The sequence below is a fragment of the Nguyenibacter vanlangensis genome (genome assembly GCF_038719015.1).
GTDB lineage: Bacteria > Pseudomonadota > Alphaproteobacteria > Acetobacterales > Acetobacteraceae > Gluconacetobacter > Gluconacetobacter vanlangensis.
Map to the genome: position 1 here is coordinate 2,740,001 of NZ_CP152276.1, position 227,038 is coordinate 2,967,038.

At 65.7% G+C, this 227,038-nt stretch carries 208 protein-coding genes, 2 tRNA genes, 6 pseudogenes and 1 riboswitch (2 of these 217 cut by a window edge); of the genes and pseudogenes, 100 read left to right on the forward strand and 116 right to left on the reverse strand.

From position 1 onward, the window contains the following. The 3 genes from clpB to AAC691_RS12755 form a co-directional block, all read right to left on the reverse strand. On the reverse strand, positions 1-2,122 hold the 5' portion of the coding sequence (gene clpB, locus AAC691_RS12745; protein ID WP_323989572.1) for an ATP-dependent chaperone ClpB. Its footprint begins 482 nt before the window's first position; the window shows 2,122 of its 2,604 coding nt (coding positions 1-2,122); it begins with the start codon at positions 2,120-2,122; its stop codon lies beyond the left edge, outside the window. 184 nt (positions 2,123-2,306) lie between these two features. Next, positions 2,307-2,810, reverse strand: coding sequence for a heme-binding protein (locus AAC691_RS12750; RefSeq protein WP_342630213.1), 504 nt, complete (start codon positions 2,808-2,810; stop codon positions 2,307-2,309). A gap of 32 nt (positions 2,811-2,842) precedes the next feature. After that, positions 2,843-3,901, reverse strand: a complete 1,059-nt coding sequence (locus tag AAC691_RS12755; protein ID WP_342627165.1) for an aldo/keto reductase — start codon at positions 3,899-3,901, stop codon at positions 2,843-2,845. Positions 3,902-4,020: 119 nt separating this feature from the next. Between AAC691_RS12755 and AAC691_RS12760 the strand changes: the two genes are divergently transcribed. Then, positions 4,021-4,926 (forward strand): LysR family transcriptional regulator, encoded by a 906-nt coding sequence (locus tag AAC691_RS12760; RefSeq protein ID WP_342627166.1) that lies wholly within the window; start codon positions 4,021-4,023, stop codon positions 4,924-4,926. A gap of 182 nt (positions 4,927-5,108) precedes the next feature. Here AAC691_RS12760 and ilvC read toward each other — a convergent pair whose 3' ends face one another. The 4 genes from ilvC to miaA form a co-directional block, all read right to left on the reverse strand. Beyond that, positions 5,109-6,128: a ketol-acid reductoisomerase gene (gene ilvC / locus AAC691_RS12765; RefSeq protein WP_176638732.1), complete on the reverse strand. Its 1,020-nt coding sequence runs from the start codon at positions 6,126-6,128 to the stop codon at positions 5,109-5,111. Between the two features lie 45 nt (positions 6,129-6,173). Next, positions 6,174-6,689 carry an acetolactate synthase small subunit gene (ilvN, locus tag AAC691_RS12770; RefSeq protein ID WP_176638733.1) on the reverse strand — a complete coding sequence of 172 codons (516 nt, stop codon included), beginning with the start codon at positions 6,687-6,689 and terminating at the stop codon, positions 6,174-6,176. Positions 6,690-6,802: 113 nt separating this feature from the next. Next, on the reverse strand, positions 6,803-8,629 hold the full coding sequence (ilvB, locus tag AAC691_RS12775; RefSeq protein ID WP_342627167.1) for a biosynthetic-type acetolactate synthase large subunit: 1,827 nt from the start codon (positions 8,627-8,629) through the stop codon (positions 6,803-6,805). 70 nt (positions 8,630-8,699) lie between these two features. After that, positions 8,700-9,698 (reverse strand): tRNA (adenosine(37)-N6)-dimethylallyltransferase MiaA, encoded by a 999-nt coding sequence (gene miaA / locus AAC691_RS12780; protein ID WP_342627168.1) that lies wholly within the window; start codon positions 9,696-9,698, stop codon positions 8,700-8,702. 30 nt (positions 9,699-9,728) lie between these two features. On the opposite strand from miaA, the gene serB reads away from it, so the two are divergent. The 3 genes from serB (at position 9,729) to AAC691_RS12795 (ending at position 12,453) form a co-directional block, all read left to right on the forward strand. Continuing rightward, the gene (gene serB, locus AAC691_RS12785; RefSeq protein ID WP_176638736.1) at positions 9,729-10,625 is read left to right on the forward strand and encodes a phosphoserine phosphatase SerB; all 897 of its coding nucleotides are present in this window, start codon (positions 9,729-9,731) and stop codon (positions 10,623-10,625) included. A 134-nt stretch (positions 10,626-10,759) separates the two neighbouring features. After that, positions 10,760-11,602, forward strand: a complete 843-nt coding sequence (locus AAC691_RS12790) for a carbon-nitrogen hydrolase family protein (RefSeq protein ID WP_176638737.1) — start codon at positions 10,760-10,762, stop codon at positions 11,600-11,602. Positions 11,603-11,649: 47 nt separating this feature from the next. Beyond that, the gene (locus AAC691_RS12795) at positions 11,650-12,453 is read left to right on the forward strand and encodes an NAD kinase (RefSeq protein ID WP_176638738.1); all 804 of its coding nucleotides are present in this window, start codon (positions 11,650-11,652) and stop codon (positions 12,451-12,453) included. Between the two features lie 151 nt (positions 12,454-12,604). On the opposite strand, the gene AAC691_RS12800 is transcribed toward AAC691_RS12795, so the two are convergent. From AAC691_RS12800 to AAC691_RS12815, 4 genes are all read right to left on the reverse strand, one after another. Further along, positions 12,605-12,841, reverse strand: a complete 237-nt coding sequence (locus AAC691_RS12800) for a hypothetical protein (protein ID WP_342627169.1) — start codon at positions 12,839-12,841, stop codon at positions 12,605-12,607. Between the two features lie 224 nt (positions 12,842-13,065). Then, entirely contained in the window at positions 13,066-14,853 is a 1,788-nt protein-coding gene (locus AAC691_RS12805) for a hypothetical protein (protein ID WP_342627170.1), read from the reverse strand. Then, positions 14,850-15,218, reverse strand: a complete 369-nt coding sequence (gene mobC, locus AAC691_RS12810; protein ID WP_342627171.1) for a plasmid mobilization relaxosome protein MobC — start codon at positions 15,216-15,218, stop codon at positions 14,850-14,852. Before mobC ends, AAC691_RS12805 begins: the two co-directional genes overlap by 4 nt. A gap of 169 nt (positions 15,219-15,387) precedes the next feature. Then, a complete protein-coding gene (locus AAC691_RS12815; protein WP_342627172.1) occupies positions 15,388-16,026 on the reverse strand; it encodes a hypothetical protein in 639 nt (212 codons plus the stop codon). A 100-nt stretch (positions 16,027-16,126) separates the two neighbouring features. Here AAC691_RS12815 and AAC691_RS12820 point away from each other — a divergent pair, with 100 nt between their 5' ends. From AAC691_RS12820 to AAC691_RS12835, 4 genes are all read left to right on the forward strand, one after another. Next, entirely contained in the window at positions 16,127-16,924 is a 798-nt protein-coding gene (locus tag AAC691_RS12820) for a hypothetical protein (protein WP_342627173.1), read from the forward strand. A gap of 157 nt (positions 16,925-17,081) precedes the next feature. Further along, entirely contained in the window at positions 17,082-17,588 is a 507-nt protein-coding gene (locus tag AAC691_RS12825; RefSeq protein ID WP_342627174.1) for a hypothetical protein, read from the forward strand. After that, positions 17,578-18,057, forward strand: a complete 480-nt coding sequence (locus tag AAC691_RS12830; protein ID WP_342627175.1) for a hypothetical protein — start codon at positions 17,578-17,580, stop codon at positions 18,055-18,057. Before AAC691_RS12825 ends, AAC691_RS12830 begins: the two co-directional genes overlap by 11 nt. Positions 18,058-18,105: 48 nt before the next feature. Next, a complete protein-coding gene (locus tag AAC691_RS12835; RefSeq protein ID WP_342627176.1) occupies positions 18,106-18,408 on the forward strand; it encodes a hypothetical protein in 303 nt (100 codons plus the stop codon). 191 nt (positions 18,409-18,599) lie between these two features. Here the strand turns inward: AAC691_RS12835 and AAC691_RS12840 are convergent, their stop codons facing one another. The 10 genes and pseudogenes from AAC691_RS12840 to AAC691_RS12880 all read right to left on the reverse strand — a co-directional run bounded on the left by AAC691_RS12840 (position 18,600) and on the right by AAC691_RS12880 (position 27,267). Further along, positions 18,600-19,226, reverse strand: coding sequence for a recombinase family protein (locus tag AAC691_RS12840; protein ID WP_342627177.1), 627 nt, complete (start codon positions 19,224-19,226; stop codon positions 18,600-18,602). A gap of 239 nt (positions 19,227-19,465) precedes the next feature. Further along, positions 19,466-21,400: a hypothetical protein gene (locus AAC691_RS12845; protein ID WP_342627178.1), complete on the reverse strand. Its 1,935-nt coding sequence runs from the start codon at positions 21,398-21,400 to the stop codon at positions 19,466-19,468. Positions 21,401-21,630: 230 nt separating this feature from the next. Further along, positions 21,631-23,028, reverse strand: a complete 1,398-nt coding sequence (locus AAC691_RS12850; protein WP_342627179.1) for a tyrosine-type recombinase/integrase — start codon at positions 23,026-23,028, stop codon at positions 21,631-21,633. A gap of 21 nt (positions 23,029-23,049) precedes the next feature. After that, positions 23,050-23,205, reverse strand: a pseudogene (locus AAC691_RS22345) (DUF6538 domain-containing protein); the annotation flags it as partial. A gap of 104 nt (positions 23,206-23,309) precedes the next feature. Continuing rightward, positions 23,310-23,395, reverse strand: a tRNA-Leu gene (locus tag AAC691_RS12855). Positions 23,396-23,467: 72 nt separating this feature from the next. Beyond that, on the reverse strand, positions 23,468-24,187 hold the full coding sequence (locus tag AAC691_RS12860; protein WP_176638739.1) for a SprT family zinc-dependent metalloprotease: 720 nt from the start codon (positions 24,185-24,187) through the stop codon (positions 23,468-23,470). Continuing rightward, positions 24,187-24,669, reverse strand: coding sequence for a YcgN family cysteine cluster protein (locus tag AAC691_RS12865; RefSeq protein ID WP_176638740.1), 483 nt, complete (start codon positions 24,667-24,669; stop codon positions 24,187-24,189). The genes AAC691_RS12860 and AAC691_RS12865 overlap by 1 nt, the downstream gene beginning before the upstream one ends. Beyond that, positions 24,593-25,129 (reverse strand): hypothetical protein, encoded by a 537-nt coding sequence (locus AAC691_RS12870; RefSeq protein ID WP_342627180.1) that lies wholly within the window; start codon positions 25,127-25,129, stop codon positions 24,593-24,595. Before AAC691_RS12870 ends, AAC691_RS12865 begins: the two co-directional genes overlap by 77 nt. Before the next feature lie 20 nt (positions 25,130-25,149). Continuing rightward, on the reverse strand, positions 25,150-26,100 hold the full coding sequence (locus AAC691_RS12875; protein WP_342627181.1) for an extracellular solute-binding protein: 951 nt from the start codon (positions 26,098-26,100) through the stop codon (positions 25,150-25,152). 93 nt (positions 26,101-26,193) lie between these two features. Continuing rightward, positions 26,194-27,267, reverse strand: a complete 1,074-nt coding sequence (locus tag AAC691_RS12880; RefSeq protein ID WP_342627182.1) for an ABC transporter ATP-binding protein — start codon at positions 27,265-27,267, stop codon at positions 26,194-26,196. 130 nt (positions 27,268-27,397) lie between these two features. Here AAC691_RS12880 and AAC691_RS12885 point away from each other — a divergent pair, with 130 nt between their 5' ends. The 6 genes from AAC691_RS12885 to AAC691_RS12910 all read left to right on the forward strand — a co-directional run bounded on the left by AAC691_RS12885 (position 27,398) and on the right by AAC691_RS12910 (position 32,761). Beyond that, the gene (locus tag AAC691_RS12885) at positions 27,398-27,676 is read left to right on the forward strand and encodes a hypothetical protein (RefSeq protein WP_176638744.1); all 279 of its coding nucleotides are present in this window, start codon (positions 27,398-27,400) and stop codon (positions 27,674-27,676) included. A 37-nt stretch (positions 27,677-27,713) separates the two neighbouring features. Further along, positions 27,714-28,148: a hypothetical protein gene (locus AAC691_RS12890; protein WP_323989562.1), complete on the forward strand. Its 435-nt coding sequence runs from the start codon at positions 27,714-27,716 to the stop codon at positions 28,146-28,148. Between the two features lie 375 nt (positions 28,149-28,523). Then, positions 28,524-28,718 (forward strand): DUF1656 domain-containing protein, encoded by a 195-nt coding sequence (locus AAC691_RS12895; RefSeq protein ID WP_176638746.1) that lies wholly within the window; start codon positions 28,524-28,526, stop codon positions 28,716-28,718. A gap of 32 nt (positions 28,719-28,750) precedes the next feature. After that, entirely contained in the window at positions 28,751-29,662 is a 912-nt protein-coding gene (locus AAC691_RS12900; RefSeq protein ID WP_176638747.1) for an HlyD family secretion protein, read from the forward strand. A 13-nt stretch (positions 29,663-29,675) separates the two neighbouring features. Then, entirely contained in the window at positions 29,676-31,196 is a 1,521-nt protein-coding gene (locus AAC691_RS12905) for an efflux transporter outer membrane subunit (protein WP_342627183.1), read from the forward strand. Between the two features lie 335 nt (positions 31,197-31,531). Further along, positions 31,532-32,761 carry a phage integrase central domain-containing protein gene (locus AAC691_RS12910; RefSeq protein ID WP_342627184.1) on the forward strand — a complete coding sequence of 410 codons (1,230 nt, stop codon included), beginning with the start codon at positions 31,532-31,534 and terminating at the stop codon, positions 32,759-32,761. Positions 32,762-32,946: 185 nt separating this feature from the next. On the opposite strand, the gene AAC691_RS12915 is transcribed toward AAC691_RS12910, so the two are convergent. The 5 genes from AAC691_RS12915 to AAC691_RS12935 form a co-directional block, all read right to left on the reverse strand. Next, entirely contained in the window at positions 32,947-33,375 is a 429-nt protein-coding gene (locus tag AAC691_RS12915) for a hypothetical protein (protein ID WP_342627185.1), read from the reverse strand. A 127-nt stretch (positions 33,376-33,502) separates the two neighbouring features. Beyond that, the gene (locus AAC691_RS12920) at positions 33,503-33,982 is read right to left on the reverse strand and encodes a hypothetical protein (RefSeq protein ID WP_342627186.1); all 480 of its coding nucleotides are present in this window, start codon (positions 33,980-33,982) and stop codon (positions 33,503-33,505) included. An 860-nt stretch (positions 33,983-34,842) separates the two neighbouring features. Continuing rightward, positions 34,843-35,166: a hypothetical protein gene (locus AAC691_RS12925; protein ID WP_342627187.1), complete on the reverse strand. Its 324-nt coding sequence runs from the start codon at positions 35,164-35,166 to the stop codon at positions 34,843-34,845. A 348-nt stretch (positions 35,167-35,514) separates the two neighbouring features. Then, the gene (locus AAC691_RS12930) at positions 35,515-36,015 is read right to left on the reverse strand and encodes a hypothetical protein (protein ID WP_342627188.1); all 501 of its coding nucleotides are present in this window, start codon (positions 36,013-36,015) and stop codon (positions 35,515-35,517) included. 9 nt (positions 36,016-36,024) lie between these two features. Then, positions 36,025-36,261 carry a helix-turn-helix transcriptional regulator gene (locus tag AAC691_RS12935; protein ID WP_342627189.1) on the reverse strand — a complete coding sequence of 79 codons (237 nt, stop codon included), beginning with the start codon at positions 36,259-36,261 and terminating at the stop codon, positions 36,025-36,027. Positions 36,262-36,395: 134 nt separating this feature from the next. Between AAC691_RS12935 and AAC691_RS12940 the strand changes: the two genes are divergently transcribed. The 12 genes from AAC691_RS12940 to AAC691_RS12995 all read left to right on the forward strand — a co-directional run bounded on the left by AAC691_RS12940 (position 36,396) and on the right by AAC691_RS12995 (position 43,776). Continuing rightward, complete coding sequence (locus tag AAC691_RS12940; RefSeq protein WP_342627190.1) at positions 36,396-36,602, forward strand: hypothetical protein; 207 nt, start codon at positions 36,396-36,398, stop codon at positions 36,600-36,602. Then, complete coding sequence (locus tag AAC691_RS12945; RefSeq protein WP_342627191.1) at positions 36,599-36,823, forward strand: hypothetical protein; 225 nt, start codon at positions 36,599-36,601, stop codon at positions 36,821-36,823. Before AAC691_RS12940 ends, AAC691_RS12945 begins: the two co-directional genes overlap by 4 nt. After that, a complete protein-coding gene (locus tag AAC691_RS12950) occupies positions 36,820-37,068 on the forward strand; it encodes a hypothetical protein (protein WP_342627192.1) in 249 nt (82 codons plus the stop codon). Before AAC691_RS12945 ends, AAC691_RS12950 begins: the two co-directional genes overlap by 4 nt. After that, complete coding sequence (locus AAC691_RS12955) at positions 37,065-37,193, forward strand: hypothetical protein (RefSeq protein WP_342627193.1); 129 nt, start codon at positions 37,065-37,067, stop codon at positions 37,191-37,193. The genes AAC691_RS12950 and AAC691_RS12955 overlap by 4 nt, the downstream gene beginning before the upstream one ends. Then, a complete protein-coding gene (locus AAC691_RS12960) occupies positions 37,190-37,453 on the forward strand; it encodes a hypothetical protein (RefSeq protein WP_342627194.1) in 264 nt (87 codons plus the stop codon). Before AAC691_RS12955 ends, AAC691_RS12960 begins: the two co-directional genes overlap by 4 nt. 618 nt (positions 37,454-38,071) lie before the next feature. Then, positions 38,072-38,311 (forward strand): helix-turn-helix domain-containing protein, encoded by a 240-nt coding sequence (locus tag AAC691_RS12965; protein WP_342627195.1) that lies wholly within the window; start codon positions 38,072-38,074, stop codon positions 38,309-38,311. A gap of 139 nt (positions 38,312-38,450) precedes the next feature. After that, positions 38,451-39,221: a hypothetical protein gene (locus tag AAC691_RS12970; protein WP_342627196.1), complete on the forward strand. Its 771-nt coding sequence runs from the start codon at positions 38,451-38,453 to the stop codon at positions 39,219-39,221. After that, positions 39,218-39,652: a hypothetical protein gene (locus AAC691_RS12975; protein ID WP_342627197.1), complete on the forward strand. Its 435-nt coding sequence runs from the start codon at positions 39,218-39,220 to the stop codon at positions 39,650-39,652. The genes AAC691_RS12970 and AAC691_RS12975 overlap by 4 nt, the downstream gene beginning before the upstream one ends. Continuing rightward, positions 39,649-39,963 (forward strand): hypothetical protein, encoded by a 315-nt coding sequence (locus tag AAC691_RS12980; protein ID WP_342627198.1) that lies wholly within the window; start codon positions 39,649-39,651, stop codon positions 39,961-39,963. Before AAC691_RS12975 ends, AAC691_RS12980 begins: the two co-directional genes overlap by 4 nt. Then, a complete protein-coding gene (locus AAC691_RS12985) occupies positions 39,960-42,488 on the forward strand; it encodes a DUF927 domain-containing protein (RefSeq protein ID WP_342627199.1) in 2,529 nt (842 codons plus the stop codon). Before AAC691_RS12980 ends, AAC691_RS12985 begins: the two co-directional genes overlap by 4 nt. A gap of 306 nt (positions 42,489-42,794) precedes the next feature. Beyond that, a complete protein-coding gene (locus tag AAC691_RS12990) occupies positions 42,795-43,427 on the forward strand; it encodes a hypothetical protein (RefSeq protein ID WP_342627200.1) in 633 nt (210 codons plus the stop codon). Positions 43,428-43,539: 112 nt separating this feature from the next. After that, complete coding sequence (locus AAC691_RS12995; protein WP_342627201.1) at positions 43,540-43,776, forward strand: hypothetical protein; 237 nt, start codon at positions 43,540-43,542, stop codon at positions 43,774-43,776. Between the two features lie 36 nt (positions 43,777-43,812). On the opposite strand, the gene AAC691_RS13000 is transcribed toward AAC691_RS12995, so the two are convergent. Further along, on the reverse strand, positions 43,813-44,121 hold the full coding sequence (locus AAC691_RS13000; RefSeq protein ID WP_342627202.1) for a hypothetical protein: 309 nt from the start codon (positions 44,119-44,121) through the stop codon (positions 43,813-43,815). Between the two features lie 215 nt (positions 44,122-44,336). On the opposite strand from AAC691_RS13000, the gene AAC691_RS13005 reads away from it, so the two are divergent. After that, a complete protein-coding gene (locus tag AAC691_RS13005; protein WP_342627203.1) occupies positions 44,337-44,522 on the forward strand; it encodes a hypothetical protein in 186 nt (61 codons plus the stop codon). Then, positions 44,519-45,547 carry a hypothetical protein gene (locus AAC691_RS13010; RefSeq protein ID WP_342627204.1) on the forward strand — a complete coding sequence of 343 codons (1,029 nt, stop codon included), beginning with the start codon at positions 44,519-44,521 and terminating at the stop codon, positions 45,545-45,547. The genes AAC691_RS13005 and AAC691_RS13010 overlap by 4 nt, the downstream gene beginning before the upstream one ends. 16 nt (positions 45,548-45,563) lie before the next feature. Here AAC691_RS13010 and AAC691_RS13015 read toward each other — a convergent pair whose 3' ends face one another. Further along, a complete protein-coding gene (locus tag AAC691_RS13015) occupies positions 45,564-45,896 on the reverse strand; it encodes a HigA family addiction module antitoxin (RefSeq protein WP_342627205.1) in 333 nt (110 codons plus the stop codon). A gap of 145 nt (positions 45,897-46,041) precedes the next feature. Between AAC691_RS13015 and AAC691_RS13020 the strand changes: the two genes are divergently transcribed. Beyond that, complete coding sequence (locus AAC691_RS13020; RefSeq protein WP_342627206.1) at positions 46,042-46,296, forward strand: hypothetical protein; 255 nt, start codon at positions 46,042-46,044, stop codon at positions 46,294-46,296. Positions 46,297-46,334: 38 nt separating this feature from the next. Here the strand turns inward: AAC691_RS13020 and AAC691_RS13025 are convergent, their stop codons facing one another. After that, entirely contained in the window at positions 46,335-46,670 is a 336-nt protein-coding gene (locus AAC691_RS13025) for a helix-turn-helix domain-containing protein (RefSeq protein ID WP_342627207.1), read from the reverse strand. Next, positions 46,658-46,918: a BrnT family toxin gene (locus AAC691_RS13030; RefSeq protein ID WP_342630214.1), complete on the reverse strand. Its 261-nt coding sequence runs from the start codon at positions 46,916-46,918 to the stop codon at positions 46,658-46,660. Before AAC691_RS13030 ends, AAC691_RS13025 begins: the two co-directional genes overlap by 13 nt. Positions 46,919-47,149: 231 nt before the next feature. Here AAC691_RS13030 and AAC691_RS13035 point away from each other — a divergent pair, with 231 nt between their 5' ends. After that, positions 47,150-47,716 (forward strand): recombinase family protein, encoded by a 567-nt coding sequence (locus tag AAC691_RS13035; RefSeq protein ID WP_342627208.1) that lies wholly within the window; start codon positions 47,150-47,152, stop codon positions 47,714-47,716. A 125-nt stretch (positions 47,717-47,841) separates the two neighbouring features. On the opposite strand, the gene AAC691_RS13040 is transcribed toward AAC691_RS13035, so the two are convergent. From AAC691_RS13040 to AAC691_RS13050, 3 genes are all read right to left on the reverse strand, one after another. After that, positions 47,842-47,918: transfer RNA gene (locus AAC691_RS13040), tRNA-Arg, on the reverse strand. 186 nt (positions 47,919-48,104) lie between these two features. After that, complete coding sequence (locus AAC691_RS13045) at positions 48,105-48,575, reverse strand: PaaI family thioesterase (protein ID WP_323989561.1); 471 nt, start codon at positions 48,573-48,575, stop codon at positions 48,105-48,107. A gap of 229 nt (positions 48,576-48,804) precedes the next feature. Then, on the reverse strand, positions 48,805-50,271 hold the full coding sequence (locus tag AAC691_RS13050; RefSeq protein WP_342627209.1) for a sodium:solute symporter: 1,467 nt from the start codon (positions 50,269-50,271) through the stop codon (positions 48,805-48,807). Between the two features lie 95 nt (positions 50,272-50,366). Here AAC691_RS13050 and AAC691_RS13055 point away from each other — a divergent pair, with 95 nt between their 5' ends. From AAC691_RS13055 to AAC691_RS13080, 6 genes are all read left to right on the forward strand, one after another. After that, the gene (locus AAC691_RS13055) at positions 50,367-50,573 is read left to right on the forward strand and encodes an entericidin A/B family lipoprotein (RefSeq protein ID WP_176638751.1); all 207 of its coding nucleotides are present in this window, start codon (positions 50,367-50,369) and stop codon (positions 50,571-50,573) included. Between the two features lie 103 nt (positions 50,574-50,676). Continuing rightward, positions 50,677-50,845: riboswitch (FMN riboswitch) on the forward strand. 112 nt (positions 50,846-50,957) lie between these two features. Further along, positions 50,958-52,049: a bifunctional diaminohydroxyphosphoribosylaminopyrimidine deaminase/5-amino-6-(5-phosphoribosylamino)uracil reductase RibD gene (gene ribD / locus AAC691_RS13060; protein ID WP_342627210.1), complete on the forward strand. Its 1,092-nt coding sequence runs from the start codon at positions 50,958-50,960 to the stop codon at positions 52,047-52,049. Continuing rightward, positions 52,031-52,651 (forward strand): riboflavin synthase, encoded by a 621-nt coding sequence (locus tag AAC691_RS13065; RefSeq protein WP_342627211.1) that lies wholly within the window; start codon positions 52,031-52,033, stop codon positions 52,649-52,651. Before ribD ends, AAC691_RS13065 begins: the two co-directional genes overlap by 19 nt. Then, complete coding sequence (gene ribB / locus AAC691_RS13070) at positions 52,648-53,895, forward strand: 3,4-dihydroxy-2-butanone-4-phosphate synthase (protein ID WP_323993457.1); 1,248 nt, start codon at positions 52,648-52,650, stop codon at positions 53,893-53,895. Before AAC691_RS13065 ends, ribB begins: the two co-directional genes overlap by 4 nt. Before the next feature lie 88 nt (positions 53,896-53,983). Then, positions 53,984-54,466, forward strand: coding sequence for a 6,7-dimethyl-8-ribityllumazine synthase (gene ribH, locus AAC691_RS13075; protein ID WP_176641283.1), 483 nt, complete (start codon positions 53,984-53,986; stop codon positions 54,464-54,466). 252 nt (positions 54,467-54,718) lie between these two features. Further along, entirely contained in the window at positions 54,719-57,313 is a 2,595-nt protein-coding gene (locus AAC691_RS13080; RefSeq protein WP_342627212.1) for an MMPL family transporter, read from the forward strand. A gap of 74 nt (positions 57,314-57,387) precedes the next feature. Here AAC691_RS13080 and AAC691_RS13085 read toward each other — a convergent pair whose 3' ends face one another. Beyond that, positions 57,388-58,470 (reverse strand): hypothetical protein, encoded by a 1,083-nt coding sequence (locus AAC691_RS13085; protein ID WP_342627213.1) that lies wholly within the window; start codon positions 58,468-58,470, stop codon positions 57,388-57,390. Positions 58,471-58,603: 133 nt separating this feature from the next. Next, positions 58,604-58,762: a hypothetical protein gene (locus AAC691_RS13090; RefSeq protein WP_342627214.1), complete on the reverse strand. Its 159-nt coding sequence runs from the start codon at positions 58,760-58,762 to the stop codon at positions 58,604-58,606. A 477-nt stretch (positions 58,763-59,239) separates the two neighbouring features. Between AAC691_RS13090 and AAC691_RS13095 the strand changes: the two genes are divergently transcribed. Together AAC691_RS13095 and AAC691_RS13100 are read left to right on the forward strand one after the other, a co-directional pair. Beyond that, positions 59,240-59,503 carry an addiction module antitoxin gene (locus AAC691_RS13095; RefSeq protein ID WP_176639482.1) on the forward strand — a complete coding sequence of 88 codons (264 nt, stop codon included), beginning with the start codon at positions 59,240-59,242 and terminating at the stop codon, positions 59,501-59,503. After that, positions 59,500-59,814 (forward strand): type II toxin-antitoxin system RelE/ParE family toxin, encoded by a 315-nt coding sequence (locus AAC691_RS13100; protein WP_342627215.1) that lies wholly within the window; start codon positions 59,500-59,502, stop codon positions 59,812-59,814. Before AAC691_RS13095 ends, AAC691_RS13100 begins: the two co-directional genes overlap by 4 nt. 641 nt (positions 59,815-60,455) lie before the next feature. On the opposite strand, the gene AAC691_RS13105 is transcribed toward AAC691_RS13100, so the two are convergent. The 4 genes from AAC691_RS13105 to AAC691_RS13120 all read right to left on the reverse strand — a co-directional run bounded on the left by AAC691_RS13105 (position 60,456) and on the right by AAC691_RS13120 (position 63,754). Then, positions 60,456-60,851, reverse strand: a complete 396-nt coding sequence (locus tag AAC691_RS13105; protein WP_218064247.1) for a type II toxin-antitoxin system VapC family toxin — start codon at positions 60,849-60,851, stop codon at positions 60,456-60,458. Positions 60,852-60,862: 11 nt separating this feature from the next. Next, positions 60,863-61,132, reverse strand: coding sequence for an antitoxin (locus tag AAC691_RS13110; protein WP_176639486.1), 270 nt, complete (start codon positions 61,130-61,132; stop codon positions 60,863-60,865). A gap of 179 nt (positions 61,133-61,311) precedes the next feature. Beyond that, entirely contained in the window at positions 61,312-61,611 is a 300-nt protein-coding gene (locus tag AAC691_RS13115) for a hypothetical protein (protein ID WP_342627216.1), read from the reverse strand. 19 nt (positions 61,612-61,630) lie between these two features. Beyond that, positions 61,631-63,754 carry a copper-translocating P-type ATPase gene (locus AAC691_RS13120; protein WP_342627217.1) on the reverse strand — a complete coding sequence of 708 codons (2,124 nt, stop codon included), beginning with the start codon at positions 63,752-63,754 and terminating at the stop codon, positions 61,631-61,633. Between the two features lie 669 nt (positions 63,755-64,423). On the opposite strand from AAC691_RS13120, the gene AAC691_RS13125 reads away from it, so the two are divergent. Next, a complete protein-coding gene (locus AAC691_RS13125) occupies positions 64,424-67,078 on the forward strand; it encodes a cation-transporting P-type ATPase (RefSeq protein WP_342630215.1) in 2,655 nt (884 codons plus the stop codon). Between the two features lie 102 nt (positions 67,079-67,180). Here the strand turns inward: AAC691_RS13125 and AAC691_RS22350 are convergent. Next, positions 67,181-67,414: pseudogene (locus AAC691_RS22350) on the reverse strand (ElyC/SanA/YdcF family protein); the annotation flags it as partial. Between the two features lie 325 nt (positions 67,415-67,739). On the opposite strand from AAC691_RS22350, the gene AAC691_RS13130 reads away from it, so the two are divergent. Then, positions 67,740-68,156: a transposase gene (locus AAC691_RS13130; RefSeq protein ID WP_342627218.1), complete on the forward strand. Its 417-nt coding sequence runs from the start codon at positions 67,740-67,742 to the stop codon at positions 68,154-68,156. A gap of 27 nt (positions 68,157-68,183) precedes the next feature. Here the strand turns inward: AAC691_RS13130 and AAC691_RS13135 are convergent, their stop codons facing one another. After that, positions 68,184-69,119 (reverse strand): AraC family transcriptional regulator, encoded by a 936-nt coding sequence (locus tag AAC691_RS13135; protein WP_342627219.1) that lies wholly within the window; start codon positions 69,117-69,119, stop codon positions 68,184-68,186. 112 nt (positions 69,120-69,231) lie between these two features. On the opposite strand from AAC691_RS13135, the gene AAC691_RS13140 reads away from it, so the two are divergent. Together AAC691_RS13140 and AAC691_RS13145 are read left to right on the forward strand one after the other, a co-directional pair. Then, complete coding sequence (locus AAC691_RS13140) at positions 69,232-70,206, forward strand: SDR family oxidoreductase (RefSeq protein WP_342627220.1); 975 nt, start codon at positions 69,232-69,234, stop codon at positions 70,204-70,206. A gap of 24 nt (positions 70,207-70,230) precedes the next feature. Beyond that, complete coding sequence (locus AAC691_RS13145) at positions 70,231-70,785, forward strand: NAD(P)H-binding protein (RefSeq protein WP_342627221.1); 555 nt, start codon at positions 70,231-70,233, stop codon at positions 70,783-70,785. On the opposite strand, the pseudogene AAC691_RS13150 reads toward AAC691_RS13145, so the two are convergent. From AAC691_RS13150 to AAC691_RS13160, 3 genes and pseudogenes are all read right to left on the reverse strand, one after another. Continuing rightward, positions 70,704-71,162 (reverse strand): annotated as a pseudogene (locus AAC691_RS13150) (amidohydrolase family protein); the annotation flags it as partial. The gene AAC691_RS13145 and the pseudogene AAC691_RS13150 sit on opposite strands and share 82 nt — an antisense overlap. Continuing rightward, a pseudogene (locus AAC691_RS13155) lies at positions 71,150-71,233 on the reverse strand (urease subunit gamma); the annotation flags it as partial. The pseudogenes AAC691_RS13150 and AAC691_RS13155, both read right to left, overlap by 13 nt. 52 nt (positions 71,234-71,285) lie before the next feature. Beyond that, positions 71,286-72,107: an urease accessory protein UreD gene (locus tag AAC691_RS13160; RefSeq protein ID WP_342627222.1), complete on the reverse strand. Its 822-nt coding sequence runs from the start codon at positions 72,105-72,107 to the stop codon at positions 71,286-71,288. A gap of 209 nt (positions 72,108-72,316) precedes the next feature. On the opposite strand from AAC691_RS13160, the gene AAC691_RS13165 reads away from it, so the two are divergent. After that, on the forward strand, positions 72,317-73,459 hold the full coding sequence (locus tag AAC691_RS13165) for an ROK family transcriptional regulator (protein WP_342627223.1): 1,143 nt from the start codon (positions 72,317-72,319) through the stop codon (positions 73,457-73,459). Between the two features lie 67 nt (positions 73,460-73,526). On the opposite strand, the gene AAC691_RS13170 is transcribed toward AAC691_RS13165, so the two are convergent. Beyond that, on the reverse strand, positions 73,527-75,905 hold the full coding sequence (locus AAC691_RS13170) for a family 20 glycosylhydrolase (protein WP_342627224.1): 2,379 nt from the start codon (positions 75,903-75,905) through the stop codon (positions 73,527-73,529). A 259-nt stretch (positions 75,906-76,164) separates the two neighbouring features. On the opposite strand from AAC691_RS13170, the gene AAC691_RS13175 reads away from it, so the two are divergent. The 7 genes from AAC691_RS13175 to AAC691_RS13205 all read left to right on the forward strand — a co-directional run bounded on the left by AAC691_RS13175 (position 76,165) and on the right by AAC691_RS13205 (position 84,544). After that, the gene (locus AAC691_RS13175) at positions 76,165-76,314 is read left to right on the forward strand and encodes a hypothetical protein (RefSeq protein WP_342627225.1); all 150 of its coding nucleotides are present in this window, start codon (positions 76,165-76,167) and stop codon (positions 76,312-76,314) included. 144 nt (positions 76,315-76,458) lie between these two features. Further along, entirely contained in the window at positions 76,459-78,930 is a 2,472-nt protein-coding gene (locus AAC691_RS13180) for a TonB-dependent receptor (protein ID WP_342627226.1), read from the forward strand. Between the two features lie 89 nt (positions 78,931-79,019). Beyond that, complete coding sequence (locus tag AAC691_RS13185; protein ID WP_176640302.1) at positions 79,020-80,168, forward strand: DUF5009 domain-containing protein; 1,149 nt, start codon at positions 79,020-79,022, stop codon at positions 80,166-80,168. Between the two features lie 25 nt (positions 80,169-80,193). Next, complete coding sequence (locus AAC691_RS13190) at positions 80,194-81,147, forward strand: ROK family protein (protein ID WP_342627227.1); 954 nt, start codon at positions 80,194-80,196, stop codon at positions 81,145-81,147. Further along, complete coding sequence (locus AAC691_RS13195; RefSeq protein ID WP_342627228.1) at positions 81,144-82,349, forward strand: hypothetical protein; 1,206 nt, start codon at positions 81,144-81,146, stop codon at positions 82,347-82,349. Before AAC691_RS13190 ends, AAC691_RS13195 begins: the two co-directional genes overlap by 4 nt. A 157-nt stretch (positions 82,350-82,506) precedes the next feature. Next, positions 82,507-83,538 carry a retropepsin-like aspartic protease gene (locus AAC691_RS13200; RefSeq protein WP_342627229.1) on the forward strand — a complete coding sequence of 344 codons (1,032 nt, stop codon included), beginning with the start codon at positions 82,507-82,509 and terminating at the stop codon, positions 83,536-83,538. Next, positions 83,489-84,544, forward strand: a complete 1,056-nt coding sequence (locus tag AAC691_RS13205; protein ID WP_342627230.1) for a hypothetical protein — start codon at positions 83,489-83,491, stop codon at positions 84,542-84,544. The genes AAC691_RS13200 and AAC691_RS13205 overlap by 50 nt, the downstream gene beginning before the upstream one ends. Before the next feature lie 149 nt (positions 84,545-84,693). Here AAC691_RS13205 and AAC691_RS13210 read toward each other — a convergent pair whose 3' ends face one another. The 6 genes and pseudogenes from AAC691_RS13210 to hutI form a co-directional block, all read right to left on the reverse strand. Then, entirely contained in the window at positions 84,694-85,461 is a 768-nt protein-coding gene (locus AAC691_RS13210; RefSeq protein ID WP_342627231.1) for an SDR family oxidoreductase, read from the reverse strand. Positions 85,462-85,742: 281 nt separating this feature from the next. Next, positions 85,743-86,000 (reverse strand): annotated as a pseudogene (locus AAC691_RS22355) (alpha-hydroxy-acid oxidizing protein); the annotation flags it as partial. A gap of 6 nt (positions 86,001-86,006) precedes the next feature. Then, the gene (gene hutH / locus AAC691_RS13220) at positions 86,007-87,554 is read right to left on the reverse strand and encodes a histidine ammonia-lyase (protein ID WP_342627233.1); all 1,548 of its coding nucleotides are present in this window, start codon (positions 87,552-87,554) and stop codon (positions 86,007-86,009) included. A gap of 22 nt (positions 87,555-87,576) precedes the next feature. Then, entirely contained in the window at positions 87,577-89,277 is a 1,701-nt protein-coding gene (gene hutU, locus AAC691_RS13225) for a urocanate hydratase (RefSeq protein ID WP_342627234.1), read from the reverse strand. Between the two features lie 127 nt (positions 89,278-89,404). Beyond that, on the reverse strand, positions 89,405-90,130 hold the full coding sequence (gene hutC, locus AAC691_RS13230; protein WP_176641521.1) for a histidine utilization repressor: 726 nt from the start codon (positions 90,128-90,130) through the stop codon (positions 89,405-89,407). A 31-nt stretch (positions 90,131-90,161) separates the two neighbouring features. Continuing rightward, on the reverse strand, positions 90,162-91,427 hold the full coding sequence (hutI, locus tag AAC691_RS13235) for an imidazolonepropionase (RefSeq protein ID WP_342627235.1): 1,266 nt from the start codon (positions 91,425-91,427) through the stop codon (positions 90,162-90,164). A gap of 124 nt (positions 91,428-91,551) precedes the next feature. Here hutI and AAC691_RS13240 point away from each other — a divergent pair, with 124 nt between their 5' ends. Continuing rightward, the gene (locus tag AAC691_RS13240; protein WP_342627236.1) at positions 91,552-92,931 is read left to right on the forward strand and encodes a formimidoylglutamate deiminase; all 1,380 of its coding nucleotides are present in this window, start codon (positions 91,552-91,554) and stop codon (positions 92,929-92,931) included. A gap of 33 nt (positions 92,932-92,964) precedes the next feature. Then, positions 92,965-93,765 (forward strand): N-formylglutamate deformylase, encoded by an 801-nt coding sequence (gene hutG, locus AAC691_RS13245; RefSeq protein ID WP_342627237.1) that lies wholly within the window; start codon positions 92,965-92,967, stop codon positions 93,763-93,765. Positions 93,766-93,787: 22 nt separating this feature from the next. On the opposite strand, the gene AAC691_RS13250 is transcribed toward hutG, so the two are convergent. Then, the gene (locus AAC691_RS13250) at positions 93,788-95,179 is read right to left on the reverse strand and encodes a cytosine permease (protein WP_176640652.1); all 1,392 of its coding nucleotides are present in this window, start codon (positions 95,177-95,179) and stop codon (positions 93,788-93,790) included. Positions 95,180-95,528: 349 nt separating this feature from the next. Here AAC691_RS13250 and AAC691_RS13255 point away from each other — a divergent pair, with 349 nt between their 5' ends. Further along, positions 95,529-95,942, forward strand: coding sequence for a RidA family protein (locus AAC691_RS13255; protein WP_176640653.1), 414 nt, complete (start codon positions 95,529-95,531; stop codon positions 95,940-95,942). A 63-nt stretch (positions 95,943-96,005) separates the two neighbouring features. Here the strand turns inward: AAC691_RS13255 and AAC691_RS13260 are convergent, their stop codons facing one another. From AAC691_RS13260 to AAC691_RS13270, 3 genes are read right to left on the reverse strand one after another with little or no spacing between them, the layout of a single operon-like run. After that, entirely contained in the window at positions 96,006-96,683 is a 678-nt protein-coding gene (locus AAC691_RS13260; RefSeq protein WP_342627238.1) for a DUF1028 domain-containing protein, read from the reverse strand. Positions 96,684-96,732: 49 nt separating this feature from the next. Then, positions 96,733-97,890 carry an acetylornithine deacetylase gene (gene argE / locus AAC691_RS13265; RefSeq protein WP_342627239.1) on the reverse strand — a complete coding sequence of 386 codons (1,158 nt, stop codon included), beginning with the start codon at positions 97,888-97,890 and terminating at the stop codon, positions 96,733-96,735. Further along, positions 97,887-99,113, reverse strand: a complete 1,227-nt coding sequence (locus AAC691_RS13270; protein ID WP_342627240.1) for an NAD(P)/FAD-dependent oxidoreductase — start codon at positions 99,111-99,113, stop codon at positions 97,887-97,889. The genes argE and AAC691_RS13270 overlap by 4 nt, the downstream gene beginning before the upstream one ends. 254 nt (positions 99,114-99,367) lie before the next feature. Here AAC691_RS13270 and AAC691_RS13275 point away from each other — a divergent pair, with 254 nt between their 5' ends. After that, positions 99,368-100,099 (forward strand): class II aldolase/adducin family protein, encoded by a 732-nt coding sequence (locus AAC691_RS13275; protein WP_342627241.1) that lies wholly within the window; start codon positions 99,368-99,370, stop codon positions 100,097-100,099. A 44-nt stretch (positions 100,100-100,143) separates the two neighbouring features. After that, positions 100,144-101,079, forward strand: a complete 936-nt coding sequence (locus tag AAC691_RS13280; protein ID WP_342627242.1) for a LysR family transcriptional regulator — start codon at positions 100,144-100,146, stop codon at positions 101,077-101,079. 10 nt (positions 101,080-101,089) lie between these two features. Here the strand turns inward: AAC691_RS13280 and AAC691_RS13285 are convergent, their stop codons facing one another. Together AAC691_RS13285 and AAC691_RS13290 are read right to left on the reverse strand one after the other, a co-directional pair. After that, positions 101,090-102,385, reverse strand: a complete 1,296-nt coding sequence (locus tag AAC691_RS13285) for an MFS transporter (protein WP_342627243.1) — start codon at positions 102,383-102,385, stop codon at positions 101,090-101,092. A gap of 2 nt (positions 102,386-102,387) precedes the next feature. Continuing rightward, a complete protein-coding gene (locus AAC691_RS13290; RefSeq protein ID WP_342627244.1) occupies positions 102,388-104,853 on the reverse strand; it encodes a TonB-dependent receptor plug domain-containing protein in 2,466 nt (821 codons plus the stop codon). Between the two features lie 373 nt (positions 104,854-105,226). On the opposite strand from AAC691_RS13290, the gene AAC691_RS13295 reads away from it, so the two are divergent. Both AAC691_RS13295 and AAC691_RS13300 read left to right on the forward strand, forming a co-directional pair. Next, entirely contained in the window at positions 105,227-106,507 is a 1,281-nt protein-coding gene (locus AAC691_RS13295; protein ID WP_342627245.1) for an FAD-binding oxidoreductase, read from the forward strand. Positions 106,508-106,574: 67 nt separating this feature from the next. Beyond that, the gene (locus tag AAC691_RS13300; protein ID WP_342627246.1) at positions 106,575-107,300 is read left to right on the forward strand and encodes a GntR family transcriptional regulator; all 726 of its coding nucleotides are present in this window, start codon (positions 106,575-106,577) and stop codon (positions 107,298-107,300) included. Between the two features lie 46 nt (positions 107,301-107,346). Here AAC691_RS13300 and AAC691_RS13305 read toward each other — a convergent pair whose 3' ends face one another. Beyond that, on the reverse strand, positions 107,347-108,303 hold the full coding sequence (locus tag AAC691_RS13305; protein WP_323989491.1) for a helix-turn-helix domain-containing protein: 957 nt from the start codon (positions 108,301-108,303) through the stop codon (positions 107,347-107,349). A gap of 131 nt (positions 108,304-108,434) precedes the next feature. Between AAC691_RS13305 and AAC691_RS13310 the strand changes: the two genes are divergently transcribed. Genes AAC691_RS13310 through AAC691_RS13320 form a run of 3 tightly spaced genes read left to right on the forward strand, consistent with a single transcriptional unit; the run spans position 108,435 to position 111,788 of the window. Next, positions 108,435-109,328 carry a 3-keto-5-aminohexanoate cleavage protein gene (locus tag AAC691_RS13310; protein ID WP_342627247.1) on the forward strand — a complete coding sequence of 298 codons (894 nt, stop codon included), beginning with the start codon at positions 108,435-108,437 and terminating at the stop codon, positions 109,326-109,328. 4 nt (positions 109,329-109,332) lie between these two features. Then, the gene (locus AAC691_RS13315) at positions 109,333-110,844 is read left to right on the forward strand and encodes a carnitine 3-dehydrogenase (protein ID WP_342627248.1); all 1,512 of its coding nucleotides are present in this window, start codon (positions 109,333-109,335) and stop codon (positions 110,842-110,844) included. After that, positions 110,841-111,788, forward strand: a complete 948-nt coding sequence (locus AAC691_RS13320) for an alpha/beta hydrolase (RefSeq protein ID WP_342627249.1) — start codon at positions 110,841-110,843, stop codon at positions 111,786-111,788. The genes AAC691_RS13315 and AAC691_RS13320 overlap by 4 nt, the downstream gene beginning before the upstream one ends. Before the next feature lie 14 nt (positions 111,789-111,802). On the opposite strand, the gene AAC691_RS13325 is transcribed toward AAC691_RS13320, so the two are convergent. The 3 genes from AAC691_RS13325 to AAC691_RS13335 form a co-directional block, all read right to left on the reverse strand. Continuing rightward, entirely contained in the window at positions 111,803-112,795 is a 993-nt protein-coding gene (locus AAC691_RS13325; RefSeq protein ID WP_342627250.1) for a glycine betaine ABC transporter substrate-binding protein, read from the reverse strand. Beyond that, positions 112,795-114,321, reverse strand: a complete 1,527-nt coding sequence (gene betC, locus AAC691_RS13330; protein WP_342627251.1) for a choline-sulfatase — start codon at positions 114,319-114,321, stop codon at positions 112,795-112,797. The genes AAC691_RS13325 and betC overlap by 1 nt, the downstream gene beginning before the upstream one ends. A 94-nt stretch (positions 114,322-114,415) precedes the next feature. After that, the gene (locus AAC691_RS13335; RefSeq protein WP_342627252.1) at positions 114,416-116,794 is read right to left on the reverse strand and encodes a TonB-dependent receptor domain-containing protein; all 2,379 of its coding nucleotides are present in this window, start codon (positions 116,792-116,794) and stop codon (positions 114,416-114,418) included. A gap of 36 nt (positions 116,795-116,830) precedes the next feature. On the opposite strand from AAC691_RS13335, the gene AAC691_RS13340 reads away from it, so the two are divergent. Then, entirely contained in the window at positions 116,831-116,986 is a 156-nt protein-coding gene (locus AAC691_RS13340) for a hypothetical protein (protein ID WP_342627253.1), read from the forward strand. A gap of 200 nt (positions 116,987-117,186) precedes the next feature. On the opposite strand, the gene AAC691_RS13345 is transcribed toward AAC691_RS13340, so the two are convergent. Then, entirely contained in the window at positions 117,187-119,505 is a 2,319-nt protein-coding gene (locus AAC691_RS13345; protein ID WP_342627254.1) for a TonB-dependent receptor domain-containing protein, read from the reverse strand. 115 nt (positions 119,506-119,620) lie between these two features. Between AAC691_RS13345 and AAC691_RS13350 the strand changes: the two genes are divergently transcribed. Genes AAC691_RS13350 through betA form a run of 3 tightly spaced genes read left to right on the forward strand, consistent with a single transcriptional unit; the run spans position 119,621 to position 123,590 of the window. Then, positions 119,621-119,788, forward strand: coding sequence for a hypothetical protein (locus tag AAC691_RS13350; RefSeq protein WP_342627255.1), 168 nt, complete (start codon positions 119,621-119,623; stop codon positions 119,786-119,788). Positions 119,789-119,832: 44 nt separating this feature from the next. Beyond that, on the forward strand, positions 119,833-121,923 hold the full coding sequence (gene betB / locus AAC691_RS13355; protein ID WP_342627256.1) for a betaine-aldehyde dehydrogenase: 2,091 nt from the start codon (positions 119,833-119,835) through the stop codon (positions 121,921-121,923). Further along, entirely contained in the window at positions 121,923-123,590 is a 1,668-nt protein-coding gene (gene betA, locus AAC691_RS13360; RefSeq protein WP_408905997.1) for a choline dehydrogenase, read from the forward strand. The genes betB and betA overlap by 1 nt, the downstream gene beginning before the upstream one ends. A 44-nt stretch (positions 123,591-123,634) precedes the next feature. On the opposite strand, the gene AAC691_RS13365 is transcribed toward betA, so the two are convergent. Both AAC691_RS13365 and glyA read right to left on the reverse strand, forming a co-directional pair. Beyond that, complete coding sequence (locus AAC691_RS13365; protein ID WP_342627257.1) at positions 123,635-125,005, reverse strand: L-serine ammonia-lyase; 1,371 nt, start codon at positions 125,003-125,005, stop codon at positions 123,635-123,637. Positions 125,006-125,026: 21 nt separating this feature from the next. Beyond that, complete coding sequence (gene glyA, locus AAC691_RS13370; RefSeq protein WP_342630217.1) at positions 125,027-126,334, reverse strand: serine hydroxymethyltransferase; 1,308 nt, start codon at positions 126,332-126,334, stop codon at positions 125,027-125,029. A 398-nt stretch (positions 126,335-126,732) separates the two neighbouring features. On the opposite strand from glyA, the gene AAC691_RS13375 reads away from it, so the two are divergent. After that, complete coding sequence (locus AAC691_RS13375; RefSeq protein WP_342627258.1) at positions 126,733-129,159, forward strand: TonB-dependent receptor; 2,427 nt, start codon at positions 126,733-126,735, stop codon at positions 129,157-129,159. A 154-nt stretch (positions 129,160-129,313) separates the two neighbouring features. On the opposite strand, the gene AAC691_RS13380 is transcribed toward AAC691_RS13375, so the two are convergent. The 5 genes from AAC691_RS13380 to AAC691_RS13400 all read right to left on the reverse strand — a co-directional run bounded on the left by AAC691_RS13380 (position 129,314) and on the right by AAC691_RS13400 (position 133,370). Further along, positions 129,314-130,495: a glycine betaine/L-proline ABC transporter ATP-binding protein gene (locus AAC691_RS13380; RefSeq protein WP_176639290.1), complete on the reverse strand. Its 1,182-nt coding sequence runs from the start codon at positions 130,493-130,495 to the stop codon at positions 129,314-129,316. Next, on the reverse strand, positions 130,492-131,358 hold the full coding sequence (choW, locus tag AAC691_RS13385; RefSeq protein ID WP_246285405.1) for a choline ABC transporter permease subunit: 867 nt from the start codon (positions 131,356-131,358) through the stop codon (positions 130,492-130,494). Before choW ends, AAC691_RS13380 begins: the two co-directional genes overlap by 4 nt. 66 nt (positions 131,359-131,424) lie before the next feature. Beyond that, positions 131,425-131,838, reverse strand: coding sequence for a ketosteroid isomerase-related protein (locus AAC691_RS13390; protein ID WP_176639289.1), 414 nt, complete (start codon positions 131,836-131,838; stop codon positions 131,425-131,427). A gap of 21 nt (positions 131,839-131,859) precedes the next feature. After that, positions 131,860-132,735 carry a carbon-nitrogen hydrolase family protein gene (locus AAC691_RS13395; protein WP_342627259.1) on the reverse strand — a complete coding sequence of 292 codons (876 nt, stop codon included), beginning with the start codon at positions 132,733-132,735 and terminating at the stop codon, positions 131,860-131,862. Continuing rightward, a complete protein-coding gene (locus AAC691_RS13400) occupies positions 132,732-133,370 on the reverse strand; it encodes a GNAT family N-acetyltransferase (protein WP_342627260.1) in 639 nt (212 codons plus the stop codon). The genes AAC691_RS13395 and AAC691_RS13400 overlap by 4 nt, the downstream gene beginning before the upstream one ends. A 300-nt stretch (positions 133,371-133,670) precedes the next feature. Between AAC691_RS13400 and AAC691_RS13405 the strand changes: the two genes are divergently transcribed. The 3 genes from AAC691_RS13405 (at position 133,671) to purU (ending at position 136,708) form a co-directional block, all read left to right on the forward strand. Further along, entirely contained in the window at positions 133,671-134,657 is a 987-nt protein-coding gene (locus AAC691_RS13405; RefSeq protein ID WP_342627261.1) for a glycine betaine ABC transporter substrate-binding protein, read from the forward strand. A 108-nt stretch (positions 134,658-134,765) separates the two neighbouring features. Beyond that, on the forward strand, positions 134,766-135,842 hold the full coding sequence (locus tag AAC691_RS13410; protein WP_323989471.1) for a GlxA family transcriptional regulator: 1,077 nt from the start codon (positions 134,766-134,768) through the stop codon (positions 135,840-135,842). Between the two features lie 14 nt (positions 135,843-135,856). After that, positions 135,857-136,708: a formyltetrahydrofolate deformylase gene (gene purU, locus AAC691_RS13415; RefSeq protein ID WP_342627262.1), complete on the forward strand. Its 852-nt coding sequence runs from the start codon at positions 135,857-135,859 to the stop codon at positions 136,706-136,708. A 191-nt stretch (positions 136,709-136,899) separates the two neighbouring features. Here purU and AAC691_RS13420 read toward each other — a convergent pair whose 3' ends face one another. The 11 genes from AAC691_RS13420 to AAC691_RS13470 all read right to left on the reverse strand — a co-directional run bounded on the left by AAC691_RS13420 (position 136,900) and on the right by AAC691_RS13470 (position 151,311). Next, on the reverse strand, positions 136,900-137,670 hold the full coding sequence (locus AAC691_RS13420) for an electron transfer flavoprotein subunit beta (protein ID WP_342627263.1): 771 nt from the start codon (positions 137,668-137,670) through the stop codon (positions 136,900-136,902). After that, complete coding sequence (locus tag AAC691_RS13425) at positions 137,667-138,761, reverse strand: electron transfer flavoprotein subunit alpha/FixB family protein (protein ID WP_342627264.1); 1,095 nt, start codon at positions 138,759-138,761, stop codon at positions 137,667-137,669. The genes AAC691_RS13420 and AAC691_RS13425 overlap by 4 nt, the downstream gene beginning before the upstream one ends. Continuing rightward, positions 138,758-140,671, reverse strand: coding sequence for a DUF3483 domain-containing protein (locus AAC691_RS13430; protein WP_342627265.1), 1,914 nt, complete (start codon positions 140,669-140,671; stop codon positions 138,758-138,760). Before AAC691_RS13430 ends, AAC691_RS13425 begins: the two co-directional genes overlap by 4 nt. A 4-nt stretch (positions 140,672-140,675) precedes the next feature. Beyond that, positions 140,676-142,724 carry an NADH:flavin oxidoreductase gene (locus AAC691_RS13435; protein ID WP_342627266.1) on the reverse strand — a complete coding sequence of 683 codons (2,049 nt, stop codon included), beginning with the start codon at positions 142,722-142,724 and terminating at the stop codon, positions 140,676-140,678. 16 nt (positions 142,725-142,740) lie between these two features. After that, a complete protein-coding gene (locus tag AAC691_RS13440; RefSeq protein WP_342627267.1) occupies positions 142,741-143,706 on the reverse strand; it encodes a GlxA family transcriptional regulator in 966 nt (321 codons plus the stop codon). A 3-nt stretch (positions 143,707-143,709) separates the two neighbouring features. Next, entirely contained in the window at positions 143,710-144,792 is a 1,083-nt protein-coding gene (locus AAC691_RS13445; protein ID WP_342627268.1) for a hybrid-cluster NAD(P)-dependent oxidoreductase, read from the reverse strand. A gap of 22 nt (positions 144,793-144,814) precedes the next feature. Next, complete coding sequence (locus AAC691_RS13450) at positions 144,815-146,071, reverse strand: SRPBCC family protein (protein WP_176640190.1); 1,257 nt, start codon at positions 146,069-146,071, stop codon at positions 144,815-144,817. A 134-nt stretch (positions 146,072-146,205) separates the two neighbouring features. Beyond that, a complete protein-coding gene (locus AAC691_RS13455) occupies positions 146,206-146,748 on the reverse strand; it encodes a sarcosine oxidase subunit gamma family protein (protein WP_342627269.1) in 543 nt (180 codons plus the stop codon). Beyond that, entirely contained in the window at positions 146,741-149,749 is a 3,009-nt protein-coding gene (locus tag AAC691_RS13460; protein WP_342627270.1) for a sarcosine oxidase subunit alpha family protein, read from the reverse strand. Before AAC691_RS13460 ends, AAC691_RS13455 begins: the two co-directional genes overlap by 8 nt. Further along, positions 149,746-150,033: a sarcosine oxidase subunit delta gene (locus tag AAC691_RS13465; RefSeq protein ID WP_342627271.1), complete on the reverse strand. Its 288-nt coding sequence runs from the start codon at positions 150,031-150,033 to the stop codon at positions 149,746-149,748. Before AAC691_RS13465 ends, AAC691_RS13460 begins: the two co-directional genes overlap by 4 nt. Positions 150,034-150,057: 24 nt before the next feature. After that, on the reverse strand, positions 150,058-151,311 hold the full coding sequence (locus AAC691_RS13470) for a sarcosine oxidase subunit beta family protein (RefSeq protein ID WP_342627272.1): 1,254 nt from the start codon (positions 151,309-151,311) through the stop codon (positions 150,058-150,060). A gap of 220 nt (positions 151,312-151,531) precedes the next feature. On the opposite strand from AAC691_RS13470, the gene frmR reads away from it, so the two are divergent. Genes frmR through fghA form a run of 3 tightly spaced genes read left to right on the forward strand, consistent with a single transcriptional unit; the run spans position 151,532 to position 153,872 of the window. Further along, complete coding sequence (frmR, locus tag AAC691_RS13475) at positions 151,532-151,804, forward strand: formaldehyde-responsive transcriptional repressor FrmR (RefSeq protein ID WP_342627273.1); 273 nt, start codon at positions 151,532-151,534, stop codon at positions 151,802-151,804. A 59-nt stretch (positions 151,805-151,863) separates the two neighbouring features. Next, entirely contained in the window at positions 151,864-152,973 is a 1,110-nt protein-coding gene (locus tag AAC691_RS13480) for an S-(hydroxymethyl)glutathione dehydrogenase/class III alcohol dehydrogenase (RefSeq protein ID WP_342627274.1), read from the forward strand. Between the two features lie 53 nt (positions 152,974-153,026). After that, a complete protein-coding gene (fghA, locus tag AAC691_RS13485) occupies positions 153,027-153,872 on the forward strand; it encodes an S-formylglutathione hydrolase (protein ID WP_342627275.1) in 846 nt (281 codons plus the stop codon). A gap of 40 nt (positions 153,873-153,912) precedes the next feature. Here fghA and AAC691_RS13490 read toward each other — a convergent pair whose 3' ends face one another. From AAC691_RS13490 to AAC691_RS13515, 6 genes are all read right to left on the reverse strand, one after another. Beyond that, complete coding sequence (locus AAC691_RS13490) at positions 153,913-155,466, reverse strand: hydantoinase/oxoprolinase family protein (RefSeq protein ID WP_342627276.1); 1,554 nt, start codon at positions 155,464-155,466, stop codon at positions 153,913-153,915. Continuing rightward, positions 155,463-156,563: a DUF917 domain-containing protein gene (locus tag AAC691_RS13495; protein WP_342627277.1), complete on the reverse strand. Its 1,101-nt coding sequence runs from the start codon at positions 156,561-156,563 to the stop codon at positions 155,463-155,465. Before AAC691_RS13495 ends, AAC691_RS13490 begins: the two co-directional genes overlap by 4 nt. A gap of 67 nt (positions 156,564-156,630) precedes the next feature. After that, positions 156,631-159,036: a TonB-dependent receptor domain-containing protein gene (locus AAC691_RS13500; RefSeq protein ID WP_342627278.1), complete on the reverse strand. Its 2,406-nt coding sequence runs from the start codon at positions 159,034-159,036 to the stop codon at positions 156,631-156,633. 69 nt (positions 159,037-159,105) lie between these two features. Further along, on the reverse strand, positions 159,106-159,786 hold the full coding sequence (locus AAC691_RS13505) for an AroM family protein (protein WP_342627279.1): 681 nt from the start codon (positions 159,784-159,786) through the stop codon (positions 159,106-159,108). Between the two features lie 108 nt (positions 159,787-159,894). Beyond that, positions 159,895-161,577 carry an OPT family oligopeptide transporter gene (locus AAC691_RS13510; protein WP_342627280.1) on the reverse strand — a complete coding sequence of 561 codons (1,683 nt, stop codon included), beginning with the start codon at positions 161,575-161,577 and terminating at the stop codon, positions 159,895-159,897. A gap of 306 nt (positions 161,578-161,883) precedes the next feature. Next, entirely contained in the window at positions 161,884-162,522 is a 639-nt protein-coding gene (locus AAC691_RS13515) for a LysE family transporter (protein WP_176641134.1), read from the reverse strand. A 308-nt stretch (positions 162,523-162,830) separates the two neighbouring features. On the opposite strand from AAC691_RS13515, the gene AAC691_RS13520 reads away from it, so the two are divergent. Together AAC691_RS13520 and AAC691_RS13525 are read left to right on the forward strand one after the other, a co-directional pair. Beyond that, positions 162,831-163,460, forward strand: coding sequence for a PadR family transcriptional regulator (locus tag AAC691_RS13520; protein ID WP_342627281.1), 630 nt, complete (start codon positions 162,831-162,833; stop codon positions 163,458-163,460). Between the two features lie 34 nt (positions 163,461-163,494). Further along, positions 163,495-164,298, forward strand: a complete 804-nt coding sequence (locus tag AAC691_RS13525; protein ID WP_342627282.1) for a siderophore-interacting protein — start codon at positions 163,495-163,497, stop codon at positions 164,296-164,298. A gap of 216 nt (positions 164,299-164,514) precedes the next feature. Here AAC691_RS13525 and AAC691_RS13530 read toward each other — a convergent pair whose 3' ends face one another. Beyond that, the gene (locus AAC691_RS13530; RefSeq protein ID WP_323989442.1) at positions 164,515-164,796 is read right to left on the reverse strand and encodes a DUF202 domain-containing protein; all 282 of its coding nucleotides are present in this window, start codon (positions 164,794-164,796) and stop codon (positions 164,515-164,517) included. Next, positions 164,793-166,133 carry an FAD-dependent oxidoreductase gene (locus AAC691_RS13535; RefSeq protein WP_342627283.1) on the reverse strand — a complete coding sequence of 447 codons (1,341 nt, stop codon included), beginning with the start codon at positions 166,131-166,133 and terminating at the stop codon, positions 164,793-164,795. The genes AAC691_RS13530 and AAC691_RS13535 overlap by 4 nt, the downstream gene beginning before the upstream one ends. 564 nt (positions 166,134-166,697) lie before the next feature. On the opposite strand from AAC691_RS13535, the gene AAC691_RS13540 reads away from it, so the two are divergent. After that, positions 166,698-169,211 (forward strand): TonB-dependent receptor domain-containing protein, encoded by a 2,514-nt coding sequence (locus AAC691_RS13540; RefSeq protein ID WP_408905998.1) that lies wholly within the window; start codon positions 166,698-166,700, stop codon positions 169,209-169,211. A gap of 35 nt (positions 169,212-169,246) precedes the next feature. Here the strand turns inward: AAC691_RS13540 and AAC691_RS13545 are convergent, their stop codons facing one another. The 10 genes from AAC691_RS13545 to AAC691_RS13590 form a co-directional block, all read right to left on the reverse strand. Next, a complete protein-coding gene (locus AAC691_RS13545) occupies positions 169,247-170,716 on the reverse strand; it encodes a M81 family metallopeptidase (protein WP_342627285.1) in 1,470 nt (489 codons plus the stop codon). Further along, entirely contained in the window at positions 170,713-172,125 is a 1,413-nt protein-coding gene (locus AAC691_RS13550) for an MFS transporter (RefSeq protein ID WP_342627286.1), read from the reverse strand. Before AAC691_RS13550 ends, AAC691_RS13545 begins: the two co-directional genes overlap by 4 nt. An 88-nt stretch (positions 172,126-172,213) precedes the next feature. Further along, a complete protein-coding gene (locus AAC691_RS13555; protein WP_342627287.1) occupies positions 172,214-173,197 on the reverse strand; it encodes a dipeptide epimerase in 984 nt (327 codons plus the stop codon). Then, positions 173,194-174,246 carry a DUF1611 domain-containing protein gene (locus AAC691_RS13560; protein WP_176639972.1) on the reverse strand — a complete coding sequence of 351 codons (1,053 nt, stop codon included), beginning with the start codon at positions 174,244-174,246 and terminating at the stop codon, positions 173,194-173,196. The genes AAC691_RS13555 and AAC691_RS13560 overlap by 4 nt, the downstream gene beginning before the upstream one ends. 83 nt (positions 174,247-174,329) lie before the next feature. Further along, positions 174,330-175,445: a helix-turn-helix domain-containing protein gene (locus AAC691_RS13565; protein ID WP_342627288.1), complete on the reverse strand. Its 1,116-nt coding sequence runs from the start codon at positions 175,443-175,445 to the stop codon at positions 174,330-174,332. A gap of 233 nt (positions 175,446-175,678) precedes the next feature. Beyond that, complete coding sequence (locus AAC691_RS13570) at positions 175,679-176,047, reverse strand: hypothetical protein (protein WP_342627289.1); 369 nt, start codon at positions 176,045-176,047, stop codon at positions 175,679-175,681. Positions 176,048-176,230: 183 nt separating this feature from the next. After that, the gene (locus tag AAC691_RS13575; RefSeq protein ID WP_176639974.1) at positions 176,231-176,596 is read right to left on the reverse strand and encodes a hypothetical protein; all 366 of its coding nucleotides are present in this window, start codon (positions 176,594-176,596) and stop codon (positions 176,231-176,233) included. Beyond that, the gene (locus tag AAC691_RS13580; protein ID WP_342627290.1) at positions 176,593-177,690 is read right to left on the reverse strand and encodes a LacI family DNA-binding transcriptional regulator; all 1,098 of its coding nucleotides are present in this window, start codon (positions 177,688-177,690) and stop codon (positions 176,593-176,595) included. The genes AAC691_RS13575 and AAC691_RS13580 overlap by 4 nt, the downstream gene beginning before the upstream one ends. 211 nt (positions 177,691-177,901) lie before the next feature. Next, positions 177,902-179,161 carry an FAD/NAD(P)-binding oxidoreductase gene (locus tag AAC691_RS13585; protein ID WP_342627291.1) on the reverse strand — a complete coding sequence of 420 codons (1,260 nt, stop codon included), beginning with the start codon at positions 179,159-179,161 and terminating at the stop codon, positions 177,902-177,904. A 124-nt stretch (positions 179,162-179,285) separates the two neighbouring features. Beyond that, a complete protein-coding gene (locus tag AAC691_RS13590; protein WP_176641714.1) occupies positions 179,286-179,537 on the reverse strand; it encodes a DUF3297 family protein in 252 nt (83 codons plus the stop codon). 335 nt (positions 179,538-179,872) lie between these two features. Between AAC691_RS13590 and AAC691_RS13595 the strand changes: the two genes are divergently transcribed. Beyond that, positions 179,873-181,069, forward strand: coding sequence for a multidrug effflux MFS transporter (locus tag AAC691_RS13595; RefSeq protein WP_323993438.1), 1,197 nt, complete (start codon positions 179,873-179,875; stop codon positions 181,067-181,069). 100 nt (positions 181,070-181,169) lie between these two features. Next, on the forward strand, positions 181,170-181,478 hold the full coding sequence (locus AAC691_RS13600) for a DUF1801 domain-containing protein (protein ID WP_342627292.1): 309 nt from the start codon (positions 181,170-181,172) through the stop codon (positions 181,476-181,478). A 177-nt stretch (positions 181,479-181,655) separates the two neighbouring features. Here the strand turns inward: AAC691_RS13600 and AAC691_RS13605 are convergent, their stop codons facing one another. Together AAC691_RS13605 and AAC691_RS13610 are read right to left on the reverse strand one after the other, a co-directional pair. Beyond that, a complete protein-coding gene (locus AAC691_RS13605) occupies positions 181,656-183,386 on the reverse strand; it encodes a glycoside hydrolase family 32 protein (RefSeq protein WP_342627293.1) in 1,731 nt (576 codons plus the stop codon). 244 nt (positions 183,387-183,630) lie between these two features. Further along, entirely contained in the window at positions 183,631-184,983 is a 1,353-nt protein-coding gene (locus AAC691_RS13610) for an SGNH/GDSL hydrolase family protein (RefSeq protein WP_342627294.1), read from the reverse strand. A gap of 193 nt (positions 184,984-185,176) precedes the next feature. On the opposite strand from AAC691_RS13610, the gene AAC691_RS13615 reads away from it, so the two are divergent. The 4 genes from AAC691_RS13615 (at position 185,177) to AAC691_RS13630 (ending at position 187,756) form a co-directional block, all read left to right on the forward strand. After that, on the forward strand, positions 185,177-185,542 hold the full coding sequence (locus AAC691_RS13615) for a hypothetical protein (protein ID WP_342627295.1): 366 nt from the start codon (positions 185,177-185,179) through the stop codon (positions 185,540-185,542). 50 nt (positions 185,543-185,592) lie between these two features. Next, on the forward strand, positions 185,593-186,474 hold the full coding sequence (locus AAC691_RS13620; protein ID WP_342627296.1) for a hypothetical protein: 882 nt from the start codon (positions 185,593-185,595) through the stop codon (positions 186,472-186,474). Between the two features lie 96 nt (positions 186,475-186,570). Then, complete coding sequence (locus AAC691_RS13625; RefSeq protein WP_342627297.1) at positions 186,571-187,311, forward strand: 3-keto-5-aminohexanoate cleavage protein; 741 nt, start codon at positions 186,571-186,573, stop codon at positions 187,309-187,311. After that, a complete protein-coding gene (locus AAC691_RS13630; protein ID WP_342627298.1) occupies positions 187,304-187,756 on the forward strand; it encodes a GNAT family N-acetyltransferase in 453 nt (150 codons plus the stop codon). Before AAC691_RS13625 ends, AAC691_RS13630 begins: the two co-directional genes overlap by 8 nt. Positions 187,757-187,853: 97 nt before the next feature. Here the strand turns inward: AAC691_RS13630 and AAC691_RS13635 are convergent. The 3 genes and pseudogenes from AAC691_RS13635 to AAC691_RS13645 all read right to left on the reverse strand — a co-directional run bounded on the left by AAC691_RS13635 (position 187,854) and on the right by AAC691_RS13645 (position 190,024). Then, positions 187,854-188,803 (reverse strand): annotated as a pseudogene (locus tag AAC691_RS13635) (IS1595 family transposase). Between the two features lie 149 nt (positions 188,804-188,952). Then, on the reverse strand, positions 188,953-189,408 hold the full coding sequence (locus AAC691_RS13640) for an ester cyclase (protein WP_342627299.1): 456 nt from the start codon (positions 189,406-189,408) through the stop codon (positions 188,953-188,955). After that, positions 189,401-190,024 carry a DUF2239 family protein gene (locus AAC691_RS13645; RefSeq protein WP_342627300.1) on the reverse strand — a complete coding sequence of 208 codons (624 nt, stop codon included), beginning with the start codon at positions 190,022-190,024 and terminating at the stop codon, positions 189,401-189,403. Before AAC691_RS13645 ends, AAC691_RS13640 begins: the two co-directional genes overlap by 8 nt. A gap of 525 nt (positions 190,025-190,549) precedes the next feature. Here AAC691_RS13645 and AAC691_RS13650 point away from each other — a divergent pair. Then, positions 190,550-190,981, forward strand: a complete 432-nt coding sequence (locus tag AAC691_RS13650; RefSeq protein WP_342627301.1) for a DUF29 domain-containing protein — start codon at positions 190,550-190,552, stop codon at positions 190,979-190,981. Between the two features lie 209 nt (positions 190,982-191,190). On the opposite strand, the gene AAC691_RS13655 is transcribed toward AAC691_RS13650, so the two are convergent. After that, positions 191,191-191,838 (reverse strand): glutathione S-transferase, encoded by a 648-nt coding sequence (locus AAC691_RS13655; protein WP_342630218.1) that lies wholly within the window; start codon positions 191,836-191,838, stop codon positions 191,191-191,193. A gap of 175 nt (positions 191,839-192,013) precedes the next feature. On the opposite strand from AAC691_RS13655, the gene AAC691_RS13660 reads away from it, so the two are divergent. Beyond that, entirely contained in the window at positions 192,014-192,607 is a 594-nt protein-coding gene (locus AAC691_RS13660; protein WP_342627302.1) for a TetR/AcrR family transcriptional regulator, read from the forward strand. On the opposite strand, the gene AAC691_RS13665 is transcribed toward AAC691_RS13660, so the two are convergent. After that, positions 192,561-193,487: a LysR family transcriptional regulator gene (locus tag AAC691_RS13665; RefSeq protein WP_342627303.1), complete on the reverse strand. Its 927-nt coding sequence runs from the start codon at positions 193,485-193,487 to the stop codon at positions 192,561-192,563. The two genes, AAC691_RS13660 and AAC691_RS13665, sit on opposite strands and share 47 nt — an antisense overlap. Positions 193,488-193,583: 96 nt before the next feature. Here AAC691_RS13665 and AAC691_RS13670 point away from each other — a divergent pair, with 96 nt between their 5' ends. Continuing rightward, the gene (locus tag AAC691_RS13670) at positions 193,584-194,468 is read left to right on the forward strand and encodes an aldo/keto reductase family oxidoreductase (RefSeq protein ID WP_342627304.1); all 885 of its coding nucleotides are present in this window, start codon (positions 193,584-193,586) and stop codon (positions 194,466-194,468) included. Between the two features lie 117 nt (positions 194,469-194,585). After that, positions 194,586-194,840, forward strand: coding sequence for a hypothetical protein (locus AAC691_RS13675; protein ID WP_342627305.1), 255 nt, complete (start codon positions 194,586-194,588; stop codon positions 194,838-194,840). 205 nt (positions 194,841-195,045) lie between these two features. On the opposite strand, the gene AAC691_RS13680 is transcribed toward AAC691_RS13675, so the two are convergent. Beyond that, positions 195,046-196,374 (reverse strand): UDP-glucose/GDP-mannose dehydrogenase family protein, encoded by a 1,329-nt coding sequence (locus tag AAC691_RS13680; RefSeq protein ID WP_342627306.1) that lies wholly within the window; start codon positions 196,372-196,374, stop codon positions 195,046-195,048. A 216-nt stretch (positions 196,375-196,590) separates the two neighbouring features. On the opposite strand from AAC691_RS13680, the gene AAC691_RS13685 reads away from it, so the two are divergent. Genes AAC691_RS13685 through AAC691_RS13705 form a run of 5 tightly spaced genes read left to right on the forward strand, consistent with a single transcriptional unit; the run spans position 196,591 to position 200,439 of the window. Continuing rightward, positions 196,591-196,803: a hypothetical protein gene (locus AAC691_RS13685; RefSeq protein ID WP_342627307.1), complete on the forward strand. Its 213-nt coding sequence runs from the start codon at positions 196,591-196,593 to the stop codon at positions 196,801-196,803. Beyond that, positions 196,800-197,585: an ABC transporter permease gene (locus tag AAC691_RS13690; protein ID WP_176640980.1), complete on the forward strand. Its 786-nt coding sequence runs from the start codon at positions 196,800-196,802 to the stop codon at positions 197,583-197,585. Before AAC691_RS13685 ends, AAC691_RS13690 begins: the two co-directional genes overlap by 4 nt. Next, positions 197,582-198,373, forward strand: a complete 792-nt coding sequence (locus AAC691_RS13695) for an ATP-binding cassette domain-containing protein (RefSeq protein ID WP_342627308.1) — start codon at positions 197,582-197,584, stop codon at positions 198,371-198,373. Before AAC691_RS13690 ends, AAC691_RS13695 begins: the two co-directional genes overlap by 4 nt. Further along, positions 198,373-199,782 carry a DNA repair protein RadA gene (gene radA / locus AAC691_RS13700; RefSeq protein ID WP_342627309.1) on the forward strand — a complete coding sequence of 470 codons (1,410 nt, stop codon included), beginning with the start codon at positions 198,373-198,375 and terminating at the stop codon, positions 199,780-199,782. The genes AAC691_RS13695 and radA overlap by 1 nt, the downstream gene beginning before the upstream one ends. 24 nt (positions 199,783-199,806) lie before the next feature. Beyond that, positions 199,807-200,439, forward strand: coding sequence for a YigZ family protein (locus AAC691_RS13705; RefSeq protein ID WP_342627310.1), 633 nt, complete (start codon positions 199,807-199,809; stop codon positions 200,437-200,439). 208 nt (positions 200,440-200,647) lie between these two features. On the opposite strand, the gene AAC691_RS13710 is transcribed toward AAC691_RS13705, so the two are convergent. Beyond that, positions 200,648-201,154: a lipocalin-like domain-containing protein gene (locus AAC691_RS13710; protein WP_342627311.1), complete on the reverse strand. Its 507-nt coding sequence runs from the start codon at positions 201,152-201,154 to the stop codon at positions 200,648-200,650. A 22-nt stretch (positions 201,155-201,176) separates the two neighbouring features. Then, entirely contained in the window at positions 201,177-202,136 is a 960-nt protein-coding gene (locus AAC691_RS13715) for a quinone oxidoreductase (protein WP_342627312.1), read from the reverse strand. Positions 202,137-202,231: 95 nt separating this feature from the next. Here AAC691_RS13715 and AAC691_RS13720 point away from each other — a divergent pair, with 95 nt between their 5' ends. Beyond that, the gene (locus tag AAC691_RS13720; protein ID WP_342627313.1) at positions 202,232-203,119 is read left to right on the forward strand and encodes a LysR substrate-binding domain-containing protein; all 888 of its coding nucleotides are present in this window, start codon (positions 202,232-202,234) and stop codon (positions 203,117-203,119) included. A gap of 427 nt (positions 203,120-203,546) precedes the next feature. After that, positions 203,547-203,846, forward strand: coding sequence for a hypothetical protein (locus tag AAC691_RS13725; RefSeq protein WP_342627314.1), 300 nt, complete (start codon positions 203,547-203,549; stop codon positions 203,844-203,846). Positions 203,847-204,398: 552 nt separating this feature from the next. Here AAC691_RS13725 and AAC691_RS13730 read toward each other — a convergent pair. Genes AAC691_RS13730 through gmk form a run of 4 tightly spaced genes read right to left on the reverse strand, consistent with a single transcriptional unit; the run spans position 204,399 to position 209,306 of the window. After that, positions 204,399-205,934 carry a replicative DNA helicase gene (locus tag AAC691_RS13730; RefSeq protein WP_374729313.1) on the reverse strand — a complete coding sequence of 512 codons (1,536 nt, stop codon included), beginning with the start codon at positions 205,932-205,934 and terminating at the stop codon, positions 204,399-204,401. Continuing rightward, entirely contained in the window at positions 205,931-207,154 is a 1,224-nt protein-coding gene (locus AAC691_RS13735; protein ID WP_342627315.1) for an AGE family epimerase/isomerase, read from the reverse strand. The genes AAC691_RS13730 and AAC691_RS13735 overlap by 4 nt, the downstream gene beginning before the upstream one ends. Next, a complete protein-coding gene (gene rfaE1, locus AAC691_RS13740) occupies positions 207,151-208,641 on the reverse strand; it encodes a D-glycero-beta-D-manno-heptose-7-phosphate kinase (protein ID WP_342627316.1) in 1,491 nt (496 codons plus the stop codon). The genes AAC691_RS13735 and rfaE1 overlap by 4 nt, the downstream gene beginning before the upstream one ends. Positions 208,642-208,643: 2 nt before the next feature. Continuing rightward, positions 208,644-209,306, reverse strand: a complete 663-nt coding sequence (gene gmk, locus AAC691_RS13745; protein WP_342627317.1) for a guanylate kinase — start codon at positions 209,304-209,306, stop codon at positions 208,644-208,646. A 298-nt stretch (positions 209,307-209,604) separates the two neighbouring features. Between gmk and AAC691_RS13750 the strand changes: the two genes are divergently transcribed. From AAC691_RS13750 to AAC691_RS13770, 5 genes are all read left to right on the forward strand, one after another. Then, positions 209,605-210,957 (forward strand): cytosine permease, encoded by a 1,353-nt coding sequence (locus AAC691_RS13750; protein WP_342630219.1) that lies wholly within the window; start codon positions 209,605-209,607, stop codon positions 210,955-210,957. Beyond that, positions 210,954-214,283, forward strand: a complete 3,330-nt coding sequence (locus AAC691_RS13755) for an efflux RND transporter permease subunit (RefSeq protein WP_342627318.1) — start codon at positions 210,954-210,956, stop codon at positions 214,281-214,283. Before AAC691_RS13750 ends, AAC691_RS13755 begins: the two co-directional genes overlap by 4 nt. A gap of 109 nt (positions 214,284-214,392) precedes the next feature. Next, positions 214,393-216,531, forward strand: a complete 2,139-nt coding sequence (locus tag AAC691_RS13760; RefSeq protein WP_342627319.1) for a hypothetical protein — start codon at positions 214,393-214,395, stop codon at positions 216,529-216,531. 14 nt (positions 216,532-216,545) lie between these two features. Continuing rightward, on the forward strand, positions 216,546-217,211 hold the full coding sequence (locus AAC691_RS13765) for a histidine phosphatase family protein (protein WP_323989406.1): 666 nt from the start codon (positions 216,546-216,548) through the stop codon (positions 217,209-217,211). A 94-nt stretch (positions 217,212-217,305) separates the two neighbouring features. Further along, entirely contained in the window at positions 217,306-218,952 is a 1,647-nt protein-coding gene (locus tag AAC691_RS13770; RefSeq protein WP_342627320.1) for an NAD-dependent malic enzyme, read from the forward strand. 86 nt (positions 218,953-219,038) lie between these two features. On the opposite strand, the gene AAC691_RS13775 is transcribed toward AAC691_RS13770, so the two are convergent. The 4 genes from AAC691_RS13775 to AAC691_RS13790 all read right to left on the reverse strand — a co-directional run bounded on the left by AAC691_RS13775 (position 219,039) and on the right by AAC691_RS13790 (position 222,924). Beyond that, complete coding sequence (locus AAC691_RS13775; protein ID WP_342627321.1) at positions 219,039-219,494, reverse strand: PIN domain-containing protein; 456 nt, start codon at positions 219,492-219,494, stop codon at positions 219,039-219,041. Next, positions 219,491-219,778, reverse strand: a complete 288-nt coding sequence (locus AAC691_RS13780; RefSeq protein WP_342627322.1) for a type II toxin-antitoxin system Phd/YefM family antitoxin — start codon at positions 219,776-219,778, stop codon at positions 219,491-219,493. Before AAC691_RS13780 ends, AAC691_RS13775 begins: the two co-directional genes overlap by 4 nt. A 237-nt stretch (positions 219,779-220,015) precedes the next feature. Next, positions 220,016-221,644 (reverse strand): ABC-F family ATP-binding cassette domain-containing protein, encoded by a 1,629-nt coding sequence (locus AAC691_RS13785; protein WP_342627323.1) that lies wholly within the window; start codon positions 221,642-221,644, stop codon positions 220,016-220,018. A gap of 347 nt (positions 221,645-221,991) precedes the next feature. Beyond that, on the reverse strand, positions 221,992-222,924 hold the full coding sequence (locus AAC691_RS13790; RefSeq protein ID WP_342627324.1) for a 2-hydroxyacid dehydrogenase: 933 nt from the start codon (positions 222,922-222,924) through the stop codon (positions 221,992-221,994). A gap of 364 nt (positions 222,925-223,288) precedes the next feature. Between AAC691_RS13790 and AAC691_RS13795 the strand changes: the two genes are divergently transcribed. The 4 genes in view from AAC691_RS13795 to AAC691_RS13810 are tightly spaced (at most 35 nt apart) and all read left to right on the forward strand, a layout consistent with a single transcriptional unit that may run on beyond the window. After that, on the forward strand, positions 223,289-225,433 hold the full coding sequence (locus tag AAC691_RS13795; RefSeq protein WP_342627325.1) for a TonB-dependent receptor domain-containing protein: 2,145 nt from the start codon (positions 223,289-223,291) through the stop codon (positions 225,431-225,433). Between the two features lie 34 nt (positions 225,434-225,467). Beyond that, positions 225,468-225,935 (forward strand): MOSC domain-containing protein, encoded by a 468-nt coding sequence (locus tag AAC691_RS13800; RefSeq protein WP_342627326.1) that lies wholly within the window; start codon positions 225,468-225,470, stop codon positions 225,933-225,935. A gap of 1 nt (position 225,936) precedes the next feature. Continuing rightward, positions 225,937-226,875, forward strand: coding sequence for a PDR/VanB family oxidoreductase (locus tag AAC691_RS13805; protein ID WP_342627327.1), 939 nt, complete (start codon positions 225,937-225,939; stop codon positions 226,873-226,875). A 35-nt stretch (positions 226,876-226,910) separates the two neighbouring features. Beyond that, positions 226,911-227,038: the 5' end (the start) of a RidA family protein gene (locus AAC691_RS13810; protein ID WP_342627328.1), read on the forward strand. The gene runs 268 nt beyond the window's last position; 128 of the gene's 396 nt are visible here — the first part of the coding sequence; its start codon is at positions 226,911-226,913; the stop codon falls past the right edge of the window.

Here is a 227,038-nt window from a genome sequence, read left to right on the forward strand (position 1 = left end):
CCTGCCCGTCAGTCAGTCGTCCGTCATCGAGCACCTGCAGCAGCACGTTGAAGATGTCCTCGTGCGCCTTTTCGACCTCATCGAACAGGATGACCTGGTAGGGACGCCGCCGCACCGCTTCGGTCAGCACGCCACCTTCTTCGTACCCGACATAGCCCGGCGGGGCGCCGATCAGGCGGGATACGGCGTGTTTTTCCATGAACTCGCTCATATCCACGCGCAACAGCGCCTTTTCATCGTCGAACAGGAACCGGGCCAGAGCCTTGCACAGTTCGGTCTTGCCCACGCCCGTCGGACCAAGGAAGAGGAACGAGCCGATCGGACGATTGGGATCCTGCAGGCCGGCGCGGGCACGGCGGACGGCATGCGCCACGGCCTTCAGCGCCGGTTCCTGGCCGACGACACTGCGGCGCAGCTCGTCCTCCATCCGCAGCAGCTTGGCACGCTCGCCTTCGAGCATGCGATCGACCGGCACGCCGGTCCAGCGCGAGACGACGGACGCGACACCCTGTTCGGTCACGGCTTCACTCACCAGGCCCGCGCCCCTGGCCGCCGCCTCATTTTCTTCCTGCACACGGGCGATCTGCTCCTGGAGGCCGGGGATGACGCCGTACATCAACTCCGACGCCCGAGCCAGATCGCCCCGGCGCTGCGCGACCTCGACGTCCGAGCGGGCTTGGTCAAGCTGCTCTTTCATCTTCTGCACCGCGTTGACCCGGTCCTTTTCCGCATGCCAGGCCGCGGTCATGGCATTGGATTTTTCTTCCAGTTCGGCCAGTTCGGCTTCCAGCTTGACCAGGCGTTCACGGCTGGCCGGATCTTCCTCCTTGCGGATCGCCTCGCGTTCGATTTTCAACTGGATCAGCCGGCGATCGAGTTCGTCCAGCTCCTCGGGCTTGCTGTCGATCTGCATGCGCAGGCGGCTGGCCGCCTCGTCCACCAGATCGATCGCCTTGTCCGGCAGGAACCGGTCGGTGATGTAGCGGTTCGACAGCGTCGCCGCCGCCACCAGGGCATTGTCGCTGATCCGTACGCCGTGATGGAGTTCGTATTTTTCCTTGATGCCGCGCAGGATCGAAATCGTGTCGGCAACCGAGGGCTCGCCGACATAGACGGGCTGGAAGCGCCGGGCGAGCGCCGCGTCCTTCTCGATATATTTGCGGTACTCGTCCAGCGTGGTGGCACCGATGCAATGCAGGGTGCCCCGCGCCAGTTCCGGCTTGATCAGGTTGGAGGCGTCCATCGCCCCATCCGACCGACCAGCCCCGACCAGGGTATGCATTTCATCGATGAAGAGGATGACCTGTCCCTCGGCGCTTTCGATTTCCTTCAGCACCGCCTTCAGACGCTCTTCGAACTCGCCGCGGAATTTCGCGCCGGCAACCAGCGCGCCGAGGTCGAGCGACAAAAGCTTCTTGTTCTTCAGCGCCTCGGGTACGTCGCCGTTCACGATACGCAGGGCCAGACCTTCGACGATGGCAGTCTTGCCAACGCCGGGTTCGCCGATCAGCACCGGATTGTTCTTGCTGCGCCGGGCCAGAACCTGGATCGCGCGACGGATTTCCTCGTCCCGGCCGATGACCGGATCGAGTTTGCCCTGCTGGGCGATTTCCGTAACGTCGCGCGCATATTTCTTGAGCGCGTCGAAGCTGGCCTCGGCGTTACCGCTCGTGACCGTGCGCCCCTTGCGGATGGCGGCGACAGCCTTTTCCAGCGCCTGCGCACTCGCGCCGCCGTCACGCAACGCGCGACCGGCCGGCGTTTCCGACGCCGCGATGGCGACCAGCAGGCGATCCTGCGCCACATATTCGTCGCCGGCATGCTGCGCCATGCTCTGCGCCTTATCCAGCACCCGGACGAAATCGGGTGTGGCCTGCGGCTGACCGGCGCCGCCTCCCTGAACACGGGGCAGCTTCGCCAGGGCGGCCGCGATTTCGGCCTGGATGGCCGGTACCTGGCCGCCGGCGGCACGGATCAGCGAGGCCGCCGCGCCCTCGGGATCGTCCAGGAGCGCCTTGAGCAGATGTTCCGGCGTCAATTGCTGATGATAGTCCCGCACCGCGATCGTCTGGGCGGCCTGAAGGAAGCCGCGCGACCGTTCGGTGAACTTCTCGATATCCATGATCCCATGTCCCTTTCACTGAGGCGACCTGAAGGCCGGGCGCCGCGCCCCTGCATGAGGCGACGCGACACCCGGAACAGCACCGACATGGGAACAATGATGCGCTATGACAAGGGTCTGGCAGGTAGAGCGCAAGGCATGACGTCCCTCGAACGGTCCAAGGGCAGGCCGATGAACGGGCAGGTCAATGAAACAGGGGGGAGACTTCCTTTAGCGCGGCGACGGCGCATTGCTCGTCGAGATCGCCGCCCGGGGCGCCGGATACGCCCAATCCCCCCAGGACCGAACGGTCGGCCCGGCGGATCAGCGCGCCGCCCGGCACGAACAGCACCTGCGGGATCGTGTTCAGCGCGCCGTTGGCCGGACCGGTAACCTTGGCCGCGATCAGGGCACTGGTCGTATCCTTGTCGAAGGTCATGCCATAGGCATAGGCGGTATAGGCCTTGCGATAGGACACGGACAGCGATTGCAAGGGCACAGTATCGCCCTTGATGATGACCTGTTCATGACCCGAAGGGTCGACCACCGCGGCGGTCACCGACCAACCATGGGCGGCGCAGATGCGCACCGCCGCCGCTGCCAGTTTTTCAGCCAGCTCCCAGGACAATTTCTGGGTCGTGACGATGCCGGCCCCCTCTGCCCGGGTCGGGGCCGGAGCGGCGGTGCAGGCAAACCCCACCAGACACATGGACAGCCGAACGCAGCACAGGCGCACGGTGGTCAATCCTTTCTGATCGACGGGCCGAGGAGCAGCAAGTCGGCAGGCGACAGCCGGTCCGCCGCCGTGCTGGCCTGGTGCCAGTACGGATAAAGCAGCGGCGGAGCGCTCACACGGTCCAGCCGTGCCATGTCCTCGGACGACAGAGCAAGCTCGGCGGCCGCGAGGTTGTCGGCCAGTTGCGCCTCAGTACGCGCGCCGATCACAAGCGACGTCACGGCCGGACGCTGCGCCACCCAGGCCAAGGCGACCTGAGCGGCGGAAACGCCGCGCTCCTGGCCGATCGCCACCAGCTCTTCGACGACGTCGTAGAGCTTCTCGACGTCGTAGACCGGCGGTTCGTTCCATTGGGCCAACTGGCGGGTGCCTTGGGCTTCGGCTTGGCCGCGCCGATGCTTGCCGGAAAGCAGGCCGCCCGCCATCGGGCTCCAGACCTGAACGCCGAGCCCCTGATCCACGGCGAGGGGCAGCAATTCATATTCGACTTCGCGTGCCTGGAGCGAATAATAGATCTGCTGCGCCACCGGAGCGATCAGTCGGTTGCGTTCCGCCGTGCCGAGCGCCTTCATGATATGCCAGGCGGAGAAATTGGACACGCCGGCATAGCGGATCTTGCCCGCGCGGGTCAGGGTATCCAGCGCTTCGAGCGTTTCGTCGAGCGGGGTCTGGCCGTCCCATTCATGCAGGTAGTAGAGGTCGATATGGTCGCGGCCCAGACGGCGCAGGCTGGCCTCGGCCGCCGCTACGATATGATAGCGCGACAGGCCGGCATCGTTGGCCCCCGACCCCATGTGGAAGCGGGCCTTGGTGCCGACGAGAATTTCGCCCGAGCGGCCCTTCAGCGCCTGGCCCAGGATCTCCTCGGAGAGGCCGGTGGAGTAGATGTCGGCCGTGTCGAACATGTTGACGCCGGCCGCGATGCACATGTCGATCTGACGCATGGCGCCCGCGAGGTCGGTATTGCCGGTCTTGGCGAAGGCGCCCTTGCCGCCGAACGTCATGGTTCCGAGGGTGAAGGCGGATACGCGCAGGCCGGAGCGGCCGAGCTGACGATACTGCATGAACGATCTCCCAGTCCTTGATGGGCTGTCTTGATATGCCTCGGGGACTATGGGCGCCGGCTCCGGGGAATGATAACCGTCAAATTCGGAAAGCTTCTTCCGGGAAAGGCGAACGAAAAATGCGCGATACCGACGAGATGCGGATTTTCGTCGAGATCGTCCGGCAAGGTGGCCTGTCGGCGGCGGCGCGTCATCTGGGGCTGGCGATTTCGGTCGTCAGTGATCGGCTGTCGCGCCTGGAGCGCCGGCTGGGCACGCGATTGCTGGTGCGGACCACGCGCCGGCAGACATTGACCGAGGCCGGGCGCATCTATCTGGATGAATCCACCGCAATCCTGTCCGCGACCGAGGGCATGGAGGCCCGGGTGCGCGAAACGGTGAACGCGCCCGGCGGCTTGTTGCGCGTGACCGCCCCCCTGCCCTTCGGACGGATCAAGCTGGCGCCCTTCGTGGCTGGATTTATCCGCCGGCATCCGGACATTCGCGTGCATCTGACGCTGGAAGACCGGATGACCGACATCGTGGGCGAGGGTTATGACATCGCCATTCGCGGAGCGCCGGTCGTGGATACCATGCTGGCAGGCCGGCGGCTGATGGAAAGCCGACGCGTGCTGGTGGCCAGCCCCGCCTATATCGCCCGGCACGGGCAACCCGAGATACCGGGCGACCTGGCCCGGCATGCCTGTCTGGTGGCGAATACGAGCGGCCAATGCCGCGGCACGTGGCGGTTCGGCCGCGGAGAGAATACGCGCATCTACCGTGTGGACGGCCATCTGGCATCCAGCCATTCGGAACTGCCGGTTCACTGGGCACTGGATGGGATGGGGTTGACGCAGAAATCGCTCTGGGAAGTCGAAGACCATCTGCGGGATGGGCGGCTGGTGACGGTGATGGAGGCCTGGGAGCCGGATCCGGTGACCTTCTATGCCATCCACACCATCAGTACCGCGCATTCACACAAGATCGCCTTGTTCATCGGCGAACTGGTGCAGCCGGGGCTGGGAATCGCCGATTATGCCCCGTAGGTGACGGAGGGCCCCAGATCGCACGATCAGACCTACGGGCCCACTGCGCTCCGGCCCGGAAAGGCCGCGTTCAGCATGTGTTTTCGAGCACCAAAAGCGCGGCGACCTTATTGACCGGTCGCCGCGGAGCGCAGGAAATGCGCGTCAGATTATCGCCAGCATGCGCATTTCCGGGCGGACCCTTAGTTGCGGGTCTTGTCGACCAGCTTGTTCTTGCCGATCCACGGCATCATGGCACGCAGCTTTTCGCCGACCTGTTCGATCTGGTGTGCATTGTTACGCGCACGGATCGCCTTGAAGCCGACATTGCCCGACTGGTTTTCCAGGATGAAGTTGCGCACGAACGTGCCGTCCTGGATATCCGTCAGGACGCGCTTCATCTCGGCCTTGGTTTCCGGCGTCACGATGCGTGGGCCCGTGACATACTCGCCATATTCCGCGGTATTCGAGATCGAATAGTTCATGTTCGCGATGCCGCCTTCATAGATCAGGTCGACGATCAGCTTGGTTTCGTGCAGGCACTCGAAATAGGCCATTTCAGGGGCATAGCCGGCCTCGACCAGCGTTTCGAAACCCGCGCGGATCAGCTCGACCAGCCCGCCGCACAGCACGGCCTGTTCGCCGAACAGGTCGGTTTCGACCTCTTCCTTGAAGGTGGTCTCGATGATGCCGGCGCGGCCGCCGCCATTGGCCGACGCATAAGACAGCGCGATTTCGAGCGCGTTGCCTGATGCGTTCTGCGCCACGGCGACCAGCGAGGGCACCCCGCCACCGCGCTGATATTCGGAGCGCACGGTGTGGCCCGGGCCCTTGGGCGCGATCAGGAACACGTCCAGGTCGGGACGAGCCTCGATGATGCGGAAATGGATCGACAGGCCGTGGGCGAACGCCAGCGCGGCCCCCGGCTTCAGGTTCGCTTCCAGATGTTCTTTGTACAGCGCGCCCTGGCCCTCATCCGGGGTCAGGACCATGACCACGTCGGCCCACGCCGCGGCGGCGGACGGGTCCATCACCTTGAAGCCCGCAGCCTCGGCCTTGGCCACGGCGGTGGAGCCGGGGCGCAGGCCGATCACCATCTCGGTGACGCCGCTGTCCTTCAGGTTGTTGGCATGGGCGTGGCCCTGGCTGCCATAGCCGATGATCGCGACCTTCTTGGACTTGATCAGGTTCACGTCGGCGTCGCGATCGTAATACACGCGCATGGAAAACACTCCTGTTGAAACGGTGGAAAAAAGGGACCTGCGGGATCAGATCGTCCGGGGACCCCGGATGATCGCGGCGACGCCGGTACGGGACACCTCGGCCAGGCCCAGCGGACGCATCAGGTCGATAAAGGAATCGAGCTTGTCGGTCGCGCCGGTCAGTTCGAAGATAAAGGATGTAGCCGTCGTATCGACGGCACGGGCGCGAAAGGCCTCGGCGATGCGCAGCGCCTCGGTCCGGGCCTCGCCGGACGAGACGACTTTCACCAGCGCCATTTCACGGGCCACGTGCGGGCCCAGTGCGGTCAGGTCGGCTACCCGATAGACCGGCACCAGGCGACCCACCTGCGCCTTGATCTGCTCGATCACCTGCGGCGTGCCGGAGGTGACGATATTGATGCGCGACTGGTGACGCGATTCCTCGACCGGAGCGACGGTCAGGCTTTCGATATTGTAGCCGCGGCCGGAAAACAGGCCGATCACGCGGGCCAGTACGCCGCTTTCGTTTTCGACCAGAATGGAAATGACCGCGGAGATCGTCGTCTCCTCCTGCGTGGTCATGATGGCTCTTCCTGAAATGGCGACCGGCGCGGGGCATGCGTGACCTCCGTGTCGGCAGGGATGGGGACGAGGCGGTCGGGCACGCCCGGCCGATGCGATAGCGGACGCGCCGATCAGACCAGCATGCGGCCCTCGGCACTGACCTTGACCTCGTCATCCTGTTCCGGGCCGAGCAGCATCTGGTTGTGGGCGGCGCCGGACGGAATCATCGGATAGCAGTTCTCGTCCTGCGCCACGCAGATATCGGCCACCACCGCGCCCGGTTCGGCCAGCATGGCGCGGATGACGTCATCCAGTTCACCGACGCAGGACGCACGCAGGCCGCGGGCATGGAAGCTTTCGGCCAGACGGACAAAATCCGGCAGGGCCGCGCTGTAGCTTTCGGAATAGCGCGAACCATGCAGCAATTCCTGCCACTGGCGCACCATGCCCATATATTGGTTGTTCAGGATGAACAGCTTCACCGGCAGGCGGTACTGGGCGATCGTGCCCAGTTCCTGGATGTTCATCAGGGTCGACGCCTCGCCCGCGATGTCGATGACCAGGGCGTCGGGATGGGCGATCTGCGCGCCCACCGCCGCCGGCAGGCCATAGCCCATCGTCCCCAGGCCGCCCGAGGTCAGCCAGCGGTTCGGCTTGTCGAATTGGAAATGCTGGGCCGCCCACATCTGGTGCTGGCCGACTTCGGTCGAGACATAGGTGTCGCGCCGGGTTTCCATCGCCAGTTCGTAGAGGCGGCGAACGGCATATTGCGGCCGGATGATCGCCGACGGCGCCATGTCCTGTTCGAAATGCAGGCTGCGGATGCCTCGCCATGCATCGATCTGCTGCCACCATTGGGACAGGGCGGCCGCATCGGGCGTTTCGGTCTGCCGTTCCCATTCCTCGATCATCATATCGATGATACGGCCTGCATCGCCCAGGACCGGCACGTCGACCTGCACGATCTTGTTGATCTGCGACGGATCGATATCGGCGTGGATCTTGAACGAATCCGGCGAGAACGCATCCAGCCGCCCGGTGACGCGATCATCGAAGCGCGCACCCAGTGCGATCAGCACATCGCAGCCATGGGTGGCCAGATTGGCTTCGTACGTGCCGTGCATGCCCAGCATGCCCAGGAACTGGCGGTCGGTCGTCGGATAGGCGCCCAGCCCCATCAGCGTGGAGGTGCAGGGAAAGCCTGTCATCCGCACCAGGCGACGCAGCGACTCGCTGGCGCGGGGGCCGGCATTGATAATGCCCCCGCCCGTGTAGAAAAGCGGCCGCCTGGCCTGCTTCATGGCCGCGACGGCACGCGCCACGGCATCGCGGTCCGGCTCGGTGCGCGGGCGATAGGACGGGTGCGGCGCGCGCGACGCAGGCTGATACGGCGCCGGCCCCACCGTCACGTTCTTCGGCAGGTCGACCACCACGGGGCCAGGGCGGCCGCTGCGGGCGATATGAAAGGCTTCGTGCACCACCCGGGACAGGTCGGCGGCACGCCTGACCAGATAATTATGCTTGGTCGCCGGGCGCGTGATGCCGGTCGTGTCGGCTTCCTGGAACGCATCGGTGCCGATCAGCGGCACGCCGACCTGTCCCGTGAAGCACACCACCGGGATGGAATCCATCAGCGCATCCACCAGGCCGGTGACGGCATTGGTCGCGCCCGGGCCGCTGGTGACCAGCACCACACCGACCTTGCCGGTCGAGCGGGCATAGGCTTCGGCAGCGTGCACGGCTGCCTGCTCGTGCCGGACCAGCACGTGACGGATCGCGTTCTGCTTGAACAGCGCGTCATAAATCGGCAGAACGGCGCCGCCCGGATAGCCGAAGACGACCTCGACCCCCTGATCGACGAGAACGCGAAGCAGAACCTCGGCCCCGGAGAGGACGACGTCCCCAGCCTGGGTGCGCGTGTTCAACTTCAGGTCGTTCAGGTTCGGTGTCGCGTTCATGTTCCTTGCTCCTCCACCCGAGCTGTTCATGGGCACCTGATGGTGGCCATTCGGGCGGAATGTCGGGGGTTTAGGGAAACTGAGGCCCCGCGTCAATCCGTCTTAGAATAAAAGAAATGGGATCGACATCATTTCTTTCCATTTGTTGAGCATCCCCCGTCATGCGTGCCGCGACGACCAGGCTGTCTGCGTCCGCCGCCAGGCGATGGTGGGCGAACCAGGTCGCTTGCCGCCGTGTGTAGCGCCCCGTTGCCAGCACGGCGTGATGCGCGGCTTCCTCCAGGGTGTGCTCTCCGTGCAGCCAGGCCGTCAGTTCCGGCACGCCATGCGCGCGCATGGCCGGCAGGCTGGGCGGGAGGGAGTGTGCCAGCAACGCCCGGACCTCGTCCACCGCGCCGGTCCGAAGCATGACGGCGAAGCGCGCGGCAATTGCGGCGCGCAGGATATCACGCGGCGGATCCAACCGGACGGCGATCATCCGGCATGCCAGCGGCGGCAGGGTTGCGGCGCGGCGCCAATGGATCATGCCACGGCCGGTCCCGGAGAGAACCTCCCACGCCCGGGCGAGACGCTGACTGTCGGAAGGGCGCAGGGTGGCAGCGGTTTCAGGATCGTATTTCGCGAGCCGCGCATGCAGGGCGGCGGGCCCCTCGGCTTCGACAAGGGCGCGGGCCTCGGCACGGGCGGCGGGTCCGGGGTCCGGGATATCGGTCAGTCCGTCGGTCAGGGCGCGCAGATACATGCCGGTGCCCCCGCACAGGATCGGCATGCGGCCTGCGCTCCACGCCGCCCGGATTTCAGCCAGGGCCTGCGTACGCCACCAGGCGACGCTGCCCGGCTGCGCGGCCGGCAGGATCCCGTAGAGACGGTGCGGCAATTCGGCCTCGTCCTGCGGACTGGGACGCGCGGTGACGATGCGCAGTTCGCGATAGACCTGCATCGAGTCCGCGTTGATGACGACGCCGTTCGTCGCACGGGCCACCGCCATGGCCAGCGCCGACTTGCCCGAGCAGGTCGGCCCGGCGATCACGAGGACCGGCCGACCGCGTGAATCCGCCGCTTGCGTCACGGCGCCATCCCTGTCACACGCATCGGCATCATGTCGCTGTCCCATATCCTTACACTCGTCGCCAATCGCGCAGCCACGACCCTGACCGATGCCCATATCGGCGCGGCGCGCGACATGGTGAAGGGCGGCACCCCCACCATCCTGTCGCCCGGCGAGGCCGCCGAGATCCCCTGTCCGCCCCCCGGCGACGGAATGCCGACGCTGGAGACGATCCGCGCGGTCTTCGGCCCGCGCCATGTCGACACCCTTCTGACGCGTTCGCGCGGACGGCGCAAAGGGCTTCTGGTCGCGGACATGGACAGCACCATCGTGGCCAACGAGACATTGGACGATCTGGCCGCCCATGCCGGCATCGGCGAGCGTATCGCCGAGATCACCCGCCGCTCGATGAATGGCGAGATCGATTTCGCGGCTGCCCTGCGCGAACGGGTCGGGCTGCTGGCCGGACTGCCGGACTCGCTGCTGGAAGCCGCCTGGAAGGATGTGCGGCTGAATGAAGGCGCGCGCGAGCTGGTGGCGACGATGCGTGCGCACAACGCCCGCACCGCGCTGGTATCGGGTGGCTTCACCTTCTTTACCGGACGGGTCGCGTCGCTGTGCGGATTCAGCGAGCATCATGCCAACGTGCTGGAAAGCCGGGAGGGTATGCTGACCGGCACCGTCGCCGAGCCGATCCTTGGACCCGACGCCAAGCGCGCGCACCTGCGACGGCTGGCCGAAGCCGGACGGTTGAAGCCGGCCGCCACCATGGCGGTAGGAGACGGCGCGAACGATCTGAACATGCTGCGCGACGCCGGGCTGGGCATCGCCTTTCACGGCAAGCCGATCGTACGCGCCGCCGTGGCCAATCGCGTGGATCATACGACGCTGCGCACCCTGCTGTTCGTCCAGGGGTATCCTGCCGCCTCCTTCGTCGGCGCGGCCTGAACGCCGCCCGAATATCCGTGCGGCAGTTGCGGGGCATCGGGCACGCATCTTATAAGCGAAGGCATAACCCCCGCAGTCCATGACCCTGTGAACGGGCCGATGGATCAGCCTTCTACGATCGGACGGAGCTTCCGGTGCGCACCACTGTCATCCAGATGGCCCCCGGCGCGTCCTTGCCGGATAATATCGCCGAGGCACGGCGCCTGATTGCCGCTGCGGTTTCCGCCGACCGGCCGGACCTGGTGGTACTACCGGAAATATGGAGTTGTCTCGGCGGGACCGCCGAGGTGAAATTCGCCAGTGCCGAGGAATTGCCTCCGCCAGGCGCACCGGAAGGCGGCGTCGGCCCGCTTTATCGCTTCCTGAGCGAAACCGCGCATGCCCATGGCATTACCCTGCATGGCGGCTCGATCGGACAACGTTGCGGGGACCGGCTGCTGAACACCAGCCTGATCTTCGGCCCCGATGGGGTGGAGCGCGCGCGCTACAGCAAGATTCACCTCTTCGACATCACCACTCCCGGGGGCGAGGGCTATCGTGAAAGCGATACCTATGCGCCGGGCCGGAATGTCGTGACGGTACCGGTCGGACCGTTCATGGCCGGCCTGGCCATCTGCTACGATATCCGGTTCGCCGAACTGTTCCTGTCCTTGAGGCGGCAAGGCGCGAACCTGATCATCCTGCCTGCCGCCTTTACCGCCGAAACGGGCGAGGCGCACTGGCAGACCTTGCTGCGCGCGCGGGCGATCGAGACCCAGTGCTGGGTCGTGGCATGCGGCACTACCGGCACGCATGCCGACGCCAATGGAAATGCACGGAAGACTTACGGCCATTCGATGATCATCGATCCATGGGGTACAGTCGTAGCCCAGGCCTCGAACGGCATCGGCTGGGTGACCGCGCGGCTGGACCTGGACATGGTCGAACGTGTCCGTGCCGGAATTCCGGTGATGGACCATCGCCGCCTGACATCCTGAATGCTGGGCCGCCTGATCCTGGACCCGGTCATTTTGCGGGGCGCGCCATGAACGAGATCCATCCCCCCGTCTGGCCGTCGGGGCAGCCGCCACGGCGGCTCGCCTTCATCGCGGCGCCGAATCCTGGTGCCCACCGAACACTGGAAAGCCTGACTGCCCGCTACGGCCAGCATACGCCGCAGGAGGCCGATGCCGTCATCTGCCTGGGCGGGGATGGGTTCATGCTGGAAATCCTGCATATGATGCTGGGCCAGACGACCCCGGTCTACGGAATCAATTGCGGATCGGTCGGGTTCCTGATGAATCCGGCGATTCCTGATGATCTGCCCATGCACCTGACGCAGACACAGGCGGCGACTCTGCACCCTTTGCGCATGACCGCGCAGAAATCGTCGGGCGAGATCATCGAAGCGCTGGCGCTGAACGACGTGTTTCTGTTCCGCGAAACCCGTCAGGCAGCCAAGATCCAGATCGAGGTCGATGACCGGGTGCGGATGCCCGAACTCATCTGCGATGGCGTGCTGGTTTCAACGCCGGCGGGATCGACGGCCTATAACCTGTCGGCGCACGGGCCGATCGTACCGCTGTCGGCCAATCTGCTGCCCTTGACGCCGATCAGCGCCTTTCGCCCCCGACGCTGGCGCGGTGCACTGCTGCCATCGGCGGCACGGGTACGGCTGACGATCCTGGAACCCGAGAAGCGCCCTGTCGCCGCTGTGGCTGATTTTACCGAAGTGCGGGACGTCGTGTCGGTCGAAATTGCCGAAGACCGGGCGATCCAGACCACCCTGTTGTTCGATCCCGGCCAGAGCCTGTCCGAACGGATCCTGGCGGAACAATTCACCGTCTGACGGCGGATCGGACACGAAAGATGGTGCGAGCTGCGGGACTCGAACCGGGCCCGTGCATCACACACAACTCAATTAACTCAAACACTTGCGGGCCGATAAAACGCCGTCGTGGGCAATATACCGAGGTTATCGTGGGCAACAAGTGGGCAAGCTAGATACGTTCCAGACCGACCCCGATGGCCAACACGTCGTCAAGGCGGTGGACTGTGATGTCACGCCGGGACAGGCCCAGCACGCGCGCCATACGCTTGATTATTTGCGCATCGCCCATGCGGCGGCATCGCTCCAACGCATCAACGACTGGTCCGTAGTAAACATCTATTACACCATCAATCCCGGCCCCAGGCTTCGCGACCCAAAGCACAAACTCTCTGTATTCAACCTGCATCGCTAGTTCCTCCTTGGTTGCGACACGAAAAACGTAGTGCGAACGCCTCCAGTCCGTCAAACACATCTTCCAAAGATGATTGTTAATTGCAGGGAATATCCAATTTGTATTTATGAAGAACGCCATGACGATTCATGAGAACTTTCATAAATTCATGAAGACTGTCATGAGAATGTGATGGATGCGCCCATAAACTTGCGCATCCATCACGTTATCGTGAGCGGTCAGATTTCCAGACCCCTCAAGATGTCCGTCTCCGGCGCGAAGTCCGGCAGGTCCACTTCGACAGCCCCCAGGGCCGCCGCCATCCTGGCTTCCTCGGCCTTGGCCCGGCGCTCCTGTTCCTGGCGCTCGGCCTCCTGGCGCGCCTCGATTTCCGAGAGTTTGAGCCTGGCCGGGGCAGTCTTGTCGGCCCATGCGTCATGCTCTGCCTGCCGAACGGCGGCGACCTCGGCGGCCTTGGCCCGGATGACGTCGGGTGTTGCCATCCCGGCGAGTTTTTCGCGGATTTCCTCGGCGTCCCTATGGGCGGCTTCGTGGTCTCGGGGGTTGCCCGGATTCTGGCCGACGATGCGCGGAGCCCCGAATGATGGCTGCCAAGTGATTGGCAGGCCGAGAGGGCGCAAGACCAAGTTCAACATGCCAATAGCCAGCTTTGCGGCGGCATCGGCAAGTTTGCCGGACAGCTTGCCATCCTTAACGATGTCGCTCGGTGCGGTCCGTTCGATAGTCGCCTCTGCCCGCTCAAGGGCGCGCTCGGCCCTTGCCCTGGCTCCGTTTACCTTCTGTTGATAGGCAGCGGCGATGGCCTGGGGGTCACGATTCCGCTCCGACCAGCGGGGTTCCCCAATGATGCGGCGCAGGGCAGCGGGGTCGTCCGGGAGGGGAAGGGATTTCGGTGCCGACGGGGCGGCTTGGGGCCTGGGGGCGGCCTCGGGCTCGGCCTGGGCGGCTGGGGCCTTGGGGGTGCGCTCGTGGAACGGCTTGCGGGCTTCTTCCTTCTGGCACCATGCGACATAATCAGCGATGCCGTATGGATATTCATGCCCCCGGGCGCGCTCGTAGATTTCGCGGAACTTGTCGAAGCCCTGCTCGGCCTTGCTTCTGTCCTGGGGGCCGAGCGCGTCGTATCCGCCGGTCGCCCGCGCCCACGCCGGGGCCTTTCGCACTGCTGCCTTTGCCATCTCTGCTTCTACCTCCCCAGTTTTCACTTTCAGGAGCCGGTGGAGTGCGGTGACTTCGATTCCATCGGCCACAGCGACCCACGTGCCTGGACGGCGGCCGGGCACAAGGTCGATTCCGGCATGATGCAGTGTGTCAATGAAAGGAAGGCAGTTTTCTGCATCTCTGGCTGCCCACGCCGCCGTGATGGCTGCCTTGATGGCCGGGGTCTTGATGCCGCTGCGTTTCAGGATTTGATGCGTGTCGGCGCTGTATGATTCCCGTGGCGCTGGCCGGGCCGCTGGGCCGAACGATTTCATGGCCGCCCCGACCCTGACCGCCGCCGCCTCATCCTCAAGGCCGCGCTGCTCAAGGGCCGCCGCCGCCCAAGTGTTGTGCCGCCCCTGCGTGAGGGCGTGGCCGAGCCGGACTTCGGCCAGCCTAGCGATGACTTCATTCCTCTTAAACATGAATCGCGAGTCCAGGACGTTGCCATCCTGGCGGATTTCTGGGATGGCGGCGTGCCAGTGGACTTCATATCCGCCTCCGTCATGGCGCGGCTTGCGATGCTCTATCAGAGTGCAATCCTCGACTTCATAGCCGAACTCCTGACCGTGAAGTCGGAGGATTTCCGTTGCTTGGGCGCGTGAGGTGGCATCTTCTGGACTGATAACAAGATGGCGGATTCCATACGTCCGGCCAGCCGCCTGGGCGTCCTGCATCATGGCGACCAGGGCGGACTTGCTGCCCTGGACGGTGGTGATTTCATCGTTCCCTTTGCCGTGCCAGAGATGGCGGATGAGGGCGTGCGGGCCGGATGCGGTCTTGATGCGGCTGGTCTTCAAAATCATCCGGCAGACCTCCGGCGACCTCCACCTTTCCTGCGGGGTGCGCGGGCATCGTTCAGGAAATCGGACACGTTAAGAAGCGCCGCCTCGACCTGTCCCAATGCCGCCTCGGGGTCAGCATGGCCGCCAGCGTTCATGTGGTGGGCAATCTGGTTGACGTTGTTGCCGATAGCGGCGATTTCACGACGGAGACGAATGAGTTCACCGACCAGTGCGCCAGGAGGCTGGCCGGTCGTGCTGGCTTCCGCTGCCAGGGACCGGAGCCATGCGGTCTTGTTGCTGCCTGCCGCCGCCGCCGCCCGCTCCCAGGCGGATAAGTCGGCTCGGCTGGCGCGGATGCGGAAAGAGTGTGTGCGGTCGGTCTGCATGTCGTCGCTCCTGATGACGTCATGATGCCGTGATGGTCGGCCATCATGAGGGGGTTCCACAGGGGGCTTCGCCCCCTTGGCCTGCTTGTTGTTTTGGACCTTAGGGCCACAAACAACACGGCTGGCTATGTCGAAGACATTATTATGAGGACATGCAAGCGACGGTGATTCAGTGCGTCACAAGATACGGTAGAATGATGAACATCAGCGCCACGAATGTGCCCATCCCGACAACGGGGGCGGCTCTATCTATAATGCGGCCCCACATCTTCTGATGGCGGCGGGTCACGATGGCGCGGTGCTCCGTGCCCTCGTACAGACGCTCAAAGATATGTTGTGCCGTCCCTCGCTTTGCGGGCCGGAACTGAAGCCCCGACGCCCTGGCGCTGGCGTAATGCTGGAATGCCCTTGCGGCACGCTCAACATCGCTGTCTAGATATGCGGATTCCCAGGTATCGCCTCGGCTGCGACATTCTGCATAAACGATTTCACAGTCAGCATCAGACAGCAGGCAGTTCTCTGCATAGTGCCACAATTCGTGGAATAACGTCGATTGTGCGTGCCTGCCGAATTTCTCGCAAAAAACAGTCACTTGACTGCTATTGCGCAGAAACACACCACCCGCGTCACCCCTGGGCGGGGCCATGACCGCGATGGCTTCCGGGGCGATGCGTCGATGATGGCTTACAAGATTCTCTTCTTTGTCCGCCGGTGACACACCATGACTATTCGTGTCTTCGGGGTCGTAGCCAAACTCGACGATTTCACTACTACCCAACCGCCTGCCTGTAATCTTCTCCACCGCCATGTGCCGCCTCCCTCTATTGTGGCCCTCACAATAATGATTCGCTGGCTTGCAAGTGACGGTGAGAAAATGTGGGGAAACCTGCATTTTGGGGAGTTTTCCTATGATGAGAGAACCGACGCCTGGCCAACATGTGGCCGGGATTATCGAACACATGCTTCCTTTTGCAGCGGTCGGAGTGGAACTGTGGAGGCTGTTGATTGAGAAGTTCATCGCGAGCATGGCCGAGATGCGGGCGGCTGACCTGGAAACCATGGCGGCCCGGCCGGAGAGATTGAACACAAGACCCGACCGCGATGCTCTGTATGAACGGGTGCGCGACCGAACGGCGACCTTGATTGAAGACCTGCGGCGTGCGGAAGATATGCCGCGCGGGTGGTTCTCATTTACTCCGACAGCAAAAAGGCGGCTGTCGGCCATCGACAAGGCGCAGGCGGCTGAGCGGGAGTGGTCGGAGAAGGGTGCGGTGCGATTCTTGCAAAGTGAGGCCGCGAAACTGGACCGGGCAGTCAGGCGGCAGGATAAGAAGATTCGGGATTTCGATAGTCGGCCGGAAGTCCAGGGAGCGGCGAGGCGACTGGACGATTATCCTGGCGCGGTCCGCATGGCCGAAGGTCTCCGTGAACTGAAGCCGGATGAGGAACTTTTCAAATCCTTGTCCCCGGCTATCGGCCAAGATGGCGGCATCGTGCGGGTAAACGCGCGGGCTGGGCTGGAACTGTTGAGGCGCAGGGTCGCGATTGCCGCCGCGACCAGGGGGGCGGCGGCTGGGAAGGGCGGCAGCTTGAAGGAGAAGGTGGAAATCGTGCCGGAACTCGAGGTCGCGCCGGAACCGGAACAGGATGACCGACCAGACATGCCGGACGACGATTCGCTGATGCCGACCGGACTGCTGATGTGAACCGCCTGGTGCCGGGCGAGGCGGAGCCGACCCCGACACCCCCTGCGAGCCTGAGCCGTCCCATCGGGCGGCGGCGATGTGGCGAGCATCTTTTGGCGGGCTTTCATGCATATAGTGATGCGATGATTCCAGTGCCCGAAAGAAAGAAGGAGGGCACATGAACACAGTACAATATGAACTTTCCGATACCGAACTCGACGCACTTGCAGCCCGCCAGGGCAAGTCAGGCATTGAGACACGGGAGGAAAACATCAACGGCAAGCCCACGCCATTTTTGCGAAAAAGTAATGGCAGGTGGATTAACGGCTTTGACTGGGTTCAATTCGCGCGACTACCAAGAGTGAGAGAAGACGAACATAACGGCACACGGTTCGTCATCGGCACGGGCATTTATTATTGCCCGGATGCCGACGGCAACATTGTGGATAGACCGAACCACGCACTACGTTTCGTGCATGACGGTATCGACGGGAGTGCAGAAATCAAAAAAGCCCTGTCGGGAGAAGTCACATCTGAAGATATCGAAAGCTGCCTTGACCGAATTCAAAAACTCTCTCGCGATGGAAGGCACTGCGAAGTTTCATTCGAATTGCTCAACATCATATTCTATGTCGCCGCCCGCGACACGCTCGCGCGCCTGAAGGAAATCGCAAATGCTAGATGAACTTTCCGCCGGTCCCGCACCCCTGATGTTCCCCGCCCCCGATGGGCTGGCGGAACGGGTGCAGATGGCGGCGGCACATGCCATGCACACTGTCCGGTTCGGGCCTGATGATGTGGTTCGACTGCGCAGAGAAGGGCGGAAGAAAGCCAATCTCCTGCTGCCCGACGATGACGCCGACAGCACCTACATAGAAATGTGGTGTGACCATCAAGGACAGGCTCGCACTGTCGGGGCGCTGTATTCAGCCGGGGTGGTGCTGGTTGCTGTAGGTGATGGCTGGCCCGGAGTGGGGCCGAAGGTGTTGCCGGGTGTGCTGCGGGTCGATGCGGGCGGCGTAGTGAAGATTGAGTGCGCGCAGGAAGTTCGGGCGGCAGTGTTCCACCAAGTGGCGGGATTTTCGGGGGACGTGCTGCGGGCGCTGGATGCCGTGGCGCGGGGGAGGACTGACTTGCATCAAGTGATGCCATGATTGCCGCGTGGCCCTCCGCCGGAGTGAGGGCATCAAGGGAGCGCAACCATGTCACAAAGTGTCGGCACAATCGCAGCGGGGTGGTCCGAGCAAACTCAAGCGGTCGGCAGGTTTCTTGTCGAGGCGGCGTTTATGGGCGGCATCGGGCTTACGGGCTTCGGGCTGTGGACGTTGTATCAAGCATCCAAGCCGCAAACACAACATACCTACAAAAGCGCCTTCACTCAGTTGGGCGTCGGCGGCGGGCTATGCTGCCTTCCGAGCATTACCGGCGTGTCTATCGGTGGAATCTTCGATGGCGGTTCGGGTGACGGTGCGCCGACGATTCAGCAGCCGACGTTTTCGGGGTGATTAGTCAGCCTTCTGGCTGACTTCTGCTCGCATCCGGATGGATGCGTTGTCCACGGCAAAAAGCGGTAGGTTGTCCACGATTTCCAGGTCGGCAGACCCGGAGCGAAGCGGAGCATCATTTCCCCGGGGCGGAAGCGCATCATGCAGCGCAGGGGAGCCCGGGGAAATGATGTGGTAATCGTGGACAAGCGTCAGGCGGATTCTCGATAGCTCTTCTTGAAGAACGACTCATCGTTCGCGATTACGCGGGCGATAGTGTCTTTTGACACGCCATAGTCCTTAGCCAGAGTCCGGAAGGTCTCGCCTTCCTCGTGCCTGCGCCGGACAGATTCCCTTTGGTGCTTTGATAGCTTGTGCTTCGGGCCACCGATACGGTAGCCCTGGTTCTGTCGGACGGCGCGGCCTTCAATCATATTCCTCCTGATTCCAGAATGGTCTAGCTCCGCGAATACGGCCATCATCTGAAGCATAGCCCGACCAACCGGCGTTGCTGTGTCGAGTCCGAGGTCACCGACCTTTAGCTTAATGCCGCGCTCTTCAAGCATCTCATGAAATGACCAGATTACGGCCGCCTTCCTGCCAATGCGGTTGGTGTAAGCAACCGCGATGGTGTCGCCTGGCTGCGCCTTCTCGATTAATTTCCGCAAGACCGGGCGCTTTTGCCACGCGACAGTGCCCGTCATCTTCTCTTCAATGATATGGTCCGGCCCAAGGCGACGGAGATTCGCCATCTGCGCGTCCGTCTCCTGGTCCCTGGTTGACACCCGCGCATACCCCCATGTGATTGGCGCTCTTTCTTCTATTTCGATGGTCTTCATGGCCATTTTCCCCGAGTCGGTTATGAGACAGAGTTATGAGACAGAAAACCCTAGGAATAGTGCGGGTCCGAAGGCTGTCCGATAACTTGGAAGATATGATACAGACTAGGGGATGCTACGGAGAAGGATTCCGAACATTTTGAGCGATGACCTTCTTTACTGACTCGCACCGCCATCATGGCGGGCTCGAAGGGGCACCGGGTGTCGGCTCCGCCTCGCCCCTGCGCCATGGTGGGTCGTCAGGCGGCTTCGCGGTAGATTTCGTCGAGGACTTCTTCGGTGAAATATGGGGCGCGACGGGGGCGGGCAGGCAGGGGGATGACCGTGGCCAGGACGGATTCCACGTGGGCGGTCGGCGGCACGGACGGGCGAAGATGGCGCGGAATGAGGGCGGACGCTGGCAATACGGCGACCTGATTCGTCGGGCCTGGGACGTATAGATTATGCTGAATGCCGCCGACTGCCGGAATGAGCCAGACGTCCGGTAGTCCGGCGGCTTCTTCGGCAGGAATCTCGACAATCTCACCTGTTTCGCGGTCAACCCTGCACCAGAACGACGATTCAGGTTCCGCTTGATGGTCATCGGCAGAGTTTAGGTCTTCACCTGTCTGTTTGTCGTCCTGCTGCTCACTGACAGTTAGGCCAGAATAGTGGACAATAGTGGCCTTCGCCCCATCCGGAATTACAGTTAGATGCCCTGGAACACGCGGCCCCTGCAACTCGTCCGCCTCGTCGTCCAGCGCCGCCGCCATCTCGGCCCGCGCCTCGACATCATCGATTACAGTTAGCACCCCTGATGCGCGCGCAGCGAACTCCAAAGCAAGCCACGGTTCCGGCGCACCGGCCTGATTCCAAAGGCGGGTTGCACTCTGGTGCCCTGGCCCCAGTTCCTCTAACAGCCGGTCATAGCTCTCAATGTCGGCGGGGTCATATCGGCGGACCAGGGCAACCGGCTCGCGCCAGGGCGTCGCCATGGCAATCGGAGCGGTCCAGCCGAGAAGATGGTTGCTCGTCGCGGGTGCCCGGCCGCCGTCCTGCCGCTTGAGCGGGCGGGCGGGCTGATGGTCTTCGGCTACAATCCGGCGTTCCTCCGCCGCCTCGCGCGCCTCTTCATCTGCATCTACGTCAACATGGCCGTGCGACAGGGACGTTGACTTCCCGACGAGAGCAAACTCACGGCCATCAACCACGGCCTTACGATTCGACAAGCGGACGCCTTTGCGGAATCCACGGAAGTCATTGAAAGAACTGAAGAATTTTGCCATTCTGCACTCATCGTATAGCCAGCGCACTTCATCTGCGTGGGCAGTATAGAGGTCGGCAGGCTTGCACACATATCGGATAATCCGTGCGACATCCTTGATTTCACCGCAATCGGAGAGGTGCGCGCCCATGAAGTCCTTGGCAAATTCAACAAATGCAGCCCATTCTTCTGGGGCGAAATTGTCTACCGTGACGACAACATTCGAGTGAACATGATACGAATGGTGCGCGTCGCCTTCACGCTGCTTGCGCGTATACTCAATACTTGAACATTGAAGCCTGATGTTGCCATCGGTCACGACCCTGGCGTGTGCTGCAAGCTGTGAGATGCGACGCACAAAGGCGCGGAATCGTTCGGCAAGGCCGCCGGGGGCGAAGGCAGGCACAGGGAGGCCGGAGGTCAGGACCATGTATCTCGTCTGCCCGGCCGGATGGCTGGCGCGCCGAGATTGTATGAATGCCCCGAGCTGATTCAGCCTTGGCCGCGCCTTTTCTACGGCGACCGCCGGGATAAACTGGTCGTCCCGAAAAATGGATGTCGTTAAAATCCCGACCTGCCGGGTCACGCCCGAGATGGTCGTCACCTGCGCATCGCGTCGGGCATACAAATCGAGCGGCCTGCGGGCGGTGCGCAGCTTGTCGCACAGGTCCTGAGATTGCCGATACAGTTCTTGCTGTCTTATGCGCCCGGCGACCCACGGGCCGGTTTTTGCGCGCTTGCCCGTTTTGCGTGCGGTCCAATCGTCGTGCGAATATCGGGAGACTGCATCTTCTGGCGGAAGTGCGGCGTGATGGTAGGTGCCTGCGGCGGCACGGACGGGCGGCATGTGAGCGGCCAATGGGCGCGCGTAATCAGCCGCGTCCCGGTCGGCTTCCTCAATCCAGTCCAGTCCTGCCGCCACAGTCGGCATAAAAAACTCCCCATCGCATGGAGATGGAGAGTTGAAACTGGCCACAACGACCAGCTATATTCCCTTCACCCCCAATACCCCAGGTTCTTCCGATAGCCCTTGCAGGGGCGATGACCGGAAAGACCTGGGGTAAATTCTTTGAATGGTGACGAAGGGGAGTCCTGGATTTCAAGGTTCGCGATGCGTTCTCTTTGTGACAAATTGTAACAACTGGGTCAGCGCCGGGCATCTCATTCCATCAGGCGGCAGATATCAAAGAAGGTCGGATAACGGATGGTCTCGACGGCTTTCCCGAGATTCCGGACGCCAATTCTCTTTGTGTAATTGATTTCCCCGATGCTCTTCTTCCTACCGTCCGCCGCCCCCTCGTGACCGAGAAGTGCGTCAATCCAAAGCGGCCGGATGGTCACTTCCTGATTTTGAAGCTGGGTCGAGACGGTATGCCTGAATGAATGAAACCTCGTATTCGGCGGGATACCGGCCCTTTTCTTGAACTTCGAAAACTCCCGGCTGAACACATACCCCCGCGAACTCCTGGGGCCTTCCGGGCTCAAATCTCCGAAGATGTAATCATGACCTCCACGCTCTACGTTCCTAATGCGCTCCATCAGGCCAAACTCTTGTCGGCGCAAGACCGAATGGACCGGAACAAGCCTGGACCCCGCTTCGCTCTTAGGCGACCAGGGCTCGGGGTCCGTGTGCTCTCGGACATGGAAACACTTAACGCCCTCAAATTCCACGACGTCCTGAGGGCGAAGGCGGCATATTTCCTCAAGCCGCATCCCCGAATATGCTGCGATTCCAACAAGGTGAGCGAAGGTCGCCTTGTATATGTCCCGATATGTCCATCTCGCCTCGACAAGCCTTTGAAGATTTTCATCGGACCAGTCCATAACAACAAGGCGAGTCCGCTTCACGTCGAAGCTATGGCCAGACCAAATATTTCTGTCCACTTCTTCGTGTCGCATGTGGTATTTCCACAACATGGACCAATTCGAAACGTGGTTTTTAACGCTCTTCTCTGATAGTGTCTGATAGTCTCCATTCTCTTCAAAGAAAGAGATGACCTCATCTATAGAGGCATTCTTGCTGTTTTTGTTATGAAGAGCCGGAATACGCCGGAGCGTATCGATAGCATTTTCAGCATCCTTCATAGACACGGACCGGATGGCAGTGTCACTGCCGAGGATTTCATCCAGGAACCTGAACGCGACTCGCTGCCCTCTTCGGGTATCGCCATTTTCATCGTATTTCTGAGCGGTGCCATCATAGAAGCGGACGATGGCCTGCCTTACAGAAATTGAGTGTGGCTGGGCTGATGGCACCAATGTCGGTCCAGCCCCTGACTGCGCCGACATGACACACAGTGCCCGCTCAAATGCCTGCATTTCTGCCGCATGTCCGGCTTTCTGCATTTCGGAAACCGTCTGCCAAGCTGCGGCCAGCTTCCTGAACGATTCCCTAACATCATGGGCAGAACTCATGACGAGGCTATTGAAATGGCCGATAACATCATCAGACGGCAGATTTTCGGCACCGGCAATAATCGCCGCTTTCAGTTCATCCACCGTGATTTCATTGCTGCGGAACTGAGCAATGAGGGCATCAAGCCTCTGCCGAACGTCCACGCCACGCCTCCTGAGAACAGCCTCGGTCTGCGTGTATAGCGCCGCCGCCCTGGCCTGGGCAGTCGAACGGTTGCCTGTTTTGAGCGATACCGAGATTTCCCGTCGTCCGGTCAGTGCCCGCAAATCTTGCGGAACCACACGCCGGAAGTGGTATGTCCGACCCACCTTTTTGAGCACTGCCCGCCCTCATGCGTGGGCAAAAAGTGGGCAACCGCGTGGGTAAACCGCACTTTTCGCCAAAAACCCGGACGGAAAAGTGTTTATTTTCAATGAGTTGTGTGTGGTGCGAGCTGCGGGACTCGAACCCGCACGCCCTTGCGGGCGCAAGATTTTAAGTCTCGTGCGTCTACCATTCCGCCAAGCTCGCCCGGCCCGTCGTCTAGCACACTCGCCAAGGCGGTAAAATCCGCGGGCCCGGTTTTTGTTGCCCGGGGTCCTTTCAAGCCATGCGCAACAGAGCGGGTCCATGACGCCGGAGCCAGGTTTCCGCCATATGGCGGTGAGGGGTCAGACTGGCGACCAGCATCCAGAAATCCGACCCATGATTCAGATGCCGCAGATGTGCCAGTTCGTGGGCAATGACATAGTGCTGGATTTCTGCCGGCGCCATCAGAAGGCGCCAACTGAGCATGATCGTTCCGTCCGAATTGCAGCTACCCCAGCGGCTGCTGGTGTCCTTGATCGCCAGCCGCCGTGGCCGCAGGCCTGACTGTTCGGCCAGTTGGGCCATGCGCGCGGACAGACGGCGCCGCGCCTCCTGCCTGAGAAAGGCGCCGAGACGGCGGCGCATGAACTCGGCCTCTCCACTGACCATGATGGTCTCGCCTTCGATCCATACGCCGCCCCGCGCATGCGGGCAGTGACGAATGGCATGCGGGCGGCCATCCAGCAGCACCTGGCCGCCATCATGCCATGGCGCATCCGGCGGCAGGTGATCCAACCGACTGAAAACCCAGATCGCGTGGGTGCGTAGCAGCGCCAGGCCGGCTTCACGTGTCGTGCGAGGCGGCAGGGTGACGACGACGCCGGCCTGTCTGGGATCAATCCGCAGGGTGACCCGGCGCGCCTGGAGGGAGTGACGCCAGAAGACGGAGATATCACGCCCCTCCAGCGACACAGTCTGCTTCGCCGCCTTGTCCGTGCCGGAGAGGGCGTTCATCAATCCACGCGGCGCAGCTTGGGACGGCGCGGCTTGGGCATGGTGCCGGGCCAATCGACGATGTGATGTTCCAGCAGGCCGGCGCGGCGTTCGCTGAGTGCCCGGCCGCGGACGGAAATTCCGGCCTGGTGTACGGTGTCGGGCGAACCGGATACCAGAGGGTGCCACCACGCCAGGGGGCGGCCCTCGGCCAACAGGCGATAGGCGCAACTGGGCGGCAGCCAATCGATGTCGGCCAATGCCTCGGGCGTCAACTGCACGCAATCGGGGACTTTGCGCCGCCGCTGCGCATAGTCGGAGCAACGGCAGGTTTCCAGGTCCAGCAAGCGGCAGGCAACGTTGGTATAAAGGACCTCGTTCGTCTCATCCTCGCGCAGCTTGTGCAGGCAGCATCTGCCGCAGCCGTCACACAGCGCTTCCCATTCCTCGGCCGTCATTTCGTCCAGGCGCCGAGTCTGCCAGAATGGAGGAGTATCGGTCATGGTCGACGATCATATGGGATTGGGTCGTGGCTGAGAAGACAAGCGGCCGCCCCCGTGATCCGCCATACAGAGCCAGCAAAATCGTAGCCGCCATGGCCAGCGCCATTGCCGCCAGCACGGCCGGGCCAAGCAGCGGCAACCAGAGCATGCGCAGGCGCGCCGCCTGCCCGGCCCCCAGCCCCCGGGCTGTACGGGTCATGTCCCGCGGCAGGGCCGACAATGCCCGTAGCGGCAGGAGCACGATCAACGGCACCAGGCATGCCCCGCGCAGCAGCGCGCCGGTAATCATGCCGTCGGGTAAGAGCGACGGCGATGCCGCAACCATGACACCCGGGATCAGGAGCATCGATGCCACGATGCGGGCAGCGATCAGCGCACACTCGATACGCAGGCCGCGCAGGGCCAGGCAGACGAGAAAGATCAGCGTGGCACCGCCGCTGCCGCCCGCCAAGGTCAACAAGGCGGACATCATTCGGCCTGTCACGAAGGCGCCGCCAGCCAGTCCGCGAACCGCTTGGTCAGTTCCGGGAGATGGGCCTGCCAGAAGGCCGCATCCATGGGGATGGGCTGCGGTCCGGAAACAGGGCGACCATGATATAAGGCAGCGAAGCGCGTCACCTGTTCGGGTTGACCCATGTAAGTCAGCAGCGCGCGCACCTTGGCCCGCGTCGCATCATCCAGTCCGGTTGCGACCCCCCAGCACAGCACGTCGTCCAGGCTCTGGTCCCATTGCAGCCCGACATCGCGATGGCCTGCCGCATCCTGCATGGCGGCGACCTCGCCCGCGGCGGCGCTGGTCATCAGCACGCTGCCATTGCCGATAATGCGCGCCGAGTCCGCAGCATCGGTCCACCAGACGATATAGGGGCGCAACTGGCTGAGCTTGTGGAACGCCCTGGCGACGCCTTCCGGCGTGGCGAGGACGGTGTAGACATCGGACGCCGGCACGCCGTCAGCCATCAGGGCAATTTCCAGGGTGGAACGCGGATCCTTGCGCAGGCCACGCTTGCCGGGATAGCGGACAACGTTCCAGAAATCCGCCCAATGGGGGGCGCTCGGCACCCGGCCGCGGTCCCAGGCCAGGGCGATTCCATCATGCAGAGCAGGCACGCCACAAGCATCGGCGCTGCCCGGACTGCCGCCCAGCCGCTGCAATTGGCCCTGCAGGCAGGCGATACGGGCCGTGCTGTCCTCCATCAACGCCAGCATCCAGGTGCCGCGCCCGATGGGCGGGCGTTCTGCCAGGACCGGCAGAGTGCCGTCCCAGATATAATGCAGCACGCTGGCACCCGAACTGGCCGCGAAAGGACGAAAGAACGCCTCGGCTTGAGCCTTGCCCAAGGCACCACCCCAGCTATTGACCACCAGCGCGTGCGTCCGCCACCGGCTCTTGGCTTCAGGCCGGGTCGGCGTCAGCGCCAGCAGAAGCATGAAAATCCCGACCAGATAGCGGAGCGGTCGGCGACGTGGACAGGACGAACCGGACAGGGGGACAAACTTTCGAATGGCGACGGGTGTCGAACGCTAGCTCATTTCACCGCGAAACGGAAAGGCCACCGCATGCACGGGCGGCCAGGCCAATTGGGCCGGTCGCCCGGGTTCCAGACCCGTCAGGCTTTGCGCCGGCGGACGCCGCACCAGGATTTCCTGCCCGTCGCCCAGGCGGAAACGCAGACGAATGTGATCGCCCATATGATGCAGTGCGACCAGGCTGGCGGGCAATGTTCCTTCTTCAGGGTCGGCAGTTGCGCGGCCTGAAGGGAATAAGGTCGCGATTCGATCCGGACGGATGCACAACGTGCAGAGCATGTCCGGAGCCAAGCCTTCGGCAGCCCGCGCTTCGACCACGCATCCGTTGGCCAGGTGAACCCGGGCCACATCGTCCTCCACCGCGCCAACGCGGCCGGTCAGGGTATTGGCATCGCCGAAATCGGCGGCAACCGCGGCACAGGCCGGGTTGTCGAACAGATCAACCGGTCGCCCCGTCTGCAGCAGCGTGCGGCCGGACAGAACGCCGATCCGATCCCCCAGCAGCAAGGCGTCCTCGCGGTCACGGGTGGCCAGCAGCATCGTCAGATTCTGTGCCCTGGCCAGCCGGGCCAGCACCTGCCGCAGGGTGCTGCGGTCGTCAGGTTCGAGCTTCGCAAAGGGGTCATCCAACAGCAGCACGGGGGGGGCGAAGACCAGCAGCCGGGCCAGCCGGGCCCGCCACGCTTCCTGTGGCTCCAGAGCCTGCGGTGCATGCTCGGCGCGTCCGTCCAAGCCCGTCAGGGCCAGAGTCTCATTGACCCGGGCGGCGATAGAGGACCGATCGTATCCGCGTGCCCCGAGCGGGAAGGCCACGTTCTGCCGCACCGTCATATGCGCGAACAAATGATCCCGCGGACTGAACAGGCCGATGCCGCGCTGCCCGGCTGTATCCATGGACCTGTCCTGCCCGTCGATGAGAATTTCACCCCCGAGGCGGGGTAGGTGGCCGGCCAGCGTATCCATCAGGCATGACATGTCCGATACCCGATTGCCCAGCAGGGCCAGGCACATCCCACGTTGCACGGCAAACGACAGCGCGGGAGCGAAGGGATCGAGCGGCGCGCACATGAGGCCGCGTACATCCAGACGAGGAAGGACGGGCGGACGAGGAGAGACCACGGGCATACGAAAACCGAAACTTGACGAATAAGCGACGCGTTGGCTCCACCGTAGCCAACTTTAATCAAGGACACGAGCGATGTTCCGACGCAAAGCCCCGAAACCCACCCAGGAAGCCCTGAAGGCGACCCATGACGAATTGCTGTCACTGAAGGCGCAGGTAGAGCGCCTGATGAATGAGCATGTCACCCCGGTCCTGGCCGATGCGGCAGACCGGGCCGAGCACGTCGTTGCCAATGCGCGCGAACTGACGGATCATCAGGTGCGGGACGTCACGACCCGTGTGCGCGCCAAACCCTGGCTGGCCATGGTCATCGTCGCGGCGATCGGCTATCTGGCGGGACGCGTGATGAGGTAGGACGCCGCAAACACAGCAGAGGGACAAAGCGAGGACCATGAAAATAGCCGAACTTGGCAAGGCCACCGTCCAGGCGGAACTGACCGTCCGCCGCCAGATGGCCATCCGCATTGGCCGGCAGGTCGCTTTTCTGGTCATCGCCGCAATATTCGGCCTGCTGGCCGTACTGTCGGGCCACGCATTGCTGTGGGCATTTGCCTATCAAACGCTGGGATTCAGCGTATTGGGCGCGGCCATTCTGGTCTTTGCCATTGATGCAGCCGTGGCTGTCCTGTTCCTGCTGCTGGGCCGCAGGTCGATTATGACGCCTGAGGAAATCCGCGCACGTTTCGAGCGGGATCATGCCATCAACGACCTGCGTCAGGCCATGGCACTGACGGCCATTACCTCGGCAATCGCAGGGCCGGTGGGCCGCCAGGCCGGGCGAGCCATCTGGCAGGTCATGCGATCGGCCTTCGGCCGGAAAGGCTAGAAACCACAGGCCGGAAACTGGCGCCCGGCTTTTCCGCCACGAAGATGCCTGTCCCGGAATGGGGAGCATACCGAAATTGCAATAGCTCCCACCCGGCGTTTCTGGAAACGTGCTGCCGATCGAGGATCTTGAGCGCACGAAGCATTCGCGTGCGTGCCGAGCTGGGACATTGGGACATTTTGCGGATGGCGGCCTCCGAACACAAACGGGGAGGCCGATAGTGCGGGACTTGGGCCCTTTCCAAGGGCGCCCCGGCGTTGGCAGCGCATTCTTCCCCCCCTACGACAATTCATCTCCTTGCCCGACGGGGTTGTACGGTCCCGGTCGGAACGGGTCCCCGATTGCCGGTCCGCGCGGGAGCTGAGGGGTGAAGGGATGCTGAGCGAATTTGACCTGTTTGGCGTGTTTATGGCGCCGATCGTGGTGTATGCGGTTGCGGCGTTTCCGGTGACGATGGCGATCCGCTTTGTGCTGTGGTGGACGGGGCTGATGGGGTGGTTCTGGCACCTGGCGCTGTTCGAGGTGGCGCTGTACGCGTGCGTGCTGTGTTTTCTGATTTTGTATGTCTGACCGGGTATTTTGCGGATGTTCGAGAGAGTGCGATGCCCCTGCTGCGTAATCTGATCCGGGTGGTGCTGACCCTGGCGGTCGTCGTTCTGGCGATCGTGCTGGGGATGGATCTGTGGGACACGTATATGATCGCGCCATGGACCCGCGACGGGCGGGTGCGGGTCTATGTCGTCGACGTGGCGCCGGAGGTGCCGGGCACGGTGGTGCAGGTGCCGGTGGTGGACAACCAGTTCGTGCACAGGGGCGACCCGCTGTTCGTGCTGGATCCGGTGCGCTTCCACCTGGCGGTGCGCGAGGCGCAGGCGCGGCTGGACGGCGCGCTGGAGGAACTGAAGCTGAAGCAGAGCGATGCGAAGCGCCGGATGGGGCTGGGCGGCATCGTGTCGGCCGAGGAGCAGGAGCGGTTCAATTCCGGCGTGGCGACGCAGATCGCCGCGGTGGATGCGGCGCGCGCGGCGCTGGACCTGGCGAAGCTGAACCTGCAGCGCTCGGTGCTGTATGCGCCGGTCAACGGCTATGTCACCAACCTGAACCTGCGGGTGGGGGATTACGCGACGGCGGGCCAGCCGCGGCTGGCGGTGATCGATGCCGATTCCTTCTGGGTGAACGGGTATTTCGAGGAAACCAAGATGTGGGGCGTGCATGTCGGCGACGCCGCGCGCGTCAAGCTGATGGGCTACAAGCCGATCCTGCCCGGCCATGTCGTGTCGATCGCGCGCGGCATCAACGACCAGAACGGCAATCCGGACCGGCTGGGGCTGCAGGACGTCAATCCGATCTTCACCTGGGTGCGGCTGGCGCAGCGCATCCCGGTGCGCATCCACCTCGACCGGGTGCCGGACAGCGTCACGCTGGCGGCGGGCATGACCTGCACGGTGACGGTGGGGCCGGAGACGCCCGGCCAGCGCGGGCGGCTGACCACCTGGCTGCAAGACCATCTGTGAGCCGGGCCGCGCGATGAGAATGAAGAACCAGGGGACCGGCAGGGCCGGCCTGCTGCTGGGGGCGGCGGGCCTGCTGGCGGCCTGCACGGTGGGGCCGCGCTATCAGCCCGACCGCATGGCGATCCCCGCGCGCTTTGCCGAGGACGGCCATGCCGCGACGCCGGCGGAGATCGCCCGCACCACGGCCGAGATGAAGGATTGGTGGCATCGTTTCGGCGATGCCGAACTGGACCGGCTGGTGGACCGGGCGATCGCGGGCAATTACGATCTGCGCATCGCCGGCCAGCGCATCCTGGCCGAGCGGGCGCTGCGCGATGCCCAGGCCTCGGCCTGGTATCCGCAGATCGACGCCGGCACCGTGGCGGGCGACAGCCGCTATTCGATCAATATCGACAACTGGCCGATCCGGCCGGGCAATCCGGCGAACCGGCCCGAGGCGTCGTACCTGTCCTATGGGGTCAGCGCCAGTTGGCAGCTCGACGTGTTCGGGCGGATCCGCCGCAGCGTCGAGGCGCAGGAGCGCGCGGTGGAGGAGACGGTCGAGGACCGGCGCGCGGTGCTGATGACCATGCTGTCGGAACTGGCCGGCGACTACATGGTGCTGCGCGACACGCAATTGCGGCTGCAGATCGCCGAGCGCAACATCCGGGTGGCGCAGGACGCCCGCGACCTGGCGCAGCGGCTGTATCAGCAGGGGGTGGGCACCACGCTGCAGGTCGCGCAGGCGCAGTCCGAACTGGAGACGCAGATCGCGGCGCGCGAGCCGCTGCGCACCCATATCGCGCAGATCACCCATGCGCTGGACGTGCTGATGGGACAGATGCCCGGCACCAGCGCGGCGGCGCTGGAACAGCCGGGGCCGCTGCCGCGCGTGCCGGATTTTCCGGCGACGGTGCCGTCGGTCGTGCTGGCCAACCGGCCGGACATCCGCCGGGCCGAACGGGCCTATGCCGAGGCGACGGCGCGGATCGGGGTTGCGGTGGCGCAGCTCTATCCGAATTTCAGCATCCCGCTGAGCTTCAACCCGAACGCGTCGGCGATGTATCAGCTGTTCGAGACCGGGGCGCTGAGCTGGCAGTTCTTCATGATGGCGTCGCTGCCGCTGATGCATGGCGGCAAGCTGACGGCGCAGGTGCGCGCGGCGCAGGCGGCGGCGGAGGCCAGCCGCCTGGCCTATCGCCGGACGGTGCTGCAGGCGTTCCGCGAGGTCGAGGACGCGATGGCGGCCTGGCATGACGACGTGGAACACACCGAATGGCTGCACCGCGCGGCGCTGGACAGCGCGCTGGCCAGCGACCGGGCGCGCCGGCTGTATAGCGCCGGGCTGGTGGGCTTTCTGGACGTGCTGACCACCGAACGCACCGCGCTGGCCGCCGAGAACGCCGAGGCCGTCGCCCGGCTGGAGCGGCTGCAGGACGCCGTCGCCCTCTATACCGCCATCGGCGCCGGATGGCAGGGCGTCCCCCTGACAGCCTCCGCTCTGCCCGTCTCGCTCGAAACACAGCACGCCCTCGCCCGCGCCTTCCAGCAATAAAACAGCCGCAGGCACAGGGGGCAGGCGGGGTCAGCGAGCGGGGAGACCGTCCTTGACGGTACTGCCATACGGGCCAAGTGGGCCAGCTCCGTCGCACGGAGAAGCCGATTCAGATCGTTTGTAAGGAAGGTGGCGCACCCGAAAGGACTCGAACCGACGTCCGCAAATGTTTCTGAGCGTTCCAACAACACACTGATTCAACGCTTTATATTTTTCATCACGTTTCCGTGTGTTCCTGAACGTCTCCTATGATGCCATTTTCTTTCGTGGGTCTGTTCATTGGTTTCCCATCGTGGGTCTGGTTGGATGGAGCCTTCCTGATGCTAATTTGACCCATGCCAAAGATCGTTTCGAATCGCCTGACTGCCCGCACCGTCGCCTCCCTGAAGGACGGAGTTTATTGCGACGGCGGCAATCTGTGGCTGACCGTGAAGGGCAACACCCGCGCCTGGTCCGTCCGCTACACCAGCCCGACCACTGGCAAGGCCCGAGAGATGGGAATCGGGTCCGCCCGGGCAATCAGCCTGGCCGACGCCAGAGCCCGGACGGCCGACGCGCGCAAGCTGGTCGGCACCGGAGTTGACCCGATCGACGCGAGAAAAGAAGAGCGGACTGCCCGCCGGCGGGAGGTCGGCCTGACATTCGAGCAGGTCGCCGAACGCTTCATGAAAGAGCGGGCGCCGAGTTGGCGCAGTGCGCGCGCCGCGCCGCTCCGATATGGAATTCTACGCATCCACATCTATCCGATCGTCGGCAAGAAGCAGGCAGCAGCGGTCGAGACCGATGACGTGCTGGCGGTGCTCCGCCCGATCTGGACCGCCAAGCCGGAGACAGCCGGCCGGGCGCGGTGGTTGATCGAGCACATTCTCGATTACGCGAAGATCCACAAGTGGCGAACGGGGGAAAACCCGGCTCGGTGGCGAGGACACCTGTCGAACGTGCTGCCCCGATTGTCCACAGTCGCAAAGGTCGAGCACCTTCCGGCCGTCGCTCGGAAGGACATCGGCAAGGTGATGCGGCGCCTGGCGGAGTCCCAGGGCGTGGCCGCGCTGGCCGTGCGCCTCGCCTGTTTGACCGCAGCCCGGTCCGGCGAAATCCGCGGCGCGATATGGTCCGAAATCGACCTCAAGGGGAAAGTCTGGATTGTGCCGAAGGGGCGCATGAAGATGGGGCGCGAACATCGCGTCCCGTTGTCGGCCGGCGCGCTGGAGGTCCTGCAAACGGTGCTGCCTCTACGCGATAGAGAGCACGGCGACCAGGTCTTCCCTGGCGGCAAGCGCGGCAAGCCCTTGTCCGATGTCGCCTTGTCGAAAGCGCTGAAGCTGGCGGCCGGCACCGATGACGTGACGGTCCATGGCCTGCGCTCCACCTTCCGCGACTGGGCAGCCGAGGAAACCGACTATCCGCGCGAGGTGGCCGAAATGGCCCTGGCGCATGCGATCGGCGACAAGGTAGAGGCGGCCTATCGCCGCGGGGATCTGTTCGAGAAGCGCCGGCAGATGATGGATGGCTGGGCACGCTGGGTGCTGGAGCCGGGCGAGGGAAAGGCTGACCAGCAGCCGTAGGGGCCGGACGCCAGGGGCATATGCCTTTTTCCACGTTTACAAGGGGTGGCGCGGTTTTCGGGGTCACCCTATCTCCTACAGGCACACCCTAAATCTGGTCGGACGAGTCGGACCAGTCGGACACTGTGTTAGAAATGGCGGTTTTCTGCGCCCTGTGTGCGATGCATATCTGTCCGACTGTCGCTTTATGCTGTCGGACAGGTCGGACGGAGGGTGGCCAAGCTCGCGGCGCCGGCGGCGATGGCGGCCAGTCCGATCAGGCCGCCCAGCACCAGGCGGCCGCGTCGGCGGGCCTTGGCGCGGCGCATAGGCAGCGCCGCCAGCCAGATCGTGGCCAGGCCAAGCAGCATCGTGCCGCGCCCGTCCGGCTTGACGGCGAGATGGCGCAGCACGGGAATCGCGATCATGACGGGGGCCAGCGCCATGGCGGCGGGTGCGTCCTCGGCCGCGAGCATGACCGGGGTGGCGGCTCCCCGGCCGGCGACGACGCCCAGCCTCGTTGCCAGCAGCACGCCGCCCAGCCCGTCCAGCCGCCCGGCGCTGCCGGGCGCCGCGGCCAGCGGCACGGCGCCCGGCACCGCGTGCAGGATGCCCGACAGACTGAGCCGGAACATGTCCCAGCCGCGCCGCGCGTGGTGGCGATGGCCAGCGCCGCCCCGGGTGCGCGCATATCAGCGCGGGGCGGCGGCGAGCGGCGTCCTCAGACCTGCAAGGTCAAATTGACCACGCAGATGCGGTCGCTTAGGCCGCCTCCAGTTCAAGATGCGCATTCACGCGCTGCAGGGTCACGGCGTCGTCGAGAACGCTGCCGGATACGACGCCGCGGAAGACCATCCACCGCGCTACGACGGACCATTGCCAGAGCGGGGTCGACGTCGTTACCCGGGCGCAGGGCGAAGGGAAGCCTTCTCCCCGCTTGTTGGCAACATACAGGCTGACGGCCGCCTTGGAGATGCCAGAGCGGGTGGCGATGTCGGTCAGACTGACCAGCGGATCGGGCTCCACGCGCTCGACCTTCGCGCCAGCGCGCCGAACATCAGCGATCGCGGATTCGATTGCGCTATTCAGGCTCTCCGCCTCTCGGGCAAAGTCCAGGATGATATTTCCCTTCTGGAATGAGACCGTCGCATCGTCGCAGCCATTGTCATAGAACCGGCCCTCGAAGTCGTCGGCCGCCTCATCCAGGCCGGACGCAATGATGCTGAACTCATACGTTTTCATCGTTGTCCTCCCCCTCCTGATGCGGGCAGCGATCAACAGCCCGCCTGATCTGCCGCGCATGCACTTCCGGATTTCTCGGGGTTCCGCTCACACCGATTTGGCAGCCGTCACGGTCCGCATGTGCACAAAACAAACGGCCCCAATGCCCACGCGGGTGGTCGCAATACCATCCTTTTGCTTCGGCATCCCGAATGGCTTGCTCCACCTCCTTCGAGGGGTGTCTGGGGCGCTTGCCCGAAGGGTTTGCCTTAGCACCCATTGGGCCACGCCCTTGTAGCTTTCGTGTAAACACTTGTCAACGGATTACTTCATACCATCCCATGGCATTCCACAGCGTATCACGCGGATGCATTCAGGGAAGAACAGCGTCCTGATGGGGGCCGTTCACCGGAGCCACGAACGGCGTGGCGACCCACGCAACGTGGGAGATTAGGTCATTCATGGAGACTGCCTTTCAGTCGCTGCGGGGCTGCGCGGACCAGGAGGGAACAGCTTTGCCGGCACCGCGCTGGCCGCCAAGCGGAATCCGGTTGGTTCCCGTTCGGATTGCAAGACTTCACCCACTGTGCCGGTGCGGAACCGCTCCTTGTACGCCCGATAGGCGATGTCGCCTGGGTCAGGCTGTTGCGCGCCGCCTCGTCGAAATTGGCTTGCAGGTCTGATGGGCCGGGCATGCGCGCGACAGTCTCGGCAGCGCCCGGGGCCGCGCCGTGGATCACATGCAGGGGATTGACCTTGTCCGGTCCCGGTGCCTGATATAATTCGACCTGCGTCAGTTCCGCGACTAGCTGTGTCATTCGCGGTGTCATAAGCGGCGGTGTCCGTCCTAGCGCCGCTTCTGGCGTTCCCATCGAACGCGGTCAGAAGCCATTTTTTCGCTGTCCATCCCAGTCCAGCCGCGCCGTGCGTGGTGGCAATGGCCAGCGCCGCCAGCCTGGCGACCCCGCCGACCGCCACGCGCCGGACAGCGGATCGGCGCAGGTGGCGGCCAGGGCCGATCCGCCGGCCAGTCCCTGGGTCAGCGCGGCCTGGTTGCGTGCGTCGCGGCGCGCCGGCCAGCGGACCAGCCCAGCGGAGGCAGCCAGCAGCAGGGCCAGCCCGGCCGGACTGAAAGCGCCGCCGCCCGGCGCGGCCAGGACGAACAGTCCGGGTTGCGCGCCGACCGGAATCGCCGCCCCCGACAATCCGGCGGCCTGCCAGCCGGCGGCGCGGGTCAGCCACAGCCAGGCGCTGGGCAGCAGCCCGATTGCCCCGCGACGCCGAGACAGGCCAGCGGGGCACGCAGCCGGGCCGGCGCCGGGCCGGCCGCGCCGGCGGCCAGCATGCCGCCGAGCACACGCAGGCCGCCCGCCAGGGCGGCAGCGGCCAAGGTGTGGTCAAGGCGGTGAGAGTGGGTACAACCACGCGGCTCGTCACGCGATCTGTGGAGGCGTGTTTCGCTGATCTGCCGAGGGTGCAGGCGGCAGCCTGAGGCGGAGCGCTTCTCATCGAACTTTTTTTGCCAGAACTCCGTCACATCGCGTCATTCGCCCCTAGATATACTCATCCCATTCTTTTGGTTCATTTTTTCCGTGCTGAATATATTGAGCAACATTTTTACCGAACCTCGCACCCTGCCTGTTAAGAGGCGGTTCCGTAACGTTTATTAAAACTCCTTCAAGTTGATTGAGAATGTCCGATGTTTTCCCACGCTCGGCCGTTTTCGAGTCGGATTGTGATAATTTATGAGTGTTCAGCACGCTTTTAATACCGAACCAGGAAAATCTATCCCAACGTTCTGCAAGATGGTTTTTTGTGTGACTCTTGAGACGTAAAAATAATTTTTGGTCACCTGAACCAGATTGACCAACGTAAATAACTCTAAACCCATCCTGAAGAATATAGATTCCAGACTGCTCGCGGAAATCTACTGGTTCTGATTTTCGAGAAGAGACTAGGCGTCCCATCAGAGTTCCGCCATTCCCCTGCCCTGGGCTTCCCCAATTTACTTCCGACCTTTTCCAGAAAAGTCCGTAATTCTTAATGATAGCCATGAAATTATTTTATTCCTTCTTCAGCCGCACCCCCGCCCCACCTCCATTCTCAGCAATGAACTCCACCCCGGCAGTCTCCAGGGCGGTGCGGATGGCGGTTAGGGTGGAGGTGCGGGGTGCGGAATTTCCGTCTTCTAACCGGACAAGCGTGCTTTTGGGGACACCGCTGGCCGCGACTAATTCGTCCCGAGTCCAACCCAGCAATCCTCGCGCCGCCCTTACCTGGGCCGCCGTAATGGTATTCACAATATCATTCCGCTTGCCTTTGTCCCGCTAGAGTGGCATCGACAGTATCGTTCCGCAAGGGACAAGCGGCCGGACCCGGAGGTGCGAACTCCGATGCCCGGCCTGACCACAACCGCTCGCAGCAGGAGCAGGCAATGGCTGAACACGCCCATAGCGTACCCCGGGGAGCCCGTACAAGGGCAAACCGCGTCGCATCCCATTGGCAGGACATCGTTCCCGCCCTTCTTTTCCCCTTCCTGGTGCTGATCGCGCTGGTCGGATTCGCCCGGCCGGAGGTTTTGCGCCACAGCGGCGCGAAACTCGCTCACGCTCCGCTGGTGCTGGCGGAGGGCGGCCGATGAGCCAGGAGCGCATGGAGGCCATCGCGGCGGCGGGCTTCAAGGCCCAGAACATCGCGACGCTGCTGATCTGGGCGGGAAACGCCGCTGCTCAAACGTGCTTCGAGCCGACCGTGGAGCGCATGAGCCTCTATGGCCACGCCATCCAGTGGGCCGGGGAAGAACTCTCTCGCCTGTCGGACGAAATCACCGCCGGCATCGAGGCGCTGGAGGTGCGGTCATGAGCAGAACCAGGACACCCGACCATGATCGCATCACCAGCGCCGCCAAGAGCGCCTTGGGTGACGTTGAGCTTGCCGTGTCCGGCCTGACCCTGCTGCTGGGGCAGATGGTCGACACCGAGGGGGACGTCAGTAGCGACACGGTGATGGATTGGGCCCACGCGCTCCAGTGGCTGCGGGATTCCGTCAAGGGCGCCATCGCCGCTCCGCTGACCGAGATCGCCCGCCAGGAAGGAGCGAAGCCATGATCCGCGGCCTCATGCGCCAGGCGGCCCTGTTCGTCTTGATCCCGCTGTCCGCCTGGTCGATCCGGGCGGCGGGCCGGCTCAGCCGGCTGACCGTCCGCTTGGCGCGGCGGGAGGACGAACTATGAACGAACAGATGCGCGCGTTCCTGCTCGCCCGGACGCAGGACATGACCCTGACCAGGCAGGAACGGGAAATCGTCCTGGCACTGCGTGAACCCGAAGTCCTGCTACACGACGCCCTGCGCATGGCCGCGCTGATGCCGATGCTGACCCGCGGCGAGCCGTCAGACGGCGATCCCGAGGCTGTGCAGTGGCTGGCTTATCGGCTCCAGGAGCGGCTGGAGATCTTGCAAGCCGTCATGACGAAACCGGCGGAGGCAGCCTGATGGGGCGTCCTCGCAAGGTGTGAAGCCAGTGCGAAACCCTGACGCTCCAGACAATGCGCCAGGACGGCGCGATGTGGAAGGAAATTGGCAGGGCGCTGGGCAAGCCTGGCAACACCTGTCGGCGATACTGGATTGAGATGCTGAATGGTCCCGACGGGTGGGCAGATGGGTCGCGCAGTCAGCGCGCGCGGCAGCAGCGGGAACGCGCGTTGATCCGGGCGGCATCTACACAGGAACTGAGGTCATGATACGGCCAAATAAGAAAAATTTGGTAGGCGTGTTGATCAGAACATCGAAGGTGCTGTATCCATCTATCTATGGGTCTCCGCTGGTATGGCACAGGCATTGCCTCCACGGATACGCCACTAGAAGACAGGTCACAGGCATCGACCGGGTCACTAGAGGGCAGCCCTGTCGGCACAGGCATCGCTCGACTGATCAGACGCATATAAACGGCGTCAATCCAGGCAAAAAATCAATCCGTCGCCGGAGCGCTCTCACGCGCCCGGATTCCAACCATCGTGAATGCGATGTCGCGTTGGAGGTGCCCGTTTGCGCGCGTCTCCGGCCTGCCGCATTCCATTTTATTGGGCCTGTAATATGCGGAATACCTCCGTGATGAGCATGCGTGACGATGAAAGCATCGGCCGGCATGACGTATCCACCTCCTACAACCAAATCTTCACCAGCCCGAAGGAAATCCAGCGCCGTTTCGGAATGGGTCACAGCACGTTCTATCGGCTGTTGAACCAGGGCGCCTTCGAGGCGGTGAAGTTCGGATCGGCGACACGGGTTCGAATCGCCAGTGTCGAAGACTATTTCGCCAGTCTGCCGCGCATATCCACACCGGTCGCCTGAAAAAGAAATCGCCGGCTGCCATTAGGCAAGCCGACGACCCAACAGAACACACCGACAACTGAACGCGACATTCGGTTTGTAGGTCTACGTTGGGCCGATCGGCAAGCCAAAAGCGCCGGCAGCACATAGGAAAGTGCAAATGCCGAGCTTGAAAAAGCGCGGGCGCCCGACGTGCGTCCGCAACGGGAAAACTGTGCCCCGCCTGTGGGCTCGTCCGATCGAGGGACGTTATCTCCACACCGTCATTTTCAATGATGGCACGGATTGCCCGCTGGCCTGCGCCATGGACGCCTTGCAGGCCAGCCAATTCTGCCAGCGTATCAGCGCCGTTCACGACTGGCCGGTGATGGATCATCGCCCCAAGGACATCGGCCCCGAGGTGGCGGCCGAGAAGATCTGGGCAACCATGCCGCCGGAATACAAGGTCCAGATCGACGGGGAAACCCGCGTCAATATGGCAGGGGCCGGATACATAATGGCCGACATGTGCCGGGAATACCGCCTGCCGTTGGGCGTCGCCGTTCATCGTATCGCCGAACGCATCGTCACATTCATCGACGCCATGGTTTCGCAAGGGGTGATGTCGGAGCAGGACGGAAACGAAAACGCCCGGCTTGCTGCCAAAGGGGCATTTTCCCGTCTGGATGAAATCTACGCCAGTGAGGATCACGGCCCGGACCTTGCGACTGTCACGCCTCACCGGCTGGGCGTGATGCTGGCCGATTACCATCAGAGCAAGAACAGTTCTGACGACCAGTTCCAACATGGGCTGACCGCCGCTGTGACGATCGCGATGACGGCCTGGACCGGGAAGGGCGAGAGCGAATCTGTAGCCAAGGCCAGAGCGGACGTCACGATGGATGCCGCAATCCGGCACTGGTTCCGTTTGACCGGGAGGGCAGTCGGATGAAACCCCTGCACAATCCCATCTATATCGGCCAGTTGCGTGGACGCGCCATCCGGTTCTTCGCTGCCCCCAACGGCGTAGTCGCCCTGCCGTGGCATTCGTGCGCCGACCTTGTGAGTGCGGCCGGGCTGTCGACAGATGCGCAGGACACCTTCCTCCAGATGACACGCTCAGGCTCGTTCCAGGACAGTGTCAGGACAGTGCACACGGATGCGGGGGACGTTCTGATCGCACCGCATTTCGTCGCCCAGGGCACGATCGGCGCTTTCCGGCAGTGTGGCTTCCTGCCGGACGATGGCGCCTTCGAGAACGAGTTCTATCGGGCCGGCATTGGCGCGACGAAGGTTCTCCAGGTGGGCATGAGTCTGGAAGAGCGCTGTCGCAACCTCATCCAGATGGGACGCCATAGCCTTGGCCAGGAGGACGAGGAATGAGCATTCCCATCCCCCGCCTCGACTTCGACCACATCAACCGGACCGCCCTCGGCGTGCTGCCGTCTCTGCTGGCGCGCTGGCTGCCGGACGGCAAGCGCCTGGGTAACGAGTGGGTGGCCTGCAATCCTCGCCGGGCCGATCGATCGCCCGGGTCCTTCAAGGTGAACATGAATACCTGCCGCTGGTCCGATTTTGCGACCGGCGATCGCGGTGGCGATCCCGTGTCTCTGGCCGCCTACCTGTTCGACCTGAAGCAGGGAGACGCCGCCCAGCGGCTGGCCGTCATGCTCGGGCTGGGAGGTGAGGCATGAACGCGGTGCCCCCTCCCCCTCCGCGTGGACTGACATCCGATATCCAGCCCGGTGATCCGTTTCATCCCCTCACCCATGCGGAAATGGCCCACGCGACTAACCTGGGCAGCGAACGGGAGATCTGGCAGCCGATCATGCCAGCACCCAAGGAGCCGGCTCTACCGCGGGGCGCGACCAAACTTTGGGTCTATCGGGATGCGGAGGGTCGGCCACTCTGCGCCCGCTTCCGCAAGCCGGACGAGAAAGGTGGCAAGGTTGTGCTGCCGCTGACCTTCGGACGTCGTGTCTGGACCGATCGCAAGGGCGTCCGCCGCGACGAAACTGGATGGCACTGGAAGCAGCCGGTCAAGCCGCTCCCGCTGTATGGGCTCGATCGGCTGGCCATTTTGCCCGATGCGCCGGTTCTTCTTGTGGAAGGCGAAAAGACCGCCGACGCCGCGGCGCTCTTATTTCCAGATCACGTCGCCATAACTTCCCCCGGGGGCAGCAAGGCGGCCGGCAATAGCGACTGGTCGGCGCTGGCCGGGCGCAATGTGATTCTCTGGCCCGACAACGATGAGCCTGGCCAGATGTGGGTCGACGACGTCATACGGCTGCTACGCGAGGCCGGTGCCGGCATCGTCAAGAAGGTGGAACTGCCCGCCGGGCTCCCGGATGCCTGGGATCTGGCCGATCCGCTGCCTGATGAAATAGCGGAATGGAGCGAAGATCCCGAGCCACTACGGACTGCGCTGGAGCGTGCCCCGCTCGCCGCGTCGAATGTCGAAATGCCGAGCGGCTATCTGATGAAGCCAGGCGGTCTTTTCTTCCGGCCGGAGCAGACGGGAGATGACGTCAAGCCAGATATCTGGATCGCGGCGCCCTTCGATGTGGTTGCCGAGACAAATGACGGGACCGGCCAAGCATGGGGGCTGCTGATCCGTTGGGTGGATCGTGACGGCCGTACCCATCAGTGGTCGATTCCGAAGCGCCTGGTGCATGGCGAGGGAAAGGAAATCGCCGGCGAGTTGGAGGACGCTGGGCTGAATTGCTCAATCGCCGGGACACGTCACTTTCGCCAGTTCATCGCCAGTGTGAAGACCAAGACGCGCCTGCGCTGCGTGGACCGGTCAGGATGGCACGATACGCCGAAGGGATCGGCCTTTGTCCTGCCGGGCGGTCTAACGCTGGGCGCTGGGGCGCGCTCCGTCATCTTCCAGTCCGATCGAGCGGCCACCGGCCAGGAATTCCAGGCCGCGGGCACGCTGGCCGACTGGCAGCGCGGGATTGCGGCGTATGCGGTGGGGAACAGCCGGCTGGCGCTGTTCGTTGCCGCGGCGTTCGCCGGCCCGCTGCTGGATATCGCGGGTGAGCAATCCGGCGGCGTCCACCTTGTCGGCAAGGCGCAGTCGGGGAAATCGACGGCAGCCTATCTGGCCGGCAGCGTGTGGGGGCGAGGTGATCGTGACGGGCAGGTCAGATCCTGGCGCGGCACGGCGAACGGCCTGGAGGGGATTGCTTCTGAAACCTCCGACACGGTGCTGATCCTGGACGAGATGGGCCAGGCCGACAGCCGGGAGGTGGGGGAGATCACCTATCTGCTGGCGAACAACTCGGGGAAGACCCGGGCGGCGCGCAGCGGCAATGCGCGGGCACGCAAGACCTGGCACGTACTGTTCCTTTCCACCGGCGAAGTGACGCTGGCCGCCAAGATGGGCGAGCACGGCAACCGGACCATGGCAGGACAGGAGGTGCGCCTGGTGAACGTGCCTGCAGACGCCGGCGCCGGCATGGGGCTGTTCGAAGCGCTGCACGGACTTGAATCTCCGGGCGCGCTGGCGGACCACCTGCGGGTGGCTGCCCGGACCCATTACGGCACCGCTTCGCGGGCCTTTCTGGGGCGCCTGACGCAGGACCGCAGCGACGAGTCCGATGTGCTGCTGGGTTTCATCAAGGACATCCGGCGCAATTTCGAGACGGCCTTTATGCCGGCCGGCGCGGATGGGCAGGTGCGCAGCGTCGCCGCGCGTTTCGCCCTGATCGCGGCGGCTGGCGAACTGGCGATCGACTATCAGGTGTTGCCCTGGCCACAGGGAGAGGCATTCCGCGCCGCGGGGGTATGCTTCAAAGCATGGCTTGCGGAACGGGGTGGCGTCGGTGCCAGCGAAGACCGCCAGGCGATCGAGCAGGTCCGTGCCTTCATCGAGCAGCACGGGGAAAGCCGCTTTACGAACCTGACGCCCGATCCCCTAACCGGCGACGATAGGACGGACGACCGGATCCGCACCATCAACCGCGCGGGCTTCAAGCGGCGCGTGGGGACGACGAATGGCGATCGGTGGGAATATCTGATCTTGCCGGAGATGTTTCGCTCGGAGGTGTGCAAGGGGCTCGATGCGCCCCGTGCGGCGAAGGCTCTCAAGGAGGCAGGGCTATTGATCCCGGGCGACGGGAAAAACCTGGCATGTCGTGTGCCGGTCCCAGGCGAAGGACGCCCCCGCGTCTATCTTATCAAGGGCGACATCTTGGGGGGCGACCATGATTGAAGACGCCTCCATTCACCACCGTGGGCATATTTGCGGTCGGACAAGTCAGAGAGGTCATGAGAAACGGCAGAAATCCGCCCATCCCGTCAGATCGGCGACTTCCGACGGCCTCCGCAACGCAGTCGCACATGTCGAAACTGCGTGTGATTCTATTGGCCATTTGTCCGACCTGTCCGATTTAAAAAAACATGAGTCGGACAGAAAACCTCTATCCACAATCGGCAGAAAACAGCCATTTTTCATGTTTCGTCCGACCTGCCCGACTTGTCCGACCGGATTTGGATATGGTCGGCGGGAGGTGCGCCCATGGTGAGCCAGAACCTTCTGCGCTGGGCCTCCGATCCGGCGACCGCTGATCCCATGACGGACACCGGGCAGGTTGCACCACTACCGAGCGCCAATTCCATCGACCTGGCGGCCGTGACGGACGACGAACGCCGCTCGGCTTTGAGAGGGCCGGCCCAGGCCCTGCTGACGGAAGCGGAGCATTACGGGGTGCGGGTGCTGGTCGATGCCGGCCGCCCCCGCCTGTCGGGCAAGCTGCCGCCGGAAGCGATCGAGGCTGAGTTTCCGCAGCGGCTGGCTCTCTGTCGGCGTGAAGTCGCCATAGCCGCCGACAGCCTGGCGCGCGGGTGGCGCGTCGCGTGGTCGGAAGATGAGGGGATTTTCCGCGTCATGTCGCCGCGCGAGGCAGAGCGGATCGATATTACCCCTTTCCTAGTCGAAGCACGCTCGAACTTACGGTCTCCGTCATGGGTCGACCTGGACGGGATCCCGGTTCCGGATGGCACTGCCTGCCACTGTTGCCGGGGAACGACATGGTGGCGCGAGGCCGAGCACCCGCAGGGGTGGCGTTGCCGCAACTGTCATCCGGCTCCGCTGAACATTCCGATCATCACGTCCGAGCCATCACACCCGACAAAGAAAGAACGAGCATGACGAATCGCGCCTACCGCACCGCGAATGCCAGACAGGGCAGCAAACCAACGGGACCAGAGATCTACCCGGTTTTTCAAGGAGCGCGCTGCCAATGAGCACAGAGCCAGGTGACATGTTTCCCGCGCATGTGGGTTTTGGGGTGGCGGATCGGAATCTGCTGATTGGCAGCACGGAAGACGAGTTCCGGCAGGAACTCCTGCTGGCTGCGGCAAGGGTGTGGGGGATCTTCATCGGGCGCGGCGCCGGAGACGGAGTTGCCCGTGCCGCGTGGCAGCAGGTTCTGGATGCCGGGGTCTGTCGTCGGATTTACACCATGGAGATCATGCCCGCCGGGCGCGGAACAGCGTAAGCGGGGTCAGCCAAGATATCGGCCGGTCTTGGTCGTTCACCCCCAGCCGGCACCTCGCATCATCCTGCCACGCTGGGCCTCGGCGGCAGCCACCTGTTCAGGGGTCGGCCGCTGCGCGCCGCTCTGGGGCTGCGTATGCCGCGAGGTGGGCGCAGATTCCTGGACTTTGATCGACAGGAACTCGCTATATTTTCCCTGCCGGACCCAGGCGCAAATCTCCATCGGATGACCGTTCACCATCAATGTGCCGACATAGTCCGGCGCTTTGTCCGATTTGCGGCGGCTGTTCAGGAACAGAGCCCCGGAATTGTCGCGTTGCTGACCTGCGGTGTTCTGGTTCGTCATGTCGTCTCTCTCTGGTTCGGATGCCCTGTTCGGAAAATTTCCGACCGCCCGGTTTCGTTGGTGTGACCTATTCTATCTCCATTTCCTGTCTGCATTCTTCTTCATGTTGCATGCGCGCATCCTGCGACGCTAAAGTCATTTCATCAGGGCACAGGCACCGCCCGCCATCCGATGCAGATCCCATGATGGGATTCGTGCGCGATTGCAGGTGCCGTATGCGCTCGATCCATCCCCCAAAGTCCCGCTGTCAACCCCAGCCGCCGTCGCCGGCGGCGCTGCTGGTCTATCCGCCGTCGGGCGGGGCGATCGACGCGGGGACGGCGAACGCGCCCGTCACGATCCTGGCCGGCGGGGGCGCGACCTTCTGGAAGAACACGACAACGCAATGGTATTCGGAATGAAGACGATCCTGACGATCCCGCTGATCCTGGCCGGCCTGGTGCCGGCCGTTCCCGCCCGCGCGCAGATCGTGGGGCCGGTCGGGCATGGGGAATTGCCGGCCTGTCCCGACAGCGGGGGCAACCATCTGAACTATGTGCCGGCGACGGGGACGTTTTCCTGCGGGACCAGCGACGGCAATCCCGCGACGCTGACCGGCTTGACGGCGGGTACGGGCCTGGCCGGCGGCGGCACCACGGGGAACGTGACCGTGTCGCTCGGCCCAATTGGGAACAGCACCGTGCTGGGCAATGTCAGCGGCAGCACAACCGCGCCGTCGGCGCTGACCCCGGCGCAACTGACCGCCCTGGTCCAGCCCTTCACGTCCAGCCTGTCGGGCGCGGTGCCGGCCAGCGGCGGCGGCACGGCGAACTTCCTGAGGGCCGATGGAACCTGGGCCGCGCCAGCCGCGGGTGCGGGATCTGGGCTCTACAGCAAGGTCCTGTCCCCCACGCCTACGGTTGCGTCGCTGGGGTCCATAACCCTCGTCGGAGCGGCGCCGGCCGTCACGAACGCTCCGAATGGGGTTCTCGTGACGGGAACGCCAGGATCGGGCTTTGGCTTCACTCTTGCGGCTCCCGCACCGCCGTATTCGATTACCGTCCTGGCGGCATCTGCCCCTGAACCGGTGAGCAATACCGGCCTCACTACCATTGGATTTACGAACGGAACCCAGCTTCAGATTATAAGAACCGATTCTACTGGCTATATTTGGGTTCAAAATTTCAACAGTATCTCAAGTTACAATTCGACGGCAAAAGAATCATCGCAGAGTCATTATTGGGAACCAACTACATTATTAAAGATAAGAGACGATGGAACAAATGTATATTTCATGATATCGATGGATGGGTATAATTTCACCACACTTTATTCAACTTCGAAATCATCCGGCTTTCTTGGTGCATCTGGATACACCAAAATATTTTTCGGAACGTCGGGAGGGGCAAATTCTGTGACACTGATGTCCTGGGTGCAGGGGAACTGATGGCCCTCTGGGGCGCCTATGTGCCGCGCGACATCCTCGGCGTGGCTTTCCGTTGAAGTGTAGGAATGCCCGAGAGATCGATGTTGCGCTCAGCATTCCAAGCGTCGTGATCGGCCTGAAGGTGAAGCCAGAAAGCCGCGCCTGTACCGAACATTCTTCCGAGGCGCGCGGCCGTCGGCGTCCGGATAGGCGCCTTCCCTTTGATGATGGCCCAAAGGGTTGGACGGGAAATTCCCAGCAGGAGCGCAATTTCGGAACGACTTTTCCCGGTTCCGGAGAGGAAGCATCGGTCAAGGATTTCGCCTGGCAATGGCGGCTTTCCGGTGTCCTCGCGATAGCCTCCGTCCATGCGACCATCCACACTTTCGTTTACCCTGCTGCGCTACCATGGGTTAAAAATACGTCATAGTAAATGATGCTGAGCAAGCGGCGAAAGTAGACCAGAAATAGACCAAAACCCGGCTTTTCCCGAGGAAAGTAGACGGAAGTAGACGATGGCAGATGGACGCAAGACCGGCGGTCGGACGAAGGGCACGCCGAACAAGGTGACGGCGGATGTGCGGGCCATGGCCGGGCAATACGGGCCCGAGATCCTGGAACGTCTGGCCTGGCTGGCCCTGAACGGTGAATCGCACGCGGTGCAGGTGGCGGCCGGGAAAGAAATCCTCGACCGGGCCTATGGCAAGGCGAAGCAGGTCACCGAGATCGAGGGCGGCCCGACACCGGTCTACCAGGTGGTGATCAACTAAGAAGATCAGGAGCGCTTCTGAGTGCGGTTGTCCGTCCCCTATGCAGCCGCCATTGCCCGCTTGAACGCGTCCGGTTCACGCCAGAGCACGCGCAGCAGCGTCCGCACTGCGGGGTCAAGCGTCACCCGACCCTGTTCCCAATTCCGCCAGGTCGCAACTGGAACGCCGACCAGATCAGCAATTGCGGTCTGCGTCAGGCCAAGATGCCGGCGCACCGTTGCCGGCGTTGGGTAGACCTCGTGCGGCCCCAGCGGCGTGTCCGTACCATCTTCCCGGGCCTGGCCCGCAATATCCGCGTCCGTCGTCGCATCAAGGCGTGCCCGGTCCACGCGGCCGCCCGAAGCCCAGATCTGGTCGAGGGTCATTCTTGCCATCTGTTCCATTCCTTCTGGTGCATGAACCGCGCCGAGATGATCCACGTCACATCGTCGCGCTGGGTATAGACCACCATGAATGGGCGTCCGTCGATCTGGCCGGCTGCCTGGATGCGGGTTTCCCCATAATCGTGCCGGTCATCCACACGTTCCAGCACGTCGCCCAGGAACAAGCGCGCCGCGTATGCAAAATCGAAACCGCGTTCTGCAAAGCATCGATCGCTCTTAGCGTCGTCCCAGTCGAACAGGCGCCCGGCATCCGTCGTGGCTCATTTATACGCTAACAGCGTATCATATGCAACGTCTCTGGCGGTTCGCCGATGTTCCTGTGCGTTCCCCACTGTTCCAATAGGGCTAGCCCCAGCGGAACGTCCGGGGTGGAACAGAATTCTGTTCCAATAAAATACCATTTGATGTTTTGGAACAGTCCCGGCATAATCTCTAAGAGATTTTGGAACAGATTGCCGAAGGAACAGCCCATGCGGATCGGATATGCGCGGACCAGCACGACAGACCAGATGGCAGGGATGGCCGCCCAGGTGCGGGACCTTGAGGCGCAGGGTTGCGACAGGGTGTTCACGGAACAGGTGTCGGGCACCGTCACTGTCAGGCCGGAACTGGAAATGGCTATCGACTATCTCCGCCGGGGCGACGCTCTGGTGGTGTGCAAGCCGGACCGGCTGGCGCGATCGACGGCCGACCTTCTGGCATTCGTGGAGCGCATCAAGGCCAAGGGGGGCGAACTGGTCATCCTATCGATGGGCGGTCAGACGCTCGACACCAGCAGCCCGACCAGCAAGCTGATGCTGTCCATGCTTGCGGCGGTGGCCGAGTTCGAGCGCGACCTGATGCTGGAACGCCAGCGGGAAGGAATCGCCAAGGCCAAGGCGGAGGGGCGCTATCTAGGCCGGAAACCCACCGCGCGAAGCCAAGCTGATGAGGTCCGCAAACTGGCGGATGAAGGGATCAGCCCCACCGAGATCGCCAAGCGGCTGGGGATCGGCCGGACGTCGGTTTACCGGTGCCTCGGGAGGGTCGCGACATAAACAATCGTCCGTAGATGTCCCCGAGCGTGCCTGTCTAACCCATGTTCTTTCATGGGTTTATTCAGGGGTTAAAATCGACCACACTTCATTAAGTGATTGATTTTACATGCTATTTGTAAGGAAGGTGGCGCACCCGAAAGGACTCGAACCTCTAACCCCCAGATTCGTAGTCTGGTGCTCTATCCAATTGAGCTACGGGTGCAGCGTGGGCCGGTGTTTAGCCGAGAGGGTCGGAAACGACAACCCCCCTTTGTCCATTTTTTTACATTCCTGTTTCAGGCCCAGGTGCGCGGGGGCCGCCACCGGGGAAAGGCGACTGAAGAAGGGCGGCATCCGCCCTTGCCCGGCTTCTGCGCCGGGTGTCGGATCCGGACAGTTCGATTGATAATCAGGGGATAATTTTGCTCTGCGTCGCGGGCATGTGGCCCAGGAGCGCACGCAGGGCGGCACCGGTATCCTGGCTGTCGCCGTCCTGAGGCGCTGTGCGGTGATAGATCGCGCTGCTGCGTGCCACGGGCGTGCCCTCGACCGTGGCCAGTCCCTGGGCGAAGACCAGGCTGCGCGTAATGCGCAGCGTTTCGGCCCGCAATTCGACCCATGCGCCATGCATGGCCGGGGCCATGAAATCCAGCGTCAGGGAGACTGTCGGCAGGAACGCCGCCCGCAGATCCTCGCGGAACAGGGCGGCAAGCAGGAGATAGACGTCGCAGACGCTGGCCAGCTTGCCACCGTGGCACATCCCGGCCCGGTTGCAGCAAAGCGTCGTGACGCGGAACCCGCCCACCAGCTCGCCCGCCTCGAGCCCGATCATGAAGCCGCCGCTGGCGGCGTCGAAGCCGCCCGGGAACGCGTCAGGCATGAAAATGAAGCCGGCGGGGGCCGGCAAAATGTCCCGGGCCGGATCGAAATGAAAGGTCACGGCCGGACGGCCCGTTTCGGCAGCCCGGCGGGCCGGCTGGCATTTGCAGCGCAGGTTCCTGGCACGCAAGCCTCCCGACGCGATTGTTTTCACGTGACGTGCACCGTCCCGTTACGCGCAGGTCGGCCTGCCGGATGCCGCAAGACTGCGTGACCATGTGCCGGATGCCTCAGGCGCAGGAGCGTCCCGGCATCAGGCGGGACATCGTGCCGATTACCAGCATGGTTGCCACGCCGATCGGCACCAGCCAGGGAAAGGCGATGGCATGGCCGCCGGGATGCATGAGAATCAGCACCGCCATGATGACCAGCGTGCCGAGAAACGCCGCGAGCGCGTCACGTGGCCGCGCACCGGGGACCAGCATCCCGAACAAGAATGCCCCCAGAAGCGCCCCGTAGGAATAACCGGCAATGGAAAGACCGAAAATCACCACCGACTGGCTGGTGGATGAGAAGCAGGAGGCCGCGACGACCAGCAGCAACGCCCATGCCGCAGTGATGGCCCGCGACAATGCAACCACGCTCCGTCCCTGCGTCATGCTGGACGGCAGCAGGTCGGAGAGCGTCGAACCCGTCATGGCGTTCAGGGCCGAGGACAGCGATCCCATCGTGGCGCCGACGATGCCTGCGACCAGCAGGCCAGCCAGCATGGGCGGCACGTCATGGGCGATGAAGGCCGGGAACAGGCCGTCGGGCGATGCCAGGCCGAGTGCGGCCGGGGTCGCGCCCGCCCGGCGGATCCAGAGCAGAACCCCGATAGCGGACAGCACGCCGAACAGCAGGGTGACGACGACGGCGCTGCCGACCATGGCCAGGCGCGCCGCGCGCAGCGAACGGGCGGCAAGCACCCGCTGGACCATCAACTGATCCGCGCCGTGCGAGGCCATGGAGAGGATCGCTCCTCCTACAAGGGCCGTCAGCGGGGCGTAGGGGGCGGACAGGATCGCACTGCCATGGGTGAACAGTGCAAATCGTCCGGCCTGCCAGGCCGCGTGCAACGGAGCGGCATCCAAGGCCCCTCCTGCGCTGCGCGGCAGCAGGATCGCGACGCAGAATGCGGCGCCCAGGGCATAGACACCGAACTGGATGCTGTCTGACCAGACCACGGCCCGCAGGCCGCCGATGGATGTATAAAGGGCGGTCAGGAGAGTCAGCCCAAGCAGCACCGGCATCTGCCCCGCCGGCAGGTGGGCTGCCGCCAGCAGCGCGCAGATCGGCAGGGTGGAGGCGAAGAGCCGTACGCCTTCGGCCAGCAGCCGGGTCAGCAGGAAGGCGCCGGCCGCGAGACGCTGCATGGTCCGGCCGAAACGCTGACCCAGATATTGATACGCGCTGGTCATGCCCTGGCGCATGTAGAGCGGCAGCAGGATCCAGGCCACGACAGCGCGACCGATGATGTATCCGGCGCCGAGCCCGACAAAAACCATGCCATGGCCGTAGGCAACGCCCGGCACGCTGATCACGGTCAGGGTCGATGTCTCGGTCGCCACGATCGACAGGCAGATTGCCCAGGTCGGCATATCGTGACGGCCGACCAGGTAATCTGCGGCGGCGTGACGGCCGCGCGACAGGAACAGTGACACCGCGACCAGAATGGCCAAATATACGGCAATGACGGCAGGTTCGGTCGGGCTCATGGCGGGCAGATACGGGCTCCTGCCCGAGGCGGATAGGGAACGCCGGACAGTTTCAGAGTTTTTCCCGGAGATAACAACCAGTGAAGGAGATATTCATGTTCCAGGCCCGTTTTGGGGTATTGCCGCTGTTCCGGACCGTCTTTCTGACCGCCGCGCTGCTTGGTGTCTCGGCCGGGCTGTCGGCATGCAACACCATTCGTGGCGCCGGCCAGGATGTCAGTTCGGTCGGCCATGATGTCTCACGCGGGGCGCGGGTCACGCAGAATGCCATCACCCGGGCGACGTCCGCGTCGCCGAACTGAGGCGGGTGGGGATGCAGAATGCAAGAGCGACGCGTCCGCTCTTGCATTTTCGCCGGTTCTTTCCCAATAATAAATTCGTTCCGGTCGTGATGGCCGGTTGAATTGACGTTCTCGGGGCGGGGTGAAAGTCCCCACCGGCGGTATTTGCGCCTGGTCCTTGGACCGGTTCGCATCAGCCCGCGAGCGCCCGTCAGGCCGTTGGCCGGACGGGGACAGCAGATCCGGTGAGATTCCGGGGCCGACGGTTACAGTCCGGATGATAGAGAACGCTGCCTGTGCGGCCGTGCCATGTCCTGGCGCGGCGACATGGGCGTGTGCGCCCCGGGTCCGTCCGGATGGATGGGACCGTTTGTCGTGGTTATGCGTTCGACAGGCTCGGGGACGATGGAGGCGGCTGACGATCCGGTCGGGTCGTCGCGCGTATTCCCCTCCCCTCCCGGATTGGCGCATATCGACCTGGCGTTCCGCGCGGCGCTGGACGAGGCCGTGCGCCATATGGGCGCGACGGCGCCCAACCCCCCCGTCGGCTGCGCCATCCTGGATGCCGACGGGACGATCCTGACCGTTGCCGCCCATCATCGCGCGGGTGCCGCGCACGCCGAGGCCCTAGCCCTGCGCCAATGTGCCGACCAGGGGCTGATGGACCGCGCGGCGATCGCGGTCGTGACGCTGGAACCCTGCAACCATACCGGCCGTACCGGCCCCTGTTCCGAAGCCATCCTGGCATCGCCGATCCGCACCGTCTGGATCGGCGCGGCGGATCCCAATCCCCGGGTCGCGGGCGGTGGGGGCGAGAGGCTGCGCGCGGCCGGGTGTGCCGTGCACGGGCTGGCCGAGCGGGATGATCCGGCGGGCCTGGCGCTGGCGGCGGACTGCCGCGCGCTGATTGCGCCCTTCGTCCATTGGTCGCGCACCGGCCGTGCGTGGCTGACGGTCAAGCAGGCGCTGGATGCCCAAGGGTCGATGATCCCGCCGGCGGGGCGGACGACGTTTACCTCGGACGCGGCGCTGACGCTGGCGCATCGGCTGCGGCGGGCGACCGATGCGGTGGTGACGGGCAGCGGCACGGTGCTGGCGGACCGGCCGGGGCTGGATGTGCGCCGGGTGGCGGACCATGCAGGGCGGGCGGCGCGGGTGCTGGCGGTGTGCGACCGGCGCGGGCGGGTGCCTGAGGATTGGCGCGCGGCGGCGGCGGGGCGGGGGTTCGAGATCGTGACCTGCGACGACATCGCGCGGCTGCCGGAGATGCTGGGGGCGGCGGGGGTGTTGTGGGCGCTGGTCGAGGCGGGGCCGACGCTGCTGGCGGCGGTGCGGGCCGAGGGGGTCTGGGATGACTGGCTGACCATCCGGGCCGGGGCGGAAAGTGGGGAAAAGTTGTGTTTTGCGACGCGGCGCGGGGAGGAGACGCCGTTGCGGCTGCTGCTCGGGCCGGCGCGCGATCGTTTCGTGGAGGAAACATGTTTTCCGGCATCATAGAGTATCTGGGCACGGTCACGGCGGCGCGCCGGGGGGAGCGGGCGCTGCATGCCGCGATCGCCACGGGGATCGGCGACCTGTCGCTGGGCGAGAGCATCGCCGTCAACGGCGTCTGCCTGACGGTGACCGCGTTCGACGATGGGGGGAACGCGTCCTTCTTCATCAGTGCCGAGACGCTGGACCGGACCAGCCTGGGCCAGTTGCGCGCGGGCGGGCGGGTCAACCTGGAGCGGGCCGTCACCCCGGCCACCCGGCTGTCGGGCCATATCGTGCAGGGCCATGTGGACGGCACCGGCCGGCTGCTGTCGGTCGAGATGGCGGGAGAGGCGCGGCGCGTGGTGTTCGCCGTGCCGTGGGCGCTGCGCCGCTATCTGGTCGAGAAAGGGTCGATCACGCTGGACGGGATCAGCCTGACGGTGAACGAGATCGGGGCGGCCGGCGCGGACGAGGCGGGGCCGGACGGGTTTCCGGTCGCGCTGATGATCATTCCCCATACCTGGACCCATACCAACCTGGGCACGCTTGCCCCCGGCGACGCGGTGAATATCGAGGTCGACGTGATCGCGAAATATGTGGAGAGCCTATGTCAATACCGGTCATGACCCCCGCGCTGTCGGCCGCTGTAGCGGCGATCCGGGCAGGCGGCATGGTGATCCTGGTCGATGACGAGGATCGCGAGAACGAAGGCGACCTGGTGATGGCCGCCGACCTGGTCACCCCGGCGGCGATCAATTTCATGGTCACGCACGGGCGCGGGCTGGTCTGCCTGCCGCTGGAGGCCGAGCGCATCGCGCAGCTTGGCCTGAAGATGATGACGGAGGTGAATTCCAGCCCGCGCGAGACCGCCTTTACCGTGTCGATCGAGGCGCGCGACGGGGTGGAGACCGGGATTTCCGCCGCCGACCGCGCGCGGACCATCCAGGCGGCGGTGGCGCATGGCGCGACGCCGGCGGACCTGGTGTCGCCGGGCCATATCTTTCCGCTGCGCGCGGTGCCGGGGGGGGTGCTGGCCCGGCCCGGCCATACCGAGGCGTCGATCGAACTGGCGCGGCTGGCCGGGCGGGCGCCGGCCGCGGTGATCTGCGAGATCATGAACGAGGACGGGACGATGGCGCGGATGGCCGACCTGCGGCCCTATGCCGCGCGGCACGGGTTGCCGATCCTGTCGATCGCCGAGCTGGTGGACTGGGTCGCGCGCCAGGGGGCGCAGCCCGCCGACCCCCTAGGGCGAATCGAGAAGGTCGCCGAGGCGGCGCTGCCCAGCAGCTATGGCGGCGAGGACCTGGTGATCCATGCCTTTCGCGCGCCGGACGGGACCGAGCATGTGGCGCTGGTGAAGGGCGACCCGGGCCGGGCGGGCGTGGTGCCGCTGGTGCGGCTGCATTCGGAATGCGTGACCGGCGACGCGCTGGGATCGCTGCGCTGCGATTGCGGGGCGCAACTGCAGGAGGCGCTGGCGCGGATCGGCGCGGCGGAGGCCGGGGTGCTGCTGTATCTGCGCGGGCATGAGGGGCGGGGGATCGGGCTCGCGAACAAGATCCGCGCCTATGCGCTGCAGGACCGGGGGCTGGATACGGTGGACGCCAACCATCGGCTGGGATTCGAGACCGATGCCCGGGACTGGACCGCGGCGGGGGCGATCCTGCGCGCGCTGGGCGTGCGCACGCTGGATTTGATGACCAACAACCCGGCCAAGGTGGTGGCGGTGGAACGCCATGGCTTTGCCGTGCGCAACCGGGTGGCGGTGGCCATTCCGCCCAACCCGTTCAACCGGGCCTATCTGGACGCCAAGCGGACCCGGATGGGGCACCAGCTTTGCGCCGCCGTGAGCGAGGCCGCCGAATAGGGCGCCCCCCGCATATTTTCCCCGTACATATCTTCCCCGCATGTCTCGACATGCGTGTCCTGAGACGAGAGAGGCCGAAGACCGGACCATGAGCACCAATCGACCGACCACGACCCCCGACCTGACCTTTGCGACGATGCCGCGCCTGGCGATCGTGGTCAGCCGTTTCAACGAGACGGTGACCCACGGGCTGCGCGACGGGGCGCTGGAATGGCTGCGCGAGCATGACATCACCGTGGCGGACGAGGACGTGCTGTATGCGCCCGGCGCCTATGAGCTGCCGCTGCTGGCGCAGACGCTGGCGCGCACCGGGCGCTATGAGGGCGTGATCTGCCTGGGCTGCGTCATCAAGGGCGATACGGCGCATTTCGAGTTCATCAGCCTGGGGGCGGCGGTGGGGCTGATGCAGGCCTCGCTGGCCACCGAGGTGCCGGTCGCGTTCGGGGTGCTGACTACCTATACCGACGCGCAGGCGGTGGAGCGCTCGCGCACGGACGAGCACAACAAGGGGCGCGAGGCGGCGGCGGCCTGTGTCGAGAGCCTGGCGCTGATCCGGCGGATCAGGGGCTGAGCGCAGCACGCGGTGTCTTTTTCCGGGGCTTCGCCCCGGACCCCACCAAAGGCGGTGCCTTTGGAAACCATTTGTTTGTCAATGGATTGGGAGCGTGGGGGACGGGAGGGAAAGATGCGCCTTGCATCCCGGGCGCATCCGGGGTCAAACGATGCCCCACCGTGCGGCGGCGTGAGGGCCGCGCCGGCCGTGCCGTCCATTTGCCAGTCGCCAGTGTTCCGGGGCTGAAGTTCAGGGGCTGAATTACCCGTCATGCTGTCCTTGCCGATCGGCCGCCTGGTGGCGGCCTGTTCCCGCCGTGCCATTCTGGTCCTGCTGCTGTTCGCGGTGCTGGTGGGTGGGGCGCTGGCCGTCAGCATGCGGCGCCTGGACGTGACGACCGACACCAGCACCATGTTCTCGGCCAAGCTGCCGTGGAAGACGCGGTCGGACACGCTGGCGCGGCTGTTTCCGCAGCAGCAGGACCAGTTGGTGGCGGTGATCGATGCCGACCTGCCCGAAGAGGCGCAGGAGACGGCGCGCGCGCTGGCCGCGCAGTTGCGGCAGGACGGCGCGCATTTCCTGTCGGTCAACGTGCCGCAGCAGAATCCGTACCTGGTCGATCATGGGCTGCTGTTCCTGGACCCGAAGAACCTGCAGGCGGTGCTGGATTCGACCGTGACGGCACAGCCTTTCCTGGGGGGGCTGGCGGCCGATCCGTCGGGGCGCGGGCTGTTCGACGCGCTGTCGCTGATCGCGCTGGGGGTGGCGCAGGGCCAGGCGGACCTGAAGGGTTTTCGGCCGGCGCTGGAGGCGTTCGCCGCCATGCTGGAGCAGGCGGCCGACGGCCAGGCCCAGCCGCTGTCCTGGGAGCGGATGCTGTCGGGCAGCCTGGCCGACCTGGGCGGGCAATATGTGTTCGTCGTGACCCAGCCGCGGCTGGATTACGGGTCGTTCCAGCCGGGCGGCGCGGCCACCGAGGCCATGCAGCGGGCGATCGCCGGGCTGGAATTCGTGCGGTCGGGCCATGCGCGGGTGCATCTGACCGGCGACGTGCAGATCAATGACGAGGAATTCGCCACCGTGGCCCAGGGGATGGTCGCGGGGCTGGTCGGGTCGCTGCTGCTGGTGACGCTGTGGCTGTTCCTGGCGGTGCGGACCTGGCGGATCATCGTGCCAATCGTGATTACGCTGGTGTCGGGCCTGATGCTGACGACGGGGTTCGCGGCGCTGGCGGTGGGCACGCTGAACCTGATTTCGGTGGCCTTCGCGATCCTGTTCGTGGGGATCGCGGTGGATTTCGCGATCCAGTTTTCGGTGCGGTTCCGCGCGCAGCGCCTGCCGGACGGGTCGGTGCCGCCGGTCCAGTCGGCGCTGGAGCAGACGGGGGTGGAGACCGGGCACCAGATCCTGGTGGCCGCCATGGCGACGATGGCGGGGTTCCTGGCCTTTACGCCCACGGCCTTCGTCGGGGTGGCGCAACTGGGGCTGATTGCCGGGTTCGGCATGGTGATCGCCTTCCTCTGCACCGTGACCCTGCTGCCGGCGCTGCTGCGGCTGTTCCGGCCGGCGCCGACGCATCGGGCGACGGGCTTTGCCTTCGCGCGGCCGATGGACCGGGCGCTACGCGTGCGGCGGGTGCCGGTGCTGAGCGTCTTCGTCTTCCTGGCGGTGCTGGGGGCGGCGCTGAGTCCGATGCTGTCGTTCGATGCCGACCCGCTGCATACCAAGAACCCGCATTCGGAGGGGATGCTGACGCTGAAGCTGCTGATGCGCGACCCGCAATCCTCGCCCTATGACGCGCAGGTGCTGGTGGGGGACCTGGCGCAGGCCCAGGCGCTGGCGGCGCGGCTGTCGCGGCTGCCGCTGGTGGACGACGCGATGTGGCTGGGGTCCCTGGTGCCGGAGGACCAGACGGCCAAGCTGGCGATGATCCAGGATGCGGCGTCGATCCTGCTGCCGACGCTGGTGGTGCCGAACCCCGCCCCGGCGCCGGATGCCGCAGCACTGCGCCGGTCGGCGGCCAAGACGGCGCACGCCCTGGGCGGGGTGCTGGACAAGCTGCCGGCGGGCGATCCGCTGCGGCGGATCCAGGCGGCGCTGGCGCGGCTGGCGCAGGCGCCGGACGGGCAGATCATGGCCGCCGACCGCGCGCTGGTGCGGTTTCTGCCTGGGCAGTTGGACCTGCTGCGCCGGATGCTGTCGGCGCAGAAGGTGGGGATCGGCGATATTCCGCCGTCGATCCGGCAGGATTACCTGCTGCCGGACGGGCGGGCGCTGGTGTCGGTCCATCCGCGCGCGGGGATGGACAGCGACGCGGCGCTGCGCCGCTATGTCGCGCAGATCCGCAGCGTGGCGCCGGATGCGGGCGGCAATGCCATCGACATCGTCGAGAGTGCGACGACCATGGTCCATGCCTTCGTGTTCGCCGCCCTGTCGGCGATCGTGATGATCGCGGCGATCCTGCTGGTGGCGTTGCGCCGGCTGCTGGACATGGCGCTGGTGCTGGCGCCGCTGCTGCTGTCGGCGCTGATGACGGTCGTGGTGGTCGTGCTGCTGCCGGAGCAGTTGAATTTCGCGAACATCATCGCGCTGCCGCTGCTGCTGGGGGTGGGGGTGTCGTTCAACATCTATTTCGTGATGAACTGGCGCGCGGGGGTGCGGTCGCCGCTGTCGAGCCCCACGGCGCGGGCGGTGCTGTTTTCGGCGCTGACCACCGGGACGGCGTTCGGGTCGCTGGCGGCGTCGCACCATCCGGGGACGGCGAGCATGGGGCGGCTGCTGCTGCTGTCGCTGGCCTGCACGCTGCTGGCGACGCTGGTGTTCGTGCCGGCGCTGCTGCCGAAGCGGGTGATCGATGAACGGTAGGAGGTGGGGCGAAGGCGCCGCGTGCCGTGCGGCCTGCGTTGTGATTCTTCCTTATTCTCGTTTCGGCACCGATGTCATGGATGGCCGGACAGTTCATGCGGCATGTTCACTTCACCCACGGGGCCGCCTGGTGGCGCGTCACGCGGCTTGAACCCGACGGTCAAATTCGCCGGATCATAGAGGATGGAGAAGGCGAAATAGGGACATAGTCCGGCGAATACACGATTGATCGGCAAATCCCATCGGACGAATTTCAGTGCCGAAGCATGGGCGCGCCGGCCGATCGTCAGGGTCTCGCGCGCCTGGACGGTATGATCGGCCTGGCCAAAGGTCAGGGCCGCGCGCGTGCCGGCCGGCCATATTTCTTCGTCGCGGCCGGAAAAGACCGCCGTCACGCCCGGCGCGCCGGTATCAGCCAACACACCGCCGCAAATCGAGCTGTGCGTATCGAGATTTTCGAGACATCCCGGCACGATGTCGGAGGCCGGCCTCCGCGCGTTGCCAAACTGTGGAAGCATCGGGATTTTCACAAATCCCGCTATTTCGTCATCAGTCGGATTCAGGATCAGCCACCCCGTCCTGGGGATGCCATCAAGGGGCAGGTCGATGATCCAGCGCCTGACCCCTATCGCCAGAAGCGGGTTGGGAACGGCGCCCTGCGATGTGCGAAGTCCGAGGATCGCCCTGAAGCCTTCGTGGGGCAGGCCGTCTCCTTCAATCTCATAGTCATCCGCATCAACGCGTGACGCAGGACATTTGGGATTGTCCTCGTGGCATCTGACATGCGTAATCATCTGAACCGGGACGGCACCGGCAATCGCGTTCCCGGTGTCGCCGAAACCGACACGTCCGTGGCCAATGACACCGTCGAACACGGTTCCCGAACCGAAACCATAGGTTTCCGTCCTTTCGGACATAAGCACACCTTGCGGATCGACAGTGCGCGGTAAAATTCTCAGGCCGGTCGAACCTGTGTCGAGCGCAGCATCGAACCTGGCGCCACCGAAGGAGAGTGTGATGCTATATCGGCGCGCGCCATCGCTCAAGACCGTTTCTTGGATCGGCACGACGATGCGGGGCGATTCAGCCGCACGCAATGGTCCTGGCGCCGCCATTCGAAGCAGGAACAGGCCCACAAATATTGGAGTTTTGCGCATCGCTTAGTTTCAAACCAATGTCTTAAAAACCAGAGCCGGTACAACGGCTTCACAGCCACTGCAGCATGGCCGATCAGCTAAAAACCAGGCCAGGAAAATTGAAACTATATCGTCAAACTTCACAGGTTTGTGTTCAAAATCGAGACCGTTGTAATGACCCAGCCGGACAGAGAACTTTGTAGCCTGACGAACGCAGCAGGGTTTCGAAGGAATCACGGACATCGGCGTCGTCATCGACCACGCGGATCAGGGGATCAAAATCATTCATAAAATCGTCGCTCGTCTTCGCCATGCCTCTCGATGCTGAACCGGGCGCGCAGCAACGCCTTCACCTTGTCGAGTAATTGTCGAGGATCGACTGGTTCTATTTTAACGGCCTGCTGATTCCCGCACAGATCGTTGTCGGGTTGATCCCGGTATCCGATGCTAAGGACGATCGCGGCCGGGCGCGATTGGTATTTCCACCGCCTTTGGGCGGAACATATGAGCGTGTCTCTGACCGCGCCTCGGAGTAAAGGAATAGCCTGGGGGTCACCCAGACTGCTCACGAGACTTCACCTATTTCTTCGGAATCGGTGGAGTAAGTTCATGGCTGAAAGCGATTATCCGCGGTCGATGTCCGTCGCCGGCAAGAGCAGGCGACGGGAGAGCGTACCGTCCTTCGCTGGTTCAAGCGCAATAAGGACGCCCTCGACACAGCAAGTGCCCGATGCCGGGTTGTCTTGTCCACAAAATTCCTCTAAATGTGGACAGACGCAGGAGGCAGCAGATGAGCAAATCTATGACCCTGAACGTGCGTGTCAGCGGAACTCTCGGCGATTTCGTCGCAGCGAATATTGGTCACGACGGTGCATACGAGAACGTCAGCGAGTATGTCCGGGACTTGATCCGCCGTGACATGGAGCGTGCCGACCGCGAGGCGTTCGACCGGCTCAAGGCAGAGCTGACACAAGCCTTTGCCGCTCCGGAGAGCAGCTACCGGTCACTTGATGCCGACACCGTGATCCGACGGAATGCCCGGCGCGGGGAATGACCGATTTCCGAGTCCAGGACCAGGCCGGGCATCGACTTGATGAGATTTACACCTACACGCGCGAGCGCTGGGGGGATGCGCAGGCTGAGGCCTATATTCGCGGTCTGTTCGATCGCTTCAGAGCGATAGCTGGCCGCCAATTCCCGTGGCGGCCCATTCCGGCGGCGTTTGGCGTGCATGGTTACGTGTGCCGCCATGAGCATCACTTCATCTATTGGCGGGAATTGAGTGATGGCGCGGTTGGTATTGTTACCGTCTTGCACGAGCGTATGCACCAGATGAACCGATTCCGCGAGGATTTCTCGGGTTGACCAAGCGTGGCGCCGCATGCATTGCCCTATCAATGCTTCGGCGCGCCGTGGAGCCAATAGAGCAACAGCAGCATCAAGATCCCTGCGACGATGAACAGGGCGGTGCTGTGCCGGTAATCGGCGGAGCTTCTGGTGTGAGCCGGGGCCGGACCGCCAGCACATAGGCATGCGATTGGCCGCCCGTCGCCGCGGTGTCCGGCACCAGTGAACGCTCCGGCGCGCGCATTCCTCAGATGGCCCGCGCCACGAGCCGGCCGGTCGTCTGCTTGTCAGTCATGGTTCGCACGGCGTTAGCCCACCTGTTTGCCGGTCGTATCGTTGCCTCGGGTGATCGCGCCATCCCGTCATAACCAACATGCCATTCTGACGCCTTTTCACGATATCGCGGGTCGTCTTTCGGCACCCCCGTCTTGTGGTCGAATTCCGCCTGTTGTTTACCTCTAGAGTCGTATCCGTTCACACTGGTTCACGGATACGGCTCTAGATCATTGTTTTGGCGAGCATCTTTATCCGATCAGATGATTCCATCTGATCGGATGATGCTCTAGCTCGAAGCCAAGCGGCATATGCCGCTGCGTCTTCAACCGGCGCCGGGCCGGTCGTTTGGATCCCAGCCATGTCCAGCTCCCTCTTTGGACCGTCTATGCAGGAACGAGCCAATTCTCGACCTGCAGGCCGCAAACACGTTCAAATTCACCGGTGTTGGCGGTTACGAGCACCGCGCCGATAGCACGAGCATGAGCGGCGATTAGGAGATCGTTTGGGCCGATCGGCTTTCCGGTCGCCTCGAGATCCGCCCGAATGGCGGCGTATTCGGCATCGGTAGGGAGATCAAGGGCGAGCACGTTGGTGCTTGCCAGGATCGCCTCGATCTGCGCCGTCAGTTTTGGCGAGCCCTTCTTCGCGCAGCCATAGCGGAGTTCGGCCGCGGTGATGATGCTGACGCAAATCGCGTCGTCGCCAACAGAGACGATATGGTGAGCTGCCCTGCCTTGGGGATTACGCGCCAGATCAGAGACGATATTGGTGTCCAGCATGAAGAGCGCCGTCACAGGTCAATTTCCCGCGCCGGAAGCAGTGTGCTGTCGATATCGGGAAAAGCGTCTTCGGCTGATAGCGGCTCCAGCTCGGCGAGGACGGCCGACAAGCGCTTTCCAGGTACCGGTTCGATGATCAGCCGTGAACCCTCCCGGTGAATCAGGACCCGCTCACCGGGAAACTCGAAGTCGGCCGGAATGCGAACCGCCTGGCTCTTGTTGTTCCGAAAGAGTTTGGCCTCACGTGGGGGAGAGGCATCGATCTGGCGACGGTAAGGCATGTGATGCTCCATGTATATCCATTGCATATACATAGAGCAACGGCGGCTTTCAAGCGGCGTCTTCACGGCTGCTTTGCGGGGTAAACGGAAAGTTCGGTTTCAGGTAGATTGGCCGCAAAACCAGACACCGACCGCGGGGCCTACAGAATAGTTTCTTCAAAAAAACAATTTTGAATCGCTTATCCGGCGGAGGCTATTTCTTGTTTTAAAGTCTCCCATTCACGTTTCAGAATCTTTTGGCATATATCAAGAAAATGTGGATTTACACTGTATTTTTCAGAGGCAATTCGAGTTCCGAGTTCGTAAAACTTTCGTTCAGTATTTTGAGAAATTCCTGGAGTTACACCATAAGACTGAAATTCTCTTATCGCATCTCGAAGTGAATTAATCCAGGGGACGCTCGCCGCCACAGGTGCAACAAGAAAAACGATCACCGAACGAATCATGGCCTTCCTGCGTGTCGTCTGATTCTCAGTCATTGTTGTTGCTGCTGCGCTCTTACAGTTTCACCCTTCGCAGGCGCAGCGCGTTGCCGATCACCGATACCGAACTGAGGCTCATCGCGGCCGCCGCGACGACCGGGCTTAGCAGCAACCCGAACGCCGGATAGAGAACCCCCGCAGCCAGCGGTATGCCCAGCACGTTATAGACGAAGGCCAGAATCAGGTTTTGGCGAATGTTGCGCATCGTCGCCCGGCTGAGGGCGCGCGCACGCGCAATGCCTGCCAGGTCACCCTTGACCAAGGTGATACCCGCACTCTGCATGGCGACATCCGTGCCTGTACCCATGGCCACACCGATATCGGCCTCGGCAAGCGCCGGGGCGTCATTGACGCCGTCGCCGGCCATGGCGACAGCATGTCCTTCGCTTCGCAGGCGCCGGACGATCGCATGCTTCTGCTGGGGCAATATCTCGGCCTCAATGTCGGTGATGCCAAGCTTCGCCGCGACCGCGCGTGCGGTCGTACGGTTGTCGCCGGTCAGCATGACGATGCGGATACCGTCCGCACGCAGGCTGGCGAGTGCCGCGGGCGTTGTCGCCTTGATGGGATCGGCAACGGCGATAAGGCCCGCCGCCTGACCTTCCACCGCGACGAACATCGTTGTCGCGCCATCCCGCCGCAGGCTGTCGGCGTGTGCGTCCAGGGGCGCGCTGGTGATGCCAAGTTTCCGCAGGAGCGCCGCATTGCCGACAGCCACCTGATGCGCGCCAATCCGTCCGGTCACGCCCTTTCCGGTCAAGGCGGCGAACGCGGCGACCTCGGTCATGGGGATACCCCGTTCCCTGGCCGAAGCAACGATCGCGCCCGCCAGCGGATGTTCGCTGGCGCGTTCCAGGCTGGCGCACAGGGAAAGTATCGTGGCTTCATCAAAATTCGGCAACGGATTTACCGCGACGATCCGCGGCTTGCCCTCGGTCAGCGTGCCGGTCTTGTCGACGACCAGGGTATCGATCTTCTCGAAACGTTCCAGGGCTTCGGCGTTCTTGATCAGGACGCCCGCCGTGGCCCCCTTGCCCACGCCCACCATGATCGACATCGGTGTCGCAAGACCCAGCGCACAGGGACAAGCAATGATGAGGACGGACACGGATGCAACCAACGCATAGGCAAATGCCGGCTTCGGCCCCAGGATCATCCAGGCGGCGAAGGCCACGGCCGCGATCAGGATCACGGCGGGAACGAACCAGGACGAGACACTATCGGCAAGACGCTGGATCGGCGCCCGGCTGCGCTGGGCTTCCGACACCATGTGGACGATTCGTGCCAGCATCGTGTCAGCACCGACCTTTTCCGCCCGCATCACCAAGGTGCCGGAGCCGTTGATCGTCCCGCCGATCAGCCGGGCGTCCTTTTCCTTGCCGACCGGCAGCGATTCACCTGTCACCATCGACTCGTCAACGGCGCTGCGGCCCTCCAGAACCACGCCGTCCACCGGCAGACTTTCGCCCGGCCTGACGCGGAGCCGGTCACCGATCTGCACGGTATCCAGGGCAATTTCCTCATCTGTGCCATCCTGGCGGATGCGCCGCGCCATCTTCGGCGCGAGGTTCAGAAGCGCACGAATGGCGCCGCCAGTCTGCTCACGCGCCCGCAATTCCAGAATCTGTCCCAGCAGGACAAGAACAACGATGACCGCGGCGGCCTCGTAATAGACCGGGATGATGCCATCCTGCCGCAGGTCCTTCGGAAACAGGCGTGGCATAAAGGTGGCAGCAAGGCTGTAAAGATAAGCCGAACCGACCCCGAGCGCGATCAGACTGAACATGTTGAGCGACCGATTGCGGACCGACGCCCAGCCGCGTACGAAGAACGGCCAGCCGGCCCATAGCACGACGGGCGAACCGATGGCGAACTGCAGCCATACCGAAGCCCGGGGCGACAAGACGGAATGCAGGTGCAGCCACGGAACATGCCCCGCCATCTCGAGGATCACGGTCGGTGCGGTCAGTGCCGTGCCGATCCAGAAGCGGCGGGTCATGTCGCGCAGTTCGGCGCCGGGTCCCACCTCTTTGCCGACATCGGCCGGTTCCAGCGTCATGCCGCAGATCGGGCAGTTGCCCGGTGCCGTCCGCCTGATCTGGGGATGCATGGGGCACGTGTAGACGATTTCGCCCGGCATGGGCGGCTCGCCAGCATGTAAATATCGGGCCGGCGCCATTATCGGACTTGCGGCCGCAACGCCGCCATGGGCGCGTTGAGGGTCATGCTGGCAATTTTCCGGCATGCTCAGGATTGAACTCCGGCGGAGCGGTTATGACCGAAACGCGGGATCCATCGCGGGGTCGTCGCGGCATCCCGACATTGTCTGCCGCGTATCGTGAGCCCGGCCTGCTCGGGAGCATTACCGCCGGACAGTGCGGCCGTCCGTTTCCTGCGCGCCCCGAGTTGGCCGGATGCGCATGGTTCGGGTGGCGCGGATGCGCGGAGCACCGGGCCGCGACGCGGCAGGACGCGCGGAAACGGCGAACGGAGCGTCACACGACATGGCGGCCTCCCCGTGGAATCGATTTATAACTATAACAGCATATTTCGGTTTCTGACGCAGCTATGCACGCATGTGTGTACGATGCCACGCTTCCGCATTGCGTCGCCGAAAATGTTTCCGATAAGCGATCGGGGCGCAGGCGCGAGCGGGTCCTGACGCTGTTGGGTCCTGACGTTGTTCAAGGCCATGTCGCGAAACCCCGCGCGAGCCTGCACGTTGGCCCGACGCAGGCCGTGAGGAGAGTGTGCCATCGCTCCGCAGCGCGTTGCCGGCTGGCCGGCGCCGCCGGCAGGTCCCCACGCCCTGCCCGCGCATGCGTTGCTTGCGGGGCTTGGCGTATCCGCAGACGAGGGGCTGGATGAAGACGATGCGCGCGGGCGGCGCGCGGTCTTCGGCCCGAACAGGATCGCCGCGCGTCGCGCCGTCAGCGCGCCGCGCCTGCTGCTGCATCAGTTCGGCGGTCCGGTGGCCTGTCTTCTGGGCGCGGCGGCGGCGCTGGCGTTCTATTTCGGTGATCGGGAGGCGGGCGGCGCCGTCGTCGCGGTGCTGGCGATCAATGCGCTGATCGGTTTCGTGACGGAACTGAAGGCCGTGCGCTCGATCGAGGCACTGCGGGCGCTTGGCGGGCGCACCGCGCATGTGCGCCGCGCAGGGCGCGTGCGCGCCGTTCACGCCGAGGATCTGGTGCCGGGCGACATCGTGCTGCTGGATGCGGGCGACGCGGTATCGGCCGACCTGCGGCTGATCGAGGCGTCGGGACTGGCGGCGGATGAGTCGACCCTGACCGGCGAGTCCGTCGCGACGGATAAAAACACGCAGCCGGTCGGGCCCGACGCGCGCCTGGGCGAACGGGTCTCGATGCTGTTCAAGGGCAGTTCCGTGACGCGCGGCAGCGGTGTCGGCGTCGTGGTGGGCACGGGGCTTGCGACCGAACTGGGTCGGATGACGCAGCTCGTGCTCGAAGCCGATGCTGGCCGTTCGCCGCTGGAGCGCGAGCTTGCCCGGCTGTCGGTGCAACTGATCTGGGCGACGCTGGCCGTGGCGGCGGCGATCGCGGCCGTCGGCCTGATCGGCGGCCGGGATCCGATTCTGATGCTGCAATCCGCGATAGCGCTGGCCGTGGCGGCAATTCCCGAGGGGCTGCCCATCGTGGTGACATTGGCGCTGGCGCGGGGCATGTGGCGCATGGCGCGGCAGAACGCATTGATCGAGCGCCTTTCGGCGGTCGAGACGCTGGGGGCCACGACCGTGATCCTGACCGACAAGACCGGCACCCTGACCGAGAACCGGATGACGGTACGACGCCTGTGCATGCCGTCGGGCGAGATTGAAATGGCCGCGGATGCGGACCCCGCGCCGTTTCGGCCCGCCCGCGACGGGCAGGCGGAATCGTTGCTGCGCATCGCCGTGCTCTGTAACGACGCGCAGCTCGACCGGGCCGGGGACGGCGGCAGCGGCGACCCGATGGAAGTCGCGCTGCTGCGCGCCGGTTTGCGCGCGGGCATCGGGCGGGCGTCGGTGCTGGCCGGACATCGGCTGGTGCGCGAGCATGCCTTCGACACCATGGCCAGGATGATGGCGACGGTGCATGAGGGGCGCGAGGGCTTTCTGGTCGCCGTGAAGGGCGCGCCCGAAACGGTGCTTGGGGCCTGCGCGCGCGTGATCGCCGGCCAAGGGGATGTCGCGCTTGATGAAGCCGTGCGTGCCGAATGGCGCGACCGTGCCGGTCATCTGGGCGAGCGGGGCCTGCGCGTGATCGCCTGTGCGATGAAGACCGTGCCGCGGGCCGATGCCGCGCCTTATGACGGGCTCGTTCTCGTCGGCCTGATCGGCCTGGAAGACCCGGTGCGTGCCGACGTGCCGGACGCGATCGGGGATTGCCGCCGTGCCGGCATCCGCGTCGTCATGGTGACGGGCGACCACGCCGTGACGGCGCGCAGCATCGGCCGTGCCGCCGGGCTGAGCGATGATGCCGGCGAAGCGGTCGATGGCGGGGGGATCGCCGGGCTGGCCCTGGCGGATCCGGCGCGGTTGCGCGCGGCCCGCATCTTCCGGGTCAGCCCGAGCGAGAAGCTGGCGCTTGTCAGGGCCTACCAGGCGGCCGGCGACGTCGTCGCCATGACCGGTGACGGCGTCAACGACGCGCCGGCGCTGCGGCAGGCGGATATCGGCGTGGCGATGGGCCGGCGCGGCACCGACGTCGCGCGCGAGGCGGCCGCCATGATCCTGCTTGACGACGCCTTTCCGACCATCGTCAAGGCGATCCGCCAGGGCCGCATCATCTTCGGCAACATCCGCCGCTTCGTCGCCTATCTTCTGTCGTGCAATCTGAGCGAGGTGATCGTGGTGGGAATCGCGGTGGCCTCGGCGTTGCCGCTGCCCGTGCTGCCCTTGCAGCTCCTGTATCTGAACCTTGTCACCGACGTATTTCCCGCCTTCGCGCTGGCGATGGGCGAGGGCGAGGCCGGTATCCTCACGCGGCCACCCCACGATCCGAAGGAGCCGATCCTGGGGCCGGCGCAATGGGTCGCGATCACGCTGCAGGGTGGGGTGCTCGCCGCCGGAACCTTCGCGGCGCTTGCATCGGCGCGCTGGTTTGCATTCGACGCGCGGCAGTCGGTGACGGTCACCTTCCTTACCCTTGCCTTCGGCCAGCTTTGGCACGGCTTCAACATGCGTGATCCGCGCGCCGGCGTCCTGGTCAATGACGTGACGCGGAACGGGTGGCTATGGGGCGCGCTGGTGCTGTGCGGCGTGCTTCTCGCGCTGCCGCCCTATCTGCGGCCGATCTCGCATCCGCTGCATCTGGTGCCGCCGACCGCGACGATGTGGGCCGTCGTTCTGGGGTGCAGCGCGGTGCCGCTGGCCGTGATACAGGCGATCATGACCGTCGGCCGTTTGCGAGGCGCGGCGAGGGTGCCGTGCCGGACCCGCAAGGGGCGGCGGAGGATGGGATGACGACCATTCGCCCGCCGATTCCGGCGCGTAGCCCTGTTCGCGCAGCGAACGCGCCCTGAAGGCCGGGCTTTCGATATAACGCTTCTGGCCATCGTCGGTTATGATCAACGCGGGCTTACCGGCGGGGGAGCGCAATATATCGAAGGCGCGCGCGGCGTTTCGCAGGTTTGTGATGGTATGGCGGGCATAGGGTTCGAGAACGATTCGATCCCGGGAGACATGACAGAAGGCGATCAGGCGCCGACGCATTTCGTATGCCTCGATGCAGCGGATATACGCCGGGTGGACGCTGCTGCCCGAAACGATCAGGAATGGTGCCTGTCCCGTTTCGAAGATTCACACCGCGTGCGCGAGGTGCAGTTTCGCCAGTGGCGAGTGCGGTTCATCCGGCTGCTCCGGCCCCTCGCCCGGCGCACGGCCCCGCCATTTTCCGTTTTCCATAGCGGGGCGAAGCGCAGAGCATCGAGACGGTCCCCCCGCGCAACTATTTTGTCCGCTTGCTGATGAAGTTCGACATAGGCGAACTTGCTTCCTTCCATGCTCGCGAAAAGATTGCACCATCAAATCCCGGCATTGAATACTTAGAGTGTGGCCGCCCCTTCTTTTCCTTGTGCCCTGAACGGATACCCGGGGATCACGCCCCGGATGACAAGCATAGGACATGGAAAAGATGACGCAGGCCGACGCTGATTCCAAGATACAAATACCCGGTCAGGCGATCACGATCGGGATCGACATCTCCAAGGTTCATCTCGATGTGGCGCTTTATCCGGGCGGGGAGACATGGCGCTTCCTCAACGCCCGCAGTGGGCACACCGCCCTGTTGCGCTGGCTCGGCAAGCAGGTCGTGGCACGGATCGTGTTCGAGGCGACCGGCCCCTATCATCGGGATCTGGAGCGGCGCCTTGAGCAGGCCGGCCTGCCCTTCGCCAAGGTCAATCCGCGACAGGCTCGTCGCTTCGCCGAGGCTACGGGGAAACTCGCCAAGATCGCCATCACCGCTATCATGCGCAGGCTCGTCGTCATCGCAAACGCCCTGCTCCGCGATGATCGAACTTGGAACCCAAAAGTCGCTTGATCACAACGGATACTCTAGCTGTCAGGGTCAGTGCGCCATTCGCAGGCTGCGCGCATACGCCGTGGGCGATAATCCGGTCGAGCGGCTAAACGCAGTACTGAAGGCACTGACCGATTGAAAGCCCGCCTGTTGGGCGATCTGCGCGATCGACATGTCACGGGAGGCAAGCATCGAGCGGGCCTGATGGATGCGCCATTGCGCGGCATACCTGATCGGGCTCATGCCGAGCGTCCTGGCAAAACGATCGGCAAATGCCGATCGGGACATGCCAGCATAGCGGGCGAGGCGTTCCACCGTCCAGGGCGGCGACGCCTCGCCGTGGATGACCTGCAGCGCGCGGGCAAGCTTCTGATCGTCGAGCGCCATCAGCAGGCGCTGGGCATGATCCGGCAAAGCATCGGGACGGGTGCGCAGCGTCTCGACGAGAATGATTTCGATCAGCCGATCAAGGATGAGGCTGCGACCCGGCCGGTCGGCGGTCGATTCCTCACCAACCAGACGCAAAAGCGTGCCAAGGCGTTCGGCCGCCACGTCATTGTGCAAGACCGGCAGCAAGGGCGGGATCAGATCGGCGACCAGCGCCGTATTGGGCGCCTCCAGAACGAACGCTCCGGCCACGAAGCGCGTCACGACCGGCGATGGATCGTTGGTCTGCAACAGGCGTGCAGGTTCGGCGATGGCCGTCATGAAATCAATCGGGCGCGGGTGCGGGCCGGTCTCGATCACCCATGGCTCCGTCGTCCCCAGAAAGGCGAGGTCGCCGGGCGACAGGGACGCAGTGTGGGCGTTGCCGATCGCAATCGTCGGATTGCCTGCGATAACCTGCCCGAATGAAATCACTGGGTTCGCGGGGAGCGAAATTGCCCATGCGCCATGCGCCTCAATCACGCGCCACGCCAGAACGCGAGGCTTGAGCAACGCGATGGTCCGCGAGAGGGGGTCGATCTCGGGAGGCACACCCATTCTGGACGCTCGATAATCGCTTCAGGAGTTTCGATTATCTACGGGCTTGCGGGGCGGTGGTAAAGATAGACCTGCGACCGGGTTCGGCCTGGTGCTGCGGAGGGGTGATGATATGCGGATTTTTATAACCGGAGCCAATGGATTTATCGGCCGCGCCGTTGTACGTGAACTGCAGGACGCAGGACATGCCGTCATTGGTCTTGCGCGATCTGCCGAGACTGCGAAATCGCTGGTCGCCGCCGGGGTAGACGTTCATCGCGGGGCGTTGACCAACACGGACAGCCTTGCTGCCGCGGCATCGAAAGCCGACGGCGTTATTCATCTGGCCTTTATCCATGGACCCGGGCAGCTCGACTGGCGGCAGCGCGTGCGTGTTTTCGGCGGCGGTTTGCCGAATGGTATCGTCGCGCGGTTCATGGCCGAGATGACCCAGGTGGACCGTGGAGCGATTGACGCGATGGCAGGCGCCTTGAGAGGTTCCGGGCGCCCGTTCATCGCTGCGTTCGGCACAATGGGGCTGGCACCGGGCGGCGGCATGACGGAGGCGGATCCGCCCGATCCGCGCTCTCCCGGAGCCGCACGGGCGGCCACCGAGACTACGGTTCGCGGGTGGGCGGACCGTGGCGTCAAGGCGATGATCATGAGACTGCCGCCGTCGGTGCATGGCAATGGGGACAAGGGCCTGGTTCCGCAGATCATCAAGGCCGCGCGCAAGGCGGGTTCAGCCGATTATGTCGGCGACGGGCGCAATCGCTGGTGCGCCGTGCATCGCGACGACGCAGCGCATCTGTTCCGGCTCGCCCTGGAATGCGGCGATGCGGGCGCTTGCTATCATAGCGTGGCGGAAGAAGGGATCGCCTTTGCCGATATCGCGGGGGTGATCGCGCGCAGGCTGGGCATCCCGACGGAAAGCCTGACGAAACGCGCGGCGCAAAAGCGCTTCGGGTGGCTCGCGCCGTTCTGCGGCGCCGACAATCCGGCAACAAGCAAGACGACGCGGCAAGCGTTGGGATGGGTGCCGAACCGGCCGGGTCTGCTTTCCGATATGGAAACCGGCACGTATTTCGAAGCGGCCTCCGGAACATGACGATAACACGATGGGACAGAGAACATGGAACGGCAGGCGACATTTCTCCTGCTCGGCGCCACGGGCGGCACCGGCCAGCACTTCATCGCGGAAGCCTTGGGTGAAGGGCACCACGTGAGGGCGCTGGTGTGCACGCCCGCAAAACTGCGGCAGCAATCGTCCGGTCTGGAAGTGCGGCACGGTTCTATTACCGACCCACTCGATACCGATGATCTGGTCAAGGGCGTCGACACCGTCGTCGCGATGCCGGGCGATGTGCGGTTGCGGAAAGACGCGCTCATCAACACGGATTTTATCCGCAAGCTGTTAAACAGCCGATACCGGGCGGCTTTTCAGACAAGCTATACTTGGAAAGATGATTTTCTCGAGGCCCTGGGCGATCCCAATGGGCGCGTGGCCAAAGTCGGGGCGCTTGGCATGCGCCTGACGCTGACGCCCGCCCAAGGCCACTGGGAAGCGTCTGTCTATATAGATAATCTGCTCGATTCCCGTGCCGATACCTGCTCGTTTACGACATTCGATGGATCGCGCGTGCTTTCGGCGAAGGCGATGTCCTCGGGCACCTTCTGGTCCAGATGATGGCAGACCATGAGCATGTCCAGATGCTCGTCCAGCGTGTTGACCGTAAACGGACGCGTCGGGTTGGTCGAGGACGGCAGCACGTTCGGCAGGCCGGCCACGCGGATGATATCGGGCGCATGCCCTCCGCCCGCGCCCTCGGTGTGGAAGGCATGGATCGTGCGTCCCTTGAAGGCGGCGATCGTGTCCTCGACGAACCCGCTTTCGTTCAGCGTGTCGGTATGGATCATCACCTGCACGTCCATGCGATCGGCCACCCCCAGGCAGCAATCGATCGCCGCCGGGGTCGATCCCCAGTCCTCGTGCAGTTTCAGGCAGCATGCTCCGGCCCGTACCATCTCCTCCAGCCCCTCGGGCCGCGCGGCACGCCGCGCTCCAGGCGCCGGCGGGCCACGATCGCCGCCATGGCGATCAGCAATTTGTCCTTTTCACGCGGCGTCAGTTTCATGCCCCGCCCGATCCTCCGTTTCGCAAGGCCCGCCGGCTTTGCGTCTGCATGCTCAAGACTGCCAGGTCGCCGGCATCGGCCGGTGGTCCCGCAAGGCGGGCAGCAGATGCCGCACCCTGGCCTCCAGTTCCCGCCCCTGGCGGGCAATGCCGCGCACCACCAGCACGCCGTTCCAGGCGGAACAGGCAAAATCGCCCCCGATGCCGGCACCAAGACGGTGGCGCACCTGCGCGACGCGCGCTTCGGCATCGGCGGCGATCAGGACCAGGGTCGCGATTGCCGCCCGCCCGCCCGTTACCGCGCCGCGCGCCAGGAGCGCCGAGACGTCCCCGCTTTCCAGGCGCATCCTGTCTTCCAGGACGGGACGTCCATTTCTTCTGACCGAAAGACGATCGTGCACATCCAGCCGGTGCAATGCCTCGCCCGATCCGATCCGGCCCAGGAGCCGATATTCCAGGAAAAGAAAACTGGAAGAAGCATCCATTTCCACGGTCATGCGCCGCCGCAATCGACAGCCGTCGAAGAAAATCGTCCCGTGCGGCAGCCACTCCAACCGGGCATGCGCCCCGACGGTGCAGTTCAACGCCACCATCGCGGGGGGATCATCCGCCCGGGCCCGATAGACCCGCTCGGCAGCCTGTGACGTGACCAGGCAATCCGTGTCCGGCCCGCATTCCAGCCATCCTTCGATCCGATCCCCGGCCGCAAGGCCACCGGAAATATTGACCGTGACGGCCTCGAGCGCCGCAATCGCCCGCTTCGGGAACAGCAGGCGGCAACATCCCCCTTGCTCCAGTTCAGCCAGGCATGTCCGCCCGTCACGAGATCGCGCTGACAGCCGGTACCGTCCGCGGGCGCGCTGCAGCGTCGTCAATGACCGCCGTTCCTTTTTGAATATGATGCCGAATTCTATGGAATCCTGGACATCTGTTCCAATGGGAAAAAACGCGTATTGACGCCGCCGGGGTCCGGCTCATTCCCCTGCGACCAATGGCGGAGCCACTTCGTCAGAGAAATACGCTATTGACAGTTTTATTGTTTATGAATCGAAATAAGTGCCGACGACAGGACAGGCGGGCATCCATGTTCACACCGGCGCAGTATCAGATCCTGGCCGCGATCAGCCGGGCCGGCACCATGAGCCGCACCGGGCTTGCGGGGGTTACCGGCCTGAGCAAGGCGAGCATTTCCATATTGACCAAGGAACTGATCGGCCGGGGAATCCTGGGCGAACGCGAACTGGTGTTCGGGCAGGGGCGGCCCTCGGTCCTGCTGGGACTGGAGGCGGATGCCGCCTGTTTCGTCGGGATCTCCCTGCAGGCCGATCCCACCATCCTGCTGCTGACCGACCTGCATGGCGCGACGCTGGCCCGGATGGAACTGCCCCGGCGCCGCGACCATGAACACTGCCTGGCCGAACTGGTCGAGGCGTTGCCGGGCCTGGTGTCCCGCGCCGGGCGGCCGGTTGGACCGATATCGGGGATCGGCGTCGCCCTGCCGGGATTCGTCTCGCGCGATCGTACCACCTGCCTGTATTCGACGGCGCTGGGATGGAGCAATGTCGACATCGTCGGTCATCTGGCGACATTGTGCGACATCCCAGCCTATATCGAAAACGATGCGAATGCCCTGATCCTGGGCGAGCATCTGTTCGGCATCATGCGGGACTGTCCCGATTTCAGCATGGTCGCGGTGGGCGACGGCATCGGCTGCGCGCATATCGTCGATGGGCGGCTGCATCGCGGCCATAACGGCGGAGCGGGCGAAATTTCGCATGCGCCGGTCGTGCTGGACGGCGGCGCCATCGGCGCGATGCCGTGCCGGTGCGGCAAGCGGGGATGCCTGGAGACCGTGGCGACCCTGCAGGCGATCCGGGCGGCCGCGCGGCAGGCGGGCCTGCCCTGCGATATCGCCGAACTGGCGCAGATGGCCCAGACCGGCCGGCCGGAGGCCCTGGCCATCCTGCATCGTGCCGCATCGGCGCTGGGCATTGCCATTGCGCAGTTGATCCAGATGTTCGATCCCAGCCACGTGGTCATCATGCTCGATACCGCCCTGAAAGGGGAGGTGTTCGGGGCGATGGTGCAGCAGACGGTCGAGGCCCATGTCATGCGCCGGCCGGACGGGCAGGCGACGCTCTATCTGCGTGACGCGCAGAAGGATGGTTTCGCCAGCGGCGCCGCCAGCCTGGCGGCGCAGAAATTCCTGTTCGGCCTGGACCGGTAGGCGGGGACATGCCGCGACGGCGATCGCCGGACGGCCCGCCCCGGACCCGCCCCGGATCCCTGCCCCGCTATCGGCCCGCGGCCCCCGACAGCGCCCCCTGCGGCGTCCCCGACAGCGTGATGTCGGCGACGGCCGCGTAGGGGGCGCCGGGATGGCGCGACGCGGTGATGACGCACAGGTCGCGCGGCGTGCCGCCGTCGGCGGGCAGGCTGCCCCGGGCGGTGACCGCGGGGCCGCCTGCCGTCATCGGGGGCAGAGGCAGCCGCGCCAGGTCGGGCCCGGTGCAGCCCGCGCCGCGCACGATGACGACGCCGTCGGGCTCGGACACCGGGTAGCGGCGGATGGCCGCCTTTTCGCCCGGCTGCATGAAGGACCACGCCATCGGCACGACGGTCACGGCGACCTGCGTGGCGCCGGACGGCGCGGCCCGCCACGCCCAGCAGGCGGTGTTCGGGTCGATCGAGAAGAAGCGCGACGACGCGGTATTGGATGCCGCATCGGGCGTGCGCGGGATCCGTACCGAATATTCGCCGCCGGGGCAGGCGGTCAGCGCGTCGCTCTGCCGCGTCCAGATGGCGTCCGCGGCCCGGATCGTGGTGGGCGCGGCCAGCATCCGGCGATCCGGCAGGAAGGTCGCCGCCGTCACCGGGGCCTGCAGCCCGACATGGACCGGATGGGTATAGAGCACCGAGGACGCGGTCGGGAGGCTGCCGTCCGTGGTGTAGCGGATGGCGCCATAGCCGCTCTGCGTGGTCATCGTCACGATCGCGGCCGCGCCGCCCGATGCCGCCGGAGCGGGGCGGGCCGTCAGCGCGACCGCGAAGGGGGCGTCGGACACCGGCAGGCCGGCGGCCTTCTGGCGCAGCACCTCGACGGCCAGCCGTGCGGTGAAATCGGCGGGCGCGCGCAGGGCCTGGGGTGTCCAGCCGGCCTCGGCCACCGCGTCCAGCCGGGGGAAGGCGGCCTGTTGCACCGCATGCCCGTCGGTCAGGTATTCGGTCCAGATCGGCGCCTCGACCCCGATGATATGCCGTGACACCTCGGGCGCCAGGCTGGCCGGCGCGGGGTCGAAGCCCGTGATTCCGGCGATGGCTTCAGGCTGGTAGCGCCCGCCGGACAGGCGGTCGGCCGGTCCGCCCTGCAGGAAGTCGAGATAGACCAGGTGCTCGGGCGCGACGACGGCGTCATGGCCGGCGCGCGCGGCGGCCAGCGCGCCGTCGACCCCGTGCCACGACATGACCGAGGCCGAAGGCGGCAAGCCGCCGCGCAGGATCTCGTCCCACCCGATCATGCGGCGGCCGTGGGCGGCCAGGTAGCGGCCGCCCTGCTCGATGAACCAGCTTTCCAGTTGCTCCTCGCCACGCAGGCCCAGGGCGTGCAGGCGGGCCTGCACGGCAGGCGACGCCCGCCACTGGTCCTTGATGGCTTCGTCCCCGCCCAGGTGGATGAAGGTCGAGGGGAACAATTCCATGACTTCGTCGAGGACATCGCGGACGAACTGCATCGTGTGGTCGTCGACATTGTACAGCCAGGGCAGGACGCCGTAATCGGTCGCGACGCCGGGGTCGCGGCCGGTCACGCCCAATTCGGGATAGGCGGCGATGGCCGCGCGGGCGTGGCCCGGCATCTCGATTTCCGGGACGATGGTGATATGGCGCGCGGCGGCGTAGGCGACGATGGCCCGGACCTCTGCCTGGCTGTAGAATCCGCCATAGGGCGCGCCGTCGCCCCGGGGGCCCGACACCGGCGACCGCCGCCACCCGCCGACCGCGGTCAGCCTGGGATAGCGCCGGATTTCCAGCCGCCACCCCTGGTCGTCCGTCAGGTGCCAGTGCAGCGTGTTCAGCTTCAACGCCGCCATGGCGTCCAGCAGGGCGCGGATGGCGTCGGGCGTCTGAAAATGCCGGGCGGAATCCAGCATCGCGCCGCGCCAGGACAGGCGCGGCCAGTCGCGGATCCGCACGGCGGCGATGGCGCCGCCGGCGCCGGGCGTCTGCGTCCCGGGCATCTGTGCCCCAGGCATCTGCGCCCCCGGCATCTGTGCTAAGGTGACGGCGCCGTAGAACAGGCCGGCCTCGTCGGATGCCGTGATGCGGATGCCGGCGGGGGCCACCGTCAGGACATAGCCCTCGGCCGGCAGACCCGGCACCGCCGCGCGTTCCAGGACGATGGTCCGGCCCGCCGTGCCGGCCGCGCCGACGGCGAAGCGGCCGCCCGTCGCGTCATGCAGGGCGTGCGACAGCCACGTGGCCGCGAACCGCGCGGCCTCGTCCCCGGCGGGGGCGACGATCGTGACCGGCCCCGTCAGCGCGAACGCGCCTTGTCCGGCCTCCACCGCCGCCGGGCGGGGCAGCAGCGCCGGCGCCGCCTGGGCTGGCGCGAGGGGGGAGCAGGCCGTGGCGGCCAGCAGGGCCGCGCACATCGTGCGGAACGGGAATCGGAGCATGGCGATGGTCCTTGGGAGGAAAGGCAGGGGGGCATGGCCCCGGATCGATGCCGCGCCAGCCCCGCGCATCGCCGGAAACCGGCGCGCGTCGGGAGGGGCCACGGGAAAACCGGATCGCAGTCGTGACGTCGCCGGACCGGTGATGCGATTGATCCGGCGACGTGACTTATTTCGATCAGCAAACCATCATCGGGTCAATGGGGTTTCCGTCGTCCTGCCTGGTCCGATCCGGTCCGGGGCCGCATCCGGGGATCTTTCGATGACGAAAGATATCGATTTTATGGAGAAGTTCCCGGCCTGGTCCGTTCCGCCGGAAGCGGCCGGAATCCCGGATATCGGGGCGTCCGTTTCGATGTCGGCTCGGGCCGCAAAAAAATTTGTGGCGACTTTATTTTTATTGCAGAACTAAATCATCCCGTATTTAATTCGTAACGAATTCGCGGTTTCCCCCGTGGAAACAGCATAGCGCGTCCTTTGTGCAGTATTGCACGGAAGGACGTGGTCGATCCGGCATAATTATCCAGAACAACCGCATAGTACGGGATGCTTCGCAATGGCCCTGACGCTCAAGACCGCGCTTTGCGTGACGACGGTCATGTTCTCGGTTTCGGTCCTCGGATCGGGCGCGGTCCTGGCGCAGGACCTGGTCCAGTCCCAGTCCCAGTCCCGGTCCGACTCCGCCCATCGTCCGGTGGGCGGCGACGCCGGCGCTGGGGGGACCTCGGTCACCGGAACATCGGTCACCGGAATGTCGGTCCTGCCGCAGGGGCAGGAGGCCGAAACGGTATCGGTCACCGCCGGGACCTATAGTTCCAATGGCGTGACCAACACGACCCCCGGCGGCGGCCTGATGCCGATCGAGCATGCCCCGCGGTCGCAAAGTGGCCTGACGCGCGATTATATCGCCAAGCAGACGCCGACCACCACGATCGCGAACATGGTCGCCAGCCTGCCCGGCGTGGTGTCGGCCAAGGTCGATCCGCTGGGCATGACCGGCGGCGATACGATGACCATGCGCGGCCTGACGCAGACGCAGATCGGCTTTCTGTTCGAGGGTGCGCCGGAATCCGACCCGATCAATTACGGGCCTTTCACCTCGACCCTGGTGGACAATGAAAATATCGGGTCCGTCACCGTCTCGCAGGGCTCGCCGGACATCGATGCGCCGCTGATCAACGCGGTGGGCGGCCAGATCTCGACCTTCGAGCTGGACCCGGCGCACAAGATGGGCGGCTATATCGACCTGATGGGCGGCACCCACAGCGCGAACAAGGAATTCGTCCGCTTCAATACCGGCGACATCGGCAATAGCGGCATTCGCGGCTTCGCGTCGTTTTCCTATACCGCGTCGAACAACTGGCGCGGGCCGGGCGACCAGTTCCGCTATCACGTCGATTCCAAGTTCGTGAAGGACTGGGGCCAGGGCAGCAGCGTCAAGTTCATCTTCGGCTACACCCGCCAGTTCGCCAACGGGATGCTGAACCCGACCCTGCAGCAATGGAAGCAGTACGGCACCAGCTTCAACCTGGACGGCCGATATACGCCGGGCGATGTCAGTTATTACCGATTCTCGCAGAACAACACGAACCTGCTGAACGTCATCGTTCCGATGAAATTCGTGCTGTCGCATGAGCTGGAACTGAACCTGACCCCCTATTACGTCCAGGAATCCGGCCCGTCCTATGGGGGCGAGACCATTCCGCTGGCGGGGGGATATTTCGGCAACGTGCAATATGGGGTGCCGGGATCGGCCTATCCGGCGCTGAACCTGCCCTATGCCACCGATGGCGTGGCGACGGCGATGCTGGACGACCCGTGGAAGCAGAAGAACGGGGCCATCAATTCCAATATCCGCTGGACGCATGGCGACAATACCCTGACCTTCGGCTGGTGGTATTCCTATACCAGCCATACCGAACGCTATCAGTGGGACCTGGTGAACGACCAGGGCAATCCTGTCGCGGGCTATGGGCTGAGCCCGATCCGCTTTCCGAACAGCCAGATCCTGAGCGGCGACAACCTGAATTTCTGGCAGCAGCAGAACGCCCTTTATCTGGCCGACACGCTGAAGCTGCTGCATGACAGGCTGGAACTCAGCGGCGGGTTCAAGGCGGTGATGCTGTACCGCGAAGGCACCAACAACGTGCCCGGCGCGCAGCCATGGAAGACCGGGCATAATTACTTCGAACCGCTGCCGCAATTCTATGCGACCTATCGCCTGACGCCGCACGACCAGGTCTATATCAACGGCACGACCTCGTTTCGCGCGCCGGTCTCGACCGAAGCCTATGTCCCCGATTACGATCCCAATTATGGACAGATCGCGACGGTCGGCGCGCTGAAGCCGGAATATTCGATCGGCGAGGAAATCGGCTATCGCCATACCGGGTTCTATAATGTCTCGATCTCGGCGTTCAACCTGAACATCACCAATCACAATATCTCGTCGTCGGGCTATATTCCGGGGACGACGTCGGTGGTGGCGGAGCCGATCAACGCGGGCGGCGAAACGTCGCGCGGCGTCCAGGCTGAATTCGGCCTGGGGTACTGGCACCATTTCAGCCCCTATCTGTCGGGCCAGTACCTGCATTCGACGATGGACAATAATTTCGACGTCGGGACGGAAATCCTGCCCACGCAGGGAAAGATATCGGTCGGCAGTCCGAAATTCACCGGGGCGATCGGCCTGCAATATGACGACGGGCGGATGTTTGGAAACTTCAATTTGCGCTATATCGATTCCCAGTACACGACGTTCATGAACGATGAAAGCATTCCGTCCTATGTGACGTCGGACCTGACCTTGGGCTATCGCTTCAGGTCGATCGGTCCGGCCAGGCATCCGCAGATCCAGCTCAACCTGGTCAATATCGGCGACAACCATTACCTGGCCATGGCCGGCAGCACGACGGCCAACGCCCGGAGCGTGACGGGCCTGCGCGGCACCGTGGTCGAGGGGTCCAGCCCGATCTACCTGGTCGGTGCGCCGTTCTCGGCCTTCGTCTCGATTTCCAGCGGCTTCTGAGCACCGAATTGTCGCCGATCCAGCAGCAGGAGAACATGGTGGACCAGCCATTAATCGAAAAGCCTTATGAAATCCAAAAAACCCGCATCATGTCGGTGGATATCCTGCGGGGACTGACGATCGCCTTCATGATCCTGGTCAACGATCCCGGCGACTGGGCCCATGTCTATGCCCCCTTGCGGCATGCCGAATGGAACGGCTGGACGCCGACCGACCTGGTCTTTCCCAGTTTCATGTTCATCATGGGCTGCGTGATTCCGTTCTCGCTGGGCAGCCGGATCGACCGTGGCGTGCCGTCGGGCGAACTTCTGGCCGGCATCGTCCGGCGGTCGCTGATTCTGTTCGGGATCGACATCCTTCTTGCCCTGTTCCCGCATTTCGACTTCGCGAATCTGAGGGTTCTGGGCGTTCTGACGCGTTTCGCCGTCTGCTATCTGATCTGCGGGACGTTGTTTCTGAAGGTACGCGACATCCGTGTCCTTTGCGGTATCGTCGCGACGATTCTGGTGCTGTACTGGGTGCTGCTGCGGTTCGTGCCCATTCCGGGCATCGGCATGCCGGGGGTCGATGTCGCCTATCTGGATGATCGCAACAATATCGTCGCCTGGATGGATCGCGCCTTCAACGATTTCTGCCGGAAATGGTTCCATTTCGGGCATCTCTATCGCATCTATCGCGACCCGGAAGGCATTCTCAGCACCTTTCCCGCGCTCTGCACGGTGCTGATCGGAATCGTCTCGGGCCTGGTGATGAAGGCGGCGTCGCGGAATCCGGACGCGCCGGTCGTGCGGCGCTGGGCCCTGGGCGGGGCGGGACTCTTCGTGCTGTCCTTCGTCGTGAATGCCTTCTTTCCGTTCAACAAGAATATCTGGTCCAGCAGCTTCGTCTTGCTGTGCGCCGGCATCGACATCATGGCGCTCTACGCGCTCTTTATCCTGATCGACGTCCGGCAGGTCTATCGCCTGTCCGCCGCCGTGCGGGGATTCATGATGCTGTCGATCATCTTCGGATCGAATGCGATCGTGGCCTATTGCGTCTCGGAGTTCGGTTCGGAAATCCTGTGGGACATTCATGTCATGCCGCAGGGCCAGGGGATCGGCGAATGGGTGTACCGGACGGTCTTCGCGCATTGGGGCTCGACCGAACTGACGTCGCTGTTCTATGCCTGCGCGTATGTCGCGCTGTGCTTCATCCCCAGCTTCGTGCTGTGGAAGAAGAAGATCGTCGTGAAGATCTGAACGCGCATCGTCCTTTCGGGATCCCATGATGTGGGCAGGCGGCCTGCCGGGCCTGCCCATGAACGGCTTCAAGGATCACATCGTGATACTCTGCGCGGATATTGGCGGCTCGTATATCGATTTCGCCGTCGCGGACGGCGCCCACCAGCTCTCGAGCCGGCGGCGGCGGCCGACGCCGGTCGGCAGCATGGCCGATTTCGCCTCTACCCTGGCCGAGCTTGCGGCCCCCTATGATCGCGGCCTGCCGTTGCATGTCGCCATCGCGGGCGTCTGCGACCCGCAGACGGGACATACCCGTTCGGCCAATATTCCCTGCGTCAACGACCGCCCGCTGCGCGACGCGCTGATGGCGCGGCTGGGCCGGCCGGTGGTGATCGGCAACGATGCGCACTGCTTCGCGCTGGCCGAGGCGATGCAGGGCGCGGGCGTGGGGCATCGCATCGTCTTCGGCGTGATTCTCGGCACCGGGGTCGGCGGCGGCCTGGTGATCGACGGGCGCGCGATCGTCGGCGTCGGCGGCCTGGCCGGCGAATGGGGTCATGGCCCGTTCATCGCCGAAAGCGCCGACCCCGGCGCCGTGCCGGCCCTGCCCTGCCAATGCGGGCAGCGCGGCTGCCTGGACACCATCGGCGGCGCGCGCGGGATCGAACGCCTGTACCAGTTCTTCACGGGCCGGGGCAGCGACAGCCAGGCGATCCTGTCCGACTGGGAAGCGGGAATGGATCATCCGCGCCACACCATGGCGATGTGGCTGGACCGCATGTCGGCGGGGCTGGCCGGTATCGTCAACGTCACCGGCGCCACGATCGTGCCGGTGGGCGGCGGGCTGGCGAACCGGCCGCGCCTGCTGGCGGCGCTGGATGCCGCGGTCACGTCGCGCGTCCTGCGTCCGGGGACGTCGCCGATCGTCGTGCCCGGCTATCTTCCCGCCGATTCCGGCCTGGTCGGTGCGTCCTGGCTGACGGGAGGCCCCCGATGACTGACAAGCTGACCGGCAAGCTGACCGGCATGCGCCGATGCCTGTACATCTATCCATGGGACCTGCAGGATGAGCCGGACCTACGGCTCTTTGCCGGTCGGATCCGGGATATGGGCCTGGACACCCTGACCGTCGCGATGGCCTATCATGCCGGCAAGTTCCTGCGCCCCCAGGGCCGGACCTCGCGGGTCCATTTCCCGCAGGACGGGGCGGTGCATGTCCGTGTCGATCCGTCGCGCTTCGGCACGATCCGGCCGGTCATGGCGGACCGCCTGCTGGACGACGCCGACCTGGGCGTGCTGGCGGAGGAGGGTCTCGGCATCCTGGGCTGGATGGTGCTGCTGCATAATACGGAACTGGGAAGGCGCCATCCGCACGTCACCTGCGAAAATGTCTTCGGCGACCGCTATCCGTACAGCCTGTGCCCCGCGCACCCGGACGTGCGGGCCTATGCCGTCGCGCTGGCCGGCGAAGTCGCACGCATGCCGGCGGTGCGGGGGCTGGTACTGGAAACCCCGGGCTGGCAACCTTACCAGCACGGCTATCACCACGAAATATCCCTGCTGGACCGCGACCCGTGGTTCGAAGCCGTGGCCGGCCTGTGTTTCTGTGCCTCCTGCCGCGCCGGCGCGGCGGAGCACGGGATCGATGCCGACGCCCTGCGCCGCACGATGCATGACCAGGCCTCGCGCTATCTCGCCCGCCCCGTCGATCGCGGCTGGGATGACGGGATGGCGCGCCTGCTGGCCGAGATGGTGTCGAACGACCTGCTGCGCGCGTTCCTGGCATGGCGCTGCGGCGTCATCACCGCCCTGGTGACGGCGATCCGGGCGGAGATCGGCGCGGCCGGTTCGCTGCACGTCATTCCCTCGGTGCAGCGCAATCCGGTCGCCGCCTGGCTGGAAGGCAGCGACCTGGCGGCGCTGTCGGCGGCCAGTGACGGGTTGGAACTCTGCCTGTACCAGCCGGACCCGCGCGCGGTCGTGTCCACGTTGCTGGACGTGCGCGATGCCCTGCCGGCGGGGGCGCTGCCGCGCGTCGTCCTGCGCCCGTCCCCGGCCGATTTTCCATCCGAGGCCGCGTTCGCCGCCGTCGTTCGCGCGGTCCTGGCGACGCCCGGCCAAAATGTCGCCTTCTATCATTACGGCCATCTGCGCCGCGCCAACCTGGACTGGATCGCCCGCGCGTTGCGGGAGGGGTGACGGGACCGCCGGTCCGGCGGTGCCGGCATCACATCCGCGCGCGCTCTGCGGGATGACGCGTTGCCATCGGGCCGATCAGGTGGCGGAATGCGTGGGATACGGGGAAAGGCGATCGCCCCCGCCGTCCTGGCGTGTCGATCGGTGGGGGCGTTCATTCATGTCCTGCATGCGTGTCGCCATCGGGATGGTCATGGCGCTGTGCGGCGGCGGCAACGGGGCTTTGGCGGCGGGACGATTCGACGGGTGCGTTCGGGCGGCGCTGATCCTGCCGGTCCTGGGCATGGATGGCGGGCCGGTCGTGCCGATCGCGATCAATGGCGTGGCGGCGGCGGTCGTGACGCCGCGCGCCAGCGCGCTGTTCGTGCATGACACGCCCGCGCTGCATCTGCCGCCGGGCCGGTCGCGCGCGTTCGTCAGCGTGACCGGCTGGAACAAGGCTTATGAGACGACGATCGCGCATCTTGCGATCGGCCCGTCTGCCGTCTCGAACGTCCGCGCCTATGTCGATACTGCCGGGCCGCCGGCCCGGATCGGCGGCCGGCCCGTCCTGATGGTGCTGGGCTATCCCTTATTGTCCCATTATGCGGTGCTGATCGATATGCCGCACAAGGCGATCGGTCTGTTTACGTATGGCGGCTTTACCTATGGCGGCGCGCATTGTCCCGGAATCGGCGACATGTTCGCCGGCCCCCATTTCACGGTTCCCCTGCATACGGCAAGCCAGGTGCACCAGGAGATCGGCGTGACGGCCGAAATCGACGGCACGGCCGTCGAGATGGAACTGAACCCGGCTTCGAACGGGTCGATCATCAGCGAACGGGACGCGCGCCGCATCGGGGTTTCGTCATCCGCGCTGGAGAACGATCCGCAGGTGCGAACGGCGGCGGGCCCCGTGCTGACCGGGCGGCGCCATCGGTTCGGCGTGTTTTCCATCGGGGGAAAGGCTTATCGTGATGTCTATCTGGACGTGGAACACGGTGCTACCTACAATCCTCTTGGTTTCGATTTTTTCCTTGCGAATACGTCCATTATCGATTTTCCCGGGCATTCCCTGCATTTCGCGCCCAATTCCGGAGTGCAGCCGTTTGCGGCGGAGGACGGTCCCTGGTACGTCAGCACGTCCTCGACCCGCGATGCGCATGCCGATATCGACGCGCATCGGCATGAGGGCGCGCGCGGCAGCCCGTAGGGCCGCCTGGCCGGTTCCGGCCCTGCTGGCCTTGGTTGCGTGGCCGAACGGTGCGCGGGCCGGGATGCCTGCGGCGTCCTGCATCAGGGGTGCGGCCGTCGTGCCGCTTCTGGGCGGCAGGGGCGACAGTCCGATTATTCCCATCGGGGTGAACGGACGGGCGGCGGCGGCCTATGTCAGCCCCGCGTTTCGGCATGTTTTCATACATGATTATGGGCCGATCTGGTTTCCGGCCGGGCCGACCCAGCCATTGACGGCACAGGACGGACACATCGTGAACAGCCGGCCGACGGAGATCGACGATCTGACGATTGGTCCGGTGGACGTGGCGAGCGTTGCCGCGACGCTGCTGGATGGTCCTGCCCAGCACATGGTGGGCGGCCGTCCGATCCTGGGCGTGCTTGGTCGCGATCTGTTCTCGCGCGTCGATGTTCTGCTGGATATGCCGCATCGCACATTGGCCCTGTTTACATGGAGCGGCGCGCGTTCATGCGGCGACGATCCGGCGCGCATTTTCTCGGGGGACGTATATGCCTTGCCGATGGATGACGGGGGTGCGGTTCACGCACGAATCGGGCAAACCGTGGCACGCCTGGAACTCGATCCGGATCTCGGCACCAGCGTACTCCCGGTGTCGGAGGCGAGGGATGCGGGCGTATCGGACGCGTCGCTGGCGGCGGATCCGCGGATCACGACGCAGTACGCCTCGGTCGTCATGGGATACAAGCATGAATTCAAGGGAGTGATGCTTGGATCCTACGCGGCGCCGGCGTTCGATTTTATCGTTCAGCGCGATATTCGGGACGGTGCGCTGGGCCAGAACTTCTTCGAAGGCGTCGTGGCGCTTCTGGATTTCCCCCATGGGCGCCTGGTGTTCCAGCCGACTGCCGATCGCGATTCGACGGCGCCGCTTCATCTTCATTTCGACATGCCGCGCAAGGGGACGGCGTCCGTGCGCGAGGGCGCGGGACACATTGACGATTCCGCCGCGCCGTCGCGGCATTGAGACACGGGTGTCGCCGGCGCGGGCGTTTCACGATGTCCAGAGGACCTGCCAGCCGGCGCGGCGGAGGGCCGCGATGTCGGGGAGTCCGACCAGGCACTACTTCTCATTGCAAAATGACATCTATCAAGAAGCCGAGCATGAGAACCTTGTTAGCGGAGATAGCTCGCGCCGTTCATGTCGAGTGTCGCGCCACTTAATGAGCGTTGTGAACTGAACAGACAAAACGCAATAAGATCAGCAAGCTCCGGCGGTTCGACCATCTCGCCGATAGGGATATCGCTGACGGCAGCGTCTTGACCTTTCGCTTTGATAAATTCTTCGGCCATCTCGGTGCGTACGAATCCCGGAGCAATAGCGATCGCTATGACGCCGTTCTTACCGAAGTTTCGTGCGATGGATTTCGTGAGGTTCACGAGACCGGCCTTCGACGCTCCATATGGCATATGCTCTTCCGTATAGCCCCGCTGAGCTGCCCGGCTGGCTATGTTGATGATCCGACCCCCGCCATGTTGGCGGAAATGAGCAATGGCGGAGCGGCAGAGGTCGGCGGGAGCCAAAAGATTGACACGCAGATCCACCTCCCACGCCCTCTGCCATTGACCCAAATCGTCCTCGATGCGGGCTATGGATCTAATTCCGGCATTGTTCACCAATGCGTTGATCCGCCCGCACGACGAAATCGCTTGCTCCCAGAGTTTTGCCGCGCCGTCGTGATCACTGAGGTCGCCATGCACAAGAGTCCCGCGTCCCCCAATGTACGATAGAAGATTTTCGGCTACGTTTCGGTTGCGTGCATAATGGATAATTGGGTGCCCTCCAAGATTAGAAATCCGCTCAACGAGCGCTTGCCCGATCCCGCCCGAAGCACCTGTTACGAGAATGTTTTGTCCAGCCAGAGAAAAATGTTCGATTGGCATTCTCATTCACCATTTCACTTTTTCTATTTTCGCATCCACAGTATTTTATAGACAATGGGCCGAGAAATAGAAAACATTTCTGCAAGATCGCTGACCGGACAATTACCGGTGTCATACATCCGGCGTGGTTCTTTCCCGCTCCACGCGGCCGGCACGCTAAGGGCCGCGATGTCGGGGAGGCCGGCCAGGGCCATGACGTCCCGGATTTCCTGGGCCAGCCGTTCCGGCGCATCGGCGATGCCCGCCGCCCCGCGTTGCCGTCCGCGCGGCGCCGATTCCCCTTCGGCGTGGAACATGCCCGCGAAGCCGACCGGTGCCAGCATGGCCGGCATCCGCCAGTCCTGCCCGAAGCATCGCGTCGCGAGATCGACGCGCGAGACGTCCTGCAGCCCCCGGGGCGTCACCGCGTGGCGTTCGAACGCCTGGCGGTTGCGCCGCAGCGTGCGTTCGCCATGCGCGCCCGCCGTCGATATAGTCGGCGAACAGGCGCGGCAGGTGGCGCCGCGCCCGCGCCGCGCAGGGCGCGAACAGCCCGTCATCGACGGTCATGCGGCGCCGAATTCCGGCAGCGCCGTGGTCCTGGCCGCCGCGTCCGTCATGGCGCCGGACGCGATCAGCCGCCGTGCCGTTTCGATATCGGGCGTGAACAGCCGGTCCTGCGCGAAGAACGGCACCGCGTCGCGCAGGGTCGCGGCCGCGGCCGCCAGCGGCGCGGACGAGGCCAGGGGGGCGAGGAAATCGAGCCCCTGCACGGCGGCGAGATATTCGATGGCGATGATCGTCTTCACGTTGTCGTTGATGTCGCCCACGCGCCGCGCCGCGAAGGTGGCCATCGAAACGTGATCTTCCTGGTTGGCGGAGGTCGGCAGGCTGTCCACGCTGGCGGGATGGGCCAGCGTCTTGTTCTCGGAGGCCAGGGCCGCCGCCGTGACCTGGGCGATCATGAAGCCGGAATTCAGCCCGCTTTCGCGCACCAGGAAGGCGGGCAGGCCGCTCATCCCCGCATCGACCAGCAGCGCGATGCGCCGCTCGGCGATCGCCCCGATCTCGGCGATCGCGATGGCCATCAGGTCGGCGGCGATCGCGACGGGTTCGGCATGGAAATTGCCGCCGGACACCATTTCGTCGCTGCCCGGAAAATGAATCGGGTTGTCCGACACGGCATTGGCCTCGATCAGCAGCACCCGCGCGGCGTGGCGGAGGCTGTCCAGCGCCGCGCCCATCACCTGCGGCTGGCAGCGCAGGCAGTACGGGTCCTGCACGCGCTCATCATCCACGCGGTGCGAGGCGCGGATCCGGGACCCCGCCATCAGCGCGCGATAGACGGCGGCGCATTCGATCTGCCCCTGCTGCCCCCGCAGGGCGTGCAGCCGCGGATCGAACGGCGCGTCCGTGCCGCGGGCGGCGTCCAGCGACAGGGCGCCGGCGACCAGGGCCGCCTGGAAGATCCGTTCGGCGTCCAGCAGCGCGACCAGGGCCAGCGCCGTCGAGGCCTGGGTGCCGTTGAGCAGCGCCAGCCCTTCCTTCGGCCCCAGGACGACCGGCGACAGTCCCGCCGCCCGCAGCGCCGCCCCGCCGGCCATTCGCCGGCCGCCGAAGACGGCCTCGCCCTCGCCGATCAGCACCGCCGACATGTGCGCGAGCGGCGCCAGGTCCCCCGACGCGCCGACCGATCCCTTTTCGGGGATCACCGGAATGACGCCGCGATCCAGCATGTCGACCAGCAGCCGCACCACGACGGGCCGCACGCCGGAGAAGCCCCGGGCGAGGCCGTTCGCCTTCAGCAGCATGATCAGCCGCACCACCCGTTCGGACATCGGCGCGCCGATGCCGGCGGCGTGGCTGAGCACCAGGTTGCGCTGCAGGTCGCGCAGCCGGTCGTCGGGGATGCGGGTCCGGGCCAGCTTGCCGAAGCCGGTATTGACCCCGTAGACCGCGTGGCCGGCGGCGACGATGCGCGCGACGGATTCCGCCGCCTCGGCCAGCGCGGCGATCGTGTCCTCGCCCAGCGCGACGCGCAGCCCGCCGGCCACGAAGCGCCGCAGCACGGCCAGGTCGAGACCGCCGGGGCGCAGGACAAGCAGATCCGTCATCGTGTTCCCTCCCCCCTGCTTATCAATCTCTGGTGACCATCGCCCTGGTGACCATCGGCAGATCGAGCCCGTTGGCCCGGGCGCAGGCCATTGCCGTGTCGTAGCCGGCGTCGGCGTGGCGCATCACGCCCGTGGCGGGATCGTTCCACAGCACGCGTTCGAGACGCCGCGCCGCCTCGGCCGTGCCGTCGGCGACGACGACCATGCCCGCATGCTGCGAAAAGCCCATGCCCACGCCGCCACCATGATGCAGGGACACCCAGGTCGCGCCGGAGGCCGTATTGAGCAGCGCGTTCAGCAGCGGCCAGTCGGAGACGGCATCGGATCCGTCGCGCATGCTTTCGGTCTCGCGGTTCGGGCTGGCGACCGAGCCGGAATCGAGATGATCGCGCCCGATGACGATCGGCGCCTTCAATTCGCCCTTCGCCACCATGTCGTTGAATGCCAGGCCCAGCCTGTGACGATCGCCCAGCCCGACCCAGCAGATCCGCGCGGGCAGGCCCTGGAAGCGGATCTTCCGCCGCGCCATGTCCAGCCAGGCATGCAGGTGCCTGTCGTCGGGCAGCAATTCCTTCACTTTCTGGTCGGTGCGGTAGATGTCCTCTGCCTCGCCGGACAGCGCCGCCCAGCGGAACGGCCCCACGCCACGGCAGAATAGCGGGCGGATATAGGCCGGCACGAAACCGGGGAACGCGAAGGCGTCCGCATATCCTGCCTCGGACGCCATCTGGCGGATATTGTTGCCGTAATCGAAGGTCGGCACCCCCATGCGGTGGAAGGCGACCATGGCCTCGACCTGCCGGCGCATCGACGCCTTCGCCGCCTGCTCGACGGCGGCCGGATCGGCGATCCGCATCCTTTCGGCCTGGTCCAGCGTCCAGCCCGCCGGCAGATAGCCGTTGAGCGGATCGTGCGCCGAGGTCTGGTCGGTCACCGCGTCCGGGCGGATGCCGCGCCGGACGAGTTCGGGGAAGATGTCGGCCGCGTTGCCGAGCAGGCCGACGGAAACCGGCTTTCTGTCCCGGCACGCCGCCGCGATGATGTCCAGCGCCGCGTCGAGACTGTCCGCCCGCCGATCGAGATAGCCGGTCTGCAGGCGTTTCTCGATGCGCGAGGGCGCGCATTCGACGGCCAGCATGGACGCGCCGGCCATCACGGCGGCCAGGGGCTGCGCGCCGCTCATCCCGCCCAGGCCGCCCGTCAGGATCCAGCGCCCGGCCAGGTCGCCGCCATAGGACTGGCGCGCCATTTCGACGAACGTCTCGTACGTGCCCTGCACGATGCCCTGGCTGCCGATATAGATCCACGATCCGGCCGTCATCTGGCCGTACATCATGAGCCCGGCCCGATCGAGTTCGTTGAACGTGTCCCATGTCGCCCAGTGCGGCACCAGGTTGGAATTGGCGATCAGGACGCGGGGCGCGTCCTCGTGCGTGCGGAAGACGCCCACCGGCTTGCCGGACTGGACCAGCAGCGTCTGGTCGGATTCCAGCGTCTTCAGGCTTTCGACGATGCGGTCGTAACAGTCCCAGTCGCGGGCGGCACGCCCGATGCCGCCATAGACGACCAGCTCGGACGGTTTTTCGGCCACGTCGGGATCGAGATTGTTCATCAGCATCCGCATCGCCGCCTCGGCCTGCCAGGATTTGGCGGAAAGTTGCGTGCCGCGGGGCGCGCGGACGACGCGGCTGTTCGAAAGGCGGGAGACGGTCGGACGCGTCATGGCATCACCTTGCGCAAGCTTGTATATACATTGCTTTGGCCCGTGGCCGGGAGCCTGTCAATGCGGAATCGGCCGGCGCGGGAGCGAAACGACCGGACAGGCTATCCGGACAGGCTATGAGGATCGGCTAGGGCCGGTACCGGCCGACGAAGCTGTAGCGGCTGCCCGAAGAGGTGAAGATCCCCTTCATCACCACCCGGCCGCCGACCCAGGTCCGCCGCATGAGCTGCAGGCATGCCTCGGGCTCGCGCAGGTCCAGCAGGGCGCAGATCGCGGGGTCCGGCGTGACCGCGAAGACGACATGTTCGACGTCCTCGGCCGCGGCGATGCGCGACAGGTAGCGGTGCGGGTGGGTGAGGGTGAAATCCTGGTCGAGAAAATCGGGGGCGAAATGCGGCGAGACGAACCGTTCCTCGACCTGGAGGGGGGTGCCGTCCTCGTAATGCACGATCACCGAGTGGAACAGCCGCGCGCCGGGGCGCTGTTCGAAGGCGGTGGCGAGGTCGCTGTCCGCCCGCCGTTCGTCCAGCGCGACGACGCGGGTGGTGTGCGTGTGGCCGCCGGCCGTGATGTCGTCGGCGATGTCGCGCAGTTCCAGCATTTCGACCCGCTGGCGGGGCTCGGCGACGAAGGTCCCCACCCCCTGGGCGCGGGTCACGACCCCTTCGGCCATCAGTTCCCTGAGCGCGCGGTGGACCGTCATCCGCGATACGCCCAACTGCTCGACCAGTTCGCTTTCCGACGGCAGGCGGCGGCCGGCCTGCCATTCCCCGGCCGCGATGCGCCCGGTTATGTAGAGCTTGACCTGCTCGTAGCGCGCGGCCGGCTTTTCCTGGGCGATGATGGGCGGCACGCTTGGCTCTCCCGCTAGCTTGGCTCTCCCGCTAGACAGAGTCTGCTTGAGATCGGGTTGGCGGCGCATCCGGCACGCCGGCGAAGATCCGCGCGGCGGGCCGCTGGCCGCCGATCCAGTAGGACAGTTCGTGCGGGCCGTCGATATCCCAGAGCGCCATGTCCGCGGCGAATCCCACGGCCAGCCGCCCGACCCTGTCCCCCAGACCAAGGGCCGCGGCGGCGACATGGGTGTGCCCCGCCAATGCCTCGCCCGGCGTCAGGCGGAAGAGCGTGCAGGCCATGTTCATGATGCCGGTGGGGGTCAGGACGGGCGAGGTGCCGGGATTGCAGTCCGTTGCCAGGCCGATCCGCACCCCGTGGCGGCGCAGCAGCTCGACGGGCGGCGGCCGGGTTTCGCGCGTGAAATAGAATGCCCCGGGCAGCAGGATCGCGACGGTGCCGGCCCGCGCCATCGCCGCGATGCCCGCCTCGTCGGCATATTCGAGATGGTCGGCCGACAGGGCCCCCCACCGCGCCGCCAGGGCGGAGCCGGACAGGTCGGACAACTGGTCGGCATGGAGGCGCACCGGCAGGCCGTGGCGCGACGCGGCGGCGAACACGCGCTCGACCTCCCCAGGGGTGAAGGCGATGCCCTCGCAGAACGCGTCCACGCTGTCGGCCAGCCCGGCCTCGGCCACCGCCGGGATCATGTCCGCGCACAGCAGGCGGACATAGTCGTCCCGGCGCCCGGCATGCTCGGGGGGCAGCGCGTGGGCCCCGAGGAACGTCGCATGGATCCGGAGCGGCAGCGCGTCGCCGACGCGCCGCGCCACGCGCAGCAGGCGCATTTCATCGTGCAGCGTCAGCCCGTATCCCGACTTGATTTCCAGCGTCGTCACGCCGTTCGCGACCAGGCGGCGCGCCCGCCGCAGCGTGGCCTGGAGCAGTTCGTCGTCACTGGCCGCGCGGGTTGCGCGCATCGTCGCCGCGATGCCGCCGCCGCGGCGGGCGATGTCCTGGTAGCTGACGCCCTGGAGGCGTTCGGCGAATTCCGCGCTGCGGTCGCCGGCATAGACCAGATGGGTGTGGGGATCGACCAGCCCCGGCGTCATCCAGCGGCCGCCGCACCGGATGACCGAGGCCGCCAGGTCCCGCGCCGGGCCCGGCAGGTCGGCGGCGGCGCCGACCCATGCGATGCGGCCATCCTGCACCGCGAGCGCGCCGTCGCGGATGATGCCGAAATCGTCCCCGCCGGGCCGCCCGTCGCCGCGGGCCGCGACGGAGAGGTGCACATCGATCCACAGGCGGTCCCACATGCCGTTCTTTTTCCCTGGTCTTTCTTTGGTCTTTCCTTGACCGTCTTTCCTTGACCGGACTTATCTATACATGTCTAGTTTAAGCGTATCCGGTGCGCAACGACATTCCAGGACGCCTGCATCCATGTCCCCTTCCCCCCGAAACGGATCGCTGTTCGCCGGACTGGCCCTGCTGCCCGAGGGGTGGCGGCGCGACGTCCGGATCGGTTTCGCCGAAGGAGGCGCATTCGGTACGGTCGTCGCCGGCTGCCGGCCGGAGGCGGGGGACCGCCGGGCCGACATCGTGCTGCCGCCCCTGCCCGGCCTGCATTCGCATGCCTTCCAGCGCGCCATGGCGGGGCTGGCCGAATGCCGGACGGATCCCGCCGATTCCTTCTGGACCTGGCGTGAACGGATGTATGCGCTGGCCGGCACGCTGCAGCCGGATACGCTGCGCGCGGTCGCGGCCTTCGTGTATATGGAGATGCTCGAGGCCGGCTACACGCAGGTTGCGGAATTCCACTATCTGCACCGTGCGCCGGACGGCGCGGCCTATGCCCGGCCGGGCGCCATGGCCGAGGCCGTCGTGGACGGCGCGCTGACGGCGGGGATCGGCATCACCATGCTGCCGACGCTTTATATGCGCGCGGGGTTCGGACAGGATCTGGCGCCGTCGCAGCGGCGCTTTCGCGGCGATCCCGATTTCATCGCGCGCATCATCGCCGATCTCGGGGATCGTTTTGCCGGCGCGTCCCTGCTGCGCCGCGGCGTCGGGCTGCATTCCCTGCGGGCGGTGGACGGGGATTGCATCCGCGCGATGCTGCGGGCCGCGCCGGAAGACGGGCCGGTGCATATCCATGTCGCGGAACAGCGGCGCGAGGTCGAGGACTGCCTGGCGGCCCTGGGCGCCCGTCCGGTGCGCTGGCTGATGGACCACTGCCCGGTCGATGCGCGCTGGTGCCTGGTGCATGCCACCCACATGGACGCGGGGGAATGCGGCGACCTGGCGCGCTCGGGCGCAGTGGCCGGCCTGTGCCCGATCACGGAGGCCAATCTGGGCGACGGGATCTTCCCCCTTGCCGCCTTCATCGATGAAGGCGGCCGGTTCGGCGTCGGCCCGGACAGCAATATCCTGCTGAGCCCCGGCGAGGAGCTGCGCCTGCTGGAATATGGCCAGCGCCTGCGGTCGCAGCAACGATGCCGCGCCTTGCCGGCGGGACGGACGGGTTCGGTCGGGCGTTTCCTGTACGACGCGTGCCTGGCGGGCGGCGCCCAGGCCTGCGGCATGGAGGCCGGCATCGCCCCCGGCCGGCGGGCGGATCTCTGCACCCTGGCGGCGGAGGATCTGGCGCTGCCGGGCCTGACGGGCGACGCGATCCTGGACAGCGTCCTCTTCGCGCGTCCGGCCCTTCCGGTTTCCGATGTCCTCTGCGCCGGCCGATGGGTGGTCGCGGGCGGGCGGCATGTCGCCCGGGATGCCATCGCCCGCGATTTCCGGGCGGCCATGGCAAGGCTGTCGGCCTGACAAGGCTGCGGGCCTGAAAGGAGAATCTTCGCGATGGACGGGCCGGTTTTCTCGCTTGTCCGGGGGGATGCCCCCGTGCTGGTCACCATTCCCCATGCCGGGACGCGCCTCGCCCCCGGCATGGCGGCGCGGATGACGGAGGCGGGGCGCGCTTTGCCCGATACCGACTGGTATGTTCCCCGCCTGTACCAGGTCGCGGCGCGGCTGGGCGCCGGCGTGCTGCGGGCGCATTATTCGCGCTATGTCATCGACCTCAATCGCGGCGGCGACGATGCGGTGCTCTATCCCGGGCGGCCGAAGACCGGCCTGGTGCCGACGCTGACCTTCGATGGGCGGCCGATCTACCGGCCCGGCGCCGAACCCGGCGAATCCGAGATCGCGGCGCGCCGGCAACGCTATTGGCAGCCTTATCACGATGCGGTCGCGGCGGAACTCGACCGCCTGCGCGCGCGCCACGGCCATGCCGTCCTGTGGGACGCCCATTCCATCGGCACGGTGATCCCGCGCCTGTTCGAAGGACGGCTGCCGGACCTGAATTTCGGCACCAATGACGGCGCCGCCTGTGCCGGCGGCCTGATCGCCGCCGTCATGGCCGGGCTGACGGAGGGCGGGGGCTATTCCTCTGTCCTCGACGGCCGGTTCAAGGGGGGCTACACCACCCGTCATTACGGCCGCCCCGCGGAGGGGATCCATGCCATCCAGCTTGAGAAGGCCCAGGCGACCTATCTGGCGTCGGAGGGCGGGGCGGCGCCTGCCGCCGATGCGCGGAAGATGGAAAAGCTTTCCGGCCTGATCGGGGATCTTCTGGAACGCGCCTGCGCCTGGAGACCCTGATTGCAGTCGAGTCCGTGGCCGTTCAGTCGGTGGCCGTGGCGGGCAGCGCCCGCGCGTTGAAGCGCCGTTCCATGGCGATATAGAGCGGCGGGGTCAGGAGCAGGCTGACGACCCAGGACAGGTCGACGCCGCCCAGCGCCCGCGCCACCTGTCCGGTATAGAGCGCGGTCGAGAGGAAGGGCACCTGCACGAGGATGCCGATAACGTAGCAGGCCAGGGCGGGGCCGTTGAAAAGACCGTAGCGCCCGCCGTCCCGCGCGAAGAACGAGGCGACGTCATAGTCCCCGTGATGCAGGAGGTAGTAATCGGTCAGGTTGATGGCCGTCCACGGGATCATGACCGACATCAGCAGTTCGAGAAATTCGCCGTATGCGCTCATGAAACTGTCGGCCATCAGGGTCGCCATGGCAAAGGCCAGCGCCAGCAGCGCCACCGTCACGATCAGGCGCGCGGTCCGGCCGTAGCGCCGGCCGGGCGTGAAGGTCTGCGCCACAGTCAGGGTCGACAGGGCCCCGCAATAGATGTTCATGGCGTTGGCCACGGCGATGCCGAGCGACAGCGCGGCCAGGACCGCCGCCACCCACGGCCCGAGCAGCGCCGCCAGCGTGACGACGATGCCGTGTCCCGCCGCCAGCAGCCCCACCGCCGCGCCCAGCGCCATCGCCAGCACCGACCCCAGCACGGAACCGGAGAAGCAGGCCGCGAATGCCTGTCTTTCGCCCGCGGGACCGGCCGGGAGATAGCGCGAGGAATCCGAGACATAGGGCGCATAGGCGATCTGCCACAGGGCCGCCGTGGACATTGTCCGCAGAATGCCGGTCCAGCCCGGCCGGCCCGGCGCGAGGAACGGCAGGTCGCCGGCATGCAGCGCCAGCACCCGCGCGATGCAGAACAGGATGGCGGCGCCGCAGAGCACCGTCATGACCCGCGCCGAGAGATGGATCGCCCGGTAGCCGAGGATGGCGGGAAGGACCGAAAGCGCCTGGACGACCAGGATGGCGGAAAGACGGCCCAGGCCGGGCACGATGCTTTGCAGTCCCTCGGCGCCCAGCACGAGGTTCGACGCCGCGAACCCCACATACATCAGGACGATGACGGCGGTTACCGGCACCGCGCCCATCAGGCCGAACTGGCCGCGCGTCTGGACCATCTGCGGCACGCCGAGACGCGGCCCCTGCGCCGCGTGCAGCGCCATGAACACGCCGCCGATCAGATTCCCGGCCAGGAGCGCCAGCAGCGCCGGCAGCAGCGGCAGGCCGTAGACCGTCGTGGACAGCGCCCCCGTCACGACGGTCAGCATCATCAGGTTCGGGCCGAACCACACGGTGAACAGGTCGCGCGGCCGGCCGTGGCGGCGCGCGGGGGGGATCGGATAGATGGTTTCCGCTTCCGGGGAACCGAGCGAATCGATCATGAGCCCTCCGTGTCCGGTGCCGCGCTGATGACGCGGAACGATCCGGTGCGGCATCGACCGATACGACATTATTCCGCCGCTGGATACAGCAGCCCGCTGCGACGTATTTCCCTACGCCGTGCATCGGAAAAATCTATCAAGCCCGTGCATTTATTGCGATATCATCATGTCCGTTCGCGCATGGCGGCGAAAGGAGGCCCTGGCGGCGCGCGCCCCGCTTCCTTCGGTTTTTCCGAAGCCAAAGGAAACAGTTCCGTTCTTTCATAGATCGTCCCGGCCTGCGACCATTCCCGGATCGAACCGGCCGGGGTAGTGCGCCGGCTCCGGCCAGGACATGAGGTCACGACATATGCCCGTCCATAAGCGCATCCGTCCGTTCAATACGAAAGAGACCTATCCCGAGCAGAACCTGGACAATGATTTGTGCCAGGCGGTCGTGGCGGGCAATACGGTCTATCTTCGCGGCCAGGTGCCGCAGGACCTCGACACGCGCGAGAACGTGGCCGTCGGCGACCCGGCCGGGCAGGCCCACAAGGTCATGCAGAACATCCTGCTGCTGCTGAAAGAGGCGGGATCGGATCCTGCGCATATCTGCAAGGTCACCGTCTATCTGACGGATATTCGCCACAGGGAAGCCACGTATCGCGTCCTGGGACAGTATCTGAAGGGCGTCTTTCCGGTCTTCACCGGGCTGGTCGTGGTCGCCCTTGCCCGACCGGAATGGCTGATCGAGGTCGACGTCATCGCGGTGTTGCCGGACTGAGCAGATCCATTCGGAACCCTATCCGGAACCAAGGCCATCCCGGAGGACGGGCTGGGCCCGGCGTCATTCGTCGCCGGGCACGCCGTACGCGGGCGCGGACGACGGATCCAGGCAGCGCGTGACGTAATCGTGCATCTGCGGCTGCCAGACGGTCCAGAGATCGGCCAGGCGCGCGATCGGCGCATCGTCCCAATCGACGCGCAGGTCGGTCAGCGGCCAGCTCTGGCGGTCGACGACCAGCAGGCCCGCGGAGCGGAGCGGGCCGGCCTCGCCGCCGGCCGCCAGGCCCGCGCACATGGCGCGCAGGAGGCGCGTGCCGAGTTCCTGGGACGGGTCGGAGGCGAGGAAAGCCTCCACGACCGCGTCGGGCACCGTCGCGTTGGCCAGCAGGTTGCCGGCCGACGCCACGTTTCGGCGGACCGCCGTCGCATGGCATCCCAGCGTCCGCGCCCCGGACCAGACGGCCGCCGTGCCGTGGCGATCCATGACGGCGAGTTGCCGGAATTCGGGAAACGGGCCGGTGCGCACCAGGGCATCGCGGCACTCGGCGGCGCTGCTGCCCCCGTCCATCAGGTCGAGGCCGAGCGGGCCAAGCCGCGGATCCGTCACGTTCTGCGACGCCACCACCCCCACCCCGGCCCGGGCGAACGCGCAGCGGCCGGCGACCGCGGGGGACGAGGAGGACACGGCGATGCCGAACTGGCCCGTCCGCGCGCATCTGGCGATGATGGAAAAGGTCATGTCCGTCTTTCTCCCTGTCTCCTCGGCATGTTTCGGCGGGTGCCCCGGTTCAGCGGCGGAGCCGGTCCAGGACACCGTCGAGAAACCTGTCGCCCTGCGCCAGTTCCCGCGTGGTGATATATTCGTCCGCCTTGTGCGCCCGGCCGATCGATCCCGGCCCGCAGACGATACAGGGCAGGCCGAGCTGCTGCGCGAACAGCCCCGCTTCGGTGCCGAAATCGATCACGCCGGGGGCATTCCGTCCGGCCGCGCGCAGGCCGAGCGCGCAGATTTCGGTGTCGGCGCGTCCATCCAGCCCGGGATAGGCGTTGACGATGTCGATCCGGATCGTCCCCCGGCCGGCCTCGGCCTCCACGCGCCGTGCGGCGGCGTCCAGCCAGGCAAGGGAAGCCGAGCCGTCCTGGCCGGGAATCAGCCGCATCTCGGCCGTCGCCACGCAGAGATCGGGAACGATGTTCAGCGCGGTTCCCCCCTCGATCAGCCCCGCCTGGACCGTGGAGAACGGCACCGCGAACCGCGTATCGTGCGGCTCGGTCAGGCGGATATGGTCCTGGAGATCCGTCAGCCGGCCGATCATTTGGGCGGCCAGGACGATCGCGTTCGTTCCCCGGAACGGATCGGCGGAGTGCGCGGCCTCGCCCCGGCAGACGATCCGGAAGGCGATCTTTCCCTTGTGCGCGACGGCGACCGCCATTTCGGTCGGTTCGCCGATTATGCAGCCGGCGGCGCCCCGCATGCCGGCATCCGTCTTCAGCGCCGCCAGCAGCGAACGGACGCCGAGGCATCCCAGTTCCTCGTCATGGGAGATCGCCAGGTGCAGCGGACGGACGAGCGGGCGGGCGGCGGCTTTCCCGGCGGCCGTCAGCATGCAGGCCAGGAACCCCTTCATGTCGCTGGTCCCTCTGCCGTACAGCCGATCGTCCCGCTTCGTCAGCACGAAGGGATCCGAGGACCAGGCCTGACCGGCGGCGGGCACCACGTCCGAATGCGCCGACAGGACGATGCCGCCGGGGATATCCGGCCCGACCGAGGCGAACAGGCTGAACGCGTCCGGCCTGTCGCCGGGGATGCGCCGCACCCGCGCGCCCAGCGCGGCGAGATGCGCCGCGATCCAGTCGATCATGTCGGTGTTGGACTGGCCGCAGACACTCGGGAATGCCACGAGCCGGTCCAGAATGGTCTCTGTGATGGTCTCTGTGCCGGTCATCTCCGCGCCGCGATATGGCCGGCCAGATAGTCGGCATCATGCCAGACGCCCCAGATGAAGGGCGACGCCCTGCGCGTCAGCCAGGCCAAGCCGAGGAAATAGAGTCCCGGTTCCTCGGACACGCCCTTGCGATGGCGCGGGCTGCCCTTCGCGTCGAAGATGTCGATCTTGATCCAACCGAAATCCAGCGCATAGCCGGTCGCCCAGATGACGGAGGCGATGCCCGCCCCGTGCAGGTCCAGGGACAGGACGGGATCGGTGACGCATGCGGGATCCGGCCCGATCGCCCGTGCCGCGGGCTCTTCGGGAAGATCCAGTCCCTGCTGCGCCACATAGGCATCCGCCGCGTCCAGCATCGCGAGATAATCCGCGTCGCCCCGGTCGATATTCGCCTTCAGGTCCGGTGCGAGGTGCAGGACACCATCCCGGAAGGAGTCCGTCCTGCCGACGAGGGTCATGCCGTCCTGCGCCAGCCGGCGGAAATCGACCGTATGTCCGCCGCGCGCGCCGCTGACGGCGATTGTGACATGTTCCATGGACGGGCTGCTGACCGCCATGTCCCACATTCCGAGGACGCCGAGCCACCAGACGAAGTCACGCCCCCGATAGCGCCGGGGCGGCCGGTCATGGGGGCCGACGGAGAGCCAGACGGGGCGGCCCGCGCGCCGCAGTTCGTCGGCGATCTGCACGCCCGAGGACCCCGCGCCGACGACCAGGACACCGCCTGCCGGCAGCAGGTCCGGATTGCGGTACGCACTGGAATGGATCTGCAGCACCCCGGCATCGGGCGGAATGATCGGGGGGACGACCGGTTTCTGGAACGGTCCGGTGGCGGCGACGACGTTCGTCGCCTCGATCACGCCGGACGAGGTTTCCACCGCGAAGCCGGAGCCGCCTTCGTTCCGGCGAAGCGACAGGACCTCGACCCCGCAGCGGACCGGGGCTTCGATCCGCCGCGCATAGGCCTCGAAATACGTGACGATCTTCTGGCGGGGCGCGAAGTCGTCCGGATCGACGTCCGGAAATGTCATGCCGGGAAACCTGTCATGCCAGGCCGGCCCGTTGGCCACCAGGGAGTCCCAACGCTCGGACCGCCAGCGCTCGGCGATCCGCTTCCGTTCCACGACGAGATGCGACACACCCCGCCGGCCCAGATGCTCGCTCATGGCCAGCCCGGCCTGACCCGCGCCGATCACGAGCGTATCGACTTTTTCGGTTGCCATTCCGGATACCCTTTTCCGACCGTGCCGAAGATCATTCCGGCGCATGAAAAGCCGTTCGCTCTTGTAATGAAATCAGAAAATTCCACAAACAATCATTTTGATCATTGATGCTTAGCATTTTCCTAAGAGCCGGGCGGCGGTGCTTCGGGCAACGAAAAACCTTATGACGGCTTCAAAAAAACAATCTTTACCCGATAGACATCACGATTCTACGCTGCCTCCGTCATGAGGGAAACCATCCCGCGGAGGCGGTCTTGAGCCAGGACAACGAACAGAGCGTGCGGGTGGATCTGGCCGCCGCCCTGCGCATCGCGGCGCGCCTGGGGATGCATGAAGCCGTCGCCAACCATTTCAGCGCCGCCATTTCCGAAGACGGCACGCGCTTTCTCATCAACCCGAAATGGCGGCACTTCTCGAGGATACGCGCGCGCGACCTGATCGTGGTGGATGCGCGGCAGCCGGGCGATGCGGACAGCCGCGACCTGGATCCGACCGCCTGGGCCATTCACGGTCAACTGCACAGGATCAACCCGCGCGCGCGGGTGGCCATGCACCTGCATCCTGTCCATGCCACGGCGATCGCGACCCTGCAGGATCCCGTCATTCCCCCGATCGACCAGAATACGGCCCGATATTTCAGAAGAATCGCGATCGACAGGCACTATGGCGGCATGGCCGACAGCGCGGCCGAGGGCGCCCGCCTCGCGGCGCTGATGGGCGACAGGACCCGGCTGATGATGGGCAATCACGGCGTCATGGTCGTCGCCCGCACCGTCGGCGAAGCCTTCGACGACATGTATACGCTGGAACGGGCCTGCCAGATACTCGTCACGGCCTATTCGACCGGCAGGCCGCTTTCGGTCCTGGCCGACGACGTCGCGGAAAAGACAGCCGGGGACTGGGAGCGCATCACGGATTTCTCCATCCGCCATTTCGAGGAAATGAAGCTGATCCTCGACAGGGAGGAGCCCGACTACAAGGACTGAGCGCGGCCTCTCGCCTGTCGGCGTGCGATGGTATAAAAGACGGCATGCGCTATACGCTTCGTCAGCTCGAATATTTCATCGCGGCAGGCGAAGCCGGGTCGATCCGACATGCCTCGGAGAAACTCTCGATCTCCCAGCCTTCGATTTCTACTGCGATCGCCCATCTCGAACAGGAACTCGGCGTTCAGCTCTTCATCCGCCATCATGCGCAGGGATTGTCGCTGACGCCGGCCGGGCGCCGGCTCGTCGCGGAAGCGAAGCGGGTGATCCAGATGGCCGAAGGACTCTATGCCGCCGCGTCCGAGGTCACGGACCAGGTGCGGGGCCAATTGACGGTCGGCGCCATGGTCACCCTGGCGCCGATGATCATGCCGGAACTCGCGCACGGGTTCATGTCCGCCTATCCGGCCACCGAAATCCGGCAGTTCGAGGCCGATCACGAACAGCTTATGGAAAGGCTGAAGCGCGCCGAGATCGACATCGCCATCACCTATGACCTCCAGATTCCCGAGGACATCAGTTTCCTGCCCCTCGCCAGCCTGCCACCCCATATCCTGGTCAGCGCGGCGCATCCCTTCGCGGGCCGCGAAGAGGTTTCCCTTCGCGAACTCGCGGACGAGCCGCTCATCCTGCTCGACCTGCCGTTGAGCCGCGAATATTTCTTCGGGCTCTTCTTTCGCGAGGGGCTGGAACCGAAGATGTATTCCCGTTCTTCGCATCAGGAGGTGGTGCGCACGATGGTTGCCAACGGATATGGCTACACGCTAGCCAATGTGCGGCCTCGTTCGGATCTCGCCCTGGATGGACGGCGCGTCGTCCGGGTCAGGCTGGCGGGCGATCATCGGCCGATGGTGGTCGGGATCGCGACGCTGGAGACGATCCGGAAATCACGCTTGCTCGAACGGTTCGAGGCGCATTGCACGGCCTCCATTTCCGACCTGTCCCTTCCGGGAATGACGGCGCCCGACCTGCCTGACTGAAGAAGCGGCGTCACGTCGACCTTCGCGCCGCGCCGTCGCGGATCGACGGGCCCGCCAGGCAGAGGCAGGAGATGCTGAGAACCGACATGGCGAGCAGGTACAGGCCGGGTGCCGGCAGGTTGCCCGACCGGCGCGTCAGGAGCGAGAGCAGCAGCGGCGTGAAGCCGCCGAACAGGAGCTGGCTTGCGGCATAGCTGAGCGCGATGGCGCTGGCCCGGTTGCGGGCGGGGAACAGGTCCGCCATCAGCGCCGGCACCGACGCGTAGTAGCCGCCATAGATGCAGACGATGAAGACCGATTGTACCAGCATCAGCCGCGTCGCCGACGGCGCGGCGGCCAGCCACGCGAAGAGCGGCCAGGCCGCCAGGCCGCCGATAGTCGCCGCCGTGATCATCAGCCCGCGCCGCGCCGTTCGGTCGCCCAGGCCGGCAAAGACCGGCGGCAGGACGATCGACAGAATGCCGGACACCACCGTTCCGAACAGCGACCCGGTTTCCGACAGATGCAGGACGGTGCGGGCATAGGTCGGCATGTAGACGTTCAGCGCGCTGCCGGTCGCCCCCAGCCCGACCGTGCCGATCGCCAGGATCATACGCCGTTTGTCGCCCCGCATGATCTCGCGCAGGGGGGTGTGGTTTTCGCGGCGGGAAAAAACCGCCGATTCCGCGCTGCGCAGGCGCAGCCAGGTGGCGAACGGCCCCATGACCAGCCCGAACAGGAACGGCAGGCGCCACGCCCCCGCATCGATCTGGCGGTCCGAGAAGAAATGATGCACGCACCACGCCAGGAATGCCGCCAGCGTTACGGAAAAGCCGGATGCCGACCATTGCAGGCTGGCGTAGAATCCGCGCCGCGCCGGATCGCGTTCCGCCAGCATCGCCGAGGCGCTGCCGAATTCACCGCCCGCCGCGAACCCCTGCAGCAACCGCGACACCACCAGCAGCAATCCCGCCGCCGGACCGATCGACCGGCTGTCGGGAATCAGCGCGACCGCCCCGGTGCCGATCGTCATCAATGCCGATGACAGGATCAGCCCGCTGCGCCGGCCATGCCGGTCGGTCCAGGACCCCAGCCAGGCCGCCCCCAGCGGGCGCACCACGAACGCCACGCCGAAACTGCCCAGGCTGAGCAGCAGAGGCCGCGCCCCGCCGGCGCCGCTCGAAAAGAACAGGCGCGAGAAGGTGACGGAAAACAGCCCGTAGAGCAGCAGGTCGTACCATTCCAGCGCCCCGCCCAGGACGGTCGCCAGAATGGTGCGCGCCTGCCCCGCGTCGCGGACCGTCGCCGGAGCCGCCGTCGCCGCCACCGTCAGAAGCCGGTCGTCAGCGAGACGACGCCCGAGAATTTGCCGCCGGTGATGTAGGTCGGCTGGCTGGCCGCCACCATGTGTCCATAGATGCCGCGCGTCGCGACCGCGTTCGAGGTCAGGCCCCATGCGCCGGACAGATAACGTGCATCCCCCACATTGATCAGGTTGAGCTGGATCTGCGGCCGCTTGAGGGCGCCCACGCTGTGCAGGCGGTACCCCAGGCTGACATTCGCGGTCTTGTAGGCCGGCATGCTCTGGTCGTCCATGAAGGTGGTGTATTGGGAATCGACGTAGTTGAACGAGAAATTCCCGAACAAAGACCCGTCGTCATAGGACAGGCCGATCGATCCCATGAAGGTCGGCGTCAGGACCGCGCTCTTGCCCCGGGTCGGCAAATAGTCGCCGCCGGCCGCGATGTCGTTGTCGATGGTGGCATGCAGATACTGGCCCGACAGGTAGGGCGCGACATGATGCCAGGCCGGCAGGCTGAATTCGGCGCTGGCGCCGCGCGTCGTCTGGCCGCCGCCATTCAGCGACGACGTGATGGTCGTGCCGTTGACGAGCTGGTTGCTGGTCACCTGGCGGTTGGTAAAATTATAGTTGAACAGAGAGACGGTCAGGTTGAACGCGCCGTAATGGCGGAAACCGATTTCCTCGGCGATCGAATATTCCGGCTTGATGTCGCTGGAATGCGCGCTGGTCATCCTGCCCGTCGCGACGCTGAACATGTCGATCGACGGCGTTACCGCGGCAGCTTCGCGGAAGGCGGTCGTGCCGTTGACATAGACCTGGTCGTGCGGCGTGGCCTGGTAGCTGATCGCGACGCGGGGCAGAGGCTGGAAATCGCTGAACCCGGTCGCGTAGGTCGCCCCCGGAATCAGGTTGGTCGCCATGCGCGTCATCATCACGGCCTTGAGCCCGGCCGAGACGGTCAGCCGGTCGTCCAGCGCGCGATAGGTATCCTGCAGCGTCAGCGCGTTGAGTTGCTGGATCACATGCGCATTCCATTGCAGCAGCCGCCGTCCGTCCTGGGTCAGCACGGGATATCGCCCCCACAGATTGGCCGCCTGCCCGTTGGCCCCGGGCAGCGAATAGGAGGGGTCCTCGGTATAGTTCACGTAGGAATACCAGTAGCCGAGCGACAATGCGTTATGGTGATGCGTCCATGTCAGCGCCGTGTTCAAGCCGAACGTCGATTCGGTGAAATGATCGACCGACACGGCCGCCGCCTGATTACTTACCCGGCCGCCCGCCCCTGGCGGGAATTGCAGGATGCCCGCCGGTTCGCTGCCGAGATAGCTGCCGGTCCGGCTGAGCGCCGTCGCGCCGTTCAGCGTGCCGTCCACGTCATAGAGATAGGGCGTGACGGCCAGGGCCAGGCCGTGGCCCAGGTTGAGATGCGCCTGCACGCCGGCATGCGCGTGACGCCATTCATATTGGTGGAATTTGTAATAATCCGTGTTCGATCCGGTAAAATTCGGCGCGTAGTTGTAGGAATCGCCGTATTGCCGCCACTGTGCCAGCGTCGGGTAGGTATACAGGTTTTCGGTGACGTCGTTGTAGGACATGAAGGGCGAGATGCTGTTGCCGTCGCCCCATGTCCTTTCGCCCTTGAAATCCACGTGCCAGCGATTCAGGCCGCCCGGGCCGCGCCAGTTGGTGGCGGTGGTGTTGGAAAACGACGCGTAGGACCGGAAGCCGGAATGCCCGATCTCGCCCGTCTCGCCCCGGATGAATTCGCGCTCCAGGTCGTTGCCGCCGAAGGTGAAGTCGGCCAGGCCGCCCGCCTTGGGGGACGGGCTGCGCATCGTCGCGCTGATCAGTCCGCCCACCGCGCTGAAGGTGGGCGCCATCAGGTCCGGCGAGCCGGGCGACACCGTGATCGATCCGATATTTTCCGTATCCGCCCAGGTCGAGGATGCCGGACTGTAATACAGCACGTCCGACGGGTTCATCCCTTCGAACTCGTAGCCGATCTCATTCTGGTTCATGCCCCGCATCGACACGCTCATCCGGTCGGTCGCCCCGGTCGGATCCGCCGTGGCGACCACGACGCCGGGTGTGTTGCGCACCAGGTTGAGCACGTTGGTGGTCGGGGACTGCGCCGCGATGTAGTCGCGCGTTATCGTGTTGCGGGCATAGGGCGCGGTCTGCCGCGGCATCAGCCCGCCCCCCGGCACCGCGCCGGTCATGCCGGTCGCCGACGCCTGCGCGCTGACGGTGATTTCCTCGGGCCTTGGCGGCGCCACGGCGCGCGGGGACCGTTTCGGCGTAGGGCGGTGCGTCGGGGCCCGCGCCGATGCGTCCCGCGCCGTAACGGGCGCCGTGCCGGATAGCGGGTGCGGCCGCGCGCCGGCGACCGCCGCATGGGCTACCGTCACGCTGGCAACCGTCGCGGCGATCAGCGTGACGCCCGCGGACGCGGCCGCCGTGACGCTGAGGGAACGGAATCTGAGACCGGACATAGGGCGCCCCACTGCCTGGGAGATGGTCGGGACGCGACGCGGCGCACGGCGCACCCAATGTATGCCGAATACCCCATGATGGCATGATATCCGCCGGATCATCGCGTTTCAGCATACCGACGCTAGGCCGAAACGATATTGCCTGTCCAGCTCGTTTTGAATATGGACCGAAAATTCTTTGAAATTTGGGGAAAACAGCCGAATATTCTTTTCACGCAGGAAGATTCGGCGTGAAAACCGGTGGGTCCATTCCCCTTCCAGTATGCTGAAACACAGGTTATGTAGAGGTTGGTTCGATGTGATGGGCATCCGGTATACGAATGGATCCGCAGCCACGATGGAGCCCAGTGAACGCACGCGGAGCCCGCATGTCATGACGTCGCCGTCGCGCCCGAAACCACGCTATGATGTCGTCGTCGTCGGCGCGGGGATCATCGGGCTGTCCACCGCCCTGTTCCTGCGGGAGCGCGGCCTGTCGGTCGCGGTCCTCGACAAGGGTGTTCCGGCCTATGAGCAATCCAGCCGCAACTGGGGCTGGATGCGCACCGTCGGGCAGGACATGGCCGAGCTGGAACTGGCCCTGCAGAGCCGCCCGCTGTGGCGCCGATGGGCGGCCGAGGGCGATTTCGGCTTTCGGCCCTGCGGGCTGGTGTCGCTTGCCGAGACCGAAGCGGAGTGGTCGGCCCTGCAAGCCTGGTTCGCCCAGGCCCGCGGCCGGGGACTCGATACGCGGGAACTGGATTCCGAGGCGGTCGCCCGCGCCCTGCCCCAGCTTCGGCGTCACCAGGCCGGCGGTCTGTTCGCGCCGGGCGATGCCGGCATCGAACCCGACCAGGCCATGCGCTTTCTCGAACGCAAGGTCCGCGATGCCGGCGCCGCCTTGTTTGCGGGCACTGCCGTCCGGCACATCGACATCAGCGGCGGGCGGGCCACCGGCGTCGAGACCGAAACCGGCCCCGTCGCCGCCGACGCCGTCGTCATCGCCGCCGGTGCCTGGTCACGCTGGCTGAGCGCGACGGCCGGCATCGTGATCCCGCAATTGAAGGTGGTCGCCTCGGTCCTGCGCACCACGCCGGTCGAGGACGGCCCGCTGCCCAACGTGGCCTCCACCGCGTTCTGCCTGCGCCGCCGCCGCGATGGCGGCTATACCGTCGCGCGCCGCAATTCGTCGCTGACCTATGTGACGCCCGACGCGCTGCGTTTCCTGCGCCTGTACCTGCCGAACTATCTGAAGCAGAAGCAGTTGCTGCGGGTGCGCGCGGGGGCCAGCTTCTTCCGCGAACTGTGGCTGGAGCGGCGCTTCGGCCCCGGCCGGCCCAATCCGTTCGAAGAGTTCCGTGCCTGCGACCCGGCAGCCGACAGCGACACGCTGAAAGCCACCTTCGCGCGGTTGCAGCAGGACATGCCCGTCTTTCGTGCCGCGCGCATTGCGGCGGCGTGGGCCGGGACGATCGACGTGCTGCCGGACGCGCTGCCGATCCTGTCGTCCGTGGCGCGGCATCCCGGCCTGTTCCTGGCCACCGGCTTTTCCGCCCATGGCTTCGGCATCGGCCCCGCGGCCGGCAAGCTGATGGCCGAGATCGTGACCGGCGAGGCCGGCGCCTCGTCCCGTGCGCCGTTCCGGCTCGAACGGTTTCACCTGAACGGCGATTGACGGCAGGCAGCCATCTGGTTTTAGCGGATATGGCATCCTTTCCAGAAGACATGAACGAGGCCGGCCGATGAAGGAAAGACACCCGCCCGCGCCCCCGGCCGAGGACAGCCCGGGCGAACCGCGCGGCCATTACAGCGGCGAGGAACTCTATGTCGCGCTGCGCCGGGACCTGATCAGCAACCGCACGCCCGGCGGTACGATCCTTCAGGAAAGCGATATCGCCCACCGCTACGACGTCAGCCGGACCCCCGTGCGCGAGGCGCTGCAGAGGCTGCACCAGGACAATCTGATCGAGCGCAAGGGCCGGTTCTACATGGTGGTCCAGCCGCATGTGGACCGGATCCGGGAGCTGTATGAATTCCGCGAGGCGATCGAGGCGAGTACCGTGGTGCTGTGCTGCCGCCGCGCCAGCGATGCGGACCTGGCGCACATCGTCCATCTGGTGGACGAGCAGTACAGGGCCGCCGGCGAAAAGCGGTTCCATGATTATGAACGGTTCGACGCCCTGTTTCATGTCGCGATCGCCAAGGGCGGCGACAACAGGCTGCTGGCCCGCCAGTTGGAAGTCAGCTACGACCAGATCTGGTTTTCCCGGGTGGGGCATCTGATTTCGATCCCGGAATATTCCGTCGATGCCACGATCGCGGGGCATCGCCGCATCGTCGATGCCCTGGTCCGGCGCGACGAGGGCGTTGCCAGGGCCGAGATGATCAGCCACCTGCGCAGCGCGATCGAACTGACCGAACGTGCCTCGCCACGCAGCAAGCGCGCGGGGAAGCGACGCGCATCGTGATCGTCGGGTTTCTGCCGAGAGCATCCGCGCGGTTCCAGCCTGGCCGTCACGGTTCGATCCGGTCGGCGGCGGGCGGGACGCCGAATTCGTCGCGATAGGCGCGCGAGAAGCCCGATCGGCTTTCGAAGCCCGTCGCGGCGGCGATTTCGGTCACCGGCAGGTCGGTCTCGCGCAATATCGTGCGTGCCCTGGCCAGGCGCAGCTTGCGGTGATGCGCCGCCATTCCCCAGCCGAACGCGTGATGGAACACCCGCTCCAGGTGCCGTTCGGAGCAGTGGGCGATCGCGGTCAGTTCCCCGACGCCCAGGCGGCGGTCGGTCGTCTGCTCCATCAGCGCGACCACCCGCGCCAGCCGCCGATTATGGGCGGGCGACCGCCCGCGCTGCGGCGCCTTCTGCGCCGCGTCGGGCCGGCGGATGACCGTATGGATGCATTGTTCCGACACCCGGCGCGCGAAACCGGCGCCCCGCGCGGCGGCGATACGCGCCAGCATCAGGTCGATCGATGCCGTTCCCCCCGCGCCGGTGAAGATGCCGCCATGATCCTCGAACAATTCGTCTGACGCACGCCAGTCCGGAAATGCCTCGACGAAGGCCGGCCGTGCCTCCCAATGCATCGTCATCGGCGTGTCTTGCCCCAGCCCGGCCCGCGCCAGCAGGAAGGCGCCGGTATCGATCCCGCCCATCTGGACGCCGCGCCGGGCCAGGACGCGCAGTGCCCGGTCGTGCGCGCGCGCCAGCCCCGCCAGCGGCGAGAACCCGGCGCAGACCACCAGCCAGTCCAGGGCCGGCGCGTCGGCGCGGGCCGCGTCCGCCAGCGACCGCGCCGCCTCGATCCGCATCGCGTTGGACGCCACGGCGGGCCGGCCATCGAGCGAGAGAACGTCCCATTGATAGAGCGCCTGCCCGGCCAGCCGGTTGGCCACGCGCAACGGTTCCGCCGCGCAGAGAAACCCCAGCGCGGAAAAGCGGGGAACCAGCAGGAAACCGACGCGGCACGTCATGGAGCGTGACGATATCCGACCGAAACCGCAACGCAAAGGGCGGGAACGGTCACGCACGCGCCTCGCGCCGCGCGCGACACTCGCTTCGGGACGGACAGGATGCCTGTCCGTCGGCACGAGGGCGAACCTGCATGAAAACCAGCCTGTTCATCACCTGCGCGGTCACGGGGGCCGGGGACACGGCGGCCAGCCATCCCGGGTTGCCGATCACGCCGAAACAGATCGCCGCCGCCGCGATCGACGCGGCCAAGGCAGGGGCCGCCGTGGCGCATATCCATGTGCGCGATCCCGAAACGGGCAAGGCGGCGCGCGACATTGCATTATACCGCGAGGTCGTCGAGCGCATCCGCGACGCCGATACCGACGTGATCATCAACCTGACCGCCGGCATGGGCGGAGACCTGGTGCTGGGCGGCGGCGAGTCCCCGCTGCCGCCCGACGCCACGGGGACGGACATGGCCGGCCCGACCGAACGCCTGGCGCACGTGGCCGAACTGCTGCCCGAAATCTGCACGCTGGATTGCGGGACGATGAATTTCTCGCTGGGCGACTACGTCATGGTCAATACGCCGTCGATCCTGCGGGACATGGCGCGGCAGGTCCGGGCGCTGGGCGTGCGGCCGGAACTGGAAGTGTTCGATACCGGCCATCTGGTGTTCGTGAAACAGATGTTCAGGGAAGGATTGCTGGACGCGCCGCTGATGATCCAGCTCTGCATGGGTGTGCCCTATGGCGCGCCCAACGACCTGCTGACCCTGCATGCCATGGTCAATGCGCTGCCGGCGGACTGCGTCTACAGCATGTTTTCGCTCGGCCGCTTCCAACTGCCTTATGTCGGGCTGGCGCCGATGGTCGGCGCGAACATCCGGGTGGGGCTGGAGGACAATCTCTATCTCTCGCGCGGCGAACTGGCCAGCAATGCGCAGCTTGTCGACCGGGCGGCGACGATCCTGGGCGCGATGAATGTCGAGATCCTGGGACCGCAGGCGGTGCGCGGGCTGCTCGGGCTGACGAAACGGGGATGATGCGATGAGCGGACAGGATATGAACGGACAGGATTTTGGCCCGAAACGCTGCGGGCTGGTCGGCGGCGGCGTGATCGGCGCCGGCTGGGCCGCGCGCTTCGTGCTGAACGGACGCGACGCCGTCCTTTATGATCCCAGCCCGGACGCCCGTGCCCGCGCCGAAGCCGTTCTGGGCATGGCACGCGCGGCCTGGGCCGGGCTGCTGCCCGGCGCCCTGCCGCCGGAAGGACGGCTGCATATCGCCGCGACGCTGGAAGAGGCGTTGGAGGGCGCCGATTTCGTCCAGGAAAGCCTGCCGGAAATCCAGACGCTGAAATGCGACGTGCTGGAGCGGATCGACGCCCTGCTGCCCGCCGCCGTGCCGATCGCCTCGTCGACCTCCGGACTGTTGCCCACGCGGCTGCAGGCGCGGCTGCGCCATCCCGAACGCTTCGTGGTCGGTCATCCGTTCAACCCCGTCTATCTGCTGCCGCTTGTGGAAATCTGCGGCGGCGCGCGGACGTCGGAGGACACCAAGGCCAGGGTCGCGGCCTTCTATCGCGCCATCGGCATGCAGGTCCTGCATGTGCGCAAGGAAGTGGACGGTTTCATAGCCGACCGTCTGCTCGAAGCGCTGTGGCGCGAGGGGCTGTGGCTGATCGAGGAGGGCGTCGCGACGACGGCGGAACTGGACGACGCGATCCGGTACGGCGCCGGGTTGCGCTGGTCCTTCATGGGGACGTTCCTGACCTATCGCCTGGCCGGCGGCGATGCGGGGATGCGGCATTTCCTGGCCCAGTTCGGGCCGGCGCTGCAACTGCCCTGGACCAGGCTGGTCGCCCCCGAACTGACCGACGCGCTGATCGACCGCATCGCCGGCCAGTCGGACGAGCAGGCGGGCGGCATGACGGTTCGCGCATTGGAGCGCCTGCGCGACGAGGCGCTGGTCAAGGTCATCCGCGCGCTGGCGACCGTCGGTCCGCAGGGTTATGCGGCGGGCGCAACGCTGAACCGTTTCGCCGCCCGCCGCGCGGACGATGCGCAGGGCGGCCAGCCGGGGGCGGACGGCATACCGGCAAGCTGGCACGGCGTCGTGCCGCCGGAATGGATCGATTATAACGGCCATATGACCGAACACCGGTATCTTCAGGTGTTCGGCGAGGCGACCGACCACATCCTGGACGCCATCGGCGCCGGCCCGGACCATGTCGCGGCCGGACAGAGTTTCTACACCGTCGAGACCCATCTCCGGCATCTGGGCCAGGCGCTTTGCGGCATGGCGATCATGGTCCGGACGCGCGTCCTGGACGCCGACGGCAAGCGGCTGCATCTGTTCCACGAGCTGACCGCGGCGGGTGACGACGCGCCCCTGGCCACGGCGGAACAGATGCTGATCCATGTCGATACGGCGCGCGCACGGAGCGCGCCGATCCCGCAGGCCGTCGCCGGCGCCATCGCCGCGCTGCGGACGGCGCACAGCGCGTTGCCGGTCCCCGAGGGGGCCGGACGCGCCATCGCCATGCCGCGCCGGTCATGAGCCGGGCGAGCCTGGTCCGTGCCGCGCTGGCGGTCGCGGGGATGGCCCCGGGGATGGCCACGGCGATGCTGGCCGTCCCCACGGCGGCGCCCCGTGCCGAAACGCCGGCGCAGTTCGACGATGCCCGGCGGACCGTTTCGCTGCCGGACGGGATCGACCTGGCCTTCATCGCCATCGGGCCGGAGGACGGGCGGCCCGTGATCCTGGTCCATGGCTATACCGACAGCGCGCGGGACTGGTTTCCCGCCCTTTGGGCCTTCTCGCCGCGCGACCGGCTGATCATCGTCGACCTGCGGGGGCATGGACGCTCTTCCAAGCCCGGCTGCTGCTACGCCCTGGTCGATTTCGCCTGGGATATCCGCCTGCTGATGGATCATCTCGGCCTGAAGCGGGCCGACCTGGTCGGTCATTCGCTGGGCAGCCTGATCGTGCAGGTCTTTGCCGAAAACTGGCCCGACCGCGTGAAGCATGTCGTGCTGGTCTCCTCGACCGGCGGGCCGGCCGCCGCGCCCACCCCGCGTGAGCGGGCCGAGCGCAGGGCCGCCTTCGATTTCCGCACCCCCATCAGCCGGCTGCGCGACCCGATCGATCCGGATTCCGCCTTCATGCGCGCCTGGTGGTCGTCTCCGACGCCGGTCGATCCCGATTTCATCCGGCGCCAGCGCGTGGATTCGGCGCATATCCCCGCCGCCGTCTGGCTTGCCGTGCTGGATCAGGGCCTGACCGGATTCGATCCGCAGCCCGGCCTGGCCCGGCTGAAAGCGGCCTGCCTGCTGATCTGGGGCGAAAAGGACCCGATCATGCCGCCGGAGGTCCGCCGCACCCTGATCGCCGCCCTGCCGGGCGCGCAGGTGGCCATTTATCCCGGACTCGGCCACAATCCGTTCTGGGAACAGCCGCGCGCGGTCGTGGGACGGATCGATCGGTTTCTGGACGGCCCCTGAAGAAACCGGATCGATCACCCCCCGGGCCGCCGCCCCAGCATTGCCGCCACCGCCGGGCGCCCCGGGCGACCGTCACGCGTGACGACGTCATCGAGCCATCCGGACCATGCGGCCGGATGATCGCGCAGCCAGCGCCAGGCGACGATGGACGGGTCGATGCGGTCGCGCTGGATCGCCTGCATCATCGTGTTTTCGTCCTGGATGGTAAAATGGATGCGCGACAGCAGGCGGACCGCGTTCGGGCAGGCTGCGCCGTAGCCGGCGCGGATCACGGTATGGACCGAGGCGCCGCCATCCGGCCCGAACACGGACTCGCCCCCGGTCAGATAGCGGATCGGAAAGCGCATGTTCATCGGATGCGGCTCCCAGCCCAGGAACAGGATCGGCCGGCGGCTCTGCACGTCGCGGTCGAGTTGCGACAGCATGCCCTGTTCGCTGCTTTCGACCAGGCGGAAACGGCCCAGATTGAACTGGTTGCCGCGGATTATGGCCAGGACGAGCGCGTTTCCGTCATTGCCCGCTTCCAGCCCGAAAATCATGTAGCCCAGCCGCCGGCCCCAGGCGGCGATATCCTTGTAATCGCGCAATCCGGCGTTCCAGACATAATCGGGCACCGCCAGCGTGTAATGCGCGCCGGACAGATTGGTCGCGATGCGCTGCACGCTGCCATCGGCCAGAAAGGGTGCGATCGCGAGATGGCCGGACGGTTCCCAATTGCTCAGGAACACGTCGACCCGCCGGTCGCGCATGGCGATATAGGTCATCGTCAGCGTCAGCATCGGGGCCTGCGGCCGGTACCCCAACGCATCGAACAGCCGCACGGCGACGGCTGTGACGGCTTCGGCGTCCGTCCAGCCGACGTCGGAAAGGCGGATCGGCACGCAGGACGGGGCGTCGGCGACCGGGTTGGCGGCGACTGGGTTGGCGGCGGGGGGCGCGGCCGGTGCCGCGGGCGCCGGGGCACACAGGAGCGCCAGGCCGGCCAGCAGGGCGCGTGCCGCCCGCATCAGCTTTGTCCGTCCGCCGGGTCCGGCCGGACCGGCGCCGGAAAACGCGCGCGCCGTTCGAGGATTTCCAGGTCCATGTGGCTGCGGATATAGAGCATGCGCGCATCGCGCGTGGGCTGATGGTCCCAGGCGGGCGGCGCGCCCTGGCGCAGTGCCTCGGCCACCAGCCGGCGGCGGCGCTGCGACATGAGCACATCGGCATGCAACCCCGCCAGGTCCCATCGCCGTCCGATTTCGGCCAGGAAGGCGTCGCACAGCGCGCGATGCGCCGGATCGGCCGCCAGGTTGCGGATTTCGCGCGGATCGGCCCGAAGATCGTACAATTGATCCGGATCGGCCGGACAATGCACGAATTTCCACTGCCCGCGCCGGATCATGACGATCGGGGCGATCGCGCCCTCGGCGGTATATTCGCCCAGCGCCAGCCCGTCATCATCATGGCCCGTGCAATAGGGCAGCAGCGACCGGCCCTCGCCGGGCAGGAGATCGGACCGGTCCGCCAGATCGCACAGCGTGGGCAGCAGGTCGACCAGGGACACGCAGGCCCGCACCCGGCGGGGGGCGAAACGGTCCGGCGCGCTGACGATCATCGGGATGCGGCAGGAATCGTCGAAGAAACTCATTTTGTACCATTGGCCGCGTTCGCCCAGCATTTCGCCGTGATCGGCAATCACGATCACGATCGTATCGCGGTCCAGTCCGGTATCGCGCAGCGTGCCGAGAATCCGGCCGAACGCATCGTCGACGAAGGAGCAGGCGCCGTAATAGGCGCGGCGCGCGGCGCGGACCTGCGCCTCGGTCACCGGCTGCAGCGCCATGCCGTTGACATGATGCAGCCGGGCGGCATGCGGGTCGCCGGCCTGCGCCGGGACGGCGGGCATGTCGATTTCGGCGTCGCTATACCGGCTCCACCAGGGATCGGGGATGGTGAACGGGTCGTGCGGATGAGTCAGCGAAACCACCATGGCGAAGGGCCTGCGATCGGGATCGCGCGCCAGGTCGTACAGTTTCTGCCGGGCGCTGAACGTGACCTCTTCGTCGAAATCGATCTGGTTGGTGCGCACGCACCGCCCGGCCTCGGTTACCGAATTCATGGTGTGGTACCATTCCGGCCGCTCGTCGAAACGCGTCCAGTCCGGGGTCCAGTTGAAGTCGGCGGGATAGATGTCGGTCGTCAGCCGGGTTTCGAAGCCGTGCAACTGGTCGGGGCCGCAAAAATGCATCTTGCCGGCCAGGATGGTCTCGTAACCCGCCAGGCGCAGATGATGGGCGAAGGTCGGCGTCTGGGACGGGAATTCGGCGGCGTTGTCATAGGCCCCGATCCGCGACGCCAGCCGGCCGCTCATGAAGACCGCGCGGGACGGCGCGCACAGGGGGACGTTGCAATAGGCGTTTTCGAACACGACGCCGCCGGCCGCCAGCGCGTCCAGATGCGGCGTCTTCGCCACCCTGCCGCCATAGGCGGACAGGGCGGCGGCCTTCAACTGGTCTGCCATCAGGATCAGGATATCGGGACGTTCGCGCATGACCAGAGTGCTCCGCCTCTTCCGATACCGGCGCGAACGGGATCAGGCGCGATCCGTCCGGCCCGGCAATTGCCGCCCATGACGGCACAGTGGATCAGAATCCCGCGCGGATGGTGCCGAAAAACTGACGCGGCGCGCCGACCAGGAAGGATTGGTAATCGCCGGTCATCGGCAGTCCGTTCTCGCCCATCGTGGAGATGTATTTGACGTTGGTCAGGTTGTAGACATTGAATTCGAACGTCAGGTCCCTGGCGACGCCGTATCCCCTGCCCAGATGATAGCGCGCGCCCAGGGATTCCAGCCAGTAATGGGGGACCTTCATGTCGCCCGTATAGCTGAAATTCCTGGTTCCCATATAGGTCGTGTCGAAATGCGCATCGAAGTCGCGCCAGGCGTAGGACAGGCTGTTCTTGTACATCAGCCGCGGATAGGACACGACCTGCTGACCCTTGAGGTGATAGACGATGCCGGGCTCGGCCAGGTTGTCGTCGTAGGTGGCGTGGTTGTAGCTGACGCTGTTATAGATCGACAGCCCCCGGAGCGGCGTTACGATCAGGCCCGCATCGATGCCGTTCATGGTCACGCCGCCGACATTCGCCACGGTGGAGACCGGATTGACGATCGTGCCGGACGTGATCTGTTGCAGGCGATTCTTGAAATCCGTGTGATAGGCATAGAGCGACGCCTGCACGAGCCGGTCGGTGAAACGATAGCCGACGGCGTAGTTCCAGTCGGTTTCCGGCTTCAGCCCGCCCTGTTTCTGGAGCTGGTCGAAGGTGCTCTGGCTCAGCGCGAAGGGCGACGCCCCCTGCTTGTAGGCGGCGATCGGATAGGATTTCACATTTTCGGTGATATCGAAGAACGCTTCGTGCTGCCTGAGGAAATGCCAGTCCGCGCTGATATGGGGCAGGAATGCTTTGGCGGTCGTGATCGAACCGGAGGCGAGCGCGTTGGTGCCGGTATAGGATTGGAGATTCTGCGTGTCGCCCGCCCGCGCCGTCTGCAACAGGGCGCGGAAGCCGAAATGCAGCGCCAGGTTGGACAGCGGGCTGTAGGTGTCCTCGGCGAAGCCGGTGAAGCTGTTGGAGTTGATCTGTTCCCGCCAGAGTCGCGCGAACGGCGCGGGCAGCGACCCCAGCGAGTTGACGGGCGATCCCTGCCCCAGCAACGGTTCCTGGAATGCCCAGCGGCCGATATCGGTGTGGAGCCCTTCGTACCAGATGCCGGTGCTGATGTGATTATGCGCGACATCATAATGCAGGGCGGTGGTGAAGCCGCCGCGCTGGCTGTGCTGGAGCGTCATCTGGTCGAACAGCGGCGCCCCGTTGGGCGAGGACATATAGGGGCTGGCCCAGGTGCCGCGCATATATTGTCCGTGCCCGTATATGACGCTGTCCCAGCTCAGCCGGTCCGTCAGCAGGAAATGGAAATTCATGCCGCCGAGATAGTCGCGCTCGAGCGTCGCGCCGTCATAATAGGATGCGTCCCACGGATCGGACATTTTCGTATAACCCGGCGGCAGCGCGCCGCCCGGAAGGCCGTTCAGCGACAGCGCGGAACGATAGGCCTTGGCATAGCCGTTCGGCGTTCCGATGAAATTGTCTATGTCATATCCGCCGTTCTTCAGCATGTCGAAGGACATGTCCTGGTAATTGTAGAGTTCGAAATCGGTCCAGTCGAAATAGGCCGAGACCGAGCTGGATTCTCCGACCGGCTGGACGAACTTGGCGTTGACCTGCTGCGAGAACTGATTGGCGCCGCCTTTCCATTTATCCATGTCGTTGCGCAGATAGGACATGTAGAAACGCGATCCCTGGGCGTCGAGATCGCCGGAATCTCCGCGCAGATAGGTATGGAACGTATTGTTGCTGCCGAAGGTCTGGACGATCTTCGCGCCCATCTTGTGGCTGGGGTCGGAGGAATGGAACGCCACCGCGCCACCGAGATTGCTGGTCGATGCGGTATCTTCCGCCCCCGCGCTCATCGTCGCTTCCATGCGCGCGACATTTTCGGAACTGATGGCCGCCACCGAATTCAGGCCGTTCATGCTGTGGAATTCCTGATCACCCAGCGGAATTCCGTCCAGCGTCATGCCGATCTGATTCTGGAAGAATCCGTGCATGTAAAACTGGTTGGACCAGGTATCCAGCCCCTGGGGGTCGTCGGACTGGAACATCACGCCCGGCATCTGGGCGAGCACTTTCAGCGGATTGGTGCCCGGCACGGATTTCGCGATCAGGTCCTGCCCCACCACGACCGATGTCGCCCGCGCCTTGCGCAATCCCACCACGCTGAATGTTTCGGGCCGCGCGGCGACGATGCGGCGCGCAGGCCGCGTACCCCGGTCCATACGGTGCGACGATGCTGCGGGATGCGCGGTATCGGCCTTGTGCCTCTTCGCGGCCCAGGCCACATGCGATGACGTTGCCAGGAGCAACGTATAGAATGCCGGGAGAATCCTGATCTTTTTCATCGAAATCGTTCCTGTGTTCAAGACCGGAATCCGATCATGCGCGCGCTCCATTGGATCGATACCGTACCGACGATCTGGAAAGGGATGATGAGATTGCAGACGATTCCCGACAGCGGCCTGAGCCGTTCCGATATCGATCAAGTTGCGGGAAATCGGGGCGGGAGCGGATTGCGCGATATCCTTCCGAGCTGAAATATGACGATCGGCGAGGCCTGGCGCCCGCTGCGAGACATCGTGCCGCCGGCGCCGGCACCAATATGATGCGAATACGCAACGATATTCCTGAAGCACATCTCAGGGGAGAGGAGATCACGCAAGCGATCCCATTGCTAGAACGGATGCGTCATCCGTTCACGCATATGGTGTCGCAAACCTACAAATCGGACGGGATATCAGAATCTCGTGCTGATCGTCCCGAAATACTGCCTGGGCGCGCCGACGAGCACGGATTGGTAATCCCCGGACAGCGGGTTGCCGTTCTCGCCCATCTGCGAGACATAGGATGAATTGAACAGGTTGTAGACGTTGAAATCCACGGTGATATTCTTCAGGAACCGATAATCGCCGAAACGGTATCGTGCCCCCAGCGACGCCATCCAGAATCCTGGCACCGACATGTCGCCGACATAGCTGAAATTCCGCCGCGACGTATAGGCGGCGTCGAAATGGATTTGCGCGTCATGGAAATTGTACGTCACGTTGGATTTGTACATGACGCGCGGATAATTGACGACCTGCTGCCCCTTGAGGAAGTAGGTCGTGCCCTGGGTGGTGATATTGTTGTCGTAGACGGCATGGTTGTAGCTGACGCTGTTGGTGATCGCCAGCCCGCGCAGCGGCGTCAGCGTCAGGGCGGCATCCAGGCCGTTCATCGTGACGCCGCCGACATTGATCACGGTGGAGATCGGCTGGATGATCGTTCCCGCCGTCAGGGACTGCAGCCGGTTGGAAAAATCCACGTGATAGAGATTGAGCGACCCCTGCAGCAGACGGCCGGAATAGCGATAGCCCAGGTCATAGACCCAGTCGGTTTCGGGCTGGATCGTGCGCTTCAGCGCCTCGAAGGTCTGCTGGCTGGAGACGCCCCAGGCCGAGCCCAACTGATAGCCGCTCATGCCGTAGCCGCGCATGTTCTTCGTGATGTCGAGATAGAGTTCGTGATGCCGCAGAAAATGCCAGTCGGCCCTGAAGTCCGGCAGGAATCCGTTGGCGGCGGTCAGCGTTCCATAGGGCAATGTCTCCTGTCCGTTATAGGCGACGTCATTGGCCACGCCGCCGCCCCGCGTCGTTACCACCAGCGAGCGGAAGCCGAGATTGAACACCAGGTTGCGGGTCGGACGGATCGTATCCTGCAGGTGCGTCTGCACCGTATTGGACCAGTAATCCATGCCCCAGTTCTCCTGGAACGGGGTGCCGAAGCGGCCATTGACGGCATCCAGCGGTTCCCCCTGCCCCAGGAGCGGTTCGGGGTACTGGAATTCGTCCGAGATATAATGATCGTTTTCGTACCAGAGTCCGCCTTCGATCCTGTTGATGCCGAGCTGATAGTCGAGCGCGCTGGTGAAGCCGTATCGCTGGGTGCGCGGCTCGATCACCTGTTCGGACAACGGCGCGCCGTTGGGCGAGGGCGTATAGGGACTGGTCCAGGTCTGCCATTGCCGCTGGCCATGGCCGTAGAGGACCGTATTCCAGTCCAGGCGGTCGGTCAGCGGCAGTTGCAGCGTGGCCCCGCCGAGATAATCCTTGGCGATCGTCACCCCGTCATAATAGGACACGTCGATCGCATCCGAAAACCCGGCGAGCGAGGGCTGATAGATCCCTTGCGCCGCCAGATAGGCCAGGTTGTAATAGGGCCAGTAATAATCGTTGCGCGTGCCCAGCGCCTTCAGCATCGCCAGGCTCTGGTCCGCGTAGGCGAACTGCATGGTCTGGTTCCAGTCGAAGAACAATGTCAGCCTGCCGGCGCCGGCGATGGGCTGCACCACCTTGGCATTGACCTGCTGGTCGAACTGATCGCCGTTGCCCTTCCATTTCCGGCCGTCCGCCCGGGCGTAGGACACCAGCATGCGCGTTCCGGACCGGTTCAGCACGCCGGTATCCAGGCGCACGAAGGTGCGGTAGGTCTGGTTGCTGCCGAAAGTCTGCGATACGGTGCCGCCGCGCGTCATTTGCGGATCGACGCTGCGCAGTTCGACCGCGCCGCCCAGATTGGTCGTCGAGGGCATGGCCAGCGCCCCCGCCCCCTGCGAGACGTCCATGGCGGCAATGTTGTCCGGCGAGATCGCGAACGTGCTCATCAATCCATTATAGGGCCGGAAATCCTGTGCGCCGAGGGGGATGCCGTCCAGGGCGAAGCCGAGCTGCTGCTGGGTGAAGCCGCGCATATACAGCGCCGATCCCCAGCTATCGGTCCCCAGCGGATCGTCCGAGACGAAATTGATCCCCGGCAGCCGGCTCAGCATTTTCGCGGCGCTGGTCCCCGGCACGAACTGATCGAGAACCTGTCGTCCGAGAATCACCGTCGCGCCGTGGGCCGTGGTACGGGCGTGACTGACCGTCAGCGCCTCGGCCGCGACGGCGCGGGCCTTGCCGGGCGCGCGCGTCTTTCCGCCCGGGGACGCCGCCGCCGCCCATGCCGGCATGGCCGGGACCGCCAGGGCCGTCGTCAAGAGGCATGTCAGAAGACGCGAGGCCTGCTTCATCTTGGTCATCCCATTCTTCAGGCGGCGGGGCCCGGTGATCCCGGCGTGGATTGAATGTTCATTCAGACATTGCGTCTACGAAATAATAAATCCGTCACTTTCTTGAAGGATTGCGACCTGGCGCATGGAAAGTGAAACGCTCGTTCAACAAGGAACCAACAGGAATGCGCGCCGCGGCAGCCCGTATCATCCGCGTGGCCTGTTTCGTGGTGCGTTAAACGCCCATGCAGCGATGACATTCCATTATTTTACTGAATATATCCGTAATTCCATATGGTCATGGGCGATCTGAAAACGGGAGTTGAACGCATATTCAGTTTATGGCACGGTATGTTCATGAGCCAATCCTCTCATCTGACGCCGGTCGAGTTGAAGCGCCGCCGGGAACTGGTGGCCGCGACGCTGGACATATTGGTCGAGCACGGCCTGGCCGGCGCGACGATGGCCCGCATCGCCGGGCATGCCGGCGTGTCGCCCGCGCTGCTGGTCCATTATTTCGGCGACAAGGACACGCTGCTGGGGCTGGCGTTCCGCGGCACGGCCGCCGCGCTGTCGGCCGATGTCGCGCGGGCGCAGCGCGCCGCGCACGGTCCGTGGGCGCGGCTGGAAGCCCTGATCGATGTCTGCCTGGGGCAGGAGCAATTCACCGCCCGCCACGTCGCGGTCTGGCTGGCCCTGTGGGGCCAGGCGGTGCATGTCCCCACGCTGGGCCGCATCCAGCGGGCCTATCAGGCCCGCATGCTTTCGAACCTGCGGCATGATCTCGGCGCGCTGGTGCCCGGCCCCCAGGCCCGCGCCATCGCCGACACCCTGGCCGCGCTGATCGACGGCACCTGGCTGCGCGCGGCGCTGGCCGCGCCGTCCCTGTCCGACGGACGCATCGCCCGGCAGCAGGTCCTTGGCTTTCTTCGCAGCCAGATCGGGGCCGACACGATTCCGTCCGCATCCCCCGCCATTTTGCGCGGCGCACCGGAGGGGCTGTGCGCAAGCTGGATCGACGGCCGGCCCGTCATGGGCGACGGGCCGCGGTTCGAGACCCGCAATCCGGCAACCGGCGCGGTCCTGGCCGAAATCGCGGAAGCCGGCGAGCCCCTGGTGGCGCGGGCGATCGAGTCCGCGGCGCGCGGGCAGGCGGAATGGGCCGCCCGGACCGGCGCCGAACGGGCGCGGATCCTGCGCCGGACCGCCGACCTGCTGCGCCGCGACAATGCGGAGCTGGCGCGGATCGAAACGCTGGATACCGGCAAGCCGATCGCCGAGACGTCGTGCGTCGACATCCTGTCCGGCGCCGACGCGCTGGAGTATTTCGCGGCCATGGCCGCGACGATGACGGGCGACAGCGTCGATCTGGGCGAGGCGGCCTTCGGCTATACACGGCGCGAGCCGCTTGGCGTCGTCGCGGGGATCGGCGCCTGGAACTATCCGATCCAGATCGCCTGCTGGAAGGCGGCGCCGGCGCTGGCCTGCGGCAACGCGATGATCTTCAAGCCCGCCGAACTGACGCCGCTGACGGCGGTGCGCCTGGCGGCGATCTTCCGCGAGGCCGGATTGCCCGACGGGGTGTTCAACGTCGTGCAGGGCACGCGCGAGACCGGGCAGTTGCTGACCCGCGCGCCGCAGATCCGAAAAATATCCCTGACCGGCGAGGTCGGCACCGGCCGCAGGGTGATGGCGGATGCGGCCGCCACCCTGAAATATGTCACGCTGGAACTGGGCGGAAAATCGCCGCTGATCGTCTTCGACGATGCCGATGTGGAAAACGCGGTGTCCGCCGCGCTGCTGGGCAATTTCTTTTCAGCGGGCGAGATCTGTTCCAATGCCACGCGCGTCTTTGTCCAGGCGGGCATTCGCGGGCGTTTCCTCGACCGGCTGAAGGCGCGCGTGTCGGCGATGACGATCGGCGATCCGCTCGACCCGCGGACGCAGGTCGGCGCGCTGATCTCGGACGCGCATATGCACAAGGTCCTGTCCTATATCACGGCCGGCAGGGCGGAAGGCGCCGAACTGCTGACCGGCGGCCGGCGCGCGATGCGCGGCGCGCTCCGCCGCGGCGCGTTCGTCGAACCGACCGTGTTCACCGACTGCCGCGACGACATGACGATCGTGCGGGAGGAAATCTTCGGGCCGGTGATGACGGTCCTGGATTTCACCGACGAGGACGAGGCCGTGGCCCGCGCCAACGCGACCCCGTTCGGCCTGGCCGCCGGCGTCTTTACCCGCGACCTGGCCCGCGCGCACCGGGTGGTCGCGCGGCTGGAGGCCGGAACCTGCTGGATCAACCAGTACAACGTCACGCCGGTCGAGCTGCCCTTCGGCGGCTACAAGCAATCGGGCCTCGGGCGCGAAAATGGCCGCGCGGCGCTGGATCACTACACCCAGACCAAGAGCGTCTATGTGGCGCTTGGCGATATCGAGGCGCCGTACTGATGCGGGACTATGATTATATCATCGTCGGTGCCGGCTCGGCCGGGTGCGTGCTGGCCAACCGGCTGACCGAGGACGGGCGCAGCACCGTGCTGCTGCTGGAATTCGGCGGCAGCGACCGCTCGGTCATCGTGCAGATGCCGAGCGCGCTTGCCATGCCGATGCATTCGAAGCGATTTAACTGGTTCTATGAAAGCGAGCCGGAACCGCACCTGGACGGCCGCCGCATGCACACCCCGCGCGGCAAGGGGCTGGGCGGGTCGTCGTCGATCAACGGCATGGTCTATGTGCGCGGCCATGCCCTGGACTATCAGGAATGGGAGGATGCCGGCGCGGCGGGCTGGGGCTATCGCCATGTGCTGCCTTATTTCCGCCGGGCCGAGGATTGCGCGGAGGGCGACGATTCCTATCGCGGGCGCGGCGGGCCGCTGCACACGCAATATGGCACGCTGGACAATCCGCTGCACGATGCGTGGATGAAGGCGGGCGAGCAGGCAGGATATGGCCGGACCGGCGACTATAACGGATTCCGTCAGGAAGGCTTCGACCGGATGAGCATGACGGTGCGTCGCGGCCGGCGCTGGAGCACCGCGAACGCCTATCTGCGGCCGGCGCTGAAGCGCCCCAACCTGACGCTGGAGACCCATGCCCGCGCCACGCGCATCCTGTTCGAGGGCCGGCGGGCCACGGGACTGGCCTATACCCGTCGCGGCGTGGCGCACGAGGCCCGCGCGCGGCGCGAGGTCATATTGTGCGGGGGGCCGATCAATTCGCCGCAGCTTCTGAAATTGTCGGGGATCGGTCCGGCGGCGGAACTGCGCGACCACGGGATTACGGTGCTGGCCGACCGGCCCGGCGTGGGGGAAAACCTGCAGGACCATCTGGAATTCTATTTCCAGGTCGCCTGCCGCCAGCCGATCACGCTCTATTCCGCGATGTCCCCCTGGGCGCGCGCGCGGATCGGCCTGCGCTGGCTGCTGTTCAAGGACGGCCTGGGCGCCACCAACCATTTCGAAAGCTGCGGCTTCATCCGCAGTCGCGCCGGCATCCGCTATCCCGACATCCAGTTCCATTTCCTGCCGCTGGCCGTGACCTATGACGGCAAGGGCCTGGCACGGAGCCATGGATACCAGGCGCATGTCGGGCCGATGCGTTCGAAGAGCCGGGGCTGGGTGCGGCTGCGTTCGGCCGATCCGGCGGAGAAGCCGAAGATCCAGTTCAATTACATGAGCCATCCGGACGACTGGACCGAAATGCGCGCGTGCGTCCGCCTGACGCGCGAGATCTTCGCCCAGCCGGCCTTCGACCCGTTCCGGGGCGAGGAGTTGCAGCCCGGCGCGGCCTGCGTGACCGACGAACAGATCGATGCCTTTGTCCGCCAGCGCGTCGAAAGCGCGCTTCATCCCTCCTGCACCTGCGCGATCGGGGCGGTGGACGATCCGATGGCGGTGGTCGATCCGCAGACGCGGGTGATCGGGGTCGAGGGGGTGCGGGTCGTCGATTCCTCGATCATGCCGCGCGTCACCAACGGCAACCTGAACGGCCCGACCATCATGATCGCCGAGAAGGCCGCCGATCACATCAGGGGCCTGCCGCCGTTGCCGGCCTCTAACGCCCCGTTCTTCGAGGCGCCGGACTGGCAGACCCGGCAACGCAGCGGCGGCGCCTGACCGCCCGGCCGGGGCCCGGCCGGGCATGATCCTGCTGCTCTAAATCAGCACTCGGGGAGGTTGACGGCCAATCCGCCGAGGGAGGTTTCCTTGTAGCGGTGGTTCATGTCGCGGCCGGTTTCGGCCATGGTGCGGATGACCTGGTCGAGCGAGACGTGGTGCGTGCCGTCGCCGTGCATGGCGAGCGAGGCGGCGTTGATGGCCTTGACCGCGCCGAAGGCGTTGCGTTCGATGCACGGGATCTGCACCAGGCCGGCCACCGGGTCGCAGGTCATGCCCAGATGGTGTTCCATGCCGATTTCGGCGGCGTTTTCCACCTGGAGCGGGTCGGCGCCCAGGGCGGCGGCGAGGCCGGCGGCGGCCATCGAGGACGCCACCCCGACTTCGCCCTGGCAGCCGACCTCGGCGCCCGAGATCGAGGCGTTGAGCTTGAACAGGCCGCCGATCGCGGCTGCCGTCAGCAGGAAGTCCCGCATGCCCTGACGGGCGGCATCGGCCGAGGCATGGGGGCAGAAATCCCGGTAATAGCGCAGGACGGCGGGAATGATGCCCGCCGCGCCGTTGGTGGGGGCGGTGACCACGCGTCCGCCCGCCGCGTTTTCCTCGTTCACGGCAATCGCGAACAGGCTGATCCAGTCCATGATCCCGTGGGCCGATCGGGCATTGACGGTCTCTTGGGCGCGCAGCCGCTCGTGAAGGGCGGCGGCGCGGCGGCGCACCTTCAATCGGCCCGGCAGGGTGCCGCCATGGCTCAGCCCGCGTTCGATGCAGGCCATCATCACGTCGATGACGTGGTCGAGATAGGCTTCGGTCTCCGCGCGCGGGCGCAGGGCGGTCTCGTTGGCCATGACGATGCCGGCGATGCTCAGCCCGCTTTGCCGGGTCTGGTCCAGGAGCTGCGCCCCGCTGACGAAGTCGAACGGCACGTCGGGCTGCATGTAGCCCGCGCTTTCGGTCGCGTCCTCGCGGACGATGAAGCCGCCGCCGACGGAGCAGAAGCGGGCGCGCTCCAGAAGGTTGCCCGCGCTGTCGAGGGCCTCGAACTGCAGGGTGTTGGGGTGGACGGGCGGAATGGTGTCGCGGTCCAGGACCAGGTCCGCCGCGGGATCGAAGGCGATGCTGCGCCCCTGGATGGTCACGCTGCGGCTGGCGCCGACATCCGCCACGATGCCGGCCACCTTGTCGGGATCGACGCTCTGGGGGCTTTCGCCCGTCAGACCCAGGATGACGGCATTGTCCGTGGCATGGCCCTGCGCGGTCCAGGCCAGCGACCCGTAGAGGGTGACCCGAAGCCGGGCCACCCCGTCGAGAGGCGCCAGCGCGGCGGCGAAGCGCTGTGCGGCGCGCATGGGCCCGACCGTGTGGGACGAGGAGGGACCGATACCGACTTTGAAAAGGTCGAACAGGCTGATCATGCTTCTCTCGGCAAATGGCGCTCAGGCGCCCGGATAGGCGACATCATAGATCGGGAAACGGCGGCAGAGTGCCTGAACCTCGGCCTTGACGCGATTTTCGACCTCTTGGGCGGCCGGCGTGCCGTGCGCGCTGAGGATTTCGTCGATGAAGCGCCCGATCTCGCGGAATTCGGCGGTGCCGAAGCCGCGGGCGGTGGCGGCCGGGCTGCCCAGCCGCACGCCCGACGTGACGAACGGGGATTCGGGATCATCCGGCACCGCGTTCTTGTTGGCGGTGATGCCCGCGCGCTCCAGCGCCGCGTCGGCGACCTTGCCGGTCACCTTCTTCGGGCGCAGATCGACGAGGACCAGGTGGCTGTCCGTGCCCCCGGTCACGATGTCGAAACCACGGCGGAGCAATTCGTCGGCCAGGGCCGCCGCGTTCTCGACGACGGCGCGCTGGTAGGACGCGTAGGATGGCTGCAGCGCTTCGCCGAACGCGACCGCCTTGGCGGCGATCACATGCATCAATGGGCCGCCCTGCAGGCCGGGGAAGACCGCCGCATTGACCTTCTTCGCCAGGTCGGCGTCGTTGGTCAGGATGATGCCGCCACGCGGGCCGCGCAGGGTCTTGTGCGTCGTGCTGGTGACGATGTGGGCGTGCGGGAGCGGGTTCGGATAGAGCCCCGCCGCGACCAGGCCGGCAAAATGCGCCATGTCGACCATCAGGTAGGCCCCGACCGCGTCCGCGATCCTGCGGAAACGGGCGAAGTCGATGATGCGCGGATAGGCCGAACTGCCGGCGACGATGATCCTGGGCTGGTGTTCGCGCGCGAGGCGTTCTACCTCGTCATAATTGAGCAGGCCGGTGTCGGGGTGAACGCCGTACTGGACCGACCGGAACCATTTGCCGGAATAGTTCGGCGCCGCGCCGTGCGTCAGGTGGCCGCCGGCCGCGAGGCTCAGGCCGAGTATGACGTCGCCGGGCTTGCCCAGCGCCATGAAGGCCGCCTGGTTGGCGTTGGCACCCGAATGAGGCTGCACATTGGCGAATGCCGCGCCGAAGAGCTGCCTGACGCGGTCGATGGCCAGCGTCTCGACGCGGTCCACGTCGCCGCAGCCGCCGTAATAGCGCCTGCCCGGCAGGCCCTCGGCATATTTGTTGGTCAGGACCGAGCCCTGGGCCTCGAGGACCGCGAAGGACGCCAGGTTCTCCGACGCGATCAATTCGATGCCGTCCTGCTGCCGGCGCAGCTCATCACGGAGGATCGCGGCGACTGCCGGATCGGTTTCGTCAAGAGGTTCGGCAAAGAAACGCCGGCGATCGCCCTGTTCCGCTTCATTGATCATAAGGTGCATGAGGCTGCCTTTCCTGTGCAAGACCGCTTTGTCCCCGGGGGTGAAGAGGCTCCCCGATGTCGCCGGATCTCGACCGTGATGCGCGAACCGACGCGCAGAATGCCGGGAATCTAGGATGGCTTCCATGCCGCGATCGCTGATGCAGGCGACATGAGCTTGAAGTCCTGCGACAGGACGGCACGCGCCTACCTTGTGACGTATTCGAAATAAGGCGTGTCGCTTTCGTTCATGCGGGGCGTGATCCGGGTTCCTAACCTTGCAGGGTGAGGGAGTCATGATGGCGTCGGGTTGATCCGCCCTCGTCGGGGAATGTGTCGAAGGTCGTTCCATTCCGAAGGATGCTTTTTAGAATCCGCGTTACGAACATAGATCACGGAGTCCTTAGCAGCATGCGGCGACCTGCGAAAAATTACGGCGAGCGTCTCTCCACGGTCCTGTTCTCGTCTACCGTCATGGTTTCCCTCCTGGCGGCCGGGCATGCGGCCCAGGCGGCGTCGCCGCACGGCCGGCACCATGGGAAGGCCGCCAAAACCGCTGCTGCGGCCCCGACCCCCGTCGCGGCGAAACGCGCGATCGTCCGCGCGCCGCTGCCGCAGAACGAGGATATCGCCATTTCGGCCCGCCGGCGCGCGCATGGCACGATGATCACGGTGGGGGCCAGTGCGATCGCGCGTTCCGTGCCGGGCACGAACCCGCTGAAGGTCCTGGCGCAGCAACCCGGCGTGATGTTCCAGTCCGACGATCCGCAGGGTGTCGATACCTGGTCGACCCAGATCTACATGCATGGGTTCCTGCAGAACCAGATCAGCACGACTCTGGACGACATTCCGCTGGGTGAACTGGCCTATCGCAACTATAACGGCCTCAATCCCATTCAGGCGATCAGTTCGGAAAATGTCGGCCGGCTGGACGTATCGACCGGCGCGGGGGCGGAATCCGTCGCCAGCACCAACAATCTCGGCGGCTCGATCGAGTACCATTCCTCGGACCCGAAGAACAGGATGGGCGGCACGGTGGCCCAGACCTTCGGCAGCAACGCATTGTATCATACCTTCATCCGCCTCGACAGCGGCACGCTGAACCATACCGGCACCAAGTTCTATGTGTCCTACATGCGCAACGACACCGACAAATGGAAGGGGGGCGGCGACCAGTTCTTCCAGCAGGTGAACGCGAAACTCGTCCAGCCGATCGGGGACGACAGCCGGATTTCCAGCTTCTTCGATTTCAGCCAGTACGAGCAGTTCAACTATCAGGACTATTCGCTCGATATCTGGAAGAATGGTGGAAATTACATCGACAATTACTATAACGGCAGGCCCAGTGGCTATATCGCGGCCATCCAGGCTGCGCTGGGCCATTATCCCGCCTCGTTCGACGGCATCGGCGACAAGGCCGACGCGGCCTATTACGACAGCACGTCGGCCACGACCGATTATTTCGGCGGACTGACGGGGGATTTCCGCCTGACGGACAGCGTGCGGTGGAAGACCACGTTCTATGGACATGGCGAGCAGCAATACAACCACTGGACCAATCCGTTCTCTCCGTCTCCTTCCGGGGCGCCGATGTTCGAAGAGGTGAAGGAGCCGAGCATCCGGCGTTTCGGCATCCTGTCCTCGGTGCAGTACGAGGTTGCCCGCAACCATATCGAAGGGGGCGTATGGTACGAGAACAACCAGTTCGTATCGACGATGTTCGGGTATTCGCAACCGAACGTGGTCGATGGCGTCATCCAGGGGACGCCGGTCAACCCGATCGGTTCTCCCAACCAGGCGCCGTTCATGCAGCTTTACGGGCAGACAACGAATACGAACACCTTTACCGCCTTCGTCCAGGATACGTATAACCCGCTGCCGAATGTCGCGTTGCATTTCGGATTCAAGTCGCTGCTGAACACGTCGCGGGCCGGCGACGGTTACCTGAATACGAATTTTTACGGTCCGGGGGCCTCGGCGACCGGCACGCTGACGACCGCGCGGGCCTTTCTGCCCCATATCAGCGGCGACTGGCACTTCCTGACGCATCATGAACTCTATTTCGACGTGGCCGAGAACGTGCATGCCTATCCGCAGGGACAGTTCAAGACCGTCGCGTCGCCGTTCGCGGTGACCCAGGCTGCCTTCAATTACGCGCGGCCGACGCTGAAGCCCGAAAGCGACTGGGCCTATGCGGTGGGATATCGCTATTCCGACCATTTCCTCGACGCGACGCTGCATGCCTATCACACGGATTTTTCCAATCGCCTGCAGCAGATCACGTCCGGCAATATCGTGAATCCGATTTCCACGGTCCTGAATGTGGGCAACATCACGATGAATGGCGTCGATGCCGGCCTGACGATGCGGCTGTTCCGTGGCGTGTCGCTGTACAACAGCATCAGCTACAACCATTCGACCTATGACAGCAACGTGTCGTCGCAGGGCGTAACCTATTACACCAAGGGATCGCAGGTCGTCGCCTATCCGCGCCTGATGTACAAATCGAGCCTGAGCTATGCCTATCGCAGCTTCGACGCGCATATCGATGCGTCCTACATGTCGCAGCGCAACCTGAGCTATACGGGTGACGCCAAGGTGCCGTCCTACTGGCTGGCGGATTTCGGCATGCGCTACAGGTTCGGCACTATGGGGAAATATGCCCATTCCCTGGGCTTCGTGCAGAACGTGGAACTGGATTTCAACATCTATAACCTGACCAACCAGTTCTATGTCTCGACGATGGGGGAAAACGGCTTTCCGCTGTCGGGCGATTACCAGTCGTTCCTGCTGGGGGCCCCCCGCCAGTTCTTCGGGTCGGTCCGTGCGGAGTTCTGAGAGGAAATCGCGCCCCATGCCATGACGGAGGCCGGTCTTCGGATCGTTCCTTCGGAGTACTGCCAAGCCCCCGGCGCGAGCCGGGGGTTTTTGATTCAGGGATGGATCGCCTGCCCCGTGGGACGGGCGGAACGTCGGGATCGGGACAACAGGATCACGGTCCTGAACGGCGCTCTCCGGACAAGGCCTGGAGAATATCGGCGTCGTCGCACAATCCGATCAATTGCCCGTCTTCCTCCACCAGGACGGGAAAACCGCTGCGCTGCCGCAGGGCGATGATCTCGCCCAGGCTCATTTGCGCCGATACGACGCAGAGCGATCCGTGCTGCCAGTCCTTGGACGCCTTGAGCGGCATGTCCTGGCCGGCGACGTGTGCCGTCATCGTGTTCGGGGCGATTGCGATAGTGCCCCCGTCCAGCATCCCGTCGGGCCGCAGGGGCAGATCCCGAAAGCGTCGCATGACTGTCGACGCCAAAATGGTCGGCAGCGGATTCATGTGGCGGATGAATTCCGCCACATAGTCGTTGACCGGACGCAGGGCGATGTCGTTGGGCGTTCCAGTCTGAATGATGCGCCCCTCGCGCATGATCGTAATGCGGCTGCCGATCTTCAGCGCCTCATCGATATCGTGGCTGACGAACAGGATCGTCTTCTTCAGCCGTTTCTGCAAATCCATCAGCTCGTCCTGCAATTTTCGGCGGATGAGCGGGTCGAGCGCGGAAAACGGCTCATCCATCAGCAGGATATCGGCATCCGTGGCAAAGGCGCGGGCCAGGCCCACACGTTGCTGCATGCCGCCCGACAATTCGTGGACCTGGGCATCGGCCCAGTTCGACAGGCCGACCAGCGCCAGCTTTTCCTCGACGATCTCTCGCCGGATCGACGGGGCCAGGCCGCGCAGTTCCAGTCCGAACCCCACATTGTCGCGCACGCTGCGCCAGGGCAGCAAGCCGAACTGCTGGAATACCATGGCGATGCGCGTCTTGCGCAGTTCGCGCAGCGTATCGGCGTCGCAACGCGCGATATCGAGCCAGGCCGAGCCGTTGCCGATGCGGACCTCGCCGCGCACGGGCCGGTTCAAGCGATTGGCCGCGCGCAGCAGGGTGGATTTACCCGACCCCGACAGCCCCATCAGCACGCTGATCTCGCCCCGCGCCACCGCGAGGCTGGCGCCCGCCACGCCCACCGTCACCTTCAGGGCGCGGCCGATTTCCTCGCGCGTTTCGCCGGCGTCCAGCCGTGCCAGCGCCGCCTCGATCGCGCCGCGCCGGCCGCTGCGGTCGAACAGGATATCGATGTTGCGGAATTCCAGCGCCGCATTCGCCGTCTCGCTCATGATGCGGAATCCTTCGCGCGGCAAAGGCGATCGAGCATGATGGCGAGGAGCACGATGACGAAACCGGATTCGAAGCCGACATCGACCTGCACGGTATTCAGCGCGCGCACCACCGGTACACCCAGTCCCCCTGCCCCGACCAGTGCCGCGATCACGACCATGGACAGGCTGAGCATGATGCATTGCGTCAGTCCGGCCTGGATCATCGGCAGGGCGGCGGGCAGCTCGATCTTCCATAGAATCTGCCGCTCGGTGGCCCCGAACGCCTCGCCGGCCTCGATCAACGCGCGCGGCACGCGCGCGATGCCCATCTGCGTCATGCGGATCGGCGCGGGCAAGGCGAAGATGATGGTCGAGATCATGCCCGGTACGGTGCCCAGGCCGAATAGGATCAGCGTCGGGATCAGATAGACGAATGTCGGCAATGTCTGCATCAGGTCGAGGATCGGGTGCAGCACCCGCGCCAGCCGGGGATGATGGGCGCCGGCCACCCCCAGCGGCACGCCGATCGCCATGCAGCACAGGGTCGAGAACAGGATCAGCGACAGCGTCGCCATCGTCTCGTTCCAATAGCCCTGGTTGATGATGAACAGCAGCCCCAGCGCGATCAGCGCCACCAATGCCCACGACCGACGCAGGAACCACGCCCCGGCGACCGCCGCCGCGACCAGCAGCAAAGGCGGCATATCCAGCAGCAGCGTGGTCAGGCCGTCCGCGCAGGCGCCGACCACGTCGCTGATCGCGTCGAAGACGCCCAGCCCGTAATGCCGGATGACGTCGATCACCGCCGCCATCGCGGTGCCGACGGGAATCTTGTGTTCCGTAATCCATCGTTCCGGTGCGATCATCCGTGTGGCCTTCATTCAGCGGCGTTCAACGCCGTTCCGTCCAAGTGTCGCTCGTCGCAGAAACCCCATGCCTGTCCCGCGCTATTTCCCCGTAACCTGGCGCGTCCATTCCGGCAGGTTGTAGAAATTCGAGATCCGGGCGACCTTGCCGTCCCGCAGGGTGAAGAACGCCCCCGCCGGCAGCACGTAGCCCTGGCCGTGCGCTTCGGGCAGGCCGTCATCGGTGCTGAGATACGTGCCGTGGACGACGAATTCCGCGGCCGCGCGGCTGCCGTCTTCATTGACCATGACCACCACGTCGCGGATGTCCTCGCGGTAGCAGCTATCCATGCGGTGCAGGAAGGCGCGGAACGGCGCCACCCCGATCTCGCTGCCGCCCTGGTTGATGTCGTGCACGACATCGTCGGTGAGCAGGGCCAGGAAAGCCTCCCGGTCGCCGGAATTGAAGGTACGGTAATAGGTTTCGATCAGCGTTCGCGCGGTTTCGACGGACATGGCGGGCTCCGATGCGGGGTTTCAGACAAAGGAATGGATGGCGGCGGGCGGCACATGGACGGGCCAGTCGCGGCAGTTGCGCACCGCCCCGTCCCGGCGTACCGCGTCCAGGGCGGCGGGGTCGAGCGTGGCGAAGGCCCAGGACGCGGTATTCATCGCGCCCTGCGCGATGATGCCGTCGGGCGGGAAGCCCCGGTCCATCGGACCGTAGATCGCGGCGCGGCCGCAATTCGCGTCGAGGGTCTGGAGCCACGGCGCGTCGCCGACCGTCGGCGCCAGCGCGACGAAGCACTGGTTTTCCAGGGCCCGCGCCTGGGCCGACACGCGGACGCGGTTGAACCCGTGCATCGTATCGGTGCAGGTCGGCACCAGGATCAGCCACGCCCCGGCCTCGATCTGCGCGCGGGTCAGCATCGGGAATTCGGAATCGTAGCAGATCGCCGTGCCGATCAACCCCCAGGGGGTTTGGAACACCCCCGGCGGATCGCCGGCCCGCACGCCCCAGGCTTCGGTCTCGAAACGGGTCATGACATGCTTGTCCTGGAATGCCACCCGTCCGTCGGGCGCGATCAGCGGCGCCCGGTTGCGGACGAAACCGGGTTCGGGACGCGGCAGGGTGCCGGGCATCAGCCAGACACGGTGGCGTCTCGCCGTTGCGACCATGATGTCCAGAAGGGCATCGCTGTGCCGGCAGACCGCCCGCAATTCCGCCGTGGGATCGGGCTGGTCCGTCATCGCGGACGCGGCCTCCATGCAGGCATATTCCGGCAGCAGCAGCAGATCGGCCTGGCGCGCGCCTTCCGCGACGACGCGGTCCAGATGCGCCGCGTAATCCTGCAGGGTGCGCGCCCGTTCCACGGACCACGCATAGGCCCCGAGACGCAAGGTCTGGCTCATCTGTCCTCCAGAAGCTGTTCGGGCAGCGGCACCGCGCCCAGGGCCCGGCCCCAGAAATCGAGGCGATGGGGGACCTCGTGCCCGGTCCCGACTTCCTTCCAGGGGTAGGTGCAGGACAGGCCGGGCAGCCGCGCATAGCCGCGCCGGGCCCAGAATCCGTCCAGCGGCACCCAGCCGGCGGGCCGGGCCGGGTGGTCCGGCGGACGGTGGACCGCGCAGAATACGGCGAAATCGGCACCGGCGGCGCGCGCCGCCTCCTCGCGCAGCGCGAAGAAGCGGACCCCGGCGCCCCGGCCGCGACAGGCGGGCAGCAGTACGGATTCGCCGAAATAGAAGAACCGCCGCAGATCCTGGCCCCTGACCTCGAACGGTGCGCGCATGGGGGCGGCTTCATCGGCCAGCGGCAGGCAGGTGGACGCGCCGACGATCCGCCCGCCATCGTCGCGCGCGACGATGGCCGCCGCATGGGGGCTGCGCAGATAAACCTCGAGATATCGCCGCTCATAGACCGGGTCGGCTCCGTCATAGAGATAGGGCCAGTCGCGGAATATGGCGATCCGGAGCCGGGCCAGGTCGTCGATGATTTCGGCCAGGCGCCCGGCGCGGCAGATTTCGAACGAAAGCGGGTTTATCAAACTCCAACTCTCCGCAGTGGCCGCACATCGCAGGGCGGGCATCGATCCGGACCTGGCGCGGAACGACATCCGCACGATCCGGCCCGTGGATTTGCCCGTAGATTTGTAGGACCGACGGGCAGGCGATGGAATACGCGGCATGTCGCGCGGCCCGCATAAAAGCGGTCCGGCCCCCATGAAACGCTCCCTCATGTCGAAACCAAACTATTCCGCGACGCAAACATTCGGGTGAATGGCGAATGGGGACGGACATGATGTCCCTGCTGGCCTTCCGCCAGTCAGCGAGGGAGTTATAGCTGGATGCCCAGAAGCATCGTCGGCCGGGTCGCCGCTCTGTTCGCAGCGATCGATCTTATCGCCATGCCTCTTCTTGCCATGCCTGCCGTGGCGGCCTGGATGCCCGGCGATCCGGCGGCCTGCGTGCCCATCCGCCTGTCCAATGTGGGCTGGACGGATGCCGAGGCCGTGACGGCGGTCACCGCGACGCTGTTCGACGCGCTGGGCTATGCCCCCCAGACGCCGCTGTTGCCGCTGGTCATGACCTATGTGGCGATGCGCGACCGGCGGGTGGATGCGTTTCTGAGCAACTGGGAGCCCACCGGCAGCACGCCGATCGCGCCGTTCCTGGCCGACGGCTCGGTGGAGCGGCTGGCGACCAACCTGTCGGGTGCGCACTACACGCTGGCCGTGCCCGACTATACGTGGAAGGCGGGCCTGCGCGACTATGGCGACATCGCAGCCTGGGGGGGACGCCTGGGCCATATGATCTTCGGCCTGGAAGCCGGCAATGACGGCAACGGGCTGGTGCTGGAGATGATCCGCCGGGACCAGTTCCATCTCGGCCGTTTCCGCCTGGTCGAAAGCAGCGAACAGGGCATGCTCAGCCAGGTCGACCGCAGCATCCTGAGCCACCGGCCGATCCTGTTCCTGGCGTGGGAGCCGCATCCCATGAACCTGCGCTTCGCGATCCGCTACCTGACCGGCGGCGACAAGGTCTTCGGCCCCGATGGCGGGACGAGCGTCAATACCGTGATCCGCCGCGGCTACCGCACCGACTGCCCCAACGCGGCGCGGCTGCTGGCGCAGATCCGCTTCACGATCCCGGACGAGAACATGATGATGCTGGCGATCCAGCGCGACCACGTGCCGCCGCCGCTGGTCGCCCGACGCTGGCTGCGGACGCACCCCGACGCCTGGCATGGCTGGCTGGAGGGCGTCGCCACGCACGACGGCGCCCCGGCGCTGCCCGCCGTGCAGGCACGCCTGTCCCTGCCGGCCGGCGACTGACCGCCATGGCGGAATAAATGAAATTTATGTCGTATCCCGGACAGTTCACGACCGTGGCCGTCCCGTAGTCTCATTGCGGATGAGAAATCAAGTGCCGGGAGAGCGATCATGTCAGAAGGGGCATCGGGCGGCATCAGGCCGCGCCTGCGCGTCGGCTTCATCCTTGCCGATCATTTCACGTTGTCCGCCTTTTCCCTGTTCGTCGACCATCTGCGCCTTGCCGCCGACAAGGACGACCGCAGCCGCCCGATCCATTGCGCGTGGCAGGTGCTGTCGGCCTCGGTCCATCCGGTGCGTTCCAGTTGCGGCGTGGCGATCGCGCGCGACGCGCCGCTGGGCGATCCCCGGGCCTTCGACTATATCGTCGTGGTCGGCGGGCTGCTGCACGGACAGGAGCAGATCGACCATGTCACCACCGTCTGGCTGCGCCGGGCGGCGGAGATGGGCATTACCCTGATCGGCGTCTGCACCGGCACCTTCGCCCTGTGCCGCGCCGGGCTGATGAATGATCGCCGCGTCTGCGTGAGCTGGTATCATCGCCAGGATTTCCTGGAGGCGTTTCCCGCGCACGAGGCGGTCAGCGACCAGATGTTCGTCGATGACGGCGACCGCATCACGTGCTCGGGCGGGGGGGCGGCGGCCGACGTGGCGCTGCACCTGATCGAACGCAGCATCGGCCGCCCGGCCGGGCTGAAGGCCAGCCATATCCTGCTGATGGAACGCGCCGGCACGAGCGGCAGCCAGATCCGGCTGCAGCCGCAGCCCCCCACCCTGGCCTCGGCGACCCGGCTTGCCGACCCCCGGGTACGGCGCGCCATCCTGCATATGGAGCAGAACATGGCGCGGCCGCTGCCGATCGCGCAGCTCGCCGCCCGGCTGGGCATTTCCAGCCGGCAACTGGAGCGCCTGTTCCAGAGCACGCTGGGCCGCAAGCCGCAGGATTTCTATCGCATGCTGCGGCTGCGCCACGCCCGCGCCCTGCTGGAAGCGGGCGAAATGAGCGTGACGGAGATCGCCATCGAAATGGGGTTTTCCGACTGCTCGCACTTCTCGCGCCATTTCAAGACGGCGTTCGGCATCAGCCCCAGCGCCTGCCACCGCACCGCCGCCCCCGACCTGGCCGCGCGCCGCGCCGCGCCCGACGTGCTGTCCCATGCCGGCATCCGGCTGTTCTCCGACCGATGAAGATGTCCTGACCCATGGCCCATGCCGACGCCCATGTCCTGATCGTTACCTGCGCCAGCCGGCCGGGCCTGGTCGCCGCCTGGTCGGGTTGCCTGTTCCAGGCCGGCGCGAACATCGTCGAAATCGACCAGCATGCCGACCTGGCGGAAGACCGGTTCTTCATGCGCATCGCCTTTACCGCCGCGGCGCCGCCCGACCGCGCCGGGCTGGCGGCGGTGGCCGCGCGGTTCGACGCGCACTGGCGGCTTTACCCGCCGCGCGGACGGCAGCGCGTGGTGATCATGGTCTCGAAATTCGACCATTGCCTGGCCGACCTGCTGTATCGCTGGCGGATCGGCGAACTGGCGATGGACCCGATCGCCATCGTATCGAACCATCCGCGCGAAGCGACGCAGGCCGTCGATACCGGCGACATCCCGTTCCATCACCTGCCGGTCACCCGCGAGACCAAACCCGCGCAGGAGGCGCGTCTGCGCGCGCTGATCGAGGAAACCGGCGCGGAGCTGGTCGTTCTGGCGCGCTATATGCAGGTGCTGTCGGACGACATGTCCGGCTGGCTGGCGGGACGGTGCATCAACATCCACCATTCCTTCCTGCCGGGGTTCAAGGGCGCGCGCCCGTATCACCAGGCGCACGCAAGGGGCGTGAAACTGATCGGGGCGACCGCCCATTACGTCACGGGCGACCTCGACGAGGGCCCGATCATCGAGCAGGATGTCGAGCGCATTTCCCATGCGGATACGCCCGACGACCTGATCCGCAAGGGCCGGGACGTGGAGCGCCGTGTCCTGTCGCGCGCGGTGAATTACCATCTTCAGCATCGCGTCATTCTCGACGGGCACCGGACCGTCGTTTTCCCCGACTGACAGGGCGCCGCTGACCGCCGGGGCGCGAACGGTCACGCGTTCCCGGCGGTGGCCTTACCCAACGGCGCCCTTGAGGGAAAACACGATCGGCTCGACGCCGAGAGCGGCCAGGATCCGCTTGAATTCGCCCTGCGGGATCACCCAGGTTTTTCGGCCGGAAGGCCAGGCGGTCCAGCAGAGCATGCAAATCGTCACGCATCGGCGGAGGGCCCGCGCGGCGATTTGAGCACGCCCAGCGCCCGGAGGTGGTCCCGCAGCGCATGCGCGGCTTCGGCGACGTCCGGGTGGTCCAGCACCGTTCCCGCGCCGGCCTGGGCGGCCGCGCCGATGAGGCGCGGCCGCGCGCGATATGGGCGCTCGGTCCCCTCCGGCGCAATCGAGGCGGGGGCGGTCGAAACGGGGGTGGGCACGGCCCGTAGTTCGGCGCGGCGCGCGCGGTCGAAGACGAAGGGGGGCGCCGGGGCGGCATCATGGGCGCACAGGATGCAGGGCAGGCGGATCCGGGCCTGGCGCCGCGCGCCCTGCGGCAGGCCGATCGTGACCGGCAGCCAGCCTTCGGCCGCCGCGCCGACCGCGATCACGCCGGAGAGCAGCGGCCAGCCGAGTTGTTCGGCCAGCAGATAGGGCAGCATGCCGCTATCCTCGCCGCCGCATGCCTGCCGGCCGGCCAGCACCAGGTCCGGCGGGTCGGCGGCCAGATGCGCGGCCAGCGCCTCGACCGCGTCGCCCCCGCCACCGAGGCAGTCCACATGGTCCAGCCCGTACCCTGCCGCCCGCCGCAGGGCCGGCGACGGGGGGCCCGCGTGCAGGCCGCCGGCCGGATCGTCGCCAATCGGATCGCCGCCAATCGGATCGCCGACCGACAGCGCCAGCCCGATCGCCGCGATCTCGCCCGGCGGGGGGGCCGGACGGCCGGATACCGGATCGATCCCGTTCGAAAGAAGGACGATGCGCCGCATCATGCCCCGCCCCCCTGCAACAGGGCCAGCAGGGCCGGCATCACCGCCTGTGCGTCGGCGATGATCGACAGCCCGGCACGGGCGACGATCGCGGCATGCAGGTCGGTATTCACCGCCACCACGTGCTCGACCTTGCCCAGCCCCTGCAGATGCTGCGGCGCGCCGGCGATGCCGAATGCCAGGTAGCAGCGCGCGTCCAGCACCGTACCGGAGGCGCCGACCTGTGCCGCGCGCGGCATCGATCCGGCATCGCAGACCACGCGGCTGGCCCCCTCGGTCGCGCCAAGCGCGCGGGCTAGCGCATGAAATGTCTCGAAATCCGTGACGCCCTGCCCTGCCGACACGACAAACGGCGCCTCGGACAACGGGATTGCGCCCGCCGGCGCGGGCACGATCGGCCCGAACACCAATCGTCCGGCCGGGTTCGAAGGCGGGATGGGCGCCGCCAATATCCGTCCTTCGCACGCGTGCCCGGCATAGGGGGCCACCCGGTCGCACGGCAGGGTGATGATCCGGGCCACGGCCGCGACGCGCTCGGACCGGCCGCCCCGGCATGGCCGGACGCCCTGGCGGACGCTCAGCGCCTCGATGCCCGGCTGTATCGGCCAGCCGCTGCGCGCCGCGAGCCGGCGCGCGAGATCGCCGCCTGTCCGGTCCTCGGCAAAGATCACGTGCCGTGGCGCGAAGGGGGCGACCAGTTCCAGCAACAGGTACGGCGCGGCTTCGGGATCGTCCAGCGCGCCGATCGCCAGGATGCGGTCCGCGCCGGCCTCGCCCGCCTGTCGGGAGGCGATGTCGCCGAGGCCGACCAGAACGACCCCGCCATCGGTCCCGGCAAGCATCCGCGCGGCCCCGAGAAGCTGGCGGCCCCACCGGTCCAGGCCGCCATCGACGGCCTGGATGACGACGGCGACCCAGAAAGCCGGTGCCTCGATACGCCGGACGGGTGCCTCGCGCGGCCGGCGCGACACGGCCATGCCCGCGACGTTCCCGTCATGGACCAGGCGCGGCCTGTCGCCGCCGGGCACGAGGCGCCGCGACCGTTCGGCGCGCGGGTCCCGCCTGATCCGCCCGGTCATGGTACCACCAGTCATGGCACCACCGCCGCGAGCACGAGTTCCGCCACGTCCTTCACCTCGGGGCGCGGCCCGGTCACGCCTTCGAGCATCGCCGTGCATCCGGGACACGCCACCGCGACGACGGACGCCCCGCCCTGCCGCATCTGCTCCATCCGGAGGTCGGGAATACGGGTGGCCGCGTCGACGTCGCTTGCCGGGCTTCCGCCGCCGCCGCCGCAGCACATGGCGCGCATGCCGTGGCGTTCGACCTCCACGCGGGTGCGGCAGGCCGCGTCGAGCAGGCGGCGGGGCGCATCGATCACGCCGTTATAGCGCCCCAGATAGCAGGGATCGTGATAGGCGACGGCGGGCCCGTCACGCCGCGCGAGGGTGAGCCGCCCGTCCTGTACCAGCGCGTCCAGCAGGGTCGTATGGTGCTCGACGGTCCATGTGCCGCCCAAGGTGGCGCCAAGGGCGGGATATTCGTTTTTCAGGACGTGATAGGCATGCGGGTCCGCGGTGACGATCTTGGTGAAGCGCCGCGTTCCCAGCGTTTCGATCACCTCGCGCGCGAGGGCCTGGAACGTCGCCTCGTCGCCCAGGCGCCGGGCGACGTCGCCGCAATCGACTTCGTCCGCGCCCAGGGTGGCGAACCGGAGACCCGCCTTGCGCATGAGCGTCACCAGGGCCCGCAACGATCGGCCGTACCGCAGGTCGTACGCGCCCTCGCCCAGCCAGAGCAGGATGTCGGTCTCCTCGCCCGGCGGCAGGACCGGGACGTCGAGGGCCGCGATCCCGTCCGTCCGCGCGTCCAGGGCGCGGCCGCCCGGCTCGGCCCGGTCCCGCGACGCGCGCAGCACCTGCCCGGCGCCCGCGGGCACGGCGCCCTTCATGAGGGTCTGACCGCGCCGCAGCGCGATGACCGCGTCCACGTGTTCGATCAGCATCGGACATTCCTCGACGCAGGCGCGGCAGGTGGTGCACGCCCACAGCGTATCGGGGGCCAGCACGGTTCCGACGATCTCGGTCCCCATGCCGCCACCGCCGGGCATGGCCGGCGCATGGGGCGACGGGCTGCCGAAATACGGGGCGGGCTTCGCGCGCATCGCGCCGGAGAGGCCCTGTATCAGTGCCTTCGGATTCAGGCGCTGGCCCGCCGCGAAGGCCGGGCAGGCTTCCTCGCAACGCCCGCATTGCACGCAGGCATCGAAGCTCGCCAGTTCCGGACCCGTGAAATCGCCCGGGGTCAGCACGCCCAGCCGCTCATGCACAAGATCGAGCGGCCATAGCGCCGTATCGAGCGGGCGCGGCACGCCCGGGCGGGCGAAACGGCCCGGCCGCGTGTGCCCGGCGAGCCAGGCCACACCCGCCAGCCCATGACGCATGGGCCCACGCCCGACGGCGACGAGCAGCGCGACGGCCCCGGCCAGGGCGATGGCCAGGGCGACGGCCAGGGCGGCGGCAACCCCGCCGGCAATCGCCGCGGGCGCGGCGCGGTTCGCGAGACAGGCCGCGACGAGCGCATTTCCGGCGCACCACGCGAGCAGGGCCGCGGGGAGCCAGAGGAACGGGCCACCCGAAAGCTGCGATGGCGTGCGCGGCCGCCGCCGGGCGCGATCGATCAGGGCGCCCCACGCGCCCAGCGCGAAGAGAACGATCGCGACGATCCGGAATACGCCCCAGACCCCCGGCAGCGTCCCCAGCAGCAACGCCAGCGCGCCGCCCAGCGCGCCGCCGGCGGCCAGCGCGTGCATGCGCGCGTGCCGCGGGCGCCGGGCGACGACGTGATGGACGTCCACGAGATAACGGCGCGGCACCGACGCCAGGCCGGCCAGCCAGGACCGGCCGGCGGGGCGCCCCTTCAGCCAGCGCGCCAGCAGGACCATCCAGACGAGGGCGACAGCGCCCGCGGCACATCCCATTTCCGCAAGGACCAGCCAGCGCATGGTGTCAGAGATCCTTGCACAGCCGCAGCGCGTCATAGAGCGCGGCATGAATGTTGCGCGCCGCCACCGCGTCGCCGATGCGGAACAGCGCGTAGTCGCCGGCCCCGAGCCGCGCCATCACCGGCTGGGGCCGTCCGGCGACCAGCGCATGCGCGTCGGTCTGGCCGGCATTGGCCGAGCCCGCCTTCAGCGCCGCATAGAGCGTGGTGTCGGGCGCGCCGCCGCGATCGACCACGATGTGGTCGACCACCCGTTCTTCTTCCGCGCCGGTCATGGTGTTGCGCAGCACGGCGACCAGGCGGTTGCCCTCGCGCCAGGTCTCGGTCAGTTCCATGTTCGGCGTCGTCACCACACCCAGCCTGTAGAATTCGCGCAGATGCACCGGCTGGTTGGTGGTCCCGACCTCTTGCGCCACCAGCCGGTCGTGGGTCGCCAGCTCGACCAGGCAGCCGCGCGTGGCCAGCAATTCGGCCACCGAGGCGGCGTTGTGCTGCCCCATCTCGTCGAACAGCAGCACGCTGCCCGCGGGCGCGGCGCGGCCGGCCAGGACGTCGCGCGTCGTATGGTGCAGGTCGCTGCCCGGATCGTCGCCCAGGATCGCCTCGCCCCCCGTCGCCACGATCACCACGTCCGGCGCGCAGAGCAGGATATCGGCCGCCGTCGCCTCCACCCCCAGGCGCAGATCGACGTCCAGCTTGCGCACCTGCCCGTCCAGCCAGCGCACGATGCCCGACAGGGCCTCGCGCCATGTCGCGCGGGCGGCGAGGTTGACCTGTCCGCCGGTGCGCGCGTCGCGTTCGAACAGCGTCACCGTATGGCCGCGCAGGGCGCAGACCCGCGCCGCCTCGAGCCCCGCCACCCCGGCCCCGACGACGACGACGCGCCGCGCGGTTTCGGCGGGCGCGATCTCGTGCGGCATCGTCGCCTCGCGCCCCGTCGCCGCGTTCTGCAGGCACAGCGCGTCGCCGCCGACATAGATCCGGTCGATGCAGTAGCCCGCCCCCACGCATTGCCGGATATCGTCCGCGCGCCCGTCGGCCAGTTTGCGGACCAGATGCGGGTCGGCGATGTGCGCGCGGGTCATCGCCACCATGTCGACATGCCCCTCTGCCACCGCGCGCGCCGCCGTCGCCAGATCGGTGATGCGCTGGGCGTGGAAGACCGGGATATCGACCGCCCGCTTGATCGCGCTGGCCAGGCCGAGAAAGGGCGCGACCGGAAAAGCCATGTTGGGCAGGGACACCGCGTGCGCCATCTCGTCGCGCGCCTGGCCGCCGATGACGTTGACGAAATCGATCAGCCCCCGGCGCGCATAGTCTTCGGCGATGGCGATGCAGTCGTCCTGCGTCAGGCCGCCATTCAGCAATTCGTCGCCCGACATGCGCATGCCGATGACGTAATCGTCGCCGGTCGCCTCGCGGATCGCGGTCAGCACCTCGATGCCGAAGCGCATCCGGTGTTCCAGGCTGCCGCCATAGGCATCGTGCCGGTGATTGACCGACGGGCTCCAGAACTGGTCCAGCAGGTGGCCATGCGCGCCGGAGATCTCCAGCCCGTCCAGCCCGCCTTCGCGGCAGCGGCGGGCGGCGGCGGCGAAGGCACGGACGACCCGCGCGATGTCCTCGGGCTCCATCTCCTTGGGGATCGACCGCGAGGCCGGCTCGCGCCGGACCGAGGGCGCGATCACCGGCAGCCAGGCATCGGTGTCCCAGCGGGTGCGGCGGCCCATATGGGTCAACTGGATCATCAGCCGGGCGCCGTGCGCGTGTACCCGGTCGGCGAACTGGCGGAAATACGGGATCACGCTGTCGTCGGAGACCGCGATCTGGCTCCACGGCGTAGCCGGGCTGTCCAGTTCGACGGACGATGATCCGCCGAACATGGTCAGGCCGATGCCGCCCTTGGCCTTTTCGGCGTGATAGAGCTGGTAGCGTTCCTGCGGCTTGCCGTCGACGCCGTAGCCGGGGGCGTGGCTGGTGCTCATCACCCGGTTGCGGATGACCAGCGACTTGATGCGCAACGGCTTCAGCAGGGCATCGGCATGGGGGATCATGGGCGTTGGCGTTCCTTTAACGTGCCTGCCGCTGGCGTTCCTGGCGCGGGGCGTAGCCGAACCGGTTGCGGAAGGCGGTCGAAAAATGGGTCAGGGACATGAAGCCGCAGGCGATGCCGACATCGGTGACGGACATGCCGGTCTGGCGCAGCAGGCGCCGCGCGCGTTCCAGCCGCGTTGCGGCCAGGTAGGCGGCGGGCGTCGCGCCGGTATGCGTCCGGAACAGCCGTTCCAACTGGCGTTCCGAGAGACCGGCGGCGTCGGCGATTTCGCCCACGCTCAGTTTCTGGTCGATGCGGCTTTCCATCAATTGCACCGCGCGGCCCAGTGACGGCGGCAGGGGATCCAGCGCGGCGAGGGGCTGGATCTCGCTGCCCGCCCGATCGCGTTCCAGCAGGAACTGAGTCGCGATTTCCCGTGCGCGCGCCGGGCCGACACGGGCGGCGACGATCCGCAGCATCATGTCCAGCGGCACCGCGCCGCCGGTGCAGGTGATGCGGTCGCGATCGATCACGAACATCTCGTCCACGATATCGATCTCGGGGAATTCCTCGCGGATCGCGCCCAGATTTTCCCAATGGATCGCACAGCGATAGCCGCGCAGCAGCCCGGCATCGGCCAGGGCGAAGGTACCGGTACACAATGCCCCGACCACGATCCGCTGCCGCGCCAGCCGGCGCAGCGCCACCCGCAATTCCTGGCTGGTGGCGGCACGGACGTCGATCCCGCCGCAGACGAACAGCACGTCCATTCCATCGGCATCACCCAGGGCCTCGGTCGGATGCAGCGACAGCCCGTTGCTGGCGGCGATCGGCGACCCGTCCAGGCTCAGCACCCGCCATGTGTACTCGTCCCGCTCGGCCACCCGATTGGCCATGCGCAGCGCCTCGATCGCGTTGCTGACGGCGATCAGCGAATAATTCCTCAGCGTCAGGAACCCGAAGCGGCGCAGGCTGGCGAGGTCGGCGGCGCGCGGAGCCATCGTCTAACGCTCGATCACGAGGTCGCTGGTGGGCCGGGCGCAGCAGATCAGGATCATGCCCTGATCGATCTCGCGCTGGCGGATGCCGCCATCGTGTTTCATTTCCACCGTGCCCGACACCAGCCTGCATTTGCAGGTTCCGCACATGCCTTTGGCGCAGGATGCCGGCAGGCGCATCCCCGCCGCCCGCGCGGCGGCGAGGACCGGCGTGTCGGTTCCACATTCGATCTCGCGCCGGCTACGCGTGAAACTGACCTTGTGACGTGCCGCGTCCAGTGCCTCAATCTTCGCGGGGATTTCGGGATCCTGCGTCGCCAGCGTGCCGAAATCGAAACTTTCCTCGTGGAAACGGGCCATGTCCAGGCCGGCCTGCTCGGCCAGGGCGCGCGCCGACGCGCGGTAGCCGTCCGGTCCGCAGACGAAGAGGCGGCGTTCGCGCAGGTCCGGCACCTCGCGCGCCAGCAATGCCGCGTCGAGCCGGCCCATCGCGCCCGGCCAGCGATTCTGCGGCGTGTCGCGCTCGCAGATCGAGCGTACGCGCAGGGACGGCGCCTGTTCGGCCATCCAGGCCAGTTCGCGCGCGAAGATCAGGTCTTCGGGCGAGCGGGCGGAATGAAGGAAGACCGCGTCCGCATCGAAGCGCGTGTCGACCAGGTGCCGCGCCATCGACATGACCGGCGTGATCCCGCTGCCTGCTGAAAGGAAAAGATATTTCTCCGGCGCGGCGTCATGGGACAGGTCGAGCGTGAAATCGCCCGTCGGGCCGAGCGCCGCGATTTCCATGCCCGGGCGCAGATGGTCGTGCAGCCAGTTCGAGACCGGGCCGCCGGGAACGCGCTTGACCGTGATCGCCAGCGAATCCGGGCGGCTCGGCGAGGAGGACAGCGTATAGCAGCGATGGATTTCCACGCCGTCGATCGTGACGGTGAACGTCATGAACTGACCGGGCCGGTAGCGGAACCGCCTGGGCTGGGCCGCCGTCAGGACGAAGGTCGCGACGTCATGGGTCTGCCGCCGCACGGCGCGGCAGACCAGCACGTCGTCGCTTTCGGGATCCCAGAAGGGGGGCAGGTCGATGTCGGTCATCCGTGTCCCGGCCTTTCGCCCGTCAACCCAGGTGCGCCTTGAGGCGCGCGAGGTACCATTCCATGAATTTCTCCACGAGTCCTTCGGTATGCGGCGAATAGGGCCCGGGGACATAGGCCGGATCGGCCACCCCGCGCTGCGTCATCTCCACCAGGTCGGCGTCCTGCCGGTTGGTGGCGTTCCAGACGCTGGTCAGGTTTTCCAGATCGTAATCCCGGCCCTCGACCGCGTCCTTGTGGACCAGCCACTTGGTGCGTACCAGCGTGCGCCCTTCGTCAAGCGGGATCACCGAGAAGGTCACGACATGGTCGCCCATGAAATGATGCCACGCATTGGGCTGGGTCCAGAAATGCAGGCCGCCCGCCGCCTTGTCGCGGAGCGTGCCCAGCGGCACGCGGCAGGCCGCCATCGTGTCCATCGTCTGGCTTTCGCCCGAGCCGTCGAGCGGCAGGCGTTCGGTGCGGAAGCCGGTGGGGCGGTCGTCCAGATGCTCGATCAGGCGCGAGGGCAGGCCCGCTGCCTCCCACCGGTCATGGGACGTCCGGCGCAGCGTCTCGTAGCGTTCGGCCTGCGCCAGGTCCTCGGCGCTCAGTTCCTCGGGCGCGAAGCCGAAGCCGTAGGCGAAGAGCGGAATCGTCAGTTCCGGGTGGTTGGGCATGCAATGGTAGCACTCGCGATTATTCTCCAGCACGAGCTTCCAGTTGCCGTATTCGATCAGGTCCGCCGTATGGGCGACGCGCGTGTTCTTCAGGTCGTGCGGCGCGAGATAGGGTTCCATCTGGCGCACGACGTCGTCGATGTCGTCCGGCGGGTCGTCGGAGAGGCAGACGAACAGCAGCCCCGCCATCGAACGCAGCGCGACGGGACGCAGGCCCAGGCATGCGCGGTCGAACCCGTCGCCCATGTGCTCGGCGAATTTCAGCGCGCCGTCCAGCCCGTAGGTCCAGGCATGATAGGGACAGACCAGGTTGCCGACGAGGGCCGGCCCCGGCGGCAGCAGGCGCGCGCCGCGATGGCGGCAGACATTGTGGAAGGCCCGGACCTGCGCGTCGTCGCCACGCACGATGATGACCGAGGATTTGCCGATATCGACGGCCAGGGCGTCTCCGGGTTCGGGCACCTCGCATTCCACGGCGACGTAGAGCCAGTGACGATTGAAGATCGCGTCCATGTCCGCCGCGAAGATTTCGGGCGACGTGTAGAACGCGCTCTCCAGCGCATGGCGCGGCCGGCGGCGGGCGACCAGGTCGCGGATGGCGGCGATGTCGTAGTTCGTCATGGCACAACGGTCTCCGATGGAGGGAGAGGCTTTTTCATGGAGCAGGGGCGGCCCGTTCGACCGTGCCGGGTCCGACGGTGACGTTACGAAATCGAGACGCTATGCCACTTGCCAATTCGCGCCATGAATTTCTTCTATATCGCCAGACTCGCAAATGTTACGCCGCGCGCCACCTCGCGGATCGCGTCCTCGGCATACAGACCGAAGGACCGCCAGACTTCGAGATGAAAGCAGTCCGGCGCCGTCCGCCAGAACACGGCGTCGGCCTTTTCGAGCGGCGCGCGCGTGGCCATTCCCACGGGGAAGACGCGTTCCATGAAGTCCAGCGGGCAGAGTCCGGAGAGAATGCGCGCCGCCCACGGCCCCCGCAGCGTCAGCGTCACGTTGCGGTCGGACACGCCGACCAGGCTGTGCGGAATCGGCCCCAGCGCCTCCTGGAGCGCCGCCGGATCGTCCGCGCCCGGCAGGAGGAGCAGCTCGAACGGGCCCAGCCGCAAGGCCGTCCCGCCCGTTCCGGTGGCGGCGCGCAGCATCGCGGGCACGTCCTTGAGCCCCAGCGCCCTGGCGGCCGCCTGCAGCGCGGGCGCGCGGCCCTGCAGCACGTAACGCGGCGATCGCGGTTCGCGAACCAGCACCGTATCGGGGGCGATCGTCGCCTCTGCCATGGACCTAGCCATTCACGCGCACTCCCTCGGGATCGTAGAAGACAGGATTGACGATGCTTGCCTTGATCGCGGCCCCGTCGATGGCGGGCGCATACAATGTCTCGCCCAGGCGGTCGCGCCCGCCTTTGACCATGGCGATGGCGATCGACCGGCCCAGCGCCGGGCTGTAATAGGAGGACGTGACGTGCCCGTCCGCCGAGACCGGGGCCGGGGTGCCCGGCGTGCGGACGAGCTGCATGCCTTCCTCCAGCACCGTCTGCGGATCGTCGGTCAGCAGGCCGACCATCTGCGGCCGGTCCGGCGCGTTGAGGGCCGGCAGGGCCAGGGCGCGCTTGCCGATGAAATCGGGCTTGGCCTTGCTGACCGCCCAGCCGCAGCCGACATCGCCGGGAGTCATGGTGCCGTCGGTTTCCTGGCCCACGATCAGGTAGCCCTTCTCGGCGCGCAGCACGTGCATGGCCTCGGTGCCGTACGGGGTCAGGCCGTGCGGCCGGCCCGCCTGCCAGATCCGGTCCCATACCGCGCGCATCCGCCCCGAGGGGACGTTGATCTCGAAGCCGACCTCGCCGGTGAAGCTGACGCGGAACAGCCGCATCGGCACGCCGCCGATCGTGCCTTCCTTGAGCGCCATATGGGGCAGCGCCTCGGCCGAGATGTCCATGCCGTCGACCAGCGGCGCCAGGATCGCGCGTGCCTTCGGCCCCTGGAGGGCGATGACGCCCCATTCCTCGGTGATCGAGGTCAGCCAGACATCGAGGTCGGGCCATTCGGTCTGGAGATAGTCCTCCATCATGTTCAGCACGCCCGCCGCGCCGCCGGTGGTGGTGGTGACATGGAACCGGTCGGCGGCGATGCGCCCGACCACGCCGTCGTCATAGACGAAGCCGCTGTCGCGGCAGACCAGGCCGTAGCGGCATTTGCCGACGCCGAGCTTGGTCCAGGCATTGATGTAGAAGCGGTTCATGAACTCGGCGGCATCGGGGCCGACGACCTCGATCTTGCCCAGGGTCGAGGCATCGAAGACCCCAGCCGCCGTGCGGACCGCGCTGCATTCGCGCGCCACCGCCGCATGCATGTCCTCGCCGCCGCGCGGGAAATACCGGGCGCGGCGCCACAGCCCGACATCCTCGAACACCGCGCCCTGGTCCCGTGCCCAGCCGTCGGCCGGCGCCAGGCGCAGCGGGTCGAACTGGTCGCCCCGCGCATGGCCGGCGAAGGCGCCGAAGGTGACCGGCGTATAAGGCGGGCGGAAGGTGGTCAGCCCCACCCGCTGCGGCGCGCGCCCCAGCGCCTGCGAGGCGATGCCCAGCGCGTTGACGTTCGAACTCTTGCCCTGGTCGGTCGCCATGCCGGTGGTGGTGTAGCGCTTGATATGCTCGATGGACTGGAAGCCCTCGCGCACCGCCAGCTTCACGTCCTTGGCGGTGACGTCGTTCTGGAAATCGACGAAGGCCAGCGCCAGGCTGCCCAGGCCGCGGCGCGGCAGCGCGCCGGCGAACCCGCCGGTTCCCGGTGCGTCGGCCTCGGTCACAAAGAGAACCGAGGCGTCCGCATCGCCGCCGCCGGCCGCCCTGGCCGCCGCGAGACCCGCCGCCGCGCCGTCATCCAGCACGTCCTGCAGGGCGAAGAGGCCCCGGCACGCCCCGGCGGACCGGAGGCGCTCGATGGACTGGTCCGGCACGTAGACGCCCAGCGCCTCGTCGAAGCGCATCGTGCCGCGCGCCTGGCTGTGGATGTGCAGGCTGGGGGTGAAGCCGCCCGCCATCAGCACGCAGTCGCAGGCGACATTCCGCCCCTTGCCGACACTGCCGTTGGCGGCGACCGGCGCCAGTTCGACGCCGCGGACCCGCAGGCGGCCGTTCGCCTTCTGGATGGTGGTGGACGGCAGGACGGGGATGCCCCGGGCCTTCGCCTCGGCCACCACCGGCGCGTCGGGATCGGCCCGCAGATCGGCGATCGCGGCGATTGCCACCCCGGCAGCGGCCAGTTCGATGGCCACGCGATAGGCGGAATCGTCGGCGGTCACGATCACCGCGCGCCGGCCGGGGATCACGCCGTAGCGGTTGAGATAGGTGCGCGCCGCGGTGGCCAGCAGGATGCCGGGCCGGTCATTGCCCTCGAACACCAGCGGCCGTTCCAGCGCGCCCGCCGTGACCACCACTTCGGCGGCGCGCACCTGCCAGATGCGCTCACGCGGCATGTCGGCCGGCGGCGTTGCCAGATGCTCGGTCAGGCGCTGGTTGAGCGCCACCATGTTGTGCGGGCCGTAATTGAAGGCCGTGCAGCGGGTCATCACCTGCACGTTGGGCAATGCCTGCAGTTCGGTGACGATCTTTTCCACCCAGGCGGCGGCCGACAGCCCGTCGATCCGGCTATGGGCGTCGGACAGCAATGTGCCGCCCAGTTCCGCCGTCTCGTCGCACAGGATGACGCGCACGCCCGTCCGGCCCGCCGCCAATGCCGCCGCCAGGCCCGCCGGGCCGCCGCCGATCACCAGTACCTCGCAATGGGCGTAGTGCAGCGCGTAATGATCGGGGTCCGGCGCGGTCGCGACCTTGCCCAGCCCTGCGGCACGGCGGATGACGGGTTCGTAGACCTTGTCCCAGAAACCGCGCGGCCACATGAAGGTCTTGTAGTAGAACCCGGCGGGAAAGAGCGGCGCCAGCAGGGTGTTGATCGCCCCCACGTCGAAATTCAGGCGGGGCCCACGGTTCTGGCTGACGGTGACGAGACCCTTGTGGATCTCGACCTGAGTGGCGCGCAGATTGGGCGTGTGCCGCGCGCCCTCGCCCACGCCGATCAGCGCGTTCGGCTCGTCGGAGCCGGCCGAGATCGGGCCGCGCGGGCGATGATACTTGAACGACCGCCCCATGAGGTGCCGGCCCTGCGCCAGCAGGGCGGAGGCGACGGTATCGCCCTCATAGCCCCGGACGGTCCGGCCGTCGAAACGGAAGGAGACCGGACGCGCGGGATTGACGCGCCCGCGCCCGGATACGCGGAACGCGCCGCTCATGCCGCTTCTCCCTGTTTGGCGTCGGGACGGGCGGCGCCCATCTCGTAGGTTTCCAGGATCCGGTCCGTCCGCGTGTCGCGCAGCGCGTTGAAGAAACGGCCGCAGCCATGGGCGTGGCGCCAGCGTTCGGCCAGCACGCCCTTGGTGTTGTCGCGCAGATACAGGAAGGCGGCCCATTCCTCTTCACTCACCTCGGGGCCGGGGCGGGCGATGTGCGCCTCGCCGCCATAGGCGAACTCGATCTCGGCGCGCGGGCCGCAATAGGGACATGCGATCAGCAGCATGATCTTTCTCCGTCTCGCGGTGCGTCAGTGCGCGACCGCCGCCGCGGCGGCTTCGTCGATGAGGGTGCCCTCGCGGAAACGTTCGAGGGTGAAGGGCGCGTTGATCGGATGCGGCTCGTCGCGCGCGATCGTCCAGGCGAACAGGTTGGCCGCCCCCGGCGTCGCCTTGAAGCCGCCCGTGCCCCAGCCGCAATTGACGTACAGGCCCGGCACCGAGGTCTTTGCCGTGATCGGCGAGCGGTCGGGGGTGTTGTCGGTAATCCCGCCCCATGAGCGCAGCATGCGCAGGCGGCGGAAATCCGGCACCAGTTCGCAGATCGCCTCCAGCGTATGGGCCGGAATGTGCAGGCCGCCGCGCTGGGTGTACGAGACATAGGAATCGGTGCCGGCGCCGATCACCATCTCGCCCTTGTCGGACTGGCTGATATAGGCGTGGATGGTGTTGGACATCACCACGCAGGGAAAGGCCGGCTTCACCGGCTCGGACACCAGCGCCTGCAGGGGGTTGATCTGCAGCGGCAGACGGATGCCCGCCATGGCCATGACGACGGAACTGTGCCCCGCCGCCGACACGCCGATTTTTTTCGCCCGGATCGGCCCGCGCGTGGTCTGCACGCCCGTCACCCGGCCCGAGGCGTCGCGGTCGATGCCCGTGACCTCGCAATTCTCGATGATGTCCACGCCGAGATCGCTCGCCGCGCGGGCATAGCCCCAGGCCACCGCGTCATGCCGGGCGGTGCCGGCGCGGCGCTGGAGCGCGCCGCCCAGGACGGGATAGCGGATATTCGGCGAGATATTCAGCGGCGGACAGAATACCTTGACCTGCTCGGGCGTCAGCCATTCATTGTCGATGCCGTTCAGCCGGTTGGCGTGGACATGCCGCTTGAACACCTGCACGTCGTGGACGTTGTGCGCGATCATCAGGCAGCCGCGCTGGCTGAACATGACATTGTAGTTCAGTTCGTCCGAGAGATTCTCCCATAGTTTCAGCGCGTGCTCGTAATAGGAGGAACTCTGTTCGAACAGGTAGTTCGAGCGGATGATGGTGGTGTTGCGCGCGGTATTGCCGCCCGCCAGCCATCCGCGCTCGACCACCGCGATGTTGCGCAATCCGTGCTGCCTGGCCAGGTAATAGGCGGCACCCAGCCCATGGCCGCCGCCGCCGACGATGATGATGTCATAGCTCGGCTTCGGCGCCACCGAACGCCATTGGGGCTGCCAGCCGAGATGACGGCCGAGCGCCTGCCGGGCCAAGGAAAACGCGGAAAATTTCTGCATGACGACCTGTGTCAACCTCCGCACCGACGCGCGAAACCGGTATGGATCATGGAGGGCGATCGGGGCGAAATCTTTCACAAAAAAGACACCCCACTTGCATGTTTGCGACACGCCCGGCGATCCCATGCGTACCTCGGGCCGCAGGGCGATTCCAGGGTGGCCGCTTGCATCCGCGACGGCATGTCAATATACTGCCCCCCAGTATGAGGGCGAGGATGCCGTGCCGCATAGTCCGGAAGACAAGAAGCGCGCCCTGACCCGCGTCCGCCGCGTGCGTGGCCAACTGGACGCGCTGGAGCAGGCGCTGGCGGAGGGAGCGGCGTGCGGCCCGGTCCTGCAGCAACTCGCCGCCGTTCGCGGCGCGATCAACGGACTGATGGCGACCGTCCTGGAAAGTCACCTGCGCGAGGAATTTCTTCATGCGAAGGACAGGGACGCGGGCCGGGAACCGATCGACGAGACGATTGCCATCATTCGGTCCTATCTGCGTTGATTGCGGATGCTTTGCCGAAGGTTCATGCAATTTTCAATTCAGCTTCGAGGAATGAAGAAATGAAATCACGTGCTGCCGTCGCCTTCGAGGCTGGCAAGCCTCTGCAGATCGTCGAGATCGACGTCGCGCCGCCGCGAGCCGGCGAGGTACTGGTAAAGATTACCCACACGGGTGTCTGTCACACGGACGCGTTCACATTGTCGGGCGACGATCCCGAAGGCATTTTTCCCGCCGTTCTCGGTCATGAGGGTGCCGGCGTCGTGGTCGCGGTCGGCGAAGGCGTCACGAGCGTCACGCCTGGCGACCACGTGATCCCTCTCTATACCGCCGAATGCGGGGAGTGCCTGTTCTGCAAGTCCGGCAAGACCAATCTCTGCACCGCGGTCCGCGCGACGCAGGGCAAGGGGCTGATGCCGGACGGGACCACGCGCTTTTCCTATCAGGGGCAGCCTGTCTATCATTATATGGGGTGCTCGACCTTCAGCGAATATACCGTCGTCGCCGAGGTCTCGCTGGCCAAGATCAATCCGCATGCCAATCCGGGACATGTCTGCCTGCTCGGCTGCGGTGTGACCACGGGCATCGGCGCGGTTCATAATACCGCCAGGGTCCAGCCGGGCGATTCGGTTGCGGTGTTCGGCCTGGGCGGCATTGGCCTTGCCGTTATCCAGGGCGCGCGCCAGGCCAAGGCCGGACGGATTTTCGCCATCGATACCAACCCGGCGAAATTCGCGCTGGCCGGCACGTTCGGGGCGACGGATTTCATCAATCCCAAGGATCACGACAAGCCCATCCAGCAGGTCCTGATCGAGATGACCGGCTGGGGCGTGGATCATACCTTCGAGTGCATCGGCAACGTCCAGGTCATGCGGGCCGCGCTGGAGGCGGCGCATCGTGGCTGGGGGCAGTCGATCATCATCGGCGTCGCGGGCGCGGGCCAGGAAATTTCCACCCGGCCGTTCCAGCTTGTGACAGGCCGCACGTGGAAAGGTTCGGCCTTCGGCGGCGTCAAGGGCCGCACGCAGCTTCCCGGAATGGTGGAGGATGCCATGAAGGGCGAGATCGACCTGGCGCCGTTCGTAACCCATACCATGGGGCTTGAGGACATCAACCGCGCCTTCGACCTGATGCACGAGGGCAAGTCGATCCGGTCGGTCATTCATTACTGAACCGAACCACGACCCCGGTCCATTCCTGCCGTCCCTGTCGAGAGGAACATAAAGTGGAACGAATCGAACGCCATGCCTGTTTTGGCGGATGGCAGGATGTCTATCAGCACGCGTCCGAGACGCTGGGCTGCACCATGAAGGTCGGCGTCTATCTTCCGCCTCAGGCGCAGTTCGGCGACGTGCCGGTGCTGTACTGGCTCTCGGGACTGACCTGCACCGAGCAGAATTTTATCACCAAGGCCGGGGCCCAGCGTTATGCCGCCGAGCACGGCGTCATTCTTGTGGCCCCCGATACGAGCCCGCGTGGTGAAACCGTCGCGAACGATCCCGCGTATGATCTCGGGCAAGGTGCGGGCTTCTATGTCAATGCGACGCAGGATCCGTGGTCCGCGCATTATCGCATGTATGACTACATCGTCGATGAACTCCCGCGCCTGATCGCGGCGAATTTCCCGGCAACGGGCGCCCGGAGCATCTTCGGTCACTCGATGGGCGGCTTCGGCGCCATCATGATCGCATTGCGCAATCCCGGACGCTTCCGAAGCGTATCGGCGTTTTCCCCGATCGTCGCGATCACCCGGGTTCCGTGGGGACAAAAGGCGTTACGCGCCTATCTCGGCGAGGATCCCGCGGCGTGGAAAGCCTGTGACCCGCTTGAGCTTCTGAAATCCGCGACGGAACGTCTTCCGATTCTTGTCGATCAGGGACTCGGAGATGAATTTATCGCGTCACAATTGAAGCCGGACATTCTGCAGGCTGCGTGCGCGGAGGCCGGTCATCCGCTGATGCTCAATCTCCGTCCGCATTACGACCATAGCTATTACTTCATTTCGAGCTTCATCGGCGACCATATCCTGCATCACGCGACCGCGCTGAAACTGGAGAGGTCTCCATCCTGAGGGCCATTTCACCATAGGGTGGACCGCCTTTCCAGGTGGGTCAGGTCGCCGCCGGGGGGTGGGAGATGTCGCCGACGACCCGGACCCTGACCCGGCGGGCGTCGCCGGGAATGTACGTCAGGGGAATATCCTCGATTTCCACCGTCTCGAGCGTCGCGGGGGCGGCGCCGTCGGCCACGGCCTGGTCCCGGGCCATGGTCAGGGCGGTGTCGATCGCGGTGTCGCGCGTGACGCCGGTGAAGATGCGGTCGACCTCGCCGGAGATCTGGGCGATGGCCGCGCCGACCGCGTTGGCCACGGCATGGTGGGGCACGCGCACGATCTGATGCACGCCATCGATCCGGTCGGGCACGAGAAAGGCGCCGCCGCCGACGGCCACCAGGGTGACGTCGCCGGCCTCGCTCTTCGTACGGTCGATCGCTTCGGCCAGCATGGCGGCCATGCGGGCCTGTGCGCGATGCAGCAGGCCGGGAGAGAGGTCCGCGACGCGGGTCGCGTCACCCAGGGACACCCGGCCCGCCGCGACCGCGACGTCCGTGGCGCTGAGGGTCGTGCCGCCGAAGATGCGGCCCTCTTGCAGCAGGCGGAAGCCCAGGCTTTGCGGACCGATCGCGGTGCCGTCATCGCTGACGATCGAGCCGCCGCCCAGGCCGATCGACAGGAGTTCGGGCATGCGGAAGAGGGTGCGGACGCCGCCGATCTCGACGGCCGCATTCGCCTCACGCGGGAAGCCGGCCCGCAGGGTACCGAAATCAGACGTGGTTCCGCCGACATCGACCACCATCGCATCGGCCATGCCGGACAGGAAGGCGGCGCCACGCATCGAGTTGGTCGGGCCGGAGGCAAAGCAGTAGACCGGAACGGCGTACACGCCGGCGGCGTGCGCGACCGTGCCGTCATTGCGGGTCAGGAACAGGGGGGCGGCGATGCCGCTGGCGCGCAGCGCCGCGATGAACGCATCGATCGTCCGGCGCGCGAGCGGTTGCAGCGTGGCGTTCAGCAGCGCGACATTTTCCCGCTCGAGCAGGCCGATCCGGCCAAGCCGGTGGGACAGCGTGACCGAAACATCGGGGATTTCCTCGGCCAGAATCCGTTCCGCCTCCAGCTCGTCATCCGCCACCAGGGGGGAGAAAACGGCGCTGACGGCGATGTGGCGCAGCCCGGCCGACGCCATGTCGCGGGCGGCGCGGCGGATGGCGTCGCGGTCCAGTGCGACGATACGCCTGCCGTCATATTCATGGCCGCCCTCGACCATGTGCACCTGGCCGCGCACCAGCGGGACGAGATCATCGGGCCAATCGGAAAAGGGCGGAAGAGAGGCGCTGGCCGGCAGGCCGATGCGCAGGGCGCCCACCGGGCAGAGTTCGCGCCGCTGGACCACGGCATTGACGAAATGGGTGGTCCCGATCATGACCGCGTCGATCGCATCGTCCGTCGTGGCGCCGGGCTGTTCGAGCAGCCGGGCCAGCGCGGTTTGGATGCCGCCGGCGATGTCGGGCGTGGTGCCGGTTTTGACGGCGGCGCGCACGCCCCCCGACCCGATCAGGACCGCATCGGTGTTGGTACCACCGACATCGATGCCGATACGGCTCATTGGACTGTTCCTTTCGCGCTTTCGTCGCTGAACAGGCTGACATGGTCGAAATCGTGGCCGAAGGCGCGCGGCCCCACATTCTCGATCCCCCGGGGCGTGCGCATGATCGGCGCGCAGGGAAGGGCAAGGACGGAAATGCGCTGTCCGTAGCGCAGGCTTTCGGTGCCGATGGCGTCGCCCGAGACGCTGTCGAGCAGGCAGATGAGGTCCGGAGTGCTGGCCAGCACCGCGCCGTCCCGCCATGCCGCGGAATATTCGTTGCGAAAGGCGACGTCGAGGCGCGATCCGCGATCGGCGTCCAGGCCGGCCAGCCTGACGCGACCCTTGAGGAAACCGCCGGAGGTTTCGCGCTCGACGTCCGTGATCCGGCCGCGGAACAGCATCTTGCCGCCCGCCGTGTCGAGCGCCGCGGCAACGGGGTCGTCGTGCCGGGCACGAGCATCGCGCACCGCGCGGCCGAGGGCGATGGCGCGGGTCGTGGTGTGGTGAATGCCGAATTGCTTGACCTCGCGCCCGGTACGCGGCGCCTTGCACGTGGCCGCGATCGAGCCCATCTGCACGCAGATGCTGCGGGTGATCCGTTCGACCCAGGGCCAGCTTGCGGCGCGGGTGACGAGCGCATCGTTGTCGCGGATGTCGGAGACGGCGCAGGGAAACATCTGCAATCCGGCGATGGCGAAGCTGGTCATCTGGGCTTCGGGGTAGGCGCGGCCCATGGAGTCCGCATCCACCACGGGCAGGCCGGACATCGCGGCCACCATCAAGGGCTGGAAGGCATTGCCGCCGCCGATTTCCAGCGCCATGACCGCGCGGAAACGCCTGCCGAGATATGCCTCCATCATCCGAACGGGCTTGAGCGCGAAGTCGGGGCTGGACAGTCGTTCCTGGCCGATCAGGGGGGCGCCCATGTTCGAGACCACGGCCACCAGGTCGTCATCGGCCAGTTCGTCGGGCGACATCAGGCTGACGCTGGCGCCTTCGGCATACAGCCTGCGCATGTTGAGCCAGGAGAGATAGGGCGAACCGCCGCCGCCGGTGCCCAGAATCCACGCTCCGACGGCCAGCGGCTCGAGATCGTCCTTGCCTATGGCGTGCATCGTCGTTTCTCCGGCATTCTCTTCAGGTTTATGGGGGTGGCGGGGCGATCGTCCCGCCGCGTGTCGTCTACCAGGACATGCCGAAGCGCGCGCCGCAGAAGCGCGGCGGGGCCGGCACGGCAAAATATTCGACGATGCCGGTCGCGCGCGTGATATCGTAATGCCGGTTGGCGATATTCGAGGAATAGGCGCTGACATACCACCGGTGCGATCGCGGACGGAAGGTGATGCCGGCATTGGCGATGAAATAGGCTGGGATCTGCGTCTGGTCGGGGGCGTAGGCGCCGGTCGGCTTGTACGGATCGCTGTAGCTGTAATCGGCCTCGATATCGAGATCGTAGCGTTTCGAGAGGGGAATCGCATAATCGGCCATGCCGTTGAGCGTGACCTTGGGCGTGCCCTGGTCCTGGCCGTTCGCGCTCTGGTAGATCGGGCTCCAGATATTGGTGCGGGCGAATTGCGCCGTGGTCGCCGTCTGGTTGACGGTCTGCATGACGTCGAAATAGGCCCGCATATAGGCGAAGCGCTGCGACAGGGTCAGATGCGGGATGGGATGGGCCTCGAACTGCGTTTCGATCCCCCACATGTGGGAATCCGGCGCGTTCTGGTACAGGACCAGATAGCCTTTGGACGGATCGACATAGAATCCCTGAAAAACCTGGTCCTTGAAAAGATAATAGAAGAAATCGGCATTCAGGCGGTAGCGGTGGTCGCCGGTTTCGAACTTGGAGCCGAGTTCGAACGCCCACAGGGTCGGCGCCTTGTAGGGCTTGAGCTGCGTTGCCGATACCGTCGAATTGGCGGTGAAGCCGCCCGGCTGAAAGCCGCGCTTGACGCTGACATAGCCCAGCCAGTTCTGCTGGAGCTGGTAATGGAGCGTGACGCCGCCCGCGAACTGGGTACTGAGCAGGCCGCTGGTGGGAAACCGCGTCATGGTATTGCGCGGCGGGTTGAAATACCAGTTGCCGGATGTCAGGTCCTCCAGCCGGCGGCTGTCGGATTCATGCGTGATGCCGAAATCGATGCCGAAGCGGCCGGTCACCCGGTAGGACGCGTGGGCGTAGGCGTTCAGCGTGTTCATGGTCTGGATATAGCGCGTCTGTCCGATATAGCCGCGTCCGGGCATGTCGATATAGTCGTAATTGAAGTTCTCGTTGGTGATGTTGCGATTATAGTAGAGTCCGGCCCCCCAGTCGAGCCGCGCGGGGCGGCTGGCCGCGATGCCGACCTGCTGCGTGAAGGTGCTGGTATTGTCGTTCTGGTAGGTTTCCTGGAGCCCGAGATTGGTCGAATCCCAGTCCATATATTCATGACGGTACAAGGCATTGTAGGCGCTGAGGCTGGAGATCCTGACCGGCCCGATCACGCGCGACATGTTGAGATCCACCCCCCAGGCGGTATTGTCGCGGAAGGGTTTGACGTCCTTGCCGGGCAGGCCGATGAAATTTGCCCAGGTCTGGGACGCGCCCCAGCCCGTGCGGTTGACGTCCCGCCCGACCACGAACAGCGAGGCATAGGCGGGGGATTCCAGACCGACGATGTAATCGCCGACATTCTGCGAATTATCCTGACTCCAGCGGCCCGTGAGGCCGACATGCGTGTTTTCGTCCGGATCCCAGAACAGTTTCGCGCGCAGGGCCCCCATGTCGGCGTTGCCTAGGGTACTGCCGTTATAGCGACTGAACGTATAGCCGCCGCCCTGCTGCGTCATGCCGGCGAGGCGGAATGTCAGGCCGCGTGCGAGCGGACCGGACACATAGAGCGCGGTACGGTCGTGCCAGTAGCTGGCGATTTCCTCGTCGAAGCCGGCGTGAAAGCTACTGGTCGGATCGGCGGTGCGGATTGAGACATTGCCGCCGACCGAGGTCTGGCCATAGTCCCAGCCCTGCGGCCCGGGGGTGACGGAAATGCCGTCGAGATCGAAGAATTGCGCGCCGGTCATGACGGTGGAGGGGAACGCCACGCCGTCGACATAGGTCATGACCATCGGCGTGTTATTGCCGGTGAAATCCATCAATCCCACGCCGCGCAGGCGGAAATTGGTGTTGGAGCCGCCTGTCGAACTCTGGATCTGCAGGCCCGGGGCGACTTTCCCGAGGTCGCTGACCGTATGCACGTTGCGGGTGATCAGCTCGTCCGGGGAGAGATAGACCGCGGCGGCCGGCCTGTGCTGTTCTTTTTCGAAATTGAGGGGGCGCCGCTCGCCCTGGACGGCGAGTTCTTCCGCCTTGGGGGCGGGGCGGGGCGGGTGCGATGTCGGGGCGGCCATCGTCCGCGCAGTTGTTGTCCGCGCGGACGGCACGGAAGCGGGTGGCGATTTCGTTTTGCGCGCCGGACGATGTGCCGGGGCCGCCATGCCGGCGCGCGATGCCAGCACCGGGATACAGGTGCTGCCGATGAAGAGAAGCAGCCCGAGATGGCCCAAGCGGACGAGGACGGGGACGGGGCCGGAGCGTGACGGGAGGTGAAACATGCGAAGCATCCTGTGCCGTGCCGGACCAGCATTCCGGGGGATAAGAAAAAGGCGGACGGGAGGCGTGGGCTATTGCGCGATCAGGTCGATCGCCGCGGCGATGACGCGGCGGGGGATCAGGACCGGACATCCGTACCGGCGATGCAGGGCCGCGCGCATCGGCTCGTCGAACCCCACGCAATGCATGACGATCAGATCGGCCCCGGTCAGGGCGGCATCCAGGCGCCGGTATCGTTCGGGGTCCTGGCTTGCCGGGACGTAGGGGGAAACCCAGCTTCTGATCGTCTCGACGCCGTCATAGGGCGCATGCATGGCGGCCTGTGCGGCATTGGGCACGACCAGCGCGACCGTCCTGAGTCCGGACAGCAGGCCCGTGGCCAGACGATCCATCAGGCGCTGGGGTTCGATGAGCGGCGTACGGAGGGCGAGCGCGTGCAATTCCGGGAAGTTTCCGGTACACAGGGGAACGATCAGGTCGAATTCCTGCCGGTCGATGCGATGGATGAGTGCGATGAGGCTTCGGGTCGCAAGCGCCTTGTCCAGATGCACCTCGCGACCGCAACGAAGGCGCGACACCAGCATCGGCGCGGTGTCGGCCGGTGCCATCGCGGCGATCCCGGCATCGTCCAGAGCATCGAGAACGCCGAACCCTGTGGCGACGACATCCGCGTGCACGAGGTCCAGGATGGCGGGGACGAGGTCGTCGCGCGGGGTCTGGCCGATGGTCACGAAGGCGATTTTCGTTGGCATGCGACCTCATGTTCGTATCGATATTGCAACTTGCAATATCATCGCCTTTGCCGCACGCGCCGCGCCATAAGGGGGACTACGTACCCCTGGCCAGGGGGCGAGGCCGGTTCACTGCCTGTGGATCCGGATATTCGCCTTCATGGACGAGAAGAACGAGAACAGCGCATCGCCGGCAATGACGCCTCCGGCGAAGATTTCCATCGGCGAGCGGCCGGATTCTCCGCGGCAGGCCAGCCAGACGGCGCGGGCCGCCAGACCGGCCAGGACGGCCCATCCGGCCTTGAGATTGACGATCAGCAGGCCGGTGGCCAGCAGGACGCCCATCTGGCGGCGCTGGCCGCCGAGCATCTGCAGGATGGCCCCGGGGATCGCCCAGAACGCCAGGGTCCAGGCGACCGATCCATGCGCGCTGCCGCGAATGGCCGCGGCATAGACGCGATCGGGTGGCGGAAACAGGTCGTGCGTAAAATAGCCGCGCCAACTGAAGGCGACGACGCATGTTGCGATCACGAAAGCGGCGAAGGCCGTGTAAAGCTGCTGACGGCGGCCATCCTGTTCGAAGGCGGGATTGGCGCCGCCGCCGCGCAGCAGGAATCCGGCCTTGAGATCGTAGCCCATATCGGCGAATGCCGGACCGGTGGCGCTGGTCAGGCCCGCGAGCAGGGCCAGCGCCGGCATGGGGAACCCGCACAGGCTGCCGATCAGGAGGGTGATCAGCGCGATCGCGAAGGCGGGAAACCACCCCGAATGCATGGCCGCCAGCCCGACGATCAATTCATGCAGGAATGCCGCGAAGGCGGCATAAGCGACGAAGGCGACCAGCATGCGCGGCGTGAGGCCGTAGGCGACGCCGCTGAGGAGGGCCACCAGGCCGGCGATGCCGAGGAAGCCCCCGCCCCCCAAAGCCAGGGCGCCGACGATGCGGCCGTCCCGGCCGCGTTTCACGTCTGGTCCGTGCCGCATCAATGTCGATCCGACCTGGATCAATGCGACCAGGCCCGCGCCGACCATGACGCCATGGGGCACCAGCGCGGGGTCGAGATGGGCGGCGGGACGCAGGGCCGCGGCGCTGGCGCCGAGACGATCGGCGATTCCCTGACCGCGCACCAGCAATCCGATGCCGAACATCGACAATGCCCAGGCATTGCCGATCAGGGCCGTGCCGAACGCGGCCATGGGAACGCCGCACAGGCCGCCCGCCACGCCGAGGGCGAGTCCGCCCGCCATCACCGCCGCCTTTGCGCCGCCGCGGTCGCCGGCCTGGATCGCCTCGGCCGCCGCGACGCCGGCGGGCCAGGCGCCATCGGCGGGAAAGACGCGCGTGCCGAACAGGCGATAGAGCAGGAAGGCATCGAGAAAGGTCGCAAGCGTGACCCCGGCGAACAGCGGGAATACAAGGCTGGGCATGCCCAGGAGAAACGGAATGCCGATCGGCAGCAGCATGGCGTTCGCGGCGCCGAAGCATGCGGCGGACACCGCGCTCTGGGCCAGGTTCTGGACATGCACCGACCGATAGCGGCGGAACCCCGGCAGGCGCAGCCGCCCCAGCGTCATGGCCACCAGCGCGCCGATCAGGCCGGTATTGGGCGTGACGCCGAGCGTGACCAGAAGCTGGAGCCCCACGACCGCCCCGCCGATCGACAGGACGAGGATCATCAGCAGGATCGCCGGTTCCTGGATACGCGGATGGGTCGGCGTATCGGGTGCGTCGGCAGCGGGGCCGCGGTCGGTCATGTCGCGGCAGGAGGCGCGCGGCGCGCCGGGCGCGGGCTGCGGGTCATGGGCCGGCACCCTGTCTGCCGTCGGGTACCGGGATCAGGGCACCCCGACGGGACCCATGGCGAAGATGGATTCGATATCATGACGATCGCCAATAGAGAAAATAACCGGCGGCGAAACGCAACCTCTGGCGTGGCCATAAGGGTTCGTACGTATCACCGTTAACCGTATTGGCGACCGAATTCGGATTCTATTGATGAATGAATGGTTTCCAAAGGCATCGCCTTTGGTGGGGTCCGGGGCGAAGCCCCGGAAAGGAGACCGCGGAACGGCCAGCCAGTCCACCCATTGCTGGACAAGGCGTGCGCCCCCGAACGATCAGCCCGCGCGTTCTGTCGCCAGGCGGGCGCCGATCCCCATGAAGGTCATTCCCGCCACCCGGTCGATCCAGTGGCGCGCCCGGGAAAACGGCCCTGCGAAACGGCGCAGGCTGAGCATCAGCGCCACGACCGAAAACCATCCCGCCGCGATGGCCCACATGGCCGCCACGCAGGTCAGGCCGAGTCCGACCGGAACATGCTGTGGCAACGCGGCGGCAAACAGGCTTGAAACGAAGACGGGCGCCTTGGGATTGGCCAGGTTGGTCAGCAGCCCCATGCGAAACGCCCGGACATCGCGCCGATCCAGATCGGCCGGCGCGGGGGCGGGGGATTGCGGTTGCCAGCTTGCCCTGTACAGCCGCACGCCGACGACGAACAGATACAGTCCGCCGCCGATCTTCAGGGCCCTGTACAGCCAGGGCGACGCCACGAACAGCGCGTGGATGCCGAAGAAACCCGCCAGTCCCCAGAGGGCGACACCCAGCGCGATCCCGAAGGCCGCGCGCAGCGCCGCCGCACGCCCCCGCATCATCGCCAGCCGCGTCACCAGCAGGAAATCCAGCCCCGGAACGACCATGGCCACCAGCCACAGCGCCGAGACCGCGCCGATGATGGAAAGATCCTGCACCAAGGTCATGGTTCGTCACGTCCTTCTGAAACACGCCGCACGGGACTGCAACTGTGCGCCGCACGCCGCGTCGCGGCAAGCCCTTCCCTTGAAGAGTCCTTTCTTTCAGGGCAACGGCGCTGTTCAGCTTCAGCGTCGTTGCCTCTTTACCACCGCAGGATTTCTTTTGATGCCGTGGCGGATAAGGATACTGCGATTGCCTGCCACGCGGATCACGGGCGGGTGGGCGCTCCGCGCCGCCGCCACCCGGCCGGATATCGCGGCAGGCCCCCGAAATAGGTCTTGTGTTATATCTTACGATATGTCTATCGTAGGACATGATCGGACATCACCCCCCCCATCATCGCTTTCACGACATCCTTCATGCCATCGGCCGCCGCCATGGTCGTCGCGGGTTCGGCCGCGGCTTTCCCGGTGGGTTCGGCCAGGGATTCGGCGGCGGCGATTTCCCAGCCGGACGCAAGCTGAGCGCGGAGGATCTCCAGCTCGTGCTGCTGGCCCTGCTCGCCGAGCAGTCCGCTCATGGCTATGAACTGATCCGCCGGATCGAGGAGCGCTCGGGCGGATTCTATGCGCCCAGTCCCGGCATGGTCTATCCGGCCCTGACCTTCCTTGAGGAAATCGGTCATGCCGGCGTCACGCAGGACGGCAACCGCAAACTGTACAGCCTGACGGATGCGGGCAGGGCCCATCTGGACACGCACCGTGGCCGGGCGGAAACCATCCTGGACGCGCTGGCGCGCATCGGCGGCCGCATGGCCGAGGTCCGTGAAGCCTTCGCCGGCGTCGACGCCGCCGACCCCCAGGCCGCGGACGAACTGCATCAGGCGCGCTATGCGCTCAAGCACGCGCTGATCCGCAAGCGCGACTGCTCTCCGGCCGAAGCCCGCCGCATCGCCCGGATCCTCGACCGCGCCACCGCCGAGATTCTCGGCAAGTCCGACTGATCCCGGACGGGACCCTGTCTGAATCGAGGATGGAATGAAATACTCCGACCGCGCGCCGCTGCGCCCCGTCCGGGTGGCGCGCACCGACGCCCTTACCCCGCGCATGCGCCGCATCACCCTGGCCGGCGATGCACTGGAGGGGTTCGCGACCGCCGCCGCGGGCGATCATGTCACGTTGTTCTTTCCGCATCCCGATGGGCGGGGCTGGCATGAGCCGCCCGCGATCGGCCCGGACGGCCATCCGGTCATGCCCGGCGGACAGGCGCCGATCGGCCGGGACTACACGCCGCGCCGCTTCGACCCCGCGACCCGGGAACTGACGATCGATTTCGTCCTGCATGGCGACGGCCCGGCATCGCGCTGGGCCGCCCGGGCCCGGCCGGGACAATGGCTGTGCGTGGGGCTGTGCGTGGGCGGACGACGCCCGGGCGGGGTGGGCAGCGGCCGGGTTCCCGATGATTACGCGGCCTATCTGCTGATCGGCGACGAAACCGCCCTGCCGTCCATTGCCCGATATCTGGAGGACATGCCGCCCGGCGTGCCCGTCCAGGCGCTGATCGAAATCGCCGACGCGCGGGAGGAACGCCGCCTGCCCACGGCGTCCGATGCCGCCATCACCTGGCTGCATCGCGACGGCACCCCGGCGGGCCTTTCGACCCGGCTGGACCAGGCGCTGCGCCACCTTACCCTGCCCTCGACCGATATCCATGCCTGGATCGGCGCGGAACGCGACGTGGCCCGCCGGCTGGAAGCCTACCTGCGCACCGAAGAAGCCATCCCCCGGCACCAGATCCGCGCCGCCGGCTATTGGCGGCGCGGCATCCCGGCCGGCGGATAGGGCCTCGACACGACCGAAACTCCTTCGCCGTCAGTTGGGGGGCTTGGGTCAATGGGCGACAGAATTTTGTAAATACTTTTTGAAAAATAATATCGACGAGTTTAAGATCTACTTTTGAAAATAGAAAATATCTCGATATTACAAGAAAAATATCCACACATCAGCCTCGAAAATTGTCCACTCTCACCATAATTTCTTTCAGATGTTGTTCGAGCGTTATGACACGATCGCCCGCACCAGTGCGGCCAATACGGCACAGCCCAGCGCCGTCAGCACTATCGTCAGGGCGCGCTCCATCGCCGGGCCCGCGCTCCGTAGTTCGGCCTCAGCCGAGATGGCGTCGCGCGTAACGCGAAACCGGCGACAGGCCGCCACCAGCCTGAGGAACAGATCGAATTTCGTCAGCACACCGCCAAAAGCAAGGATCGCGAGCGCGGTGCGCATCCACGCCAGAAACGTGCGTTCATTGGCTGCGTGACCGGTATAGCGCGAGATCATGGCGCGTTTCCATTCACAAGCATCTCCGCAACCTCTTTCGCCTGGCAACGAATTTCTGGAATCGCGATCGACTCCAGCAGGACGCCCTGCCGTGCTGGCCCCACGACGAACAGATCGTCAGCAATCTTGCCCGCATGGTCGATCAACGCGCCGTCCGGCGTGCAGGACAGGCCTGCGCCCCCGAAACCCGGCATGATCTCGCCCTGTTCGAACAGATCGTGCAGAAGCGGCGCATCGACACGTTTGTATTTCAGGCTCGGACCGGTGCAATTGATGACATGTGCCGCACGAAGGCTGAACGCTTCTTCACCCGCCACAGCCGTAATCGTCAGGCCATCGTTATCGGGCGCGATCGCGGTGACCCGGCCGTCCAGAACGCGCAACGATCCGGCGCGACGCTCCTGATCCAGGATGTCGGCGATATGCGCCGCCATACGGTGCCGCACGACTTCCCAGCGCCGCAGCAGATGCCGCTGAAAGCGGATTTTTTCCACGTCCGGCAACATAAGCCAGAGCGCATTGGTGACGGAGCGCATGCTGTCCACAGCCGCCCGCCAGTCCGCGCCGCGCTTCAGCGCCCCATGGAACGCGCGCAGATAGGCGCGCGCGGTGGGCTCTACACCGCCAGGCGTAAAGACCGGCGCAGGCAGAGGCGTGTAGTCAGCATGACGTTCAGGGAACAACCCGCGTCGCGACAGCGCCGTCACCCGGCCACGATGACCGTTTTCCCGCAGGCGCAACAGCACGTCGACCGTGGTCAGACCTGTCCCGATCACCGCCACCTCGTCATAAACGGCGATCCCGGCAAAAACCCGCTCGGCCCAGGCGTTGTGGCGATAACGCCCCGTCACGTCGAGTTCCGGCGGGATTCCAGGCAGGCGCGCCGGATCGAAATGCCCGCAGCCAAGCACCACCCTGCCCGCGTGGATCTTCCGCCCGTCGGCGAGCGTGATCTCGAACCCGCGGTCCAGCCTGCGACAAGCCACGGCCGCCTGTCGTTCGTGTTCCGGCGCTGCGATGGAATAGAGATTGCGCAGGTAAAGGCCATAGATCGCACGCGGCACGAACTCCCCCGGCGCAACGGAACCGGGCGCGTTGTCATGCAACCACCTCAGGAAATGGTCTGGATCGTCTGGATCGGCGCTCATGCCCTTCGCCGCCACATTCAGCAGATTCTGGAGTGACGGCGTTGAATAGGCCAACCCGAACCCCGGCCGTTCGGAAGGATCGATCACGGTGCAGGTTACGCCATGACGTACGGCCAGGTTCCACGCCGTCAGCGCGCCGCTCGCCCCCCCACCGATGATGACGATGTCGCGTATGTCTGTCTTGGTCATAGTGCCCATGTTCCTGCGACGTTGTTGCGCGCAGAATGATCCGCAGCGATCATGCGATCCAGAAGATTGTATCGATCGGATCGTTCATATAAAATGAACGATTTGGCGCATTTACCCCCGCGTACTCCGGCATCCGCGTCAGAAGCGTGGGGGGAGCTCTAACTTAAATTTGGCCACCACCTGACGGCGGGCCGCCAACGTCCAGCCAGGATGCCGGCGGGAATGACCTCGCTTTCGGCCTTGTCCCGAACGGTCCATCTTATGGCCGAAAAATTCAATCGCCATTTCCCGCGCCGTGAAATCCTTTCGCAATCGCTCGGAGCCTGGCCGGAACGTGGGCTGAGGGGCGAGAGTGCCGCGCGGCGGCATGTTCGGCGTCTGTTTTCGCGTATCGGATCGCCGCCGGCGGACCGTTCCCGGGAACGATGTTTGCGGAGTTTCATTCGTATCGCACATTAACAGCTCTGGTATCGTTCAGGCTTAATATTTCATATTCGGAATATTCTATTATCGACACCATCGCGACATTGCCGAAATGTCGTGTTCACCGGCAGAGAGGACAAAATGAACGATCACCCTGTTTTCATTCGCCACCGTTCTCGAACATCGTTTCTTTGTTTCGGTACGGCCATCGCCGGGTGCTTGTTCGCCGTGTCCTCGCCCCTTGGCGCGTCCGCGGAGACGACGGAAACGACGCAGCACCCCATGGTTCGAAAAGCCGACATGGCCAGGACGGCCTCCGCGCCGCGCGCGACGGTGGCGCGCGGCGGGAATGCCGCCGCCCCCAAGGTGGGCGAGACGCTTCAGGTCAGCGGGGAGCGCGTGCGCAGCGCCGGGGCGGCGGTCGCGGTGACGCGCGCCGTCATGGACCGGTTCGTCGCCGGTACCAATCCGATGCAGATTCTCGCCTTGACGACGCCGGGGGCCAATTTCACCTCCGACGACGCCTTCGGCCTCGATACCTATGCCAACACATTTTATGTGCGCGGCTATAACCAGATGCAACTGGGCGCGACGCTGGACGGCATCCCTCTGGGCACCCAGGGATTCGTCAATACCAACGGCGTGTCGATTACCCAGGCCATCATCCAGGACGACCTGTCCGGCATGACGATGTCGCAGGGTGCTGGTGCGCTGGATATTTTTTCGGCGCAGACCCTTGGCGGGGCCATGACCTATGTCAGCTCCGATCCCAGGGATAAGGCGGGGGGCAAGGTCAGCCAGACATTCGGAAGCTTCGACGCCTATCGAACGTACGGCCGCGTCGATAGCGGCATCCTCAATCGCTCCGGAACGAAATTCTATGCGTCATTCGCGCGGACGACGTCCAATCTGTGGAAAGGAGCGGGGTATCAGAGCGAATTGCAGGCCGACGCGAAAATCGTGCAGCCCGTCGGCCCGCGCGGACAGGTCACGGCGTTCTTCGGCTATGGAAATTTCACCCAGGCCAATTACCTGACCGTTACGAAAAACATGTGGCGCCGGGAAGGACGCGATACCACCTACCTGAAGCCCGACTACGAAAAGGCCAAGCTCTGGGCGTATTATGCCCAGTACACGGCCGACGTCCCGCCCGGCTATCAGGGCGTTCTGTCCAACGACGAGATCGGCGATTATGCCTGGGACGGCGAGCAGATCCAGCGCACCTATCTGTCGTCGATCGCCGGGCATTTCGATCTATCCGACATGCTGCATTCGGATACGCTCGCCTACGGCAACGTCAACAGCGGCGTTTATGGCGGCACGAATAATTTCCTGACCTCGCCGAGCTATGGTCCTGTCACGCTTCTTCCGAACGGGACCGTGACCGGCGTGCCGATGGCCCTGCAGATGTCCCATGCGGGCATGCGGAGGATCGGTTTTACGCAGAAATTCACCATCGAGGCTCCGCGCAACAACCATATCGACACCGGGCTCTGGTACGAAAACAACGCCTATACCTATGACCAGCGTCTTTATGAAGACTATCCGAACGCGGCGCATAATTCGCTCTCGGATTTCAAGGCCAGCCAGGCTCATACATGGTTCGAGGACAGCTTCAATACCAACAGTTTTCAGTTTTTCCTGCAGGATCGCTGGACCATCATCCCCGGCATGACCCTGCTGGGCGGTTTCAAGTCGCTGATCCAGACGACGCATGGCGGAACCAAGCGGGACTTCACGCAGGCCTTGGACCAAGCGGGCTGGGATACCTATTATCGTCATGCGGCGAACGGTTCGCTGACCGCCGCTGCCGCCTTCCTGCCGCATTTCGAATTCGACTATCATTTCCTTCAGCATCACGAAGTCTACTGGGATATCGCCGAAAACATGCGGGCCTATGATTATTCGTCCCAACAGGTCAGCGGCCAGGCCTGGGGCGGACTGGGAAAGAACGCGCCCGGCGCGACGGCGCAGGATGTGTTCGACGCGAGCAGGTCGACGCTGCGCCCCGAGACGACGTGGAATTATGTCGTCGGGTACAGGTATAATTCCAATCTCTTTTCAGGATCGGTCGATTTCTATCATACCGACTACTACAACAGGCTTGCCGCCATCACGGAAGGCAGTTCGAACAACGCGAACAGCGCCTTCATGAACGTGGGACGCGAATCCATGAACGGTGTGGATGTGCTCGGCACCATTCGTCCGTTCAAGGGGCTGGAGATCACCAACAGCTTTAGCTGGAACGACGCCACCTATCTGAGTCGCGCGATCAATTATGGCGGCACGAATTATGACCTTGCGGGAAAGCACCAGGTTTATTATCCGAAGTTCATGTACAAGGCGAATTTGAACTACACCTGGCGCCGTGCGATGTTCAATTTCAACGTGAATTATGTCGGTGCCCGCCCGATGACATACCTGAACGACGAATATATCCCCGCCTATTGGCTGGCGAACCTGAATCTGGGCTATGATTTCGGAACCATCGGCTTCGCGCATCACTTACGTGCGACTCTCGGGATCACCAATCTGTTCGACGCGAATTATATCGGCGGCGTCTATGGGGCCGCTTCGGTGTCCGGGGATGACAACGCCAATCTGTTCATCGCCGCGCCGCGCGAAGCCTTCGGCACGATTGCTGCAGAATTCTGAGGACGGAGGCCAGGGACGGGCCGTGCGCCCGTCCTTCAGGACGCGCCCGTGCCCAGGGGATCGGCAAGCCTGGGCCAGTAATCGGGCGACCGGCGGGTATAGGGAATATCGCCGTACCGCACCGACGTCGTGCCGGGCGTGGCGACGTGGATGATGTCCCCGGCCACGGGCGCGAAGAGAGCGGCGAAATGGTTGAGGGATTTGACCACGACGGCTCTTTGCGTTCCAAGATCGAGCCCCAGCGCCGTCATGCAGACCGGATCGAAGACCTGCGTCCGCAGGTCGTTGACGATCAGGTTGAGTCCATGCGCCTCGAGCCATACGGCGTTGCCCATCGGGAGTTCGACCGACCCGAAGCGTTGCCTCATCGCGGTGCCGATGGCCCTGACGCGGGCGCCCGCGAGATCGACGGGGTACCCCGATTGCGGGCCGCACTTGCCGCCCAGGCGCATGTCGAGACGTGCCCCGACGCCGGCCGCCATGCAGATCTCGACCACGACCGGGTCCCAGAACATCGCGAAGGCGATATTTTCCAGGCCCCGCGCCAGGGCGGCATGCACCATGAACGTCGCATCGCCCGCGGCCCCGCCGCCGGGATTGTCGCCCGTGTCCGCGAGTACGAGGGGGGACCTGCCGCCGGGATGGGCCGCAATCCGCTCCATCGCGGCCTCGAGATCGAGAAAGCGGGGCGTGACCTGGTTGCGCAGCGCATAGAATCGGCGCCCGAAATGCTCCGCCGTCGCGCGGGCGACCGTCCGGCTCTTATCCGCGATCACCAGCATCTTCGCTCCGACATCGGGGACGTCGGCGTGGGCAAAGCCATGCGCGAGCGAAACGGACAGCACGCCCGGCGTGTCGCGCTCGGCCGCGCGCATGGCGTCCACGAACCCGCGCATCGGTTGATTCTGCGTCGGGTACGAGGCGATCATCCGGCAGTCCCAGGTCGCCATGACCGGCCGTGCCGTGCCCCGCAGGGTCCTGATGCCGATCGCGAACAGGTCCGCCGCGGTGTCGTCGATGTCGGTATGGGGATATTCCTTGTAGAGTACCAGGGCATCGGCGGCCCCGACCATGCGATCGGTAAGATGGCAGTGCGGATCGAGCGTTGCGCCGAGAAACGTATCCGGGCCGGCCAGTGTTCTTGCGCGTTCGAGAAGATCGCCCTCCACGTCGTCATAGCCGTGCGCCAGGGCCGCGCCGTGCAGCGCGAGCAGGATCATCGCCGGGCGCGCCCGCGCGATGCCGTCGAGCAGACGGTCGCGCAGGTCCTCATAGACCGCGCGCGGGATGAAGCCCCCCGGTTCGGCGACCGCGCACAGGCCTTCATGCACCATGAGCCCTTGCGCCCCGGCCATCCGGCGCCAGACCGCGAGTTGCGCGGAGCAACTGTTCAAGGGACGCGACGTGCCGTCCCCGAACGCAAGGGCGAACTGGGCGCGGCCGGTCGGAAGAGGCGAGAAACTGTTCGTTTCCGTGTCCATGCCGCCGATGAAGAGAGTTTTCATGAGCACCTCGCCGGGGATGCGCTCGCCGGGGACGCGTCGGACACTATCCGCCCGTCGGCGACGGTGCAGGCGCGTGCGGCCAGCCGGAACAGGCCCATGCCCATCAGGGCGGCGGGAAGGGCGACCGTCGTGATCGACGCGGCCAATCCCGAGGGGCCGAGATAGACATGGTCGGCCAGCATGGCGGTCGCGGTGGTGCCGAAGCTGAGGCCGACGCTCATGTTGAAGACGGATATCAGGGCGAGTGCGACCCCCCGGGCCGCGTCGGGCGCCAGTTCCTGCACGGCGGTGATGCCGATCGCGCCGGCCGCGTTGGACATGACGATCCAGAGCATGAACAGGCCGATGGCCCAACCGGCGGCCGGCGCGAACAGGATTGCCGCGCCGGGGGCCGCCAGCCCTGCCGCGACGATGGCGATCGGAAGGCGCGATACGGCGCCGCCGCGCGCCGCGCGCCGGTCGCTCAGCAGGCCCGCCGAAACCGTGCCGATCATGGCGCCGGCGATGGCGGCGGTGCCGAGATCCGCCCCGATCTGCCCGGGCGTCATGCCGAACTGCCGCGCAAGCAGGGTCGGGAACCAGTTCTGGAGGGAGAAATCGCCGACCGACAGCATCGCCATGGCGCCATAGAGCGGCACGAGGCGGCGGCGCCGCGCCATCAGCAGGCGCGCGGCCTCTCCGGCTGCCACCTTGGCCGCCACCTTGGCCGCATCCGCCGGCGCGCGCCGTGGCGGCTCCTGGATCGCCATCAGCAGGCAGGCCACGACGATGCCGGGGCAGCCCAGGATCATGAGCGTGACGCGCCATGCGGGCAGGCCGCCGATCAGCGGCAGCGCGGCGAAGGCGCGGGAACCGGCGAGCGAGAGGATCGCCCCGCCGAGGGCTATGGCGAGGCCGCCGCCCACGACCTGACCCATCAGGAAGAGGCTGGTCGCCGTGCCGCGCTGTCTGGCCGAGAAATAATCCGCGATCATGGCGGTCGCGGCGGGAGCCAGCGCCGCCTCGCCGATGCCGACGACGCTCCGCGCGGCGAACAGTTCGGCGAAGGAGTGCGCGAATCCGCAGCAGATCGTGGCCACGCTCCACAGGAGCACGCCGCCGACCAGCACGTGCCGGCGCGGCAGGATATCCGCCATGCGCCCCAGCGGCAGCCCTGCCGCGGCGTAGATCAGGGCGAAGGCGACGCCCTGGAGCAGGCTGACCTGCGTGTCGGACAGCCGCATCGCCATGCGCAGCGGATCGACCAGCAGGCTGAGGATCTGTCTGTCCGTGTAGGACAGGATGGCGGCGACGCAGAACGCGAAGAGCGCGTACCAGGCCGAGAGCGGCGCCGATGCCGCTGGCGCCTCTTGCCCGAAGGGGCTGGGCGCCGGCCGCGGGGCGATAGGGGCGCGCTGCATGTCGTTCATTGGTGTCTCATCGGGCGTGTCTCATCGGGGCGTCCGAGGTCCTCCGGGCCGTGGCGGCTTGGGCTTCGCAGCGATGGATCGCGGGGTTTTATCCCCATAATTCGGGGATCAGGGGGTGCGCCACGCAACCGTTCGCATAGGCGAAGCCCGGCCGGATATCGTCCGCCTGCAGCAGGGGCCCGTCCAGATCGACGAAATCGCAGAGCTGGGCGAGGACCATGGCGGGCGCCATGGACAGGGACGATCCGCCCATGCAGCCGACCATCAGGCCGAACCCTTCCGCCCTGGCCTGCCGCGCGAGGGCCAGGCCCGCCGTCAGGCCACCGGATTTGTCGAGCTTGATGTTGATCGCCTGGAAGCGGGCCCGTGCCTTCGGCAGGTCGGCGGCCTGGTCGATCAATTCGTCCGCGCAGAGCGGCACCGGGGACACCCAGCCATCCAGTCCGGCTTCGTCGCCGACCGCGATGGGCTGTTCGATCAGCACCGTCCCCAGATCCGCCAGCCGCGGGGCCAGGTCCCGTAGCTGAGCGACGGACCAGCTCTGATTGGGATCGACGATCAGCCGGGCGGCCGGCGCGCCCGCCCGCACGGCCTTCAGGGCCGCCAGGGGGTTTTCGGCGCCGACTTTCACCTTCAGCAGCGGCCAGGATGCCAGCCGTGCCGCGGCTTCGCGATAGGCGGCCAGAGGGCGAATCCCGATCGTCCGCGCGGAAAGAACGGGCCGGGCGGCGACGCCGGCGAGGGCGAACGCCGTGGTACCGCCGCGTTTGGCCTCGAGATCCCAGAGCGCCGCGTCGACGGCCTGGCGCGCGGCGCCGGCCGGCATCGCGCCCAGCAGTCCCATGCGATCCAGCCCCGCCGCCAGGGCCGGGCGCGCCTGCCGTACCCCGGCCGCCATCGCCGCCACGGTCTCGCCACGGTAATAGACGGGGCAGGCTTCGCCGCGTCCCATATATCCGGCTGCGTCGCGCAGGGTGACGCGCAGGGTCGGCTGGACCGTCTGCGTGCCGCGCGAGACGGTGAAGGGTTCCGCCAGGCGCCAATCGACCGTCTCGACGGTGATGTCCCTCATGCCAGCAACCGGTCGACCACCGCCTCCAGCCCGAAGCGCAGCGGGTCGCACACCGGCAGGCCGAGCGGCGCCAGGGCCTGCGCGGCCTGCACGGCGTCGGCCTCGGCCATTCCGCCCGTATTCAGGCTGATCCCGACGAAGCGGGCCCGGGGATTGGTGCGGCGGGCGAGAGGCAGGTAGGCCGCCATCGCCTCTTCGACGCCGGGTACGGGATAGTCCGGATACCAGTTCGTCGTCCTGCGGCGCGGGTCATGGCAGAGGATCAGCGCGTCCGGCTGGCTGCCATGGAGCAGGCCGAGCGTCACGCCCGCATAGGCGGGATGAAAGAGCGCGCCCTGGCCTTCGATCACGTCCCAATGCCCGGGGGGCGCAGCGGGGCTGAGGGATTCCGCCGCGCCGGCGATGAAATCCGCCACCACCGCGTCGATGGCGACGCCCTCGCCGGCGATCATGATCCCCGTCTGGCCCGTCGCGCGAAAATCGGCGTCGATGCCGCGTCCACGCAGGGCGCGGGTCACGGCGAGCGCCGTATATTTCTTGCCCAGCGCGCAGTCGGTGCCGACCGTCAGAACGCGCTTCCCCGCGCGCTTGCGGCCCGTGGCCACGGTGAACGCCCGGTCCGCATGGCGCACATCGTGCAAGACGCGCCCCAGGCGACGCGCCGCCGCGCCGATCACCGGATGGTCGGACAGACGCTGGTGCAGGCCGCTGACGATATCGAGCCCGGCCTCGAGAGCGTCGAGCAGATGGGGAATCCAGCCATCGGGCAGGGCGCCGCCGACAGGAGACACGCCGATCAGAAGGCTGCGCGCACCGGCGGCGCGGGCTTCGCCGGGACGCATCGCGGGCAGTCCGAGGGTAACGATGGTGCCGGTGCGCCATTCCGCCAGGCAATCCGCACCCGCCCATTCATGGACGCCGATGCCCGTCTTGGCCTCGGCCGCGCCGGCCGCGTCGCCCAGAAAGACCAGGTAAGGCTTGGCAATGGACCGAGGACCCGAGGCGGTCGGGGCGCTGTTCCCATGCAAGGCCGGACGATGAGGGGTCATGGCGTTCTCTGGACTCTGAAACGGTGGCCGGAATTGGCCGATGGCTTCAGCATTTCATGCGGCGGGACCCGGCTATTGAACGTTCAGGCCATAACCTTGTCTGATCTGGCCCTGGCCTCGCGTACGGCGCCCGGTGTCGTATCGAATTCCTGGCGGAACGTACGGATGAAGTGCGCGCAGTCCGAAAATCCCAGCCGAAGGGCGATCTCCGTGACGCTTTCGCTGGAGTTCTGAAGGAGCCAGCGTCCGTAGCGCAGGCGCGTCGTCCGGATGAACGCGCCAGGCGATTGGCCGAATTCCTCGGCGAACAGCCGGGAGAGCTGGCGGCGGCTTACATGGACCTGATCCGCCAGCCATTGCGGAGAAATGGGCCGGACCAGCGATTGCTCGATCAGCAGGACCGCCCGGCGCAGGCGCGGATCGGCGACCCGTGTGTAGCCGAGCGCCTGCGTCACCGTCAGCGGCGTGGCATCCGCCCGGTTGGCGACCGACATCTGGTGGATCGTCTTGGTCGCGCGATCGGGCCCGCAATGGCGACGGATCAGTTCGCTGGCCAGGCTGATGATCGAAATCCCTCCGGCGCAGGTCAGGACGTCACCGTCGTCGATATAGTCGAGATTCGCTTCCGCGCGGACATGGGGAAAAGACTCGCGGAATTCCTCCAGATGATAAGCGTGCAGGCAGGCCCGCCGCCCATCGAGCAGCCCTTCCTCCGCCAGGATGAAACTGCCTGTGCAGATGCCGATGACCGGCACGCCGGCTTCTGCCGCGCGCCGCAGATAGGCGCGCGCGCCCTCGGGCGCCGAGGACAGGCTCCGCAGCAGGCCGCCGATCACCGCCACGTAATCGAAATCGGCCGGGTCCTGATAGGAACGGTCGGGGCGAACCGTGACGCCGGCGCTGGAACGGACCGATAAACTCGGATCATGGGCCATGATCGTCCAGTCGCAACGGCGCCTCTGGCTGTTGTCGCCGAAGTCCGCGGCATGACGCAGCGCCTCGACGAGACCGGCCAGCGACATCAGGGGAAACTCGGGCCAGAGCACGACACCGATCTTGAGATCGGGGCGGAGGATGGGTCGCGCGTCCAGCCCGTCGATGTCATCGACGAGCTTACGCCCGTGCGAGCGATCGGCACTGCCCGCGGGTTTTCGCCCGGGATGTCGGTTCGCTGCTTTCATCGGGTGGTCGCGGTCCATCTGCGTTCCATTCCGTTACGGACGCAATATTAAGTGCCCGTGGCCGTTCTGAACAGCGGCGGGATCGCCCCGTGCGGGACGCCCGGGATTCCGGCGGCCCGGCATTGCCGGATCGGGGGTGGCGCGATTGCGGCTGGGCATGGCGTGACGCGGTGGCGCGGCCTGGAAACCTGCCTGTGCATCGGAGAAGCCATGCATTATCACCAGCCCCGAAACCGTTCCAGCCGGCCTCGTTAATTGCCCACGTGAACCATAATTTCTTTCAGTTTTCGTTCCAAATTTTCCACAAAATATACCTTCAAATCAAACTTACCTATGTTTGTTAGATATTTATGTGATTTATATTCTCCTGTACCTGATATATAATTCAGAAGCGTGTGAAAAATAATCGCAGCCTCTTTTTTATTTAGATTAATTTCGATATTTTCACTCATACACGATGAATATATGTTGTCCATTTTCTTTATGACGTCCAGAACCTCTCCTGTCTGATAGCCAGTGATCGTTTCGAACTCCCTGCTTGCCCCCAGGATGAGGACGGAAATAAGCAAAGCAGCACGGATCGAAAGGAATGCATCGGTTGGGAGTTCTAATTTATTCATATTACTGACCAATTTTGAAGTTTTTTACAAAATGCCCATATCCGTCGTCCGGGCAGAACGCCGTTCTAAAATCGTTAATCGTCGGATTTATAATCGTAACGACTCCATTTTGCTTACCGTGCCGACCCAGCGTCGTCGATCCGAGCGCCGGATGCGCAGAGGTGGCCCCCGTCTGTTCCTTTATTATCCTAATGGCTCGATTCGTGTCCCTTCTATCAATTCTGCGAAACCACTAAGCTGGATAAAATAAAGATAAAATTCTCCACCATCATCCAGTGATTCCATCGTATTTTTTTCAGGCCAATCTTTTAAAATTTTGTCGACAACATCATCTGGAGATTTTCCGCTGAATATTGGAGTATTATTGATTTCATCAAATTCTACGATTTTCCCCCTCTTGAATCCATAAACAAGAAAATCATGAAATCGTCTCTTTTTTTCCATGGAACTTATATGTTCTTTATTTATGCCGGATCTAAAAAAAAGAGATCTTGCGGAGGCGCCGCCGAACCCCTCCAAAGCGTTGTCCCATAATAGATTCTCGCTCATCTGAATTGCGGGTGGGCCAGGGAGGTTCGCTGGACCAGTTCGGTTGCCAGGGTCGTGGATCGGCCGGTGGTGTCGAACAGCGTCCGCAGGGCCGCAGCGCCTTTTTCGGTGAAGGGTTGGCGGATCGTCGTCAGCCCGGTCGCGGCGGCTTGTGGGATGTCGTCGAAGCCGGTGACGGAGAGGTCGTGGGGGATGCGCAGTTTCCGGCGCGCCGCGTCCGCCATGACGCCGAGGGCCAGGCGGTCGCTCATGGCCAGGATGGCGGTCGGGCGGGTCTTCTTGCGCGCGAGCATGTCGCGGGCGGCCTGTTCGCCGTTATGCTCGGTGTTTTCCCAGCTTTCCCAGACGGGGATGGTATCGGGGCCAATCCCGGCCTCGTCGAATGCCGCGTAGAAGCCGCGCAGGCGCTGGGCGGCGGTGCTTTCGCCGATGGTGGCGCGGCGTTCCGGGTCCATGAACCCGCTATAGCCGTCGCGGCGGGTGCGGAGCGAGACGATGCCGACACTGCGGTGGCCGGCCCGGACGACGTGGCGCGCCATGTCGCGCGCGGCGGCGAAATCGTCGATCCTCACGACGGGGATATCGGTCCGCCTGGGCTGGTCGATGATGACCAGCGGCACCTGGCGGCGCGACGCGGCCGTCACGACGTCGTCATAGCCCGACAGGGCATAGAGAATGAGGCCGTCGACCGCCGCCGAGGCCAGGACGTCCATCACCGGCTGTCTGGGGGCGGCCGGGCCGGCCTTGGCGCGCACCGGCAGCAGCATCAGGCTGATGCCCTTGCGTTCGCATTCCGTGGCGACGCCCCGGAGCAGGGCCAGGACGGCGGAATCGGAAAACGCATAGGGCATGTCTTCGCTGAAGACGAAGGCGACCGTGCCGGTGCGGCCGATGCTGAGATGGCGCGCCAGCGGGTCCGGGCCGGGATAGCCCAGATCTTCCGCGATGCGGAGGACGCGCCGGCGCAGGTCGCCGGACAATTGGTCGGGGCGCGCATAGGCGTTGGAGACCGTGGCCGTCGAGACGCCGGCGGCGCGGGCGACGTCCTTGAGCGTCAGGCGGCCCGATGAGCGTGAGCGTGAGCGTCCTGGCATGGAGGGTCTGGGTCGGCCCGTTTTGGAGGAGGGAGGGATTCTTCTTCTTTCGTCTTCCGAAAAAGAAGCAAAAAGACTTTTATTCGGTAGGGGACTTCGTGCGCACCGGCAAAAAATCCCCAAACGTCCAAAAGTTTTTTGGTTCTTTTTTTCAAAAAAGAACGGATGGTTTGCGCAAGCGGAGGCAACAGGCGCCTCCCCTTCCACCGGGTCAGGCGGCGGTTTCGAGCGGTTTGTGGGGGATGCTGACGTCGCGGCCGGTCAGCATCATGTTCCAGTAGAGGTTCGGGAACACCGTGGTCTTGAGGAACCAGGCGAAGCGGCTGGGCTTGCGCTGGTCGTAGCCGAAGCTGGGGGCCGGGACGCCGCCATAGAGGAATTCGGCCAGGATCACCCGGCCGTACGAGACGGTCAGCGGGCAGGCACCGTAGCCGTCATACCGGCTGTCCAGCGGCCGTCCGTCGAGCGAGGCCAGCAGGTTGGCGACCACCACGGGGGCCTGGGCCCGCGCGGCGGCGGCGGTCTTGGCGTTGGCGGTGCCGATGACGTCGCCCAGGCCGAAGATGGTGTCGTAGTGCGTGTGGCGCAGGGTCGCGGGGTCGACATCCAGCCAGCCGCCGCCATTGGCGAGGGGGCTGGACTTGACGAAGTCCGGCGCGCTTTGCGGCGGGGTGACGTGCAGCATGTCGAAGCTGCGGGTGATTTTGGTCGTCGTGCCGTCGGGGGCGGTCACGGCAAAGGTGGCCAGGCGCGCGGGCCCGTCGACGGCCACCAGGTCGTGCTTGTACCGCAGGTCGATGCCGTAGTAATCGACCATGTCCTGCAAGGCGGGGACGAAATATTTCACGCCGAACAGCGCGTCGCCCGCCAGGCAGAATTCGACCTTCATGCGCGGCAGGACGCCTTCCTTGCGCCAGTGGTCGGCGGCGAGATAGGCGATCTTCTGCGGGGCGCCGGCGCATTTGATCGGCATGGGGGGCTGGGTGAACAGGGCGGTGCCGCCCTTGAGCGACTGGATGCAGGCCCAGGTATATTCGACCGTGTCGCGCGAATAATTGCTGCATACGCCGTTGCGGCCCAGCGTGTCCTGCAGCCCTTCGATCTTGTGCCAGTCCAGTTGCAGGCCGGGGCAGACCACCAGCCGGCGATACCCGATGCGCCGTCCGTCGGCGAGGGTGACGCTATGCGCGTCGGGCGAGAAGGAGGCCACGGCGGCGCGCAGCCAGCGCACGCCCTTGGGGATCAGCCCGCCTTCCTGGCGCAGCGTGTCGCGCAGCCGCATCACGCCGGCGCCGACCAGGGTCCAGCCGGGCTGGTAGGCGTGGATGGTCGCGGGATCGATGATCGCGACCGACATGTTGGGCCGCGCGCGCCGCAGGCGGGCCGCGACGGTGATGCCCGCCGCGCCGCCGCCGACGATGACCACGGTGAAGCGGTCGCTTTCCGGGATGTCCGGCTGTGTCGGAACCATGGGACATACTCCTGTTGCCTGATGTCCGTATGGTCCGATCCTAACACCAATCCCGGTCAGGGCGAGGGGGTGAGCGCCCGTGCGGGTGCCGACGCGGATGCCAAGGCGGGCTTTGCGCCGGCGGTCAGGACTTGAACCAGACTTCGACCGGGCCCTGGAGCTTCATGGTCATGGGGTTGCCGCGGCGGTCCAGCGTCTTGCCGACCGCGAGGCGGACCCAGCCCTCGCTGATGCAATATTCCTCGACATTCGTCTTCTCGACGCCCTTGAAGCGCACGCCGATGCCGCGTTCCAGCAGGGCGGCGTCATGATGGGGGCTGTCGGGGTTGACGGAGAGGCGGTCCGGCGGGGTGTCGGCCGAAGGGGTGGCTTGGATGCCGCTGGGGATGTCGCCCTGGTTGTCGCCCTGGTTGTCGCTGGGGTTATCGTTCATGAGGATGGCCTTTGCGGGTGATGGATCGTGGAGGCTGACATAACCGCTCTGGCGGGCCAATCCAACCACCGCCGGGCCATCGCGGCGCGATGGCGGCGGCGCGGGAGGGCATGCGCACAGGGACGTGCAGGGCTGCGGAACGGGCCGGCCCGCAGAATAGGATGGACAACAGGCCGTGAAAGATCGACATACGCCCCTGCTGGAGCGCGTGCATGTCGTATTCCTCTTCTCCCTCATCGTCGTCCGTGGCCTGGCGCCACCGTATTCCCGTCGGGGCCATGCCGGTCTGGATGACCATATTGCTGGGCCTGATCACCGCCATCGGGCCGCTGGCGACGGATATGTACCTGCCGGCCTTTCCGGCGGTGGATCGCGACCTGGGCGGGGGGCCGGGTTCGGCGCAGATCACGCTGGCGGCGTGGTTCGCGGGGCTGGCGGTGGGCCAGTTCTCGCAGGGGCCGCTGTCGGACCGGCTGGGGCGGCGGGTGCCGCTGCTGGGGGGGATGGCGCTGTTCAGCGCGGCGTCGGCGGGGTGCGCGCTGTCGGACGATTACCAGATGTTCTGCGTCTGGCGGTTTCTGGCGGCGCTGGGCGGGTCGGCGGGCATCGTGGTGCCGCGCGCCATCGTGCGCGACATCGCCACCGGGGCGCAGGGCGCGCGGATCATGGCGCAACTGACGCTGGTGTTCGGGTTGATGCCGATCCTGGCGCCCAGCCTGGGCAGCCTGGTGCTGTCGGTCGGGCATTGGCGCTGGATCTTCTGGTTCGCGGTGATCTATGGCGCGCTGGGGGTGGTCGCCATTGCCTGGACGCTGCCGGACACGATGCCGCGCGAGCGGCGGGTGACATTGTCGTTTTCGGCGGTGCTGTGGCGCTATGTCGGGATCGCGCGGGAGCCGATGTTCCTGTCGGCGGCGCTGTTGCAGAGTTTCGCGAGCTTTGTCGTGTTTGCCTATCTGGCCGGGGCGCCGATCCTGTTCGAGCGGATCCTGGGCTTTACGCCCGGGCAGTTCGGCGCGTTCTTCGGCGTGAATGCCGCGCTGTTCATCGCCGGGGCACAGATCAACAGCCGGCTGGTGCATCGGGTGGCGCTGCATGTGCTGCTGCGGCGCGGGGTGATCGTGGGGGCCGTGGCGGCGGGGACGTTCCTGCTGTCGGCGCTGGCCGGGGTGGCGGGGCCGGCGCATCCGGTGCTGGTCTGCTGCCTGATCGGGGTGACGACCGGGTCGCTGGGGTTCGTGAACCCGAACGCCACCGTGCTGGCCTTTACGCGGCATGGGCACCAGGCGGGGAGTGCCTCGGCACTGATGGGGACGCTGCAATTCACCATCGGGTCGCTGAGCGGCGTGCTGCTGGGCAGCGTGTCGCTGGCGACGCCCGTGCCGATGGCCGCGACCATGGCGGCGGGGGTGGCCGGGATGGCGCTGTGCACCGCGTGGCATTGGCGGCATGCGGCGGGTAGCGGCCAGGAATAGCCGGTAACGGGAATCGCCGCTAACCGCTTGCGGCGGGGGGCAGGAGGGGGGAGCCGTCATGGGCAGGGATGGGTCGCCGGAAGGACAATCTCCGTCCCGGATGATCGACGAGAAGATCGGGGCGTTGGACGACTGGCGGGGCGGGATGCTGTCGCGGCTGCGCGCGCTGATCCTGGAGGCCGATCCCGAAATCGTCGAGGAGTGGAAATGGCGGGGCGTTCCGGTGTGGTCGCATGACGGGATGGTCTGCACCGGCGAGACCTACAGGAGCGTCGTGAAGATGACGTTTGCCAGGGGGGCCGCGCTTGACGACCCGTCCGGCCTGTTCAATGCGAGCCTGGACGGCAACACCAGAGCCATATCCGTTCACATTGGTTCACGGATATGGCTCTGGCTCATTGTTTTATAGAGCATCTTTATCCGACCGAATGGGTCCATCCGGTCAGATGATGCTCTAGGCGCGCCATCGATTTCCACGAGGGCGATGCGATCGACGCGGCGGCGCTGAAGGCGCTGATCCGCGCGGCCGTGATGCTGAATGCGTCACGTACCCGCAAGGGGTCGCGCTGAGGGGACGGCCCCTGGGTCAGACCATCGATTCGCGCTGCATGACCTTTTGCAGGGGATAGAGCGCCAGCGCGTCGATCGTGGCGCCCGCGCCGCTGGCCTCCAGGCGCAGGAAATCGAGCGGGCCGGCCGGGAAGATCAGCGCCGTGCCGACCGACAGGCCGCCATTGGCGAAGATTTCCAGCGTGCAGGCATCCAGCACGATATGGATGTCGAAATGCCGATCGTCCGGGTTCAGCACGGTGGAGAACTGGCCGGTGAAGAAGGGCTGTGCGAAGCCCCTGAGATTGTTGCGGTCGAGCCAGAGCTGGCCGGAGAAGGCGTCGAAGCCGATGGTGAGGGATTCGCCTTGCTCGTTACCGAAGACGATGACGAAGCGGCCGGTGCGTCCCTTGTCGCCCAGGGGCAGGTCGTGCGGGCGCTCGTCGACGGTGACGCTGAGGGAGAGGTCCAGCGCGGTGCCGGGCGGCAGGGCGACCTGCGCGCTGGACCCGGCGGCGAGGCGCCGGGCCGCGAAGGGAATGGCCGGGCCGCGCAGGGCCTCCAGCCCGCGCGGGTTCTGCGCCAGGCGGATCCAGCCGGCGAAATCGCGCCGCAGCGTCATGGTGCGCGGGAGGGTCATGATGCCGCGCCAGCTTTGCGTCGGCAGTTCCTGGCAATATTGCCAGTTGCCGAGCCAGGCGATGGACACGGCCTCGTCGCGCGGCATGTTGCCGTAGACCTGCATCGCATAGGCGTCCTTGGCGAAATCGGTCAGGCCGATCACGGTGTCGTCGGGGACGAAGCGCGTGCCGTCGAACTGCCCCACGAAATATTGCGTGATGCTGCCGCCGGTCGGGCCGCCCGGGTTGACCGAGACGAACAGCACCCAGCGCGTGCCGCCGCCTTCGAGCGCCATTTCGATCAGGTTCGGGCATTCATAATCGACGCCGAACAGGCCGGACGGGCCGAAATCGCTGAGATGCACCCAATGGATCAGGTCGATCGAGGCGTAGAACGCGATCTGGTGCAGGCGTGACTTCGCGACGACCATGACCCATTGATTGGTGGGCTTGTGGAACATCACCTGCGGATCGCGGAACGAGTTGCTGCCGATATCCAGGATCGGATTATGGGCGTATTCCGTGAAGCTCTGTCCGTTATCGCGGCTGATGGCGAGATATTGCGCCTGCCGGTGCGGGCTGGCGCGCGTATAGATCGCGGCCATGCCGCCCTGGCCGGCATCGAACAGGCCCGAGGCGTTTTTCGCGTCCAGCACCGTGCAGCCGCTATAGGCCTCGCCGTCCCTGGTTTCGGGGATGGCGATGGGCTGGTCCTGCCAGTGCAGCAGGTCGGTGCTGGTGGCATGGCCCCAATGGACCCGGCCGGCATAGGGCGCGAACGGATCATATTGATAATAGAGATGATAGTACGTGCCGTCGAAGATCAGCCCGTTCGGATCGTTCATGAAGCCGGTGACGGGGGAAAAATGGATCGTCGGGCGATAGAAGACGTCGCTTTGCGTCTTCACGACGGGACGGGAGACGACGCCCGGCTGGTCGGCGGGCGAGGGATGCGATGCGTTGGGCTCGGCCTTGCGGGTGTGGTCGGGCGCCTGCGGGGGTGTCGGGGCGGTAGGGGTGGCGGGCGGCGACGTGCCGGCGCGCGCGGCGGCGCCCAGTCCGATCGTGCCCAGTCCGATCGTGCCCAGGGTGGCCAGGGACGACAGCGCGGCGCGGCGGTTCAGGCGGGGGGTGGTCTTATCCGTCATGCCGGGCAGTGTACAGAGATACGGGATGGGTGAACACCGGCCCAACGCCGGCCACTTCGGACCAAGGCATGAAGGCACGGCGCGGGTTCAGTGTCCGTGTTGAGCCGGCGCGTGCCGGCCGGGGCGCGGAATGTGCCGACACGGCCGGGGGACTGGGTGGACGGCGGGCGTGGGTCCGCTTTTGCGCTTGTGGTCGAGATAGCACGGGCAACGGCTTTATCCGTGGGGAATATTGCGGACCGGCCTACCGGGTAGACGGTGTCTTGAGGCTCGAATGAGCCGGGACCCGAAAAGCTTCAAGCGGAAGTCGAACATGCGCATCATCCTTCGATTTTCCGACTTGCACTTCGCCCGCGCAGATCGGCTGCGGTGTCGGCGTCAGGAGTGTCAGGTCGATATGCTCGGCCATGACACGATAGCCGAGGTTGTTCATGTGTATATGATCACCTTGGTCATAGTCCGGCCTGATGCGGTCAGCATGGCTCGGGTCCCGGACCGCAGCGTCGAAGTCTATGATGCCGTCGAACGCGCCACTGGAACGGATCCATTGATTGACCGCGCGCCGTTTGGCTTCTCCTGCCGCGCTGTAAAAGCCGGGTTCGGCGCCTCCGAATGGCGTGAGCGTGGCGCCGAAGATGCGGATGCCATGTGCATGCGCTCGTGTGATCAACTGGCGCATTCCGGTTTCGATATCTTGGGCGGAGACGATTTGTTCCGGCGGTCCTTTGTCGTCCGAAAATCCGATATCGTTGATGGATTCGAGCAGGATAATGGTCCTGACATTCGGAACGGACAAGGCGTCTCGGTCGAAGCGCGCCAAGGCCGAGGGACCCAGGGCGGCCGCTTGCCCGTCGCGCAGCATCCGGTTTCCGGCAAGGCCTGCATTCACGACGCCTATCCGTAGATTAGCCTTCGTCAAGCGGTTGACGAGAATATCCGGCCAGCGGAATTGGCGATCGACGGTAAGGCCGTAGCCATCGGTGATGGAGTCTCCGAAAGCCACAAGAGTCACGGCATCCGGTATGTCCGTTTCAGCCTCACTGATGAAGAAACGCATCTGCGATTGTGTCGGTTCAGGCAGCATGTCTCGGCCGACGCTATTCCCGTCTTTCGAAATCCAGGTAGTGGCCACGCCGAACGGATGCGTCGCCGTTATGCCTGTGGCGCGCGGAACGAAGAGGTCAACGGCCACGATTTGCAGAGATTTTGTGTCAATTTTGACCGGATCCGTCAGGACGCTTTGGCCAGGTTTGATGATGATGGACGCGTGACTGCTGAACGTGAGCGGATGTATGGAGTGCGGCATGATGCTTCCCGGCTGTCTGCCGGGAGCCGCAAGGGCGGCAGATCCGATGATGAGCGGTCTAGTACCGAGGTCGTTGCTCAACCGCAGGCGCAGCCGGTACCCGCCAAGGGAAAGGCGGAGATATTGCCGGATGGTCGCGTTGCTGATGTTCGGCCCGTTGGGAAAGGCCGGGCTGGCAGCCCACACGCCGACCCAGTTTTCTCTGGTCGCACACGTCGCGGGGGTGGCGACAACCGGGACCAGAAGGCCGACGATGACAAGCAGGAACGCGTAGCGGGTGGAGTTGGACATTATCGTGCTCGCCCTTCGTCGATTGCCCGCCGAAACATAAAATCGACCTGAACCGCAGAGGCGCTGACTCCGATTCAAGAGAGTGGCGGAGCGGGGCGTAGCTCCAGACATTGAAGGTCGCGAACGCGTCGAGCCAGATGAGGGCACGTGCCGGGAACGGGGTGAGCCGTCCCCCTGCCCTGCGGAGCATAGCGTGAGTCAGCAGAGCCATGCCGCCATTTGCCAGGCCGGGTCCCGCGAAGGCGATCAGGGCGGCATCCAGCCCGTGATGCGTGGCGAAGATCGGCGCATAATCGACGTTTTCATCGATCTGCTGTTGCAGCAGGATGTTATCGAGAGTGGCGCTGCCGTAATGGAGTGCGAACGGGTTCGATTTCCAGCCAAGCAACCAGGCCATCAGGGCATGGGCATATTCATGCGTGAAGAAATCGACCGCGTGCGCGACGAGAACCCACAACAGGGTCGTCACGCCGAAGCGCCATGGGGAGATGGTCATCCAGACTTCCGAGTTCAGAAACAAGATTTGAACGTCGCATGCGGTCAGGCATGTTTTGATTAAAAATTTCTTTTATTGTACGTTTTCTCTTCCGGGTTATGGGCGAGGCGCGCATGGCTGAGGGAGCGTTGGTACCGACCGAAGACGTTATCGCCTGCGTGACCGGCATTATAGGATGGCGGCCCGACGCATGGTTGCCCGTCCGCGGCGGCTATACTCCGGCGGCCCGGTATGTGATCGTATCCGGTCAGCGGCGGGCATTCGTGAAAATCGCGACCAATGACGTCACGGCGCGTGCCCTGCGGGCGGAGGCTGGGGCCTATATGGCTGTCGCGGCGCGGTTCCGGCCGGCGTTCTATGGCTGGGCGGATCACGGCGCACGGCCAGTTCTGGTCATCGAGGCATTGCAGGATGCCCGGTGGCCGCCGCCGTGGCGGGACGGTGATGTTGAGCAGGTCCGCGAGATGCTTGGTGCCCTGCATCGTTCGGAGGCGGCATTGCCTGCCCATGCGCAGGTGCATGGGGGACAGCATGCGGGCTGGAACAGCGTCGCGCATGATCCGTCTGCATTCCTTTCCCTTGGGCTGGCCGATCAGGCCTGGCTTGACCGTGCGCTTCCCCTTCTGGTCGCGGCCGAGGCGCAATGTTCCACCGTTGGCAATGCGGTCACCCATTGGGATGTCAGGAGCGATAATATCGCCCTGCTGAACGATGGACCCAGGCTGGTGGACTGGTCGGAGGCTTGTCTTTCGAACCCGCGACTCGATCTGGGATTCTGGCTGCCCAGCCTGCATTTTGAAGGCGGCCCCCCACCCGAGCACATCTTGCCTGACGCACCGGATGTCGCCGCATGGGTCTCGGGTTATTTCGCCGCACGGGCAGGGCTGCCGATCATACCGCATGCGCCTTTCGTGCGCCGCATTCAGCGGCAGCAGCTTGCAACAGCCTTGTCCTGGGCACAGCGCGCGCTGGGGTTGCCCCCCTTGCGGGACTGATGCACGCCTGACATTCGGACTGTGTAAAGACGGCCATTGCGCGATCGTGACCGACCGTGCCTTGCACGCGGTCCGAGAGGTTATTTAACTGTCTGCATGATCGTTCAAGCCTGCCTGAATGGCGCACGTGCCCGGAACTATCATCCGGCGCTTCCCGTCACGCCGGAAATGCTGGCGCGCGATGCAATTGCGTGCATCATGGTTGGTGCAGCCGAAATTCACATGCACCCCCGGCGCGTGGATGGCCGTGAAAGTCTGGCCGATGACGTGATCTCGCCTGCGGTTCTGGCGGTACGGCGCGCCTGTCCGGGAACCTTGATCGGGCTTTCGACCGGCGCATGGATCGAGGGTAGCCTGTCGGCGACCACCGCCTGTATCGCGGGCTGGCGGTATAAGCCCGATTATGCATCGGTCAATTTGTCGGAAGATGGTGCGGAGACCGTCATCCGGTTGTTGATGGATAGAGGGATCGGTGTCGAAGCGGGCGTGTCGCGGCAAGAAGATCTCGACCGATTGATCGCGCTGGAGTGTGCTGATTGCGTTTTGAGAATCCTTGTTGAAATCGAGGATCAGGACGAGGCGGCCGCACGTCGCCAGGCAACGGCGCTGTTGGATCGGATCTGCCGCTTGCCCCGCGCAAAGCCGATTTTGCTGCATGGGCAGGACGCGACGATGTGGCCGTTGCTCGCCTATGCGGCCGCGAACGCATTATCGTTCCGTGTCGGCCTGGAGGATGGCATGTACCTGCGCGACGGGTGTCTTGCCGCGAATAATGCCGAACTGGTTGCGGATGCCGTATCGCTGCTGAACGAAATCCGGCACCCACGCCATGATTGATTTTCGCCCCGCCCGTGCCGACGAAGCAGCCGTTCTGACAGCGCTGTGCCTGCGTTCGAAGGCTGTGTGGGGCTATGATCAAGCATTCTTGGACGCGTGCCTGCCTGAACTGTCGATGACTCCGGAAAATATTACGGCATCTCATGTGCGGGTTGCTGAGTCTGGTGGGCGGGTCGTCGGTGTCGCGTGTCTTGAGATCCATGGCCGGGATGCCGAGTTGGACAAATTGTTCGTCGAACCCAGCCAGTTGGGAAAGGGTGTGGGACGGGCGCTTTTCACGTGGGCGGTGGAGACGGCCCGGCGATCCGGGGCCCGTGCCCTGCGGATCGATTGTGATCCGGGTGCGGTTCCGTTCTATTCCCGGATGGGAGCGGAGGAGGACGGGCTTGTCCCGTCCGGGTCGATCGCTGGACGGATGCTGCCGCGCATGAAAGTGCGGCTGTAGCCTTGTGGTGACGGTCTTCCTGTGGAGGAAGAGATTCTTCTTTTGAGGAAGAGATTCTTCTTTTTCTGAAGAAAAAGAAGCAAAAAGACTTTCCTGATTACGCACTAATTTCAGCCAATTTGAGCAGGCGATAGGGCATGGGCGGGGTTCTGACGGCGGCGTATCCGAGGCGAGGGATCATGGAGGCGAGGTCGAAGCGGCGATTGAAGCGATAAACGAACTCGGCGAGATAGCGCGGCGCATGCTTGTCACGGATAGCACGGTAAGTACCGGTCATGGCATTCTTGATGTTGGCGAGAGCGGTATTGACCCATTTGAAAGCAGGGTTGCGGCCTGCCTTTGGTCCCGAACCGGTCAGGATGGGATGATGGACGCACCCTGCTTCGGTGACGGCGGCGAAACAGCGTAGACCGTCACTGACCACGCTGCTGGCGGGGTCGAAGCTGTTTTTTGCCATCTTTGCGATCTCGGCCCTACTGAACCCGGCCACCCGGCGGAGTTTCAGGCGGATTGGCTTGCCTTGCGGTGTGGTTTCAACAGCGGCCACGATCGGCGTCTTGCCCGCTGATCCTCGCCCGCGCTTGCCGCCGCCGCGTTCTCCGCCGAGATAGGCGTCGTCCAGTTCGATCCGTCCCTTCAGTCGCTTGCCGGCCTCGCGTTCCATCATTACCTGCGCGAGTTTATGCTTGATCTTCCAGGCCGTGGTCTGCGTCACGCCGAGCCTGCGCCCCAGTTCGATGCTGGAGATGCCGCCTTTGCTCTGGGTCAGATGGTGCACAGGGCACGAAACCAGGTCCGTAACGGCACCTTGGTTGCCGCGAAGATCGTTCCGGCGATCAGCGACGTCTGCTTCCGACAGGCGCTGCATTGATACTGCCCACGGCTCTGAATGACGCTGTGCTCACGCCCGCCGCAGGCCGGGCATTCAAAACCAGATGGCCAACGCCAGCCAAAGATCACCGCTCGGCACTTCTCTTCGCTTCCGTAAAGTTCGTCAAATTGGGCTTCGCTTAGCCCTTTCTGAAACTGGACCTTGTTGCGAGCCATCGATCAAGCCTCTCGAAAACAACAAATGTTCTCGTTTTGTATCATAAATCCCTGGCTGAAAATAGTGCGTAATCAGGAAGACTTTTATTCGTTATGCGGTCTGTCCTGATCTGGCGTATTTATAAAAATCTTGGAAATACAAGTATTTTTTAAAATGATGTGTGGAGTGGACGCGACAATTTGTTTCGTTGCAACTGTTGGTAGACGCCGAGGCGATCGGTGACTTGCCAATGTCCGGTCAGCCTGTCGGACCTGTCGAACCCATAGGCGGTGGCGCCGGACATTTCGATCGTGTGTCCGGTTGCCGGAAAATCCGGCAGGTCGCCCAGGTGGGTCGCGTTCCACAGCCAGGTCATCACGACCGTGTCGCCGTCGGCGTAGAGGCCCTGAATGTCGAAATGCTGATCCGGAAAGGCGGCGCGCAGCCGGATGACTCGCGCCTTGAACCCTGCGAGGTCGAGCGTCATGCCGTTCCACGGGTCCCCTGGGTCATGGCGGATCCGGTAGGTGGGCGCGAGATAGGCGGCTGCGCTGTCCGCATCGCCCCGATTCCAGACCTGGTGGATGAAATGACGCAGGCGAGTCTTGCGTGGCCGTTCATTCACGAGACTGATCCTGGGGCTGTTCCTGGGGCTGTGCGAGCTTGACGGCGTAGTCTCTGACGTCCTGGGGCCAGGGTGCGGCGGCGCGGGCCAAGGCGTCGATGTCGTCGGCGAACAGGGCGCGGGCCGCGTCTTCGAAGCCGGGATAATCGCCGGCCAGCGCCGCCATGACGCGATAGGCGCGTTCATGCGCCAGGCGCCTTGCCGTTTGGCCGCCATCGGCCTTGCGCGCCTGATCGACAAGGCGGCGCAGCGCCTGTGACGCGCCGCCCGGCTGCGCGGCCAGCCAGTCCCAGTGGCGGGGCAGCAACGTGACCTCACGCGCGATCACGCCCAGTTTCGGCCGGCCGCGGGGCTTGGCGGCTGCGGGAGGCTGAGGGGGCTGAGGGGCCTGGTATCGGGTGAGGCGGTACAGCATGTCGGCGGTACTGCCGCGGAGATCGATGTCGAGGACGGTACCCGTGTCGTCCGCGAAAATCAGAAGGGGATCCTTGGCCGTTTCGGCCAAGGGGTTCAACGCCAGGGCGACGTCCGCCAGCGATCCGGAGGCGATTTTTCGCGCGCCCGCGAACCCGGTGCAGGGAATGGCCAGTGTGTTGGCCGGAGTATCTGAAGACATTTCGCCTGGGTATATTGATTCTCTCACCCCGTCAATATATCCGGGTATAAAATTGACGCAGGGTCGCGGGCATTTACGCGATGCGGTGCATGTTTTTTTATCCAAGACCACCTTATTTCGCTTACATGATATACGCATAATGCGTATATAGAGAGGATCGACCCGGCTGATTGACGAGGATGAGCTGTTGCAAGGGCGGGAAAAAGTGCGCCGTGACGCCTGATCGGATGAGGGAATGTCTCGCTGTGCTGCACTGGTCACAGCGGGGTCTCGCTGCGATTTTAGGGCGCCAGGAAGGAACGGTTCGGCAATGGGCGCGGGGCGCTGTGAGGATTCCCGACGACGTGGCAGGATGGCTGGAGGCGAGAACCAGGAGCGCCGAAACGACACCGCCGCCTGTTCGGCGCGTCGTTAACATTGGCTGACCTTTGGGCCGAGGTTTGGCCGCATCACCCGAGTTTCCCGCCCCGCAACGCCTCGATGAAGACCGGAACACGATTGCAGCGCCCAAAGGAGAACATCGTCATGCCGATCAGCTACGATCAAGACATTGTCGCCTGGGCCACTGAACAGGCGCGTTTGATCCGTGCGGGACAGTTCGACCAGCTCGACATCGAGCATATCGCGGATGAGATCGAAGACGTGGGTAAAAGTGAAAAACGCGAGTTAACCAGCCGTATGGCAGTCCTGATTACCCACCTGCTCAAGTGGCTTTACCAGCCTTCGGCGAGGTCGTCGTCATGGTCCGGCTCAATTCGAGAGCAGAGAAAGCGCATCGCGCGCGCACTCGAAGAGACCCCCAGCCTGAAGACTTCCCTGGTTGACCCCAAATGGCTCGGTGACGCCTGGAGCGATGGCCTCGCAAGGGCCTTGGAGGAGACCGGTCTGGATACCCTCCCAGAGGCACCGATCTGGACCGCGGAACTCATGCTCACCGAAGGATGGCTCCCCGGCTGAACCGGCTGGCGCCCCGCTGCACTGACTGAATTTTCAGGACTGCAAGCTTGGGATACAAGCTGGCAGAACGTGGCGGCTCACCCGTTGAGGTGTCAGCCCCTATACCAACTGGACCTGTTCCGTCTGCAAGGCCGTGAATCCGGCGGGTTACGCCGATCAGGCGGAGAGCAGGCGCATGTCTTGCGGCGTGACCATTCCGGCACGCGGGTTCAGCGCGCCGGAATGGTCATCGCCAACTGGTCCCTGACGCTGGGGCGCGCCTGCATTCTTGCGTACCAGGCCTGAAGCGCCGTGCATTCCGCGGGAATCGGCAGGTCCACGAGTGCTGCGAATATCAGGCCGCCTATGATCGTGATGTCGGCCATCGAGAAGGCTTCCCCCGCGGCGAAGGGCTGTTTTTTGAGAACGGCATCGAAGTAATGCATCCCTCTGATGGCCTTGTCGCGCTGGCGGAGTCCCCATTCGGGGTTCTGATAGATCTCGACGGCAGGTCCGAGCCCCGGTGTCGCATGGTGGAAATAGACACTGACGGCGTCGAGCAATTCGATTTCGGCGCGTTTGCTCATCATGTGGATCACGCCCTTTTCGCGCGGCGTCCTGCCCGTCAGGACGGGAGGCCCCGCGAGCGTGTCGAGATATTCGGTGATGGCGGTGCATTCGGCGATGAACGTCCCATCGTCGAGTTCGAGCACCGGCAGCGTGCCCGAGTAGTTCTTTGCGCGGAAATCGGCCGTCTTGTGCTCGCCTTTCCAGAGATCGACCGTCACGAACCGGACGTGCGATCGCAGGTTCTTTTCGGCCAGGGCGATCCGGACGCGCGCCGGATAGGGGCCGGTGGGCCAATCGTAAATCGTCATCGGTGCGACCGCGCCGGCATCGGACCCGGCGGTGCCGGGATTCAGATCGGGATTCAGATTCGTGTTCTTCATATTCATTTTCGGAAACCTATCTGTCACTTGGTAGGTGACCGTAGGGCTTCAGATTTTCGTCGTCAACGGCTATCTGTCACTTGGTAGAGAGAGAGGTGAAGTCGTGAGCGAGGCAGTGGGCGAGAGAATGCGTGCGGGTTCCAGGGAGAGCATCCTGGCGGCGGCCAGGCGCGCCGCGCAGGCGCATGGCTATGGCGGCCTGAATTTCCGCGATCTTGCGGAGGATGTCGGCATCAAGGCCGCGAGCGTCTATTATCACTTTCCCAGCAAGGCCGATCTCGGCGCGGCGGTCGCGCGGCGCTATCGGGAGGATACCGCGGCCGCGCTGGAGGCCATGTGGGCGGAAACTGCCGACCCGGTTCTGTGCCTGCGCCGGTATCCGGACCTGTTCCGCAGGTCGCTGGAGAACGGTAACCGGCTGTGTCTCGGCAGCTTCATGAGCGCGGAGTACGATGACCTGCCGGAGGCGGTACGGCGCGAGGTCCAGGCTTTTGCCGACGCCAACGTGGCCTGGCTGAGCCGGGTCATCGCCGCGGCACATGGCGCCGCCCCGGAGGCGTGCGCACAGCGGGCGCGCGCCGTCTTTTCCGCCGTTGCCGGTGCCCAGCTCATGGCGCGGAGTCGTTCGGACATCGCGCTGTTCGATGACATCATCGAGAGCTATCGCAAGACGGGTCTTCTGGGACAGATCGGATGAAATCGACGAAGGCGCGCAGTGGCGCGGGAAGATGCCGGCGGCCGGGATAATAGAGAAAGGGGCCGCTGAATTCCTGCCACCAGGGCTGGAGCACCGGCACCAGGGCGCCGCTGTCCAGGTGGGGGCGCAGCCAGTCCTCGAAAAGATGGATGATGCCCAGGCCCTGGACGGCGGCGGAGACGGCGAGGTCCACCGCGGCGCCCAGGCGGACCAGCAGGGGGCCGGCGGGGTCGATGCGCACGATCTGTCCGTCGCGTTCGAATTCCCAGGCCGGGATGGCGCCGCTGGCGAACTGCCCGCGCAGGCAGGCATGCGCGAGGAGGTCGCGCGGATGCTCCGGCCGGCCCCGGGCGGCGAGATAGGCCGGTGACGCGGCGGTCGCGGCGCGTTGCGTGCGCGGACCGATGGGGATTGCGATCATGTCCTGTTCCAGCCGCTCGTCATAGCGGATGCCGGCGTCGCAGCCGGCCGCCAGGACGTCGACGAACCTGTCCTCGACGATGACCTCCAGCCTGATGTCGGGATAGCGTTTCAGGAACGGCGTGGCGATGGACGGCAGGACCAGGCGCGCGACGCTGGCGGGCACGTTGAGCCGGAGCGTGCCGGCCGGCCGGTCGCGGAAAATATTGACGACGTCCAGCGCCGCCTCGACCTCGCCCAGCGCGGGGGCGAGGCGTTCGGCGAGGCGCGCGCCGGCTTCGGTCGGGGCGATGCTGCGGGTCGTGCGGTGCAGCAATCGTATGCCCAGCCGCGTTTCGAGACGCCGCACGGCCTCGCTGAGGCCCGACGCCGAGACACCGTGGGCGCGGGCGCCGTCGCGGAAGCCGCCTGCCCGCACCACCGCCAGAAACGCGTGGAGATCCTGAAGATCCGCCGTCATTGTTCGGAATTCCGTACAGCCTGTGCCGATTTCAGCCGATTATCGCGCGTGCGGTCAACGCCCATAGTCATGCCGTCCTTATCCCTGGAGGCGGACATGACCGACCTTATGAAAGCAGGCACCTTTGTGCTGGGCGACCGGCGCGTGAATCGAATGGGTTATGGCGCCATGCAACTGGCGGGCCCCGGCGTATTCGGGCCGCCGCGCGACCGCGAGAGCGCGCTTGCCGTGCTGCGCGCGGCCGTCGCGGCCGGTGTCGACCATATCGATACCAGCGATTTCTACGGACCGCACGTCACCAACCGGCTGATCCGCGAGGCGCTGCATCCCTATGCGCCCGATCTGCGGATCGTGACCAAGGTGGGGGCGGTGCGCGGGGCCGACGGGTCGTGGAACCCGGCGCAGAGCCCCGACGCGCTGACCCGCGGCGTGCATGACAATCTGCGCAATCTGGGCGTCGATGTCCTGGATGTCGTGAACCTGCGGGTGATGGGGGATATCCATGCCCCCAGCGAGGGTTCGATCGCGGTGCAGGTCGCGGCGCTTGCGGCGCTGCAGCGGCAGGGGTTGATCCGCCATCTGGGCCTGAGCAACGCCACCGCGGCACAGGTGGCGGAGGCGCGCGGCATTGCCGAGATCGTCTGTGTGCAGAACCATTATAACCTTGCGCATCGGCGGGATGACCCGCTGATCGATGAACTGGGCCGGCTGGGCATCGCCTATGTGCCCTATTTTCCGCTCGGCGGCTTTGCGCCGTTGCAGTCCGCGACATTGTCCGGCGTGGCCGAGCGGCTGGGCGCCACGCCGATGCAGGTAGCGCTGGCATGGCTGCTGGCGCGCGCGCCCAATATCCTGCTGATCCCGGGCACGTCGTCGCTGGCCCATCTGAGGGAAAATCTGGCGGCGGCCGAACTTCGGCTGGCGGACGGCATTCTTTCCGAATTGGCGGAGATCGGGGCGGAAGGCGGGACCGGGGCGTGACCGGCCCGCGCGCATCGGCCGCCCGGCACGGCATTTAAGGCTTAAAATTTCTCCGGGGGCCTTTCCTTTTGCGTGGCTTGCGCCATACGTCATCCGTCCAGCAGAGAGGGGGACGTCATGGGTGACGAAGACGACATGATCGTCGGGTATCTGGTGGTCCGGGAGGTCGACGGCGGGGAAGTCGAGTTCTGGGGCCCGGAGAATGCGTGGAGCGACGATCCGGACGACGGCAGGCTGTACGAGACCGAGGACGAGGCCGAGCGCGACGCCGAGGCGCTGCGCGCCGGGAATGCCGACATCATAACGGTCGAACCGGTGTTCGAGGACGATGAGGAGGAGGATGAGGACGAAGAGGACGAGACACGTCCGTAAATCCTCCGGCGTGCGGCGTCCGGTCGGGCCCTGAGGGGGCGGGCCGGGCGTCGTGTCCGCGGGGAGGCGTTATTTCTTCTTTTGTCTTCCGAAAAAGAAGCAAAAAGACTTTGATTCGTTGTAAGAGTCGGGTTTACTCCGACATATATTTATAAAAAATTCAAAAGTTTTTTGGTTCTTTTTTTCAAAAAAGAACAGCCTGCCTTCAGATAGGACGGCCGACCGAGTGGTAATGGAAGCCGGCCGCGCGCATGGCGGCGGGGTCGAAGATGTTGCGCAAATCGACGATGACGCGGCCGCGCATGGCGGCGGCCAGGGCGTTTGGCGCGAGGGCGCGGAATTCGTTCCATTCGGTCAGCACGACCAGGGTGTCGGCGTCGCGGGCGGCGTCGAGGGCGCTGTCGCAATAGGTGATGCCGGGCGGCAGATGCGGACGGGCGGCCTGCATGCCGACCGGGTCGAAGGCGCGGAGTTCGGCGCCCTGCTCGGCCAGGCGGACCAGGATGGGGATGGAGGGGGATTCGCGCATGTCGTCGGTTTCGGGCTTGAAGGTCAGGCCCAGCACGGCGATGCGGCGGCCGCGCACCGAGCCGCCGCCGGCGGCGGCGATGCGGCCGGCCATGGCGACCTTGCGCGCGTCGTTGACGCCCACCGTGGCCTCGATCAGCCGGGTCGGGGCGCCGGCTTCCTGGGCGATGCGGGTGAGCGCCAGCGTGTCCTTGGGGAAGCAGGAGCCGCCATAGCCGGGGCCGGGATGGAGGAATTTGCGGCCGATGCGCCCGTCCAGCCCCATGCCGCGCGACAAATCGTGGACGTTGGCGCCCACCTTGTCGCACAGATCGGCCATTTCGTTGATGAAGGAGATCTTCATCGCCAGGAAGGAATTGGAGGCGTATTTGGTCAGTTCGGCGGTTTCCAGCGCCATGAACAGGACCGGGGCCTCGATCAGATAGAGGGGGCGGTAGAGCGCCGAGAGCACCGCGCGGGCACGGGCGCCGCCGTCGGGTGCCGTCTGATCGAGGCCGACGATCACGCGGTCGGGGCGCATGAAATCGCCGATCGCGCTGCCTTCGCGCAGGAATTCGGGGTTGGAGGCGACGTCGAAATCGAGGTCGGGCCGGGTTTCGCGCACGATTTCGGCGATGCGGCGGCTGGTGCCGACCGGGACCGTCGATTTGGTGACGATGACCGCATAGTCGCCCATCGCCCGGGCGATCTGGCGCGCGGCCTGGTGCACATAGGTCAGGTCGGCCTGGCCGTCGCCGTTGCGGGGCGGGGTGCCGACGGCGATGAAGATCGCCTCGGCCCCCGTGACGGCATCGGCGATATCGGACCCGAAGGACAGGCGGCCGGCGCGGGCATTGTCGGCCACCAGCGTATCGAGCCCGGGTTCGTAGATGGGGATACGCCCGTCACGCAGGGCGGCCAGGCGGTCGGGGTCGATTTCCACCACCGAGACCTGGTTGCCGAATTCGGCAAAGCACGCCGCCGAGACAAGGCCGACATAGCCGCCGCCGATCATTGCAATGCGCATGGCATCCCCTCCTTGTCCGTCATGGATGTTCGACGCGTGGGCGGACTATGCTTCGGCGGCGGCAGCTTGGCCAGAGGCCATGTGCGGTCCGGCGCGCGGCCCCCGGAACCTGGAACCTGGAACCCTGGAACCACGGCCCCCGGATAGGGCATTTTGTTGATTTTGCAGTGCACAATTTTCTTGACTCGGCGCGGTCCGGCCCGGCAATAATGGCGCATGAAGTGGCGTTATGCGCGCTTCATGGACGTTTCCTCCCTAAACTACGCGGCGCTTTACGGCGCCGTTTTTTTTTGGTGTGACATTCCGTATTTTGACGCGCCGGCCAAGCCGCGCTACGGCAGGGCCATGTCTGACAGCCTGACCGAACATGCGCACTGGCGACGACTTGCCGGATCGGCCCCTGCGGCCTGCGCGCGGTATTCCGCATGAACGCCCTGTTCGATTTCATCGCCGCCCTTGGACGGGCCGCCCTGAACCTGGTCCGGACGGCCGGGGCGCTGACGCTGTTCGGGGCCGCGGCGCTGTCGCACCTGGTGCGTCCGCCCTTCTACTGGCGGATCTTCCTGGGGTCGCTGGTGGAGATCGGCTTCTTCTCGCTGCCGGTGGTGGCGCTGACGGCGCTGTTTTCGGGCGGGGTGATCGCGCTGCAATCCTATACCGGCTTTGCCCAGTACCATGTGCAGAGCGCGATCGCCGGCATCGTGGTGCTGTCGGTGACGCGCGAGCTGGGGCCGGTGCTGGCCGGGCTGATGGTCGCGGGGCGCGTCGGGGCCGCGATGGCGGCCGAGATCGGCACCATGCGGGTGACCGACCAGATCGACGCGCTGCGCACCCTGTCGACCAACCCGATGAAATACCTGGTGACGCCGCGCCTGCTGGCCGGGACGCTGGCGCTGCCGTGCCTGGTGGTGGTGGCGGACATACTGGGCGTGCTGGGCGGCTTTACGGTGTCGATCGCCAAGCTGGATTTTTCGGCCCCCGTCTATATCGCCGCGACCTTTGCCGCCGTGAAGCCGATCGACGTGACGGTGGGGCTGGTGAAGGCGGGGGTGTTCGGGTTCCTGATCGCGCTGATGGGCTGTTACCATGGCTATAACAGCCGAGGCGGGGCCGAGGGCGTGGGGGCCGCCACCACGGCGGCGGTGGTCGCGGCGTCGATCCTGCTGCTGGCGTCCGATTATCTTCTGACCGACGTGTTCTTTTCGCAATGACGTCCGACATTCCCAAGATCCGCATTCGCGGCCTGTGCAAGGCGTTCGGCCCGAAGATCGTGCTGGACGGCATCGACCTGGATGTCATGCCGGGCACGTCGATGGTGGTGATCGGCGGGTCGGGCAGCGGCAAGTCGGTGCTGCTGCGCTGTATCCTGGGGCTGATCACCCCGGATGCGGGGTCGATCGAGATCGACGGGGTGGACGTGGTGCCGCTGTCGGCGCGGCGGCGCGAGGCGGTGATCGAGCGGATCGGCATGCTGTTCCAGAACGCGGCGCTGTTCGACAGCCTGCCGGTCTGGGAGAATGTCGCCTTCGGCCTGCTGGCCAGCGGGCGGCGCCACGGCGCGCGGATGAGCCGGGCCGAGGCGCGCGCCCATGCCGGGCGGATGCTGGAGCAGGTGGGGCTGGACCCGTCGGTGGGGGCGCTGTTCCCCGCCGAATTGTCGGGCGGCATGCAGAAGCGCGTGGGCCTGGCCCGCGCCATTGCCGGGCAGCCGGACATCCTGTTCTTCGACGAGCCGACGACCGGGCTGGACCCGATCATGGGGGCGGTGATCGACGGGCTGATCGTCGATTGCGTGCGGCGGCTGGGATCGACGGCGATCGCGATCACCCATGACATGGCGTCCGCCCAGCGGATCGGCGACCAGGCGGCGATGCTGTACCAGGGCCGGTTGATCTGGCAGGGGGCGGCGGGTGCGCTGCTGGACAGCGGCAACCCGATCGTGGACCAGTTTACCCACGGCCGGCGCGAGGGGCCGATCAGCATGGAATTGCGGCGCTAGTGGCCCGCCGGCCGGCCCAGCATTTCGTCTGCCAGTCCTGCGGGGCGGTGTTTCCCAAATGGGCGGGGCGGTGCGAATCCTGCGGCGCGTGGAACAGCATCGTCGAGGAATCCGCCGCGCCGTCGCCTGCCGGCGGGGCGGCGCCGCGCCGGGGGCGCGGTGCGAAGATCGCCTTCGTCAGCCTGGACGGGGTGGCCGAGCCGCCGCCGCGCGTCGGCACGCGCATCGCCGAGCTGGACCGGGTGCTGGGCGGCGGGCTGGTGCCGGCGTCGGTCGTGCTGGTGGGCGGCGATCCGGGCATCGGCAAATCGACCCTGCTGCTGCAGGCGGCGTGTGCGCTGGCGGGCAGCGGGCGGCGGGTGATGTATATCTCGGGCGAGGAGGCGGTGGACCAGATCCGCCTGCGCGCCCGGCGGCTGGGGCTGGATGCGCCGGGGCTGGACCTGGCGGCGGCGATCAACGTGACCGACATCGCCGGCACGCTGGAGGCCGAGCGCGACGTGGCGCTGGTGGTGATCGATTCGATCCAGACCATGTGGCTGGAAAGCGTGGAGAGCGCGCCGGGCACGGTGAGCCAGGTGCGCGCCACGGCGTTCGAGCTGATCCGGCTGGCCAAGCAGCGCGGGTTCAGCCTGATCCTGGTCGGGCACGTGACCAAGGAGGGCGCGCTGGCCGGCCCGCGCGTGCTGGAGCACATGGTCGACGCGGTGATGTATTTCGAGGGCGACCGGGGGCACCAGTTCCGCATCCTGCGCGCCGCCAAGAACCGTTTCGGCGCGACCGACGAGATCGGCGTGTTCGCCATGACCGACCAGGGGCTGGTCGAGGTGCCCAACCCGTCGGCGCTGTTCCTGGCCGAGCGGCGCGGCAATATCGCCGGGTCGGCGGTGTTTGCCGGGATCGAGGGCACGCGGCCGGTGCTGCTGGAGGTGCAGGCGCTGCTGTCGCCCAAATCGGGCGATTCCGCGCCGCGCCGGGCGGTGGTGGGGTGGGATTCGTCGCGCCTGAACATGCTGCTGGCGGTGCTGGAGACGCGGTGCGGGATGAAGCTGCACGGCATGGACGTGCATCTGAACATCGCGGGCGGGCTGCGGGTGCTGGAGCCGGCCGCCGACCTGGCGGTGGCGGCCGCCCTGGTGTCGGCCGCCACCGGCCGGCCGACCCATGCGGGCGCGGTCTATTTCGGCGAGGTGGGGCTGTCGGGCGAGGTGCGGCAGGTGGCGCAGGCCGATGCGCGGCTGAAGGAGGCGCAGAAGCTGGGATTCGATGCGGCGTTCCTGCCGCGGCGGGTCGCGCGGGGCAATACGCGGCTGAGCGCGCCCGAGGGGTTGCATCTGAACGAGATCGGCCATCTGGGCGACCTGGTGGCGCTGTTCGGCGGCGGGGACGCGGCCGGCGGCGACGCCTGAGCGGCGACGGGTGCGCGAGGCGGCGTGAGCGAGGGGGTTGGCGACGCGGCCGGCGGGGGGCGGGTCACGCTGTCCGAGCCGGCGCGGTTCGAGAAGGAGATCCGCAAGAGCCGGTTCCTGGCCCGGGCGGCGCCCTGTGCCGCGCCTGCCGAGGCGCTGGATTTCGTCCGCGCGGTGTCGGTGGCCGACGCCACGCATAATTGCTGGGCCTATCGCATCGGGCAGGATTATCGCAGCGACGATGACGGCGAGCCCGGGGGCACCGCCGGGCGGCCGATCCTGCAGGTGATCGACGGACAGGGATTCGACCGGGTCGCCGTGGTGGTGACGCGCTGGTTCGGGGGGATCAAGCTGGGGGCCGGGGGACTGGTCCGCGCCTATGGCGGCACGGCAGCGGAATGCCTGCGCCTGGCACCGCGCGTGCCGATCGTCGCCATGACGCGCCTGGCGTTTCATTGCGGGTTCGGCGATCTGGCGCTGCTGCGGGCACGGCTGCCGGGCATGGGGGCGGCGATCGAGGAGGAGCGGTTCGACGCGGCCGGCGCCGTGCTGGTGGTGGCGGTGCCGGTGGGGGCCTGCGATGCCGTGGTGGCGCGGATCGTGGATCTGACGCGTGGGCAGGCGATGCCGAGGGCGGTGGAGGATGGGCTTTCCTGATGGGACCATCCAAAGAGTTTATGGATGTTCGGGGGGGGCGGAGGCACGCAATGGCGTTTGTCATGGCGGGATCTTCTGTTGTTGATTTTTGCTGAGAACTGAGTTCTTCCGCAAACTATGTTCTGACTGCAGCGTCATGATGGCTGAAGAATCCAGGCCGCAGGAGCTGAAAGGGCGCAGATAGAGGTGGACGTCTTCCCGTTGCCGCTCAATTTCGCAGCCGGCGCCACTCCGAAATCGCCACAGTCCCATCGCCTGTGGATGAAGCCGGTACCTGATAGCTGAGTCGATCACCTTCTAACATATAGTCCCGCACCTGCCGCTTTCCTTCCCAATTCGGGAATACCGCGTGCTCGACGTCAAAAATGATATGATGATGCACCGTGTCGAGCATGACATGCCCATAATGCACGCTGTTCCGCATCATCGCGTCGCGAAATTCGGCCTCTGTACCGGTCGCCTTGTTGCCTGATACGAAGTTCATGCCGGGGACACGGTAGATTTCGATGACATAGCGTCCCTCGCCATCCACCATCATGCGACCTTGCGGATGGTCGCCGAAACCGTGAACCCGATGTCCGTCAGCATAAAGCGTGTCGGCTTCTGTCAATTCCCAAGTACCGGTGAGTGATGGCATGGGCATGGCCAGCGCGCTTCCGGGCGGTAGAGACATAGCCAGCAGAACAGCCAAACGACAATGCAGGTACTTTTTCATTCCGATATTCCTTCAAAAGACATTAATTCGCGATACGCAGCAGAACCTTGCCGACGGTGCGCCGCGCTTCGAGATCGCGATGAGCCTGCACCGCGTCCGCGAGCAAGTATTTGTGGGTAATCAGGGGGCGCAGGCTACCGTCGCGAACCCATCCGAACAGGCGGTCCGCTCGTTCCTGCAAAGCGTCCGCCGTGGGAATGAAATCGCCGATCAGAGGGCGCGTCAGAGTAAGCGAGCCGTACCGCGCCAACAGCATTGGATCGACGGGCGCGACCGTGCCGCTGGTATGGCCGTATAAGACAATTGTGCCGCGACGGCGCAGCGATGCCAGGCTTGCCGCCCATGTCGCCTGCCCGACGGAATCATAAACGACGTTCACGCCGTCCGGGTACGCGTCTCGCACCGCCGCAGAGACATCCTCGTGATCGTAACGAATGATCTGATGCGCTCCGGCATCGCGAGCCAGAGCGGCCTTTGCGTCGGACGATACAGTCCCGATCACCGCCACGCCCTTCGCGGCCAGCAATTGCGTCAATAGCAGCCCGACGCCACCGGCGGCCGCATGCACGAGCGCCGCATCTCCTGCCCGCGCGCAATAGCTGTCTTCGGCCAGATAGTGTGCGGTTATGCCCTGCAACAGGAGAGCGGCCGCCACATCGTCCGAAATGTCGTCCGGCACCTCGACAAGCCGGTGATCGGGCACGACGGCCAATTCCGCGTAGGCACCAGGATATCCGGCCCAAGCCACCCGCGTTCCGACGGAAAACCGTGCCGAGCGTTCGATCTCGCCGAAACCTTCCGAGCCTGGCGTGAAAGGCAACTGCACCTTCGTCACGCCGCTCCGCTGATAGATCTCCGTGTAATTGAGCCCCGCGTAATGCAAGCGGACGAACGACTCTCCCTCGCCTGGTTCCGGAGTCGATACATCTTCGAGAACGAGCGCGTCCGGACCGCCAAATTCATGAATCCGAATGGCACGCATGGGAATTCTCCGTGTTGACGAGACCGATTCCTACCTCTTATGGACAGTTTCGAATAACGCGTTTTTTCGAATTGCCACTGAAGGAAATACGAACGATGGCGCGCATCAATCTTGATATGGACGTGCTCCGTACTTTCGTCACCGCCCAGGATCTCGGCGGCTTCAACCGTGCTGCCGCCCATCTCGGCCGCTCGCAATCCGCCATCAGCCAGCAGATGCGCAAGTTGGAGGACCAAGCCGGCCAGCCGGTCTTCCAACGCGAGGGACGCGGCACCATCCTGACCGAGCAGGGCGAGCGCCTGCTGTCCTATGCGCGGCGAATCCTGGAGTTGAACGACGAAACGCTGGAAGCCGTGAACGGCTTTTCGGTCTCGGGCAGCGTACGTTTCGGCCTGCCCGGGGATTTTTCGGAATCCTGGCTGCCGACGCTGCTGGGCATCTTCAAGCGCGCCCACCCCGGAGTGCTGATCGAAGTCTTTGTCGAGCGCAATGGGCTGCTGTTCGAGCAACTGGATCAGGGAGCGTTGGATTTCGTGCTGGCCTTCGGCGGCGGTGGGCGGCCGGATGCGTTATCACTGGGAACCCTTCCGACCGTCTGGATCGGTCCCTCTCCCGATATAACTTTGCCGTTGGCACCAAAAGTTCCGATCGACCTCGCCCTTTATGGCAATCCATGCCGCTTTCGACGCATCGGACTGGAACTGCTCGACAAGGCGGGAACGCCATGGCGCCTGACTTTTACCAGCCGAAGCCTTCAAGGCTTATGGGCAGCGGCAGGTGCGGGGTTGGGAGTGACCTTCCGTACTCCGGTTGGACTTCCCAATCATTTATCCGTTCTACCGGATCGACCTGGACTGCCTCGTGGGCCTGGGATTGAAGTTTGCCTGCATGACGGTTGCCGCCCCTTGTCTCCGGCTCGAAAGGAGTTCCGAGATGCCGTTATGGAAACCACACGGGAACATTTACGCCCGATCCGTCTCTGATCGAGGTGACGGCTTTCATGCAGAAACTCATGACCGCAGAGAGAGAGCATGACAGAAGCCCGCCATGTCGGGCGATATCCTGTTTGCGAGCAAGCCGTCCCTCTGGCGACCATGATGATCGGCCGGAGCGCGCCCTTGGTGCAATCGCCCAGATCGAGGCCAATTGTTTAGCTCCGGGACTAAACACCTAGAAGATCAAAATTGGTGAAAGTCGATAGGGCCTTCGTGTCGTCAGGGTGGATCTGCCGACACCTGTTTGACGGCAATGCCGGGATAGCCTCGGAGCGGATTTCTGGAGAATTTATGGAAAGCTGACATTATATCGTGGGAAAATTTTCATTAGATGCTGGTGAGCATCTAACACAGGATGCATAGATGCATTAGAATGCGGTGACAGTTTTATTTCATTGAATAAAGGGGATTTTATATGCTTGAATTTACACAATCCAAAATGATACGCTTGAAGAAATTTTGCGTAATTTGGCATTTGACAGTTCATTTTATCCTGTTTTCATTTGTTGAAGGGGTGTTGTGGTGGAGAATGACCAAAGCGCCTCATATCAGTGATGCATTCCAGCATTTTTCAAAAATAACAACTTGGACAGGAATGTCAGCGATAGCTTTTATTTACTTATCATCTCTTATAATTTTTGCTTTTATCCCCCCAGAAAGTTGTATAGCGCCCTACCAATCTTTATTTCTATTTATTGGAAATTACGCCGTCTAGGGAAAGCAATCGACAAAGTTGAAAAATTTACAGGAAAATTAATACCTGAAAATCAAAAGCTACCTAAGATGCCACTCTTAGACAACTCCAAAAAAATTATTAGAGATTTCAATGATAAAACCGTTTTGAACGCGGAAGAAATTTTGAGGAACGACGAAAATAAAAACCGTAAGTAATAACATTTACTTCTGATTCTTAAATATATACACGTCACATGGATTTGATAGAAGACCAGTGATGGCCGTTTTTATGTTGGAAGGTCTGGCTCAGTTTACCTCTCTGTTCAGGCGGCCGTCAGATCGGTCTGGAGGTGCTGAGGCTGTGGAGATGTGGGCGATGTGCCAGCGTTGTCCATCATGCCACAGTCCTGGCTTTGGCTCGGTTGATACAGGAAACCCGGTCAATCCGATCCTTCCAGCAGCACTCCGACTGATACCAATCCGGAACATTGTCTATTTCCGCCGGACCTGAGTTCGCGCGATCGACACCAAACGAATAAAAGTCTTTTTGCTTCTTTTTCTTCAGAAAAAGAAGAAAGCCTCCCTGCCCGCTTCAGGTATCGTGCACCAGGTCGAGGTCGCCGAAGCGGGTGAATTCGCCTTCGAAGAACAGGTGCACGGTGCCGGTGGGGCCGTGGCGTTGTTTTTCCAGGATCAGTTCGGCGCGGTTGTGGGCGAGGTCCATCTTGCGCTGCCAGTCTTCGAGCGCGGTCTGGTATTTTTCGGTCGAGTCGTAGGCGGTTTCCTTGGGCTGGCGCTGCTGGAGGTAATACTGGTCGCGGTAGACGAACATCACCGCGTCGGCGTCCTGTTCGATCGAGCCGGATTCGCGCAGGTCGGACAGCATGGGGCGCTTGTCCTCGCGGCTTTCGACCTGGCGGGAGAGCTGGGACAGGGCGATCACCGGGACGTTCAGTTCCTTGGCGATCGCCTTGAGCCCCTGGGTGATCATGGAGATTTCCAGCACGCGGCTTTCGGGGCGGGTGCCGACCGAGGGGCGCATGAGCTGGAGATAATCGACCACCACCAGGCTGAGCCCCTTGGTGCGGGCCAGGCGGCGGCAGCGGGTGCGCATGGCCGAGAGCGAGATGGCCGGGGTGTCGTCGATATGCAGGGGCAGTTGCGCCAGTTCGCGCGTGACCTGGACGAAGCGGTCGAATTCCTTCTGCCCGATTTCGCCCCGGCGGATGCGCTCGCCCGAGACGCTGGCCTGTTCGGACAGGATACGGGTGGCGAGCTGTTCGGCCGACATTTCCAGCGAGAAGATCGCGACCGAGCCCTTGGCCTGGGTACCGGGCGGGGCCTCCTGCGCCTCACGCAGCAGGGCGCGGGCGGCGCTGAAGGCGATCTTGGTGGCGAGCGCGGTCTTGCCCATGGCCGGGCGGCCGGCGAGGATCAGCAGGTCGGAGGGGTGCAGGCCGCCGGTCTTCTTGTCCATGTCGCGCAGGCCGGTGGTGAGGCCGACCACGTCGCCGGTGCGGTGGAAGGCTTTTTCGGCCACGTCCAGCGCGCCGGCCAGGGCGCGGTCGAAGCTGGTGAAGCCGCCTTCCTGTCCCTTGTCGGTGGCGAGGCGGAACAGGGCCTCTTCCCCCGCGGCGATCTGGTCGACGCCGTCGAGGTCCGGGCGGGCGCCGAAGGCGTTGTTGACCACGGTTTCGCCGATATCGATCAACTGGCGGCGGACCCAGGCATCGTGGATCGCCCGGCCGTAATCGCCGGCATTGATGATGCCGACCATGGCGGTGAGCAGCCGGGCCAGGTAGGCGGTGCCGCCCACCGAATCCAGCACGCCGGAATGTTCGAATTCGGCGCGCAGGGTGACCGGGTCGGCCAGTTGCCCGGCTTCGATCCGCCGGGCGATGGAATCATAGATGCGGCCGTTGACCGGGTCGGCGAAATGCTCGCCTACCAGGAAGTCCGACACGCGGTCATAGGCGCGGTTGTTGGTCAGCAGCGCGCCCAGCAGCGCCTGTTCGGCCTGCATGTTGGCGGGGGGCGCGCGCCGGGTCAGGCCCAGCAGCGGGCCATCGTCCGCGGGGCGGGGGTCAGGATTGCGGGCGTCTTCGGGAGGGGGGGTGATCGTGTTCACGCGATCCTCATGGCCGATTCGCCGGCCGACCCGCCGGCCAGGCGGTCCAGCTCGGCATAGCCGGCGACGATGTGATAGAAGGAGCTGGCCGGGATCTTGTCGCCGGCCGGGCGGCAGGCCGGATCGAGCTGGTCGTTCCAGGTGCCGGGGGGGCAGTCGATGAAATAGCGGCCGAGCAGATTGTCGACGATCCGCGCGATCTGGACCGTATTGTCGGCATTGTCGGCGTGGGGGGGGGCCTGCGGGAGGCCGTGCATGGCGATTTCGGCGCGCAGCCCCTCGGTCTGGGCCCAGAGGCGCGCACCGCCCCGCACGATGTCGCCCTGGCGGGTCAGGACGTCGCGCACCAGCGCGGTGCGCGGATCGACGCCGTGGCGGCGGCCGAAGGCGAACAGGGACTGGGCGTGCGCACCCGTGGGCCGGCCGGTCAGGCGGGCATATTCGTGCAGCAGCCAGACCCATTCATATTGGTGGCCGGGTTCGACCAGCGCGCCCTGGGGGCCCACGACGGGCTGCCAGGAATCGGTGAAGAATTCGCCCAGCGTGCCGGTGGCCGGGTCGAACAGGCGGGTGCGGAACAGATCGACCAGATCATGCGCGAGGGCGGCGTCTGCTTCGTCGCCCGTGGTGTCGAACAGGGCCAGCGCGGCTTCGAGCAGGTGCATGTGCGGGTTCTGCTGCCGGGGGCCGGAAGCGGGCGGCCAGGTGTTGGCGAAGCCGCCATTGGCGTGGGCCATGGTGGCGCGCAGCCAGGCGACGGTGCGGCGCGCCAGGCGCACCGGCTCGCCGGACGGGTCGAGCCGGGCGTACCAGGACAGGGCGAAGATGATGAAGGCCAGGTCGTAGAGATCGGCCGTGGGGTCCAGCACCGCGCCGTCGGGCGTGAGCCGGCAGGCCCAGCCGCCGTCGGCGCGCAGCCCGCGCAGCATGAAGCGGTAGATGCCCTCGGCCCGCGCCGCGCCGCCCGGCCAGCCATAGAGGGCGGCGCGGGTGAAGGCGTAGAGCTGTCGCGCCTGGACGCGCATGCGCTTGAAGCCCGGGCGGGCCGGGGTGCCGTCGGGGGCGAGATGTTCCTGCGCGCCCCGCAGGGCGGGGGCGGCGGCGGTGCCGTCGCAGCCCACGTCGCCCCAGACGGGCAGCGCGCTGTCGAACAGCCAGGCGCGGAAGGCGGCGTGGGCGCGGCGGATTGCGTCGGGCATTGCGTCGGGCGCGGCCGTCATGCGTCCTGATCCCCGTTCGCGGCCCCGTTCGTAGCCTCGTTCGCGGCGCGGATGCGGCCGATGGTGCGGGTGGTGGACTGGCCCTGTTCCAGTGTGGCCAGCACCAGGCGGCCGCCGGCCTGGCGCACCACGTCGGCGCCGACCACCTGGTCGGGGCGGTAATCCGCGCCCTTGACCAGCACGTCGGGCAGCAGCAGGCGGATCAGGTCCAGGGGCGTGTCCTCGTGAAACGGGACCACGGCATCGACGTGGCGGATCGCGGCCATGACCCGGGCGCGGTCCTCGAGCCGGTTGATCGGGCGTTCGGGGCCCTTGAGCCGGGCGACGCTGGCATCGTCGTTGAGCGCGACCACCAGCCGGTCGCAGGCGGCGCGGGCGGCGGCCAGCAGGGCGACATGGCCGGGGTGAAGGATGTCGAAGCAGCCGTTGGTGAAGCCGACGCGCAGGCCCTGGGCCTTCCACCGCGCGACCTGCTCGGCGGCGCGGGCGCGCGGCAGCAGGGCGGGCATGTCGCCCGCGGCCAGGCCCTGGGCGTGGTCCTGGGCGTCGAGTTCGGCCAGGACCTCGTCCAGTGCGACGGTGGCGGTGCCGAGCTTGCCCACCACCACGCCGGCGGCGGCGTTGGCGACGTGCATCGCCTGGGCCAGGGTCATGCCCGAGCCGGCGGCGAGCGCCAGGGTGGCGATGACCGTGTCGCCCGCGCCGGAGACGTCGAACACTTCGCGCGCGCGGGCGGGGACGATGTGCGTGGGGGCATCGCGTTCGACCAGGGCCATGCCTTTTTCGGAACGGGTGGCCAGGATGGCGCCGGCGCCGGCCTGCGCCATGGCGGCGCGGGCGGCGGATTCGATTTCCGTGTCGGTGTCGACGGGCAGACCGGTGGCCTGGGCGAGTTCGCGCGCGTTGGGGGTGATGCAGGCGGCGCCCCGGTAGCGTGCGAAATCACGGGATTTCGGGTCGACGAACACCGCGATGCCGCGCGCGCGGGCGGCGGCGATCGCGTGGGCGACGACCGGGTCGGCACAGGTGCCCTTGGCGTAGTCGGACAGCACCACGATGTCGGCGGCGCCGACATGGGCGTCGATCGCGGCGCGGAGCAGCGTGGCCTCGGCGGGCTGCAGCGGCAGGCGGCTTTCCTGGTCCGCGCGGACGACCTGCTGGTTGGCGGCGATGAAGCGCGTCTTGCAGATGGTGGGACGGGCGTCGGTGGCGACGAGCGCGTCGGTCAGGCCGGGGCGGCCGCCCAGCAGGGCGCGCAGCGCGTCGCCGGGCGCGTCGGCGCCGACCAGCCCGACCAGGATCGCCCGGCCGCCCAGCGAAAGGATGTTGTTGGCTACGTTGCCGACGCCGCCCGGCATTTCGCGGGTGCGGCCCAGCCGCAGCACCGGGACCGGGGCCTCGGGCGAGATGCGCTCCATTTCGCCATAGACGAAGCGGTCGAGCATGACGTCGCCGATGCAGAGTACCGTGATCGCGGAGAAATCCATGGTTACGCGCCGAATCCGGCGATTATACCCGCCAGGCCGGTCTGGCGGCGGGTCTGGAGCCGGGCCGAGACCAGGATCGACCGGGCCTCGGCGATCGCCTGGTCGAGGTCGGCATTGATGATCACGTGGTCGAATTCCTGCCAATGGGCGATTTCGTCGCGCGCGGCCTGCATGCGCCGGGCGATTTCCTCCGGGTCGTCGGAGGCGCGGTTGCACAGGCGGCGTTCCAGCTCGGCCAGCGAGGGGGGCAGCACGAAGAGGCTGACCACGTCGGCCGGCAGGGCGGCGCGGATCTGGCGGTGGCCCTGCCAGTCGATGTCGAACACCATGTCGCGGCCTTCGGCCAGGGCGGCCTCGACCGGGGCGCGGGGGGTGCCGTAGCCCCGGCCGAACACGGTGGCCCATTCCAGCAATTCGCCGGATTCGGCCATCTGCTGGAACCGGTCCATGGTGCGGAAATGATAATGCACGCCGTCGGTTTCGCCCGGGCGGGGCTGGCGGGTGGTGACGGAGACGGAATGCAGCAGCCTCGGCTCGGCCGCGCGCAGGGCGTTGGCGATGGTGGATTTGCCCGCCCCGGATGGCGCCGAGATCACCAGGCAGACCCCGCGCCGCGCCACCGTCGGGCGGGGTGTCGGGCCGTGTCGTTCGCTGCTGGGTGTCATCGGCGTATCCTTGGAGCGTCGCGGAAGATCGTCGCGGGGCAACCCCGGGGCGGACCCGGGGCGGCAGGGTTTGCGGTCTTTTATCAGGCGGTCTCTGATCTGCGAACATCAAACGCGATGTGATTCGGATCACCGGTGCCTCGTCGGGCATCGGCCGGGCCCTGGCGCTGCTGCCGGCGCGGCCGGGGGCGACTTGCCAGGGGCCGCCCGATGACGCAACGATTGCACCCGCGCATGCGCCCCGCAGAACCGTAAGGACCCCCGAACCGTGCCGCTTGCCTTTCCGCGTCCGCCGGCCATGGAGGAACTGAGCGCCGCCGCGGTGTCGTGCCCGGTTCCGCCGGAGCGCAAGACCATGCGGATCGACCGCGTGTTCTGGAGCCATTTCTCGCCCAATCTGGGGCCGGGCGGCTGGGTGACGGGGGCGCTGCTGGTGTCGCTGGGGCTGGATCTGCGCACCGGGCTGCTGGCGATCCTGCTGGGCAACCTGGTCGGCGCGCTGCCGGTGGCGCTGGCCGCGTCGATCGGGCCGGCCACCGGGCTGACGCAGATGGAGGCGTCGCGCCGGGCGCTGGGGCGGCTGGGCGTGCGGCCGCCCGCCCTGCTGAACTGGATCTATTGCGTGGGCTGGGACGCGGTGAACAACGTGCCGGCGGCCACCGCGCTGATCGCATTCCTGTCGGTCGCGGCGGGGGTGAGCCCGCCCTTCTGGCTGGCGCTGGGGGGGCTGGCGGCGGTGCAGATGCTGGCCAGCATCTATGGCCACGACATGGTGCAGGCGCTGCAGAAATATCTGGGCGCGGCGCTGCTGGCGGCCTTTGCGGTGATCGGGGCCCTGTGCCTGCGCCAGGGGGTGGAACAGGGGACGCTGACGATCGCGGGGGCCCACCATCCGCCCGGGGTGGCGACGATTCTGCTGGCGGTGGCGATCCTGGCCAGTTTCAACCTGTCCTGGGCGTCCTATTCGTCGGATTACACGCGCTATCTGCCGGCGGATGCCGACCCGCGCCGGGTGGTGTGGCTGGCGCTGGCCGGGCTGCTGGGATCGGCGGTGCCGTTCCAGGTGCTGGGGCTGCTGACGGCGTCCAGCGTCGCCGAGCCGTCGCCCACCGCGGTGATCGCCAGCCTGCAGCACGCGGCGGGGCCATTGGGGCCGATGGTGCTGGCGGTGATCGCGCTGTCATCGGTCACGGGCAATTCGTTCAACGACAATACCGCCAGCTATAGCCTGATTTCGGCGGGCATCCACGTGCCGCGCGTGCTGGCGGCGGTGATCACCGCGTCGCTGGGCTATGTCCTGGCGGTGGCGGGAGCGGGGCGGTATGCGGCGCTGTATACCGATTACCTGGTGGTGACGATGTACTGGATCGCGCCGTGGATCGGCATCGTGCTGGCCGACTGGTACCTGGGCGACAGGATGCCGCGCCCGGTGCCGCCGGGCTGGACGCGGGGGGCGACGATCTTCGTCGTCATGTCGGTGGCGACCATTCTGCTGTTTTCGACCAGCCAGCTTTATACCGGCCCCGTCGCGCGGTGGCTGGGCGGGGCGGATATCGGCTATTATGTCGGCTTCGCCGGGGCGGCGCTGTGGTACGGGCGGGGGGCCGCGCGCCGGTCCGCCGCGCGGGTGGGCGCGCGAACCGACGCATGAATCCCTGTCGCCCCTTCATCACGCGGCCGGTGATGACGACGCTGCTGTCGATGGCGCTGGTGATCGCCGGGCTGTTCGGCTATCGCGCGCTGCCGGTGGGGGACCTGCCGAACATATCGGTGCCGATCATCTATGTGGTCGCGACCCAGCCCGGGGCGTCGCCGCAGCAGATGGCGTCGTCGGTCACCACGCCGCTGGAGCGGCGGCTGGGGCAGATTTCGGGCATCAGCAGCATCGAGTCCGATTCGACCGACAGCACGGCGTTCATCCTGCTGACCTTCGACGACAGCCGGAACATCGACGGCGCGGCCAACGACGTGCAGGCGGCGCTGCGCGCGGCGATGCAGGACATGCCGGCCACCTTGGACATGGTGCCGCAATATTGGAAGGCCAATCCGGCCGACAGCCCGATCATGGTGATGGCGCTGACGTCGGACACGCGGCCGATCGCCGAGCTGTACGACATCATGCAGACCCACCTGCAGCCGATGCTGTCGCAGGTGAAGGGCGTGGGGTGGATCCAGATCACCGGCAGTTCGGCGCCCGCCGTGCGGGTGGAGATGGACCCGTATCCGCTGTTCAAATACGGGATCGGGTTCGAGGATATCCGATCGGCCCTGGCGTCGGCCAATGCCAACACGCCCAAGGGCTTCATCGACGTGGGCACCCAGCGCTACACGCTGGCGACCAACGACCAGGCGCGGCATGCGGCGCAGTATCGCGACCTGGTGGTGGGGTACCGCAACGGCCGCCCGGTGCGGCTGGCGGACCTGGCCGAGGTGCATGACGGGGTGCAGGACGAGCGGCAGACCGGCTATTTCAACAATCATCGCGCGGTGATGGCCATCGTCCGGCCGCAGCCCGGGGCGAATGTCATCCGCGTGATGGACGCGATCCGCGCCCGCACGCCGGCGATGATCGCCGCCCTGCCGGCGGGCGTGACCCTGACCCCGGCGATGGACCGGTCGATCACCATCCGCGCATCGCTGGGCGATACGCAGTTGACGCTGCTGATTTCGGTGCTGCTGGTGGTGGCGGTGGTGCTGGTGTTCCTGCGGGCGCCGCGATCGACGCTGATCCCCGCGATCACGGTGCCGATCTCGCTGGCCGGGACGCTGGCGGCGATGTACCTGCTGGGATTCTCGCTGGATACGCTGTCGCTGATGGCGCTGACGATCGCAACCGGGTTCGTGGTCGACGACGCGATCGTGGTGGTGGAGAACATCGCGCGCCACATGGAGGCCGGGCAGTCGCGCGCCGACGCCGCGATGCGGGGGGCGGGCGAGATCGCGTTTACCGTGCTGTCGATCACCATCGCGCTGGTCGCGGTGTTCCTGCCGCTGCTGCTGATGCCGGGGACGCCGGGCAAGATCTTCTATGAATTCGCGATGACGCTGGCGGTGACGGTGACGGTGTCGCTGTTCCTGTCGATCAGCCTGACGCCGATGATGTGCGGCCTGCTGCTGGACGTGGCGCACGGCGCGCCGCTGCCGGCGGGAGCGTCGGCGCTGCGCCGGGGGCTGCGCCGGCTGTCGGACGGGATCGAATGGACGTTCGAGGCGGTGCTGCGCGCCTATGTCCGTTCGCTGGACCATGCGCTGCGCCGGCGCCGGCTGGTGCTGGCGACCCTGCCGCTGAGCCTGGTAGTGACGGTGGCGGTGATCACGGTCATGCCCAAGGACATCATCCCCAAGCAGGACGTGGCGATGATCGTGGGCTATTTCCGGGGGGACGAGACGGCGTCGTTCCAGAAGATGGACGCCAAGATCCGCGCCGTGAGCGCCGCCATGCTGGCCGACCGCGACGCGGAATCGGTGGCGGCCTTTACCGGCGACACGCGGGTGGAGGGCCAGGCCTTCGCGCAGATGACCGGCAAGCGCGACCGCGACGACGGGCCGGACGAGATGATCGCGCGCGTGCACAAGCGGCTGGAGGCGACGGGGCTGACGGGCGTGCGGCTGTCGCTGTTTTCGGCCGGGGACGTCAATGGCGGGGGCGGCCGCCAGCAGCAGGGGGCCTATCGCTTTGTCCTGCGCAGCGACAATGCCGAGGATATCTATAGCTGGACCCCGCGCATCACTCAGGCGCTGCAGGGCAGCAAGGTGATGACCGACATTTCCACCAACCTGACGGACCGTGCCACGGCGGTGCATGTGGACATCGCGCGCGACACCGCCGCGCGCTACCTGGTCACGCCGCAACTGATCAGCGGCGCGCTGTTCGACGCCTATGGCCAGCGCAGCGCGTCCAACATCTCGACCCCGCTTGCGACCTATCACGTGGTGATGGAGGTGGCGCCGCGCTATCGCGACTCGCCGGACGTGCTGGGGGCGTTCCGGGTCTCGACGTCGGGCGGGACGGCAGGCGGCGGCACGGCGTCGAACACCGTGCGGGTCACGCTGCCGCCGCAGCCGCAGGGAACGGACTCCTCGCAGGCCGCGGCGCTGAGCCAGCAATCCTTTCGCAACGCGGTGGCCAACAAGCTGGCTGGGGGGGTGGGCGCGTCCAACGGGTCGGCCGTGTCGTCCAGCGCCGAGACGATGGTGCCGCTGCCGGTGGTGGCGCGGCTGGCGCGGCGGCCGACCTCGATCATGGTCAGCCATCGCGACGGGTTCGTATCGGGAGCGATTTCGTTCAACCTGGCCAAGGGCCAGTCGCTGGACGCGGCGGAGGCGGAGATCCGCGCCACCATGGTGCGGCTGCATGTGCCCGCGACGATCGAGGGGGGCTTTACCGGCCAGGCGGAGCAGTTCCAGACCGCGCTGATCAACGAATTGCTGGTCTTCCTGGCCGCGCTGGCGACGATGTACGTCACGCTGGGCATCCTGTACGAGAGCTATGTCCATCCGATCACCATCATGTCCACCCTGCCGTCGGCGACGGTGGGGGCGGTGCTGGCGTTGTGGGCGACGGGGCAGGAATTCTCGCTGATCGCGATGATCGGGATGATCCTGCTGGTGGGCATCGTGAAGAAGAACGCGATCCTGATGGTGGATTTTGCCCTGCATGCCGAGCGCGACGGCGCGATGTCGCCCGAGGCGGCGATCCGCGAGGCCTGCGCCAGGCGGTTCCGGCCGATCCTGATGACGACGCTGGCCGCCGCGTTCGGGGCCATTCCGCTGATCCTGAGCGGGGGGTACGGAATCGAACTGCGGCGGCCGCTGGGCATTGCGGTGGTGGGCGGATTGCTGATGAGCCAGTTGCTGACCCTGTACACCACGCCGGTCGTCTATCTGCTGCTGGAGCGGATCCGGTCGTGGACGGTGCGGCGGGTGGCGGGGCGCTGGCGCGGGCGGACGGCCCGTGCCGGGGGGGCCGCCGTCTGATTTGAGCCGTCTGATGTGAAGAGAGCCCTTGCGAAGGGGGCCGGTCGGGGAGAGAGCGTTTGGAGATATCGGTCGAGGGCCGCGAAGCCGGCCGTAGCGGAGCGCGCGCGTGTTCGCCGCGCACCTGACCCGGGAACTGGCCGGCGTGCTGGAGCGCCCGGACCTGCGGGTGATCGCGGACGGGCGGCGGATCCGGCTGGACCCGGCGCTGGCGGCGCCGTTCCGGGTGGGGCCCCAAAGTGGGGTGACGCCGGGCGAAGTGACTCTGGGCGCGCCCAGCCTGGCCGGCCCGGCGCAGGCCGCCATCATCCTGCGCCATGCGCTGGAACTGGCGCGCCTGCTGCCCCTGGCCCCGGCCGAGCCGGTGCTGGCCGGGCTGTGCGCGGCGCGGGTCGCCGCGCTGTTCCGTGGGTTGGACGGGCCGGCCGGGGGGGCGATGCCGGACCTGCCCTGGCTGGACGCCATGGCGGCGGAACAGCCGCCGGACGCGGCATGTCTGGCGGCGCTGTGGCCGTGCCTGGCGCCGTTGCAGCCGGCGGTCTCGGCAGCGGGGCCAGATGGGTTTGCGGCCCCGGCGGCGCGGCTGGCGGCATTATGGCCGCTGCTGGGGCCGGCGGAGGCGCTGATGGCCGAGGGGGGCGATGCGCGGCTGGCGGTCGATCCGGCCACCGGCCTGAACCATTATGGCTGTTCGCACCGACCGCGGCCCTGGGCGGTCACCTTTGCCTCGTCCACCGCGTCGTCGCTGTCGGAGCGGGGGTTCGCGGGGGCCGAGGCGGCGCGGCTGCGCCTGGTCGGCGGGGCGCTGACGGGCGGCGGCACGGCGGGGGACGGGGCTGCGGTCCGAGCCGGGATGGTGGCGGACCTGCGCCGGCGGATCGGCCGCCATTACCGCCTGGCCGCGGGCGAGAGCGTGGTGCTGGCGCCGTCGGGCACGGATTGCGAGCTGCATGCCCTGGCGCTGGCGGCGCTGGCGCCGGGCGGGCGGGCGGTCAGCAATATCCTGCTGGCCCCCGAGGAGACCGGCAGCGGCGTGCCGCTGGCGGCCAGAGGCTGCCATTTCGCGCATGACACCGCGCTGGGCGCGGCGGTGCCGAAGGGCGGGCTGATCGACGGTTTCGCGCGGGAGACGCTGCTGCTGTCGGTGCCGCTGCGCGGGCCGGACGGCGCGCTGCGCCCGGAGGACGCGGTGGATGCGGACTGCGCCGCGCTGGTGCGCCAGGCCGTGGCGGCGGGGCGGCATGTGCTGCTGCACCGGCTGGACCTGTCGAAGACCGGGCTGCTGGCGCCGGGGATGGCGATGCTGGACGGGCTGGCGCGGGGCGGGCCGGATGGCAGGGCGCCGGACGTGGTGGTCGATGCCTGCCAGGCGCGGCTGGATCCGGAGCGGGTGCGCGCCTATCTGGACCGGGGCTGGATGGTGATGGTCACCGGGTCGAAATTCTTTACCGGGCCGCCCTTCTGCGGCGCGCTGCTGCTGCCGGCGGGGGTGGCGGCGCGGCTGGAGGGGGGCATGCTGCCCGCCGGGCTGGCGGCGTACAGCCACCGGAGCGAATGGCCGGACGCGCCGGGCACGGCGCACCTGGCGGCGGGGGAGAATGTCGGGCTGATGCTGCGCTGGCACGCGGCGCTGGCGGAGATGGCGGCGCTGCATGCGATTCCCCGGCCGGTGGTGCGCGCGCGGCTGGCGCGGTTTCTGGATGCGGTGGAAGGCGCGATCGACGCGTCGGGCGACCTGCGCCGCCTGTCGGGGCCGGCGCCCGCGCGGGCGCCGCTGGCCGATGCGTGGGACGACCGCGCGACCATCCTGAGCTTTTTCGTGCGCGACCCGATGGCGGATGACGGGGCGGACGGGGGGCGGTTCGTGCCGCTGGGGCTCGAGGATGCGCGGGCGCTGTATCGCTGGCTGAATGCCGACCTGTCGCGCCTGCTGTCCGCGCCGGCCGACCGGGCGCTGGGGGGCGTGCTGTGCCATGTCGGCCAGCCGGTGCCGCTGCCGCACCCGTCCCGCCCCGGCATGGCGGGGGCGCTGCGCCTGTCGGCGGGGGCGCGGCTGGTGTCGGGCGAGCCGTCGCATGACGGGCTGGTGCCCGACCGGCGCATGGATCGCGAGATCGGCGATGCGCGGCTGGTGCTGGACAAGATCGGGCTGATCCTGCGGCATTGGGCGATCCTGCGGGCCGCCGATCCGGTGCAGACCTATGCGCCGGTTCGGGCTATGGATGGGGGCATGGGCCCCTCACGCTGACCGGATCCGATTTCATGAACCAGAATCACGGCAATTTCCTCGACACCCCCAAGCTGCAATCCGGGATCACCCGTTTCTGGATGATCCGCCATGCGCTGGTCGAGGAAAATGCCCGCATGCGGCTGTACGGATCGCTGGACGTACCGCTGTGTCCGGACAGCCTGATCGCGCAGCGGCCGATGTACGAGGCGCTGGCGGCGCGCCTGCCGCGCGAGGCGTTGTGGTTCACCTCGCCCCTGAGCCGCACGCAGCGGACCGCCCAGGCGATCCAGGAGGCCGGGTACGGGGCGGCGGACTGGAGCGTCGAGCCCGGCTTTACCGAGCAGTCGATGGGGGAATGGCATGGGCTGCGCCACCATGAGCTGCCGGACCAGTTGACCCTGTCGCCGCATCTGTTCTGGTCGGTCGCGGCCACCGAATGCCCGCCCGGCGGCGAGAGCATGCTGGATGTCTGCGCGCGGGTCGGCGCGACCATGGACCGCATGGCCCGTGCGCACGAGGGGCGGGACATGGTGGTGGTGAGCCATGGCGGCGCGATCCGCGCGGCGCTGGCCCATGCGCTGCGCATCCATGCCGACACCGCGCTGCATTTCTCGATCCAGAACCTGTCGCTGACGGTCGTCGAGCGCTTTCCCGAGGCGTGGCGGATCGTGGCCGTCAACGAGTTGCCGGGAGTCTGATGGGGGGCCGGCGCGCCCTGCCCCGCTTGGCCCGCGCCGTTTCGTGGCGCCGTATAGCCGTATCGTGGAACCGTTTCAGGGGAGAACGTGACCGATGAACAAACCTGCCCGGCCGGGCCTGCTTGGCGCGGCGCTGTTGAACGATCCGGCGCGGAACCGCGACACCGCCTTTACCGAGGCCGAGCGGCGGGCCTGGGGGCTGGAGGGGCTGCTGCCGACGCAGGTCGAGACGCTGGAGCGGCAGGTCGAGCGGGTGGGGCGGCACCTGGATGCCAAGCCGGACGACCTGGAGCGCTATATCTATCTGGCCGCGCTGGGGGACCGGAACGAGACGCTGTTCTACAAGGTGCTGATGTCCGATCCGGCGCGCTATGTGCCGATCGTCTATGCCCCCACGCTGGGCGAGGCGTGCAAATCCTTCAGCCATATCTATCGCCGGCCCCGGGGCATGTATGTGAGCCTGGAGATGCGCGGGCGGATCGCCCGGGTGCTGCGCAACTGGCCGGTGGCGGATGTGCGGGTGATCTGCGTGACCACGGGCGGGCGCATCCTGGGGCTGGGCGATATCGGGGTGAACGGGATGGGCATCCCGATCGGCAAGCTGCAGCTTTATACCGCCTGCGCCGCCGTGCCGCCGCAGGCGACGCTGCCGGTGCAACTGGATATCGGCACCACCAATGCGGCGCTGCGCGCCGACCCGCTATATCTGGGCCTGCGGCGCGAGCCGCCGCCGCAGGCGGATCTGGACGATTTCGTCGAGGAATTCGTGGCGGCGGTGCAGGCGGTGTTTCCGGCCTGCTGCATCCATTTCGAGGATTGGAAGGGCACGGACGCGATCCGCTATCTGGCGCGCTATCGCGACCGGGTGCTGTGCTATAACGACGATATCCAGGGCACGGCGGCGGTGACGCTGGCCGGGCTGATCACCGCGCTGCGGATCAGGGAGGCGCCGCTGTCGGAGCAGCGGGTGCTGTTCCTGGGCGCCGGGTCGTCGGCGCTGGGCACGTCGGACCTGCTGGTGCGGGCGATGCAGGCCGAAGGGCTGTCGGAGGCCGAGGCGCGCGGGCGCATCACGATGATGGACGCGGACGGGCTGGTCGAGCCCACGCGTGCCGACCTGTCGGCCGAGCAACGCGTCTATGCCCACCCGGCGGCGCCGACGCGGGACCTGGCGGCCACCATCCGCCGGGTGCGGCCCAGCATCCTGATCGGCGTGTCCACCGCCGGCGGGGCCTTTACCCGCGAGATCGTGGCGCTGATGGCCGAGATCAACGAGCGGCCGGTCATCTTTCCGCTGTCGATCCCGCATGCGGAATGCACCGCCGAGCAGGCCTATGCGTGGTCGGACGGGCGGGCGCTGTATGCGGCGGGGGTGCAGTTCCCCGAGGTCGCGCGGGGCGGCGCGGTGTTCCGGCCCGGGCAGGCCAATAATTTCTATATCTTCCCCGGGCTGGGGCTGGCGGTCTATGCGGCGCGGCCGCGCCTGATCACCGACGCGCTGATCATCGAGGCCGCGCACGCCCTGGCCGACCAGGTGGACGCGGCGGCGCAGGCGCGCGGCATGCTGTACCCGCCGCAGAGCCAGATCCTGGCGGTGCAGATCACCTCGGCCTGCCGGTTGGCGGAATATATGTTCGACCACGGCATGGCGACCGTGCCGCGGCCGGAGAATATCCGCGCCTGGATCGAGGGCATGACCTATGAGCCGGCTTATGACGAGGATGCGCCGCCGGAGCCGTGAGGGGCGGCGGCCGGCGGGACCGGCGTACGTCTCAGACCATTATCGACACCAGCTTCCGCGCTTTCCACGCGAGTCGGCTTCCCCTGTCACGGGGCTTCATCCGCCAGAAGTGCGTCGAGCAAGGGATGCCGTGACGTGACGAACGGATTGACCACCGTCACGCCGCCCCAGGTGAAGCCGTCCTGCAAATCCTCCGACAACAGCAATCGGCATCCGGCATGCGACGCCGCCGAGAGGACAACCGACTCCCATATCCCCAGCCGGTGATCCGTGGCGAGATCGGCCGCCGTCAGCATGATTTCCGGCGAGGTTTCCACCACCGGGAAGGTATCGCGCCAACTCAACATGGCGTCACGGGCCTCGGCGCGCGACCGGCCGCCCTTACGGACCAGGACGTTGAAAAGCTCGCCCAGCACCTGCGCGGGGACAACGCCCCCCTCTCGTGGCAGGCGCCGGACAAGGTCCAGCGCCGTATCCCGACGCTCGGCCCCGTTCATGCCTTCGGCGTAGGCCAGCACGTTCGTATCGAGAACAACCCTCATTGGTCGTCCTCGTAAAGCTCGTCCCGCGTCCAACGACCGGCGTTCATGACCGGCTGCCTTTCCAGCCGCGACAGCAACGCCGCCCGTGCGCTGTCCGCCACGTTATCGTGTCCGCCCGCGGGAACCAGACGCGCCACGGGCTTGCCGTGGCTGGTCACGACATAGCTGTGCCCCGCCCGCACGCCTCGCAGCAGGAAGGAAAACCGGCGATTGGCATCGGCGGCTGAAACGGCTTCCTCCATATCGCGCTCCACGAAGTAGTTATATTGCCTACTATAAGGCAAGGAGCATTCATTGCAAGTTTTTCGGTCGAGGCGGGGTCAACGATACCAGGCCGTGTCGGCGCGGCAGGACCATCCAGCATGAAGGAGAATGCGCCGAGCGGGCCGCGGCGACGGGCGGCTTCGAGGTGGCGGAGCTGATGAGCACCCTGGACCGATGCGCACCCTCGGCGGCCAGCCTCTTCCGGGCGGGTCGCCTGGTCTGCGCCGAGTGCTGGGCCGCCGGACCGCTGGGCCGTGTCAGCGTCTGGCCTTGCGCCGCTTTTCGCGCGACGCGGCCTGGGACGGGGCCGCGGTGCCGCCCCGCGCGCGATCCAGGACGAAGCGGGCGTAATCGTCCATGTCGCCGTCGAACGGCGCCACCGTGTTGTCGGCGGCAAGCCAGAGCCGGTCCGCCACCAGTTCCATCAGCGACCGGTCGTGGGTGATCAGGATCACCGCGCCCTCGTACTCGTTCAGCGCGTCCAACAGGGCGCGGCGGCTGTCGATGTCCAGATGGTTCGTCGGTTCGTCCAGGATCAGCAGATGCGGGGCGGCCATCGCCACCATGTTCAGCAGCAGCCGCGCGCGCTCGCCGCCCGACAGGGCCTCGACCGTCGTGCCCTGTTTTTCGAAATGGATGCCGAACTGCGCCAGGCGCGCGCGATGGGATTGCTCGCTGTCGGCCGGGCGGGCGGCGCGGATGATGTCCAGCGGCGTATCGGAGGGGTTCAGGGCCTCGATCTGGTGCTGGTGGAACCAGCCGACCTCCATCCGCGCTGATCGGGTCACCCGTCCGGACCGCGCGGCCAGCGCGCCGGCGGCCATCTTGGCGAAGGTCGATTTGCCGGCGCCGTTCACCCCCAGCAGCCCGATCCGGTCGTCGACGTCCAGCCGCAAATCCAGTCCGGCCAGGACGGGCGCGTCGTCGCCATAGCCGATCTCCACCCCCTCCAGCCGCATCAGCGGCGGCGCCAGCGGGCGCTGCGGCGAGGGGAGGATGAAGGGGGAGACCCGGGCCTCGATCGTGGTGGCGACGGGTTCCAGCTTGGTCAAGCGCTTCATGCGGCTCTGCGCCTGCGCGGCCTTGCTGGCCTTGGCCTTGAAGCGATCGACGAAGGATTGCAGGTGCGCGCGTTCGGCCTCCTGCTTGGCGCGGGTGGCGTTCTGCAGGCGGATCTTCTCGGCGCGCTGGCGCTCGAATTCGTCGTAGCCGCCGGTGTACAGCTCCAGCTTGCCTTCGGTGACGTGCAGGGTGAAATCGACCGAGTTGTTCAGCAGGTCCCGGTCGTGGCTGATGATCAGGGCGGAATGCGGATAGCGCGCCAGCCGGGCCTCGAGCCACAAGGCGCCTTCGAGATCCAGGTAGTTCGTCGGTTCGTCGAGCAGCAGCAGCTCGGGTTGCGCGAACAGGGCGGCGGCCAGCGCCACGCGCATCCGCCAGCCGCCCGAGAATTCGGCCATCGGCCGGTCGATGTCGGTGGTGGAGAAGCCCAGCCCGTTCAGGATCTCGGCCGCGCGGGCGGGGGCGCTGTCGGCGTCGATTTCGATCAGGCGCGACCAGATGTCGCCCATGCGTTCGGGTTCGGCGGTCTCGAGTTCGGCCATCAGCGCCGCGCGTTCGGTGTCGGCGGCCAGGATCGTGTCGAGCACGCTGACGGGCGTCGCGGGGTGTTCCTGGTCCACGGCGGCGACGCGGGCGGCCCTGGGAATCGCGATCTCGCCCCTGTCGGGCTGAAGCTCGCCCTTGATCAGCTTGAACAGGGTCGATTTTCCGACCCCGTTGCGTCCGACCAGGCTGACCTTCGACGGGTTGGGCAAGGTCACCGAGGCACGGTCGAAGAAGCGCCGCCCCCAGGCGTTGAAGACGAGTTGATCGATCTGAAGCATGAGCGGGCCGTACCGTTTGGAACATGGGGGACGAAACGGGACAGGGCGTGCGCTGTAACGCTCCGCAGTTCCGACGCCCGGCTGTTCTAGGGCATGGTCCGGGGATTGGCGAGGTGCATTCTTTCCGGGGCAGAGATCCGAAGAACCGGAGCATTTCACCGCGCCGCAATCGACGGCGAACCAGGAGCGTGCCCTGACAATCGACCTCTCCGCGCTCGACCGCTATACGCTCCAGGACATGATTACCTTCAGCGAGCGTAACCATCTTCTGACGTCGTTCCATGCATGCATGTCGGCGGAGACGAACGCCACATCGTGATCGGGCGCGCGACGACTCTCCCTATACATTATGATTGATTCACGACGGGTTGGCCAACTGAAATCCGTTTCATCTGATTTGCGAGATATGCACGAATACGCGGCAGAAAAGCCGACGTATTGCCCCCGAGATGGGGCGTCAGGAGGAAATTAGGTGCGTTCCATAGCAGGTGGTTCGCAGGCAGTGGCTCCGGATCGGTCACATCCACCGCGGCGGAAAGGCGGCCGGAATAAAGTTCGGCCACCAGGGCCTCTTGATCAACGACGCTGCCGCGCCCGACATTGACGAACAGGGTACCGTCCTTCATCGCGGCCAGGACCGATCGATCGATCAGGCGTGTCGTCCGCGGCGTCATGGGCAGGCTACAGATCAGGACATCAATGGCCGGAAGAAGCTGGACGAGATCGTCTATACCGTGAATGTGGCCGTGTTCGTCCTGACGGGCAACCTGGCCGACTCGAACGGTCTCGACGTCGAACGCAGCGAGTTTGCGATGAAGCTCCTGCCCGATGCTGCCGTAACCCAGAAGAGCCACCCTTCGATCGGTCAGGGTGACGCGGCGTTCCTCCTGCCAAACTTGTCGGGCCATGTTACGTGCGGCGACATCGATGCCGCGCAGTGAGGCAATGACCAGGCCGATGGCCAGTTCGGCGGTCGACGACGCATGCACCCCCCGCGCGCTGCACAATACCACCCCCGGCGGTACTTTGCCGGCCACGTTGTCCACCCCCGTGCTCTGCGTCTGCACCAGCTTGAGATTCGGCAGCGACGCCAGCCGTTCGACCGTCAGGCTGGAATGCGCATAGGGAGTTATAACGGCGTCGATGGCGGGCAGGTCGTCTTCGGAAGGGGGATCGTCATCGGGCCATAAGATGAAATCGAGGCCTGGACAGCATTCTTCCAGATAGATCTTCAGTGCCCTGTCCGGAACCGAAACCGTCCTGATCCCAAAGGTTGTCACGTTCGCCGTCCTTTTTTCGTGTGGGGACCATTGTGCCAGAACATTTCGGTTGACGAAAGATAATATGCTGTCCATGATACAGCATATTGACGATCTGCGATTATATGGTCATTTTCTGGCCTAGTCTGTGTGATGGCTATCCGTTCTCCTCATGCGTGAACCGGAGGCACGCCGAATGACGAATCTGCAAGATAAGTTATTGATTATATTAAAGAGCAATGGACATCATGCTCTACTGGCGGCGCTGTGCTGCTCGGCCGCCACGAGCGCGGGTGCCCCGGCGCGTGCCGACACCACGATGTCGAACCATCCGGCGCGAGTGGGACCTCATGCACCTGCGCGGCGCGCTGCGCATCCAAGGATCGTGGCGGACGAGGCGATTACCGTCGATGGCGTACGCAATTCTCCGCTGAGCCTGCGCAAGTCGCAGCATATCGGCGAAGTGGTCACGCATATCAGTTCCGCGGACTTGGCGACACATCATGTCGAGACGCTGCAGAACATCCAGAATCTGGTTCCGAACCTGACGATCCAGCCTCAGGGTGCAACGGCGAACAACAATTTCAGCCTGCGCGGCGTCGGATTCAAGGATTTCACGTCGAACAACACACCTTCGGTGATGACGTATGTGGACGGGGTCGCCTATCCAATCGGTTTCATGACCTCCGGCCTCATGTACGATCTGGCTGGCGTGGACGTGATGCCCGGACCGGTGGGATATACCCATGGCCAGGCCGTGACCGCCGGCGAGGTCAATATCACCACCAACGGCCCGACGGATACGTTCCACGCCGGCGTGTCGGAGGACATCGCCAGCTACGCTCGAAGCCGCACCGCCCTTTACGTGTCCGGGCCGATTTCGGACCGGTTGCGTTATCGGGTATCGGGCTATACCGCCCATGGCGGCGGATATCAGATCAATCGCTATGATGGCCAGCACCTGGGCGACGCTAACGAAGGCGCATTGCGGGGCAAGCTGGACTGGGACGTCGATTCCCGCACCAGCATCAACGTGACGGGGCATTGGGCGCAGGACGATTCCGATACGCCGGGTGTGTTCAACGTCAAGGATCTGGTCACGCCCTTCCTGGCGCCGGACAATAATAACCTGATGACAGGATGGGGGTTTCGTCCGGCCTTCACGGAGATGATCGGCGTGTCCGCCAATACCAAGCCGTTTCGCAACGACACGACCTGGGGCATCGACCTGACGGGACGTCATGATTTCGGATGGGGGGAATTCACGTCGATCAGCGCCTATGAGGCGATGTACGTTCACAACCTCCTGGATCTCGATTCCACCAACATCGCGACCGACGACCAGTATTTCACCAACAACTCGAACGTCTTCTCGCAGGAGGTGCGGCTGTCGAACGAGAATCGGCCGCGTCGCTTCCAATGGACGATCGGCGCCTATTATGCGCGAACGGCGACCAAGGCAAGATTTTTCTACGATTTTTCGGGATCGGGGCCGAGTCTGCGCCCGTATATCGAAGCGACCAGCTATAATCAGGATATCCAGGCATTCAACCAGTACGCGACCGCATCCTACCGGCTGGCGCCACGGTGGAAGATCTCGGCCTCGGTCAATCATGAAGCCGACGACCGGCATCTCTCAAACCTGGAAACCATCCAGTATGGTTTCAGCGATGTTCACTTTCCGACCCATGGGGCATTGACGAACGAGTTCGGTGGCAAGGGCGAAATCGACTTTCAGGCAGCACCGAATTTTCTCGTCTTCGCCGACGTCCGCAAGGGGTTCAAGCCAGGCGGATTCACGGCCAACAACACCGTCATTTCCCAGCAGCTTAATCCCTACAAGCCAGAATCTCTGCTGGCCTATGAAGGCGGAATCAAGAGCGACTGGCTGAATCACCGTCTGAGGGTAAATTTCGACGGTTTCTATTACGATTATCATGACCAGCAGATCCTGAGCCTGGAGCTGGTGCAGGGCTACGGTCTGGTGGGCGATTTCGTGAATATTCCTAAATCGACGATCTGGGGGCTGGAAGGCGAACTCGACGCGAACCCCATCCCCGGCCTGTTCCTGGAACAACATTTCGGATATCAGCGCGGCCGCTACGACGATTTGAAATTTCTCAACACGACTGCCGTCTATGCCAACTACGCCAAGACCGGTGTCTTTGCGCCGGCCTATAACAGCTATGACGGATATGATTCCGGCATTCCGAAACTGACGCTGAACGGCAGTGTCAGCTACGTGATGCACCCGACGCAGGCCTGGGACGTCACCTGGCAGGGCGATTATTCCTATCGCGGCTCGCAGCTCGACGTGCCAGGCAACGAGATCTATCGGCTACCAGCCTATTTCCTGATGGGCATGAGCCTGAACGTCGCACCGCACCACGGACGCTGGTCCGTCGGGGTCTATGTGTCAAATCTGCTCGACCGTCGCTACGTGATTACGAAGGATAACGGATATAATTCCTTCTACGGTATTCCCGGCGCGCCACGCTTCGTCGGCGCCACGATCCGCTGCGATTTCTGAAGGACGATCGGGTGAGAGAGAGGAACGAGGCAGCATGACCGGTCGTGTATGCGGTATATTCACCGCCGAAGTCGCCGCGCAGGAGATGATGGAAAGCCCGGAATGCCGCCTGCTGGCAAATATCGGAATCGCGGGCGATCGCTACGCCAAGCGTATCGGGCGGTGGTCCGACCGCCCCAAGACGGAACATCAGATTTCCTTTATCGAACTGGAGGTCTTGCATCAGATCTACGACGAAACCGGGGTGGTGCTGACCCCGCGCGAGACCAGAAGGAATATCGTGACCTATGGCGTGCGGCTGAACGATTTTCTGGGACAGACGATCCGGGTCGGCGAAAATGCCCTGGTCTATGTCGAGAAACTGAATCACCCCTGCAGATATCTCGAACGTCTGATCGACAAAAAAGTGATGGACAGGCTGCTCGGCCGGTCCGGCCTGAACTGCCAGGTCATCTCGGGCGGCATCGTACACCTGGGCGACCGTATCGAGAGGATTCTCTAGGATGGCGGTGCGGCTGTTGATGAAGGCGAGCATCGATCAGATCGTCGACGAGGGGGGCGACATCCGATCTTTCTATTTCAAGCCTGAGGATCGCGGGCATTTCCCGCCCGTACCGGCCGGCGCGCATACGTTGCTGCGAGTGGCGAAGGGCATGATGCGCCAGTATTCGCTCTGCACGCCACCAGGCGACAGCCGCTATCGTGTCGCGATCCGCCTGGATGCGTTCGGGCGTGGGGGGTCGCGTGTCATGCATGAAGCCGCGCGGGTCGGCGACGTCTTCTACCTGTCCTATCCCCAGCCCGATTTTCCGCTGGACCCGGACCGGCCATCGTACAGTTTCTTCGCAGGCGGTGTCGGGATCACCCCGATCCTGTCCTTTCTCTATGCGCTGCGGGGCCGGGCGTGCCGGATCCGGCTGTGTTATTTCGCGCGTGCCGACGGCGCCGTTCCGTTCGAACAGGAGGTCCGCACCCTATGTCCCCAGGTCGAGATTTTCAATCCGACCAAGAACAGGCCGGTGAATTTCAAGGATCTGTTGCGCGGGTCGCGGGACGACGCGATCTATTGCTGCGGTGGGACGCGGTTCGTCGCCGGGATGCAGCAGGCGGCGGAAGTCCTGGGCCTAGGGGACATCCACGTGGAATCCTTCGTATCGGTAGTCAAGGCCGGGTATCTCGGCGAGCCGTTCGTGGTGGACCTGCCGCGCAGCCGCCATGTGCTGCAGGTTCCCTCGGACCGGACCATGCTGGAGGTCTTGCTCGAGGACGGCGTCGACATCGACTATGCCTGCGAGGCCGGCGTCTGTCGGAGCTGTATCGTCGACGTGATCGAAGGCGAGATCATCCATCGCGACCAATGCCTGACCGACGAGGAGCGCAGGACATTGATGACGCCCTGTGTCTCGCGCGGGCGGGGCCGGACCGTCATCAATTCCCTATGAAAACCGATTATATTACAAGCAAGGAGAGAATTATCGTGGACAGCAGGATCCATATCATCGCTCCCCCGAACGTTCTCGCCGGAAGCGGCTGGAGCCACATCGTAGCAGCCTCGGGGACGTTCGTCGCCATTTCGGGCCAGGTCTCGGTGGATACCGAAGGTCG

Excerpts from the sequence above, each read along its gene's own strand:
- AAC691_RS13190 (WP_342627227.1), top strand. The coding sequence starts at position 80,194 with ATGATGTGGGCAGGCGGCCTGCCGGGCCTGCCCATGAACGGCTTCAAG.
- AAC691_RS13065 (WP_342627211.1), top strand. The coding sequence starts at position 52,031 with ATGTTTTCCGGCATCATAGAGTATCTGGGCACGGTCACGGCGGCGCGC.
- AAC691_RS13050 (WP_342627209.1), bottom strand. The coding sequence starts at position 50,271 with ATGAGCCCGACCGAACCTGCCGTCATTGCCGTATATTTGGCCATTCTG.
- AAC691_RS13120 (WP_342627217.1), bottom strand. The coding sequence starts at position 63,754 with ATGCCGGGCGAAATCGTCTACACGTGCCCCATGCATCCCCAGATCAGG.
- AAC691_RS13555 (WP_342627287.1), bottom strand. The coding sequence starts at position 173,197 with ATGAGGGACATCACCGTCGAGACGGTCGATTGGCGCCTGGCGGAACCC.
- AAC691_RS13100 (WP_342627215.1), top strand. The coding sequence starts at position 59,500 with ATGACCGATTTCCGAGTCCAGGACCAGGCCGGGCATCGACTTGATGAG.
- AAC691_RS13010 (WP_342627204.1), top strand. The coding sequence starts at position 44,519 with ATGAAGACGATCCTGACGATCCCGCTGATCCTGGCCGGCCTGGTGCCG.
- AAC691_RS13305 (WP_323989491.1), bottom strand. The coding sequence starts at position 108,303 with ATGACGTGCCGCGTCGGTTTCCTGCTGGTTCCCCGCTTTTCCGCGCTG.
- AAC691_RS13575 (WP_176639974.1), bottom strand. The coding sequence starts at position 176,596 with ATGAGCGAGAATCTATTATGGGACAACGCTTTGGAGGGGTTCGGCGGC.
- AAC691_RS12960 (WP_342627194.1), top strand. The coding sequence starts at position 37,190 with ATGAACGAACAGATGCGCGCGTTCCTGCTCGCCCGGACGCAGGACATG.
- AAC691_RS13710 (WP_342627311.1), bottom strand. The coding sequence starts at position 201,154 with ATGAAAAAGTACCTGCATTGTCGTTTGGCTGTTCTGCTGGCTATGTCT.
- AAC691_RS12980 (WP_342627198.1), top strand. The coding sequence starts at position 39,649 with ATGAGCATTCCCATCCCCCGCCTCGACTTCGACCACATCAACCGGACC.
- AAC691_RS13290 (WP_342627244.1), bottom strand. The coding sequence starts at position 104,853 with ATGTCCGGTCTCAGATTCCGTTCCCTCAGCGTCACGGCGGCCGCGTCC.
- AAC691_RS13500 (WP_342627278.1), bottom strand. The coding sequence starts at position 159,036 with ATGTTTCACCTCCCGTCACGCTCCGGCCCCGTCCCCGTCCTCGTCCGC.
- AAC691_RS13315 (WP_342627248.1), top strand. The coding sequence starts at position 109,333 with ATGAGCGGACAGGATATGAACGGACAGGATTTTGGCCCGAAACGCTGC.
- AAC691_RS13505 (WP_342627279.1), bottom strand. The coding sequence starts at position 159,786 with ATGCCAACGAAAATCGCCTTCGTGACCATCGGCCAGACCCCGCGCGAC.
- AAC691_RS13665 (WP_342627303.1), bottom strand. The coding sequence starts at position 193,487 with ATGACGGCGGATCTTCAGGATCTCCACGCGTTTCTGGCGGTGGTGCGG.
- AAC691_RS13105 (WP_218064247.1), bottom strand. The coding sequence starts at position 60,851 with ATGCTGGACACCAATATCGTCTCTGATCTGGCGCGTAATCCCCAAGGC.
- AAC691_RS13175 (WP_342627225.1), top strand. The coding sequence starts at position 76,165 with ATGACGAAAGATATCGATTTTATGGAGAAGTTCCCGGCCTGGTCCGTT.
- AAC691_RS13080 (WP_342627212.1), top strand. The coding sequence starts at position 54,719 with ATGCTGTCCTTGCCGATCGGCCGCCTGGTGGCGGCCTGTTCCCGCCGT.
- AAC691_RS13130 (WP_342627218.1), top strand. The coding sequence starts at position 67,740 with ATGGAAAAGATGACGCAGGCCGACGCTGATTCCAAGATACAAATACCC.
- purU (WP_342627262.1), top strand. The coding sequence starts at position 135,857 with ATGGCCCATGCCGACGCCCATGTCCTGATCGTTACCTGCGCCAGCCGG.
- AAC691_RS13425 (WP_342627264.1), bottom strand. The coding sequence starts at position 138,761 with ATGACTGGTGGTACCATGACCGGGCGGATCAGGCGGGACCCGCGCGCC.
- AAC691_RS13645 (WP_342627300.1), bottom strand. The coding sequence starts at position 190,024 with ATGTCTTCAGATACTCCGGCCAACACACTGGCCATTCCCTGCACCGGG.
- gmk (WP_342627317.1), bottom strand. The coding sequence starts at position 209,306 with ATGACACCCAGCAGCGAACGACACGGCCCGACACCCCGCCCGACGGTG.
- AAC691_RS13715 (WP_342627312.1), bottom strand. The coding sequence starts at position 202,136 with ATGCGTGCCATTCGGATTCATGAATTTGGCGGTCCGGACGCGCTCGTT.
- AAC691_RS13610 (WP_342627294.1), bottom strand. The coding sequence starts at position 184,983 with ATGTCCAACTCCACCCGCTACGCGTTCCTGCTTGTCATCGTCGGCCTT.
- AAC691_RS13605 (WP_342627293.1), bottom strand. The coding sequence starts at position 183,386 with ATGACGGATAAGACCACCCCCCGCCTGAACCGCCGCGCCGCGCTGTCG.
- AAC691_RS13280 (WP_342627242.1), top strand. The coding sequence starts at position 100,144 with ATGCGCTATACGCTTCGTCAGCTCGAATATTTCATCGCGGCAGGCGAA.
- AAC691_RS13650 (WP_342627301.1), top strand. The coding sequence starts at position 190,550 with ATGCCGATCAGCTACGATCAAGACATTGTCGCCTGGGCCACTGAACAG.
- AAC691_RS13055 (WP_176638751.1), top strand. The coding sequence starts at position 50,367 with ATGTTCCAGGCCCGTTTTGGGGTATTGCCGCTGTTCCGGACCGTCTTT.
- AAC691_RS13450 (WP_176640190.1), bottom strand. The coding sequence starts at position 146,071 with ATGACGAACTACGACATCGCCGCCATCCGCGACCTGGTCGCCCGCCGC.
- AAC691_RS13295 (WP_342627245.1), top strand. The coding sequence starts at position 105,227 with ATGACGTCGCCGTCGCGCCCGAAACCACGCTATGATGTCGTCGTCGTC.
- AAC691_RS12845 (WP_342627178.1), bottom strand. The coding sequence starts at position 21,400 with ATGCCGACTGTGGCGGCAGGACTGGACTGGATTGAGGAAGCCGACCGG.
- hutH (WP_342627233.1), bottom strand. The coding sequence starts at position 87,554 with ATGACGGATCTGCTTGTCCTGCGCCCCGGCGGTCTCGACCTGGCCGTG.
- choW (WP_246285405.1), bottom strand. The coding sequence starts at position 131,358 with ATGAAGGCCACACGGATGATCGCACCGGAACGATGGATTACGGAACAC.
- AAC691_RS13195 (WP_342627228.1), top strand. The coding sequence starts at position 81,144 with ATGACTGACAAGCTGACCGGCAAGCTGACCGGCATGCGCCGATGCCTG.
- AAC691_RS13585 (WP_342627291.1), bottom strand. The coding sequence starts at position 179,161 with ATGGTTCCGACACAGCCGGACATCCCGGAAAGCGACCGCTTCACCGTG.
- AAC691_RS13365 (WP_342627257.1), bottom strand. The coding sequence starts at position 125,005 with ATGATCAGCCTGTTCGACCTTTTCAAAGTCGGTATCGGTCCCTCCTCG.
- betC (WP_342627251.1), bottom strand. The coding sequence starts at position 114,321 with ATGCGCGAACGTCCCGATATCCTGATCCTGATGGCAGACCAGTTGAAG.
- AAC691_RS13690 (WP_176640980.1), top strand. The coding sequence starts at position 196,800 with ATGAACGCCCTGTTCGATTTCATCGCCGCCCTTGGACGGGCCGCCCTG.
- AAC691_RS13170 (WP_342627224.1), bottom strand. The coding sequence starts at position 75,905 with ATGCTCCGATTCCCGTTCCGCACGATGTGCGCGGCCCTGCTGGCCGCC.
- AAC691_RS12900 (WP_176638747.1), top strand. The coding sequence starts at position 28,751 with ATGCCCCTGCTGCGTAATCTGATCCGGGTGGTGCTGACCCTGGCGGTC.
- AAC691_RS13695 (WP_342627308.1), top strand. The coding sequence starts at position 197,582 with ATGACGTCCGACATTCCCAAGATCCGCATTCGCGGCCTGTGCAAGGCG.
- AAC691_RS13270 (WP_342627240.1), bottom strand. The coding sequence starts at position 99,113 with ATGGCAACCGAAAAAGTCGATACGCTCGTGATCGGCGCGGGTCAGGCC.
- AAC691_RS13250 (WP_176640652.1), bottom strand. The coding sequence starts at position 95,179 with ATGATCGATTCGCTCGGTTCCCCGGAAGCGGAAACCATCTATCCGATC.
- ribD (WP_342627210.1), top strand. The coding sequence starts at position 50,958 with ATGGAGGCGGCTGACGATCCGGTCGGGTCGTCGCGCGTATTCCCCTCC.
- AAC691_RS12970 (WP_342627196.1), top strand. The coding sequence starts at position 38,451 with ATGCCGAGCTTGAAAAAGCGCGGGCGCCCGACGTGCGTCCGCAACGGG.
- AAC691_RS13110 (WP_176639486.1), bottom strand. The coding sequence starts at position 61,132 with ATGCCTTACCGTCGCCAGATCGATGCCTCTCCCCCACGTGAGGCCAAA.
- AAC691_RS13470 (WP_342627272.1), bottom strand. The coding sequence starts at position 151,311 with ATGCAGAAATTTTCCGCGTTTTCCTTGGCCCGGCAGGCGCTCGGCCGT.
- AAC691_RS12910 (WP_342627184.1), top strand. The coding sequence starts at position 31,532 with ATGCCAAAGATCGTTTCGAATCGCCTGACTGCCCGCACCGTCGCCTCC.
- AAC691_RS12760 (WP_342627166.1), top strand. The coding sequence starts at position 4,021 with ATGCGCGATACCGACGAGATGCGGATTTTCGTCGAGATCGTCCGGCAA.
- glyA (WP_342630217.1), bottom strand. The coding sequence starts at position 126,334 with ATGATCAATGAAGCGGAACAGGGCGATCGCCGGCGTTTCTTTGCCGAA.
- AAC691_RS13395 (WP_342627259.1), bottom strand. The coding sequence starts at position 132,735 with ATGAGCCAGACCTTGCGTCTCGGGGCCTATGCGTGGTCCGTGGAACGG.
- AAC691_RS12825 (WP_342627174.1), top strand. The coding sequence starts at position 17,082 with ATGAACACAGTACAATATGAACTTTCCGATACCGAACTCGACGCACTT.
- AAC691_RS13035 (WP_342627208.1), top strand. The coding sequence starts at position 47,150 with ATGCGGATCGGATATGCGCGGACCAGCACGACAGACCAGATGGCAGGG.
- mobC (WP_342627171.1), bottom strand. The coding sequence starts at position 15,218 with ATGCAGACCGACCGCACACACTCTTTCCGCATCCGCGCCAGCCGAGCC.
- AAC691_RS13115 (WP_342627216.1), bottom strand. The coding sequence starts at position 61,611 with ATGACTGAGAATCAGACGACACGCAGGAAGGCCATGATTCGTTCGGTG.
- AAC691_RS13240 (WP_342627236.1), top strand. The coding sequence starts at position 91,552 with ATGTCCCCTTCCCCCCGAAACGGATCGCTGTTCGCCGGACTGGCCCTG.
- AAC691_RS12795 (WP_176638738.1), top strand. The coding sequence starts at position 11,650 with ATGAACGAGATCCATCCCCCCGTCTGGCCGTCGGGGCAGCCGCCACGG.
- AAC691_RS13350 (WP_342627255.1), top strand. The coding sequence starts at position 119,621 with ATGGAAAGTGAAACGCTCGTTCAACAAGGAACCAACAGGAATGCGCGC.
- AAC691_RS13165 (WP_342627223.1), top strand. The coding sequence starts at position 72,317 with ATGTTCACACCGGCGCAGTATCAGATCCTGGCCGCGATCAGCCGGGCC.
- AAC691_RS12965 (WP_342627195.1), top strand. The coding sequence starts at position 38,072 with ATGAGCATGCGTGACGATGAAAGCATCGGCCGGCATGACGTATCCACC.
- AAC691_RS13380 (WP_176639290.1), bottom strand. The coding sequence starts at position 130,495 with ATGAGCGAGACGGCGAATGCGGCGCTGGAATTCCGCAACATCGATATC.
- AAC691_RS12840 (WP_342627177.1), bottom strand. The coding sequence starts at position 19,226 with ATGAAGACCATCGAAATAGAAGAAAGAGCGCCAATCACATGGGGGTAT.
- AAC691_RS12880 (WP_342627182.1), bottom strand. The coding sequence starts at position 27,267 with ATGTGCGCGCCGCTCGATCCCTTCGCTCCCGCGCTGTCGTTTGCCGTG.
- AAC691_RS13580 (WP_342627290.1), bottom strand. The coding sequence starts at position 177,690 with ATGCCAGGACGCTCACGCTCACGCTCATCGGGCCGCCTGACGCTCAAG.
- AAC691_RS13205 (WP_342627230.1), top strand. The coding sequence starts at position 83,489 with ATGCCGATATCGACGCGCATCGGCATGAGGGCGCGCGCGGCAGCCCGT.
- AAC691_RS13750 (WP_342630219.1), top strand. The coding sequence starts at position 209,605 with ATGGAGGAACTGAGCGCCGCCGCGGTGTCGTGCCCGGTTCCGCCGGAG.
- AAC691_RS13095 (WP_176639482.1), top strand. The coding sequence starts at position 59,240 with ATGAGCAAATCTATGACCCTGAACGTGCGTGTCAGCGGAACTCTCGGC.
- AAC691_RS13375 (WP_342627258.1), top strand. The coding sequence starts at position 126,733 with ATGCGGCGACCTGCGAAAAATTACGGCGAGCGTCTCTCCACGGTCCTG.
- AAC691_RS13625 (WP_342627297.1), top strand. The coding sequence starts at position 186,571 with ATGATCGTTCAAGCCTGCCTGAATGGCGCACGTGCCCGGAACTATCAT.
- AAC691_RS13735 (WP_342627315.1), bottom strand. The coding sequence starts at position 207,154 with ATGACGGCCGCGCCCGACGCAATGCCCGACGCAATCCGCCGCGCCCAC.
- AAC691_RS13565 (WP_342627288.1), bottom strand. The coding sequence starts at position 175,445 with ATGGACCGCGACCACCCGATGAAAGCAGCGAACCGACATCCCGGGCGA.
- AAC691_RS12990 (WP_342627200.1), top strand. The coding sequence starts at position 42,795 with ATGGTGAGCCAGAACCTTCTGCGCTGGGCCTCCGATCCGGCGACCGCT.
- AAC691_RS13310 (WP_342627247.1), top strand. The coding sequence starts at position 108,435 with ATGAAAACCAGCCTGTTCATCACCTGCGCGGTCACGGGGGCCGGGGAC.
- AAC691_RS13515 (WP_176641134.1), bottom strand. The coding sequence starts at position 162,522 with ATGACCTTGGTGCAGGATCTTTCCATCATCGGCGCGGTCTCGGCGCTG.
- AAC691_RS13020 (WP_342627206.1), top strand. The coding sequence starts at position 46,042 with ATGGCAGATGGACGCAAGACCGGCGGTCGGACGAAGGGCACGCCGAAC.
- AAC691_RS13185 (WP_176640302.1), top strand. The coding sequence starts at position 79,020 with ATGTCGGTGGATATCCTGCGGGGACTGACGATCGCCTTCATGATCCTG.
- AAC691_RS13490 (WP_342627276.1), bottom strand. The coding sequence starts at position 155,466 with ATGAGCCGTATCGGCATCGATGTCGGTGGTACCAACACCGATGCGGTC.
- AAC691_RS13005 (WP_342627203.1), top strand. The coding sequence starts at position 44,337 with ATGCGCTCGATCCATCCCCCAAAGTCCCGCTGTCAACCCCAGCCGCCG.
- AAC691_RS12865 (WP_176638740.1), bottom strand. The coding sequence starts at position 24,669 with ATGACCGATACTCCTCCATTCTGGCAGACTCGGCGCCTGGACGAAATG.
- AAC691_RS12915 (WP_342627185.1), bottom strand. The coding sequence starts at position 33,375 with ATGTTCCGGCTCAGTCTGTCGGGCATCCTGCACGCGGTGCCGGGCGCC.
- AAC691_RS13390 (WP_176639289.1), bottom strand. The coding sequence starts at position 131,838 with ATGTCCGTCGAAACCGCGCGAACGCTGATCGAAACCTATTACCGTACC.
- AAC691_RS13335 (WP_342627252.1), bottom strand. The coding sequence starts at position 116,794 with ATGAAAAAGATCAGGATTCTCCCGGCATTCTATACGTTGCTCCTGGCA.
- AAC691_RS12985 (WP_342627199.1), top strand. The coding sequence starts at position 39,960 with ATGAACGCGGTGCCCCCTCCCCCTCCGCGTGGACTGACATCCGATATC.
- AAC691_RS13800 (WP_342627326.1), top strand. The coding sequence starts at position 225,468 with ATGACCGGTCGTGTATGCGGTATATTCACCGCCGAAGTCGCCGCGCAG.
- AAC691_RS13090 (WP_342627214.1), bottom strand. The coding sequence starts at position 58,762 with ATGGCGAAGACGAGCGACGATTTTATGAATGATTTTGATCCCCTGATC.
- betA (WP_408905997.1), top strand. The coding sequence starts at position 121,923 with ATGCGGGACTATGATTATATCATCGTCGGTGCCGGCTCGGCCGGGTGC.
- betB (WP_342627256.1), top strand. The coding sequence starts at position 119,833 with ATGAGCCAATCCTCTCATCTGACGCCGGTCGAGTTGAAGCGCCGCCGG.
- hutI (WP_342627235.1), bottom strand. The coding sequence starts at position 91,427 with ATGTGGGACCGCCTGTGGATCGATGTGCACCTCTCCGTCGCGGCCCGC.
- AAC691_RS12750 (WP_342630213.1), bottom strand. The coding sequence starts at position 2,810 with ATGTGTCTGGTGGGGTTTGCCTGCACCGCCGCTCCGGCCCCGACCCGG.
- AAC691_RS13620 (WP_342627296.1), top strand. The coding sequence starts at position 185,593 with ATGGCTGAGGGAGCGTTGGTACCGACCGAAGACGTTATCGCCTGCGTG.
- AAC691_RS12930 (WP_342627188.1), bottom strand. The coding sequence starts at position 36,015 with ATGGCTATCATTAAGAATTACGGACTTTTCTGGAAAAGGTCGGAAGTA.
- AAC691_RS13135 (WP_342627219.1), bottom strand. The coding sequence starts at position 69,119 with ATGGGTGTGCCTCCCGAGATCGACCCCCTCTCGCGGACCATCGCGTTG.
- AAC691_RS13720 (WP_342627313.1), top strand. The coding sequence starts at position 202,232 with ATGGCGCGCATCAATCTTGATATGGACGTGCTCCGTACTTTCGTCACC.
- AAC691_RS13520 (WP_342627281.1), top strand. The coding sequence starts at position 162,831 with ATGATCGGACATCACCCCCCCCATCATCGCTTTCACGACATCCTTCAT.
- AAC691_RS13770 (WP_342627320.1), top strand. The coding sequence starts at position 217,306 with ATGAACAAACCTGCCCGGCCGGGCCTGCTTGGCGCGGCGCTGTTGAAC.
- argE (WP_342627239.1), bottom strand. The coding sequence starts at position 97,890 with ATGACCGGCACAGAGACCATCACAGAGACCATTCTGGACCGGCTCGTG.
- AAC691_RS13140 (WP_342627220.1), top strand. The coding sequence starts at position 69,232 with ATGCGGATTTTTATAACCGGAGCCAATGGATTTATCGGCCGCGCCGTT.
- AAC691_RS13675 (WP_342627305.1), top strand. The coding sequence starts at position 194,586 with ATGGGTGACGAAGACGACATGATCGTCGGGTATCTGGTGGTCCGGGAG.
- AAC691_RS13685 (WP_342627307.1), top strand. The coding sequence starts at position 196,591 with ATGAAGTGGCGTTATGCGCGCTTCATGGACGTTTCCTCCCTAAACTAC.
- AAC691_RS13725 (WP_342627314.1), top strand. The coding sequence starts at position 203,547 with ATGCTTGAATTTACACAATCCAAAATGATACGCTTGAAGAAATTTTGC.
- AAC691_RS13535 (WP_342627283.1), bottom strand. The coding sequence starts at position 166,133 with ATGACCAAGACAGACATACGCGACATCGTCATCATCGGTGGGGGGGCG.
- AAC691_RS12835 (WP_342627176.1), top strand. The coding sequence starts at position 18,106 with ATGTCACAAAGTGTCGGCACAATCGCAGCGGGGTGGTCCGAGCAAACT.
- AAC691_RS13440 (WP_342627267.1), bottom strand. The coding sequence starts at position 143,706 with ATGGCTCCGCGCGCCGCCGACCTCGCCAGCCTGCGCCGCTTCGGGTTC.
- rfaE1 (WP_342627316.1), bottom strand. The coding sequence starts at position 208,641 with ATGGATTTCTCCGCGATCACGGTACTCTGCATCGGCGACGTCATGCTC.
- AAC691_RS13430 (WP_342627265.1), bottom strand. The coding sequence starts at position 140,671 with ATGCGCTGGCTGGTCCTTGCGGAAATGGGATGTGCCGCGGGCGCTGTC.
- AAC691_RS13525 (WP_342627282.1), top strand. The coding sequence starts at position 163,495 with ATGAAATACTCCGACCGCGCGCCGCTGCGCCCCGTCCGGGTGGCGCGC.
- AAC691_RS12945 (WP_342627191.1), top strand. The coding sequence starts at position 36,599 with ATGAGCCAGGAGCGCATGGAGGCCATCGCGGCGGCGGGCTTCAAGGCC.
- AAC691_RS13300 (WP_342627246.1), top strand. The coding sequence starts at position 106,575 with ATGAAGGAAAGACACCCGCCCGCGCCCCCGGCCGAGGACAGCCCGGGC.
- AAC691_RS13325 (WP_342627250.1), bottom strand. The coding sequence starts at position 112,795 with ATGCGGGCGGCACGCGCCCTGCTGGCCGGCCTGGCGCTCCTGTGTGCC.
- AAC691_RS13545 (WP_342627285.1), bottom strand. The coding sequence starts at position 170,716 with ATGAAAACTCTCTTCATCGGCGGCATGGACACGGAAACGAACAGTTTC.
- AAC691_RS12820 (WP_342627173.1), top strand. The coding sequence starts at position 16,127 with ATGATGAGAGAACCGACGCCTGGCCAACATGTGGCCGGGATTATCGAA.
- AAC691_RS13670 (WP_342627304.1), top strand. The coding sequence starts at position 193,584 with ATGACCGACCTTATGAAAGCAGGCACCTTTGTGCTGGGCGACCGGCGC.
- AAC691_RS13550 (WP_342627286.1), bottom strand. The coding sequence starts at position 172,125 with ATGAACGACATGCAGCGCGCCCCTATCGCCCCGCGGCCGGCGCCCAGC.
- AAC691_RS13680 (WP_342627306.1), bottom strand. The coding sequence starts at position 196,374 with ATGCGCATTGCAATGATCGGCGGCGGCTATGTCGGCCTTGTCTCGGCG.
- AAC691_RS13630 (WP_342627298.1), top strand. The coding sequence starts at position 187,304 with ATGATTGATTTTCGCCCCGCCCGTGCCGACGAAGCAGCCGTTCTGACA.
- AAC691_RS13595 (WP_323993438.1), top strand. The coding sequence starts at position 179,873 with ATGCCGGTCTGGATGACCATATTGCTGGGCCTGATCACCGCCATCGGG.
- AAC691_RS12995 (WP_342627201.1), top strand. The coding sequence starts at position 43,540 with ATGTTTCCCGCGCATGTGGGTTTTGGGGTGGCGGATCGGAATCTGCTG.
- AAC691_RS13255 (WP_176640653.1), top strand. The coding sequence starts at position 95,529 with ATGCCCGTCCATAAGCGCATCCGTCCGTTCAATACGAAAGAGACCTAT.
- AAC691_RS13025 (WP_342627207.1), bottom strand. The coding sequence starts at position 46,670 with ATGGCAAGAATGACCCTCGACCAGATCTGGGCTTCGGGCGGCCGCGTG.
- AAC691_RS13410 (WP_323989471.1), top strand. The coding sequence starts at position 134,766 with ATGTCAGAAGGGGCATCGGGCGGCATCAGGCCGCGCCTGCGCGTCGGC.
- AAC691_RS12895 (WP_176638746.1), top strand. The coding sequence starts at position 28,524 with ATGCTGAGCGAATTTGACCTGTTTGGCGTGTTTATGGCGCCGATCGTG.
- AAC691_RS12905 (WP_342627183.1), top strand. The coding sequence starts at position 29,676 with ATGAGAATGAAGAACCAGGGGACCGGCAGGGCCGGCCTGCTGCTGGGG.
- AAC691_RS13340 (WP_342627253.1), top strand. The coding sequence starts at position 116,831 with ATGCGCGCGCTCCATTGGATCGATACCGTACCGACGATCTGGAAAGGG.
- AAC691_RS13180 (WP_342627226.1), top strand. The coding sequence starts at position 76,459 with ATGGCCCTGACGCTCAAGACCGCGCTTTGCGTGACGACGGTCATGTTC.
- ribH (WP_176641283.1), top strand. The coding sequence starts at position 53,984 with ATGAGCACCAATCGACCGACCACGACCCCCGACCTGACCTTTGCGACG.
- AAC691_RS12885 (WP_176638744.1), top strand. The coding sequence starts at position 27,398 with ATGTTCCGACGCAAAGCCCCGAAACCCACCCAGGAAGCCCTGAAGGCG.
- AAC691_RS12815 (WP_342627172.1), bottom strand. The coding sequence starts at position 16,026 with ATGGCGGTGGAGAAGATTACAGGCAGGCGGTTGGGTAGTAGTGAAATC.
- AAC691_RS13600 (WP_342627292.1), top strand. The coding sequence starts at position 181,170 with ATGATCGACGAGAAGATCGGGGCGTTGGACGACTGGCGGGGCGGGATG.
- AAC691_RS12920 (WP_342627186.1), bottom strand. The coding sequence starts at position 33,982 with ATGAAAACGTATGAGTTCAGCATCATTGCGTCCGGCCTGGATGAGGCG.
- AAC691_RS13530 (WP_323989442.1), bottom strand. The coding sequence starts at position 164,796 with ATGATCTCGCGCTATACCGGTCACGCAGCCAATGAACGCACGTTTCTG.
- AAC691_RS13085 (WP_342627213.1), bottom strand. The coding sequence starts at position 58,470 with ATGCGCAAAACTCCAATATTTGTGGGCCTGTTCCTGCTTCGAATGGCG.
- AAC691_RS13200 (WP_342627229.1), top strand. The coding sequence starts at position 82,507 with ATGTCCTGCATGCGTGTCGCCATCGGGATGGTCATGGCGCTGTGCGGC.
- AAC691_RS13345 (WP_342627254.1), bottom strand. The coding sequence starts at position 119,505 with ATGACCAAGATGAAGCAGGCCTCGCGTCTTCTGACATGCCTCTTGACG.
- AAC691_RS12940 (WP_342627190.1), top strand. The coding sequence starts at position 36,396 with ATGGCTGAACACGCCCATAGCGTACCCCGGGGAGCCCGTACAAGGGCA.
- AAC691_RS13435 (WP_342627266.1), bottom strand. The coding sequence starts at position 142,724 with ATGATCCCCCATGCCGATGCCCTGCTGAAGCCGTTGCGCATCAAGTCG.
- AAC691_RS12975 (WP_342627197.1), top strand. The coding sequence starts at position 39,218 with ATGAAACCCCTGCACAATCCCATCTATATCGGCCAGTTGCGTGGACGC.
- ribB (WP_323993457.1), top strand. The coding sequence starts at position 52,648 with ATGACCCCCGCGCTGTCGGCCGCTGTAGCGGCGATCCGGGCAGGCGGC.
- AAC691_RS13755 (WP_342627318.1), top strand. The coding sequence starts at position 210,954 with ATGAATCCCTGTCGCCCCTTCATCACGCGGCCGGTGATGACGACGCTG.
- AAC691_RS13480 (WP_342627274.1), top strand. The coding sequence starts at position 151,864 with ATGAAATCACGTGCTGCCGTCGCCTTCGAGGCTGGCAAGCCTCTGCAG.
- AAC691_RS13015 (WP_342627205.1), bottom strand. The coding sequence starts at position 45,896 with ATGGACGGAGGCTATCGCGAGGACACCGGAAAGCCGCCATTGCCAGGC.
- AAC691_RS13420 (WP_342627263.1), bottom strand. The coding sequence starts at position 137,670 with ATGATGCGGCGCATCGTCCTTCTTTCGAACGGGATCGATCCGGTATCC.
- AAC691_RS12950 (WP_342627192.1), top strand. The coding sequence starts at position 36,820 with ATGAGCAGAACCAGGACACCCGACCATGATCGCATCACCAGCGCCGCC.
- AAC691_RS13000 (WP_342627202.1), bottom strand. The coding sequence starts at position 44,121 with ATGACGAACCAGAACACCGCAGGTCAGCAACGCGACAATTCCGGGGCT.
- AAC691_RS13765 (WP_323989406.1), top strand. The coding sequence starts at position 216,546 with ATGAACCAGAATCACGGCAATTTCCTCGACACCCCCAAGCTGCAATCC.
- AAC691_RS13785 (WP_342627323.1), bottom strand. The coding sequence starts at position 221,644 with ATGCTTCAGATCGATCAACTCGTCTTCAACGCCTGGGGGCGGCGCTTC.
- AAC691_RS13570 (WP_342627289.1), bottom strand. The coding sequence starts at position 176,047 with ATGAATAAATTAGAACTCCCAACCGATGCATTCCTTTCGATCCGTGCT.
- AAC691_RS13460 (WP_342627270.1), bottom strand. The coding sequence starts at position 149,749 with ATGAGCGGCGCGTTCCGCGTATCCGGGCGCGGGCGCGTCAATCCCGCG.
- AAC691_RS13045 (WP_323989561.1), bottom strand. The coding sequence starts at position 48,575 with ATGCCTGACGCGTTCCCGGGCGGCTTCGACGCCGCCAGCGGCGGCTTC.
- AAC691_RS12755 (WP_342627165.1), bottom strand. The coding sequence starts at position 3,901 with ATGCAGTATCGTCAGCTCGGCCGCTCCGGCCTGCGCGTATCCGCCTTC.
- hutG (WP_342627237.1), top strand. The coding sequence starts at position 92,965 with ATGGACGGGCCGGTTTTCTCGCTTGTCCGGGGGGATGCCCCCGTGCTG.
- AAC691_RS13405 (WP_342627261.1), top strand. The coding sequence starts at position 133,671 with ATGCCCAGAAGCATCGTCGGCCGGGTCGCCGCTCTGTTCGCAGCGATC.
- AAC691_RS13495 (WP_342627277.1), bottom strand. The coding sequence starts at position 156,563 with ATGCACGCCATAGGCAAGGACGATCTCGAGCCGCTGGCCGTCGGAGCG.
- serB (WP_176638736.1), top strand. The coding sequence starts at position 9,729 with ATGTCGCTGTCCCATATCCTTACACTCGTCGCCAATCGCGCAGCCACG.
- AAC691_RS13210 (WP_342627231.1), bottom strand. The coding sequence starts at position 85,461 with ATGCCAATCGAACATTTTTCTCTGGCTGGACAAAACATTCTCGTAACA.
- hutU (WP_342627234.1), bottom strand. The coding sequence starts at position 89,277 with ATGACGCGTCCGACCGTCTCCCGCCTTTCGAACAGCCGCGTCGTCCGC.
- AAC691_RS13775 (WP_342627321.1), bottom strand. The coding sequence starts at position 219,494 with ATGAGGGTTGTTCTCGATACGAACGTGCTGGCCTACGCCGAAGGCATG.
- AAC691_RS12830 (WP_342627175.1), top strand. The coding sequence starts at position 17,578 with ATGCTAGATGAACTTTCCGCCGGTCCCGCACCCCTGATGTTCCCCGCC.
- AAC691_RS13805 (WP_342627327.1), top strand. The coding sequence starts at position 225,937 with ATGGCGGTGCGGCTGTTGATGAAGGCGAGCATCGATCAGATCGTCGAC.
- ilvC (WP_176638732.1), bottom strand. The coding sequence starts at position 6,128 with ATGCGCGTGTATTACGATCGCGACGCCGACGTGAACCTGATCAAGTCC.
- AAC691_RS13445 (WP_342627268.1), bottom strand. The coding sequence starts at position 144,792 with ATGACCGACATCGACCTGCCCCCCTTCTGGGATCCCGAAAGCGACGAC.
- ilvB (WP_342627167.1), bottom strand. The coding sequence starts at position 8,629 with ATGAACGCGACACCGAACCTGAACGACCTGAAGTTGAACACGCGCACC.
- AAC691_RS13320 (WP_342627249.1), top strand. The coding sequence starts at position 110,841 with ATGAGCCGGGCGAGCCTGGTCCGTGCCGCGCTGGCGGTCGCGGGGATG.
- AAC691_RS13540 (WP_408905998.1), top strand. The coding sequence starts at position 166,698 with ATGAACGATCACCCTGTTTTCATTCGCCACCGTTCTCGAACATCGTTT.
- AAC691_RS12805 (WP_342627170.1), bottom strand. The coding sequence starts at position 14,853 with ATGATTTTGAAGACCAGCCGCATCAAGACCGCATCCGGCCCGCACGCC.
- AAC691_RS13655 (WP_342630218.1), bottom strand. The coding sequence starts at position 191,838 with ATGACGATTTACGATTGGCCCACCGGCCCCTATCCGGCGCGCGTCCGG.
- AAC691_RS12800 (WP_342627169.1), bottom strand. The coding sequence starts at position 12,841 with ATGCAGGTTGAATACAGAGAGTTTGTGCTTTGGGTCGCGAAGCCTGGG.
- AAC691_RS13260 (WP_342627238.1), bottom strand. The coding sequence starts at position 96,683 with ATGACCTTTTCCATCATCGCCAGATGCGCGCGGACGGGCCAGTTCGGC.
- AAC691_RS13465 (WP_342627271.1), bottom strand. The coding sequence starts at position 150,033 with ATGCTGCTGATCGCATGTCCCTATTGCGGCCCGCGCGCCGAGATCGAG.
- AAC691_RS12890 (WP_323989562.1), top strand. The coding sequence starts at position 27,714 with ATGAAAATAGCCGAACTTGGCAAGGCCACCGTCCAGGCGGAACTGACC.
- AAC691_RS12955 (WP_342627193.1), top strand. The coding sequence starts at position 37,065 with ATGATCCGCGGCCTCATGCGCCAGGCGGCCCTGTTCGTCTTGATCCCG.
- ilvN (WP_176638733.1), bottom strand. The coding sequence starts at position 6,689 with ATGACCACGCAGGAGGAGACGACGATCTCCGCGGTCATTTCCATTCTG.
- AAC691_RS12875 (WP_342627181.1), bottom strand. The coding sequence starts at position 26,100 with ATGCTTCTGCTGGCGCTGACGCCGACCCGGCCTGAAGCCAAGAGCCGG.
- AAC691_RS13145 (WP_342627221.1), top strand. The coding sequence starts at position 70,231 with ATGGAACGGCAGGCGACATTTCTCCTGCTCGGCGCCACGGGCGGCACC.
- AAC691_RS12860 (WP_176638739.1), bottom strand. The coding sequence starts at position 24,187 with ATGAACGCCCTCTCCGGCACGGACAAGGCGGCGAAGCAGACTGTGTCG.
- AAC691_RS13560 (WP_176639972.1), bottom strand. The coding sequence starts at position 174,246 with ATGACCCCTCATCGTCCGGCCTTGCATGGGAACAGCGCCCCGACCGCC.
- AAC691_RS13455 (WP_342627269.1), bottom strand. The coding sequence starts at position 146,748 with ATGGCTAGGTCCATGGCAGAGGCGACGATCGCCCCCGATACGGTGCTG.